177 protein-coding genes are annotated in these 209,976 nt (G+C 72.3%); 104 read left to right on the forward strand and 73 right to left on the reverse strand.

Features of this window, described 5'->3' with window-relative positions; genetic code table 11:
• Window positions 1-245 precede the first annotated feature (245 nt).
• Window positions 246-2,351 (reverse strand): NPCBM/NEW2 domain-containing protein, encoded by a 2,106-nt coding sequence (locus ACFWZ2_RS10745; RefSeq protein ID WP_384544553.1) that lies wholly within the window; start codon window positions 2,349-2,351, stop codon window positions 246-248.
• 267 nt (window positions 2,352-2,618) lie between these two features.
• On the opposite strand from ACFWZ2_RS10745, the gene ACFWZ2_RS10750 reads away from it, so the two are divergent.
• From ACFWZ2_RS10750 to ACFWZ2_RS10760, 3 genes are read left to right on the forward strand one after another with little or no spacing between them, the layout of a single operon-like run.
• Complete coding sequence (locus tag ACFWZ2_RS10750) at window positions 2,619-3,887, forward strand: ABC transporter substrate-binding protein (protein ID WP_384544555.1); 1,269 nt, start codon at window positions 2,619-2,621, stop codon at window positions 3,885-3,887.
• 2 nt (window positions 3,888-3,889) lie between these two features.
• Window positions 3,890-4,822 carry a carbohydrate ABC transporter permease gene (locus tag ACFWZ2_RS10755; protein WP_384544557.1) on the forward strand — a complete coding sequence of 311 codons (933 nt, stop codon included), beginning with the start codon at window positions 3,890-3,892 and terminating at the stop codon, window positions 4,820-4,822.
• Window positions 4,819-5,748 carry a carbohydrate ABC transporter permease gene (locus tag ACFWZ2_RS10760; RefSeq protein WP_384544559.1) on the forward strand — a complete coding sequence of 310 codons (930 nt, stop codon included), beginning with the start codon at window positions 4,819-4,821 and terminating at the stop codon, window positions 5,746-5,748. Before ACFWZ2_RS10755 ends, ACFWZ2_RS10760 begins: the two co-directional genes overlap by 4 nt.
• Here ACFWZ2_RS10760 and ACFWZ2_RS10765 read toward each other — a convergent pair.
• The 3 genes from ACFWZ2_RS10765 to ACFWZ2_RS10775 form a co-directional block, all read right to left on the reverse strand.
• Window positions 5,723-6,754, reverse strand: a complete 1,032-nt coding sequence (locus ACFWZ2_RS10765) for an AraC family transcriptional regulator (protein ID WP_384544561.1) — start codon at window positions 6,752-6,754, stop codon at window positions 5,723-5,725. The two genes, ACFWZ2_RS10760 and ACFWZ2_RS10765, sit on opposite strands and share 26 nt — an antisense overlap.
• Window positions 6,755-6,856: 102 nt before the next feature.
• Entirely contained in the window at window positions 6,857-7,984 is a 1,128-nt protein-coding gene (locus ACFWZ2_RS10770) for an FAD-dependent monooxygenase (protein ID WP_384544563.1), read from the reverse strand.
• A gap of 100 nt (window positions 7,985-8,084) precedes the next feature.
• Window positions 8,085-8,657, reverse strand: a complete 573-nt coding sequence (locus ACFWZ2_RS10775; protein WP_384544565.1) for a TetR/AcrR family transcriptional regulator — start codon at window positions 8,655-8,657, stop codon at window positions 8,085-8,087.
• Window positions 8,658-8,727: 70 nt separating this feature from the next.
• Here ACFWZ2_RS10775 and ACFWZ2_RS10780 point away from each other — a divergent pair, with 70 nt between their 5' ends.
• The 3 genes from ACFWZ2_RS10780 to ACFWZ2_RS10790 all read left to right on the forward strand — a co-directional run bounded on the left by ACFWZ2_RS10780 (window position 8,728) and on the right by ACFWZ2_RS10790 (window position 12,185).
• Window positions 8,728-9,621, forward strand: a complete 894-nt coding sequence (locus ACFWZ2_RS10780; protein WP_384544567.1) for an NADP-dependent oxidoreductase — start codon at window positions 8,728-8,730, stop codon at window positions 9,619-9,621.
• 96 nt (window positions 9,622-9,717) lie between these two features.
• A complete protein-coding gene (locus ACFWZ2_RS10785) occupies window positions 9,718-10,824 on the forward strand; it encodes an FAD-dependent oxidoreductase (RefSeq protein ID WP_384544569.1) in 1,107 nt (368 codons plus the stop codon).
• 80 nt (window positions 10,825-10,904) lie between these two features.
• Window positions 10,905-12,185: a low temperature requirement protein A gene (locus tag ACFWZ2_RS10790; RefSeq protein ID WP_384544571.1), complete on the forward strand. Its 1,281-nt coding sequence runs from the start codon at window positions 10,905-10,907 to the stop codon at window positions 12,183-12,185.
• A 295-nt stretch (window positions 12,186-12,480) separates the two neighbouring features.
• Here the strand turns inward: ACFWZ2_RS10790 and ACFWZ2_RS10795 are convergent, their stop codons facing one another.
• Window positions 12,481-12,660 carry a hypothetical protein gene (locus tag ACFWZ2_RS10795; protein WP_384544573.1) on the reverse strand — a complete coding sequence of 60 codons (180 nt, stop codon included), beginning with the start codon at window positions 12,658-12,660 and terminating at the stop codon, window positions 12,481-12,483.
• 542 nt (window positions 12,661-13,202) lie between these two features.
• On the reverse strand, window positions 13,203-14,687 hold the full coding sequence (locus ACFWZ2_RS10800) for an MFS transporter (protein WP_384544575.1): 1,485 nt from the start codon (window positions 14,685-14,687) through the stop codon (window positions 13,203-13,205).
• Between the two features lie 76 nt (window positions 14,688-14,763).
• On the opposite strand from ACFWZ2_RS10800, the gene ACFWZ2_RS10805 reads away from it, so the two are divergent.
• The gene (locus tag ACFWZ2_RS10805) at window positions 14,764-15,438 is read left to right on the forward strand and encodes a TetR/AcrR family transcriptional regulator (RefSeq protein WP_384544577.1); all 675 of its coding nucleotides are present in this window, start codon (window positions 14,764-14,766) and stop codon (window positions 15,436-15,438) included.
• Window positions 15,439-15,442: 4 nt separating this feature from the next.
• Here ACFWZ2_RS10805 and ACFWZ2_RS10810 read toward each other — a convergent pair whose 3' ends face one another.
• From ACFWZ2_RS10810 to ACFWZ2_RS10830, 5 genes are all read right to left on the reverse strand, one after another.
• Window positions 15,443-15,832, reverse strand: coding sequence for an STAS domain-containing protein (locus ACFWZ2_RS10810; protein WP_384544579.1), 390 nt, complete (start codon window positions 15,830-15,832; stop codon window positions 15,443-15,445).
• 180 nt (window positions 15,833-16,012) lie between these two features.
• The gene (locus tag ACFWZ2_RS10815; protein ID WP_384544581.1) at window positions 16,013-17,410 is read right to left on the reverse strand and encodes an FtsW/RodA/SpoVE family cell cycle protein; all 1,398 of its coding nucleotides are present in this window, start codon (window positions 17,408-17,410) and stop codon (window positions 16,013-16,015) included.
• Window positions 17,398-18,609, reverse strand: coding sequence for an LCP family protein (locus ACFWZ2_RS10820; protein WP_384544583.1), 1,212 nt, complete (start codon window positions 18,607-18,609; stop codon window positions 17,398-17,400). The genes ACFWZ2_RS10815 and ACFWZ2_RS10820 overlap by 13 nt, the downstream gene beginning before the upstream one ends.
• Window positions 18,610-18,709: 100 nt before the next feature.
• The gene (locus ACFWZ2_RS10825) at window positions 18,710-20,152 is read right to left on the reverse strand and encodes a sensor histidine kinase (RefSeq protein ID WP_384544585.1); all 1,443 of its coding nucleotides are present in this window, start codon (window positions 20,150-20,152) and stop codon (window positions 18,710-18,712) included.
• Window positions 20,142-20,819 carry a response regulator transcription factor gene (locus tag ACFWZ2_RS10830; RefSeq protein ID WP_384544587.1) on the reverse strand — a complete coding sequence of 226 codons (678 nt, stop codon included), beginning with the start codon at window positions 20,817-20,819 and terminating at the stop codon, window positions 20,142-20,144. The genes ACFWZ2_RS10825 and ACFWZ2_RS10830 overlap by 11 nt, the downstream gene beginning before the upstream one ends.
• A gap of 502 nt (window positions 20,820-21,321) precedes the next feature.
• Between ACFWZ2_RS10830 and ACFWZ2_RS10835 the strand changes: the two genes are divergently transcribed.
• The 4 genes from ACFWZ2_RS10835 to ACFWZ2_RS10850 all read left to right on the forward strand — a co-directional run bounded on the left by ACFWZ2_RS10835 (window position 21,322) and on the right by ACFWZ2_RS10850 (window position 24,806).
• Window positions 21,322-21,588, forward strand: a complete 267-nt coding sequence (locus ACFWZ2_RS10835) for a hypothetical protein (RefSeq protein ID WP_384544589.1) — start codon at window positions 21,322-21,324, stop codon at window positions 21,586-21,588.
• 21 nt (window positions 21,589-21,609) lie between these two features.
• A complete protein-coding gene (locus tag ACFWZ2_RS10840) occupies window positions 21,610-22,518 on the forward strand; it encodes an endonuclease/exonuclease/phosphatase family protein (protein ID WP_384544591.1) in 909 nt (302 codons plus the stop codon).
• 38 nt (window positions 22,519-22,556) lie between these two features.
• On the forward strand, window positions 22,557-23,660 hold the full coding sequence (locus tag ACFWZ2_RS10845; RefSeq protein ID WP_384544593.1) for a hypothetical protein: 1,104 nt from the start codon (window positions 22,557-22,559) through the stop codon (window positions 23,658-23,660).
• A gap of 102 nt (window positions 23,661-23,762) precedes the next feature.
• Window positions 23,763-24,806, forward strand: a complete 1,044-nt coding sequence (locus ACFWZ2_RS10850; protein WP_384544595.1) for an NUDIX domain-containing protein — start codon at window positions 23,763-23,765, stop codon at window positions 24,804-24,806.
• Window positions 24,807-24,816: 10 nt separating this feature from the next.
• Here the strand turns inward: ACFWZ2_RS10850 and ACFWZ2_RS10855 are convergent, their stop codons facing one another.
• Complete coding sequence (locus ACFWZ2_RS10855) at window positions 24,817-25,617, reverse strand: DJ-1/PfpI family protein (RefSeq protein WP_384544597.1); 801 nt, start codon at window positions 25,615-25,617, stop codon at window positions 24,817-24,819.
• 92 nt (window positions 25,618-25,709) lie between these two features.
• Window positions 25,710-27,065 carry a dipeptidase gene (locus ACFWZ2_RS10860; RefSeq protein ID WP_384544599.1) on the reverse strand — a complete coding sequence of 452 codons (1,356 nt, stop codon included), beginning with the start codon at window positions 27,063-27,065 and terminating at the stop codon, window positions 25,710-25,712.
• Between the two features lie 135 nt (window positions 27,066-27,200).
• On the opposite strand from ACFWZ2_RS10860, the gene ACFWZ2_RS10865 reads away from it, so the two are divergent.
• Both ACFWZ2_RS10865 and ACFWZ2_RS10870 read left to right on the forward strand, forming a co-directional pair.
• Window positions 27,201-28,403 (forward strand): geranylgeranyl reductase family protein, encoded by a 1,203-nt coding sequence (locus tag ACFWZ2_RS10865; protein ID WP_384544601.1) that lies wholly within the window; start codon window positions 27,201-27,203, stop codon window positions 28,401-28,403.
• Window positions 28,404-28,561: 158 nt separating this feature from the next.
• Window positions 28,562-29,413 (forward strand): SDR family oxidoreductase, encoded by an 852-nt coding sequence (locus ACFWZ2_RS10870; protein WP_384544603.1) that lies wholly within the window; start codon window positions 28,562-28,564, stop codon window positions 29,411-29,413.
• Window positions 29,414-29,431: 18 nt separating this feature from the next.
• Here the strand turns inward: ACFWZ2_RS10870 and ACFWZ2_RS10875 are convergent, their stop codons facing one another.
• Window positions 29,432-29,887: a nitroreductase family deazaflavin-dependent oxidoreductase gene (locus ACFWZ2_RS10875; RefSeq protein ID WP_384544605.1), complete on the reverse strand. Its 456-nt coding sequence runs from the start codon at window positions 29,885-29,887 to the stop codon at window positions 29,432-29,434.
• Window positions 29,888-30,068: 181 nt separating this feature from the next.
• Here ACFWZ2_RS10875 and ACFWZ2_RS10880 point away from each other — a divergent pair, with 181 nt between their 5' ends.
• The 3 genes from ACFWZ2_RS10880 to ACFWZ2_RS10890 all read left to right on the forward strand — a co-directional run bounded on the left by ACFWZ2_RS10880 (window position 30,069) and on the right by ACFWZ2_RS10890 (window position 32,885).
• The gene (locus ACFWZ2_RS10880; protein ID WP_384544607.1) at window positions 30,069-30,767 is read left to right on the forward strand and encodes a TetR/AcrR family transcriptional regulator; all 699 of its coding nucleotides are present in this window, start codon (window positions 30,069-30,071) and stop codon (window positions 30,765-30,767) included.
• A gap of 145 nt (window positions 30,768-30,912) precedes the next feature.
• On the forward strand, window positions 30,913-32,223 hold the full coding sequence (locus tag ACFWZ2_RS10885; RefSeq protein ID WP_384544609.1) for a sensor histidine kinase: 1,311 nt from the start codon (window positions 30,913-30,915) through the stop codon (window positions 32,221-32,223).
• On the forward strand, window positions 32,220-32,885 hold the full coding sequence (locus tag ACFWZ2_RS10890; protein ID WP_384544611.1) for a response regulator: 666 nt from the start codon (window positions 32,220-32,222) through the stop codon (window positions 32,883-32,885). The genes ACFWZ2_RS10885 and ACFWZ2_RS10890 overlap by 4 nt, the downstream gene beginning before the upstream one ends.
• Here ACFWZ2_RS10890 and ACFWZ2_RS10895 read toward each other — a convergent pair.
• Window positions 32,846-33,121 (reverse strand): DUF6332 family protein, encoded by a 276-nt coding sequence (locus tag ACFWZ2_RS10895; protein WP_384544613.1) that lies wholly within the window; start codon window positions 33,119-33,121, stop codon window positions 32,846-32,848. The genes ACFWZ2_RS10890 and ACFWZ2_RS10895 overlap by 40 nt on opposite strands.
• A 76-nt stretch (window positions 33,122-33,197) precedes the next feature.
• Window positions 33,198-34,700, reverse strand: coding sequence for an MFS transporter (locus tag ACFWZ2_RS10900; RefSeq protein WP_384544615.1), 1,503 nt, complete (start codon window positions 34,698-34,700; stop codon window positions 33,198-33,200).
• An 89-nt stretch (window positions 34,701-34,789) separates the two neighbouring features.
• On the opposite strand from ACFWZ2_RS10900, the gene ACFWZ2_RS10905 reads away from it, so the two are divergent.
• Window positions 34,790-35,191 (forward strand): MarR family winged helix-turn-helix transcriptional regulator, encoded by a 402-nt coding sequence (locus tag ACFWZ2_RS10905; RefSeq protein ID WP_384544617.1) that lies wholly within the window; start codon window positions 34,790-34,792, stop codon window positions 35,189-35,191.
• 9 nt (window positions 35,192-35,200) lie between these two features.
• Here ACFWZ2_RS10905 and ACFWZ2_RS10910 read toward each other — a convergent pair whose 3' ends face one another.
• Both ACFWZ2_RS10910 and ACFWZ2_RS10915 read right to left on the reverse strand, forming a co-directional pair.
• The gene (locus ACFWZ2_RS10910; RefSeq protein WP_384544619.1) at window positions 35,201-35,944 is read right to left on the reverse strand and encodes a maleylpyruvate isomerase family mycothiol-dependent enzyme; all 744 of its coding nucleotides are present in this window, start codon (window positions 35,942-35,944) and stop codon (window positions 35,201-35,203) included.
• 52 nt (window positions 35,945-35,996) lie between these two features.
• Window positions 35,997-37,394, reverse strand: a complete 1,398-nt coding sequence (locus tag ACFWZ2_RS10915) for an MFS transporter (RefSeq protein ID WP_384544621.1) — start codon at window positions 37,392-37,394, stop codon at window positions 35,997-35,999.
• Window positions 37,395-37,535: 141 nt separating this feature from the next.
• Between ACFWZ2_RS10915 and ACFWZ2_RS10920 the strand changes: the two genes are divergently transcribed.
• Window positions 37,536-38,768: an ROK family protein gene (locus ACFWZ2_RS10920; RefSeq protein WP_384544623.1), complete on the forward strand. Its 1,233-nt coding sequence runs from the start codon at window positions 37,536-37,538 to the stop codon at window positions 38,766-38,768.
• Between the two features lie 40 nt (window positions 38,769-38,808).
• On the opposite strand, the gene ACFWZ2_RS10925 is transcribed toward ACFWZ2_RS10920, so the two are convergent.
• Both ACFWZ2_RS10925 and ACFWZ2_RS10930 read right to left on the reverse strand, forming a co-directional pair.
• Window positions 38,809-40,020: an MFS transporter gene (locus ACFWZ2_RS10925; RefSeq protein ID WP_384544625.1), complete on the reverse strand. Its 1,212-nt coding sequence runs from the start codon at window positions 40,018-40,020 to the stop codon at window positions 38,809-38,811.
• A gap of 149 nt (window positions 40,021-40,169) precedes the next feature.
• Window positions 40,170-40,769, reverse strand: a complete 600-nt coding sequence (locus ACFWZ2_RS10930; RefSeq protein WP_384544627.1) for a TetR/AcrR family transcriptional regulator — start codon at window positions 40,767-40,769, stop codon at window positions 40,170-40,172.
• 162 nt (window positions 40,770-40,931) lie between these two features.
• Between ACFWZ2_RS10930 and ACFWZ2_RS10935 the strand changes: the two genes are divergently transcribed.
• Entirely contained in the window at window positions 40,932-41,540 is a 609-nt protein-coding gene (locus tag ACFWZ2_RS10935; RefSeq protein ID WP_384544629.1) for a DUF4352 domain-containing protein, read from the forward strand.
• 71 nt (window positions 41,541-41,611) lie between these two features.
• On the opposite strand, the gene ACFWZ2_RS10940 is transcribed toward ACFWZ2_RS10935, so the two are convergent.
• Genes ACFWZ2_RS10940 through ACFWZ2_RS10955 form a run of 4 tightly spaced genes read right to left on the reverse strand, consistent with a single transcriptional unit; the run spans window position 41,612 to window position 44,225 of the window.
• Complete coding sequence (locus tag ACFWZ2_RS10940) at window positions 41,612-42,556, reverse strand: phosphotriesterase (protein WP_384544631.1); 945 nt, start codon at window positions 42,554-42,556, stop codon at window positions 41,612-41,614.
• The gene (locus tag ACFWZ2_RS10945; RefSeq protein WP_384544633.1) at window positions 42,553-43,137 is read right to left on the reverse strand and encodes a DUF4865 family protein; all 585 of its coding nucleotides are present in this window, start codon (window positions 43,135-43,137) and stop codon (window positions 42,553-42,555) included. The genes ACFWZ2_RS10940 and ACFWZ2_RS10945 overlap by 4 nt, the downstream gene beginning before the upstream one ends.
• A gap of 49 nt (window positions 43,138-43,186) precedes the next feature.
• Complete coding sequence (locus ACFWZ2_RS10950; protein WP_384544635.1) at window positions 43,187-43,582, reverse strand: cupin domain-containing protein; 396 nt, start codon at window positions 43,580-43,582, stop codon at window positions 43,187-43,189.
• Window positions 43,583-43,637: 55 nt separating this feature from the next.
• Window positions 43,638-44,225, reverse strand: coding sequence for a TetR/AcrR family transcriptional regulator (locus tag ACFWZ2_RS10955; protein ID WP_384544637.1), 588 nt, complete (start codon window positions 44,223-44,225; stop codon window positions 43,638-43,640).
• A 171-nt stretch (window positions 44,226-44,396) separates the two neighbouring features.
• Here ACFWZ2_RS10955 and ACFWZ2_RS10960 point away from each other — a divergent pair, with 171 nt between their 5' ends.
• The 3 genes from ACFWZ2_RS10960 to ACFWZ2_RS10970 are packed head-to-tail and all read left to right on the forward strand — an operon-like array spanning window position 44,397 to window position 48,042.
• The gene (locus ACFWZ2_RS10960) at window positions 44,397-44,690 is read left to right on the forward strand and encodes an SHOCT domain-containing protein (protein WP_384544864.1); all 294 of its coding nucleotides are present in this window, start codon (window positions 44,397-44,399) and stop codon (window positions 44,688-44,690) included.
• Window positions 44,687-45,475: an ABC transporter ATP-binding protein gene (locus tag ACFWZ2_RS10965; protein WP_384544639.1), complete on the forward strand. Its 789-nt coding sequence runs from the start codon at window positions 44,687-44,689 to the stop codon at window positions 45,473-45,475. Before ACFWZ2_RS10960 ends, ACFWZ2_RS10965 begins: the two co-directional genes overlap by 4 nt.
• Window positions 45,472-48,042: an ABC transporter permease gene (locus tag ACFWZ2_RS10970; RefSeq protein ID WP_384544641.1), complete on the forward strand. Its 2,571-nt coding sequence runs from the start codon at window positions 45,472-45,474 to the stop codon at window positions 48,040-48,042. Before ACFWZ2_RS10965 ends, ACFWZ2_RS10970 begins: the two co-directional genes overlap by 4 nt.
• A 113-nt stretch (window positions 48,043-48,155) precedes the next feature.
• On the opposite strand, the gene ACFWZ2_RS10975 is transcribed toward ACFWZ2_RS10970, so the two are convergent.
• Window positions 48,156-48,629 (reverse strand): ATP-binding protein, encoded by a 474-nt coding sequence (locus tag ACFWZ2_RS10975; protein WP_384544643.1) that lies wholly within the window; start codon window positions 48,627-48,629, stop codon window positions 48,156-48,158.
• Window positions 48,630-48,826: 197 nt separating this feature from the next.
• Complete coding sequence (locus ACFWZ2_RS10980; protein ID WP_384544645.1) at window positions 48,827-49,156, reverse strand: hypothetical protein; 330 nt, start codon at window positions 49,154-49,156, stop codon at window positions 48,827-48,829.
• A 329-nt stretch (window positions 49,157-49,485) separates the two neighbouring features.
• Between ACFWZ2_RS10980 and ACFWZ2_RS10985 the strand changes: the two genes are divergently transcribed.
• Window positions 49,486-50,583 (forward strand): PLP-dependent cysteine synthase family protein, encoded by a 1,098-nt coding sequence (locus tag ACFWZ2_RS10985; protein WP_384544865.1) that lies wholly within the window; start codon window positions 49,486-49,488, stop codon window positions 50,581-50,583.
• Between the two features lie 46 nt (window positions 50,584-50,629).
• On the opposite strand, the gene ACFWZ2_RS10990 is transcribed toward ACFWZ2_RS10985, so the two are convergent.
• Both ACFWZ2_RS10990 and ACFWZ2_RS10995 read right to left on the reverse strand, forming a co-directional pair.
• Complete coding sequence (locus ACFWZ2_RS10990; RefSeq protein WP_384544647.1) at window positions 50,630-51,109, reverse strand: SRPBCC family protein; 480 nt, start codon at window positions 51,107-51,109, stop codon at window positions 50,630-50,632.
• A gap of 64 nt (window positions 51,110-51,173) precedes the next feature.
• Window positions 51,174-52,040 (reverse strand): DeoR/GlpR family DNA-binding transcription regulator, encoded by an 867-nt coding sequence (locus ACFWZ2_RS10995; RefSeq protein ID WP_384544649.1) that lies wholly within the window; start codon window positions 52,038-52,040, stop codon window positions 51,174-51,176.
• A gap of 281 nt (window positions 52,041-52,321) precedes the next feature.
• Between ACFWZ2_RS10995 and ACFWZ2_RS11000 the strand changes: the two genes are divergently transcribed.
• Window positions 52,322-54,661: a hypothetical protein gene (locus ACFWZ2_RS11000; protein WP_384544866.1), complete on the forward strand. Its 2,340-nt coding sequence runs from the start codon at window positions 52,322-52,324 to the stop codon at window positions 54,659-54,661.
• On the opposite strand, the gene ACFWZ2_RS11005 is transcribed toward ACFWZ2_RS11000, so the two are convergent.
• From ACFWZ2_RS11005 to ACFWZ2_RS11020, 4 genes are all read right to left on the reverse strand, one after another.
• The gene (locus ACFWZ2_RS11005; protein WP_384544651.1) at window positions 54,621-57,026 is read right to left on the reverse strand and encodes a right-handed parallel beta-helix repeat-containing protein; all 2,406 of its coding nucleotides are present in this window, start codon (window positions 57,024-57,026) and stop codon (window positions 54,621-54,623) included. The two genes, ACFWZ2_RS11000 and ACFWZ2_RS11005, sit on opposite strands and share 41 nt — an antisense overlap.
• A 175-nt stretch (window positions 57,027-57,201) precedes the next feature.
• A complete protein-coding gene (locus tag ACFWZ2_RS11010) occupies window positions 57,202-57,807 on the reverse strand; it encodes a hypothetical protein (RefSeq protein WP_384544653.1) in 606 nt (201 codons plus the stop codon).
• Between the two features lie 169 nt (window positions 57,808-57,976).
• Window positions 57,977-58,801, reverse strand: coding sequence for an MOSC domain-containing protein (locus ACFWZ2_RS11015; RefSeq protein WP_384544655.1), 825 nt, complete (start codon window positions 58,799-58,801; stop codon window positions 57,977-57,979).
• 45 nt (window positions 58,802-58,846) lie between these two features.
• Complete coding sequence (locus tag ACFWZ2_RS11020) at window positions 58,847-59,272, reverse strand: DUF6643 family protein (RefSeq protein WP_384544657.1); 426 nt, start codon at window positions 59,270-59,272, stop codon at window positions 58,847-58,849.
• A 315-nt stretch (window positions 59,273-59,587) separates the two neighbouring features.
• Between ACFWZ2_RS11020 and ACFWZ2_RS11025 the strand changes: the two genes are divergently transcribed.
• Window positions 59,588-60,886, forward strand: a complete 1,299-nt coding sequence (locus ACFWZ2_RS11025) for a TerD family protein (RefSeq protein ID WP_384544659.1) — start codon at window positions 59,588-59,590, stop codon at window positions 60,884-60,886.
• 4 nt (window positions 60,887-60,890) lie between these two features.
• Here the strand turns inward: ACFWZ2_RS11025 and ACFWZ2_RS11030 are convergent, their stop codons facing one another.
• Complete coding sequence (locus ACFWZ2_RS11030) at window positions 60,891-62,078, reverse strand: glycosyltransferase (RefSeq protein ID WP_384544661.1); 1,188 nt, start codon at window positions 62,076-62,078, stop codon at window positions 60,891-60,893.
• 58 nt (window positions 62,079-62,136) lie between these two features.
• Between ACFWZ2_RS11030 and ACFWZ2_RS11035 the strand changes: the two genes are divergently transcribed.
• Both ACFWZ2_RS11035 and ACFWZ2_RS11040 read left to right on the forward strand, forming a co-directional pair.
• Complete coding sequence (locus tag ACFWZ2_RS11035; RefSeq protein WP_384544663.1) at window positions 62,137-62,925, forward strand: glutamate racemase; 789 nt, start codon at window positions 62,137-62,139, stop codon at window positions 62,923-62,925.
• 96 nt (window positions 62,926-63,021) lie between these two features.
• Entirely contained in the window at window positions 63,022-63,570 is a 549-nt protein-coding gene (locus ACFWZ2_RS11040) for a hypothetical protein (RefSeq protein WP_384544665.1), read from the forward strand.
• Here ACFWZ2_RS11040 and ACFWZ2_RS11045 read toward each other — a convergent pair.
• Entirely contained in the window at window positions 63,551-64,627 is a 1,077-nt protein-coding gene (locus ACFWZ2_RS11045) for an O-antigen ligase family protein (RefSeq protein WP_384544667.1), read from the reverse strand. The genes ACFWZ2_RS11040 and ACFWZ2_RS11045 overlap by 20 nt on opposite strands.
• A 219-nt stretch (window positions 64,628-64,846) precedes the next feature.
• On the opposite strand from ACFWZ2_RS11045, the gene lnt reads away from it, so the two are divergent.
• The 7 genes from lnt to ACFWZ2_RS11080 all read left to right on the forward strand — a co-directional run bounded on the left by lnt (window position 64,847) and on the right by ACFWZ2_RS11080 (window position 72,860).
• Window positions 64,847-66,478, forward strand: a complete 1,632-nt coding sequence (lnt, locus tag ACFWZ2_RS11050) for an apolipoprotein N-acyltransferase (protein WP_384544669.1) — start codon at window positions 64,847-64,849, stop codon at window positions 66,476-66,478.
• Between the two features lie 48 nt (window positions 66,479-66,526).
• Window positions 66,527-67,006: an NUDIX domain-containing protein gene (locus tag ACFWZ2_RS11055; protein WP_384544671.1), complete on the forward strand. Its 480-nt coding sequence runs from the start codon at window positions 66,527-66,529 to the stop codon at window positions 67,004-67,006.
• A gap of 115 nt (window positions 67,007-67,121) precedes the next feature.
• Entirely contained in the window at window positions 67,122-67,832 is a 711-nt protein-coding gene (locus tag ACFWZ2_RS11060) for a hypothetical protein (protein WP_384544673.1), read from the forward strand.
• A complete protein-coding gene (locus ACFWZ2_RS11065; protein ID WP_384544675.1) occupies window positions 67,829-68,464 on the forward strand; it encodes a hypothetical protein in 636 nt (211 codons plus the stop codon). Before ACFWZ2_RS11060 ends, ACFWZ2_RS11065 begins: the two co-directional genes overlap by 4 nt.
• Before the next feature lie 29 nt (window positions 68,465-68,493).
• Window positions 68,494-69,675 carry a methyltransferase gene (locus tag ACFWZ2_RS11070; RefSeq protein ID WP_384544677.1) on the forward strand — a complete coding sequence of 394 codons (1,182 nt, stop codon included), beginning with the start codon at window positions 68,494-68,496 and terminating at the stop codon, window positions 69,673-69,675.
• Window positions 69,676-69,799: 124 nt separating this feature from the next.
• Complete coding sequence (locus tag ACFWZ2_RS11075; protein WP_384544867.1) at window positions 69,800-72,190, forward strand: phosphoketolase; 2,391 nt, start codon at window positions 69,800-69,802, stop codon at window positions 72,188-72,190.
• A 52-nt stretch (window positions 72,191-72,242) separates the two neighbouring features.
• Window positions 72,243-72,860, forward strand: a complete 618-nt coding sequence (locus ACFWZ2_RS11080) for a DUF4232 domain-containing protein (RefSeq protein ID WP_384544678.1) — start codon at window positions 72,243-72,245, stop codon at window positions 72,858-72,860.
• 10 nt (window positions 72,861-72,870) lie between these two features.
• Here ACFWZ2_RS11080 and ACFWZ2_RS11085 read toward each other — a convergent pair whose 3' ends face one another.
• On the reverse strand, window positions 72,871-74,394 hold the full coding sequence (locus ACFWZ2_RS11085) for a M28 family metallopeptidase (protein ID WP_384544680.1): 1,524 nt from the start codon (window positions 74,392-74,394) through the stop codon (window positions 72,871-72,873).
• Window positions 74,395-74,684: 290 nt separating this feature from the next.
• On the opposite strand from ACFWZ2_RS11085, the gene ACFWZ2_RS11090 reads away from it, so the two are divergent.
• From ACFWZ2_RS11090 to ACFWZ2_RS11100, 3 genes are read left to right on the forward strand one after another with little or no spacing between them, the layout of a single operon-like run.
• Window positions 74,685-75,788, forward strand: coding sequence for an NAD(P)/FAD-dependent oxidoreductase (locus ACFWZ2_RS11090; protein ID WP_384544682.1), 1,104 nt, complete (start codon window positions 74,685-74,687; stop codon window positions 75,786-75,788).
• 42 nt (window positions 75,789-75,830) lie between these two features.
• Entirely contained in the window at window positions 75,831-77,057 is a 1,227-nt protein-coding gene (locus tag ACFWZ2_RS11095) for an FAD-dependent monooxygenase (RefSeq protein WP_384544684.1), read from the forward strand.
• A gap of 40 nt (window positions 77,058-77,097) precedes the next feature.
• Entirely contained in the window at window positions 77,098-77,817 is a 720-nt protein-coding gene (locus ACFWZ2_RS11100) for an alpha-ketoglutarate-dependent dioxygenase AlkB family protein (protein WP_384544686.1), read from the forward strand.
• Here ACFWZ2_RS11100 and ACFWZ2_RS11105 read toward each other — a convergent pair.
• Together ACFWZ2_RS11105 and ACFWZ2_RS11110 are read right to left on the reverse strand one after the other, a co-directional pair.
• Window positions 77,788-78,507: a 2OG-Fe(II) oxygenase gene (locus tag ACFWZ2_RS11105; RefSeq protein WP_384544688.1), complete on the reverse strand. Its 720-nt coding sequence runs from the start codon at window positions 78,505-78,507 to the stop codon at window positions 77,788-77,790. The two genes, ACFWZ2_RS11100 and ACFWZ2_RS11105, sit on opposite strands and share 30 nt — an antisense overlap.
• On the reverse strand, window positions 78,504-79,001 hold the full coding sequence (locus ACFWZ2_RS11110; protein ID WP_384544690.1) for a methylated-DNA--[protein]-cysteine S-methyltransferase: 498 nt from the start codon (window positions 78,999-79,001) through the stop codon (window positions 78,504-78,506). Before ACFWZ2_RS11110 ends, ACFWZ2_RS11105 begins: the two co-directional genes overlap by 4 nt.
• Window positions 79,002-79,176: 175 nt before the next feature.
• Between ACFWZ2_RS11110 and ACFWZ2_RS11115 the strand changes: the two genes are divergently transcribed.
• From ACFWZ2_RS11115 to ACFWZ2_RS11125, 3 genes are read left to right on the forward strand one after another with little or no spacing between them, the layout of a single operon-like run.
• Window positions 79,177-81,198, forward strand: a complete 2,022-nt coding sequence (locus tag ACFWZ2_RS11115; protein WP_384544692.1) for an FAD-dependent oxidoreductase — start codon at window positions 79,177-79,179, stop codon at window positions 81,196-81,198.
• Window positions 81,199-81,222: 24 nt separating this feature from the next.
• Complete coding sequence (locus tag ACFWZ2_RS11120) at window positions 81,223-81,756, forward strand: PadR family transcriptional regulator (RefSeq protein WP_384544694.1); 534 nt, start codon at window positions 81,223-81,225, stop codon at window positions 81,754-81,756.
• Window positions 81,753-81,959, forward strand: coding sequence for a hypothetical protein (locus ACFWZ2_RS11125; protein WP_384544696.1), 207 nt, complete (start codon window positions 81,753-81,755; stop codon window positions 81,957-81,959). The genes ACFWZ2_RS11120 and ACFWZ2_RS11125 overlap by 4 nt, the downstream gene beginning before the upstream one ends.
• 29 nt (window positions 81,960-81,988) lie before the next feature.
• Here the strand turns inward: ACFWZ2_RS11125 and ACFWZ2_RS11130 are convergent, their stop codons facing one another.
• The 4 genes from ACFWZ2_RS11130 to ACFWZ2_RS11145 form a co-directional block, all read right to left on the reverse strand.
• Window positions 81,989-83,092, reverse strand: coding sequence for a Gfo/Idh/MocA family protein (locus ACFWZ2_RS11130; RefSeq protein WP_384544698.1), 1,104 nt, complete (start codon window positions 83,090-83,092; stop codon window positions 81,989-81,991).
• Entirely contained in the window at window positions 83,089-83,859 is a 771-nt protein-coding gene (locus ACFWZ2_RS11135; protein WP_384544700.1) for a sugar phosphate isomerase/epimerase family protein, read from the reverse strand. Before ACFWZ2_RS11135 ends, ACFWZ2_RS11130 begins: the two co-directional genes overlap by 4 nt.
• Window positions 83,860-84,012: 153 nt before the next feature.
• The gene (locus ACFWZ2_RS11140; protein ID WP_384544702.1) at window positions 84,013-84,510 is read right to left on the reverse strand and encodes a hypothetical protein; all 498 of its coding nucleotides are present in this window, start codon (window positions 84,508-84,510) and stop codon (window positions 84,013-84,015) included.
• A gap of 213 nt (window positions 84,511-84,723) precedes the next feature.
• Window positions 84,724-85,161, reverse strand: coding sequence for a nuclear transport factor 2 family protein (locus ACFWZ2_RS11145; protein ID WP_384544704.1), 438 nt, complete (start codon window positions 85,159-85,161; stop codon window positions 84,724-84,726).
• Between the two features lie 86 nt (window positions 85,162-85,247).
• On the opposite strand from ACFWZ2_RS11145, the gene ACFWZ2_RS11150 reads away from it, so the two are divergent.
• Window positions 85,248-85,820, forward strand: coding sequence for a PadR family transcriptional regulator (locus tag ACFWZ2_RS11150; protein WP_384544706.1), 573 nt, complete (start codon window positions 85,248-85,250; stop codon window positions 85,818-85,820).
• A 3-nt stretch (window positions 85,821-85,823) separates the two neighbouring features.
• Here the strand turns inward: ACFWZ2_RS11150 and ACFWZ2_RS11155 are convergent, their stop codons facing one another.
• Window positions 85,824-86,816 carry a fibronectin type III domain-containing protein gene (locus ACFWZ2_RS11155; RefSeq protein ID WP_384544708.1) on the reverse strand — a complete coding sequence of 331 codons (993 nt, stop codon included), beginning with the start codon at window positions 86,814-86,816 and terminating at the stop codon, window positions 85,824-85,826.
• A 215-nt stretch (window positions 86,817-87,031) separates the two neighbouring features.
• Here ACFWZ2_RS11155 and ACFWZ2_RS11160 point away from each other — a divergent pair, with 215 nt between their 5' ends.
• Entirely contained in the window at window positions 87,032-87,805 is a 774-nt protein-coding gene (locus ACFWZ2_RS11160; RefSeq protein ID WP_384544710.1) for a glycoside hydrolase family 75 protein, read from the forward strand.
• Window positions 87,806-87,843: 38 nt separating this feature from the next.
• On the opposite strand, the gene ACFWZ2_RS11165 is transcribed toward ACFWZ2_RS11160, so the two are convergent.
• From ACFWZ2_RS11165 to ACFWZ2_RS11180, 4 genes are all read right to left on the reverse strand, one after another.
• Entirely contained in the window at window positions 87,844-88,272 is a 429-nt protein-coding gene (locus ACFWZ2_RS11165) for a PTS fructose transporter subunit IIA (protein WP_384544711.1), read from the reverse strand.
• Window positions 88,265-88,891 carry a dihydroxyacetone kinase subunit DhaL gene (gene dhaL, locus ACFWZ2_RS11170; RefSeq protein WP_384544713.1) on the reverse strand — a complete coding sequence of 209 codons (627 nt, stop codon included), beginning with the start codon at window positions 88,889-88,891 and terminating at the stop codon, window positions 88,265-88,267. The genes ACFWZ2_RS11165 and dhaL overlap by 8 nt, the downstream gene beginning before the upstream one ends.
• Window positions 88,892-89,008: 117 nt before the next feature.
• Window positions 89,009-90,001: a dihydroxyacetone kinase subunit DhaK gene (dhaK, locus tag ACFWZ2_RS11175; RefSeq protein ID WP_384544715.1), complete on the reverse strand. Its 993-nt coding sequence runs from the start codon at window positions 89,999-90,001 to the stop codon at window positions 89,009-89,011.
• Window positions 90,002-90,093: 92 nt separating this feature from the next.
• Complete coding sequence (locus ACFWZ2_RS11180) at window positions 90,094-90,957, reverse strand: universal stress protein (protein ID WP_384544717.1); 864 nt, start codon at window positions 90,955-90,957, stop codon at window positions 90,094-90,096.
• Window positions 90,958-91,126: 169 nt separating this feature from the next.
• On the opposite strand from ACFWZ2_RS11180, the gene ACFWZ2_RS11185 reads away from it, so the two are divergent.
• The 16 genes from ACFWZ2_RS11185 (at window position 91,127) to ACFWZ2_RS11260 (ending at window position 107,726) form a co-directional block, all read left to right on the forward strand.
• On the forward strand, window positions 91,127-91,627 hold the full coding sequence (locus tag ACFWZ2_RS11185; protein WP_384544719.1) for a hydrogenase maturation protease: 501 nt from the start codon (window positions 91,127-91,129) through the stop codon (window positions 91,625-91,627).
• Between the two features lie 11 nt (window positions 91,628-91,638).
• A complete protein-coding gene (gene hypF / locus ACFWZ2_RS11190) occupies window positions 91,639-94,005 on the forward strand; it encodes a carbamoyltransferase HypF (RefSeq protein ID WP_384544721.1) in 2,367 nt (788 codons plus the stop codon).
• A 5-nt stretch (window positions 94,006-94,010) separates the two neighbouring features.
• The gene (locus ACFWZ2_RS11195) at window positions 94,011-94,280 is read left to right on the forward strand and encodes a HypC/HybG/HupF family hydrogenase formation chaperone (RefSeq protein WP_384544723.1); all 270 of its coding nucleotides are present in this window, start codon (window positions 94,011-94,013) and stop codon (window positions 94,278-94,280) included.
• Between the two features lie 111 nt (window positions 94,281-94,391).
• The gene (locus tag ACFWZ2_RS11200; protein WP_384544726.1) at window positions 94,392-97,151 is read left to right on the forward strand and encodes a GNAT family N-acetyltransferase; all 2,760 of its coding nucleotides are present in this window, start codon (window positions 94,392-94,394) and stop codon (window positions 97,149-97,151) included.
• Window positions 97,152-97,184: 33 nt separating this feature from the next.
• Window positions 97,185-97,913 (forward strand): CBS domain-containing protein, encoded by a 729-nt coding sequence (locus ACFWZ2_RS11205; protein ID WP_384544728.1) that lies wholly within the window; start codon window positions 97,185-97,187, stop codon window positions 97,911-97,913.
• Between the two features lie 23 nt (window positions 97,914-97,936).
• A complete protein-coding gene (locus ACFWZ2_RS11210; protein WP_384544730.1) occupies window positions 97,937-98,458 on the forward strand; it encodes a flavodoxin domain-containing protein in 522 nt (173 codons plus the stop codon).
• Window positions 98,459-98,462: 4 nt separating this feature from the next.
• Window positions 98,463-99,056 carry a hypothetical protein gene (locus ACFWZ2_RS11215; protein ID WP_384544732.1) on the forward strand — a complete coding sequence of 198 codons (594 nt, stop codon included), beginning with the start codon at window positions 98,463-98,465 and terminating at the stop codon, window positions 99,054-99,056.
• 567 nt (window positions 99,057-99,623) lie between these two features.
• The gene (locus tag ACFWZ2_RS11220) at window positions 99,624-100,754 is read left to right on the forward strand and encodes a 4Fe-4S dicluster domain-containing protein (protein WP_384544734.1); all 1,131 of its coding nucleotides are present in this window, start codon (window positions 99,624-99,626) and stop codon (window positions 100,752-100,754) included.
• Window positions 100,751-101,215 (forward strand): Crp/Fnr family transcriptional regulator, encoded by a 465-nt coding sequence (locus ACFWZ2_RS11225; RefSeq protein WP_384544736.1) that lies wholly within the window; start codon window positions 100,751-100,753, stop codon window positions 101,213-101,215. Before ACFWZ2_RS11220 ends, ACFWZ2_RS11225 begins: the two co-directional genes overlap by 4 nt.
• Complete coding sequence (locus ACFWZ2_RS11230; protein WP_384544738.1) at window positions 101,212-102,018, forward strand: FAD/NAD(P)-binding protein; 807 nt, start codon at window positions 101,212-101,214, stop codon at window positions 102,016-102,018. The genes ACFWZ2_RS11225 and ACFWZ2_RS11230 overlap by 4 nt, the downstream gene beginning before the upstream one ends.
• 1 nt (window position 102,019) lies before the next feature.
• Entirely contained in the window at window positions 102,020-102,775 is a 756-nt protein-coding gene (locus ACFWZ2_RS11235; protein WP_384544740.1) for an oxidoreductase, read from the forward strand.
• The gene (locus ACFWZ2_RS11240) at window positions 102,772-104,106 is read left to right on the forward strand and encodes a Ni/Fe hydrogenase subunit alpha (protein WP_384544742.1); all 1,335 of its coding nucleotides are present in this window, start codon (window positions 102,772-102,774) and stop codon (window positions 104,104-104,106) included. Before ACFWZ2_RS11235 ends, ACFWZ2_RS11240 begins: the two co-directional genes overlap by 4 nt.
• A gap of 49 nt (window positions 104,107-104,155) precedes the next feature.
• A complete protein-coding gene (locus ACFWZ2_RS11245; protein ID WP_384544868.1) occupies window positions 104,156-104,779 on the forward strand; it encodes a CBS domain-containing protein in 624 nt (207 codons plus the stop codon).
• Window positions 104,776-105,876: a hydrogenase formation protein HypD gene (gene hypD / locus ACFWZ2_RS11250; RefSeq protein WP_384544744.1), complete on the forward strand. Its 1,101-nt coding sequence runs from the start codon at window positions 104,776-104,778 to the stop codon at window positions 105,874-105,876. Before ACFWZ2_RS11245 ends, hypD begins: the two co-directional genes overlap by 4 nt.
• A complete protein-coding gene (gene hypE / locus ACFWZ2_RS11255) occupies window positions 105,873-106,907 on the forward strand; it encodes a hydrogenase expression/formation protein HypE (RefSeq protein WP_384544746.1) in 1,035 nt (344 codons plus the stop codon). Before hypD ends, hypE begins: the two co-directional genes overlap by 4 nt.
• 126 nt (window positions 106,908-107,033) lie before the next feature.
• On the forward strand, window positions 107,034-107,726 hold the full coding sequence (locus tag ACFWZ2_RS11260; protein ID WP_384544748.1) for a response regulator: 693 nt from the start codon (window positions 107,034-107,036) through the stop codon (window positions 107,724-107,726).
• 12 nt (window positions 107,727-107,738) lie between these two features.
• Here the strand turns inward: ACFWZ2_RS11260 and ACFWZ2_RS11265 are convergent, their stop codons facing one another.
• Both ACFWZ2_RS11265 and ACFWZ2_RS11270 read right to left on the reverse strand, forming a co-directional pair.
• Window positions 107,739-109,466 (reverse strand): GAF domain-containing protein, encoded by a 1,728-nt coding sequence (locus ACFWZ2_RS11265; protein ID WP_384544750.1) that lies wholly within the window; start codon window positions 109,464-109,466, stop codon window positions 107,739-107,741.
• 106 nt (window positions 109,467-109,572) lie between these two features.
• Window positions 109,573-110,691, reverse strand: a complete 1,119-nt coding sequence (locus ACFWZ2_RS11270; RefSeq protein ID WP_384544752.1) for a serine hydrolase domain-containing protein — start codon at window positions 110,689-110,691, stop codon at window positions 109,573-109,575.
• A gap of 177 nt (window positions 110,692-110,868) precedes the next feature.
• On the opposite strand from ACFWZ2_RS11270, the gene ACFWZ2_RS11275 reads away from it, so the two are divergent.
• Complete coding sequence (locus ACFWZ2_RS11275) at window positions 110,869-111,333, forward strand: hypothetical protein (RefSeq protein WP_384544754.1); 465 nt, start codon at window positions 110,869-110,871, stop codon at window positions 111,331-111,333.
• Between the two features lie 27 nt (window positions 111,334-111,360).
• On the opposite strand, the gene ACFWZ2_RS11280 is transcribed toward ACFWZ2_RS11275, so the two are convergent.
• The 4 genes from ACFWZ2_RS11280 to ACFWZ2_RS11295 form a co-directional block, all read right to left on the reverse strand.
• Window positions 111,361-112,389 (reverse strand): hemolysin family protein, encoded by a 1,029-nt coding sequence (locus tag ACFWZ2_RS11280; protein ID WP_384544756.1) that lies wholly within the window; start codon window positions 112,387-112,389, stop codon window positions 111,361-111,363.
• On the reverse strand, window positions 112,386-113,711 hold the full coding sequence (locus ACFWZ2_RS11285; RefSeq protein ID WP_384544758.1) for a hemolysin family protein: 1,326 nt from the start codon (window positions 113,709-113,711) through the stop codon (window positions 112,386-112,388). The genes ACFWZ2_RS11280 and ACFWZ2_RS11285 overlap by 4 nt, the downstream gene beginning before the upstream one ends.
• Before the next feature lie 184 nt (window positions 113,712-113,895).
• Window positions 113,896-114,942: a hemolysin family protein gene (locus ACFWZ2_RS11290; RefSeq protein WP_384544760.1), complete on the reverse strand. Its 1,047-nt coding sequence runs from the start codon at window positions 114,940-114,942 to the stop codon at window positions 113,896-113,898.
• Window positions 114,939-116,267 carry a hemolysin family protein gene (locus ACFWZ2_RS11295; RefSeq protein WP_384544762.1) on the reverse strand — a complete coding sequence of 443 codons (1,329 nt, stop codon included), beginning with the start codon at window positions 116,265-116,267 and terminating at the stop codon, window positions 114,939-114,941. The genes ACFWZ2_RS11290 and ACFWZ2_RS11295 overlap by 4 nt, the downstream gene beginning before the upstream one ends.
• Window positions 116,268-116,582: 315 nt before the next feature.
• Between ACFWZ2_RS11295 and ACFWZ2_RS11300 the strand changes: the two genes are divergently transcribed.
• Window positions 116,583-116,972 (forward strand): hypothetical protein, encoded by a 390-nt coding sequence (locus ACFWZ2_RS11300; protein WP_384544764.1) that lies wholly within the window; start codon window positions 116,583-116,585, stop codon window positions 116,970-116,972.
• Between the two features lie 194 nt (window positions 116,973-117,166).
• On the opposite strand, the gene ACFWZ2_RS11305 is transcribed toward ACFWZ2_RS11300, so the two are convergent.
• Window positions 117,167-117,844: a TetR/AcrR family transcriptional regulator gene (locus tag ACFWZ2_RS11305; RefSeq protein ID WP_384544766.1), complete on the reverse strand. Its 678-nt coding sequence runs from the start codon at window positions 117,842-117,844 to the stop codon at window positions 117,167-117,169.
• Between the two features lie 168 nt (window positions 117,845-118,012).
• On the opposite strand from ACFWZ2_RS11305, the gene ACFWZ2_RS11310 reads away from it, so the two are divergent.
• The gene (locus tag ACFWZ2_RS11310; protein ID WP_384544768.1) at window positions 118,013-119,053 is read left to right on the forward strand and encodes a medium chain dehydrogenase/reductase family protein; all 1,041 of its coding nucleotides are present in this window, start codon (window positions 118,013-118,015) and stop codon (window positions 119,051-119,053) included.
• A gap of 9 nt (window positions 119,054-119,062) precedes the next feature.
• Here the strand turns inward: ACFWZ2_RS11310 and ACFWZ2_RS11315 are convergent, their stop codons facing one another.
• Entirely contained in the window at window positions 119,063-119,371 is a 309-nt protein-coding gene (locus ACFWZ2_RS11315; protein ID WP_384544770.1) for a hypothetical protein, read from the reverse strand.
• Window positions 119,368-119,748 carry an ArsR/SmtB family transcription factor gene (locus tag ACFWZ2_RS11320; protein WP_384544772.1) on the reverse strand — a complete coding sequence of 127 codons (381 nt, stop codon included), beginning with the start codon at window positions 119,746-119,748 and terminating at the stop codon, window positions 119,368-119,370. The genes ACFWZ2_RS11315 and ACFWZ2_RS11320 overlap by 4 nt, the downstream gene beginning before the upstream one ends.
• A gap of 178 nt (window positions 119,749-119,926) precedes the next feature.
• Here ACFWZ2_RS11320 and ACFWZ2_RS11325 point away from each other — a divergent pair, with 178 nt between their 5' ends.
• The 3 genes from ACFWZ2_RS11325 to ACFWZ2_RS11335 are packed head-to-tail and all read left to right on the forward strand — an operon-like array spanning window position 119,927 to window position 122,219.
• The gene (locus ACFWZ2_RS11325; RefSeq protein WP_384544774.1) at window positions 119,927-120,607 is read left to right on the forward strand and encodes an ABC transporter permease; all 681 of its coding nucleotides are present in this window, start codon (window positions 119,927-119,929) and stop codon (window positions 120,605-120,607) included.
• Window positions 120,604-121,284 carry an ABC transporter permease gene (locus ACFWZ2_RS11330; RefSeq protein ID WP_384544776.1) on the forward strand — a complete coding sequence of 227 codons (681 nt, stop codon included), beginning with the start codon at window positions 120,604-120,606 and terminating at the stop codon, window positions 121,282-121,284. Before ACFWZ2_RS11325 ends, ACFWZ2_RS11330 begins: the two co-directional genes overlap by 4 nt.
• On the forward strand, window positions 121,281-122,219 hold the full coding sequence (locus ACFWZ2_RS11335) for an ABC transporter substrate-binding protein (RefSeq protein ID WP_384544778.1): 939 nt from the start codon (window positions 121,281-121,283) through the stop codon (window positions 122,217-122,219). Before ACFWZ2_RS11330 ends, ACFWZ2_RS11335 begins: the two co-directional genes overlap by 4 nt.
• Window positions 122,220-122,318: 99 nt before the next feature.
• Here ACFWZ2_RS11335 and ACFWZ2_RS11340 read toward each other — a convergent pair whose 3' ends face one another.
• The 4 genes from ACFWZ2_RS11340 to ACFWZ2_RS11355 are packed head-to-tail and all read right to left on the reverse strand — an operon-like array spanning window position 122,319 to window position 126,433.
• Complete coding sequence (locus ACFWZ2_RS11340; protein ID WP_384544780.1) at window positions 122,319-123,482, reverse strand: betaine/proline/choline family ABC transporter ATP-binding protein; 1,164 nt, start codon at window positions 123,480-123,482, stop codon at window positions 122,319-122,321.
• A 22-nt stretch (window positions 123,483-123,504) separates the two neighbouring features.
• On the reverse strand, window positions 123,505-124,152 hold the full coding sequence (locus ACFWZ2_RS11345) for a lactate utilization protein C (protein ID WP_384544782.1): 648 nt from the start codon (window positions 124,150-124,152) through the stop codon (window positions 123,505-123,507).
• Window positions 124,149-125,675, reverse strand: a complete 1,527-nt coding sequence (locus ACFWZ2_RS11350) for a LutB/LldF family L-lactate oxidation iron-sulfur protein (protein ID WP_384544784.1) — start codon at window positions 125,673-125,675, stop codon at window positions 124,149-124,151. Before ACFWZ2_RS11350 ends, ACFWZ2_RS11345 begins: the two co-directional genes overlap by 4 nt.
• A complete protein-coding gene (locus tag ACFWZ2_RS11355) occupies window positions 125,672-126,433 on the reverse strand; it encodes a (Fe-S)-binding protein (protein ID WP_384544869.1) in 762 nt (253 codons plus the stop codon). The genes ACFWZ2_RS11350 and ACFWZ2_RS11355 overlap by 4 nt, the downstream gene beginning before the upstream one ends.
• A gap of 325 nt (window positions 126,434-126,758) precedes the next feature.
• Between ACFWZ2_RS11355 and ACFWZ2_RS11360 the strand changes: the two genes are divergently transcribed.
• From ACFWZ2_RS11360 to ACFWZ2_RS11375, 4 genes are all read left to right on the forward strand, one after another.
• Window positions 126,759-127,769: a LacI family DNA-binding transcriptional regulator gene (locus tag ACFWZ2_RS11360; protein WP_384544786.1), complete on the forward strand. Its 1,011-nt coding sequence runs from the start codon at window positions 126,759-126,761 to the stop codon at window positions 127,767-127,769.
• A gap of 101 nt (window positions 127,770-127,870) precedes the next feature.
• Window positions 127,871-129,172, forward strand: coding sequence for an alpha/beta fold hydrolase (locus tag ACFWZ2_RS11365; protein ID WP_384544788.1), 1,302 nt, complete (start codon window positions 127,871-127,873; stop codon window positions 129,170-129,172).
• 67 nt (window positions 129,173-129,239) lie between these two features.
• Complete coding sequence (locus ACFWZ2_RS11370; protein WP_384544790.1) at window positions 129,240-129,995, forward strand: PIG-L deacetylase family protein; 756 nt, start codon at window positions 129,240-129,242, stop codon at window positions 129,993-129,995.
• Between the two features lie 107 nt (window positions 129,996-130,102).
• Entirely contained in the window at window positions 130,103-130,936 is an 834-nt protein-coding gene (locus ACFWZ2_RS11375) for an enoyl-CoA hydratase/isomerase family protein (protein WP_384544792.1), read from the forward strand.
• A 54-nt stretch (window positions 130,937-130,990) separates the two neighbouring features.
• On the opposite strand, the gene ACFWZ2_RS11380 is transcribed toward ACFWZ2_RS11375, so the two are convergent.
• On the reverse strand, window positions 130,991-131,821 hold the full coding sequence (locus tag ACFWZ2_RS11380; RefSeq protein WP_384544794.1) for an SDR family oxidoreductase: 831 nt from the start codon (window positions 131,819-131,821) through the stop codon (window positions 130,991-130,993).
• A 475-nt stretch (window positions 131,822-132,296) separates the two neighbouring features.
• On the reverse strand, window positions 132,297-133,313 hold the full coding sequence (locus ACFWZ2_RS11385; RefSeq protein ID WP_384544870.1) for an NAD(P)/FAD-dependent oxidoreductase: 1,017 nt from the start codon (window positions 133,311-133,313) through the stop codon (window positions 132,297-132,299).
• A 254-nt stretch (window positions 133,314-133,567) separates the two neighbouring features.
• On the opposite strand from ACFWZ2_RS11385, the gene ACFWZ2_RS11390 reads away from it, so the two are divergent.
• The 4 genes from ACFWZ2_RS11390 to ACFWZ2_RS11405 all read left to right on the forward strand — a co-directional run bounded on the left by ACFWZ2_RS11390 (window position 133,568) and on the right by ACFWZ2_RS11405 (window position 137,511).
• Window positions 133,568-134,149, forward strand: a complete 582-nt coding sequence (locus ACFWZ2_RS11390; protein ID WP_384544871.1) for a helix-turn-helix domain-containing protein — start codon at window positions 133,568-133,570, stop codon at window positions 134,147-134,149.
• 88 nt (window positions 134,150-134,237) lie between these two features.
• On the forward strand, window positions 134,238-135,206 hold the full coding sequence (locus ACFWZ2_RS11395; protein ID WP_384544796.1) for an NADPH:quinone oxidoreductase family protein: 969 nt from the start codon (window positions 134,238-134,240) through the stop codon (window positions 135,204-135,206).
• Window positions 135,203-136,384, forward strand: coding sequence for an acyl-CoA dehydrogenase family protein (locus ACFWZ2_RS11400; protein WP_384544798.1), 1,182 nt, complete (start codon window positions 135,203-135,205; stop codon window positions 136,382-136,384). Before ACFWZ2_RS11395 ends, ACFWZ2_RS11400 begins: the two co-directional genes overlap by 4 nt.
• A complete protein-coding gene (locus ACFWZ2_RS11405) occupies window positions 136,381-137,511 on the forward strand; it encodes an acyl-CoA dehydrogenase family protein (protein ID WP_384544800.1) in 1,131 nt (376 codons plus the stop codon). Before ACFWZ2_RS11400 ends, ACFWZ2_RS11405 begins: the two co-directional genes overlap by 4 nt.
• Before the next feature lie 69 nt (window positions 137,512-137,580).
• On the opposite strand, the gene ACFWZ2_RS11410 is transcribed toward ACFWZ2_RS11405, so the two are convergent.
• On the reverse strand, window positions 137,581-138,876 hold the full coding sequence (locus tag ACFWZ2_RS11410) for a DUF4157 domain-containing protein (protein WP_384544802.1): 1,296 nt from the start codon (window positions 138,874-138,876) through the stop codon (window positions 137,581-137,583).
• A gap of 284 nt (window positions 138,877-139,160) precedes the next feature.
• On the opposite strand from ACFWZ2_RS11410, the gene ACFWZ2_RS11415 reads away from it, so the two are divergent.
• The 7 genes from ACFWZ2_RS11415 (at window position 139,161) to ACFWZ2_RS11445 (ending at window position 147,908) form a co-directional block, all read left to right on the forward strand.
• Window positions 139,161-140,756, forward strand: coding sequence for an ABC transporter substrate-binding protein (locus tag ACFWZ2_RS11415; RefSeq protein ID WP_384544804.1), 1,596 nt, complete (start codon window positions 139,161-139,163; stop codon window positions 140,754-140,756).
• Between the two features lie 59 nt (window positions 140,757-140,815).
• On the forward strand, window positions 140,816-141,781 hold the full coding sequence (locus ACFWZ2_RS11420) for an ABC transporter permease (RefSeq protein ID WP_384544806.1): 966 nt from the start codon (window positions 140,816-140,818) through the stop codon (window positions 141,779-141,781).
• Window positions 141,774-142,640, forward strand: coding sequence for an ABC transporter permease (locus ACFWZ2_RS11425; RefSeq protein ID WP_384544808.1), 867 nt, complete (start codon window positions 141,774-141,776; stop codon window positions 142,638-142,640). Before ACFWZ2_RS11420 ends, ACFWZ2_RS11425 begins: the two co-directional genes overlap by 8 nt.
• 44 nt (window positions 142,641-142,684) lie before the next feature.
• Window positions 142,685-143,596 (forward strand): ABC transporter ATP-binding protein, encoded by a 912-nt coding sequence (locus ACFWZ2_RS11430; protein ID WP_384544872.1) that lies wholly within the window; start codon window positions 142,685-142,687, stop codon window positions 143,594-143,596.
• Window positions 143,589-144,245 (forward strand): ABC transporter ATP-binding protein, encoded by a 657-nt coding sequence (locus ACFWZ2_RS11435; RefSeq protein WP_384544810.1) that lies wholly within the window; start codon window positions 143,589-143,591, stop codon window positions 144,243-144,245. The genes ACFWZ2_RS11430 and ACFWZ2_RS11435 overlap by 8 nt, the downstream gene beginning before the upstream one ends.
• A 382-nt stretch (window positions 144,246-144,627) precedes the next feature.
• On the forward strand, window positions 144,628-144,792 hold the full coding sequence (locus ACFWZ2_RS11440; protein ID WP_384544812.1) for a hypothetical protein: 165 nt from the start codon (window positions 144,628-144,630) through the stop codon (window positions 144,790-144,792).
• Window positions 144,789-147,908 carry an AAA family ATPase gene (locus ACFWZ2_RS11445; RefSeq protein ID WP_384544814.1) on the forward strand — a complete coding sequence of 1,040 codons (3,120 nt, stop codon included), beginning with the start codon at window positions 144,789-144,791 and terminating at the stop codon, window positions 147,906-147,908. The genes ACFWZ2_RS11440 and ACFWZ2_RS11445 overlap by 4 nt, the downstream gene beginning before the upstream one ends.
• A 22-nt stretch (window positions 147,909-147,930) precedes the next feature.
• On the opposite strand, the gene ACFWZ2_RS11450 is transcribed toward ACFWZ2_RS11445, so the two are convergent.
• Window positions 147,931-148,737, reverse strand: coding sequence for a DeoR/GlpR family DNA-binding transcription regulator (locus ACFWZ2_RS11450; protein WP_384544816.1), 807 nt, complete (start codon window positions 148,735-148,737; stop codon window positions 147,931-147,933).
• Between the two features lie 278 nt (window positions 148,738-149,015).
• On the opposite strand from ACFWZ2_RS11450, the gene ACFWZ2_RS11455 reads away from it, so the two are divergent.
• From ACFWZ2_RS11455 to ACFWZ2_RS11480, 6 genes are all read left to right on the forward strand, one after another.
• Window positions 149,016-150,338 carry an MFS transporter gene (locus tag ACFWZ2_RS11455; protein WP_384544818.1) on the forward strand — a complete coding sequence of 441 codons (1,323 nt, stop codon included), beginning with the start codon at window positions 149,016-149,018 and terminating at the stop codon, window positions 150,336-150,338.
• A 3-nt stretch (window positions 150,339-150,341) separates the two neighbouring features.
• Window positions 150,342-151,880, forward strand: coding sequence for an FGGY family carbohydrate kinase (locus tag ACFWZ2_RS11460; protein ID WP_384544819.1), 1,539 nt, complete (start codon window positions 150,342-150,344; stop codon window positions 151,878-151,880).
• Window positions 151,855-153,396, forward strand: a complete 1,542-nt coding sequence (locus ACFWZ2_RS11465; protein ID WP_384544821.1) for an FGGY-family carbohydrate kinase — start codon at window positions 151,855-151,857, stop codon at window positions 153,394-153,396. Before ACFWZ2_RS11460 ends, ACFWZ2_RS11465 begins: the two co-directional genes overlap by 26 nt.
• Complete coding sequence (locus tag ACFWZ2_RS11470) at window positions 153,393-154,016, forward strand: histidine phosphatase family protein (RefSeq protein ID WP_384544823.1); 624 nt, start codon at window positions 153,393-153,395, stop codon at window positions 154,014-154,016. Before ACFWZ2_RS11465 ends, ACFWZ2_RS11470 begins: the two co-directional genes overlap by 4 nt.
• Window positions 154,017-154,039: 23 nt before the next feature.
• Window positions 154,040-155,083 carry a 2-hydroxyacid dehydrogenase gene (locus tag ACFWZ2_RS11475; RefSeq protein WP_384544825.1) on the forward strand — a complete coding sequence of 348 codons (1,044 nt, stop codon included), beginning with the start codon at window positions 154,040-154,042 and terminating at the stop codon, window positions 155,081-155,083.
• A gap of 143 nt (window positions 155,084-155,226) precedes the next feature.
• Window positions 155,227-156,093 (forward strand): phosphatidylinositol-specific phospholipase C/glycerophosphodiester phosphodiesterase family protein, encoded by an 867-nt coding sequence (locus tag ACFWZ2_RS11480; RefSeq protein WP_384544827.1) that lies wholly within the window; start codon window positions 155,227-155,229, stop codon window positions 156,091-156,093.
• Window positions 156,094-156,142: 49 nt separating this feature from the next.
• Here ACFWZ2_RS11480 and ACFWZ2_RS11485 read toward each other — a convergent pair whose 3' ends face one another.
• Both ACFWZ2_RS11485 and ACFWZ2_RS11490 read right to left on the reverse strand, forming a co-directional pair.
• Entirely contained in the window at window positions 156,143-157,429 is a 1,287-nt protein-coding gene (locus ACFWZ2_RS11485) for a phosphodiester glycosidase family protein (RefSeq protein ID WP_384544829.1), read from the reverse strand.
• Between the two features lie 120 nt (window positions 157,430-157,549).
• Window positions 157,550-157,927, reverse strand: coding sequence for a DUF779 domain-containing protein (locus ACFWZ2_RS11490; RefSeq protein ID WP_384544831.1), 378 nt, complete (start codon window positions 157,925-157,927; stop codon window positions 157,550-157,552).
• Between the two features lie 176 nt (window positions 157,928-158,103).
• Between ACFWZ2_RS11490 and ACFWZ2_RS11495 the strand changes: the two genes are divergently transcribed.
• Both ACFWZ2_RS11495 and ACFWZ2_RS11500 read left to right on the forward strand, forming a co-directional pair.
• On the forward strand, window positions 158,104-158,988 hold the full coding sequence (locus ACFWZ2_RS11495) for a sigma-70 family RNA polymerase sigma factor (RefSeq protein WP_384544833.1): 885 nt from the start codon (window positions 158,104-158,106) through the stop codon (window positions 158,986-158,988).
• An 89-nt stretch (window positions 158,989-159,077) separates the two neighbouring features.
• Window positions 159,078-159,752, forward strand: coding sequence for a L,D-transpeptidase (locus ACFWZ2_RS11500; protein WP_384544835.1), 675 nt, complete (start codon window positions 159,078-159,080; stop codon window positions 159,750-159,752).
• Between the two features lie 36 nt (window positions 159,753-159,788).
• Here ACFWZ2_RS11500 and ACFWZ2_RS11505 read toward each other — a convergent pair whose 3' ends face one another.
• Window positions 159,789-161,942: a choice-of-anchor A family protein gene (locus ACFWZ2_RS11505; RefSeq protein ID WP_384544837.1), complete on the reverse strand. Its 2,154-nt coding sequence runs from the start codon at window positions 161,940-161,942 to the stop codon at window positions 159,789-159,791.
• 529 nt (window positions 161,943-162,471) lie between these two features.
• Between ACFWZ2_RS11505 and ACFWZ2_RS11510 the strand changes: the two genes are divergently transcribed.
• The 6 genes from ACFWZ2_RS11510 (at window position 162,472) to ACFWZ2_RS11535 (ending at window position 170,609) form a co-directional block, all read left to right on the forward strand.
• The gene (locus ACFWZ2_RS11510; RefSeq protein WP_384544839.1) at window positions 162,472-163,428 is read left to right on the forward strand and encodes an ABC transporter permease; all 957 of its coding nucleotides are present in this window, start codon (window positions 162,472-162,474) and stop codon (window positions 163,426-163,428) included.
• Between the two features lie 74 nt (window positions 163,429-163,502).
• Window positions 163,503-165,281 (forward strand): ABC transporter substrate-binding protein, encoded by a 1,779-nt coding sequence (locus ACFWZ2_RS11515; RefSeq protein WP_384544841.1) that lies wholly within the window; start codon window positions 163,503-163,505, stop codon window positions 165,279-165,281.
• 3 nt (window positions 165,282-165,284) lie between these two features.
• Window positions 165,285-166,277: an ABC transporter permease gene (locus ACFWZ2_RS11520; protein ID WP_384544842.1), complete on the forward strand. Its 993-nt coding sequence runs from the start codon at window positions 165,285-165,287 to the stop codon at window positions 166,275-166,277.
• Window positions 166,274-167,956: a dipeptide ABC transporter ATP-binding protein gene (locus tag ACFWZ2_RS11525; protein WP_384544843.1), complete on the forward strand. Its 1,683-nt coding sequence runs from the start codon at window positions 166,274-166,276 to the stop codon at window positions 167,954-167,956. The genes ACFWZ2_RS11520 and ACFWZ2_RS11525 overlap by 4 nt, the downstream gene beginning before the upstream one ends.
• Window positions 167,957-168,061: 105 nt before the next feature.
• Window positions 168,062-168,973 (forward strand): glycoside hydrolase family 16 protein, encoded by a 912-nt coding sequence (locus tag ACFWZ2_RS11530; RefSeq protein ID WP_384544844.1) that lies wholly within the window; start codon window positions 168,062-168,064, stop codon window positions 168,971-168,973.
• A 157-nt stretch (window positions 168,974-169,130) separates the two neighbouring features.
• Complete coding sequence (locus tag ACFWZ2_RS11535) at window positions 169,131-170,609, forward strand: esterase (RefSeq protein WP_384544845.1); 1,479 nt, start codon at window positions 169,131-169,133, stop codon at window positions 170,607-170,609.
• Between the two features lie 76 nt (window positions 170,610-170,685).
• Here ACFWZ2_RS11535 and ACFWZ2_RS11540 read toward each other — a convergent pair whose 3' ends face one another.
• A complete protein-coding gene (locus ACFWZ2_RS11540; protein WP_384544846.1) occupies window positions 170,686-170,835 on the reverse strand; it encodes a hypothetical protein in 150 nt (49 codons plus the stop codon).
• 146 nt (window positions 170,836-170,981) lie between these two features.
• Window positions 170,982-172,100, reverse strand: coding sequence for an SGNH/GDSL hydrolase family protein (locus ACFWZ2_RS11545; RefSeq protein ID WP_384544847.1), 1,119 nt, complete (start codon window positions 172,098-172,100; stop codon window positions 170,982-170,984).
• 403 nt (window positions 172,101-172,503) lie between these two features.
• Between ACFWZ2_RS11545 and ACFWZ2_RS11550 the strand changes: the two genes are divergently transcribed.
• The 7 genes from ACFWZ2_RS11550 to ACFWZ2_RS11580 all read left to right on the forward strand — a co-directional run bounded on the left by ACFWZ2_RS11550 (window position 172,504) and on the right by ACFWZ2_RS11580 (window position 180,618).
• Complete coding sequence (locus ACFWZ2_RS11550; protein ID WP_384544848.1) at window positions 172,504-173,565, forward strand: phytanoyl-CoA dioxygenase family protein; 1,062 nt, start codon at window positions 172,504-172,506, stop codon at window positions 173,563-173,565.
• Window positions 173,547-174,860: a DUF6271 family protein gene (locus ACFWZ2_RS11555; protein WP_384544849.1), complete on the forward strand. Its 1,314-nt coding sequence runs from the start codon at window positions 173,547-173,549 to the stop codon at window positions 174,858-174,860. The genes ACFWZ2_RS11550 and ACFWZ2_RS11555 overlap by 19 nt, the downstream gene beginning before the upstream one ends.
• Before the next feature lie 8 nt (window positions 174,861-174,868).
• On the forward strand, window positions 174,869-176,053 hold the full coding sequence (locus tag ACFWZ2_RS11560; protein ID WP_384544850.1) for a type III PLP-dependent enzyme: 1,185 nt from the start codon (window positions 174,869-174,871) through the stop codon (window positions 176,051-176,053).
• Window positions 176,054-176,078: 25 nt separating this feature from the next.
• Complete coding sequence (locus ACFWZ2_RS11565; RefSeq protein ID WP_384544851.1) at window positions 176,079-176,636, forward strand: GNAT family N-acetyltransferase; 558 nt, start codon at window positions 176,079-176,081, stop codon at window positions 176,634-176,636.
• Window positions 176,636-177,883 (forward strand): MFS transporter, encoded by a 1,248-nt coding sequence (locus tag ACFWZ2_RS11570; RefSeq protein WP_384544852.1) that lies wholly within the window; start codon window positions 176,636-176,638, stop codon window positions 177,881-177,883. Before ACFWZ2_RS11565 ends, ACFWZ2_RS11570 begins: the two co-directional genes overlap by 1 nt.
• A 113-nt stretch (window positions 177,884-177,996) precedes the next feature.
• Entirely contained in the window at window positions 177,997-178,935 is a 939-nt protein-coding gene (locus ACFWZ2_RS11575; protein ID WP_384544853.1) for a diiron oxygenase, read from the forward strand.
• A 33-nt stretch (window positions 178,936-178,968) separates the two neighbouring features.
• Complete coding sequence (locus ACFWZ2_RS11580) at window positions 178,969-180,618, forward strand: FAD-dependent oxidoreductase (RefSeq protein ID WP_384544854.1); 1,650 nt, start codon at window positions 178,969-178,971, stop codon at window positions 180,616-180,618.
• 76 nt (window positions 180,619-180,694) lie between these two features.
• On the opposite strand, the gene ACFWZ2_RS11585 is transcribed toward ACFWZ2_RS11580, so the two are convergent.
• Both ACFWZ2_RS11585 and ACFWZ2_RS11590 read right to left on the reverse strand, forming a co-directional pair.
• The gene (locus ACFWZ2_RS11585) at window positions 180,695-182,047 is read right to left on the reverse strand and encodes an SLC13 family permease (RefSeq protein WP_384544855.1); all 1,353 of its coding nucleotides are present in this window, start codon (window positions 182,045-182,047) and stop codon (window positions 180,695-180,697) included.
• A 152-nt stretch (window positions 182,048-182,199) separates the two neighbouring features.
• Complete coding sequence (locus ACFWZ2_RS11590) at window positions 182,200-182,967, reverse strand: IclR family transcriptional regulator (protein WP_384544856.1); 768 nt, start codon at window positions 182,965-182,967, stop codon at window positions 182,200-182,202.
• A gap of 139 nt (window positions 182,968-183,106) precedes the next feature.
• Between ACFWZ2_RS11590 and ACFWZ2_RS11595 the strand changes: the two genes are divergently transcribed.
• Window positions 183,107-184,273: a pyridoxal-phosphate-dependent aminotransferase family protein gene (locus ACFWZ2_RS11595; protein ID WP_384544857.1), complete on the forward strand. Its 1,167-nt coding sequence runs from the start codon at window positions 183,107-183,109 to the stop codon at window positions 184,271-184,273.
• A gap of 34 nt (window positions 184,274-184,307) precedes the next feature.
• Window positions 184,308-187,232, forward strand: a complete 2,925-nt coding sequence (locus ACFWZ2_RS11600) for an FAD-binding and (Fe-S)-binding domain-containing protein (protein ID WP_384544858.1) — start codon at window positions 184,308-184,310, stop codon at window positions 187,230-187,232.
• 21 nt (window positions 187,233-187,253) lie between these two features.
• Here the strand turns inward: ACFWZ2_RS11600 and ACFWZ2_RS11605 are convergent, their stop codons facing one another.
• Window positions 187,254-188,522 (reverse strand): cytochrome P450, encoded by a 1,269-nt coding sequence (locus ACFWZ2_RS11605; RefSeq protein WP_384544859.1) that lies wholly within the window; start codon window positions 188,520-188,522, stop codon window positions 187,254-187,256.
• A gap of 149 nt (window positions 188,523-188,671) precedes the next feature.
• On the opposite strand from ACFWZ2_RS11605, the gene ACFWZ2_RS11610 reads away from it, so the two are divergent.
• Together ACFWZ2_RS11610 and ACFWZ2_RS11615 are read left to right on the forward strand one after the other, a co-directional pair.
• Complete coding sequence (locus tag ACFWZ2_RS11610; RefSeq protein WP_384544860.1) at window positions 188,672-189,772, forward strand: serine hydrolase domain-containing protein; 1,101 nt, start codon at window positions 188,672-188,674, stop codon at window positions 189,770-189,772.
• Window positions 189,773-189,932: 160 nt separating this feature from the next.
• On the forward strand, window positions 189,933-191,219 hold the full coding sequence (locus ACFWZ2_RS11615) for a cytochrome P450 (protein WP_384544861.1): 1,287 nt from the start codon (window positions 189,933-189,935) through the stop codon (window positions 191,217-191,219).
• Between the two features lie 15 nt (window positions 191,220-191,234).
• Here the strand turns inward: ACFWZ2_RS11615 and ACFWZ2_RS11620 are convergent, their stop codons facing one another.
• Complete coding sequence (locus ACFWZ2_RS11620; RefSeq protein WP_384544862.1) at window positions 191,235-198,317, reverse strand: amino acid adenylation domain-containing protein; 7,083 nt, start codon at window positions 198,315-198,317, stop codon at window positions 191,235-191,237.
• Window positions 198,314-209,976 (reverse strand): amino acid adenylation domain-containing protein (locus tag ACFWZ2_RS11625; protein WP_384544863.1); only part of this gene is annotated, 11,663 nt, incomplete at its 5' end. The genes ACFWZ2_RS11625 and ACFWZ2_RS11620, both read right to left, overlap by 4 nt.

Here is a 209,976-nt window from a genome sequence, read left to right on the forward strand (position 1 = left end):
GCTCGGTGTTGTGTATACGAGCCGGGGCCTGGTGGGCGGGGCGGCGGCCGCGCTGGGCAGTGGGCCGAGCGCGGCCGTGGAGCTGCGGCCCGCGGTGGGGGCTGACGGGGCGCCGGTGGGGTGTCGTCGCCCCTCGGCGCCGCACTGGGGCGCCCCTGCTCAGGGCCTCACCTGGTGAGCTTCTCCCGGTGGGGCCTCACCGGGTGGGCTTGTCCCCGTGAGGCCTCACTTCGCGGGGGTCCGCCTCAGCAGCTCAGTGTGGCGTCGGCCCAGTCCGCGTGGTCCGAGTCGTTGCCGTCCCCGCCGTCCGTGACGACGAGGCGGACCACCTGCGCGCCGCTCACGTCGGCCGAAAGCTCCTGCGCGGGCATGGCGTTGGTGAGCACTCCGGTGGCCGCGGCCTTCCTGCCGTCGGCCCAGATCTCGAAGACGACCGTGCCCTTGAGGAGCTTCTCGTCGTCGAGGCCGACCTGCGCGGTGACCTTCTCGCAGGTCGCGCCCGCGTAGAACTCGACGGAGCTCAGGGCGTGCGTGCCGAGCCCCTTGGCGTACACCTTGCCGCCGATGGTGATCGGGTTGCCGTCGCCCCCGACGTTCTCGCCGTTGCTGGTGTTGCGTTCCACGGGGCCCCAGCCGTTGGTCGCGGAGATCCACGGCAGGTCACCCAGTGCCGAATTGCCCGCGGGCGGCGCGACGACCACGTTGGCCGTCAGCGGCAGGACGCTCTCGGCCCGGGTGCCCTGGGGCGAGCGGTAGGTGGCCTTGAGGGTGACGTCGTACTTGCCGGGGGCGGTGCCCGCGGGTGCGGTGACGGCCCAGGACGTGGCGAGCGTCTCGCCGGTGCGCAGCGACTGCGCGGTGGTCGGCGAGGTGGCCTTCAGGCGCCAGCCCGCCGGGCCGGTGAGCGAGGCCGACGCGTTCTTGGCGGACGTGCGGCCGAGGTTGGTGACCTTGGAGGTGAGCTTGGCCTCCTTGCCTGCTTCCACCAACGCGGCGCCGTCCGCGCCGAGTTCGACGGCCGGCGGGTTCTTCGCCCACTTGCCGTCGGCCGACACGCGCAGCAGTACGGTGCCGTGCGCGGGCACGGTCGCCGAGATGGCGCCCGCCGTGTTGTAGCTCTTGTGCTGCCACAGGTCGCGCAGCGTGTACCCGTCGGCGGCGGGCAGGCCGACGGCCTTGGCGGTCGTGGCGATGGACCGGGCGCCCGCGGTCTCGTTGAAGAGGGCGACGACGCGGCTGCCGTCCTTCATCTCCTTGGCGACGACCCAGCGTCCGTCCTGCGACGAGAGGACCTCGCCCTGCTTGCCCAGGGGGTCCTGGTCGACGGCGATGACTTCCTTGTTGCCGAGGATCTCGAAGGTCGCCGGGGTCGCCTTGCGCAGGTCGGAGCCGATGAGCAGCGGCGCGGCCATGATCGACCACATCGAGAAGTGCGTGCGGTACTCGATGTCGGTCATGCCGCCGTTGCCGACCTCGAGCATGTCGGGGTCGTTCCAGTGCCCGGGACCGGCGTACTTCGCGAGCGGCAGGTTCTGTTTCATGATCGACACCATCGAGCCCCAGCTGTCGCTGATGTCACCGGTGGTGCGCCACAGATGGCCGACGTCGGCGGCCCACTCCCAGGGCTTGTTCTCGCCCCATTCGCAGATGCTGTAGACGATGGGCCTGCCGACCGCGTCGGAGGCGGCCTTGAGCGCGTCGCGCATCGTGATGTAGCGCTGCTTGGCGTCGACGCCCTGGTTGTTGCAGTTGTCGTACTTGAGGTAGTCGACGCCCCACTCGGCGAACTGCTGGGCGTCGCTGCGCTCATGGCCGAGCGCGCCGGGGAAACCGGCGGGGTTGCAGGTCTTCGTGCCCGCGCTGGTGTAGATGCCGAGCTTCAGTCCCTTTGAGTGGACGTAGTCGGCAACTGCCTTGATTCCATTGGGGAATCGCTTGGGGTCGGGCACCAGCTTGCCATTCGCGTCGCGCTCGGGCAGCGCCCAGCAGTCGTCGAGATTGACGTACTGGTATCCGGCGTCCTTGAGTCCCCGCTCGACGAAGATGTCCGCGATCCCCTTGACCATCGCCTCGTTGAACTCGGCCCTGCAGTGGGTGGAGTTCCAGTTGTTGAAGCCCATGGGCGGGGTGAGGGCCTGGCCGTCGGGGAGCTTGATGCCTGGATCGGCGACGGCCCGGTCCGCCGTGTCGCGCGCGGGCGCGGGCGCGGATCCGGCGGAGGGTGCGGAGGGTGCGGCAGGGGCGGCGCCGACGGCGGACGCGGGGGCGGCGAGACCGGCGGCGCACAGGACTGCGGTGGCGAGCGATCCGACCACTCTTCGGCGGGTTGTGCGGGATGGGAGATGACGCATCGTTACGTTCCTCCGTACTCGCGAAAGATGGGGGGTTTGCGGGTCCGTGTCATGCGTGCGCGCTTACGGTAGGGCGTGTTGGAGTCTGTTGGAAGGGGAGCGGTAACGGTTCGGCTGCCTGGCGCCAAAACCCTTGACTGCCGTGCCACTTGGGAGTGAGATCCAACCCTCGCGTTCGGTTGTGTTCGGTTGCACCCCGAGGAGGGGGACATGGCACAGTCATCGTTCAGCGGTCCCGTCGCGCCCCGGAGCGTGGCAGAAGATCGGATGTCCCGGCGAAATGTCCTCCGTGGTGCGGCCGTCGGAGTCGGGGCCGTCACGCTTCCGGCTCTGCTCAGCGCCTGTGGGGAGGGCCCCGGCAGCAAGAAGAACGAAGTGACGATGGGCTCCAACTCCTCGGACGCGGTGCCCAAGAAGGCGTTCCAGGACGCCTTCGACGCGTACAAGAAGAAGACCGGCAAGACCGTCAATGTGCACACCACAGAGCACAACGAATTCCAGCAGAACATCACGCGCTATCTGCGGGCGGCACCGGACGACGTCTTCATGTGGTTCGCCGGCTACCGCATGCAGTACTTCGCGGAGAAGGGCCTGCTGGTCGACATCAGTGATGTGTGGAAGGGCTTCAGTGGATTCTCCAAGGCGCTGAAGGATCAGTCCACGCACGAGGGCAAGCAGTACTTCGTGCCGTACTACTACTATCCATGGGCCGTCTTCCACCGCAAGAGTCTCTTCGCGAAACAGGGGTACGAACAGGCCAGGACCTGGGACGAGTTCATCGCGCTCGCCAAGAAGATGCACAAGGACGGGATTCCGGTCGCCTTCTGCGACAAGGACGGCTGGCCCGCGATGGGCACCTTCGACTACATCAACATGCGCCTGAATGGATACGACTTCCACAAGGCCCTGATGGCGGGCGAGGAAGCCTGGACGGACAACAAGGTCAAGAAGGTCTTCGACCTGTGGCGCGAACTCATGCCGTACTACCAGAAGGGCGCGCTCGGCCGTACCTGGGAGGAGGCGGGGCAGGGGCTGCAGAAGCGCAGGACGGGCATGGCCGTCTTCGGAATGCCGCACCCGGGCCAGCAGTTCCCGGCCGACGAGCGGGACGACATCGACTTCTTCGCCTTCCCCGAGATCGATCCGGCGTACGGGCAGGACGCGGTGGAGGCGCCGATCGACGGGTTCCTGATCGCCAAGAAGGCCAAGAACGTCGACGCCGGGAAAGACCTCCTGAAATGGCTGGGAACGGCCGAGGCCGAGGACATCTATCTGGCCGGCGACCCGAACAACGTCGCGGTCAACGACAAGGCCGACACCTCCAAGTACAGCGCCCTGCAGAAGAAGTCCGCCGAACTGGTCTCGGGCGCCCAGCAGATCTCGCAGTTCCTCGACCGCGACACCCGGCCCGACTTCGCGCAGACCGTCATGATCAAGGCGTTGCAGGACTTCATCGACGACCCCCATGACGTCGACGGACTCGTCAACCGCATCGAGCGGCAGAAGAAGGACATCTTCGCGCAGGCCGTCGGCTGACCATGAGGGGAACGCGTTCCGTGCCGTCGAAAACCGCCGGACGCGCCGGACGACGGGGCCCGCGCCGCTTCACGCGCCGCGACACCGTCGTCCTCGGCGTACTCCTGGGAATTCCCGTCCTCATCGAAGCCGTCATCGTGTGGGGCCCGACGCTGGCCTCCATCGGCCTGTCCTTCACCTCGTGGGACGGCATCGGCGACATCCGGTGGGTGGGCGGGAAGAACTACGAAAGTCTCGTCGACAACTATCCGGCGTTCTGGCCCGCCGTCCGCCACAACCTTCTCTGGATCGCCTTTCTCGGCCTCGTGGCCACGCCGTTCGGACTGCTGCTCGCGGTCCTCATCGACCGTGGCGTACGGTTCAGCCGCTTCTACCAGTCCGTGCTCTATATGCCGGTGGTGCTCTCGCTCGCCGTCGTCGGCTTCATGGCCCAACTCCTCCTCGGCACGGACCAGGGCGTGATCAATACGGCCCTGGGCAATGAGAGCGACCCCATCGACTGGCTCGGCAATTCCGACCTCAACATCTGGATGATGATGATCGCCGCGAGCTGGCGGCACACCGGATACGTGATGATCCTCTATCTGGCCGGGCTCAAATCGGTCGATCCGGCCCTCAAGGAAGCGGCCGCGATCGACGGGGCGAACACCCGCCAGACGTTCTTCCGCGTCGTCTTCCCGACGCTGCGTCCCGTCAATGTCATCGTCGGCGTGATCACGGTCATTGAAGCGCTGCGCGCCTTCGACATCGTGTACGCGGTGAACAAGGGCCGCAATGGCCTTGAACTGCTCTCCGTACTCATCACCGACAACATCATCGGCGAGGCGAGCCGCATCGGATTCGGCTCCGCCATCGCGGTCGTCCTGCTCACCGTCTCCCTGGGATTCATCGTGACGTTCCTGGTCCAAGAGCTGCGAGGTGCGCGCGACCGATGACCGCAGACCTGCGTCCCGCCCTTCCCGACGGCACGACCACCCGGCCTGCCGCGCCGCCGCGCGCCGAACGCCCGCGCCGCCGCGGCCGGTTCGGCGTCCCCCTCTTCCTGGCCGCGGTCTCCCTGGCCTTCCTCGCGCCGCTGCTGCTCGCGGTCTACGCCTCACTGCGTCCGTACGAGGAGACGGCCCAGCACGGCTACTTCTCCTGGCCCGAGCACCTCTCCTTCGACTACTACCGCCAGGCCTACACCGAATCCGGCATGGGCAAGTACTTCACCAATACGCTGCTGATCGCCGTGCCCGCGGTCCTCGTGACGCTCTTCCTCGCGTCCTTCGTGGCCTTCGCCGTCGCACGGATCCACATCCGCGGCGGAATGCTCCTGCTGATGCTCTTCACCGCGGGAAACCTGCTGCCCCCGCAGGTCCTCGTCACCCCCCTCTACGCGCTGTTCCTGAAAATCCCGCTGCCCTGGTGGATGTCCGACTCGCTCACCCTCTACGACTCGTTCTGGGCCCTCATCCTCGTCAACGTCGGCTTCCAGATCGGCTTCTGCGTCTTCGTCCTCGCCAACTTCATGCGCACGCTCCCCAAGGAAATCCTGGAGGCGGCGATCGTGGACGGCGCGGGCGTGTGGACCCAGTTCTGGCGTGTCACCCTCCCGCTGTGCCGCCCCGCCCTCGCCGCCCTCGCGACCCTCGAATTCACCTGGATCTACAACGACTTCCTCTGGGCCCTCATCTTCATCTCCAACCCCGACAAGCTCCCGATCACCTCGTCCCTGAACAACCTCCGCGGCCAGTTCTTCACCGACTACAACTTGCTGGCCGCGGGCTCGGTCCTGGTCGCCCTCCCCACGGTCCTCGTCTTCCTCCTCCTCCAGCGGCACTTCATCGCGGGGCTCACCTTGGGGTCGAGCAAGGGGTAGCAGGCGGCCGCGTCACCGGGTCCTGCCATCTGCGGGCCGCGGTGGCGGAGGGCAGTTCGGCGAAGCGCTCGCGGTACTCCCCGGCGAAGCGGCCGAGGTGCGAGACGCCCCACCGGTAGGCGATCATGCCGACGGGGTCGGCGGAGGCGAGGATGTCCGCACGGATCCGGTCGAGCCGCAGGCTGCGTACGTACGACATGGGGGAGAGGCCGAGCCGGGTGCGGAAGGCGGAGCTGAGGGTGCGCGGGCTGCAGCCCGCGGCGTCGGCGATGCCGCCGAGGCTGAGGTGCTCGGCGAGGTTCGTCTCGATGAACGCGAGGGCCGCCCGCAGGGAGCGCGGATGGCCGGGACGCGGACCGTCGTGCAACGCGTCGGTGTGCGAGTGCGGTTGGGCCAGGAGCAGGGCGGTGACGAGGCAGCGCAGCTGGCTGCGCTGCAGCTCCGGGCGTTGGAACAGGGGGTCTTCCGAGTCCAGTTGTTCGAGGAGGGACCGGACGAGGAGCCGTACCGCGCGGCCCTTGGGCCTGGCCAGGTCGAGGGCGAAGTCGAAGCGCACGGTGGACACCGGCGGATGCCCGGTCAGCGCGGCGAATTCCTGGTCGACCAGGGCGGCGTCGATCCGCAGGCCGAGGAACCGTGCCGTCGGGCCGCGCAGCGGCCGCAGTTCCTGGGTGTCTCCGGGGTTGGCGACTCCCGCCGTCGCCTCGTCGAGCGTCGCCCGCAGACCGCCGCACGAGGCCGAAACGGTCCCGGAGACACCGATGTTGACGAAGTACGAGCCGCGGTGACGGCCCTCGGCCGAGGCGACGCGCACGCCGAGTGGTGAGATGAAGTAGCCCACCGCGAAGTCGTGTGCGGCGACGCCGCGCAGTTCGTGGTCGCCGTCGCACAGCTCGCCCAGGGGCGATGTGGCGATCGAGCCGCCGAACAGACGGGTGGCGGCGTTGAGCAGGTCGGCGGGGTTCCGGGACCTGGTGATGAGGTGGTTGCGCAGCGGCGTCGGCACGGTGGTGGGGTCACCTCTCTGGGGGCCATGGTCGGCGATGGACCGGGCTGTCCCTCCGTCGCGCGAACGGCAGGTCACCCGGCCGCACTTCATGCCGGAGGATCACGCGGGCCCGGCCATGAGCCGGTGGCAGGAATCGGTCAGCCGGTGCGCCTCGTGGTGGCGCTGCGCCTGCTCAAGTCCTGCGATCGTCACGGAGGTCTCCACGAGCGTCCGGCACCGCTGGGCGCGTCGGCCGACGAACGCCCGGAGTCCCACGCCGACCGCCTCGTGCCGCCCGACTTCCTGGGCCAGGACGAGCCCGTCCTCGATGGCCAGGGCGGCACCGCTGGCCATCTGCGGTGCGGGCGCGTGAGCGGCGTCCCCGATGACCACGCCGCTGCCGCGGTTCCAGGCGCCCGCCAGGAACGCCGTGAGGACCGGGCGGCGCACCACCGATTCCGACGCGGCCACCAGGGAGCGGAGTTCCGCCACCCGGCCGGGGAAGGTCGCCAACAACTGCCGCAGGCGCGAGGCGAGTTCGGCATCGGGCAGGAGGCTCCGCTCCACACCGTTCTCCGTGAGGAACACGTACGCCTGCCGGTCGGAGAGAGGCACGAGGCCGACGGTGTCGGCCTTCCCGGCGAACTGATGGATCCCGGTGGCCCACGACGGGCGGGGCACCAGGGCCCGCCAGACCATCTGCCCGTGATAGTCGAGCGAGGTCTCAAGTCCGAGCTGGCCGCGCGCCGATGAGCGGATCCCGTCCGCGCCCACCAGCAGTGCGACCCTGCGGACCGTCCCGTCCGACAGCCGTACGCGGACCAGCTCCCCCTCCTGATCCGCCGCGGCGACGGTCACCCCGTGGCGTATCTCCACACCGCACCGCGCGGCCTCCGCGTACAGGATGCGGTGCAGTACGGGGCGTGCGATACCGACCATCGCGGGCCGCCGCGCACCGATCAGGCGCGGCAACTGGGCCTCGCCCGTGGGCTTTCCGGTCACGTCCATGTGCGTGACCGTGCTCATTCCGTAGCCCTCGGCCAGACACGCGTCCGCGAGCCCCAGCTCGTCCAGCGCGCGCAGCGAAGGACCGGTGAGGCACAACCCCCAGCCGGACGGCGCCTCCCGCGGGCCGACCTCGGCGATCTCAACCTGCCATCCGGCCCGTGCCAGCGCGGTGGCCGCGGTCAGACCGGCCACTCCCGCACCCACGATCACGGCCGACCGCACACCGCGACTTCTGTCCATGTACGCCTCCAGAGCGCCGACTTCCTGGAAACCGTAGGGCGCGTCGGTGTTCCGCCGTATCCGCATCGGGCGGCGGCCTATCCGCCGTCGGCAAGCGGGGTCAGGCGACGTCCCAGGCCGCCTCGACCATCTGGAAGATCTCGGCCACGGCGGCCTCGGGATCGGCCGAGTCACGGGCCAGCGCGAAGGCGTCGATCACGAACCGCGCGATCGTCCGGCAGGCCGTCGGGCTCTGCGTCAGGCCGGGGTCGGCGACGAGGGCCGCGGCGAGCGACTCCGCGTGGCGCAGCCGTATCGACTCCTCGTACTCCCGCAGGGCGCGTGAGCCGTCGATCATGCGGTAGATCGGGGCGGCGCCGTCCGCCGTGCAGTGCAGGACCATGGCCAGGATCTCGCGGCGCAGCGCGGGGATCAGCGGCTCGTCCGGCGCCCGGTCGGTGACCGCCTGCGTGAGGCGCCGCTCGAAGTCGCCGTCCTGCTCGAACACCAGGGCCTCTTTCGAGGCGAAGTGGGAGAAGAGCGTGGTGACGGCCACGTCGGCCTCGGCGGCCACGTCACGGATGCCCACCTCGTCGTACCCGCGTTCAAGGAAGAGCCGCAGGGCGGTGTCGGCGATCTTCTGGCGGGTCGCGGCCTTCTTGCGCTCGCGGCGTCCGGTCGTCGGCACGGTCATGCCCTGACGCTATCAGCTGCATAGCTGTAACAGTTCCAAAACACTAACGGTTAGTGTTACGGTCGGCGGCATGAAGAGAGTGAGCTTCGCCGAGTTCGGCGGTCCCGACGTCCTGCACCTCGAAGACGCCGAAGAGCCCCATGCGGGCCCCGGCCAGATACGCGTCGCCGTGCGGGCGGCGGGCGTGAACCCCGTCGACTGGCGGATCCGTGAAGGCCAGTTCCAGCAGGTCCGCCCGATCGAGCTGCCCGCCGGAGTCGGGCAGGACGCCGCCGGGGTGGTGGACGAGGTCGGCGCGGGCGTCGAAGGAATCGCCGTCGGCGACCGCGTGTTCGGGCGGGGATCGAGCACGTACGCCGAGTTCGCCGTGCTCGCGGCCTGGGCGCGGATGCCCGCGAGCCTGACCTTCGAAGAGGCGGCCGGCTACCCCTCCGTGGTGGAGACCGCGCTGCGCGTCATCCGCCAGGCCGACGTGCGGCCCGGGCAGACGCTGCTGGTCAGCGGGGCGTCCGGGGGCGTGGGTTCGGCGGTCCTGCAGATCGCCCGCGACCGCGGCATCACGGTGATCGGTACGGCAGGGGCCGCCAACCAGGACTACCTGCGGAGCCTGGGCGCCCTCGCCACGACGTACGGCGATGGCTGGGTCGAGCGCGTGCGGCAGCTCGGCGAGGTCGACGCGGCGCTCGACCTCGCCGGATCGGGCGTGATCCGCGAACTCCTCGCACTGACCGGGGACCCACGGAAGGTGATCTCCATCGCCGACCTCGGCGCGCCGGACCTCGGCGCCCGGTTCTCCGGCGTGACCGGGAACGTGCCGCAAGCCCTCGCCGATGCCGTCGACCGCATCTCGCGGGGCAGGCTCCACGTCCCGGTCGAGAAGTCGTACGCGCTCGCGGAGGCCGCGGCGGCGCACATCGACAGCCGTGCCGGTCATACGCGCGGGCGCCGGGTCGTGGTCGTCTGAGCCGCGTCCCGCCCGGTCGCGCGCACCGGCGAGCCGCCTCCCTTCCAGCGATCCTGCCGGGCCCGCCCGGCAGATGTGCGACACGCAAGGAGCCCCATGCCCACACCTGTCACGGTCATCGGCGCCGGACTCGGCGGACTCGTCCTGGCCCGCGTCCTGCACCTGCACGGCATCCCGGTCACGGTCCACGAGGCGGAGCCTTCCCCGGCCGCGCGGGCGCAGGGCGGGATGCTCGACATCCACGGCCACAACGGCCAACTCGCCCTCGCGTCAGCCGGTTTGACGGATGAGTTCCGTGGCCTCGTCCTGGCGGGCCGCCAAGCGATACGCGTCCTCGGCCGGGACGGAACCGTCCTGTTCGAGAAGGCCGACGACGGCACGGGCGAAAGCCCCGAGGTGCAGCGCGGCGACCTGCGGCGGATGCTGCTCGACGCACTCCCCGACGGCACCGTCCGGTGGGGCCGCAAGGCCACCGGCGTCCGCCCCCTCACCGAAGGCCGCCACGAGGTGACCTTCGCCGACGGCGCCACCGTCGTCACGAGCCTCCTCGTCGGCGCGGACGGCGCGTGGTCACGGGTCCGACCGCTGCTCTCCGACGCCGCACCCGCATACGTCGGCCGGTCCTTCGTCGAGACCTCCCTGCACGACGCCGACATCCGCCACCCGGCCACCGCGAAAGCGGTCGGCGGCGGCACGCTCGTCGCGCTCGACCCGGAAGGGAACGGGACATGGCTCGTGGCCCACCGGGAGAAGGGCGGAACCCTGCACGCCTACATCACCCTGACCAAACCGCAGGAGTGGTTCACCAGCATCGATTTCACCAACGCCGAGGCGGCCGCCGCACGGATCGCGGCGGAGTACGACGGCTGGGCACCGGAGCTCACCGCCCTGATCACCGGGGGCCGCACCGCGCCGGTCCTGCGCCCCCTGCACGCCCTGCCGGTCGGGCACCGCTGGGACCGGGTGCCGGGCGTGACCCTGCTCGGCGACGCCGCCCACCTCGCGACGCCCAACGGCGAGGGCGCCAACCTGGCGATGCTCGACGGCGCCGAACTCGGCAAGGCGCTCGCCGCGCACCCCGACGACATGGAGACGGCCCTCACCGCGTACGAGCGAGAGCTGTTCCCCCGAGGCACCGCGGCGGCCTCCGCGGTCGCCCGCCATCCCACGCCCCAGGAGATGCTCAGCTTCTTCACCGGCTGACTCTTCCGTGCCGCAGCCGGGTGTGTGCGCTCCGTGTGGCGCGAGCACACCCGGCGGGGGTGTTGGAAATGATGGCGCGCATGAACGATCCCCAGCACACCGGCGAGCCCGGCGCGCATGCCCCGTCGCGACGGCTCGTGCCGATGACCGGCCGTGACCCGGAAGAACACGGCAGGGTCTCCTCACCACTGGAACTGCTCTTCGACCTGACCTTCGTGGTCGCGGTCGGCACGGCGGCGTCCCAGTTCGCCGAGATGGTCGCCGAGGGGCACGCGGGGCAGGCCGTCATCGCGTTCGTCCTGGCGATGTTCGCGATCAGCGTCGCCTGGATCAGCTTCAGCTGGTTCGCCTCCGCCTTCGCCACCGACGACTGGCTCTACCGGGCCCTGACGATGGTGCAGATGATCGGCGTCGTCGTGTTCTCGCTCGGCCTGCCCGCGATGTTCCACTCCATCGACGAGGGCGGCCACCTGGAACTGCGCGCCATGGTCATCGGCTATGTCGTGATGCGGATCGCGATGGTGCTCCAGTGGTGGCGCGCCGCCCGGGAGTCCCCGCCGTTCCACGACGTCGGCATGGCCAACATCCGCTGGACCGTGATCGCCCAGGCCGGGTGGATCGTCGTGGCCTTCACCAAGCTGCCGACCGCCGCCGTCTTCGTGGCGTTCGGCGTCCTCGGCGCCCTCGAACTCGTCCTGCCGGTGCTCACCCAGGGCTCCGCCGGCGGCACGCCCTGGCACCCGCACCACGTCGCCGAACGGTACGGACTCTTCGCGATCATCACGCTCGGCGAGGGCGTCGTCGGCACCGTCGCCTCCTCCGGCGACCTCCTGGGCGGCGGCGACGGCACGCACTGGACCTGGAACGCGATCGCCGTCGTCATCGCCGGGGTGGGCCTGACCTTCGGCATGTGGTGGACGTACTTCATGACGCCGTTCGGCGACATCCTGGTGCACCGCCGCGGCCGCGGATACCTCTTCGGATACGGCCACATCCCCCTGTTCATCGGCATCGCCGGAGCCGGTGCGGGCCTGCACGTCGCGGGCCTGTACATGGAGCACCACGCCAAGATCTCCGGCACGGCCGTCGTCCTCGCACTGGCCCTCCCGGTCGGCCTCTACCTCCTCATGGTCTACCTGCTGCACACCCTCCTGCTCTCCGCCACCGACCGCTTCCACCTCCTCCTGCTCTCCCTCACCCTCGCCGTCCTGCTCACCGCGACCCTCCTGGCCGCCACCGGCGCGACCATCTCGGTGTGCCTGCTCGTGGTCATGCTCGCGCCCTTCATCACGGTGATCGGCTACGAGACGGTTGGCCACCGGCACCAACAGCGCATGCTGGAGGAGTTCGGCACGGGGTAGCCCGGCCCCGCCGCCGTTTCGGGCCCGGCCGAAACCCCTGGAGGGGCCCACACTCCGCGGCACACCATTGATCCCCGCGTCCCAAGTGGGGCGCCAGAGCGGCCACTTGGGGCGCGGCCTTCGTTCGCCCCTCGCATGGTGCGCCGCCGCCCTCATCGCGGGCGGCATCCTCGCGCTCGGCATGCCACCGGCGGCAGCCTCGGAACACGACGGCGCGCCCACCAGCGGCTGAACCGGCCGCGTGAGCAGCACGGTTCAGCCGGGTGGGCCCACGGCGAGAACGGGCGGGCAGGGTCTATCTGCGGCGCACGGGCAGGAGTTGGGCGAAGGCGCGTAAGACCGTCGCACGTTGTTCTGGGGCGGTGCCCCGGACCGCGATGGTGAGGGCGGCCAGGAACGTCACGGCGATCACGATGACGGCCGCGAGCAGGATCTGGGGTGTTCCGGCGGCGAATTGAACGAGGATGGTGGTCATGGGATTCCTCCGTCGGCAGGCCAGAATGATGGGCGGCGGGATGCGGGGCTCCGGAGAACCGGAGAGCCGCATGGCCGACGGAGACGCGTCTGGCGTTGAACGGAGCCGAGGCGAACGGCAAGGAAGTGCCGGGGAGTTCGGTCTCCGTGAGGAAGAGCAGGCTGCGTCTGGCGTCGGCCCGGTCGGCCGGGATCAGCGCCCGTGCGAGTAGGCGCACATGCGCCGGAGCTTCGCAGCCATGTCCATCACTCCCTGCGGTCGGACCCCATGACGGATCCGGGCGGCACCGTGTCGTACCGCGTGCTCCCACCATGCCCTGTCGCCCGCTCCATGCGCCAGGGGTAACTCCCGTTTGTGACTGGGGTGTTGCTCACAGGATTGTGGTCGAGGGCCGGTGCCGGAGTGCTGTGCGCGGCTGCCGGTTGCCGGTCGCCGCGGGAGGGCAGGTCGCGTGCGTGTCTTCGCGTACGAGCGCGTGATGGCACGCACTCGTACGCGAAGACGTACACAAGTAGCCGGACGTCACAGGGGAGTTGACCCCGTCACGAAACTCCCACCCCCACCCTGATCCGATGCGCCACGAAGATCCCGGCCGCCGCCAGCGCCCCGGTCAGGGCGAAGGTGGCCGTCAGTGCGGTGGAGACCGATGAGCCGTGGGCGGTGGAGAAGGCGACCGCCGCGCCGCCGAGGCCGCTGAGGACCGCCACCGCCAGGGTCTGCGCCAGCTGCATCGCGCCGCTCGCCTCGCCCTGCCGGTCGGTGGGGGCCTGTTCCATGGTGTCGGTGGTCGCGGCGTTGAAGGCGACACCCATGCCCGCGCCGCCGATCGCCCAGCCCGCCACGGCGGTGAGGCTCGGCGTCGCGTCAACCAGGATGCCGAGGGCCATCACGGCGATGCCGGCGAGCAGGACCGCGAATCCCGCCGCGATCGGCACCGCGCGGGAGCGCCCGCTCCAGCGGCTGTCGGCCCTGCCCTGCCAGGCCGCGCCCGCCACCCAGGTGATCGCGCCCGCGGAGAGCCCGAGTCCGGCCTGCGTGGCGCTCAGCTCGCGGAGCTTGACCAGGCCCAGGGGCAGGAACGCCTCGCTTCCGAAGTACGCGCCGCACAGCAGGAATCGCAGCACCACACCCGTGGGCACCCCGCGGCGCACCGTGAGGGTGCCGGACGGTGTGACCGAGCGCAGCGCGATGACCGCGACGACGGCGCCGACCGCGGCCAGCGGGATCAGCAGGGCGATATTGCGGAGTTCGAGCCCGGCGAGGAAGACGCCGGTGCCCGCGGCGAGGAGCACGCTGCGCGCGATGGGGGTGGCCCACCAGGAGCTGCTTTCCGTGACGGGGGCCCGGTCGGGTGCGCCGAGGCGGCGCAGCGGGGGCAGGGCGAGTACGGCCGCCAGCGCGACCAGCGGCAGGAGGAGCACGAACACGCCCCGCCAGGACGCCCCGTCGGCGATCAGCGCCGCGACGGTCGGGCCGAGCAGCGACGGCAGGGTCCAGGCGCCCGAGACGAGCGCGAACATCCGGGCCCGCAGGTGCTGCGGATAGGCGAGGGCGATGGCGGTGTACGCGAGGGCCATGACGGCGCCGACGCCGAGGCCTTGGAGGAAGCGGCCGGCGAGGAAGAGGGGCCAGTTGGGGGCGGATCCGGCGACCGCGCAGCCGACGGCGAAGACTGCGAGGCCCAGGGCCAGCGGCCGGGCGGGACCGTGCCGGTCGGCGTCCCGGCCCGCGGCGACGGTGCCGATGAGGTTGGCCAGCATGAGTGCGGACAGGCCCCAGCCGTAGGCGCCGAGGCCGCCGAGCCTTCCGGCGATCTCGGGCAGGACGGTGGCCACGCCCATCGACTCGAAGGCCACCAGGCCGACCGAGAGGACGATTCCCCAAGTCAGCGCCGTGTAGCGGCCGTTGAACACGCTCTCGTCGGCGCGGTGATCGGGTGGCGTGTCGAGTAAGGCCGTGAGCTCGGGTTCGGTTTCGGGCTCGGGCCGGGTGTGCACGCGGTCGGCGGTCGACTCCTGCTCGGACAAGACGACGCTCCTTGGCTGACGAGTTCTATTTCGATCCGGATCGGAACGAAATCACATGCTACCTATACTGCCTCGCATGGCAACCCCCGATCCCGCGTCCCACGCCACCCGCCCCGCGGGGCGCCCGCGCGACACCCGGCTCGACGAGGCGATCCTGTCGGCGACGCAGGAGTTGCTGGAGGAAGTCGGCTATCCGGGCCTGACGATGGAGGCCGTGGCGCGCCGCGCGAGCACCACCAAGCCCGCGATCAGGCGCCGTTGGCCGTCCCGGCAGCACCTCGTCATCGCGGCCCTCGCCGAGACGATGGGCACGGCGCCCACGCCCGACACCGGCTGTACGCACTGCGATCTGATCGAGGGGATCGACACCCTGAGCCGCGCCTTCGGCGGCCGCCTCGGGCGTCGCACGCTACCGGCGCTCATCGCCGACCTCGCCGACGACCCCGAACTCGACCGGGTGTTCACGGAGACGATCTTCCGCCCCCGGCGGGCCACCACCGAGACCGCCCTGCGCCGTGGCATCGAGCGGGGGGACATCCGCCCCGACGCCGACATCGACCTGCTTCTGGACATGCTCGGCGCCACCACGTACCACCGGGTCCTCTTCGGTCATCTGCCCGTCACGGACTCCCTGGCCCACGACGTCGTGATGACGGTCATGGGCGGTGCGGCGACGCCGCGCTGGCGAGGGCACTACCTGCGGCACCACGAGCCCGCGAAGCCGCGCAGGCGTCCACTGCGCACGAGTTGACGGTTCAGGCCCTGTCGCGCGGCAGGCGCAGCGCCGCCCCGAGCGACGGCGCGGGGGACAGGACCGGGGTGAGCCGTGTGACGCGGAGCATGCGCAGGGTCAGCGGATGCCTGCACACGACGCGCAGGCGGCCGCCCCGCCGGGTCACGCGGCGGTGGGTCCGCATCAGCAGGGAGATGCCGGAGCAGTCGAAGAAGGTGACCTCGCTGAGGTCGACGACGACGGTCGCCTCGGGGCCCGACGCCACGGCGTCCATCAGCGAGACCGTCCGTTGGTACGCCACGAGGTCGATGTCGCCGTGCAGTTCGACCACGATGGCTCCTTCGAGCGCGTACACGCGCGGCGGCTGATCCGATTCCTCGCGTGCGTAGTGGTCCAGCTCCGACTGCCGCATGTAGTCCCCCCAGCGCCGGCGCCGGGCTCCGGAGGGAGCGGAGGCGCAACGGGAATGCCAGTTCCAAGGTCGCCGGGGGCCGGGGCGTCTGTCCGGATCACGCTAGCGGGCGCCCGGGCAGGATGGAGTGCGGGAACGATTCGTGGAAGTACGGCACCACACAATGGGGTGAACTCGCGACTAAGGGCTTGACATGGTGAGGGGTGTGTTCGCTTGTTCCTGCACGTCGTGATGGAGCTGACGCGCGCGGGCCCGCTGTTTCGCGCCCGCCTGATGGCTGATGACGAGGAGCAGTGCGACCAGCAGCCAGTTCGCGACCATCGAGGACCCGCCCTGGGCGAGGAACGGCAGCGCCTTGCCGGTGAACGGCATGAGTCCGGTCACGCCCGCCGTCACGATGAAGACCTGGAAGGCGAGCACCATGGACAGGCCCGCCGCGAGCAGCTTGCCGAACGGGTTGTCACAGGCGATGGCCGTTCGCAGTCCTCGCTGTACGAGCAGGGTGTAGAGCAGCAGCACGGCCATCATCCCGGCCAGGCCCAACTCCTCCCCGACGGTGGTGAGGATGAAGTCGCTGCGCCCGGCGAACCCGATGAGCTCGGGATGCCCCTGCCCGAGGCCGGTCCCGGTGACGCCGCCGCTGCCGAAGCCGAACAGCGCCTGCGCCGCCTGGTCCGAGACAAGACCCGGCGGTCGCTGGTCGGGCGGCAGATAGATGTCGAAGGGATGCAGCCAGGCCATGATCCGGCCGCGTACATGCGGTTCCGCGGCGCCCACCGCGGTGGCGCCGACGGCCGCCATGGCGATGCCGCACACCACCCAACTGGTGCGCTCCGTCGCGATGTAGAGCATCGCGATGAAGACGCCGAAGAACAACAGCGAGGTGCCCAGGTCACGTTCGAAGACGAGGACGAGCAGGCTCAGGAGCCAGACCGCGGCGATCGGTCCGAAGTGCCTGCCGTGCGGCAGCGTCAGGCCGCACATGCGGCGCCCGGTGAGGGCCAGCGCGTCGCGCCGCGGCACCAGGAAACCCGCGAAGAAGATCACGATGGTGACCTTGGCGAACTCGCCCGGCTGGAACGAGAACGGGCCGAGGAAGACCCAGCGCTTCGCGCCGTAGGTGTCCCCGGGGAAGAACGCGGGCGCCATCAGCAGCGCGAGCGAGACCGCCATGGAGACGTAGAGATAGCGCTGCAACCGGCGGTAGTTGCCCAGGAACCGCAGCAGGAGGACGGCTGCGGCCACCCCGACGACGGTCCACACGAGCTGTCCGCCGCTCGCGGGCGCCGAGTCGTACTTCGCCGCGTACGCCGGGTCGAGGCGCGCGAGCAGCACCAGACTGAGCCCGGTGAGCAGGAAGGCGAGCGGGAGGATGAGCGGATCCGCGTACGGCGTGTATCTGCGGACGGCGAGATGGGCAGCCCCGGCCAGACAGGCCTGGGAGGCGGTGAAGCCGGGCAGTTGACCGGGCAGCGCGCCCTGCATCGCGAGGCCCGTGCCCGCGTAACCGAGGACGACGACGGCAAGAGCGAGGGTGAGCAGTCCCGCCTCGGTGCGCCGGGGGTTCAGTCCACGCACGGCACACCTCCACCGGAGACCTTCGGGTCCTTGCCGCCGTCCGGATCCCCGCCCCCCTGCGAGGGGGAGGAGGACGTGCCGGACGTCGGGTCGTGCTCGGGCTTGAGCTGTCCTGTCTGCTCCTGGACCCGTCGGCGCACCAGGTCGCGGTCGACGATGTTGACGTCCTCGCCGTTGTGCCGGGCGAAGCTCTCCACCGGCAGGGTGGTGAACTCCACGTTGCCGCCCGTCAGGTTCTTGGCCTCCTTGACGAAGGAGAGCACGCCCCAGCCCTTGTCGAGCACCACGTTCTCCTTGACGACGTCCTTGAGGTCGAGGAGACGGCCGGGGTTGGTCAGGGTGCCCAGGCTGTTGGCCTGGTGCAGCGCCGAGGCGAGGAACGCCTGCTGACGGCGGGTGCGGTCCAGGTCGCCGCGGGTCAGACCGTGCCGCTGCCGTACGAAGGCCAGGGCCTCCTGGGCGTCGAGCTTCTGCTTGCCCGCGGGGAAGTCGGCGCCGGAGTAGCGGTCCTTGACGGCGTGGTTGAGGCAGACCTCGACGCCGCCGAGCGCGTCGGCCAGATGGTAGAAGCCCGCGAGGTTCACCTCGGCGAAGTGGTCGACGGGCACGCCGAGGAACGTCCGCACCGTCTCGATCTGGGACTTTCGGCCCGCCTCCCGTCCCGCCTGCTCCAGTTCGTGTCTGTCCTCGACACCGCGTTTCCTGAGCCGCTGCTCCTCGTCCGCCTTGGCCAGGCCGTACGCCTTCTTGATCTTGTCCTTGCCGTGGCCCGGTATGTCGACGAGGTCGTCGCGCGGGATGGAGAAGCCCTTGACCTTGCCGCCGCCCGCCGGGACGTGCAGCAGGATCAGCGTGTTGGCGTTGTAGCCGCCGATCTCCGAGCTGCCCGCGTGCAGCTTCTTCAGGACGTCCCGGGGGAGTTCGTCGCCGTTCTGGTCCTTACGGGTGTCCAGGCCCATCAGCAGGATGTTCGTGGAGCCGTCCGTGGACTTCGGGGCGTCGGCGCCGAGGGCCGCGGAGGAGCCGATGCTGTCGAGCTCCCGGTACAGGTACCAGGCCGCGGCGCCCCCGCAGAGCGCGAGGACGGCGGTGAGGGCGAGCAGCGTGCGGAAGAGCCGGACCCGGCGCGCACGCCGTCGCTGGTGCGCGGGCCGGGGAAGCGCGCGGTGCCGGGGGGTGCGGGCTCGGTGCGGGGACATGGGGACGATCCTGCGGGCCCCTGGCTGAGGGGTTTCTGAGGATCCGGAACGGATCTTCAGGAACGGGCGGGGGCCGACCCGGGTGCGTGCGGCCGGGGCGTCACGTGCGGGCCGCGGGCAGCCGCAGGACGAGCCGCGCGCCACGCCCGCTCGGCGCCACGTGCAGCGTCCCGCCGTGGGCCTGCGCGATCTCCCGGGCGATGGCGAGGCCGAGGCCGGTCCCGCCGCGGTCCCGGTTGCGGTCCTCCTCCAGCCTGGCGAACCGGTCGAAGACCTGCTCGGCCGCATCGGGCGGGATGCCGGGACCGTCGTCGGCCACTTCGAGCACGGCCGTGCCGCTCGCCGGGTCGGTCCGCGCGGTGACGCGCACCTCGGAGTCCGCGAACCGCTGCGCGTTGTCGAGCAGATTCGCCAGGAGCCGCTCCAGCTGACCGCTGTCCCCTCGTACGGAAACGGGGTCCGCGGCATCGAGACGCAGCGGCACCCGGGCCGAACGCCGCCGCGCGATCTCCTCGGCCGTGAGCAGCGACAGATCCACCAGCGGTGCGCCCGGTGTCTGCTGCACGGCGGGCGCCTGCTGCGCGTCGAGGCGGGCCAGGAGCAGCAGGTCGGCGGCGATCCGCTCCAGGCGGACGGTGCTGGCAAGGGCCTGCCGCAGCGAGGCCACCGTCTGCTCGGGGTCCGGGCGCAGGAGCGCCAGTTCGAGCTCGGCGCGGACCGCGGCGATGGGGTTGCGCAGCTCGTGCGAGGCGTCGGCGACGAACTGCCGCTGCAGGGTGACCGAACGCTCCAGGCGTTCCAGGGTGTCGTTGACCGTGCGGGCGAGCCGGGTGATCTCGTCCTGCCCGTCCGGCGCGGGGACCCGGCGGCTGAGCCGGTCCGCGGTGACGGCCGCGAGCTCCCTGCGGATGGCCTCGACCGGGTGGAGGGCGGCGCCGGTCACGCCCCAGGAGATGAGGCCGGTGAGGACGACGACCAGGGGGCCGCCGACGAGGAGGGTGACGGCGAGCGCGTGGCTGGCGTCGGACTCGGCGTTCAGCATGGTGAGCGCGTATACGTAGCGGTCGCCTTGCGGGGACGGGGCCCGGACCACGGCCACCACGCTGCGGTGACTGGCCGCCGCGTGGCTCTCGGAGAGTTCGCGGACCGCGGAGTCCTCGCCGCGGGCGGGGCGGAAGTCCGCGAGCCGGGCGGCGCGGGTCGCCGGGTCGGGCGCCGTGCTGGCCAGGGGGCGGCCGTGGGCGTCGAGGACGAGTACGGCGTCGACGCCGTCGTCCGGCTCGGGCAGGTCGGCGGGGTACTTGCCCGGCTCGGCGGTGAGGGCCGCGACGGTCTGCCGTGCGGCGAGTTCGGTGCGGTCGGCGGCGTTGTCCAGGACGTTGTCGCGCAGGGTGAGGTAGAGCCAGCCGCCGCCGACGGAGAGGGCGAGCACCATCGTCAGGACGGCGGCGGCGGTGGCCCGGGCCCGCAGGGTGTGCGGCCGCAGCCGCCCCAGTCGGCGGGCCGGGCGCGGGCTGCCGGGGTCCGCGGGGTCAGGGCGCATCGGGTGCGAGCCGGTAGCCGACGCCGCGGACGGTGCGGATGGTGTGGCGGTCGAAGGGCGCGTCGATCTTCTTGCGCAGCGAGCTGACGTACACCTCGACGATGTTCGGGTCGAGGTCGGCGGGGGAGGCCCAGACCTCGTCGAGGATGCCCTGCTTGGAGACCGTGCCGCCGCCCGCCGACATCAGACAGCCGAGCACGTCGACCTCCCGCGCGGTCAGCTCGACCGTGCGCTCGCCGCGCTTGCAGAGCCGGGCGCCGACGTCCAGCGTCAGATCGCCGACCTGGAGGGTCGGGGCGCGCTCGCGGCCGGCGCGGCGGCCCAGGGCGCGCAGCCGGGCGAGCAGCACGACCAGCGAGAACGGCTTGGTCAGATAGTCGTCCGCGCCCGCGTCGAGCCCGTCGGCCTCGTCGTACTCGCCGTCCTTGGCGGTCAGGATGAGCACGAGCGCGTGGTCGTCCAGACTGCGCAGCCGTCGGCAGACCTCGAGTCCGCTGAGGCCGGGCAGCATCAGGTCGAGCACGATCACGTCGTAGCCGCCGGTGAGGGCGAGGTCGAGGCCCGAGTGCCCGTCGTGCGCGACGTCCACCCAGTGGCCGTCCGATGAGATGGCCCGGCGCAGGGTGTCGGCGAGTGCTTGCTCGTCCTCGATGACCAGGATCTTCACGGCTCAAATATCACATATCTAGTAAATGGGGTGAGAGCGGCCAGGCTAGGGCGGGCCTTCTGAGCCCTTCCTGAGGAACCTGAAGACGTCCTCAGGAACGAGCGGCCGAGGGGCTCCGCGGCAACCTGAAGCGGACGTCCCGCAGCGGGAAACCTGAAGCGGGATTAAGGGGACTCAGCCGCGGTTCAGTATCGGGTCGGCATGGTGGAGAAGCGGCGCGACGAGCGCGCTGCGTGTACGGCCCGGTGTCCGGGCCCGCCGGGAGATCCGAGGAGGTGGTCGTTGTGCCCTACGGCGACCCTCCGAGTCTGCCTCGCCGGGCCTCGCGCCCCGCAGCTCCCGCCGTCCTCTGAGCGACGGCCCCCTCGCGTCGGCATCGGGCGACGCCGTCCGTCCAGCCTTGCCGTGCCTGCCATCTGCCGCGCGGCCATGCCGCCGCGCCGCCCGCCCCGCCGCCGTGCCTCCTCGCCGGAGGCGAATCCCCTTGTTGGAGGCGAATCCCATGAACACGCAGTACGTCCCCCGGTGCAGGCTCGGCCGGACCAGGCACCTCAAGTGCGGCTCGGCACGGGCGTCGGCACGGTCCGGCGCCGCGGCCGTCGCGCTGACCGGAATCTCGGCGGCGCTGCTCGGTGCCGTCACCGTCGCCCCGCCCACCACGGCGTACTTCGTCTGCGGCGCGCTCCTCGGGGTGTCGGCGACCGCGGTGGGGTTCGCCCTCGCGGGCTGGGGAGCCTGCTCACGGCGTACGGCCCACGGACGGATCTGAGGGCGGCAGGCGCGGCCCGTCATGCGTACCGTCATCCCCGCGCTGCTGCTCGCCGGGCTCATCGCCTTCCCCGGCGCGGTGCCCAACACACCGGGCCACCTGGGCAGTCTGGTCGACACCGCGCTGCCGTGGTTCGGCCTGGGCATCCCGCTCCTGCTGCTGGGCGCGGCCCTGCGCCGCTCCCGCACGGGCCTGGTCGCCGTGCTCCTCCCCGCGGTGGTCTGGGCGAGCCTCTTCGGCCCGGGACTGTTCCGCGAACAGCGCCAGGGCCGGGCCGACTTCGAGGTCCTGACCCTCAATGTCGGCGGCGACCGCACCACCCCGCGCGCGGTCGCCCGCGAGGTGGTCGGCACGCACGCCGACGTGGTGGCCCTGGAGAAGGTTCCCCGGTCCGCCATGAAGGAGTACGAGAAGGAACTGCGCGCCGCGTATCCCCACCACGTGACACGCAACACCCTTGGCCTGTGGTCCCGTTACCCGCTCAAGGACACTGAAGCCCTGGACCTGGGCGGTGCCTGGCCGCACGCGCTGCGGGCCGTCGTGCGCGTCCCCGGCGGCGACACGGCCGTGTACGCGGTGCGCCTGCCGTCGGTACGGGTGAGCCCCGGCAAGGGCTTCGCCGTGGGCAATCGGGACGCGAGCGCCGCCGCGCTCGCCGGGCGGATCGCCGCGGACCCGGCACGGCGCGTGGTGCTGCTCGGCGACCTCAACGGCAGCCTGCGCGACCGGGGTCTCGCCCCGCTGGCCCGTGAACTCGACGCCGTGCAGGGGCGGGTGGGCCGCGGCCCGGGCTTCACCTGGCCCGCCGCGTTCCCCGTCGTCCGCATCGACCACGTCCTGACGCGCGGCCTGGAGGCGACCGGCGCCACCGTCCTGCCGGACCTCGGCAGCGACCATCGCCCGGTCCGCACCGGGCTGCGGTTCCGGTAGCCCGGCCTCGCCGGGTCCCACGGAAAGGAAATTCCCCCATGACGCCGACCATGACGTACTTCCCGGCAGGCCCCGCCGCGGCCCGCGCCCGCGCCCGTGCCGACGCCCCGTCGCCCGAGCCGCGCCCGCACGGCTTCCTGCCCGAACGTCTGCCCGCGCAGGTCCTCGCGGGGGCGTGGACCGACCTGGACGTACTGGCCCACGCGGCGGCCGCGGCGCGCACCCCGCAGGACGCCCGCCTGCTGGTCGAACGGGCGGGCCGCGCGGGCGAACTCGCGGTCCTGCGCCAGCGCGTCGGACGGCTCGCGCCGCCGCGGGCCAGGGCCGCGGCCATGCGCGTCGCCGTCATCGTGGCGGCCTGCGGCCTGAGTGACCTGGACCCGGGCGTGCCCGTGTCGCGGCGGTACGCGCACGACGACTTCCTCGGCCTGTGGGCGTCGCTCGCCCAACGCGGCGAGCACGAGAGGATCGTGGCGCTGCCCACCCTCGCCCTGCTCAACTGGGCCCCGCGGCACAAGCCGCAGCGCGCCCGCACCACCGACCAACTGGCCCGCGGCGAAGTCCTCGTGCCCATCGTCCGCTGGTCGCCCTCCGGTCACCCGCTGTCCCGCATCGACCGGCTGATGCTGGCCGCGGTGCGCCTGGAGGCACAGGGGATCTGGCTGCTGCGGATCGCGGAGGGGCTCGCGGGCCGCGGTCCCGGGGACGAGTCCGTCGCCATGGCGCTGTGCCGGTTCACCCGCGTCCAGCACGTGCTGCGCCGACAACTCCGTACAGAGGAAGTGAAGTTGGCCATGGCGCCGACGACCGCGCAGCAGCGCGCCGTGCTTGTCGCGCTCGCCGACCGGGGCGCGCTGGAACCGCCGATACTCCTGGCGGCCGACACCGTCCTCGGCATCGGCGGGCGCGCGGGCAGCAGCAGCCGCCAGCGGCTGCGCCGCCACCTGCCCGCCGGGGACCGCTGCCGCCTGTCCGCGCTGGAGCGCGACTGCGCGGCGCTGCGCACCCTCGCGCACCGCAGCGGTCCGGAAGCGGACGCCTACCGGGAGGCGCAGGAGTCGCTGATCGTGCTGCGGCGTACCTACACGGAGCTGGTCCGCACCGCCGTGGAACCGGGTCCCGTCCGGTCCCTGCGGCCCTAGGAGACGGCGCGATCGGCGGGGATCAGCCACCCCATCAGCGGCTGGTTTCCGTGGCAGGCTGTTGCGGGCAAGCCACAGGGGGCCAACAGAAGAGGGGGAACCGTGATCGTCTGGATCAACGGCGCGTTCGGTGCGGGCAAGACCAGCGCCGCACGGGAACTGATCGAGCTGATCCCGAACAGCACACTCTTCGACCCCGAGGTCATCGGCGGCGCACTGCCGTATCTGCTGCCGCCCAAGCGCCTGTCCGAGGTGAACGACCATCAGGACCTGCCGATCTGGCGCCGCCTCGTCGTCGACACGGCCGCCGCGCTGCTCGCCGAGGTGGGCGGCGTCCTGGTCGTGCCGATGACGCTGCTGCGCCAGGAGTACCGGGACGAGATCTTCGGCGGTCTCGCCTCGCGCAGGATTCCCGTACGCCATGTTCTGCTCGCCCCGGACGAAACGATCCTGCGCGAGCGCATATCCGGCCGCGACGTGCCGCCGGAGCCGGCCGACGGCGACGTGCGCGTGCGGCAGTGGTCGTTCGACCGCATCGAGGCCTACCGCGCGGCGCTCGCGGACTGGCTCGGCGCCGACGCCCACCGCATCGACACCAGCGCCCTCACCCCCTGCGAGACCGCCGAGCGCGTCGCCGAGGCGGTCCGCACCGGCGCCGCCCCCGTCTGCGACATCGTGCAGACCCCGGAGCCCACCGCCGAGACAGTCGCCGCGGGGGTGCTGCTCTTCGACGAGCGGGACCGGGTGCTGCTCGTCGACCCGACGTACAAGGCGGGCTGGGAGTTTCCCGGCGGCGTGGTCGAACCGGGCGAGGCCCCCGCCCGCGCGGGCGTGCGCGAGGTCGCCGAGGAGACCGGCATCCGGCTCGCCGGGACGCCCCGGCTGCTGGTCGCCGACTGGGAGCCGCCGGTGCCGCCCGGCTACGGCGGGATGCGGTTCCTCTTCGACGGCGGCCGGATCGACAGCGGTCAGGCGCACCGGGTGCTGCTGCCGGGACCCGAGCTGCGCGACTGCCGGTTCGTCACCGAACAGGAAGCCGCCGCCCTGCTGCCCGCCGTGCGCTACGAACGCCTGCGCTGGGCCCTGCGCGCACGGGAACGCGGCGCCGCCCTCTACCTGGAGGCGGGCGTACCGGTCGAGGGGTGAACGACCGGCATCAGGTGGCCGCGTCGGCGATCAGCTTGAGTGCCAGTTCCTGCGTCGCGGCGTCGGCCTTCTCCGGGCTCCCGGTGTCGTACGGCGGCTCCGGGTCGTACTCGACCGCCAGCTGCATCGCCCGGGCCACCTTCTCGTCGGACAGGCGCGACGCGAGGTGGAGTCCCATGTCGATGCCCGCGGAGACCCCGGCGGCCGTGATGATCTTTCCGGCCTCCACGAAGCGCCCCGGCGTGTACGTCGCGCCCGCGTCCTTCAGGAACGGCCGCGAGGCCCAGTACGTGGTGGCGGGCAGACCGCGCAGCAGACCGGCCGCCCCGAGGATCAGCGAGCCCGTGCACACCGACGTCGTCCACACCGAACGGCGGTGGATGCGGCGGATCCACTCATGGACCTCGGTGTCGCCCATCATCGCGATGACGCCGCGGTCCCCGCCGCCGGGAATCAGCAGCACATCGGCCCGGTGCACGTCCCGCATGGCCCGCTCCGCGACCAGGCTCAGCTCTCCGGTGTCCGTACGGACCGGACCCTTCCCGTCGCGGCCGACCATCGTCACCCGCACGTCCGGCACACGGCACAGCACCTCGTAGGGGCCCACCGCGTCCAGCGCGGTGAACCCGTCGTAGAGCAGCACCGCCACCTGGACACGCGCGTCACCGGACGCCGCCCCTTCGCCGGACGCCGCCCACGCGGACCCGGCCGTGCCGCCCGCGGCGACGACTCCCGCCCCCACGGCTCCGGCCGCCGCGCCCCGCAGCACCCCACGACGGCTCGGCGTACGCCTGACACCCTCTGTACCCATGACCGACCAACGCCCCTCGCTCGTCCAGCAGTTGACGTTTCAGTAGTCGTACGTCACCGCGTCGGAGTTCCCGCGAGGGGCCGGTCGCCTCGTCAGTTGGCCGCGTACTTCTGGAGGAACAGCGCCTCGGCGACCGAAAGCCGCTCCAGCTCCTCGGGCGAGACGCTCTCGTTGACCGCGTGGATCTGCGCCTCGGGCTCGCTCAGACCGATCAGCAGGATCTCCGCGTCCGGGTAGAGCGATGCGAGGGTGTTGCACAGCGGGATCGAGCCGCCCTGGCCCGCGTACTGCATCTCCTCGCCCGGGTAGGCCTCGCCCATCGCCTCGGCCATCGCCGCGTACGCCGGGCTCGCCGTGTCCGCGCGGAACGCCTGGCCCTGCCCGATCTGCTCCGTGCGCACCCGCGCGCCCCACGGCGTGTGCGACTCCAGGTGTGCCTGGAGCAGCTTCGTCGCCTCCACGGCGTCCACGCCCGGCGGCACCCGCAGGCTGATCAGCGCCCGCGCACCCGCCTGCACGGAGGGCGTCGCGCCGACCACCGGCGGGCAGTCGATGCCGAGCACCGTGACGGCGGGGCGGGCCCAGATCCGGTCGGCGACCGTGCCCTTGCCGATCAGCTCGACCCCGTCGAGGACCTTGGCGTCCTTGCGGAAAGTGCCCTCTTCGTACTGAAGGCCGTCCCAGACGGCGTCGCCCGTCAGACCGTCGACCGTCGTCGAGCCGTCATCGGCGCGCAGCGAGTCCAGGGTCCGCACCAGCGCGGCGAGCGCGTCCGGTGCGGCGCCGCCGAACTGCCCCGAGTGCAGGTTGCCTTCGAGGGTGTCGACACTGATGCGGACGAGGGTCATGCCCCGCAGCGTCGAGGTCACCGTCGGCAGGCCGACGCGGAAGTTGCCCGCGTCACCGATCACGATCGTGTCGGCGGTGAGCAGCTCGGGGTGCTCCTCCGCGTACCGCTCGAGGCCGCCCGTGCCCTGCTCCTCCGAGCCCTCAGCGATCACCTTGACGCTCACCGGGACGCCGCCGTTCGCCTTCAGGGCGCGCAGCGCGAGCAGGTGCATGATGACGCCGCCCTTGCAGTCGGCGCTGCCCCGGCCGTACCAGCGGCCGTCCCGCTCGGTGAGCTCGAAGGGCGGGGTGGCCCACGCCGTTTCGTCGAGCGGCGGCTGCACGTCGTAGTGCGCGTACAGGAGAACCGTCGGGGCGCCTTCGGGGCCCGGCAGGAAGCCGTACACCGACTGCGTGCCGTCGGGGGTGTCGAGCAGTGCGACGTCCTCGAAGCCCTCGGTGCGCAGCGCGTCCGCCACCCAGTTCGCGGCGGCCTCGCTCTCGCTCCTCGGGAACTGCTCGAAGTCCGCCACCGACTTGAAGGCCACCAGTTCGGTGAGCTCCGCCTTCGCCTTCGGCATGAGTGAGGCGACGGTCTCGGCGATCGGATTCGGCGACATGGGCACGCTCCTCGTAGGTGCGACGTTGTACGTGTGGGTACATGTGATCCTCCCACAGGAGGGCCCCCGAAGGGTCCGCCGTAGGATGCCTGGGGAAAGCGCGGCCAACAGCGGGATCAGGAGCGGTAGACCAACGTGAGCAGCGAGAACACAGCGGACGACGCCCGGCACGTATGGGATGTCGTCGTGGTCGGAGCAGGCCCCGCGGGGGCCTCGGCGGCCTACGCGGCAGCCGTCGCGGGACGCAGCGTCCTGCTCCTGGAGAAGGCCGAACTGCCCCGCTACAAAACGTGCGGCGGCGGCATCATCGGCCCCTCGCGGGACTCCCTGCCGCCCGGCTTCGAGCTGCCCCTGCGCGACCGGGTGCATGCGGTGACGTTTTCCCTGGACGGCAAGTTCAGCCGCACCCGCCGCTCGCGGCAGACGCTCTTCGGCCTCATCAACCGCCCCGAGTTCGACCAGCAGCTCGTCGAGCACGCGCAGAAGGCGGGCGCCGAGCTGCGCACCGGCGTCACCGTCGCGCGCGTGGAGCAGCACGGCCCCGAGGTGCCCGACCGGCGCACCGTCGCCGTGATGCTGCAGGGCGGCGAGACCGTCCTGGCCCGCGCGGTGGTCGGCGCCGACGGCAGCGCGAGCCGCATAGGAGCGCATGTCGGCGTGAAGCTCGACCAGGTCGACCTCGGCCTGGAGGCCGAGATCCCGGTGCCGAAGACCGTCGCCGACGACTGGGCGGGCCGGGTCCTCATCGACTGGGGCCCCATGCCGGGCAGTTACGGCTGGGTGTTCCCCAAGGGTGACACCCTCACCGTCGGCGTGATCTCCGCGCGCGGCGAAGGCGCCGCCACCAAGCGGTACTTGGAGGACTTCATCGCCCGGCTCGGCCTCGCCGGATTCGAGCCCAGCATCTCCTCCGGGCATCTGACGCGCTGCCGCGCCGACGACTCCCCGCTCTCCCGCGGCCGGGTCCTGGTCTGCGGCGACGCGGCGGGCCTCCTGGAGCCGTGGACCCGCGAGGGCATCTCGTTCGCGCTGCGCTCGGGACGTCTCGCGGGGGAGTGGGCGGTGCGGATCGGCGAGGCGCACGACGCGGTGGACGCCCGCCGCCAGGCCCTGAACTACGCCTTCGCGATCAAGGCGGGCCTCGGCGTGGAGATGAGCGTGGGCCGCCGGATGCTCAAGGTCTTCGAGCGCCGCCCGGGCATGCTGCACGCGGCGATCACGGGCTTCCGCCCCGCGTGGAACGCCTTCGCGAGGATCACGCGCGGCTCGACGACGCTGGGCGAGCTGGTGCGTACGCATCCGCTGGCGGGGCGGGCCTTGAGCGCGCTGGACCGGTAGGCGCCGCCCGCAGGTTCGACGGAGCGAGCCAACAGAGTGGTGCAACAGGGGGTTGTAGGGGCTGAAGTGCTTCCGCGGTGGCTCATAGTCTGCCGACGGCACAACCTCAGTACCCCCTACAGAACCCCAGCACCTCTACTGAAGGCAGGCGTTCGGCCGTGGCGACAGTCCTCATCACCGGTTGCAGCAGCGGCATAGGCCTGGAGACCGCGTTGGCCTTCGCGAGGCGGGGAGACCGTGTCCACGCCTCGATGCGGAATCCGGCGAAGGGGGACGCGCTCCGTGAGCGTGCGCGTGCCGAGGACCTGGACATCGAGGTGCTGGCGCTCGACGTCACCGACGACGCGTCCGTGGCCGCTGCCGTGGCAGCCGTCGAGGAACGCCACGGTGCGCTCGACGTCCTCGTGAACAACGCGGGCATCGACTACACCGGCGCCGTCGAGGCTGCGCCCATCGAGCAGGCGCGCGCGGTGATGGAGACCAACTACTGGGGCGCGCTGCGCACCATTCGTGCCGCCCTGCCCGCCATGCGGGCGCGCGGCGGCGGCGTGATCGTCAACGTCGGCTCTCTCGCGGGCCGGGTCCGGGCGGTGCCGTACGGCGGTTTCTACGCTTCGAGCAAGGCCGCGCTGGGCGTCGTGAGCGAGGCTCTGTCGGCGGAGGTGCGCCCGTTCGGCGTGCGTGTGGTGTGCGTCGAGCCGGGCAGTTTCGCCTCCCGGATCCATGAGAACGCCGCCCGGCGGGAGGCCTTGGACGGTGACCCGTACGCGGCCGACGAGGCGTGGCTCGCGCGGTTCCTGTCTCGTGTGGGCGAGGCCTCGGGGGACTGCGGCGAGGTCGCCGACGCGGTCGTCGCCGCCGTGCAGAACCCGGACACCCCGTTGCACACCGTGGTGGGCAAGGACGCGGAGACGGCCCTGGAGCTCACCGCCGGGGTCTCGTACGAGGACTGGTTCCCGCAGTTCGTCCAGCAGGCCGAGTCCGTCGTGGGCCCGCGCCCGGCTCCGTAGCGCTGTCGGACCTCGGCCTCACTTCCGCACGGTGATCCGGAAGACGGGGTGGTCGGGCGTGACCGCCATGATCTCGGCGTCGGAGGACTTGGCGGTCACGCCCTGGAAATACTGGTTGACCTGCCAGCCCCACCGCTCCAGATAGCCGCGCAGCAGCGGCACCTTCTCGCTGTCGGGCACCTCTTCGGCGGTGAACTCCCGCACCTTGCGCCCCACTCGCAGCTCCCCGCCGCCGGCCACGTGCATATTGCGCACCCACTGGGAGTGCCCGCGTGCCGAGACGAGGTACTGGCCGCTGTCATGGGTGAACGGATTGACGGGGATGCGCTGCATCGCGCCACTCTTGCGTCCCCGTACGGAGAGTTCGGCGCTGCCCATCAGGCTGACGCCGTGCCGCGCGAGCCAGCCGATCACGCCGTTGAAGCGGACGTTGAGGCGGTTGCCTTTGAGGTAGCGAGTCGATGACGCAGACATGGTGTGCTCCAGAGGGGAGAGGGGATCGCGTTTCGAGAGCACTGCTCTCGCTTGTGAGCAGTGTGCGCGACATCGGTGATCCAAATCAAGAGCGGTGCTCTCGAAAGTGTGCCCCGATCTGAAAATGGATCGCCGATCTCGACTGTGTGCACCGCTCCAGTCGCATGGCACACTGGCCCGTATGAGCAGCGCCACCAAGGGAGCCAGGGCCCGCGCCCGCGTCGAAGTCACCGCGGCAATCAAGGACGAGGCACGCAGACAGCTGGCGGCCGACGGTGCCGCCAAGCTCTCGCTGCGGGCGGTGGCCCGCGAACTCGGCATGGTCTCGTCCGCGCTCTACCGCTACTTCCCGAGCCGCGACGACCTGCTGACCGCGCTCATCATCGACGCGTACGACTCCCTCGGCGCCGCCGCCGATGCCGCGCACGCGGGCGTCGCCGAGCAGCAGCCCGTGCGGCGGTGGACGGTCGTGTGCGAGGCGGTGCGTTCCTGGGCCCTTGCGCATCCGCACGAGTACGCCCTCATCTACGGCTCGCCCGTCCCCGGCTACCGCGCACCCGATTCCACCGTCCAGGCCGCCGCGCGCGTAGGGCAGTTGCTCATCGACATCGTGCGCGAGGCGCACCGGGGGCGGGGCGTCGCCGTGCGCCCGTTGCCGCCCGAGCTGCGGTCGGAGGGCGAGCGGCTCGCGGCGGACCTCGCGCCGGACCTGCCGCCCGCGGCGATCACGGCGCTGGTCGCGGCGTGGGCGCAGCTGTTCGGGCTCGTCGGCTTCGAGGTGTTCGGGCAGTTCAACCGTGTCGTCGAGGAACGCCCGGCGTTCTTCTCGCACGCGGTGCAGCAACTCGCCCATGACGTCGGGCTTTTGCCACAGGACTGACCGCCCGCTCCCGCCGGCCGAAGCCCCGCCTCCGCCGCACACGTCCGCGCGATCCACGTCCGCGCGGGCTACTCCCGAGGGAGTACGCGTGATCACCACGCCTGGCGGACGCCCCCGGCCTGCCGTGCGGTCTAGCGTGACCACCATGGACGAGCAGCGCGAACGTAGGCCCGGCGGCCCGCCCCCGACATGGAGCGGGCCGCCGATGCGGAGGCACGGACCGCCCTGGTGGAACTCCGGGGCGAAGGATCCCGGGGCGAACGAGGGGGCGGCGCAGCGCCTGCCCTGGTTCACGACGCTCGCGCTCACCGCGTTCGTGCAGATCGGCTCCGGATTCGCCGGGCACAGCCAGCCCGGACGCGAGCAGCTCGACCCCTACGCCAGGGTGCTCCTGTTCCTGGCCACCGCGGTCCTGCTGGTCCGGCACCGCTTCCCGCGGTCCGTCGCCTGGGCCACCGCCGGGCTCACCCTGGTCTACATCGGCGCCGGATACCCGTACGGACCGGTCTTCCTCGCCGTCGCCGTGGGCTGCTTCGCCGCGGTCGTCGCGGGGCACCGGCGCGCGGCGTGGGGGGCCGTGGGCGCGCTGTGGGCGGGGCATGTGCTGATCGCGCACTGGCTCTACCGGTGGCTGCCGCCGGGCGACGACGGGGCCCGCCCCTGGAGCGAGGAGGTCGCGGTCGCCGTCTGGGTCGTCGCGATCGTCGCCGTGTCCGAGCTGGGCCGGGTACGCCGGGAACAGTGGGCCAAGGAGCGGGCCGAGCGCGCGCAGGCCGCCAAGCGGCGCGCCGACGAGGAGCGGCTGCGGATGGCGCGCGAGCTGCACGACGTCCTCGCGCACAGCATCTCCGTCATCAACGTCCAGGCGGGCGTGGGCCTCGCCCTGCTCGACTCCGACCCCGAGCAGGCCCGCACCGCGCTGACCACCATCAAGGCGGCGAGCAAGGAGGCGCTGGGGGAGGTGCGCCAGGTCCTCGACACCCTGCGCGCCCCCGGCGACGCGCCACGCGCGCCCGCGCCCGGCCTCGACCGGCTCCCCGAACTCGTCGAGCAGGCGAGGAGCACGGGCCTGACCGTCGACGTCACCACCGAGGGCACCCGCACGAAGCTGCCCCCGGGCCTCGACCTCGCCGCGTTCCGCATCGTCCAGGAGGCGCTGACGAACGTCGTACGCCACTCCGTCTCCCGGCACGCGCGCGTGCTGGTGCGGTACGGGGCGGCGGACGGGCAGCCCGCCGCGCTCACCCTTCGTGTCGACGACGACGGCCCCGCGACCGGCACCGACGCGGGCGGCAGCGGCAACGGACTTGCCGGGATGCGGGAGCGGGCCGCGGCCCTGGATGGCACGATCGAGGCGGGCCCGCGCCCGGACGGCGGCTTCCGCGTGACCGCCGTACTGCCCCTGGCGGCGGAGCGGGACTCCACGACCCGCACGGCACCCCGGGAGGATCCGTGATCCGCGTACTGCTCGCCGACGACCAGTCCCTGGTGAGGGCGGGCTTCAAGGCGCTCCTCGACGCCCAGCAGGACATCGAGGTGGCGGGCGAGGCGGCCGACGGCCAGGAGGCGGTGCGCCTGGTGCGCGAAGTGCGGCCCGACGTCGTCCTGATGGACATCCGCATGCCGCTGCTCGACGGGCTCGCGGCGACCCGGAGGATCACCGAGGAGCCCGGGCTCGACGGCGTGAAGGTCGTCATGCTCACCACCTTCGAGCTCGACGAGTACGTCTTCGAGGCGATCCGCTCCGGAGCGTCGGGATTCCTCGTCAAGGACACCGAGCCGGATGAACTGCTGCGCGCCGTACGGGCCGTGGTCGACGGCGACGCGCTGCTCTCGCCGGGCGTGACGCGCCGCCTCATCGCCGAGTTCGCGGCCCGCTCCAAGGAGCCCGCGGCCGCCGACGTGCTCGGCGAACTCACCGAGCGGGAGCGGGAGGTGATGGCGCTTGTCGGCGTCGGCCTCTCGAACGAGGAGATCGCCCGCCGTCTCGTCGTCAGCCCGCTCACCGCGAAGACGCATGTGAGCAGGACCATGGTGAAGCTGGGCGCCCGCGACCGCGCCCAACTGGTCGTCCTGGCCTATGAGTCGGGCTTGGTGCGACCGGGCTGGCTGGGCTGACCGGCCGCCCGCCGGTGCCGTACGAGGATCGTCACCAGGGTCACGACGAAGACGCAGGCCCCGGCGATCACCCCGGCCCGGACCAGGGTGCCCTCGCTGGGCGAGGTCACGCCGAAGAAGAACGCGGGCGACCCCACGGCCAGCATCGTGCCGCCCGCGAGGGACGTCGCGACGAACAGGGCGAAGCCGATCTCCGCGGTGTCCGCGTCGCGCTCGGCCTGCGTCCTTCGCCCCATCGTCCGAGTGTGCGGTGCACGCCCCCTGCGGGCAAGCAACTGCCCGCCGGGAGCGGCATGTTGGGGGACCGGTGGGTCAGTCGCGGGCGGTCACCGGCTCCCGCTCCTCCGTCTCCCGCGCCGTCTCCTGGGGGAGCGACTTCGTGACGACGACCGTCTCCTGCGGGCGCCGCGTCCGCAGGCCCGTGAGCGAGATGAGGAGTCCGGCGACCGCGATGACGGTCACCACGATCAGGCCGGGCCGGTAGCTGTCGAGGACCGCCTGCGGAGAGGTGTCCCCGTCGTGCGACGACGCGGTGATCACGGCGGTGACGATCGCGAGGAAGATCGCGCCGCCCAGCTGGATCGAGGTGTTGAGCAGCCCGGACACCATGCCCTGCTCGTCGTCGTGCACGCCGTTGGTGGCCTGGATGTTGAGCGAGGGGAAGACCAGGGCGCAGGCGAAGCCGAGCAGGATCATGGAGGGCAGGACCACGGACGCGTACGCCGGAGTGAGGCTGATCCGCAGGAAGAGCAGGTAGCAGGCGACGAGCAGCACGAATCCGACGACGATGACCCGCGGGGTGCCGAACCGGTCGATGACCGAGCCGACCTTCGTCGACGACAGCGCGACGAGCAGGCCCGCGGGCAGGAAGGCGAGCGCGGTCTCCAGGGCGGACCAGCCGAGCAGCGACTGGAAGTACTGCGTCGCGAGGAACTGGAAGGAGACATAGCCGCCCATGAACGTCATCGCGCCCAGCTGGGCCCGGAGTTGGGGCCCCGAGCGCAGCACGCCGAGCCGGATCAGCGGGCTCGCGCTGCGCAGTTCGATGCGCAGGAAGACGGCGAGCAGCGCGGCGACGACGAGGAACGACAGGAGCGTGCGGGCCGAGGCCCAGCCGGCCTCGGGGGCCTCCACGACGGTGAAGACGAGCAGCAGCATGGTCGCCGTGCCGGTGATGGCGCCCGGTACGTCGTAACCGCCCTTGTTGTTCTCGCGGGCGCTGCGCGGGATCAGCTTGAGGCCGGCGATCAGCGCAAGGAGTGCGATGGGCGCGGGCAGCAGCATGGTGAGGCGCCAGCTGGCCTCGGTGAGCAGTCCGGAGAGGACGAGGCCCATGGAGAAGCCGGTGGCGGCGCAGGTGGTGTAGATGGTGAGCGCGCGGTTGCGGACCGGGCCCTCGGCGAAGGTCGTGGTGATGATGGAGAGGCCGGCGGGTGCGGTGAACGCGGCGCTCAGCCCCTTGACGAAGCGGCTGGCGATCAGGAGCGGGCCGGAGTCGACGAATCCACCCAGCAGCGAGGCGAGCGCGAAGACGGCGAGCGCGATCAGGAAGACCCGGCGGCGGCCGAGCAGGTCGGCGGCGCGTCCGCCGAGGAGCAGCAGTCCTCCGTAGCCGAGGATGTAGCCGCTGACGACCCACTGGAGGGTCGAGGTGGAGAGGTCGAGTTCGGAGCCGATGGAGGGCAGGGCGACGCCGACCATCGAGACATCGAGTGCGTCGAGGAACATCGCGGCGCAGAGCACCAGCAGTGTGCCCCACAGACGCGGGGTCCAGCGCTCCGGGGACGCGGAGTCGGCTGTGAGCGGAGAAGTCATGGGCAGTAAGGTACATGCGCATGCATTGAATGCAAGTGCATTTAATTCCGATGCAACAAAAGGGGGATTCTCTGCTACGGTGCGATGTCATGGCGGCGAAAACGGCCGAGCAGGAGCTCGTGGACCAATGGCGCGACATCCTCGCGGTGCATGCGCGCACCTTGTGCGAGCTCGACCGTGAGCTCCATGCGCACGGCCTGGGGGCGAGCGACTTCGAGGTGCTCGACGTGCTGGCCGAGGGCTCCTCGGACGACGGCGGCTGCACGTTCCGCGTGCAGGAGATCTCCTCGCAGGTCCATCTGAGCCAGAGCGCGCTCTCGCGCCTCATCGGGCGCCTGGAGAAGGACGGCCTCGTGGAGCGCGGCATGTGCAGCGAGGACCGGCGCGGCGTGCGGGTCTCCCTCACCGACAAGGGGCGCGAACTCCACACGCGCGTGCGGCCGTTGCAGCGCGCGGTCCTCAAGCGGACGCTCGAAGGCCCCGCCCGCTGACGCTCCCGCTCAGCCCATCACGATGGCGGACTTCTCCCGCCACAGCGCCGCCAGTGAGCGGTCCCCCGTCACCTGCGGGAACGGCAGCCGGTTCCACAGCGCCAGATAGAGCGGCCCCGCGGGCCCCGACACCTCGCAGTCGGCCTGAGCCGTGGAGCCGCGCTCCGTGACGGGCGGCCCGTCCGAGAGCCGCACGGTCCAGCTCCACTCGCCGGCCGCGTCCGTGGCCCGCACCCGCAGCACCCGGGGCGCGGCGCTGCGGACCCGGCTCCTGGACCGCGCGTGGAAGCCGAGCAGCAGCTCCTCGATCCCGTCGACCGCGAACGCGGCGTCGAGCGGCGTCGGCGCGCCCCCGCGCGCCGACTCGGCGTCCACCCGGTGGACGGCCGTCTCGTTCGCCTGCCGCCGGGCCCAGAAGGCCAGCGGCGACGGGGCGGGCAGGAACGCCCAGCACTCGACGTCGGGCGGCGCGGTGGTGAGCGTCTCGACGAGCGCGGCATGCCCCTCGCGGAACCAGCCGACGAGCGCGTCCCCGTCGAGGTCGGGCAGTTCACCGCTCAGCCGGTACGAGGAGCGCCGCTCGGTGATGAACGCGGCGGCCCAGCGGTGCACCATCCCGGTGTGCCGCAGCAGATCGCGCACCTCCCACTCCGGGCAGGTGGGGACCTTGGCGTCAGGACCCGCCTCCTCGGCGGCCCGGGCCAGCAACTGGCCCTCCGTGTCCACTGCTTGGATGTGCCGGGAAATCTCCATGCCGGGAATTGTGGCGGACGGAGCGCGCTCGAACCGGGGCCTCCGGTTGATGTCAGACCGATTCCGTACGATCCGTACGCTGCATCTGGGCCGCGTGAGCCGTCTCGTCCGCACGCCCGGTCTCATGCGCACGGCCCGCCTCCTCCACACGTCCTGCCCCGACCGCACGTCCTGTCTCGTCCGTACGTCCTGTCTCGTCCGTACGCTCCGTATGCCGTGTCGCGAAGCCGATGACCGCGGCGACGGCGGCGAGCAGCGCCACGCTCGTCAGCGCCGCGGGCAGCGAGTACCAGTCCGCCATGAAACCGATCAGCGGCGGTCCGACCAGCATCCCGCCGTAGCCGAGCGTCGACGCGGCGGCCACACCGCCGGGCCCCGCGAGGGCGCCCGCGCGTTCCACCGCCACGGGGAAGATGTTGGCGAGCCCGAGCCCGGTGACGGCGAAACCGGCGAGGGCGAGCCCCGTCGAAGGGGCGAGCGCGCCGAGCAGCATCCCGGCGCAGGCCGTCACACCGCCGCCGACCACCGTGCGGGTCCTGCCGAGGCGTTCGAGGAGCGTGGTGCCGGAGAGGCGGCCGATGGTCATGGCGAAGGCGAAGCACGAGTAACTCGCGGCGGCCACGCCCGGATGCGCGTGCAGATCCTGCTCCAGGTGCAGCGGCCCCCAGTCCGCGATCGCCCCCTCGCCGTACGCGGTGCACAGCGCGATGAGCCCGAAGACCAGGACGAGACCGCGGGTGCGGCGGTCCATGCGGTGCGGCGCCCGGCGCGAACCGCCGTTCCCCGCCCGGTCGGTGGCGTGCTCCGTGGGGACGGGCGCGGCCGGGGAGTGGGCGCGCAGCTGGTCCGCCGCGCCGTGCCGCAGCAGCGCGGGCGCCGTCACGGCGGTGATGGCCAGGCCCACGACCGTGATGCCGAGCAGATGGGGCGTGGGGGAGAGGCTGCCCGCGACCAGGCCGCCGAGCCCCGCGCCGATCATGCCGCCCAGGCTGAACGCCGCATGGAAACTCGGCATCACGGGACGTCGCAGCGCGGCCACCAGATCGACGGCGGCGCTGTTCATCGCGACGCTGATGCCGCCGTACGCGGCCCCGAAGAGCAGCAGGACGAGCCCCAGTACGAGGACCGATTCGGTCAGCGGCGGCAGCGCGACGCTCAGCGGGAGCAGCACGCCACAGGCCACGGTCGTCTGCAGGCTGCCGTAGCGCCTGCACAGGCGTCCGGTGAGCGTCATCGTGATCACCGCGCCCGCGGAGACCGCGAGCAGCGCGAGCCCGAGTTCGCTCGCCGACGCCCCGGTCTGCTCCTTGATGGCGGGGATGCGGACGACCCAGCCGGCGAAGACGAAGCCGTCGAGCGCGAAGAAGACCGTCAGCGCGACGCGCAGGCGGCGGAGGCCGGGGGAGGTGGGCCGCGACGCTGAGGTCCCGATTTTGTTTAGTAGCGGCACAAAGTCAGAGTAGGGGTGATCCCGGGCCGCGGACAAGACGATTCCGCGATGGCCGAAGATGTGCGGTTGCCGAAGGGCGGAGGAGGAACGGATGACGCCTGAACGGCGAGGCCGTGTACGGATCATGGGAGACTCGCCCTCATGAACGGCAAGGCTGCCCCCCGCGGCGAGGGGGAAGTGTCCACGCGTACCCGCCTGGAGCGAGGGCGTGGCGCGCTGGGTCCCGCGCTCGAACTGGTCCACACCGGGCGCGCCCCCACCCGCGCCGTGCTCACCGCGGAGCTGGGCGTCACGCGTGCCACCGCCGGTGCCGTCGCCGCCGAACTGGAGGCGCTCGGCCTGATCCGGATCGACGCGAAGCCGAGCGCGGCCGCCGGTTCGCAGGGCAGGCCTTCGCACCGGCTCTCCGTCGCGGAGACGGGGCCCGTCGCGCTCGCCGCGCAGGTGCACGCGGATGGTTTCCGGGCGGCGCTGGTCGGACTCGGCGGGCGCATCGTGGCGACCGCGCCCGGCTGCGAGGCCGTCGGTGCGGACCCCGCGCAGGTCCTCGGGGCGGTCGTCGAGGCGGGCGCGCAGCTGTTGCGGGAGACCGGCAGGCGCTGCGTGGGCGCGGGGCTCGCCGTGCCGTCGGCCGTCGCCGAGCCCGAGGGCACGGCGCTCAACCCGCTGCACCTGGCCTGGCCGGCCGGTTCGCACGTCCGCGAGATCTTCGCCGATCGCGTACGCGAAGCAGGCATCGCGGGACCGGCGTTCGCCGCCAACGACGTGAACCTCGCCGCGCTCGCCGAGCACCGGCACGGCGCGGGGCGCGGCGCCCGCGATCTGCTCTGCGTGGCGACGGGACACCGCGGCGTCGGCGGTGCGCTGGTCCTCGACGGCCGTCTGCACACGGGCAGTTCGGGCCTCGCCCTGGAAGTCGGCCACCTCACCGTGAACTCGGAGGGACGCCCCTGCTACTGCGGCGGCCGCGGCTGCCTCGACGTGGAGACCGATCCGCTCGCCTTCCTGACGGAGGCGGGGCGCACGCCGGGTCCCGAGGGTTTGCTCGTACAGGCCCGCGAACTGATCCGGGAGGCGTACGGCGATCCCTCGGTGCGTACGGCGGCCGAGGTGCTCATCGACCGCCTCGGCCTCGGGCTCGCGGGCCTGGTCAACATCCTCAACCCCGACCGGATCATCCTGGGCGGCCTGCACCGCACCCTCCTGGAGGCGGACCCGGAGCGGCTGCGCGCCGTCGTCGCCGACCGGAGCCTGTGGGGGCGCAGCGGCGGCGTGCCGATCCTGGCGTGCACGCTGGACTACAACAGCCTGGTGGGGGCCGCCGAGCTGGCCTGGCAGCCGGTGCTCGACGACCCCCTGGGGGCGCTGGGCTAGGCGCACTTGGGCGCTACTGGGTGCCCCTGGGTGAGCCGCGTCAGACGGGCTGGGCCTGAGGCATCTCCTCGTCGGCCTCGTGCGGGACGGCGGCGCCGCCGTCCGTAGCCCTGCGGCGCAGCAGGTCGGGCACGAGCGAGCCGAGCCCGAGGAGGGCGAGGCCCGCACCGATCCACAGGGGTGCCCGCAGGCCCTGGCTGTCGATGGCGGGACCGCCGATGGACGTGGCGATGATGATGCCGAACGTGATGAACGACGAGTGCACGGTGTTGACCAGCGGCCCCGCGTTGCCCGCGCGCTGGACCCGGGTGATCAGCGCCGGGTTCATGGTGACGCCGACCAGGCCGATCCCCAGCATGAACAGGACTGCGGGGACGGTCAGTTGGGCGAAGAGCGCGAACCCGGCGAGGAAGGTCAGGTTCAGCGCGAGCCCGACGACGAGGGTGGGCAGGGTACGGCGGTCGGCGAGTCGGCCCACGATGGTGTTGCCGATGACGGTGGCGGCGCCGTACGCGACGAGCAGCAGCGGGACGGTGCCGGTGGAGAAGCCGGTGAGCTCGGTGAGGATCGGGTTGAGGTAGCTGAAGGCGGAGAAGGTCGCGCCGATGGTGAAGGTGCTGGTGAGCATGACGAGCCACAGCCGGGGGCTCCGGAAGGCGCCCAGCTCCTGACGCAGGTCACCACCACCGCCCTCCGTGGCCTCGCCCGCCGTGTGCGGCACGAAGGCGAGCGTGGCGAGCGCGGCGACGACGGTCAGTACGGTGATGGCCCAGAACGCGGCGCGCCAGCCCAGGTGTTCACCGACGACGGTCGCGAACGGAAGCCCGAGCAGCGTGCCCAGCATCAGCCCGTTGAGGACCACCGCGACGGCCCGGCCGCGCACTTCGGGCCGGGTGATGCGGGAGCCCAGGGAGATGGAGACACCGAAGAACGCCTGCGAGGCGATCCCGGTGAGCACGCGCGCCACCAGCATGGTGCGGTAGTCGGGTGCGAGTGCGGCGAGCACATTGCCCGCAAGGAAGACGCCGAACAGCACCATCAGGGCCGACTTCTGACACATCTTCAGTACGGCGACGGTGAGGAAGGGGCCGCCGAAGGCCATCGCCGCGGCGAACGCGGTGATGAGGTACCCGATCTCCGGGATGGTGGCGTCCAGCCCTTCGGCCATCTGCGGCATCAGTCCGGCGACCACGAATTCGCTGGTCACCATGGCGAAGATGCCGAGGGCCAGTACATATACGGCGCGGGGCATGGGGGTGGGCTCCTGTCGGGCATAAATATTGGATGGATCAGTACAAAACAAGGACATGAAAAGGCGCGTGAGCGGCCGTGAAGCGGCGGGTACGACGAGCCGCACACCGGACCCGCAGGTGCGGGCCGTACTCCCCGCGAAAAAGACGGTCAGCCGGCCACCACCGCGTCGAGCGCGGTCTCGGCGATCGCCTCCAGGGCGGCGCGATCGGCCCCGCCCTGGGCGGAGACGCGCATCCCGCCGATGACGGCGTTGAGGTAGCGGGCGAGTGTGTCCGCGTCCCGCTTCGACGTGATGTCGCCGTCGAGCTGCCCCGACCGGACGGTGGCGCGCAGCGCCGCGAGCCGGACCTCCAGGTCGCGCTCCAGCATTGCGGCCGCCTCGGCGTCGCGCGCGGCCAGTTCGACGGTCGTGTTCACGGTCAGACAGCCGATGCTGTGTCCGTCCGCCCGGTTCGCGAACTCGCCGTCGATGACCCGCTCGAGCATGGCGCGCAGACGCTCGGCCGCCGACCGCTCCACGTCCTCCAGGATCTCGACCTGGGCGGCGTTCATCGTCTCCATGTAGCGGGCGAGGGCCCGCCGGAAAAGATCGTGCTTGCTGCTGAAGGTGTTGTAGATGCTGCTGCGGCCCAGTCCGGTGGCTTCGCACAGGTCCTGGGTCGAGGTGGCCTCGTAGCCATTCGCCCAGAAGGCGCGCATCGCCGCGTCCAGGGCCCGCTCCTCGTCGAAGGTTCTCGGTCGGGCCATGTCGGTACCGTACAGGTTTTGGAATGGGCTGTGCAATACGTGGTTGAGTGCTGGAACATCTCATGCCGGTGGCATTCGCGTACCAGTTCTCGCACGATGTGTGCACGGGGTCCTCCCGCGACGCACCTGCGGGTTCACCCTGAGCCTCCTCCTGTCGGCGCTTTGGAGGAGGTCACGATGCGCCGATTCATCGCAGTGGTCACCCTCTCGGTCCTGACACTCGGCGCCACGGTCTCGTGCAGTGGTGATGACGGTGACGGTGTCGTCACCGATCCGAAGTCGAAGTCGGCTGATTCCAAAGGCGGTTCGAAGTCCACGAAACCCGGAGGGGGCGGCGGTGCCGCGGACCCTGATAAGGCCAACGTCGGCGACACCCTTTCGCTGAAGGGCATGAAGGACGGCTCGCGGCTCGACGCGACCGTGGAGAAGTTCGTCTCCTCGGCGAAATCGTCCGACGAGTTCCTTGGGCCGGCCGAGGGGAAGAAGTGGGTCGCCGTCCGGCTGAAGCTGGTCAACAAGGGTGAGCGGACCTATGAGGACGCCCCCAGCAATGGAGCGCAGGTGGCCGACAAAGAGGGGCAGCGCTTCCACGCGACCATCGCGGAGGTGACCGCCGGGCCTGCGATGTCCGCGTCTCTCAAGCTCCCGGCCGGTGATACGGCCCGAGGGTGGGTGGTCTTCGAGATCCCGAAGGCGTCCACCGTCGCCCGTGTGCAGTGGACGCCCGATTCGGGGTTCGCGGCTGACACCGGACAGTGGAAGGTCGGCTGACGTTGCCCGGCCGGGCAGCCGCACCACCGACGGCGATCCGCGTACGAGTGCGTCGCGTGGGCGCGGAGCCCCTACGCCCACTCCACCCCGAAGGCCCGCCCCGGATTCCCCCTGAGGATCCGCTCCACCAGTTCATCGCCCACGGCGAGGGCCAGGCGCGGTCGTACTCTGCGGAGCAGATGGGGCATGCCGGGGCCGCCGTCGGCCGAGCGGGCTGCGGCCGTCGTCGTGTCGCCGCCGAGGAGGAGGCGGTCGGCGAAACCCGCCTCGACGAGTGAGCGCACCGCGTCCGGCATGCGCCAGTCCGTGGTGTGGTGCGCGCGGGACGGGCCGTCGAAGGCCAAGTAGGCGCCTGCTTCGGCGGCCTGACGGTGTGTGACAAGATCGGGGGAGCGGTTCAGGTGGCCGAGGACCACTCGGTGCGGCGGCACACCCAACTCGCCGCAGAGCAGGTCGAGTACGTCCAGGGCGCCGGTGCCCAGTTCGAGGTGCACGGTGACCGGCGCGCCCGTCGCGTGGTGCGCTTCGGCCGCCGCCGACATGGTCCAGCGGGCATGCGCGTCGAGCCCGTGGAACCCGCCCGCGACCTTGATGAGCCCGGCCCGCACCCCCGAATCGCCGATTCCTTCGGTGAGTTCGCGTACGAAGAGGTCGGCGAGCCCGTCCGCACGGAGCCTGTCGAGCAGCTCCGGCGCGTAGTGCGCGGCCTGATGCAGTCCTGTCGCGGCGACCACGTGGACTCCCGCCGCCCGGGAGAGCCCGGGCAGCCGTGCCGCGTGGCGCCCCATCCCGTGCGGCGTCCACTGCACGACGCTCTGCCCGCCCGCCGCACGGAACTCCGCAAGCTCGGCGGCCGCACCCTCCACCGAGTCCAGTTCCTGGCCCGGCAGTTGGGGGCTGCTGAGGTAGAGGTGGTCATGGGCGTCGCAGACGCCGAGCCGCTCCGGGGCGATGTCCCCGAGAACCGTCCGTACGGTGACGGGCACGGCCCCCGCCGCCTCTTCACCGCCGCTCACCACTGCCGCCCCCGCGCCAGCTTCTCCCGCTCCGGCGTGGACAGATGCAGTACTTCGAAGACATCACCGGCGCCCTCCGGAGACGCGTGGTCCCAGAGCGAGAAGTGGACCGCCTCCCAGGTGCGCGGGTCGATCGCGGCCGTCGCGCTCAGTACCCCGTCCCGCCCGGCCAGTCGCCGCGCCTCGTCGGCGAGTTCGGCGGCGTACTCCGGGAGCGACGCCGTGGCGGGGACCTGCTGCCGGTGGCGCAGGGCGGCCCGTGGCGAGGCGGTCGCCGCGGGCCCCTCCTCGTGGGCGAGGACCGTCCAGTGCTGCACCACGGGCCGCCCGAAGTCGTCGACGAGCCCCCGGAATCCGGGCCCCCAGAGGAAGGAGTTCATGCCCTCCGCGGTGTTCCAGAGGTAGAAGGGCGCGTACTGGTTCACGGGCGATCCGGCCCTGCCGCGCTCGCGCATCAGATAGGCCTTGAAGCCGAGCCCGGGGAAGTCGTCGAGCAGATGGCCCTTGGACTCGACCCGGTGGCGGATGACCCCCATGTCGTAGTCGGCGGGCAGGGTGATCTCGTACTGCAGGGCGTGCACGGCGTACTCCTTTGCTGGCGGGCCCCGTTGGCGGGCCCGGCCGGTGGGCTCAGTGGGCGGGGTGCTCGTCGCGGACCAGGTCGCCCCAGTCGACGGTCGTGCCGTCCGCGGCCGCTTCGACCGTGGCCAGGTGCGTCATGAAGCTGCGCGGGCCCGCTCCGTGCCAGTGCCTCTCGCCGGGCTCGATCCAGACGGTGTCGCCCGCCCTGATCGGCTCGACGGGACCCCCGGCGCGCTGCACGAGCCCCTCGCCCTCGGTGACGTGCAGGACCTGGCCGTGCGGATGGGTGTGCCAGGCGGTGCGGGCGCCGGGAGCGAAGTGGACACTGAAGATCCGCAGCCGGGAAGGAGCTTCGGGCGCGGCGATCTCGTCGAGCCAGACGGTGCCGGTGAAGTGCTCGGCGGGGCCCTGTTTGCTGTCCGGCCGGGTTCGGGTGATGTGCAACGTAGGCATCCTTGCTGAGGAGTGGAGGTAGGGGGGGGAGGGCTGAACTCCGGCGCTACGAACGGGTGGGCGCGGCCGCCCCGAGCAGCGCGAGCAGCCCGCGTACACCCGCGTCGAACGCGGCGGGGGAGCCGGACGAGCGGGCCAGGACATAGCCGCCCTGCACCGTCGCGACGATCGCGGACGCGATCTCGTGCGCGTCCAGCGACTCGATGAACTCGCCCTGCGCACAGCCTTCCTGGACGATTCCGGCGAGCCGGTCGCGCAGCCAGTCGAGGGTCTCCGTCACGGGCGCGCGCAGCTCGCCGCTCGCGATGACGTCGGGGTCCATCGTCAGCCGCCCGACCGGGCAGCCGCGCAGCACGTCGCGTTCGCGCAGCAGATACGCCTCCACGCGCGCGTACGCCGTCCCCGGCCCGCTCAGCACGGCCTCGGCGGTGGCCCGCATCTCCTCGGCGGTGCGCCGGATCGCGGCGAGCGCCAGATCCGGCTTGCCGGCGAAGTGGTGGTACATGCTGCCCTGGCCCGCGCCCGCGTGCTGCTGGATGGCCTTGGGGCTCGTGCCCACATAGCCCCGCTCCCACAGCAGCTCGCGGGTGGACTCGATCAGACGCTCCGGAGTGCTCATGCGCTCACTGTACATACTAGTAGGTACAGAAGTCGATCACCGATGGGAGCAGCCGCCGACCGCCCACGTACTCCCGCCGTGGTACGCGCGGTGCCGCTGGCCGTACGACGACTTCGGCCCCCTCCCGGAGCGAGTCTCGAAGCGTCGCGAAAGGCGCGAGAACGACTCCTCAAGGAGATGACTCAGATGCAGACCCTGGCGTACTGGGACGGCGGGCCCGGCCCGTGGATCCTGTTCTTCCCGCTGATCTGGGCGGCCGTCGTGATCGGCGTCGTCACCCTGCTCCGCCGCACCGTGTGGCGTGGCCGCCGCGGCCCGTTCCGGGGCGCGCGCGGACCCGTCGGCATCGACGAGAACTCGCCCATCGCCGTGCTCGGCCGCCGCTTCGCCGCCGGTGAGATCGACGAGGACGAGTACTGGCGCAGGCTGACCGTCCTGAACGAGGAGTTCGGCCGCGCCTCCAAGGGCGGTGCGGCATGAGCACCGCCACCGGACGGGCCGTGCGCGCCGACGCCGCCCGCGTCACCGACGCCGTGAAGGTCTACGGCAGCGGCGACACCGCCGTACGGGCCCTCGACGGGGTGGACGTCGGCTTTCCCGCCGGTCGATTCACCGCCATCATGGGCCCGTCCGGCTCGGGCAAGTCCACCCTGATGCACTGCGCGGCAGGACTCGACACGCTCACCTCGGGCGCCGCGTACATCGGCGACACGGAGCTGGGGGCGCTGGACGACCGGCGCCTGACGCTGCTGCGCCGCGACCGCATCGGCTTCGTCTTCCAGGCCTTCAACCTGGTGCCGACGCTGACCGTCGCCGAGAACATCACCCTGCCCATGGACCTCGCGGGCACCCGCGGCGACCGCGAGTGGACCGAGGCCCTGATCGACGTCGTCGGACTGCGCGACCGCCTTCACCACCGTCCCGCCGAACTCTCCGGCGGACAGCAGCAACGGGTCGCCGTGGCACGGGCGTTCGCCGGACAGCCCGACGTCGTCTTCGCCGACGAGCCCACCGGCAATCTGGACTCGCGCTCCGGCGAGGAGGTCCTCGGCCTGCTCGGCCGCGCCGTGCGCGGGATGGGCCGCACCGTCGTCATGGTCACCCACGACCCGGTGGCCGCCGCCCACGCCGACGAGGTCGTGTTCCTCGCCGACGGCCGTCTCGTGGACCGGATGGAGTCCCCGACGGCGGACCGGGTGCTCGACCGGCTCAAGGCCTTCGACACCACGTCGGGCGCACGGAGCCAGGGAGGTGCCAGGCCATGAGCTCCCTCAGCGCCTCCGCGCGCATCAGCCTGTCCTCGCTGCGCGGCCACAAGCGCCGCTTCGCCGGTACGTTCCTCGCCGTGATGCTCGGCGTCGCCTTCCTTGCGGGCACCCTCGTCATGGGCGACACCCTGCGCGCCAGCTTCGACACGATGTTCGGCAACGCGACGAGCGGCACCGACGCGGTGGTCCGCGGCGCGGACACCATCACCACTCCCGACGACAGCCAGGGCACCCGCAAGCCCGTGCGCACCTCCCTGGTCGACAAGATCGAGAAGGTCGACGGCGTCGCGGCCGCGGCGCCCAACATCCAGGGCGCGGGCCAACTGCTCGGCAAGGACGGCGAACCCATCGGCGGCCAGGGCCCGCCCACCCTCGCGGGCAACTGGATCACCGACCCCGAACTGAACGCCTACCGCCTCGCCGAAGGCCACACCCCGTCGGCGCCCGGCGAAGTCGTGGTCAACCGCGGCGCCGCGAAGTCCGGCGACCTGAAGATCGGCGACACGACGACGCTGCGCACCCCCGACCCCGTCCAGGTGAAGATCGTGGGCCTCGCGACCTTCGGCGGCGAGGACGGCATGGCGCAGACCACCTTCACCGGCATGACACGGGCCGACGCGGAGAAGTACCTGACGCCGAAGCCCGGCGAGGCCGCGACCATCCAGGTGCGGGCGGGCCCCGGCGTGAGCGAGCGGGAACTCGTCGACGCGCTGACTCCCGTACTGCCCAAGGGAGTCGAGGCCATCACGGGCGAGGCGTCGGCGGCCGAGAACACCGACAACATCTCCGGCCAGTTCCTCACCCTCTTCACCAGCTTCCTGCTGGTCTTCTCCGGCGTCGCCCTGCTCGTCGCCACCTTCAGCATCCACAACACCTTCGCCATCGTCGTCGCCCAGCGCACCCGCGAGAACGCGCTGCTCCGCGCGCTCGGCGCCGCGCGCCGCCAAGTCACCGTCGCGACCCTCATCGAGGCGAGCGCCGTCGCCGTGGTGGCGTCGGCCGCGGGCCTCGCGGGCGGCATCGGGATCGCGGCGGGCCTGCAGGCGCTCTTCCCCGCCATCGGATTCCCCTTCCCCGAGGGCGACTTGGTGATCAGCGCGCTCTCCATGCTGCTGCCGCTCGCCGTCGGCGTCGTGGTCTGCCTGGGCTCCGCGCTGCTGCCCGCCGTACGGGCCGGGCGCACCGCACCCCTGGCCGCGCTGCGCGAAACGGCCATCGACCACTCCGGAGCCTCGCGGGCGCGGTCTTTCACGGGCGCCGGTCTCGCGCTCGCCGCCGTCGCCCTGGCCCTGGCCGGCGTGCTCGCCACCCCGTCGATCTGGCTGGCCGGCGCGGGGGCCGTGCTCGCCCTCGCGGCCTTCGTGGTGCTCGGGCCCGTCGCGTCCTCGCGGGCGGTGCGTGTCATCGGCGGCCCCCTCGACCGGTTCCGCGGCGTCACGGGCGGGCTCGCCCGGCGCAATGCCCTGCGCAGCCCGAAGCGGACCGCCGCCACCGCGAGCGCCCTGATGATCGGTGTCGCCGTCGTGTCGCTGTTCACGGTCTTCGGCGCCTCGCTGAAGGCGACGATGGACCAGACGGTGAACCGCTCCTTCGCGGGCGATGTCGCGATCAGCACTCCCGGGTTCGGCGCGGGCGGCAGCGGCCTCAGCCCGAAGCTCGCCCCCGCGCTCGCCGAACGCCCCGAGGTGGCGACCGCCGTCGGCCTCGGCAAGGGCGCCGCGGAGGTCAACGGCGAGGGCCGCGCCCTGACGGTCACCGACCCCGGCCCCTTCGCCAAGTCCTTCGACCTCGGCAAGGTCGAAGGGTCCCTCGACGGGCTCGGCGACCACGGCATCGCGATCACCCGCACGGAGGCGGACAAGCAGGACCTGAAGGTCGGCTCCAGGGCCGAACTCGCCTTCGCCGACGGCACGAAGGACACCTTCACGGTCCGCGCCGTGTACGGACAGTCGGAGCTGGCGGGCGACTACGTCATCACCCGCGAGGCCTGGGCCCCGCACCGCACGCAGGACGCCGACAGCCTCGTCGCCGTCACGTTCAAGGACGGCGTCGGCACGGACGAGGGCAAGGCCGCGATCGCCAGGACCACGCAGGCGTACGGCAATCCGGACGTGCAGACCCGCGCCGAGTACGCGCAGTCGTCGGCGGGCGGCATCGACATGATGCTCACCCTCGTCTACGCCCTGCTCGCGCTCGCGGTGCTCATCGCCCTGCTCGGCATCGCCAACACGCTGACCCTCGCGGTCCACGAACGCACCCGCGAGCTGGGCCTGTTGCGCGCCGTCGGACAGACCAGGGCGCAGCTGCGCGCCATGGTCCGCTGGGAGTCGGTGCTCGTCGCCGCGTTCGGCACGGCGGGCGGGCTCGCGCTCGGCGGCTTCCTCGGCTGGGTGCTTGTCAAGGCGTCCGACGGCGCGACCGACAGCGCCTTCGCGTTCGCGCTGCCGCCGGTGCAGCTCGTGGTGGTGGCCCTGGTGGGCCTGGCCGCGGGAGCCTTGGCGGGCCTGCGCCCCGCTCGACGGGCCGCGCGCCTCGATGTGCTGCGGGCCATCGCCACCGAGTGACGCCCGCGGGTTCATCGACGTACGAAGAAGGACGTACAGGCAGAGAAGGACGTACGGACAAAGAAGGGCGTACGGACGAGGAGGGATCCGCGCGGCGGACGGTCACCGCCCGGTCAGCCGACAACGGCCGACCGGGCGGGAGCATGTTCGACCGCGCCGTAGACGGGATACGCGGGCAGGGCCACCGCGGGCGAGGGCGCGGGAAGCGCGAACCACACGATCTTTCCCGCGTCGCCCTGCGGGCGCACGCCCCAGCTCTCGCTGACCGCCGCGACCATCGCGAGCCCGCGGCCGCAGGTCGCGAAGGGCTCGGCGTCGCGCAGTTGGGGCAGCCTGGGGTCGTGGTCGTGGACGGAGACCATGAGCCGGTCGAGCAGCAGCTCGATCTCCACCGTGCACACCTTGTCCGGCTCGGCGTGCCGATGGACGTTGGTGAGCAACTCGGTCACACCGAGGGCGGCCTGGTCTATCAAGGGATCCAGATGCCAGTAGCGCAATTGCGCAGAGACGATTCTGCGGACCTGGCCGATCCGCGACGGCAGGGCTTGGAGCTCTACCGTGCAATGCCTGCTTGGCTGGCTGATCACGGCTGCGACTCCCCGAATTGAGGTCCGGAAGAAGACGACGTTCGGATCCAGCAGGGGCCGCGTGGTCTGCCGCCTGCTGTATGGCCGGCGGGCTGGTTCGCAGCGTCATCGCCGGTAAACCCAGAGTGATGTTGTGAGACCAGAGTGACGCAGGGGGTGCGGGCGTGCAACTTGCGCGAGGTGCCGGAGGGGGCCGCTCAGCCGCGCGGCCGGAGTCCGCCGGCCCGGCGGACCGCGTCGAGGAAGCCGCGCACCGTGGGTGGTCCGCCCTCGCCGGGCGCCGGTTCATGGTCGCCGAGCACGAGCCGGTAGCGCGTGCCGTTCACATCGGCCAGTGCCCGGTCGTCGGCCGCGAACCACGGCTTGCCCGCGCGCACCGCCTGCACCGGTGCGCTGTCGATCTCCTTGCCGTAGCTGGTGAGCAACTCCAGCCTGCCGTCGGCGATACGGACCTGTCCCGCCCGGGTGAGGGAGCGCAAGCGCCGCCCGATCCGCACGCCTGTGGCCGTGAACTCCGGCTCTGCCATGACGCTCCGCCCCCTTGTGCGCTTCGGTGAATCGCTTCGATCGGGACAGGCGTCCCATGCGGTGCAGTCTGCACGCACCCGGCGTCGAGCACCAGTACGCATGCCGACGTCCTGCCAGGTCGTGAGGACCGCTGCCGAGGCTACCCTCCGCCCCGCCCCGACCGCTGCGCCAGCAGTGCCTTTGAGGTGCCCAAAGGTGTGTTTATGCAGGTGGGAAGCGTGCGGAGGGTGTTTAAGATCGAGGTGTACGGCCGCGTGACTTCGCGTCCGGCACGACGCGAAGGAGTCCCGCGGTGAGCACCCCACAGCACGTTCGAGCCGACGAACCGATGCCCACACTCGACGTGGACCACAGCGACGCCGACTATCGCGGCTGGCTCAAAGAAGCCGTCCGCAAGGTCCAGGCCGACGCCAACCGCTCGGCCGACACCCACCTGCTCCGCTTTCCGCTGCCCGAGCAGTGGGGCATCGACCTGTACCTCAAGGACGAGTCGACCCACCCGACCGGCAGCCTCAAGCACCGCCTCGCGCGCTCGCTCTTCCTGTACGGCCTGTGCAACGGCTGGATCAGGCCAGGACGTCCGGTCATCGAGGCGTCCAGCGGCTCGACGGCCGTCTCGGAGGCCTACTTCGCCAAGCTGATCGGCGTGCCCTTCATCGCGGTGATGCCGCGCACGACCAGCGCCGAGAAGTGCCGACTGATCGAATTCCACGGCGGCCGGTGCCACTTCGTGGACGACTCGCGCACGATGTACGCCGAGTCGGCCGCCCTCGCCGTCGAGACCGGCGGCCACTACATGGACCAGTTCACCTACGCGGAACGGGCCACCGACTGGCGCGGCAACAACAACATCGCCGAATCGATGTACCAGCAGCTGAAGTTGGAGCGCTACCCGGAGCCCACCTGGATCGTCGCCACAGCAGGCACCGGCGGCACCTCGGCGACCATCGCGCGCTATGTGCACTACATGCAGCACGACACCCGCATCTGCGTCGCCGACCCGGAGAACTCCTGCTTCTTCGACGGCTGGACGAAGAACGACCCGGACGCCACGAGCGAGTGCGGATCGCGCATCGAGGGCATCGGAAGGCCCCGCATGGAGCCGAGCTTCGTGCCCGGCGCGATCGACCGCATGATGAAGGTGCCGGACGCGGCGTCCGTCGCCGCCGTACGCGCCCTGGAGCAGGCCATCGGCCGCAAGGCGGGCGGCTCCACCGGCACCGGCCTGTGGAGCGCCCTGAAGATCGTCGCCGAGATGGTGGCCACGGGTCGTACGGGCAGCGTAGTGACCCTCATCTGCGACCCGGGCGACCGCTATCTGGACAAGTACTACTCCGACGCCTGGCTGGCCGAACAGGGCCTGGACATCCGGCCGTACGCGGAGGCGATCGACGCACTGCTCACCACGGGGGCCTGGCCCGAGTAGGACCGCTCGGCACGGCGTCCGCCCCGAGCGGCGTCGTGCGGGGCGACTACGCCCCGGCCGCCGAGAGCCGCCGGTCGAGCAGCGTGACGGCGTCGCGGAACGCCCTGCCGAGGCCCGCACGGCCGAGCCTGATCGCACCCCGCACCGGAGCGGCCCCGTCCGCGGCGAACGTCCACTGCACCCGGGTGCCGGACCCTGCCGGGGCGAGCCGCCACTCCTCGACGAGGGCGCGCAGGCCCGGCGCGTTCGTCACGTCGACGCGATAGGCGTACCGCTCGGCCTCGTCGGTCGCGAGGATCGACTCCTGGAAGCGCGTGCCGCCCTTGAGGCGGACCTCGCGGCCCTTGCCGCCGTCGGTCGGCCGGCACAGGGTGACCGCGGTGAACCACTGCGGCCAGCCCGCCACGTCGTCGGCGAGCGCGCGGTAGACCACCTCGGGGGGTGCGCCGACCTCGCGCGCGAAGACCAGGCGCAGCGGGGCGGACTCAATGAACTCGAGCCCCACAGGACTCAGTCGGCGTGCCATCGAACTCTGCCCCCCAGCGGAATAGGGCGGTTGACCGGGCTCCGCCACCATAGCTGGCGGACCGTCAGATGTCTGTGGGGGCCTCGGCGTCCCCGGCGCCGTCGGCGTCCGGCTCACCCTCGGGCTCGCCCGCCACCACGAGACGGTGCAGATGCTCCGAGATCTCCACGCGTGCCTCGGCGGGCAGCCCCGCATCGGTCACCAGCGTGTCGACCTGCGTCAGCGTCGCGAACGAACTCAGGCCCACCGTGCCCCACTTGGTGTGGTCGGCGACCACGATGACGCGCCGCGCCGACTGCACGAGGCGCCGGTTCGTCTCGGCCTCCGCGAGGTTCGGCGTCGACAGGCCCGCCTCCGGCGATATGCCGTGCACACCGAGGAACAGCACGTCGAAGTGGAGCGCCCCGATCGCCTGGTCCGCGACCGGTCCGACCAGCGAGTCCGAAGGGGTCCGCACACCACCGGTGAGGACGACCGTCGCCGCGCCCTGGCGCTGCCCCGAGCTGCGCTGCGCGGAGTGGAAGACGTCCGCGACGCGCACCGAGTTGGTCACCACCGTCAGGTCCGGCACGTCGACGAGGTGGTGCGCCAGCGCGAACGTCGTCGTACCACCGGAGAGCGCGATCGCCGTGCCCGGCGCCACCAGGGACGCCGCGGCCCGCGCGATGTCCTCCTTGGCGGTCAGCTCCAGGCCCGACTTGGCCTCGAAGCCCGGCTCGTGCGTGCTCGCCTCGACCACCGGGACCGCGCCGCCGTGCACCTTCTCCAGGACGCCCTGGCGGGCGAGCGCGTCGAGATCGCGGCGGACCGTCATGTCGGACACGCCGAGTTTGCGGGTGAGTTCATTGACGCGGACCCCGCCGCGGCGGCGCACCTCGTCGAGGATCAGGGCACGGCGCTGCTCGGCGAGGAGGTTCTGATTCTCACTCAATCCCGGTCCGGCCCTTCTGCCTCGTCACACCCCTCGCGCCGGTCCGGCGCGCTGCCTCATCCTCGCACGGGCCACTGACCACCGTGCCACCCGCCCGTGGCGCGTGACCGGCGCGAACGGGGAGATTCCGTGACGGTGGATGCGCGGCGGCCCGCGAGCCGGGATCCTTGTCCCCTCACACGACGCATCTCGGGGGAAGCGGAACAGTGGAGCGTGCGACACAGGACGAGACGGCACTGGAACTCCTGGTCCATGGAGTCGGGGGAACCACACCGGAAGAGATGCTCGGCGATCCGCGGACCGTGCGGATCTCCGGCGACGAGACGGCGGCCGTTTTCCGCCGCACGGAGGACGCGGACGCCGAGCAGCGCCCCGACGACTACCGCGGCAAACCCGTGCCGGAGGCGTACGTCTGGTCCAACCTGACCTCGGGCAACGGCTCCCGCGCCCTGTGGCTGCTGCTGCTCCCCTTCATGGTGGTCAACCTCGCGCACTGGATGCGCCCCACCTCCCGCCACCGCAAACGCCTCGTGCGCGGCTACGGCCTCCTCGTCCGCCTCACCGGCCTCACCCTCACCGTGCTGCTCGTCGCCGCCGCCTGCGAGGTCGCGCTCGACCTGACGGCCTGGCAGTGCGCGGGCACCCCCGACTGCACCGCCGACCGCGCCTGGCTCGGCTTCCTCGCGACCGACGCCTCCGGACACGGCGGCTGGTGGTCCCAGCCGGGCCGTCGGCTCGCCCTCGCCGCGCTCGTGCCCGCCGCGCTCACCGGCCTGCTCTGGTACCTCTCCCACCGCACCTGGAGCGCGTACGAGTCCGTGCAGCCGCTGCCCCACCAGCCCGACCCGGAGGAGGAGACCAGCCGCACCGCGCTCGGCAGGCCCGGCTTCTGGTACGGCCGCAGGCTGGTGGCCCGGCTGCGCGCGGCCCACACGGCCGCCGGGTTCCTCACCGTCGCCGCGGCCGTCGGCACCTCGGCCGCCCGCCACGACCGGCGCCCCGGGGGCCCCGCCCCGCTCGACGCGCTCGGCTGGACCCTGAACTCGACGCTGCTGCTCGGCGGCGCCGTCGTGGTGTGGGTGGTGTGCCGCAGGGGACGCAGTGAGAACAGGCTCGACCGCAGGCTCGACAGGACCCTGGTGCGCTGGCTGCCGGTGAGCGCCCTCGTACATCTCGTCCTCGTCCTGCTGTACGCGGGGTGGTCACGCCCCGGCTGGCGCTCCGAGGGACGGCTGCCGGGCGACGCGACGTTCGGCGGCATCGCGCTCGTGCAGGGCATCCTCGTCCTCGCCCTCGCGGTGGTCGCGCACTTCCTGTACCGCACGTCGCCCGACTCCCGCACCGCCATCCGCGGCTTCGGCGGCCCCGCCGTCGCCATGCTGGCCTGCGCGCTCGGCGGCGTGATGTCCGGCGGCGTCGCCCAGCGCGTCGCCGACTGGCTGGACGGCCCCGGCTCGCCGGGCGCGGGCGGCACCATGGACGGGCCGCCGGTCCTGCTGACCTGGCAGGCGTCCGTGATCCCGCCGCTCCTGATCGTGGTCGCGCTGCTGTGCGCCTGGTCCGGCGTCCGCACCCTGCAGCGCAAGCGCCGCGAGATGACCGCGGTGCCGCTCGACTACCCGGACGAGAACGAGCGCGAGGACTCCGAGCGCACCCGCCGCATCGCGAGCAAGCGCGCCCGCGCCGCCCTCACCGACGTGGCACCCGTGCTCGTCGGCATCATCTCCGCCGTGACGCTGGTGTTCGGCGCGGGCGCCCTCACCGGTGCGTGGCTGACGGAGAAGGTGCCGGGCGAGGCCGCGCAGGGCACCCCCGACTGGGTGGAGGCGGCCGCACAGACCGCGCAGGCGCTCGGCTCCTGGCTGATCGGCGTCGGCTTCATACTGTTCGTCACCTGGGGCCGCCGTGCCTACCGCGACCCCTCGGCCCGCCGCACCATCGGCATCCTCTGGGACGTGGGCACCTTCTGGCCGCGCGCCGCCCACCCCTTCGCCCCGCCCTGCTACGCCGAGCGCGCGGTGCCCGACCTGACCTGGCGGATGGCCGCCTGGACGCGCACCACGGGCGGCAGGCTCGTCATCTCCGGGCACTCCCAGGGCAGCGTCCTCGCGGCGGCCGCCGCCTGGCAGTTGCGCCCCTCGGTCCGCAGGCGCGTCGCCCTGCTCACCTACGGCTCGCCCCTGGAGCGGCTCTACGGCCGCTGGTTCCCCGCCCACTTCGGCCCGGCGGCCCTCACCTCGCTGCACCGCGAGGTCGACTGCTGGCGCAACCTCTACCGCACCACCGACCCCATCGGCGGCCCCATGAGGCTGCCCGGCGAATGCGGCCCGCAGGTCGACCGCGACGCCCTCAAGGACCCGCTCGCCTACGGCCGTACGGAGGCGCACCCGCTGCCCGCGCCGATCCTCGGCCACGGCGACTACCAGGCCGACCCCGTCTTCGCGGAGGAGCGCGCCCGGCTGCTCGCCCGCCTGAAGCCGGGCGTTCCGGCGCCAAGGCCCGAAGGCCCGCCGGGCACACAAGCCCCGTCGGGAACGGAAACCCCGTCGGGAACGGAAGCCCCGTCAGGAACGGAAGCCGTCACACCAGCTCCGGCAGATCCTCCGGATACAGCAGGGTGAGGTCGTCCGTGCTCGGCTCGCCGAGCTGGGCGACCCGTCCCGCGTGCCGCTCCACCATCGCCTCGAAGGTCTGCCTCGCGGTGCGGCCGTTGCCGAAAGCGGGCCCCTTGGGCAGCGCCGTGAAGTACTTCAGGAGCGCCTCGGACGTCCCCGTGCCGAGGCGGTACTCGTGCTCGTCCGCCTGCTGCTCCACGATCCGCAGGAGCTCCTCGGGCAGGTAGTCGCTGAAGGTGATGGTCCGCGAGAAGCGGGACGCCACACCGGGGTTGACGGAGAGGAAGCGCTGCATCTCCTCGGTGTAGCCCGCGACGATCACCACGACGGCCTCGCGGTGGTCCTCCATCAGCTTCACCAGCGTGTCGATGGCCTCACGGCCGAAGTCGCGCCCGGAGTCCTCGGGCGACAGTGCGTACGCCTCGTCGATGAACAGCACACCGCCGCGCGCCCGGTCGAAGGCCTCCTGCGTACGGATGGCCGTCGAGCCGATGTGCTCGCCGACCAGGTCGACGCGGGACACCTCGACGAGATGTCCGCTCTCCAGGACGCCGAGGGAGGCGAGGATCTCGCCGTAGAGCCGGGCGACGGTCGTCTTGCCGGTGCCGGGGGAGCCGGTGAAGACCAGATGACGCCGGACCGATGCGGCCTTGAGCCCGGCCTGCTGCCGACGCCTGCCCACCTCGATCATGTCGGTGAGGGCGCGCACCTCGCGCTTGACGCTGTCCAGGCCGACCAGGGCGTCGAGTTCGCCGAGGACCTCCGTGGAGGCGCGGGACGGCTGCTCCGGCACTGCGGGCTGAGGGGTCTGCTGGGCGGGCACGGAGCCGAGCAGCCCGACGGTCTGCGTGGCCGTCTGCACGGCGGGCGCCTCCTGCGCCGCGGCGGAAGGCGTGCGCAGGCCGCCGCTCTCGTCGCTCGCGCAGTCCTCGACGACCGGCCCCTCCTCGGAGAACTCGAAGCCGCCGCGCGCGCACCGTTCCGTACGGCATTTCCTGAGCGTCGTACGACATCCGTCGATGACGTGGAAGCCGTAGCCGCCGCTGCCCGTGACCCGGCAGCCGTGGAAGGTGCCGCGGCCGCCCGCGGAGACGTAGAAGCCCGCCTCCGTCGGCGCGTCGACGGTGCAGCGCTCCAGGGTGGGGTCCGCGCCCTTGGTGACGATCACGCCGGTCTGGACGGTGTCGACGGTGCAGTTGGCGAGGGTGCCGCCGCTGCCGTGGTCGCGGAACCAGGCGCCCGTGGCGGCCTCGCGGATGCGGCAGTCGTCCAGCTGCGCCGTCGCGCCGTCGCTCACCGACACCGCGGTGTTGCGCACCTGGGACAGATCGCTGTCGACGACGTCGGCGCGCGAGCCTCGGTCCAGGACGAACAGGGCGTCCGGCACGTCGTGCACCCGGCAGGACTCCAGGACGGCGGTCGCGCCGTCGCTGACCCAGACCGCCGGATAGTCGCCCGTACTGTCGTGGATCTCGCACTGGTTGGCGTCCACGCGCGTGCCCGGGTCCCACACGGACAGGCCGTTGCGCCCGAACTGCCGCACCGTGGACCGGGTGAGCGTCAGGACCGAGCGCGAGCGCAGGTCGATGGCGTTCTCGGGGATGTCGTGGATGCGGCAGTCGGCGAGCGTGAGCACGGCGTCCGTGTCGAGCGTGACGCCGTCGGACGTGGTGCGGTGCACGTCGCAGTCGGTCAGATGCGCCGTGGCCCGCCCGGTGATCTGCACACCGGTGCCCTTGACCTCGTACACCTCGCAGCCGATGGCCTCGAGGCCCGTGTGCTCACCGGTCGCGGACAGCCCCGCACCCGACGCGTGGTGCACGCGGCAGCGTTCGAGGCGGGGGTGCGCGGCGCCGCGCACCGCGACGCCGGACTGGCCCGCCGCGACGATCTCGCACTCCTCGTAGACGCCGCCACCGCCGTCGAGCACGGCGATACCGATGCCGCCGGGGTTGTCGACGGTGCAGCGGCGCACCGTGGGCCGGGCGCCGCCGCGGACCTCGATGCCGGCCGCGGAGCGCGTCACGACGCGGATGTCGGTCAGCTCCGGCGCGCCGTCCTCGACGAGCAGCGCGGGCGCGGACGAGTCCTGGCCCTCGATGTGCAGGTCCTGCACCAGCGCGGAGGCGCGGACGGTGAGCGGCACGCCTTCCGACGGCGCGATGCGCACGGACCCGGGGGAGCCCTCCGGGCCGCGCAGGGTCACGGCGCGCTGGATGACGAGGTTCTCGCGGTAGGTGCCCGCGGTGACGGTCAGTACGTCCCCGTCGCTCGCGGCCTCCAAGGCAGCGGCGAGCGATGCGTATTCGCCGGTGCGGCGCCGCCACCGCGACGTGCCGGTGTGCGTCACCTGGACCGTGCCCTGTGCCATGGAGTTGCTCTGCCCCCACCTCGTCGTACGCGGGATCTTGCGTCACTGTGCTGCGTCGTGCTGTGCCGATGCGCAAGGAGCCGAAGAGTTCGGCCGGTCCACCGTAGCGCGCGCGGGCAGGGCGAGTTGACCCGATGCCCAGGCTCTCACCTGCGTGACCGCGTCCGCCGGCCGGTCAGGAGCCGGTGCCGGTCCTGCCCCAGTCGGGGCCCGCCTTGTCCCAGGCCTGGTCCCAACGGGCATAACGCCCGCGCACGATGCGCCACAGGAGCAGCTTCCTGGTGCCCTCGATGAGTCCCACGGTGGCCGTGGCCGCGCCGAATCCGGCGAGGACCGCGTGTGTCGTCGCGGTCGCGCTGTCCAGCGGGCGGCCCACCACACGGCCGTGCTCGTCGGTCCAGAGCAGGAACCGGTCGCCGGGGTCGGGGTCCTTGAGGTCGGACATGACCACTCCGGAGCGCTCGGTGCCGTCGGGCGCCGTCCAGTGGGCCAGCACGCGGTGGTGCGCGTCGCGCGCCGACGAGGTCTCCGGGTCGGGGTCGAGCGGGGGAGAGGCGACCTTCCGGGTGACCGTGGCGGGCAGCTCGTGGCGGTCCTCGCGCTGGTGCCGGACCGAGGTCAGCAGGGCGTCGCGGGTCAGATCCGTGGTGACGGCCGCGGCCACGGGCACGGCGACGACGATGAGGATCAGGGCGGCGAGGGCCAGCCAGGCCTCGACGAGGTCGGTCCCGCGGCGCAGCGGATTGCGCCGCCAGCGCCAGAGTCCGGCGATCGCTCGCACAGTCCTGCACCCCCTTCCGCGTCCGTCTCAACCGGAACGGCACGGCCCACGCTCAGGTGGCGGGAAGAGAGAGCGACATCACCTCGAAGCCGCCCTTCGTCACCCTCTCTATGATTCCACGTCGCCCAACGTCCGTGCCTCGCCCCCGAGTTCCCCACCCGGGCGGCGATCATTCCAGGATCGTGAAGGGATCACCGACGCGAATGATTCCGGTCGATTCGGGCACCAGATGCTGGCCGAAGACGAGTTGGTCGCCGAAGCGGCGGTGCCGGGCGAGCGTGCGCAGCGGCTCCTTGCCCCGCTCCGCGGTGTCCTGGTCGGTGGTGGTCACCACGCAGCGCCCGCACTTCTTGGCGACGCGGAAGGTGACGTCCCCGATGGCGACGCGCGACCAGTCGTCCTCGGCCCAGGGCGGGGTGCCGTCCACCACCACGCTCGGCCGGAAGCGGTTCATGGGCAGCGGGCCCTCGTCGGCGTGATCGCCCTGCGCGATCAGTGAGTTCAGGGCGTCGAGCGAGGAGAGCGTGGCGAGCATCAGCGGATAGCCGTCCGCGAAGCTGACGGTCTCGCCGTCCTTGGCGTACGCGGGGTCGATGGGGCGGCGCTTCTCGGGGGCGTCGAGGTGCACGAGGCGCACCTCCGCGTCGAGATGGGCGCTGAACCAGGCGCCCGCCGCGGCGTCGGCGGGCACGGCCTCGACCTTGTCGCGCCAGATCTCCACCGGGACGGTCTCGATGGGCTCGGGCACCGCGATCGTCAGCGGCTCGCGCCCGGGCGCGGACACGCGAATGCCGCCGTCGGGCAGTTGCTCGACGGCGGCCAACGCCATGCGCGGATGCGGTCGTTGCGAGACGAACCGCCCGTCGCTGTCGACCAGCAGCCATCGACGGTCACCCGCGAGCCCCCAGGGCTCCACGGCGGCCTCACGCGGAGCGTGCCCCCGAGCCGCCTTGAGGGGGTGGACATGGATCGACTGAAGTGCTGGTTTCGACATGCGGCCATCCTGCCAGCAGCCACTGACAGGGATGTCCGCGGGCGATCAGTAGCCGCGGTAGGGGCGGTTGTACGGATCCTCGTACGGCGCGGGGGCGGGGCGGGGCGCCGCCGGGCGCATCGCCTCATAGCCCGTGCCGGTGGCCGGCCGCTGGGGCTGGGCGCCCGGGTAGCCGCGGGGGCCCGCCGTCTGCTGCGGGATGTACGGCGCGGGGGCCTGCTGCAGCGGGGCGGGCTGCGGGGCCGACTGGTAGCCGTAACCCGGGTTGGGGTGGGAAGGGGCGGCCGGGAGCGCGGGCAGCGCGGCCGGGAGGGCGGGCAGGTGACTGCCGGTGTCGTACGCGGAGGGAACCCGAATCGGGGCGATCTGAGGAGTGCCCCGCTCTGCGACGAGAGAGTCGTAGATCGGAGTGTCCGGGAAGGACGGCGCGGAGTAGTAACCGCCGCCATAGGTGGAGCGGGGGGAGGTCATGCTCCATAAGTTAAGCCCTTGATGTGCTGGTTGGGGAGACCGATAAGAGGGTTGTTTTACGTGTCGGCAGTGACTGTGGATCCCCAATGCGAGCGAACTTGGGAAAATCGGTCGCCGAACGACGTAGGGATCGTGTAAAGGCCGAGTTCCGGGCGGGTTACCCGCGGTTGACGGAGGGGCGTCCGACGGCTTTTCGAACGTGGTGTCGAAAGGCGGTGGAAGGCGCCCGTGCGGCACTTCGGGTTCCGGGTAATAGGTTGGCCATGAACGAATCGGCGGCCCCGCCGGACGCGGCGACTTGCGATGGGGGCGGACATGACAATGCCTAAAGGATCGAATGTTCCCGTACCGGCACCTGCGGTGCGGGTCGAATTGGGGTGGGGCACCGGCCCCGGTGCGCCCGACGCGGACGCGTCCGCGCTGTTGTTGGCCCCTTCGGGAAAGGTCCGCTCGGACGCGGACTTCGTCTTCTACAACCAGCCCGCGCACTCCTCCGGCGCGGTGCGGCACGAGGGCAAGCAGCGGACCGGCGCCGGCGTGACCGACGTGCTGGCGGTCGACCTCGCGCGCGTGGAGCCCGGGATCGAGACCGTGGTGCTCGCGGCGTCGGCCGACGGCGGCTCTTTCGGACAGATTCCCGGCTTGTACATCCGCGTGCTCGACGCGGCGAACGGCGCCGAACTCGCGCGCTACGACAGCGCGGACGCGACCGTCGAGACGGCCTTCGTACTCGGTGAGCTCTACCGGCGCCAGGGCGCGTGGAAGTTCCGCGCCGTGGGCCAGGGATACGGCAGCGGACTCGAAGGGCTCGCGACGGACTACGGCATCACGGTGGACGAACCGCAGCAGGCCGCGCCCGCCGCACCGCCCGCCGCGGCCGCAGCCCCACCGGCCCCGCCCGCCGCCCCCCTCGCACCGGCACCCGCTGCCCCGGCCGCGCCGCCGCCCCCGCCGCCCGCCGCGTCGCCCGAGCCCGTGCGCCTCACCAAAGTCACCCTGACGAAGGACGCGCCGTCCGTCTCCCTCAAGAAGCAGGGCGGCACCTCCGGCGGCATGCGCGTGAACCTCAACTGGCAGGTGCGCAAGCAGTTCAAGGGGTGGGGCGCCAAGCTCGGCAGGGCCGTCGCCATGCACGCCGACCTCGATCTCGACCTCTGCGCGCTCTACGAACTGGCCGACGGCCGCAAGGGAGTAGTCCAGGCGCTCGGCAACGCCTTCGGAGCGCTGCACCAGCCCCCGTACATGCTGCTCGACGGCGACGACCGCACCGGCGCGGTCAGCAGTGGCGAGAACCTCACCATCAACCTCGACCACATCAAGGACTTCCGACGCATCGTCATCTTCGTGACCATCTACGAGGGCGCGCGCAGCTTCGCCGACCTCAACGCCACGGTCACCCTCCAGCCGCAGCACGGCGCCCCGGTGGAGTTCTCCCTCGACGAGTGCACGGTGCCCTCCACCGTGTGCGCGCTCGCCCTCCTCACGAGCGAAGGCGGCGACCTCGTCGTCCAGCGCGAGGCCCGCTACCTCGTCCCCGACCGCGGCGTCAGCCCGCAGCGCACCATCGACCACGCCTACGGGTGGGGCATGAACTGGACGCCCGGCAGGAAGTGACCGCTCAGCGCTGCTCGGGCGCGGCCTCCGCCGTGGTGTCGGGACGCGCGTACGTGCGTCCCTTCCACGCCGCGCCGCGCCCCCTGTAGTGCTGCACCGCCGAATCGACGGTCATCAGGAGGTACAGAAACGCGGTGCCGGGCAGCAGCGGGGCGAGCCAGAGGGGCTGCCGGTAGTAGCGCAGCATCGGTGCGTACGTCGCGGTCATCACCAGCCAGGCGAGGCCACCGGCCGTCGCCGCGGCCACGTTCCGCGTCGCCAGGCCCGCGAACAGGGCGACCGGCGGGGCGAGATAGACCAGGGCGAGACCCGCGACCGTGCCGATGAGCAGCAGCGGGCTGTGCCGCAGCTGCGCGTACGCACTGCGCGACACCATCCGCCACAGATCGCCCAGGCGCGGATACGGGCGCACGCTGTCGACGCGCTCCGCGAGGCCGAGCCAGACGTGGCCGCCGGAGCGCTTCACCGCACGCGCCAGCGCCACGTCGTCGATCACCGCGTGCCGGATGGCGTCCGGGATCCGCGCCCGCTCGGCCGCGTCCGCGCGCAGCAGCACGCAGCCGCCCGCCGCCGCGGCCGTCCGAGAGCCCCTGCGCGCGATCCACCGGAACGGATAGAGCTGCGCGAAGAAGTAGACGAACGCCGGGACCACCAGGCGCTCCCAGACGCTCTCCACCCGCAGCCGGGCCATCTGCGAGACGAGATCGAAGCCGCCCGTGCCCGCGGCGGCCACCAACTCCCGCAGGCTGTCCGGTTCATGGGCGATGTCCGCGTCGGTGAGCAGCAGATACTCGGGCCCACGCGCGCGTGCCAGGCCGATGCCGTGACGTACCGCCCAGAGCTTGCCCGTCCAGCCCGCGGGCGGCTCACCGGGGGAGCCGACGGTCAGCGGCAGGCCGCCGTGGCGCTCGGCGAGGGCGCGGGCCAGGTCGCCCGTACCGTCCGAACTGCCGTCGTCGACAAGGAAGATCTCGGCCCGCCCCGGATAGTCCTGCGCAAGCAGCGAGGGCAGGCTCTCCGGCAGCACGGCCGCCTCGTCGCGGGCGGGGACGACGACACAGACCGAGGGCCAGCGGGAGGGTTCCCTGCGCGGTGGCAGGCGCACGTCCGTACGCCAGAAGAAGCCCTGCCCCAACAACAGCCACAGCCACACGGCAAGCGATCCGGCGGCGGTCCACGCAACGGCGCTCATCCGCCGAAGTCTGCCCCACGCCCCGGTGCCTGTGGGGCCCATCGACTATGGTGACCGGGTGAAGATCGCGCTCATGGACTCCGGAATCGGACTGCTCGCCGCGGCCGCCGAGGTGCGCCGCCTGCGGCCGGACGCCGAGCTCGTTCTCTCCTCAGACCCCGACGGACTGCCGTGGGGACCGCGCACCCCGGAGGACGTCACCAGGCGCTCCCTCACCGTCGCCGAGGCCGCGGCGGCCCACCGCCCGGACGCGCTGATCGTCGCCTGCAACACCGCTTCCGTGCACGCGCTGCCGGCACTGCGGGCCCGCCTGGAGCCCGGCCTCCCGGTGATCGGGACCGTACCGGCGATCAAGCCCGCCGCCGCGAGCGGCGGTCCCGTCGCCATCTGGGCCACCCCGGCCACCACCGGCAGCCCCTACCAGCGAGGCCTCATCGAGGAGTTCGCGGGCGGCGTCGCCGTCACCGAGGTGCCCTGCCCGGGCCTCGCGGACGCCGTGCAGTACGCCGATGAGCGGGCCATCGACGAGACGATCGCCGCCGCGGCCGCCCTCACCCCGCGCGATGTAAGGGTCGTCGTCCTGGGCTGCACCCATTACGAGCTGGTCGCTGAGCGTATTCGCGCCGCCGTTCAGCAGCCCGGCCTGCCGCCCCTCGTCCTGCACGGTTCCGCCGGAGCGGTCGCCGCGCAGGCGCTGCGCAGGATCGGCGAGCTGCCCGGCGCGCGGCCCGCTGCCGTGCCCCCTGGCCTGACGGTTCTGCTCAGCGGGCGCGCGGAGCCGCTGCCCCAGGCGGCACTCACGTACGCCGAGGGGCGCATGCTCGCGGCGGTCAGCCCGGCGCTCTGAGCCCGCGTACCCACCGGCGTCCGGGGCCGTGATCCGGAAGGAGTAACTCTCCGCGACGCGGTGCCTTCGCAGTGGAACGTGAGTAGTCTCGATGGCATGACGGACCACGCCCCCGAGGAGCGGGCCGCGACCGACGGCCCGCCCGACGTCTGGACCGGACGCGCGACCAACCGCGTGCAGTGGCTGCTGGCCTGCGCGGGCGCCGCCTGCATGGCGCTCGGCATCGAGCTCGCGGTCGACTCCATGTGGACATCGGGCATCGCGCCGCTCGCCATGTCCGTCGTCGGCTGCATCGCCGTCGGGCTCCTGATGCTCTTCGGCACGCTCGCCTTCGTCCATGTGGCCGTCAAGGTCGACAAGGACTCCCTCGAAGTGCGCTGCGGCCACCTCGGCCTGCCGCGCCGCCACATCCCGCTCTCCCACGTCGTCGGCGCCGAGTTCGCGCCCGCCGTCACGCCCCGGCAGTGGGGCGGCTGGGGGTACCGCTGGCGGCCGGAGAAGGGCACCGCCGTCGTGGTCCGCCGCGGGGAGGGCGTGGTGCTCAGCCTCGGCGACGGACACAAGTTCACGGTCACCGTCGACAACGCCGAAGCGGCGGTGCGCGCCATCAGGGCCCGGCTGAGCCTCACGGGGAACGCGGCGTAGCTCCCGCCCCGACCGTCCCCGCGCCGTCCGGCGGCTCGTCCGTCAGGGGCCGTGCCGTCGCGATCCCCGCGAGCAGTCCCGCGCCCGTCGTCACCGTCGTCATGCTGAGCGCGTTACCCACCGCGGCCACCGCCGTCAGCGCGGTGAGGGCCACGCCCGCCGACAGGACGACCTGCGTGGAGCGCGGGGAACGCCACAGGGCGTAGAGCAGCCAGCAGAACACCGCGGCGAGCAGCGCCACCCCGACGACCCCCTGCTCGGACGCCAGCTGCAGCGGCGCCGAATGCGGCTTGCCGTCGGACAGGACGTCGTCGGCCGTCAGGGGACTCACGTCGCCGTACCGACCCGGGCCGACGCCCATGGCGGGCTCGCGTTCGGCGATCCCGAGGGCGTCCCGCCACAGCAGCACGCGATGCCGGCCGAGCTGCCCCTCCAGGGGCGCCGTGAGCCCGCCCGGCAGCGTCCGGTCGGCCACCGCCAGGGACACCCCGGTCACCAGGAGCGTCGCGACCGCGAGGGCCGACAGGGCGGGCGCCCTGCGCCGGGCGAGTGCCGCCGCCAGGGAGCAGAGCAGGACGAGGGCGCATCCGGTGAAGCCGGCCGGGGAGCCGAGCGCGGCGGCGGCCCCGGTGATCCCCGCGGCGAGCAGCCGCAGGGCCACGCGCGCCGCGGGAGTGCGGGCCGCCCACGCCGCGCAGCAGGCCGCGCCGGTCGCCAGGATCAGCAGCGCGGCGGTGGCACCGGCGTGGCCGAGCGGGGATGCGGGGCCGAGTGCGACGTGTGGGGCGGCCGCGGCCAGACCGAGTCCCGCGAGCGCGCCCGCGCAAGGGGCGGCGACCGGGAGCAGGGCCCCGCAGATCCGGCCGCCCGCATAGCCCGCGGCCACCGCGAGCACCGCGAGGAGGACGCCTTCGGGGCTGCCACCGTGCACTCCGGCGGTGATCAGCGACCAGGCGGCGCACGCGCCGAGCAGCGCCACGCCCGTCGCGTCGGACGCGCCCCGTCGCTCGTACGCCTCTGTCGGACCGGCCGCAGCGGCCGTCCCCGTTGACCCCACCCCGTCGCCCCCCGGTGTCTGACGGGCCCCGGACGGCGCGGATGGCGCGAGCGGGTTCGGCGCCGCGCGGACCGGCCGTACGTCCGGGACTCGGCCACACGCTAACGGTTGGCGCCGTGGTCCGGGAGCCAGTTGCGCAGGAACGATACGGCGGGGGGCGCGCGGAAGCCGTGCCGACCGCGCTGTCGGTGCCCAGGTGAGGCGCCGTACACTCCCCGGGTGACCGCCACCACCACTCCCGTGGACGAGCCGGGCCGGCTCGCTCCGGGGCCCGCGCAGGCCTCCCGTGCCGCGCGTGTCCTGCGACGTCTCGTGCCCGCCGCCGCGGCGGCCCTCTCCGGAGTGCTGCTCTACGTCAGCTTCCCGCCCCGCACCCTGTGGTGGCTCGCTCTGCCCGCCTTCGCGGTCTTCGCGTGGTGTCTGCGCGGCCGGACCTGGAAGGCGGGGTTCGGACTCGGCTATCTCTTCGGGCTCGGCTTCCTGCTGCCGCTGCTCGTCTGGACCGGAGTCGAGGTCGGCCCGGCGCCGTGGCTCGCGCTCGCCGCCATCGAGGCAGTCTTCGTCGCCCTGGTGGGAGCGGGCGTCGCGGCCGTCTCACGGCTGCCCGGGTACCCGCTGTGGGGGGCCGCCCTGTGGATCGCGGGGGAGGCGGCACGCGCGCGTGTGCCGTTCAACGGCTTCCCCTGGGGGAAGGTCGCCTTCGGCCAGGCCGACGGCGCGTTCCTGCCGCTGGCCGCGCTCGGCGGCACCCCCGTCCTCGGGTTCGCGGTCGTGCTCTGCGGCTTCGGGCTCTACGAGATCGTGCGGCAGGTCCACGCGGCCCGTGACGCCGACGGCGTGCTGGACGTGCGCGGCGTGCGGCGCGGGGCGGCGGCCGCGGCCGTGCTCAGCGTGCTGGTTCCGGTCGCCGGGGCCTTCGCGGCGCGCCCGCTCGTCAGCGACAAGGCCGAGGACGGCACCGCGACCGTCGCCGCCGTCCAGGGCAACGTCCCGCGCGCGGGCCTCAACTTCAACGCGCAGCGCCGCGCGGTCCTCGACCACCACGTGCGCGAGACCGAACGCCTCGCCGCGGAGGTGAAGGCGGGCAAGGTCGCCCGCCCGGACTTCGTCCTGTGGCCGGAGAACTCCTCCGACATCGACCCGTTCACCAACCCCGACGCGCGCATGGAGATCGAGGACGCGGTCAAGGCCGTCGGGGTGCCCGTCTCGGTGGGCGGCGTCGTCGAGACCAAGGACGACAAGCTCTACAACGAGCAGATCCTGTGGGACCCGAAGAAGGGCCCCACGTCGACGTACGACAAGCGGCAGATCCAGCCGTTCGGCGAGTACATCCCGCTGCGCTCCTTCATCGGCCTGCTCAGCGACGACATCGGCAAGGTGCGGCAGGACTTCAGCCGGGGCAGCAAGCCGGGCGTCTTCACCATGGCGGGCACCAAGGTCGGCATCGCCACCTGCTACGAGGCGGCCTTCGACTGGGCCGTGCGCGACACCGTCACCCATGGCGCGCAGCTGCTCTCGGTGCCGAGCAACAACGCCACGTTCGACCGCAGCGAGATGACGTACCAGCAGCTCGCGATGTCCCGGATCCGCGCGGTCGAGCACAGCCGCGCCGTCACCGTCCCGGTCACCAGCGGCGTCAGTGCCGTGATCATGCCGGACGGCGAAGTGGTCGCGAAGACGAAGTGGTTCACCGCCGACACGCTCGTCGAGGAGGTCCCGCTGCGCTCGTCGCAGACGCCCGCGACCCGGCTCGGCGTCCTGCCCGAGGGCATTCTCGTGCTGATCGCGGCCGGCGGACTCGGCTGGGCCGTGACGAACGCGGTGCGGGCCAGGAGGGCCCGGCAGGGGTAACACCCGTTGTGGGCAAAGGCGATGGCGGGACGCCGTTAGGGTCGGTGCATGGCTACTCCTGATTTCATCACCACGCTCCGGGCCGACGCGGGGCAGCAGTTGCTGTGGCTCCCCGGAGTCACCGCCATCGTCTTCGACGACGAGGGAAGAGTGCTGCTGGGACAGCGTGCCGACAACGGCAAGTGGTCGGTGATCGGCGGGATCCCGGACCCGGGGGAGCAGCCCGCGGAGTGCGCCGTGCGCGAGGTGTACGAGGAGACGGCGGTGCGCTGCGTGGTGGAGCGCGTGGTCATGGTGCAGGCGCTGCCGCCCGTCACCTACCCCAACGGCGACACCTGCCAGTACATGGACATCACCGTGCGCTGCCGTGCCGTCGGCGGCGAGGCGCGGGTCAATGACGACGAGTCGGTCGACGTGGCGTGGTTCGAGGTGGACGCGCTGCCCCGGCTGCACGAGTTCTCGGAGCACCGGATCAAGCTGGCCCTTTCGGACAGCCCCACCTGGTTCGAGCAGTCCGCCGGGGAGTGAGGGCGGGCCCTGGTCCGGTGCGGGACGTGGTGGGTGTCACGGACAGCGTGCATCGTGCACCGATAGGGTCCTGCCGGTGGCGCCGCCACCGTGCGCGGAAGGCGGAGGTCGGACAGTGGGGCGGAGAGCCTATGCCCAGGGACTGCGGGGCCTCGCCTGCGTCCTGATGGCCTGGCAGGTCTGGCTGGTGTGGCACATCAGCACTTACGACGCGTCGACGGTCGAGTGGTCCTGCGACGGCACGGGCGGCTGCAGCAGCGAGCAGTTCGCGGGCATGGCGCCGTTCGTCGGGATCGGCTCCGCGATCCTGCTCGGCCTGCTGGCGTCGCGGTTCCTGCAGCGCGCCACGGCGGGTGTGGTGATCATGCTCTGCGCGGCCGCCGCGGCCATCGGCTGGTACGACGCGGTGGACGCGGGGCGCGTCGGCCGCGCGACGGTGACCGACTTCCACCTCGTCCTGCCCATCGAGAACCTCTCCGTGTCGGCCTGGCTCACCTTCCTCTGGTCGGTCGCCGGGGCGGGCTGTCTCGCCGCGTGCTGGGGCGCCGCCGTGAGCGTCCGCCGCACCGCCGTGCTGCGCAGGCTCTCCCGCAGGTACACCACCGCCGAGGCGGAGCTGGCGGGCTGGCGCACCGTCAGCCGCTCGTACGGCGAGGCCGTCGTCGTCTTCAGGGACGCCGGGGGACAGGAGCACCAGGTGTCCACCGTCGTCGAGCGCATCGCCCTCGACCGGCCCGTCCTCGCCGTGTACGACGCGGACCGGCCCGCCGATCCCGACCGCACCAGGGTCGCCGTCCCCCGCAAGAGGATGCTGCGCATCTCATGACCGCCCTGACTCCTTCCGCACGCGGATTCGCCGCGCTCCCCGTCCTCGCGGGCGCCGCCGTCGTGGCCGTCGCGCTCGCCACCCTGGCGCAGGGGCTGATCGGCGGCACCACCTGGGTGCTCCTGACCGGACTCACCGCCACCGCACTGGTCCTGACCGTCCTGGGCGGCCTCGCCGACGACGGCTACGGGCCCGGCGTCGCCGCGGGACTGCGGTCCGGCGGGCCGCGCGCCTACGCGCCCGCCGTCGTGCACTCGGTGCACGCGGAGGAGCGCAGGACCGGGGCGGCCGTCCTGGACGGACGGGACAGGAACAGCGTCTTCGTGTTCGACCTGACGGTCGTTCCCGACGAAGGACCCGCCTACCGGGTCGCGGTGCGCCACCCCCTGGACCTGCAGGACCTGTTGCACCGCGACAGGGCCGTCGTCGAGTACGACCCGCAGCAGCCGTGGCGGGTCGTCCTGGCGAACGATCCGCCGCGCACCTGGCTGGCCCGCGCGCAGCGGCTCGACGAGGAGACGGCGCGGGTCGCGCCGGGGCCCGCCCGCGGTCTGCCGCCCGGCGCGCACGTGCTGGCGACGGGTGCGGTGCTCGCGGCGCTGCTGGTGGTGCTGGTGCGGCTGGCGGGCTGAGCGGGGCGCTCCGTTAGCCTGAGGGCACGATGAACGACCGTTTGAGCACGTCATGGGGCACGTACGACCTCACCCGCTTCCCCGCGGACCCCCGCGACCGGCTGCGTGCCTGGTCAGCGGCCGACGCCTATCTGCTGCGGCACCTCGCGGGCGAGGAGGGGGCCCCGGCCGTCGACCTTGCGGGGACGGTGGCCATCCTCGGTGACCGCTGGGGTGCGCTGACCACCGCACTCGCGGAGTACGCGCCCGTGCAGATCACCGACTCCTTCCTGGCGCGCGAGGCGACCCGGGCCAATCTGGCCAGGGCAGGCCGCACCCCGGACGAGACGCGGCTCCTGACGAGCAGGGACACCCCGCCCGCGCCCGGCAGCGTGGACGTCCTGCTGGTCCGCGTGCCCAAGAGCCTCGCGCTACTGGAGGACCAGCTGCACCGGATCGCGCCCGCCCTGCACGAGGGCACGGTCGTCGTCGGCACGGGCATGGTCACCGAGATCCATACCTCGACACTCGAGGCGTTCGAGCGGATCGTCGGGCCGACGAAGACCTCGCTGGCCCGGCAGAAGGCGCGGCTCATCTTCTGCACGCCGGACCCGTCCCGCGCGACGGGGCCCAGCCCCTGGCCGCGCACGTACACGCTGCCTGCCGACTCCGGGGCGGGCGCGGGCCTGACCGTCGTCAACCACGCCGGGATCTTCTGCGCCGACCGGCTCGACATCGGCACCCGTTTCTTCCTGCAGCATCTGCCGCGCGCCCGCGGCGGGGCGCATGTGGTGGACCTCGGGTGCGGCAACGGCGTGCTCGGCACCGCGGCCTCCGTCGCCGACCCCGACGCCACGGTCACCTTCATCGACGAGTCCTTCCAGGCCGTCGCCTCCGCCGAGGCCACCTTCCGGGCCAACGCGGCGCCGGACGCCAAGGCCGCGTTCGTGGCCGGGGACGCGCTCGCCGCCGTGCCGCCCGGGACCGTGGACCTGGTCCTGAACAATCCGCCCTTCCACAGCCATCAGGCGACGACCGGCGCGACCGCGTGGCGCATGTTCAGCGGTGCCCGCGCCGCGCTGCGCCCCGGCGGCGAGCTGTGGGTCATCGGCAACCGTCACCTGGGCTACCACGTGCAGCTGCGCAAGCTCTTCGGGAACGCGCAGGTCGTGGCGAGCGACCCGAAGTTCGTGGTGCTGCGGGCGGTGAAGGGGGAGCGCGGCGGCCGGTGACGGCCGACGGATGCGGGTGACGGCCGCGGACCGGGGGAGCAGAGTGGGGCGTACGAGGGTGGTCCGCGGCGGAGCCGCGTGCGACTGACCGGGGGGTCGCGGGGCACCCGCGCCCAGTGCACCCCTGTCGTCGCACCTCCCGTCGTCCCGAGGAGCACCCGTGGTGAAGGACCGCCTGGCAGCCCTGGACGCCCACTGGCGAGCCGCCAACTATCTGGCCGTCGGCCAGATCTACCTGATGAGCAACCCGCTGCTGACCGAGCCGCTGCGCCCCGAGCACATCAAGCCACGCCTGCTCGGCCACTGGGGGACATCGCCCGGGCTCAACCTCGTCCACACCCACCTCAATCGCGTCATCACCGAACGCGACCTGAACGCGCTGTGCGTATGGGGCCCCGGGCACGGCGGCCCCGCGGTGCTCGCCAACTCCTGGCTGGAGGGCAGCTATACGCAGACCTATCCGGACATCACCCGGGACGCGCAGGGCATGGCGAAGCTGTTCCGCCAGTTCTCCTTCCCCGGCGGGGTGCCCAGCCACGTGGCGCCCGAGACGCCCGGCTCGATCCACGAGGGCGGTGAACTGGGCTACTCCCTCGCGCACGCCTACGGAGCCGCCTTCGACAACCCCCACCTCCTGGTCGCCTGCGTGATCGGCGACGGCGAGGCGGAGACCGGGCCGCTCGCCGCCTCCTGGCACTCCACCAAGTTCCTCGACCCGGTCCACGACGGCGCGGTCCTGCCGATCCTGCACCTCAACGGCTACAAGATCGCCAACCCGACCGTCCTCGCCCGCCTGCCCGAGGCCGAACTCGACGCGCTGCTCAAGGGATACGGCCACGACCCGCTGCACGTCACCGGGGACGAGCCGCGGCAGGTGCACCGGGACCTGGCCAAGGCCATGGACCGGGCCCTGGACCGCATCGCCCGCATCCAGCAGGCCGCCCGCGCGGCAGGCGGGCACGAGGGCAGGGCCCGCTGGCCGGTGATCGTGCTGCGCACCCCCAAGGGCTGGACGGGACCCGCGACGGTGGACGGCACACAGGTCGAGGGCACCTGGCGCGCCCACCAGGTCCCGCTGTCCGGCGTACGCGAAAACCCGGAACATCTGCGGCAGTTGGAGGCCTGGCTGCGCTCCTACCGCCCGCAGGAACTCTTCGACGCGCACGGTCGTCCGACCGCGGAGGTCCTGGACTGCATCCCCGTGGGCCGACGGCGTCCGGGAGCCAATCCCCACACCAACGGCGGCGTGCTGACCCGGACCCTGCCGCTGCGCCCGCTGGAGGAGTTCGCCGTCCCCGTCGACAAACCCGGCACGACCCTGCACGAGCCGACCCGGGTACTCGGCAAACTCCTCGCCCGGATCATGGCCGACACCGCCGAGCGGCGCGACTTCAGGGTGGTGGGCCCCGACGAGACAGCCTCCAACCGGCTCGATGACCTCTTCCAGGCCACCGGCAAGGCCTGGCAGGCACCGACCCTGGACACCGACGAGCACCTGGCCCGCGACGGCCGCGTGATGGAGGTCCTGTCCGAACACGTCTGCCAGGGCTGGCTGGAGGGCTACCACCTCACCGGCCGGCACGGCCTGTTCTCCTGCTACGAGGCGTTCGTGCACCTCGTCGACTCGATGGTCAACCAGCACATCAAGTGGCTCAAGACAGCGCGCGCCCTGCCCTGGCGCGCACCCGTGCCCTCCCTCAACTACCTGCTCACCTCGCACGTCTGGCGCCAGGACCACAACGGCTTCTCGCACCAGGACCCCGGCTTCGTCGACCACGTCCTCAACAAGAGCCCCGACGTCGTCCGCGTCTATCTGCCGCCGGACGCCAACACGCTGCTCTCGGTGGCCGAACACGCCCTGCACAGCCGCGACTACGTCAACGTGATCGTGGCGGGCAAGCAGCCCTGCTTCGACTGGCTCTCCCTGGACCGGGCCCGGGCGCACTGCGCGCGCGGCGCGGGCGTGTGGGAGTGGGCGGGCACCGACGACGGCACCCGCGACCCGGACGTCGTGCTGGCCTGCGCGGGCGACGTGCCCACCCAGGAAGTCCTCGCGGCGGCCGCCCTGCTGCGCGAGCACCTGCCCGAACTCGCCGTGCGGGTCGTCAACGTCGTCGACATCGCCCGACTGATGCCCCGCGAGGAACACCCGCACGGCATGCCCGCATCCGAGTACGACGCGCTCTTCACCCGCGACAAGCCGGTGATCTTCGCCTACCACGGCTACCCCTGGCTCATCCACCGCCTCGCCTACCGCCGCACCGGCCACCCGAACCTGCACGTGCGCGGCTACACCGAGGCGGGCACCACGACCACACCCTTCGACATGGTCGTCCGCAACGACCTGGACCGCTACCGGCTCGTCATGGACGTCATCGACCGCGTCCCCGGCCTCGCCGTACGCGCCACCGCGGTACGCCAGACCATGACCGACGCCCGCACCCGCCACCACTCCTGGATCCGCGCACACGGCACCGACCTGCCCGAAGTCGCCGACTGGGCATGGCCCTTCTGACTCCCCTACGATCACGTGCCGGGTGGTGCGGCACGAAGGGGGAAGCGGAGCGATGCGTACGATGCCGGGCTCGCGAGGGGTGCTCGCGGCGGCGCTCGCCGTGACGGCGGCCCTGACGGCCACGGCCTGCGGGACGTCCGGCGACGGCGACGACCGCGGGGCCGGGGCGGCCGTGCCGTCGTCGGTACCGGCCGAGCCGACCACCGCGAGCCCCGCCGCCGAGCCCACGCCGACGCCGTCCCGCACGGACCTGCCGCCCGCCTGCACCGGAGCCACCACCGAGGCGCGTGTCGCCGACGACCCCGAGGGCGACCTCATGCTGACCGCCACCAATACCGGCGGAGCGCCCTGTGTCGCCTTCGGGGCGCCCCGCCTGAAGATCGGGGACTCCTCGTCGGCCGTCTCCGCGCCCCGCGACACCGCGCCACGGGAACCGGTGACGCTCGGTCCCGGCGAGTCCGCGTACGCGGGCATCCTCATGGCGTGGGAGCCCGATGATTACGTCACCGTCGACAAGGTCTCCCTGACCTTCGCGGCCAACGGGGCGGGGCGTGGCACGGCGGGGCCGCCGGTGACCGTCGCGCTGCCGGGGCGGACGCCGTACGAAGAGCTGGACGCCGAGGTCACGTACTGGCAGCGGAGCCGTGCCGACGCCCACGTCGACGGGTGACGAGGGGGGGCTATGACTTGAGCGAGCTCAGGTCATGCGCGTACGTGCCCACCGCGTTCGCGATCACATCGATGTTGAGGTCGAACGCCTTGATGTCGATGTTCTTCAGGGTGTCGCCCGGGCCGTGGTAGTTGGGGTCGAAGGCCACGCCCGCGGTGCCGCCCCACTTCGCCGCCTGCTCCGGGGTCTTGATCTCCTCGGCGCCGGTGTAGGTGCCGCCCGCGGGGATGCCGACCGCGATGAACGGGCCGTAGTCGGAGCGGCCGTCGAAGTCGTAGCCCTCGGTCTGGATGCCGTGCTTGCCGAGGTACTTCTCGATCAGCTTCTCGATCTGCGCGGAACCGGCCGGGCCGGGGCCCGCGCCTTCCTTGTCGGAGTCGTCGCCGTCGTAGGTGAGCCACGCCGGGTTGGGCGAGGCGATCATGTCGAAGTTGAGGTAGAGCTTGATGTCCTTCTGCTGCTTGGCGCTCAGCTGCTTCACGTAGTGCTCGGAGCCGAGCAGGCCGATCTCCTCCGCCGACCACCAGGCGAAGCGGACCTTGTGGGTCAGCTTCTTGCCGCCGTCGGTCGCCTTGGCGAGCTTCTGGGCGACCTCGATCAGACCGGCCGAGCCGGAGCCGTTGTCGTTGATGCCGGGGCCCTCGGGCACCGAGTCCAGGTGGGCGCCCAGGGCCACCACCTGGTCGGCGCGGCCGCCGCGGGTCTCCGCGATGACATTGCGGGTCTTGCGGTGGGTGGTCGTGGTGGCGACGTCCAGGTTCACCTCGACCTCGCCCTTGGCGAGGTCCTCGGCGAGCTTCTCGCCGTCGGCCTTGCTGAGACCGGCCGCCGGGATGTGCGCCTGGGACGGGTCGCCGACGCTGCCCGCGGCCGGCTTGTCGCCGGAGTGGTTGTAGACGAGGATGCCCGCGGCGCCCGCCTGCGCGGCGGCCGCCTCCTTCTCGGCGTAGGTGCAGGTGCCGCGCTTCACCAGGGCGATCTTGCCGGTGAAGGTGTCGGTCTTGTAGTCGTCGGGGGTGCAGCCGGGGGTCTCGTCCACCCGGGCCGCGGCCAGCTTCGCCGTCAGGCCGCCCTGCGGCGTTGACTTGCTGAACTCGAAGGCCTTGGTGGCGAGTTCGCCCTGGCCGGGGGAGCGGAGCGTGAGCTTCTCGCGCTGCGTGGCGGACTCGGGGAACGTGAAGTTCTGGTACGAGACCTGGTAACCGGCCTTCTTGAGCTGGTCGTGGACGTACCGGGCGGAGGCCTCGTGGCCCGGCGTGCCCGCGGCGCGGTTGCCACCGTTGGCGTCCGCTATCTCCTGGAACTTCTCCAGATGGCGGTAGGCGCTCTTGGCGGTGGACTTCTTCACCAGCTTCTTCGCCAGCTTCTTGGCCTGCTTGGTCTGCTTGGCCTGATCCGTCTGCCTGGCGCTCTGCGCCGTGCTCTGGTGTCCGTGTCCTTCGGCGCCTGCCTGAGGTGCGGCGGCGAACAGGATCGGGACGGCGACAGCCGCGGAGATGAGGGCTGCCGTGGACCGGGTGCGGGGTGCGCGCACGAGTGTCCTTCCTGGGTGGTGCCGTGATCGCGAGTGATCACGAGTGATCGAGTGCGAGGAAGGTAGCCCGGAACAGCGGCAGTTCAGAACAGTTTTCCGGCCATTGCAATGGTGCCTTCATCCTGCCGTCATCCACAGGGCAGCGACGTCCGTGCGGAGGCGCCGTCCGGCAGGGCCTCGCCTCACACATCGAGGGGCTGTGTCGTCGTACTGCATGGGGCGGTGTTGTCGTGCCGCATGAGGCCGCAACCGCAACCCCGCGAACGACCCCGCCGAAAGAGGAGGTATCCATGAAGATTGTCGTGGCAGGCGCCGGGTACGCCGGAACCCTGGCGGCGAACCGACTGGCGAAGAAGGTGCCGGAGGCGGAGATCACCGTCATCAATCCGCGTCCTGAGTTCGTGGAACGGGTGCGACTGCACCAGCAGATCGCCGGAACCGGCGAGGTCACGACCCCTCTCGCGGAGATGCTGCGTGCCGGGGTCCGGTCGCGGCTGGCGACGGTGGGAAAGATCGGCGATGGCAGCGTGGTCCTGGACACCGGTGAGTCCGTGGACTTCGACCACCTCGTCCTGGCCGTGGGGAGCACGGTGTCCCCTCTGCCGGGCACGGTCGCGGTGGGCACGTGGGAGGGCGCGGAGCGCGCCCGTACGGCACTGGCGGATCTTCCTCCGGGCGCCACGGTGACGGTCATCGGTACCGGAGCGACCGGCATCGAGACCGCCGCCGAGGTCGCCGAGGCGCGTCCGGATCTGCGTGTGCGCCTGGTGGGCAGCCGGCTCGCGGCCGCCTTCTCCGACGGCGCTCGTCGTCGGGTCCGCGCCGGCCTTGAGCGACTGAAGGTGTCGGTCCTGGAGGATTCCGTGACGGAAGTGCTGCGCGGAGAGGGGGAGAGGGGCGCCGACAAGATACTGCTGCGGTCGGACCCGGACGGCCCGTTGCACGCGGACCTGACCCTGTGGGCCGTCCTCGGCAGCATTCCCGACCTGGCCGGGCGGAGCGGCCTGGCGGTCGATGACCGGGGCCGCGCCCTCGTGGACCCGTATCTTCGCAGTGTCAGCGATCCGCGGATCTTCGTCGTCGGCGACTGTGCCGCCGTCCCCGGTTCCCGTGCGGCCTGTCAGACGGCGGGCCCGCAGGGGGCCCACGCGGCGGACACGCTGGCCCGGACGATCCGGGGGCGCGAGCCCGAGCCGTACTCCATGGGGTACTTCGGAACGGGACTCTCCCTCGGCCGACGGGACGGTGTGATCCAGCTGTCCCGGCGCGATGACAGTGCGCGGCGGCAGTATCTCGCGGGCCGTTCCGCGGCTGTGCTCAAGGAAGGCGTGACCTTGGGAGCCAAGTACGGCGCTCGTACCGCGACCATCGCCTGGCTGTCCGGACCGAAGTGACCGCCGCATCCATCGCGTTGACGCACAGGAGAGGGAACCGCCATGTCGAATTCGGGCAGGGGAGGCCGGGCGCTGGTGGTCGGGCTCGGGATCGCGGGCATCGCCACGGCGGTGCGGCTGCGGCAGGTCGGCTGGGAGCCGGTCGTGGTCGAACGGGCGCCCACCCGGCGCTCGGGCGGCTACTACATCGCGCTGTTCGGCTCGGGTGTCGCCTCGGCGGGACGCCTGGGCGTGCTGGAGCGGATCGGTGACCGCGGCGGCCCGCGGATAGCCCTGTACGACGTCGACCGGAGCGGCAACCGTCGTCCCAGAGTGAATCTGGGGTCCTTCGACGGAGGCCCCCGCCCGCTGCTGCGCGGCGATGTGGAACAGGGGCTGTTCGCAGCGCTGCCGGAGGATGTGGAGATCCGTTACTCCACCGTGCCCACCCACATCGTCCAGGACGAGTCCGGCGTCCGGGTCTCACTGCGCGACACCGCGGCCGACACCACCGCCGACGAGCGCTTCGACCTGGTGGTCGGCGCCGACGGCATGCGCTCCACGGTGCGCGGACTCGCCTTCGCCCCTCAGCGCTGTCTGTATCCCCTGAACTACATGATCGCCGTCACTCTCCTGGACAGGCCGGTCGACGGATTCGGTCTGTCCGATGGGCTGATCCTGGCCGAGCCGGGGCGTTCGGCGTGGGTCTTTCCCTTCGCCGACCGGGCCCCGAGCCTGCTGTTCTCCTACCGCACCCGTGACATCGACGCCGAGTTCAGCCGTCCCCCTGTCGAGTCCCTCCGTGCCGCGTTCGGCCCCGAGCCCACCGGCCCGCTCCTCGAAGGGCTCCTCGACCGCTACCAGCAGGCCCCGGATGCCCTGTTCGACTCGGTGCAGCAGGTGAAGATGCCCAGCTGGAGCCGCGGCCGGGTCGTCCTGGTCGGCGACGCCGCCTGGTGCATGACCTTGTACTCGGGCATGGGGGTCTCCAGCGGAATCGCCGGCGGGGAACTCCTTGGCACCATGCTCCGGCGTCACCACGGGGACGTGCCCGGCGCGCTGCGGGCCTGGGAGGCGCGGATGAGGCCGTTCATCCACGCCCAGCAGGACAGCGCGCTGGTCACCGGGCGACGGATGTTCACTCCGCAGGACCGCAAAGAGCTGATCGTGCGCGCGGGGATGGGTCGCCTGATGCGTGTGCCCGGCCTCGGCAGGGCGATCTGCAGGAGACTGCTCGACAGCAAGGACATGAGGGCGAAGAACACCGACGTCGCCGCGCCTTGGGTGTAGGCCGTGGGGCCGATCGCCGTCCGGGCGCATGATGGATTCCATGAGCGAACTGTTCCCCCGCGACCGGACGGAGGTCGCTCCGGGAGCCGTGCACGTGCCGGACTGGCTGGACATACGGGAGCAGCGGGCGCTGGTCGAACGCTGCAGGGTGTGGGCGATGCCTCCCGCCGGACTGCGGGAGGTGCGGCTTCCCGGCGGCGGGAGGATGACGGCCCGGCAGGTCGGGCTCGGCTGGCACTGGTTCCCGTACGGGTACGCGCGCAGCGCGGTCGACGGTGACGGGGCGCCGGTGAAGCCGATGCCGTCGTGGCTCGCGGAACTCGGCCGTGCGGCGGTCGGGGCCGCGCGGACGGTCCTGGCGGAGGGCGGGGCGTACGGCGACGAGCATGCGTACGCCTACGACATCGCGCTCATCAACTTCTACGACGGCGACGCCCGCATGGGCATGCACCGGGACAGCGACGAGAAGTCCCGCGCCCCCGTGGTGTCCCTGAGCCTCGGCGACACCTGTGTGTTCCGCTTCGGCAACACCGAGACGCGCACGAAGCCGTACACGGACATCGAGCTGCGCAGCGGGGACCTGGTGGTGTTCGGCGGGCCCTCGCGCCTCGCGTACCACGCGGTGCCGAAGATCCTGCCCGGCACCGCGCCGCCGGACCTCGGGCTCGCCGGGCGGCTGAACATCACGCTGCGCGTCAGCGGGCTCTCCGACGGCGGGCCCGCGTCCGGCTCAGGCGTTGTGGAAGACGAGCCCCAGTGACCTGCGCAGCCCCGAGCGCACCGTGCTCACCCCGTGCCGCACCGGGCCCGCCGACCAGCCGCGGGCCGAGCGGACCGGGCGGTCGCGGGTGGTGAAGACCAGGCCGTGGCCCTGTGCGAGGACCGTGGAGGTGCCCCGGGACTGGGCCCGCGGCCGCTGCTCGACGAGCAGGAACTCGCCGCCCGTGTAGTCCACGCCCTGCTCGTCCAGGCCGATGACGACCTGGAGCGGGAAGACCATGTCCCCGAACAGGTCGCGGTGCAGGGCGTTCCAGTCGCCCTCCTCGTAGCGCAGCAGGATCTGCGAGGGCTTGGTCTGGCCGGCCGCACGGCACTGGTCGAGCCACTCCGCCAGGGCGTCGGGCCAGGGCGCGGGGCGGCCGAGGCGGGCCGCCCAGTCGCGTGCGACGGCCAGCAGGTGCGGGTAGAGCGCGGCCCGCAACTCGGCGACGACGGGCGGGAGTTCCTCGGCGAAGTAGCGGTACTGGCCCGAGCCGAAGCGGTGCCTCGCCATGTCGACCGTGGACCGGAACAGCGTGTCGTCGTCGTACAGTTCCGCGATCGCGCGGCACTGGTCCTGGTCGATGAGCCGGGGCGTGAGCGCGCAGCCGTGCGCGTCGAGTTCGGCGGCGATCGCGGGCCAGTCCGCCGCGTCGACGGCCGCTCCGGCCCGTCGTGCGGTGGTGGTCATGCCGCCTCCAGGTCGAGGAGCCGCTGCTTGCGCTCCAGGCCGCCCGCGTAGCCGGTGAGGGAGCCGTCGGCGCCGATCACGCGGTGACAGGGGCGCACGACGAGCAGCGGGTTGCGGCCGATGGCCGTGCCGAGGGCGCGAACGGCGGCGCGGGAGAGGCCGAGCTGTTCGGCGAGGCGTCCGTAGGTGGTCGTGGTGCCGTAGGGCACGGCGTCGAGGGCGCCCCAGACCTTGCGCTGGAAGTCGGTGCCCGCCCCGGTGACGTACTCGATGTCGAAGTGGGTCAGGCTCCCGGCGAAGTACGCGCGCAGCTGGTCGGCGATCGCGTCGAACGCCTCGTCGTCGCGGAGCCAGCCGTCCTGGACGACGGCCCCGCCCTTCTGTCCTGGCATGGACAGCGAGGCGAGCGCGGTGCCGCCCTTGGCGGTGGCCGATGCCTCGCCCACCAGCAGCAGCTCGCCCAGCGGGCTGTCGATCGTCGTGTAGACGGTCATCGGACTCTCCTCATACGTTCGGTTGCTGGCTCCAGTCTGCGTCTCGCGCGAGGGCGGGGCTGGCGGGATTCGGACATCGCGCTGATGCCGGCGCCGACGCTTTATGCAACTAGTTGCACAATGGCATGCGCGTCGTCTACAACTGTTCTGTGGACATCGCGTACGGAGGGGCCGCATGAGCCGTTACCCGAACCTGCTGAACCCGATCGACCTGGGTTTCACGACCCTGCCCAACCGGGTCCTGATGGGCTCCATGCACGTCGGCCTGGAAGAGGCGCCGAACGGCTTCGAGCGGATGGCGGAGTTCTACGCGACCCGCGCCCGCGGCGGCGTCGGCCTCATCGTCACCGGCGGCATCGCCCCGAACGAGCTGGGCCGTCCCTGGGACGGCGGCGCCAAGCTGACCACGGTGGAAGAGGCCGAGGAGCACAAGGTCATCACCGCCGCCGTGCACGCCGAGGGCGGCAAGATCGCGATGCAGATCCTGCACTTCGGGCGGTACGCCTACCACGACAAGCTCGTCGCGCCCAGCGCGCTCCAGGCGCCGATCAGCCCCTTCGTGCCGCGCGCCCTGGAGGACGACGAGGTCGAGCAGACCGTCGAGGACTTCGTGCGCGCCGCCGAGCTGGCCAAGCTCGCGGGCTACGACGGCGTCGAAGTCATGGGCTCCGAGGGCTACTTGATCAACGAGTTCATCGCGGCCCCGACGAACCGGCGCACCGACCGGTGGGGCGGCTCCTACGAGAACCGGATCCGCTTCCCCGTCGAGATCGTCCGCCGCACCCGCGAGCGGCTCGGCGCGGACTTCATCATCATCTACCGCCTCTCCATGCTCGACCTCGTGCCCGGCGGCTCGACCCTCGACGAGGTCGTCCGGCTCGCCAAGGAGATCGAGGCCGCGGGCGCCACCCTCATCAACACCGGCATCGGCTGGCACGAGGCACGCATCCCCACCATCGCCACATCGGTGCCGCGCGGCGCGTACAGCTTCGTGACGAAGAAGGTCATGGGCGAGGTCTCCGTGCCGCTCGTCGCCGTCAACCGCATCAACACCCCGGAGATCGCCGAGGAGTTGCTCGCCGACGGCGCCGCCGACATGGTGTCGCTGGCCCGCCCGCTCCTCGCCGACCCGGACTTCGTCAACAAGGCGAAGGCCGAGCAGGCCGAGGCCATCAACACCTGCATCGGCTGCAACCAGGCCTGCCTGGACCACACCTTCAACCTGCAGATCACCTCCTGCCTGGTGAACCCGCGCGCCTGCCACGAGACCGAGCTCGTGCTCTCGCCGACCCGTACCAAGAAGAGCGTCGCCGTCGTCGGGGCGGGCCCCGCCGGACTCGCCTTCGCCGTCTCGGCCGCCGAGCGCGGCCACGACGTCACGCTCTTCGACGCCGCCGCCGAGATCGGCGGGCAGCTCAACGTCGCCCGCAAGGTCCCCGGCAAGGAGGAGTTCGACGAGACCCTGCGCTACTTCCGCACCCAGCTCGAACTGCGCGGCGTGGACGTCCGGTTGAACACCGTCGTCACCGCCGACGAGCTCGCCGAAGCGGCGTACGACGACGTGGTCGTCGCCACCGGAGTCACCCCGCGCATCCCGGAGATCCCCGGCATCGACCACCCCAGCGTCGTGGGCTACCTCGACGTACTCCGCGACGAGGCGCCCGTCGGCGAGCGGGTCGCGATCCTCGGCGCGGGCGGCATCGGCTTCGACGTCGCCGAGTTCCTGACCGACGGCGGCGAGAAGGCCAGCCTCGACCCGGCCACGTACTTCCGGCAGTGGGGCGTCGACATGGAGTTCCGCGACCGCGGCGGCCTGACGAAGCCCGAACGGCCCGCGCCGCCGCGCAGCGTGCACCTCCTGCAGCGCAAGACGTCCAAGGTCGGCCAGGGCCTCGGCAAGACGACGGGCTGGATCCACCGCACCGAACTGCGCCACCGCGGCGTCACGATGGTCGCGGGCGCCAGCTACGACCTGATCGACGACGCGGGCCTGCACGTCACCGTCGACGGGCAGTCCTCCGTCATCCCCGTCGACACCGTCGTGCTCTGCACCGGCCAGGAACCGCGCCGCGGCCTGTACGAGGAGCTGCTCGCCGCGGGCCGCAGCGTGCACCTCATCGGCGGCGCGGACGTGGCGGCCGAGCTGGACGCCAAGCGCGCCATCAAGCAGGGCACGGAGCTTGCCGCCGCCCTGTGAGGCGCCGTCCCTAGGATGGCCCCCATGTCACTCCCGCACGCGATCCTGACCGCCCTCCTCGAAAAGCCGTCGTCGGGGCTCGAACTGACCCGCAGGTTCGACAAGTCGATCGGCTACTTCTGGTCGGCCACGCACCAGCAGATCTATCGGGAGCTGGGCAGACTGGAGCGCGAAGGGGCCATCCGCGCCCTGCCACGGCAGGGCGCGGCCCGCGGGCAGAAGAAGGAGTACGAGGTGCTGCCCGCGGGCCGCGCCGAACTGGCCCGCTGGACCGCGGCGAGCCAGGACCCCAAGCCGCTGCGCGACACACTGCTGCTGCGCCTGCGCGCCGCCGCGGTCGTCGGCACGGAGGGCATCGAGCCCGATCTGCACCGCCATCTCGACCTGCACAGGCGGCAGTTGGCCGAGTACGAGGAGATCGAGCGGCGGGACTTCCCGCCCGGCAAGGACGCCGTCGAGGACCGCCTGCGGCACGTGGTGCTGCGGGCGGGCATCGACCTGGAGACGTTCTGGACGCAGTGGCTGGAGCGGACGATCGCGGAGCTGGAGGCGCCGTGACCCATGGCTGCGACGCCTGCGCCAACGGCGACGACGGCACCGGCAGTGACGTGGTCGAGCGGGCCGATCGGGCGACGCGGGCCGGCTGGGCGGCGATCGCCGCGATCACCGGGGTGCTCGGCTGCGCGCTGATCGCCGTGGCGGTCGCCACCCTGGTCGGCATACTCGCCTGCTTCGGCATCGTGGTGGCCATGGACCCCTGAGCGCTCCGCGGAACAGTTCGGGGCGTCCGCTAGCCGAGTGTCGCCTCCCGCGGGTCCCAGCCGTCGGGCAGCGGTTCCGGCGGCACGAGCCGCGTGGTGAGCGGGGTGAACTCGGCGCGGTCCGCGGAGCGCGTGATCGCCGTCATGGTCTGCAGGACGTGCAGCGCGAGCGCGCCGGACGCCCGGTGGGCGGTGCCGCCGCGCAGTGCCCGCGCCATGTCGACCACGCCGAGGCCGCGCCCGTCGAGGCGTCCCCGCACGGGCAGTTCGCGCCAGTCGTCGGCGCCGTTGGGCAGCAGCTTCAGCGGGCCGCCGAAGGTGTTCGGGTCGGGTACGGCGAGCGTGCCCTCGGTCCCGGCGATCTCGAAGCCGATGCGGGGGAGCGCCGAGTCGAAGCTGAACGTCGTGTTGGCCCGCACCCCCGAGGCGAACTCGACGAGCGAGGACACATGCGTCGGCACGTCCACGGGGAACACCTGTCCCGCCTTCGGCCCCGACCCGACGGAGCGTTCCCGGCGTGCGCGGGCCGAGACCGCCGCCACCTGCGAGACGCCGCCGAACAGGGCGACGAGCGAGGTCAGATAGTAGGGGCCGAGGTCGAACAGCGGGCCCGCGCCCGGCTGGTAGAGGAACGCGGGGTCGGGATGCCAGGCCTCGGGCCCCAGGCTCTGCGTCACGGTCGTCGCCGTCATGGGCGTGCCGATGTGCCCGGCCGCCACGGCCCGCAGCGCCGACTGCAGGCCCGCGCCGAGGAACGTGTCCGGCGCGTTGCCCATGCGCAGGCCCCGCTCCGCCGCCTCCGCGAGCAGCTTCTCGGCCTCGGCGGGGGCGAGGGTGATCGGCTTCTCGCCGTAGACGTGCTTGCCCGCGCGCAGGGCGTCCCGGGCGACCTGGGCGTGGGCCGCGGGCACGGTGAGGTTGACGACCAGCTCGACGTCGGGGAGTGCGAGGACCGTCGCGGGGCTGCCCCACACCGGGACGCCGTGGGTGCGGGCCGCGGCCTCGGCGCGCGCCTCGTCGAGGTCGGCGACGGCCAGGACCCGGATGTCGGGGAAGCCGCCGAGGGTGCGCAGATACTCGGCGCTGATGACGCCCGCGCCGATGACGGCCGTGCCGACCGGGCCCGAACTCACGCCGCCTCCAAGGAGGTTATATAGGTGAGGCTCGCGGCGAGTTCGTCGAAGAGGCCGTCGGTGCCGCCCGCGCACGCGTCGAACTCGACGACCCGCCGGGCACCGGGCGCCGCGGCGAGGATCTCGGGGACCGGCATGGTGCCGCCGCCGACGGCCACGTTCGGGTCGTCCTTCGTGCCGGGACCGTCCTTGAGGTGCAGCGCGACGACACGGTCGCCGAGGCGGTGCAGGAGCCCGGGCACCCCGGCGCCGCCGACGGCCGCCCAGTAGGTGTCGACCTCCAGGCACACGGCGGGGTCGAGGAGTTCGGCGAGGACCTCGATGGCGTGCCTCGCGGGCTCCCCCTCCCGCGCGCCGAAGCGGGGCTCGATCTCCCACCAGTGGTTGTGGTAGCCGATCCGGACGCCGTGCCGACGGGCCGGTGCCACCAGGGAGTTGAGGCGGTCGGCGGCCCGCGCGAGGCCGTCGCGCGTGGTGAAGTCCTCGTGCGGGAGCCCGGCGGGGACGATCGCCAGATCGGTGCCGAGCGTGGTGACCGCGTCGAGGGCGGGCCCCGGATCCGGGTCGAGCAGCTGCCCGGCATGGGCGCCGGACACGGTGAGGCCGAGGTCGTCGAGGATCAGGCGGTGACCCTTGGGATCGGAGACCACGTCGTACGTCTCGACCGCGCCGTAGCCGAGCCCCGCGAGTCGGCGCACGGTGCCCGCCCAGTCGACGGCGAGCTGATCGCGCACGGTGTAGAGCTGAACGCTGAGCGGTCGTGGCATGGGCGCGCCCTCCCTGTCGGCTGGGAGGACGGTAAGGCGGTTCACCGGGGCGGGCAAGGGTGCGGCAGGGACCCGGACATGCGACGGCCGCCCACCCGGAGCGAAGACGGGTGGGCGGCCGCCGGTGGTGCCGTGGTCGCCGTGGACCTCGGATCAGGCCCGGTGCTGGGCGCCCCGGCGCCGCAGGTACCAGACACCGCCCGTCGCCGCCGCGGCCACCAGGGCCCCGCCGGTGACGAGCGTGAGCGTGCCCCGGTCCTCGGAACCGCCCCCGAGTCCTCCGCGCACGCCGCGCGAGGGCGCGGTGGTCGAGGAGGCCGTCGGCGTGCTGCCGACGGTGACGGTCTGAGGTCCGGCGTTCGAGCCGTCCGCGCAGCTGACGAGCACGGTGTAGGTACCGGCGCCGACGTTCTGCCAGGACCCGCTGCCATTGCTGAGCTGCACCTGTTGGCCCCCGGCGAAGCTGGCGTTGGTGCCGCTCATCAGGGAGGCCGTGCCACCGGTGCAGGCCGCCGTGGTGACCTGCACGGTCGATCCGGTGGCGGTCACGGTGATGCCGCCGCCCGCGAACGCGGGAGCGGCCAGTGTCAGCGGCAGTGCGGCGGCGACGACGGTCAGGCCGGAGCGGACGAATATCTGGGTGGTACGCATGAGTCTGCCCTCCGGTGGCACGGGAGGCGGTACAACCCATGCGCCGCCGAGGGTCGGGAAACGGCCCGTGCTACCTGACGAAGAGCCAACGTGCCGCGGGCGCGGACCGCATGCGGACGGCATCCGGGCAGGTGACGAAATCCTTCGTACGGCGGAGAGCTGACCGGCCGTCACGGCTCGCCCGGACGATCGGGGGCGGGGCAGGGGCCGCCCTCAGCCCGCCTCGGGGGCGGGGGCCAGGCCGTCGGCGACGAGTCCCGCGTACACGGCCCGGCCGAGCGTCTGCACCGCGGACTGCGGGCGCACCATCACGGTGAACTCCTTGATCAGGCCCTGCTCGTCGAAGTGGAGCAGATCGATGCCGTGGATCTCCTTGCCGTCCACGGTCGCGCGGAAGAGCAGCACGGCCGACTCCGCCTCGCTGCCGTCGGCGCTCGTGCGCGAATCGCCGGTGAACGACCCGACGTACCGGAAGTCCTCGAAGGTCCGCAGGAGCACCCCGAAGAGGCCGAGCACCATCGGCCTGCCCTCGAAGGGGGTGAACTTCACCGGGCTGTAGAAGCGGACGTCCGGGGTGAACAGCTCCTCCAGCGCGTCCGGGTCGCCCTTCTCGACGACGGCGCGGAAGCGTGCGGCGGTGGGGTGCGTCATGGGTCCTCCATAGTCATCAATCTGAGTAGTCAGATCGATGACTATGATGGGGGTGCGAGGCGACATAAGGGAAGGGGAACCGGGCGATGGCTCTGCGACATGCGGTGCTCGCCGCGCTGCTCGACGGCGAGTACAGCGGCTACCAGCTGGCCAAGGGATTCGACATCGGCGTGGCCAACTTCTGGCACGCGCTTCCGCAGCAGCTCTACGCGGAGCTGGCCAAGCTGGAGGCGGACGGCCTCGTCGCCGGGCGGGAGGTCGTCCAGGAGGGGCGCCCGAACAAGCGCCTCTTCCGCGTGACGGAGGACGGGCTCGCCGAGATGGAGCGGTTCGCCGCCCGCGCCGCGAAGCCGTCGTTCATCCGCGACGACCTCCTGGTGAAGGTGCAGGCCGTGGACGGCGTCGCCGCCGCGCCGGTGATCGAGCAGCTCCAGGAGCGGGCCGCGGTCGCCGACGCGAAGATCGAGGTCCTGGAGAAGCTGCTGCTGCGGCTGCGCGGCGGCGCGGACGAGGAGGACTTCCTGCGCACCGGCGAGCGCGTCGGCCCCTATCTGACCTGTCTGCGCGGTGTGGCCTTCGAGCGGGAGACCCGCGACTGGTGCCGGCGCGCGGCGGACCTGCTGGGGGAGCGGGCGGCCGCCGCGCGCGGGCGGGGCTGAGCCTCAGGGGCGGCCCGTGCTGACCGTCCGCTCGGGGGTGTAGCCGCCCCACGTCCCGTCGGGGAGCTTGGGGCGGATCCGTATCCGATGCCGCTCCCCGGACTTCTTGCCGATGTAGAAGCTGTGCTCGGCCTTGCCGCGCGGCGCCGTGCCGCCGAAGACGAGCGAGGTGGCGGTGCGGCCGTCCAGCTGGATCTGATACTCCGTCACCGCGCCGCCCGTGTCCGGCGGTGTCCAGGACAGGTCGATGTAGTACGCCCCGTCGGAGCGGTGCGTCGTCGCGCGGAAGCGGGTGGGGGCCGTCTCCGCGCTCCCGGTGTCCTTGCCCGCCGCGGTGGTGAGGCGGACCTTCTCGCTCGCGGGCGAGAAGTTGTCGGCCGCGTCGCGCGCCTTCACCGTGAAGGTGTACGTCGTGTTCGGGCGCAGGCCGGTGACCAGCGTCGCCGTCTGCGCTCCGCCGACACTGTGGATCTTCGAGGTGCCCTGGTAGATCTCGTACGAGGCCACCTTCCTGTTGTCCGACGACTTCTCCCACGACAGCGAGGCCGTCCGGCTCCCCGCGGCCTTGCCCTTGAGCCGTGCGGGCCGCGACGGCGCCGTGCGGTCGGCGGCGGCCGCCGCGGGCGTGGTGACGGAGAGGCGTCTGCTGTCCTCGCTGACGTTGCCCTCGGCGTCGCGTGCGCGGACGGTGAAGGTGTACGTGGTGGCGGGCGTCAGGCCGACGATGTCCACCATGTGCTGCCCGCCCGGCACTTGCTTGACCTTCTTGGCGTTCCGGTACACCTCGTAGCCGGTCACCCCGGTGTCGTCGGCGGCCTGGTTCCACATGACGTGGGCGGTGGTGGCGCTGCCCGCCTGCACGGTGAGTCCCCGCGGGGCCGCGGGAGGCCGGGTGTCCCCGGCTTCGTCGCCGCTCCACGCGCAGCCGCCGAGCGCGGCGGCGGTCAGCGCGGTCAGCAGGGTCAGGGGGGTGGCCAGGTGCGGGGTCCGTCGCACGGTGCTGCCTTCCACTCGACGGCTTGGTCCGGACCTATTTGACACAGGTGACGGGGGCACATCAAGAGGCGGGATGTGCCGGGCGTCGGGCCGTGCCGGATTGTGCGGGCGTGCGCCGTCCGGGCCCCGAACGGTGGACGGCGCATACGACGGGGCCCAGATTGGGATATCTGGCCTACAAGCCGTCATATGTCCCCTACGAAGGGTTCCTTCTCGTGCGTACCAGAACGGCGGCCCTGGCCGCCGCTGCCGGAGCCGCCCTGCTGGCCCCCGCCTCGTACCCCGCCGCGGCACATCAGTCGCCGGACGAACCGGTCGTCAAGTCCCCTGACGGCCAGGTGAGTTCGGCGCCCACGAGCAGGGGGTACGGGGGAGCCCCGGCGGTTCCCGCAGCGGCCAGGGAAGGGTCCGTGCGGGCCGCGGACCTGCTCGCGAGGACCGGCTCCTGCCGGCAGATCTCCCACGGCAGGTTCCGCACGGACGACGGCGCCCGCGCGACCGTCCCGGTGTGCGCGAAGCGGGGCGCGGTCTTCTGGAAGGCCGACATGGACATCGACTGCGACGGCCGGCCGACCAAGGCCTGCAACCGGCGCACCGACCCGCTGTTCTTCCACGCCACGGCCTTCCAGCAGTCCGACGGCCGCCAGCTCGACGCGGCACGCCTGCCCTACGTCGTCGTGCCGGGCCCCAGTCGCCGCTGGAAGCACGCCGCCCACGGCATCACGGGCGGCACCGTCGCCGCCGTGATCCACCGCGGCAAGGTCCAGTACGCCGTCGTCGGCGACACCGGGCCCACCGACCTCATCGGCGAGGCGTCGTACGCGACCGCCAAGGCGCTCGGCATCCGGCCCGACCCGAAGCGGGGCGGCGCGGACTCCGGCGTCACGTACATCCTCTTCAAGGGCCCCAAGGCGAAGCCGATCGAGAGCCACCGGGCCGCGGTCGCCCGGGGGGACGCGCTGGCGCAGCGGTTCGTGCGGCAGAACTGAGCGTCCTCGGGGGTACGGGGCGCGGGCCGCGGGGCGGCTCACACCTTTCGGTACGAGTACGCCTCCGCGGCCGCCGCCTCGACGGTGGCGAGGTCGGCGCCCGCCGACGCGGTGACCACGGCGGCGACCGCGCCCTCCACGAACGGGGCGTCCACCAGGCGTGCCCCGTCCGGGAGTTCGTCGCCCTCGGCGATCAGCGCCTTCACCGTGAGGACCGCGCTGCCGAGGTCGGTGAGGATCGCGACGCCCGCGCCGCGGTCCACCTCGGCCGCGGCCGCCGCGATCCGGTCCGCGCTCGTGCCGAGCCCGCCGTCGTCCGTGCCGCCCGCCGCGGCCACCGGGGCGGTGGTGCCGCCGCCCGCGAGACCCACCGCGAGGGCGGCGACCGCCTCGGCGACCGGGCCGCTGTGCGAGACGAGGACGATGCCGACCAGCTTCTCGTCCGTCGCGGTCGTGGGGTCAGTCACGGTGTGCCTCCGGTGCGTTGTCGCCCTCCGCCGTCTCGGCGAGTGCCTCGAAGAGCAGCGCCGACGACGTCGCGCCGGGGTCCTGGTGTCCGACGCTGCGCTCGCCCAGATAGCTCGCGCGGCCCTTGCGCGCCTGCAGCGGAGTCGTCGCGAGCGCGCCCTCGTGCGCGGCGGCCCGTGCGGCGGCGAAGGAATCGCCGAGCGCGTCGACGGCGGGGACCAGCGCGTCCAGCATCGTCTTGTCGCCGGGCGCGGCACCGCCGAGCGCGGCCACCGCGTCGACGCCGGTGCGCAGCGCGTCCGCGAACCGCGCCGCGTCGACCTCCGCGGCGTCGCCGAGCGCCTTGCCGGTGCGGCGCAGGAGCGTGCCGTACAGCGGCCCCGACGCGCCGCCCACCGTGGAGATCAACTGCCGCCCCGCCAGCATGAGGACGGCGCCCGGCGTGCCCGGCGCCTCCTTCTCCAGGACGGCCGCGACGGCGGTGAAGCCGCGCTGCAGATTGCTGCCGTGGTCGGCGTCGCCGATGGGCGAGTCCAGCTCCGTGAGCCGGTCCGCCTCACGGTCGACGGCCGCGGCGGTGGCCGTCATCCAGCGGCGGAAGAAGTCGGCGTCGAGCACAGCATCTCCTTGCGTTGTCCGGGAGTTCTGGGTGTTCCGGGTGTTCCGGGTGTTCCGGGTGTCTGTGTGTTCATGTCTTCACGTGCTGGTGTCGGTCTGCCCGTCTGCCGGGTGTTCTCACATGCCCCAGCGCAGCCCGGCCGTGCGGACCGGCGCGTCCCACAGGCGCAGTAGTTCCTCGTCGACCTGGCACAGCGTCACGGAGGCGCCCGCCATGTCCAGCGAGGTCACGTAGTTGCCGACGAGGGTGCGGGCGACCGGCACGCCGCGCTCCACGAGCACGCGCTGCACCTCGGCGTTGAAGCCGTACAGCTCGAGGAGCGGGGTGGCGCCCATGCCGTTGACGAGGACCAGGACCGGATTGCGGGGGTCGAGGTCTTCCAGGACGGCGTGCACGGCGAAGTCGGCGGTCTCGCGCGAGGTCATCATGGGGCGCCGCTCACGCCCCGGCTCGCCGTGGATGCCGATGCCCAACTCCAGTTCCCCCGCGGGCAGATCGAAGGTGGGGCTGCCCTTCGCCGGGGTGGTGCAGGCGCTGAGCGCGACACCGAAGCTCCGCGCGTTCTCGTTCACCTGCCGGGCGATCGCCTCGACCCGCTCCAGCGGCTGGCCCTCCTCGGCGGCGGCGCCCGCGAGCTTCTCCACGAAGAGGGTCGCGCCGGTGCCGCGCCGCCCGGCGGTGAAGAGGCTGTCGGTGACCGCGACGTCGTCGTTGACGAGCACCTTGGCGACCTGGATGCCCTCGTCCTCGGCGAGTTCGGCGGCCATGTCGAAGTTCAGCACGTCGCCCGTGTAGTTCTTCACGATGAACAGCACACCGGCCCCGCTGTCCACGGCGGCCGCGGCCCGCACCATCTGATCGGGCACGGGCGAGGTGAACACCTCACCGGGGCACGCCGCCGACAGCATCCCGGGACCCACGAACCCGCCGTGCAGCGGCTCGTGCCCCGATCCGCCGCCGGAGACGAGCGCGACCTTGCCTTCGACGGGGGCGTCCTTGCGTACGATCACGCGGTTCTCGACGTCGACCGCCAACTCGGGGTGCGCGGCCGCCATCCCGCGCAAGGCGTCGGCGACGACGGTCTCGGCCACATTGATCAGCATCTTCACGGGTACCTCCGATGAGATCGGCAGCTGGGCAGCTGGCTGGTCTTCAGAGGTCAGGTTAGATGCGGCGCGGGGCCGATCCCGGCAGTTCGCCCTCAAGCGTGCGGGACGACGGCCACCGGGCACTGCGCGTGGTGCAGCACCGCGTGGTTGACGGGGCCGAGCTGCATGCCGATGTGGCCCTTCCTGCGGCGGGCGCCGACCACGAGGAGGTCCGCGGTGCGGGCGAGGCCGAGGAGCACGGTGCGGGCATGGCCCTCGGCGGTCTCGCGGTGGACCGTGACCTCGGGGTGCGCGGCCGCCGCGTCCCGTACGGCCGCGTCGACCTGGGCCGCGGCGCGCTCCTGATGTTCTTCGTGGACCGTCGTGGGGAAGTCGGGGATCTCCCGCGCGGGGCAGCGCCAGGCGTGCACGGCGGTGAGGGAAGCGTTGCGTGCCTGCGCTTCGCGGAAGGCGAACTCCACGGCGGGGGCCGCCTCTTCGGGGTCGTCGATGCCGAGGGCCACGGTGCGGGGGCCGCCCGGCAGGTTCTCCTCGCGGCCGCGTACGACGATCACGGGTGCGGCGGCGTGTGCGGCGACGGACAGGCTGACGGAGCCGAGGAGCAGTTCGGCGAGTTCGCCGCGGCCCCGGCTGCCGACCACGACCGCCCCGGCCTCCGTGCTCAGCCGTACGAGCGCGAGGGCCGGATCCTCGGGGAGCACCTCGCTCGTCACTTTCACCGCGGTGGTGCGGCGCAGCGCACGCTCGACCGCCGCGGCCGCGATGTGGTCCGAAAGGACCTGTACGGACGACCGGTTGATGCCGAACGACGGTTCGTGGCCCTCGTACCACTCCCATCGCGACGCGTGGACGACACGCAGCGGCACACCGTGCACCACGGCCTCGTCCACCGCCCAGTCCAGGGCGCGCAGGCTCGGGTCCGAGCCGTCGACTCCGACGATCAAGGGCTTGTCCATGCTGCCACCGCCTCCCGGCACACCCCTGGCAGGGGCTCTGCTGCGGACCGTGGCACCGGACGGGCCGGACGGGGAGGGGCGAACCGGCCCCGGTGAGGGACGTTCGGCCCCTGTCGGGGCGGCCGCGGCGTCCGCACAGTGGCAGCACGGCCCGGCGGAAGGAGGCGCGATGCCGCCTCGGACACGTATCGCGGTGATCGGTGTCGGCAACGAGTTCCGGCGCGACGACGGCGTCGGCCCCGCGGTGGTCGCCCGGCTGCGCGAGCGGGCCGCCGCGAGGCCCTTGCCGCCGGGGACGGTCCTCGCCGTCTGCGACGGCGATCCCGCCCGGCTGATCGGCTCGTGGGAGGGCGCGGATCTCGCGGTGGTCGTGGACGCCGCGCACGCGCACCCCGGCCACCCGGGACGCGTGCACCGCCTGGCGTTCGACGCCGAAGTCCTGGAGCGGCCGCGGACCACGAGCTCGCACGGCCTCGGGCTCGGCGAGGCCGTCGAACTCGCCCGGGTCCTCGGCCGGTTGCCGGGCCGCCTTGTCGTGTACGCGGTGGAGGGCGCCGAGAGCACGCTGGGCACCGGGCTCTCGGCGGGCGTCGCGGAGGTGGTGGAGTCGCTGGCCGCGAGCGTCGAGGGCGAGATCGTGCGGCATCGCGACGCCGCCGCGCGCGGGTGAGGGGGGCGGCCGTGCCGGAGCGCAGCGCACTCCGCTTCGAGGTGTTCGGCACCGTGCAGGGGGTGGGCTTCCGCCCCTTCGTGCACCGGCTCGCGACCGGCCTCGGCCTGGACGGCTGGGCCGCGAACGCCGGAGGCCATGTGCGGGGCGAGGTCGCCGGACCGCCGTGTGCCGTCGAGGAGTTCACCGAGCGGCTGCGGACCGACGCTCCGGTCCTGGCACGGGTGCGGCAGGTGCGGGTGACGGCCGTACGCGGGCACTTCCCGCTGCCCGCGTCCGGCTTCGGCATCCGGCACAGCGAGGCCGCCCGTGCCAGGACCGGAGGACCCCGGGAGATACCGCCCGACGCCGCGATCTGCGCCGCCTGCCTGAGCGAACTCTGGGACCCGGCCGACCGCAGGTTCCGCCACCCGTTCATCAACTGCACCGACTGCGGCCCGCGCGCCACCGTCATCGACGACCTCCCGTACGACCGGATCCGCACCACGATGCGGAGCTTCCCGCTCTGCGCGGCCTGCGCCGCGGAGTACGACGACCCCACCGACCGGCGCTTCCACGCCGAACCCCTCGCCTGCCCCGACTGCGGGCCACGGCTCTCCTGGGACGAGCTGAGCGGTGAGGCCGCACTGCGCGCCGCGGTCAAGGCCGTGGAGAGCGGGGGCATCGTCGCGGTGAAGGGCGTCGGGGGCTATCAGCTGGTGTGCGACGCCACCGACCGGGCGGCGGTACGCGCACTGCGGGAGCGCAAGCACCGCCCGGCCAAGCCCTTCGCGGTCATGGTCCAGGACCTGGGCACCGTACGGGAGTTGGCGCGGATGTCGCGGACCGAGCGAGCTCTCCTGGAGTCGCCGGCGCGCCCCGTGGTGCTGCTCGCCGGGCGTGGGCCCGGTCTCGCGCCCGAGGTCGGTCCCGGCGTGCGCGGGGTCGGCCTGTTCCTGCCCACCACCGGGCTGCACCACCTCCTGCTCCGTGAACTGGCCCGCCCGCTCGTCGTCACCAGCGGCAACCTCGCCGACGAGCCGATCGCCACCGCCGACACGGAGGCCCGTCGCTCGCTGGCCACGGTCGCCGACGGATTCCTCGCGCACGACCGGCCGATCCGCGCCCGCTACGACGATTCGGTCGTACAGGCCGTGGGCCGCTCCGTGCTCACGGTCCGCAGGGCGCGCGGTCTCGCCCCGGCGCCGCTGCCCCTTGCGGTCGCCGCCCCCACACCGCTGGTCGCGGTCGGCGCCCAGCTCAAGCACACCTTCACCCTCGCGGACGGGCACGGCGCCCATCTCTCCCCGCACGGCGGCGACTTGGCGGACGCGGCCACGCTGGACGCCTTCACGCGCGCGTACGACGATCTCGTCCGGCTCACCGGCGTCACCCCGCGCGCCGTCGCGCACGATCTGCACCCCGGCTATCTCTCCACCCAGTGGGCGCGGGACCGGTCACTGCCCCGTATCCCCGTGCAGCACCACCACGCCCATGTGGCGGCGTGCGCGGCCGAGCACGGACTGCGCACCCCGTTCGTCGGGGTCGCCTACGACGGCTTGGGGCTCGGTGACGACGGGACGCTGTGGGGAGGGGAAGTGCTCGTCGCCGACCTGACCGGATACCGGCGGGCGGGCCGCTTCGCGACCGCGCCGCTGCCCGGCGGTGAGGCCGCCGTCCGGCACCCGTACCGGATGGCCCTCGGCTGTCTGCACGGCACCGAACTCCTGGGCGGCCCACGGCCGTACCCCTGGCTGACCAGGAGCTTCAACGAGCGGCTCGATCCGTCCGAGGCGGCCGTCGTGCGGTCCATGGTGGCCCGCGGCATCAACGCGCCGCGCGCCTCCAGCGCGGGACGGCTCTTCGACGCCGTGGCGAGCCTGCTCGGCCTCGTCGACTCCGTCAGTTACGAGGGAGAGGCCGCGGCGGCCCTGGAGACTGCGGCGGGCGCCGTGCGCGCGCTGCCCCTCGACCACCGCGTCGTACGGGTGGACGGGCTGTGGGTGTACGACCCAGGGCCGACCCTGATCGATCTGCTGCACCGGCAGCACAGCGGCGAGAGCGTTCCCGAGCTCGCCGCCGCCTTCCATCTGACCCTGGCCGCCGTGACCGCCGAACTGGTCGCGCACGCCGTCGCGGACGGCGCCCCGCGCACCGTCTGCCTCGGGGGAGGCTGCTTCGTCAACCGCAGGCTGCTCGCCGAGGTCGGCCGCCGACTGCGCGCACAAGGACTGCGGGTGCTGGTCCCCGAGGCCGTCCCGGTGGGCGACGGCGGCATCAGCTACGGGCAGGCCGCGGTCGCCGCCGCCCGGCTCGCGAAGGGCCTCGTGAAGGGCCTCGCGAAGGGCCTCGCGACGAACCCCGTGAAGAACCCCGCGAAGAACCTCGTGAAGGGGTGAGCGCGATGTGCCTCGGCATTCCCGGCCGGGTCCTGGAGATCAGGACGGACGCCGGTCTCCGCATGGCCACCGTCGACTTCGGCGGCGTACGACGCGACGCATGCCTCGCCTACACGCCGAAGGCCACCGTCGGCACGTACGTCATCGTGCACGTCGGATTCGCCATCACCGAGGTCGACGAGGCCGAGGCCGCGCGGACCCTGGGCGTGCTGCGCGCGATGGCGGGCGCCGTGGAGGCCGAACTCGGCGAACCGCTGCCCGGCCCCGGCGCATAGGGCCGGTCGGCCCCCGTCCGTGCCCGGGCAGCCCCTGGGACGGCGACCCGCACCGCCGGATCCTCGAAGGGTCGGCCTGCCGTCAGGAGGCCCGCGACCAGGAGGACCGAAATGACGTACGACGAGCGCAGTCGACCTCAGGTCCACGACGAGCCCAGCCGACCTCAGGTCCACGCCCTGCTCGCCGACGGGACGACCACCTGCGTCCGGGCCGCCAGGGCCGACGACCGTGCCCAACTGCGGGACTTCTACGAGGAGATGTCGCCGGAGAGCCTGCGGCTGCGGTTCTTCGCCGTGAGCCGCCGGTCCGCCGCGCAGGCCGCGGACCGGGCCTGCGACACCCTCCGCCCCGGACACCGCGCGCTGCTCGCCGAGACCAAGGGGCGGATCATCGGCCTCGCCGAGTACGAGCGGACCGACGAGACAGGCACCGCCGACATCTCCCTCGCCGTCGCGGAGGATCTCCATCACCGCGGCATCGGCACCCTGCTCCTCGAACACCTCGTGTCCGCCGCCAGGGCGGACGGCATCACCGCGTTCACGGCCGACGCGCTCGCCGAGAACCACGAAATCCTGACGGTCTTCGCCGACCTCGGACTGCGCGCCGCCCGCCGCTTCGACGGCCCCGAGGTGCGCTGCAGCATCCAACTGGACGAGGAAGAGGCGTACTTGACGGCGGTCGAGGCACGCGGCAGGACGGCGGATGTCGCCAGCCTCGAACCGCTGCTGCGGCCCGGCTCGATCGCCGTGATCGGGGCGGGCCGCAGGGCCGGTTCCGTGGGCCGCGCCGTCCTGCGCAATCTGCGCACGGGAGGCTTCACCCGGCAGCTCTTCGCCGTCAACCCGAGCGTGTCGTCGCTGATGAGCGTGCCCGCCTACCCGTCGGTCGCCGCGCTGCCCCAGGCCCCCGACCTCGCCGTGCTCGCGGTGCCCGCCCCGGCCCTGCCCGGCACCGCCGAGGAGTGCGGCAAGGCGGGCGTGCGCGCCCTGGTGGTCGTCACGGCCGGTCTGGACGGCGCACAGGCGGCCGAGCTGCTGGCCACCTGCCGGGCTTACGGAATGCGCCTGGTGGGCCCCAACTGCCTGGGCATCTCCAACACGGACAAGGCCCTGTCCCTCGACTCGACCTTCGCCGCCCGGCATCCGCGCCGCGGCACGGTCGGGGTCGCCGTGCAGTCCGGGGGAGTGGGGATCGCCCTGCTCGACGGGGTCGCCCGGCTCGGCCTCGGCGTCTCCAGCTTCGTCTCGCTCGGCGACAAGTACGACGTGAGCGGCAACGACCTGCTCCAGTGGTGGGAGTGCGACGGCGTCACGGACCTGGCCCTGCTGCACCTGGAGTCCTTCGGCAACCCGCGGGCCTTCTCGCGCACCGCGCGGCGGGTCTCCCGGCGCATGCCCGTCCTCACCGTCGACGCGGGCCGCACCGAGGCGGGCAGGCGGGCCGCCGCCTCGCACACCGCCGCGGCCGCCACCCGGACCATGACCCGGCAGGCCCTGTTCACCCAGGCGGGCATCACGGCCGCCAGCACGATCGGTGAACTCCTGGAAACCGCGGCCCTGTTGCACGCACAGCCCGCGCCCGCCGGACACCGCGTCGCTCTCGTCACCAACGCGGGCGGCGCGGGCGTCCTCGCGGCCGACGCGTGCGCCGAGGCGGGACTCGTCCTGCCGCCGCTCCCTGCCGGCCTCGTGGACGACCTGCTCGCCGTGCTGCCCCCGGGCGCCTCGGCCGCCAACCCGGTCGACGCCACCGCCGCCGTCACCGAGGAGCAGCTCAAGAAGGGGGTGGACCTGCTCATGCGGCACGGCGGCACCGACGCCGTCCTCGTGGTCCTCGTCCCCACCGCGGTCGCCGCGGCGACCGGCGACGATCTCGTGCGGGCCGTCACCCATCCCCAAGCTCTCGGCTCCGCTCGAGCAGGGGAGACCCCACTCGCCGGTCGTCGTTCCCGAACGGTCGCCGCGGTCCGCCTCGAACAAGCGCTGCCCGTACGGCTGTTGCCGACCACGGACGGCGGCGCCGTGCCCTCCTACGCCGACCCGCGCGCGGCCGCCCGCGCCCTGGCCCACGCCGTCCGCCGCGCCCAGTGGCTCGCCCGGCCGCCCGGCACCGTCCCCGACCTCGCGGGGGTGGAGACCCGGCGCGCCCGTGCCATGGCCGAGAGCTGGCTCGCCGCGCACCCCGAAGGCGGCTGGCTCGACCCGCGCGCCTGCGCCGAACTCCTCTCCTGCTACGACATACCGCAGCTGCCCTGGGCCTGGGCCGAGACGGAGGACGAGGCCGCCGGCGCCGCCGAACGACTGCGCGGCCCCGACGGCAGGGTCGTACTGAAGGCCCACTGGCCGGGCCTGCGGCACAAGAGTGAACAGCGCGCCCTGCACCTCGACCTGTACGGGGACAGCCAAGTACGGGCCGCCTTCCGGGACTTCGAGACCCGGTTCGCGGGGCGGCTCACCGGAGTGGTGGTCCAGCCGCTCGCCGCGCGCGGCACCGAACTGTTCGCGGGCGTCGTCCAGGACGACGTCTTCGGCCCGCTCGTCCTGTTCGGGCTCGGCGGCACGGCCACCGAACTCCTCGCCGACCATGCGGCGCGCCTCGCCCCGCTCACCGACCTCGACGTGCACGCCCTGATCACCGCGCCGCGCTGTGCCCCGCTGCTCTTCGGACACGGCGGCAGCGGCCCCGTCGACCTCGAAGGACTCGAGCAACTGCTGCACCGGCTGTCCCGGATGGCCTGCGATCTGCCCCAGCTCGCCGAGGCCGACCTCAATCCCGTCCTGGCACGGCCGGGCGGCACCACGGCACTCGACGTGCGCGTACGGCTGTTGCCGCGGGCCGCCCACGACCCGTATCTGCGCCGACTGCGCTGAGGACGAGGCACTGATGCTGAGGAGGAGGCACTGATGAGGCACAGCAAGATCGGCTCGGTGATGACCGGCGAGGTCGTCAGCGCGCACTACGGCACGCCCTTCAAAGAGGTGGCCCGGCGCCTTTCCGAGCACCGCATCAGCGGGCTGCCCGTGATCGACGCCGACGACAAGGTGGTCGGGGTGATCTCCGAGACGGACCTGCTGGTGCGCGAGGCGCGCGCCCCCGACCCGGACCGGCCACGACGCTTCCGGTGGCCCCTGCCGGGCAGCGCCGCACGGAAGTCCCGGGGGAAGGCCACGGCGCGCACGGCGGGCCAGTTGATGTCCACGCCGCCCGTCTGCGTGCACGCCGACAACACCATCGCCGAAGGCGCCCGGTGCATGGCCCGGCACAAGGTGGAACGGCTGCCCGTCGTCGACGACGAGGACCGCCTGGTCGGCATCGTCACCCGGCGCGACCTGCTCCAGGTCTTCCTGCGCGCCGACGACGAGATCCGCCGCGAGGTGATCGAACAGGTCCTCGTGCGCGCCCTGTGGCTGGCACCGCAGACCCTCGGCATCGAGGTGCGGGACGGCGTGGTGATCCTCGAAGGGCAGCTGGAACGACGCAGCGACGTACCCGTCGCGCTGCACATGACGCGTGAGATCGACGGCGTCGTCGCGGTCGTCGACAAGCTCACCTACCACGTGGACGACTCCCGCCTGCGGCCGACCGACCAGGCGCTGCGCGGCGTCGCCGACGACTGGCTGCGCAAACTCTGAGAGCTGAGAGGGGACGGATCGCCATGACCCTCAAGGTGCTCGTCGCCTACGCGACGAAGAACCGGTCCACGGCGGACATCGCCCGCACCATCGCGGACGTCCTGCGCGACGAGGGCCTGGAGGCCGAGCTGCGTCCGGCGTCCGACGTCGGGGATGTCCGGGCGTACGACGCGGTGGTGCTCGGCAGCGCGCTGTACGCGGGCCGCTGGCACAAGGACGCGCGCCGGTTCGTCCGGCGCGGCGGCCGGGCGCTGGCCAAGCGGCCGGTGTGGCTGTTCAGCAGCGGCCCCCTCGACGCGTCGGCGGGAGAGCGGGACCTCCCGCCGGTGCCCGCAGCCCGCCGTGCCCTCATCCGGCTCGACGCCCGGGAGCACATCACCTTCGGCGGCTGCCTGCGGGACGACGCGGAGGGCCGCATCGCCCGCATGATCGTCAAGTCCGGGAAGGGCGGCGACCACCGGGACTTCGGGCAGATAGCCGCCTGGGCACGGCGCATCGGCGGCACGCTGCGGGCCGAGGCGGCTCTGCAGCCGGAGGAGCGCTGATGCGATGAGCGCCCCGGCAGGGCCCCGCCACCGGGCCACGGGGTGGCGGTGGCGGAGGAATCCGCTGCGCCGCCGCTGCGATGTGGTCGAGGCGTGGACCGTGGGTCTGCTGGGGGCCGCGATGCTGTTCGTCGCGCCCCTGGCCGGGGCGTTCGCCGGGTCCTTCGCGTACGACGCCGTGCACGCGAAGGCCGCACGGCAACGGGCCGAAGGCCACGCCGTGCGGGCCACGCTCGTCGAGGACGCCCCTCCGGCCGACGGAGTCGGCGCCCGGACGCTCCAGCCGGTCGAGGTGCGCTGGACCGACCGCGGCGGTACCGCGCACACGGCCCGTGCCGAGGTCGCGGCGGGCACCCCGGCGGGCAGCCGGACCGACCTCTGGCTCGACGCCCACGGCAGGGTCACCGCTGCCCCGGCGGCCGAAGACGTCCAATGGGGCACCGCGATCGCCGTGGGCGGCGCGGCGACCTGCGTGGTCTGGGCGCTCGCCGGGAGCACCTGGACCGCCGTGTGCGCCGTGGCCCACCGCCGCCGGATGGCCGAGTGGACGCGGGCGTGGGAGCGGACGGAACCGCGGTGGACGGGCAGCCAGCCGTGAAACGGGGCGGTGTGGAGCGGCGGTGTGGTCTGAATTGGGCCGTGTGGAACGGAGGTTGAGCCTCAATCGGGCCGTGTGGAGTGGCGGTCGGGTCTGAAGTGGAGCGGCGGTCGGGCCGCAAGCGGGCTGTGTGGAGCGGCAGCCAGCCCTGAAACGGGGCCGCGTGGAGTGGCGGTCGGGTCTGAAGTGGACTGCGTGGACCGGTGGTAGGGCCTCAAGTGGGCTGTGTGGAGCGGCGGTCGGGTCTGAAGCGGGCCGCGTGGAGCGGCGGTCGGGTCTGAAGTGGACCGCGTGGACCGGTGGTAGGGCCTCAAGCGAGCTGTGTGGAGCGGCGGTCGGGTCTGAATCGGACCGCGTGGAGCGGTGGTCGGGCCTCAAGCGGGCTGTGTCGACCGGCAGTCGGGGCTGACGTGGACCGGTGGTTGGGCCTCAAGCGGGCCGTGTGGAGTGGCGGTCGGGGTTGAACCGGGACCGGACGGGCCCGAATAGGGCCGCTCGGCCCCTGCCCCGTGTCTGGTCCTGCTTCGAGTCTGGTGAGGAGGGACCACGACGTGGGGGAGGGCGGACATGACGAGCACCGGTGGAGCCGCGGCGGTCCTGGACAGGGACGGCCTGGGCGCCCTCGTCGCGGAGTTGAGGGCCGACGGCCGTACCGTCGTGGGACCCACCGTGCGCGACGGTGCGATCGTCCTCGCCGCACTCGACTCGGCCGACCGGCTCCCGTACGGCTGGGGCGTGGAGCTGGAGGCGGGGCGCTACCGTCTGCGGCGCCGTGCGGACGGGGCCGCGTTCGCGCACTCCGCGGGTCCGCAGTCCTGGAAGTCCTTCCTCCACCCGCAGCGCGAGCGGCTGTGGAGCGCGGACCGCGCGCCCGACGGGACGGTGGTCATGGGCACCGGGACCCAGGACCGGCCGGCGTACGCCTTCCTCGGAGTCCGCCCCTGCGACCTGCGAGCCATCGCGGTCCAGGACCGGGTGCTGAGGGGCGGCCGGTACAAGGACGGCGGCTATCAGGAAAGACGGAGGGGAGCCTTCCTGATAGCCGCTGAGTGCACCGAGCCGGGCGCCACCTGCTTCTGCGTGTCGATGGGCGGCGGCCCCGGAGCCGACGCGGGCTTCGATCTCGCGCTCACCGAGGTCGTCGACGACGCGGGGCACCGCTTCTTCGTCCGCGTCGGCAGCGAGGCGGGCGCCGAACTCCTCGCCAGGCTCCCGCACCGGGGCGCCGACGACGGCACGCGAAACGCGGCCGCCGCCGCGGTCTGCGAGGCCGCCGACAGGATGGGCCGGGCCATGCCGCCGGTGAGCCTGCGGCAGCTGATGGGTGCCAGCCTGGCGGCCGAGCGCTGGGACGACGTGGCCTCGCGCTGCCTGACCTGCGGCAACTGCACCATGGTCTGCCCGACCTGCTTCTGCACCACCACCGAGGAGGTCACCGACCTCACCGGCGACCACGCGGAGCGCTGGCAGCGCTGGGACTCCTGCTTCGACCTGGACTTCTCCTACGTCCACGGCGGACCCGTGCGCTCCTCGACCCGCAGCCGCTACCGGCAGTGGCTCACCCACAAACTCGGCACCTGGCACGACCAGTTCGACAGCTCCGGCTGTGTGGGCTGCGGCCGCTGCATCGTCTGGTGCCCCGTCGGCATCGACATCACCGAAGAGGTCGAGGCCCTGAGAGAGGAGTCGGAACGATGAGCAACACCACGACCATGCTGAGCGCCCTGCCGGCCGAGCACCGCGAGCGGCTGATGCGCATCGCCCGACAGGTGTCCTTCCCGGCGGGGACGCGGCTCTTCGAGGAGGGCGGGCGCGCCGACCGGTTCTGGATCATCCGCACCGGCTCCGTCGTCCTGGACATGCACGTCCCCGGCCGCCGCTCGCCCGCCATCGAGACGCTCGGCCACGGCGAACTGGTCGGCTGGTCCTGGCTGTTCCCGCCGTACGTCTGGCAGCTGGGCGCCGTGGCGCAGAGCCCCGTGCGCGCCGACGAGTACGACGCCCTCGCGGTCCGGCTGATGTGCGAGGACGACGCGGCCCTCGGCGCGGTCGTCGGCCAGTGGGTCGGCCGCGTGCTCGCCCACCGGCTGCAGGCGGCGAGGACCCGGCTCCTCGACCTCTACGCCCCCTACGGCAGCGGAAGCGGCCTACGGGGATGACCGCCGTACCCGTCCCCTACCGGGTCGTCGCCCGCTGGGCGGAGACCCCGGACACGGCCACCCTGCGTCTCGAACCGGTCGGGGAGCCGCTGCCCGTCTTCGTGCCGGGGCAGTTCGCGATGGTGTGGGCGTTCGGCAGGGGCGAGATCCCGCTCTCGGTGAGCGCCATCCCCACCACGGGAGGCCTCGCGCACACGGTGCGCCGCGTCGGCGCGGTCTCCGAGGGAGTGTACGGCGCCGGGGTCGGCGACGTGCTCGGACTGCGCGGCCCCTACGGCACCGGCTGGGACCTGGAAAAGGCCATCGGGCAGGACCTGTTGGTGGTCGCGGGCGGCATCGGTCTCGCGCCCCTGCGTCCGCTGATCCGTGACGCGGAGGCCGATCCGAAACCGTACGGCCGACTGAACCTGCTCATCGGCGCGCGCACCCCCGCCGACCTGATGGCGAAGGTCGAGACCCGCCGCTGGCGGACGGCGTACACGGGCGTGACCGTCGACCGGCCCGACCATCGCTGGACGGGGCACATCGGCGTGGTCACCACGCTCCTGAACGAGGCCCGGTTCACGCCGGACGACACCACGGCGTTCCTCTGCGGCCCCGAGCCGATGATCAGGGCGACGGCCCGGGACCTGCTCCACCGGGGCGTGCCCGGCGGCCGCGTCCGGGTCTCCCTGGAACGCAACATGCGCTGCGCGACCGGGCATTGCGGGCACTGCCAGCTCGGCCCGTTGCTCCTGTGCAGGGACGGCCCTGTCGTCACCTGGGACCAGGCCGAACCGCTTCTCCACGTACGGGAGTTGTGAGATGAGCCCTCCGACGCTGGCCGTGTTCAAGCTCGCCTCCTGCGACGGCTGCCAGCTCACCCTGCTCGACTGCGAGGACGAACTCCTCGCGCTGGCCGGGCAGATGGAGATCGCGCACTTCCTGGAGGCGTCCAGCGCGAGCGTTCCCGGGCCGTACGACCTGTCCCTGGTCGAGGGTTCCGTCACCACGCCCGCCGACGCCGGGCGCGTCCACGCGATCCGCGCCGCATCCCGCCGCCTGGTGACGATCGGCGCCTGCGCGACGGCGGGCGGCATCCAGGCGCTGCGGAACTTCGCCGACGTCGAGGAGTTCACCCGAACCGTCTACGCGCGCCCCGACCACATCGACACGCTCGCCACCTCCACCCCCGTCTCGGCCCATGTGGACGTCGACTTCGAGCTGCGCGGCTGCCCCGTCGACCGCCGCCAGCTCCTCGAAGTCATCACCGCGTACCTGGCGGGCCGCAAGCCGGACATCCCGAACAACAGCGTGTGCTTCGCGTGCAAGCGCCGCGGCACCGTCTGCGTCACCGTCGCCCACGGCACCCCCTGCCTCGGCCCGGTCACCCACGCCGGATGCGGGGCGATCTGCCCGGCGTACGGACGCGGCTGCTACGGCTGTTTCGGCCCGTCCGCAACGGTGAACCTGCCCGCGCTGATCCCGGTGCTGCACCGCGACGGCATGGACGCACGCGACACGGAACGCTTCCTGCACACCTTCAACACCGCGGCGTTCGAAGAGGAGTCGCATCGATGACGCACCGCGGCTCGCGCGTCCTGCACGTCGGCTCCCTCTCCCGGGTCGAGGGCGAGGGAGCGCTGCACCTGAGCGTCCACGACGGGACCGTCACCGACGCACGGCTGCGGATCTACGAGCCGCCGCGCTTCTTCGAGGCGTTCCTGCGCGGCAGGTCGTACACCGAACCGCCGGACATCACGGCGCGGGTGTGCGGCATCTGCCCGGTCGCCTACCAGATGAGCGCCTGTGCCGCGATCGAGGACGCCTGCGGGATCACCGTCGACCCGGCCCTGCGCGCCCTGCGGCGGCTTCTGTACTGCGGCGAATGGATCGAGAGCCAGACCCTGCACATCCACCTCCTGCACGCCCCCGACTTCCTCGGCTGCGACAGCGCCGTCGAACTGGCCCGCACCGCACGCGACCACGTCGAACGGGGCCTGCGCCTGAAGCAGACCGGCAACGCGATCCTCGAACTCCTCGGCGGCCGCGCCATCCACCCCGTCAACGTCCGCGTCGGAGGCTTCCACCGCACGCCGACGGCGGCCGAACTCGCGCCGCTGGCCGCTCTGTTGGAGCGCGCCCTGGACGACGCGCGGCAGACCGTCGCGTGGGTGTCCGGGTTCGACTTCCCCGACGCCGAGACCGACGCCGACCTGTTCGCGCTGGCGGAACCGGGAACGTACGCCATCGAATCCGGTACCCCCGCCGTCCTGCGCGCCGGAAGCGGCACACTGAGCACCTTCCCGCTCCACACCTTCCTCGACCGCGTGCACGAGGAACATCTGCCGCACTCCACCGCCCTGCACTCCACCCTCGACGGACGCCGCCACCTCACCGGCCCGCTGGCCCGGTTCGCCGTCAGCGGCCGCTGGCTCTCGCGCACGGCGGTGGAGGCCGCCCGCGCGGCCGGGCTGGGTGATCCGTACGAAGGGGTGGTGTGCCGCAATCCGTACCGGTCGATCCTCGTCCGGGCCGTGGAAGTCGTGTACGCGGTCGACGAGGCGCTGCGGATCATCGACGCCTACGAACCGCCGCGGCACCCGTACACCGACGTCCCCGCCGTCGCGGGCACCGGCCACGGCGCGACGGAGGCCCCGCGCGGACTCCTCTACCACCGCTATCTCCTGGACGCGGCGGGCACCGTCACCGACGCCCGCCTGGTGCCGCCGACCGCGCAGAACCAGGGCGCGATCGAGGACGACCTGCGGCGCACCGCACAGGATGCGATGGCCCACGACGCCGTCGCCGACGAGGAGTTGACGCGCCTGTGCGAGCGCGCCATCCGCAACCACGACCCGTGCATCTCCTGCGCCACGCACTTCCTCGACCTGACCATCGACCGCATCTGACCCCCGGGAGGACGCCGTGCTCCACTCCCCGCGCACCGTGAGCGACGTGATGACCCACACCGTCATCGCCGTGGGCCGCGAGGCCCCCTTCAAGGAGATCGTCGCTCTGATGGGCCAGTGGAAGGTCAGCGCGCTGCCCGTCCTCGCGGGCGAGGGCCGGGTGATCGGCGTGGTCTCCGAGGCGGACCTGCTGCCCAAGGAGGAGTTCCGCGACAGCGACCCCTCGCACTTCGACGAGCTGCGCCGCCTGCTCGACCTGGCGAAGGCGGGCGGGGTGACCGCGGGTGAGGTGATGAGCGCCCCCGCCGTCACCGTCCACCCGGACGCCACCCTCCCGCAGGCCGCGCGCATCATGGCCAGGCGGCACGTCAAGCGGCTCCCGGTGACCGACGTCCACGGGCTGCTGCAGGGCGTGGTCAGCCGCAGCGACCTGCTCAAGGTGTTCCTGCGCACCGACGGGGAACTCGCCGAGGAGGTGACCCGCACCGTGACCGCCGTCCTCTTCCCGGACGGCGGCGTCACCGTGGCGGTCGAGAGCGGCGTGGTCACGCTCGGCGGAACGATCCGCGACAAGAGCCTCCTGCCGCTCGTCGTCCGGCTCACCCGCGCCGTCGAAGGGGTCGTCGACGTACGCTTCGACCTCGCAGGACCCGGCCAGGCGCCGCCCCGATGAAGTACCTCGACGAGTACCGCGATCCCGCGTCGGCCCGGCGGTTGCTGGTGGAGCTGCGCCGCATCGCGACACGCCCCTGGCGCATCATGGAGGTGTGCGGAGGCCAGACGCACACCCTGGTCCGCCAGGGGATCGACGAACTGCTCCCCGCGGGCATCCGCATGATCCACGGGCCCGGCTGCCCGGTCTGCGTCACACCGCTGGAGACCCTGGACCGGGCCATGGCCATCGCCGTCCGCCCCGGTGTGATCCTCACCAGCTTCGGCGACATGCTGCGCGTCCCCGGCAGCACCACCGACCTGCTGGCGCTGCGGGCCCGCGGCGCGGACGTGCGGGTGATCTACTCGCCGATGGACGCGGTCCGCACCGCCGAGGAGAATCCCGACCGTCAAGTCGTGTTCCTCGCCGTCGGGTTCGAGACCACCGCGCCCGCCAACGCGATGACCGTCCTGCACGCCGCACGCCTCGGCCTCACCAATTTCTCGCTCCTGGTCAGCCACGTCCTCGTGCCGCCCGCCATGACCGCCCTCCTGGAAGACCCGGAGTGCGAGGTCGAGGCGTTCCTCGCCGCGGGGCACGTGTGCGCGGTCATGGGATGGACGCAGTACGAGCCGATCGCCGCGCGCCACGAGGTGCCCGTCGTCGTCACCGGCTTCGAGCCGCTCGATCTGCTCGAGGGCATCCTCATGGCGGTCACCCAGCTGGAAGAGGGCAGGCACGACGTCGAGAACCAGTACGCGCGCGCCGTGCGCCGCACGGGCAACACCGAGGCGCGGGACGTCCTCGGCCGCGTCTTCCGGATCACCGACCGGGCCTGGCGGGGGATCGGCACGCTGCCCGCCAGCGGCCTCGAACTCGCCCCGGAATACGCTGCGTTCGACGCCGCCCGCCGCTTCGACGTGACCGGGCTGCGCCCCCGGGAGGACTCCGAGTGCATCGCGGGCGACATCCTCACCGGCGCCCGGCTGCCCACCGACTGCCGTGCCTACGGCGGCCGTTGCACGCCCCGCACCCCGCTCGGCGCGCCCATGGTGTCCAGCGAGGGCACCTGCGCCGCCTTCCACGCCGCCGGACGAACCAGGAGCGCACGCGCATGAACCTCGACTGCCCCCTCCCGTACGGCGAGGCCGAACTCGTCCAGCTGGGCCACGGCGCGGGCGGCAGGCTCACCGCCGAGCTGCTCGACAGGATCGTCCTGCCCGCGCTCGGCGGAGCGCCGGACGGCCCGCTCGAAGACGCCGCCCTCCTGCCGGGAGCGGCCGAACTCGTCCTCTCCACCGACTCGTTCGTGGTCAGCCCGCTGACCTTCCCCGGCGGGGACATCGGCTCCCTCGCCGTCCACGGAACGGTCAACGACCTGGCCATGCGCGGAGCCGTACCGCTCGCCCTCACCCTGGCCGTGATCGCCGAGGAAGGACTCCCGCTGACGGAACTGCGCTCCGTCCTGGAGTCCGCGGGCAAGGCGGCGCACCAGGCGGGCGTCCCCGTCGTCACCGGCGACACGAAGGTCGTCGGACGCGGCGCCGCCGACCGGCTCTTCCTCAACACGACCGGCGTCGGCCGCCGCATCCCCGGCCTGACCCCCTCCGCGGCCGCGGCCCGCCCCGGCGACGCGGTCCTGCTCTCCGCCCCCATCGGCCTGCACGGAACCGCGGTCCTCTCCACCCGCGAAGGACTCGGCTTCGCCACCGACATCGCCTCCGACACCCGCCCCCTGCACCGCCTCGTCCAGGCCCTCGCCCCGCTCGGCGGCGCGGTCCACACCCTGCGCGACCCCACCCGATGCGGCCTCGCCGCCTCCCTGAACGAGATCGCGGCCGCCTCGGGGGTCGGCGTGGAGATCGAGGAGAGTGCCGTACCGGTTCCGCAGGCGGTGGCCGCCGCGTGCGACCTGCTCGGCCTCGACCCGCTGGCCGTCGCCAACGAAGGCTGCCTGGTCGCCTTCGTCGAGGCCGACAGGGCCGACGAAGCGCTCACCGCGCTGCGCACGTACCCAGAAGGGGCCGGGGCCGTCCGTATCGGCCGCTGCACGGCAGGCCCTCCGGGCCGGGTCGAGCTGCGCACGCTGATCGGTGCGCGCAGGGTCGTGGACCTGCCGCTCGGCGAGCAACTCCCGCGCATCTGCTGAGAGCTGGCAGCAGGGAGCCGGGAAGAGGAGGCGGGGCGGGGGCGAATCGGGCCCACTCGGCCCTGGTGTTCCGCCCAGCGCACCGGACACGATCAGAACGCGATCGCAGACAATCAGGGGGCACCCATGACCGCACGTCCAGCGCGTTCCTTCTCGGCGGGAGACCCCGTCCGGGTCTTCCTCCTCGACGACCACGAGGTCGTGCGCAGGGGAGTTCGCGACCTGCTCGACTCCGAACCCGACATCGCGGTCGTCGGCGAGGCGGGCACCAGCGAGCAGGCCCTGGCCCGCGGTCCCGCCCTGCGCCCCGACGTGGCCATCCTCGACATCCGCCTGCCGGACAGCGACGGCATCACCGTCTGCCGCGAACTGCGGTCGCGGATGCCGGACGTGGCCTGCCTCATGCTGACCTCCTTCGACGACGACGACGCGCTCCTGGACGCGATCATGGCGGGCGCCGCGGGCTACGTCCTGAAGCAGATCAAGGGCACCGACCTGATCGACGCGGTACGCACCGTCGCCTCGGGCCAGTCCCTGCTCGACCCGGCCACCACGGCCCGCCTGATGCGCACGCTGCGGGGGCCGGACGAGGTGACGGTGGAGCAGGACGACCGGCTGGCCGGGCTCACGGAACGGGAACGGGACATCCTCGCCCTGATCGGCGAGGGCCTCACCAACCGTCAGATCGGCAAACAGCTCTACCTCTCCGAGAAGACCGTCAAGAACCACATCTCCCGGCTCCTGGCGAAGCTGGGCGTGGAACGCCGCATCCAGGCCGCGGTGATCGCCGCCCACTTCGACCCGGACCGGCCGCGCTGACTCCCCGCCGCCTCACCGGCCCGGCAGCGGCACCCGCCACTCGAGCAGGGCGCCGCCGTCCGGGCTGCGGCCCAGGGTCAGCGCGCCGCCCAGTCGCTCGGCCCGCTCCGCGATGTTGCGCAGCCCGCTGCGGCGCCTGCCCCCGCCGTCGCCCATGCCGACGCCGTTGTCCGTCACGGTGAGCGTCAGCTGACCCTTGCGTACGACGATGGAGACCTCCGCGGCCGAAGCGCGGGCATGCCGGGCGATGTTGGCGAGCGACTCGCTCAGCACGGCGACCGCGTCGTCGGCTGCGGCGGACGGCACGTCCGTGTCGATCAGGCCCTCCATGCGCAGCGCGGGTGTGAAGCCGAGTGCCGGGACCGCCTCCTCCACCGTCCGCGCGGTCCGCACGCGCAGCCCGGTGCCGGACGCCGTGCCCGTGTCATGGGCGCGCAGGCCGAAGATGGTCGACCGGATGATCTTGATGGTGGTGTCGAGATCGTCCACCGCCCGCATCAGGCGCTCGGAGGCCTCGGGGTGCTGCACGAACCGCTGGGCGCTCTGCAGGGTCATGCCGGTCGCGAACAGCCGCTGGATCGCGAGGTCGTGAAGGTCCCTCGCGATCCGGTCCCGGTCCTCCAGCAGGCTCATCTGCTCGGCGTCCCGCCGCCGGTCCGCCAACTCCATGGCCAGCGCGGCCTGTCCGGCGAAACCGGGCAGCGGAGCGGTCTCGGCCTCGCTGAAGGCGGGCCGGCCCGTCCGCCGCGCGAGGACCAGCGTGCCGCGCAGCCCGTCGGCCGTGCCCATCGGGACCGCGACCGCAGGGCCCATGCCCTTCCACCTCTCCGGCGCGAAGGTGACGCGGGGGTCACCGGTCACGTCCCCGGTCACCACCAGGCCGCCCTCGCGCAACGCGGCCCCCGCCAGGGTCCCTTGGCGGGGAATGCGCTGGCCCTGGTGCACCTGGGCGCCCTCGCCGAGCGCGAGGGCGCCCTGCAGCTCCTCCTGCTCCGCCACCACCAGATCCACCACGCCGATGTCGGCCGAGGTGATTTCCAGGGCGCGCTCGACCATCAGCTCAAGCACCTGCGCTTCGGACGTGCCGGACATCAGCGCGTTGGTGAACTCGGCCCCGGCCGCCAGCCACCGCTCGCGCAGCCGTGCCTCCTCGTACAGCCGCGCGTTCTCGATGGCCACGCCCGCCGCCACGGCAAGGGTCGAGAGCACCGCCTCGTCCTCGGCGTCGAAGGCGTTCCCGCCGCGCTTCTCGGTGAGGTAGAGATTCCCGAACACCTCGTCGCGCACCCGGATGGGCACGCCGAGGAACGAGTGCATCGGCGGATGGTGGGCCGGGAAGCCGGACGAGGCCGAGTGCTCCGAAAGTTCCCGCAGCCGCAACGGCTCGGGGTGCCGGATCAGTTCGCCGAGCAGCCCGTGGCCCGAGGGCAGGTCGCCGATCCTGGCCCGGAGTTGATCGTCGATGCCGACCGGCAGGAACTCGTCCAGCTTGTTCCGCGCGCCGATGACGCCGAGCGCCCCGTACTCCGCGTCCACCAGCACGACGGCGGTCTCGACGATGCGCCGGAGCACCTGCGGAAGATCCAGCTCCCGCCCGACCGAGAGGACCGCTTCCAGCAGTCCGTGCAGCCGGTCCCTGGTCCCGCGGACCGCGTCGATCCGTACCTGGAGCTCTTCGAGCAGCTCGTCGAGCCGCAGTCGCGGCAACTGCCGTGAGCCGCCGCGCTCTTCCCCACCCATGTGCCGCCTCCGCCGGGTTCTTTTCGGACTAGGCGTTGCAGATATGCCTCTCACATCATGGGGCAGGTCCTGCAAGGAGTAGGCATTTCAGGTCAGACCCAGCCCCTCATCCGCCCTCGGCGCGCACGCGGTCGGCGATGCCGAGTGTCAGCTCCTCCGCCCGGTCCTCCAGGTTCCATTCCCCTTGCTGGTAGGCGTGATTGCTCACCCAGTACACCAGGACGCCGTCGCGCCGCGCCCGTGCGAGAAGTGCCAGGGACCATCCGTTGCCGCCGTCGTGCCAGACGAGCGGGCCCTCGGGGGTGTCGCGGACGTTCCAGCCGTACGCGTACGACCCCTCGGAGCCGGGGACGCGTACGCGCGGCGCGAACAGCCGGTGCCTGGCCCGGGCGGGCAGCACCTTGTCGGTCGAGAGGGCCCGGTGCCAGCGGAACATGTCCTGCGCGGTGGAGAGCATGCCGCCGTTGCCGCGCAGGTTCCAGTACGGTCCGTCGGCCGCCCAGGGGTGGTCGAAGGGCCTGCCCCTGTCGCGCCCCTTGCTGTCGTACTCGACGGCGACAAGGCGCCGCGGCCACCGGGGCAGCACGTATCCTGTCCGGCGCATCCCTGCCGGTGCGAACAAGTGCCGTGCCAGGAACGGCTCGTAGCGCTCTCCGGACGCCTCCTCGACGATCGCGGCGAGCAGGCTGTACCCCGTGTTGGAGTAGTGGAACGCCGCGCCCGGTTCCGCCCGCAGCTTCGAGGCGAGGGCCGTGCGCACCAACTGGGCGCGCGACACGGGGTCGTAGTCGTCGCCGACCGACTCGACGAGGCCCGATGTGTGCGTGAGCAGCTGCTCGACGGTGATCTCGCGCTTGTCCGCGGGCACAGGGCCGAGGAACCGGCTGATCCGGTCGCTCACCCGGAGCCGACCAAGGGCCTCCAGCTTGAGGATCGCGGCCGCGGTGAACTGCTTCGTGATCGACATGACGTCGTACACGGTGCGGCAGCTCGCCGGGGTGCCGGAGCGGCGGTCGGCCGTCCCGAATCCACCGCAGTGCACGAGGTGTCCGCCGCGGGCGGCGAGCACGGTGCCGCCGGACCCCTTCGGCAGGGTGCGGTGCAGGAAGTCGGCGACGGACTCGCCTGCGCGGGCCGACGACGGCGTCGACGCGGCACCCGCCGCGCCAGGACCTTCGGCACATCCGCCCAGCGCCGCCAGCGTCAGCGACGCGAGCAGCGCCATCGCGACCGGGACCGTGCCCCTCGGGCGGCGGCGAGAACGGCAGGACTGACCCATGTGGCCTCCAACGTCGGGAAGGTGCACCGAGGTTGACCGTCTCTGCTCGCGTTGCTCAAGCTGTCAGGGTGTTCGAGCTTGTACGAACTCGCGCACGGCCAGCTCAACCAGGGGGGAACCACCATGAGCACCGCACCGCCCGCACCGTCCGCCACCGACGCCGCCGCCTTCATGGCGGCGCTCCGGCGTCTGAAGGCATGGTCGGGCCTGAGCTACCGTCAACTGGAGCGCCGCGCAGCGGCCGCGGGCCACGTGCTGCCGTTCTCCACCGCGGCGACCATGCTCGGCAAGGACCGGCTGCCCCGCGAGGCACTGGTCGTGGCGTTCGTCGCGGCGTGCGGCCTGCGCGGGGAACACGCGGAGGCGTGGGTCGACGCGCGCGGCAGCATCGTGTGCGCGCCCGCTCCCGCTCCTGAGCCTGCGCCCGCACGCCGTGTCCGGACCCGGCGGCCGCGCCTTGCCTGGGTCGCGGCCGTCGCGCTCGTGGCCGCGCTCCTCGGCGGAGCGGCGGCGGGTGGTGCCTTCACCGACGAACAGGAAGTACGGCAGACGCAGACGTCGTACGAGGCCGCCACGACCGGCGGCTAGCGGGCGGACGCCACTCCGCCCTTGCCGTCAGTGCGAGTTGGTGTGCCCCGGTTCCATCAGACGGGCGAGCAGGTCGTCCAGGCTGACCAGGCCGGTGAGCCTGCCGGAGTCGTCGCCGACCACGGCGAGCGTCGCGCGGCGCTGGCGGAGGGTTTCGACCGCGTGGGCCACCGTGTCGTCCGCGGCGAGCTCCGGCACCGGGCGGGCCAGCTCGCGGGCCGTGCCGATGCGGCCGCGGGCGCGGGCGACCAGCGCGTCGCGGGCGTGCACCGAGCCGAGGACCGTGGCGCCGTCGCGGACCAGCAGACGGGTGCGGTCGCTGCCCGACGCCACTTCGAGGATCTCGTCGAGACCGGCCGTCGCGGGCACCGAGGTGATCCGGTCGGCGGGCGTCTGCAGATCGCCGACGGGGGTCTGCGGCGCGGTCAGGGAGCTGGTGATCAGCTCAGAGTCGGCCTCGCTGATCAGGCCGAGGCGCTCCGACTCCGCGACGAGATGGGTGAGTTGCTCCCGGTTGTGCACCGAGGTCAGCTCGTTCCGCGGAGTGACCCGGCACATCCGCACCAGCGCGTTGCTCACCTTGTTCAGGAGCCAGATCAACGGCCGTACCACCTTGACCACGGCCCGGAACGGCGGGGTGAGCAGCATCGCGGAGCGCTCGGGGTGCGCGATGGCCCAGGACTTGGGGGCCATCTCGCCGACCACCATGTGCAGGAACACCACGACGGTCATCGCGAGGGCGAACGCGATGCCGTAGCTGAGCCCGGCGGGCAGGCCGAGCTTCGCCAGGAGCGGATCGAGTTCGTGCGAGATCGCGGGCTTGGAGATCGAACCGAGGCCCAAGGTGCAGACGGTGATGCCCAGTTGGGCCCCGGCGAGCATGAGGGAGAGCTCGCGCATGCCGGCCAGGGCCGAACGCGCTCCCCGCTGCCCCCGGGCGGCGGCCTGTTCGATGCGGTGCCGCTTGGCGGCGACCAGGGCGAACTCGGCGGCGACGAAGAATCCGCTGCCGACGAGGAGCAGCAGCGTGATGAAGAGCGCCATGGGGAAGCTCATGCGGTGCCCTCCTCGCCCGCCAGGCGCTCGATGCGCACCCGCTCGGGCACGTGCCGGTCCAGGGCCAGTACGGCGATGTCCGCCGTGCCGCCGTCCGGCAGGTCGACGGTGAGGCGGTCCCCGACGGTCGGGAAGCGCCCGAGCCGGTCGACGACGAGTCCGGCCACGGTGTCGTAGTCCTCTTCCTCGGGCAGTTCGATGCCGGTGGCATCGGCGATCTCGTCCAGACGGCGGCCCGCGGCCACCAGCCATCCCCTGCCGTCGGCGACGGCAGGGGCGACGACGGTGTCGGACTCGTCGGCGATGTCACCGACCAGTTCCTCGGCGATGTCCTCGTACGTGACGATCCCCGCGACGCCGCCGTGCTCGTCGAGGACCACGGCGAACTCGTCGTCCCGCTCGCGCATCCGCGCCACCGCGACCGGCAGCGGCAGCGTGTCGGGCAGGAACAGCGGGCGGCGGGCCGCGGCACCCGCGGTGGTGCGTTCGAAGCGGGCGGCGGGCAGCCGCATCAGTTCGCGCACGCCGAGCACGCCCGCCACGTCGTCGGGGTGGTCGCCGAGGACCGGGTAGTTGGAGTGGCCGTGCTGGGCGATCAGCTCCACGGCCTCGGCGGCGCTCGCGTCCTTGCGGACGAAGACGGCGTCCGCGCGCGGCACCATGACCTCGTCCAGGGTGCGCTCGGAGAACTCCAGGGCGTGGTCGAGCAGTTCGGCGGTCTCCCGGGGCAGCTCGCCCTCCTTGTGGGACTCGCCGATCAGATGGCTGAGCTCCTCCAGGGTCGCGCCGTGGCGCAGCTCTTCGACCGGCTCGATGCCGACCCTGAGCAGGAGCCGGTTCGCCGCGCCGTCGAAGACGCGCACCAGCGGCCCGACGACCTTCAGATACGCGAGCGTGGACGCGGCGAGCGACTTGGCGAGGCGTTCGGGGACGGCCAGGGCGAGGTTCTTCGGGGCCAGCTCGCCGAGGACCATCTGCACCACGGTGGCGACCGCGAAGCCGATCACCACGGAGACGGCGGAGACCGCGCCGCCGGACAGGCCCATGCCCTCCAGGGCGGGCCGGATCAGCGCGGACACGGAGGGTTCGGCGAGGAAGCCGACGACCAGACCGGTGACGGTGATGCCCAGCTGCGCGCCGGACAGCATGAAGGACAGCTTCTCCAGGACCTGCAGGGCGCGGGCGGCCCGCTTGTCGCCCGCCGCTGCCTCGCGCGCGAGGGCGAGCCGGTCGGCGGCGACGTAGGCGAATTCCTGGGCGACGAAATAGCCCGTGCCCGCGGTCAGCACCAGGACGGCGAGCAGGCCGAGTGCGGCACTCATCGAACACCACCCCGTCGTGTGCCGCGATCATTCTTCGTCGGGCGGGATGGTCGGGGACTGTGCCCCGGAGGGTCCGTCGGTCTGGCGGACAACAGGGTGACTCCGTTCTCGTGGGGGACTCAATGAACGATTCTCGGGCAGGGCAGGTTCCCCCGCCACATCGGGCGGGGGCCGCCGTGCCGGGTCAGGCGGGGGTCGGGGCGGGGAGCCGCACGGCGGCGGGGGCGGGCCCCACCAGCTCGGAGAGGACGTCCTCCATGGTCACGAAGCCGAGCACCGCGCCGCCCTCGCCGAGGACCGCCGCCAGATGGCTGCCGGCGGCGCGCAGGGCGGTGAGGGTGTCGTCCAGCGGGGTGTCGATGCGGACGCGCGTGACGGGGTGCAGGGCGTCGGACGGGAAGGGGGCGTCGCGGTCGGCGACGCCGAGGGTGTCCTTGATGTGCAGATAGCCGAGCAGCGCGCCGTCCGCGCCGGTGACGGGGAAGCGGGAGTAGCCCGCCGCCGCTGCCACGCGTTCGAGGCGGGCCGGGGTGACGGTGTCGTCGACGGTGTGCATGCGCGCCGCCGGGACGAGGATCTCGCCGATCGGCCGCGTGCCCAGTTCGAGGGCGTCCCGCAGCCGCTCGCTGTCGGCGGCGGAGAGCAGCCCCGCCTCGCTGGAGTCGGCGACCATGCGGGCCAGCTGGTGATCGGTGAAGGCGGCCTCGACCTCGTCCTTGGGGTCGACCTTCAGGAGCCGGAGCAGGGCGTTGGCGAAGGCGTTGACGCCGAAGACGACGGGCCTGAGCGCCCGGGTGAGGGCGACGAGCGGCGGGCCGAGCAGCAGGGCGGTCCTGGCGGGGGCGGCGAGCGCGATGTTCTTGGGGACCATCTCGCCGATCAGCATGTGCAGATAGGTGGCGACGGTCAGCGCGATCACGAACGCGATCGGGTGCACCAGCGCGTGCGGGACATGCGCCGCCTCGAAGGCGGGCTCCAGAAGGTGCGCGATGGCGGGTTCGGCGACCGCGCCGAGCACCAGCGAGGAGACGGTGATGCCCAGTTGGGCGGTGGCCATCATCGCGGAGATGTGCTCGATGCCCCAGAGCGTGGTGCGGGCGCGCTTGTCGCCCGCGCGGGCGTCCGGTTCGATCTGGCTGCGGCGTACGGAGATCAGCGAGAACTCGGCGCCGACGAAGAACGCGTTGGTGAGCAGCGTCAGGGCGCCGACGGCGAGCTGGAGCGCGGTCATCGGGCGTCCTCCAGCCGCTTGTCGGGTGCGGGCGCGGTGATGTGCACGCGGTCCGCGCGGTGGTGGTCGACGTCCACGACGTCGATGCGCCAGCCGTCGACGTCGACGCTGTCGCCCTGGACGGGGATGCGGGCCAGGCGGGTGGCGACCAGACCGGCGACGGTCTCGTAGGGCCCGTCCTGGACGGCGATGCCCATCCCGGCCAGCTGGTCGATGCGTACGCTGCCTTCGGCCCGCCACGTCCTGCGGCCGTCGTCGGTCGGCGGGGCGGGCAGCAGGTCGGGGACCTCCAGCGGGTCGTGCTCGTCGCGGACCTCGCCGACGACCTCCTCGACGATGTCCTCGACGGTGGCGACCCCCGCGGTGCCGCCGTACTCGTCGATGACGACCGCCATGGTGCGGGTGGCGCGCAGCCGTTCGAGGAGCCGGTCGGCGGGCAGGCTGTCGGGCACGAGCAGCGGCCGGGTGGCCAGCGCGGTGACCGGGGTCGCGGCGCGCTCGGCCGGGTCGAGGGCGAGCACGTCGCGGATGTGGACGGTGCCGATGACCTCGTCCAGGGAGTGCCGGTACACCGGGAAGCGGGACAGGCCCGTCGCATACGTGAGGTTGGCGGCGTCGGCCGCGGTGGCGTGCGCCTCCAGTGCCTGGACGTCGACCCGCGGGGTCATGACGTTCTCGGCGCTCAGCTCGCCCAAGTGCAGGGTGCGGACGAACAGTTCGGCGGAGTCGGCCTCAAGGGCCCCCTCGGCGGCCGAGTGCCGGGCGAGGGCGACCAGCTCCTCGGGGCCGCGCGCGGACGCCAGTTCCTCGGCGGGCTCCAGGCCGATGCGGCGTACGAAGCGGTTCGCGGTGTCGTTGAGATGCCGGATGAACGGCCCGAACGCGGCGGTGAAGCCGCGCTGCGGAGCCGCCACCACCTTGGCCACCGCGAGCGGCCGGGAGATCGCCCAGTTCTTCGGCACCAGCTCGCCGACGACCATCAGGACGACCGTGGACAGGACGACGCCGAGCAGCGTCGCGGCGGCCGGCGCCGCGCCACCGAGCCCGGCCGCGGTCAGCGGCCCGCGCAGCAGCGCCGCGAGCGACGGCTCGGCGAGCATGCCGATCACCAAGGAGGTGACGGTGATGCCGAGTTGGGCCCCGGACAGCTGGAACGTCAGCCTGCGCACGGCCTTCAGCGCACCTTCCGCGCCTCGCTCGCCCGCGGCGGCCGCCCGTTCGAGGTCGGCGCGCTCGACCGTGGTGAGCGAGAACTCGGCCGCGACGAACAGCGCGCAGGCCAGCGTGAGGAGCAGGGCGAGGAACAGCAGCAGGACCTCGGTCACCGTGCCACCCCCGATCCCGTATGCACGCGAGGCGGCAGGGGGACGGCACGGCTGGTACTGGGAGGCTCACCCATCGCGGGCCCGGGCTCCTTCTTCTCCTCGTACGAGGGCGTCTCGGCGGACGTCCTCGTACGCAACGGCAGGTAGTGAAGTACGAATGCTTCTACACCTACTGTAAAGGAACGGTAAAAGGCGCAGCCCGTGCGGGTGGTGCTCGGGGCCGATGAAAGAATCCGGTCGGCAGTGGCGGAGACGGGCGCCTTCGGGCGCCGTCCCTGGTGGGTGGGGGCCGATGTGGCTGTGGAGTGGCGGCAGATGAGCAGCGGGGCCAAGGCGGTGCCGCGGCCGGTCGACAGTCTTGTCGTCTGGGCGGGCGCGGGGGCCGGAGCGCTGCTTCTCGTCGGCGTGCTCAACGCGTTGGGGGTGCTCGACCGTACGGGGCTCGCGCTCGCCGTGCTCTGTTCGCTCGCCGCGGGACTCGGCACACGCGGCCGCGTCGTGGCCGCGCCCGGCACGGCCGTGCTGTGCTGGATGGTCCTCAACTTCTTCGCGGCCCACCCCACGGGCGAGGTCAGCTGGGCCGGGCACCGCGATCCCGAGTGGCTCGTCTGTCTGCTCGCCGCCGGCCTGGCAGGCGCCGTGGCAAGCCGCGTGGTGAGCGCCCGCGCCGCCTACCGCCGGGTGACGCCGCACACCGGCGACTAGGGCCTGTCCGGCGGATCATGCCGCGGGACGCAGGGTCTGGCACGCACTTCCCCAAGCTCTCGGCTCCGCTCGAGCAGGGGAGACCCCACTGCGTTGCCGCCCTCCTCCGCCTTGCAGCTGCACGCACCAGACCCCGCTCGCCAGCACCGAAGGGTGGGCGCCTCCCGCACGCGGCCTGATCCGCCGGACAGGCCCTAGCGCTTGCCGCGGTCCGGGCCGGGGGCGGGTTCGACGAGTCCGGCCACTTCCGCCGCGAAGAGGGCGGCGGCGTCGAAGTCCATCCCGGTGAAGTGGCCCGCGAGTTCCAGGGAGAGTGCGCCGTGTACCCGGGTCCAGAAGGACAGGGCGCGGTGCAGCATGGCCGGAGTCGCCGGGTGGTCGCCCGCCCAGGCGCGGTGGGCCCCGATGTGGCGGTCGAAGTCCTCGCCGAGGGAGTCGTCGGGGAGCTTCGCGCAGGCGTCGAGGAGGGCGGCCATGATCTCGGCGGAGATCGTGGTGACGTCGTCGGGGGCGTGGTAGCCGGGCACGGGCGTACCGAAGATGAGGAAGTACCGCTGCGGGTCGTCGAGCGCCCAGCGGCGCATGGTGTGCGCGAGGCCCGCGAGGTCGGCGCCGTCCAGGGCGGCCGCGTGCACGACGTCGGCGAGCCCGCGGTAGGCGTCCCTGATGAGCTCGGTGATCAGCTCGTCACGGCTGCCGTAGTACCGGTAGAGCGCGGGGCCGCTCATGCCCATCCGCTTGGCGATCGCGTTGAGGGACAGCGCCGAGGCCCCCGCGTCGGCGATCTGCTCCCACGCGCGTTCCTTGATCTCCGCGCGGACCTGGCTGCGGTACCGCTCCCGCGGGGATGTCGTGCCGGTGGCCTTGGCCATGTCCGGCCTCCGCTCCTCTGTGCGGCCGGGCGCCGGGCCCCGGCCGGTCCGCTATGTCCTGGTGCTTGCGTGAGAACCTATCACTCAATGTCTTGACGACCTCTCGCGAGAGTTATAGCTTCTAACTAACGCGATAAGAGATATCGAGATGTCCCGACGGAGGTTGTCATGAGCGGTGCCGAACCCACCGAGCGCGTCGAGGTCGTCCTGCCGGGGCGGGTCGAGCCGGAAGAGCTGCAGTTCCGGCGCGGTCCGCTGCCCGTCGCGGGGAAGGGGCAGGTGGTCGTCGCGATGGAGGCGACCGGCGTCTCCTTCGCCGAACAGCAGATGCGGCGCGGCCGCTACTACGACCAGCCGCCCTTCCCCTTCGTCCCCGGCTACGACCTGGTCGGCACGGTCGTCGCGGCAGGACCCGGCGCCGCCCCCGCCCTGGTCGGCAAGCGCGTCGCCGCACTCACCAAGACCGGCGGCTGGGCCAGCCACGTCGCCCTCGACGCGGCGGACGTCGTCGAGGTGCCCGACGGCGTCGGCGCCGCGCAGGCGGAGACCGCGGTGGTCAACGGCATCACCGCCTGGCAGATGCTGCACCGCAAGGCACGTGTGCGGGCCGGGCAGACCATCCTCGTGCACGGCGCCAACGGAGGCGTCGGCTCCCTCCTCGTGCAGCTGGCCGTCGGCGCCGGGGCGCGGGTGATCGGCACGGCGTCCGCCCGCCACCACGACGCCCTGCGGGAACTGGGCGTCAGCCCCGTCGACCACCGCACCGACGACGTCCCGCGGCGCGTGCGGGAACTCGCGCCCGGCGGCGTCGACGCGGTGTTCGACCACGTCGGCGGCCGGGGCATCATCGACTCCTGGGGGCTGCTCGCGCCCGGCGGGACACTCGTCTCGTACGGCACCGCCGCCACCCGCGACGACACCGGATCCCAGCAGTGGCCCGTCCTCAAGATCCTCGGCAGGGTCTGGCTCTGGAACGCCCTGCCCAACCGCCGCCGGGCGTACTTCTTCAACGTCTGGGCCGGGCGCGCCTTCGGCAAGGGCCGCTTCCGGGCCCGGCTCCGCGCCGACCTCGGCCAGGTCTTCGCGGCGCTCCAGCGCGGCGAGATCACCCCGGGCATCGCCGCCGAACTGCCGCTGGCCCGCGTCGCCGACGCCCTGCGGCTCGCCGAGTCCGGCACGGTCAGCGGCAAGGTCGTGCTCACTCCCTGAGCGCCCGGGCTATTCGATCTCGCGCATCATCTTCTCCATCGAGCCGACCGTGTGCCGGGTCTGCGTCAGCTCCTTTCGGGTCTGCCGCATCTCCTCGATCGAGCGCCGGTGCAGTTCGACATTGTCTTCAAGCAGCTGCGCGTACTTCGTGGCGAGCTGCCTGTACTGCTCCTCGCGGGCGGCGAGCATCCGGGCCCGCCAGGTGGCGGCTATCTGCCAGACGATGACGATCAGCAGGAGAAAGACCCCGCCCGCGCCGACCGCGCCCGCCCAGTCGCCCGCGCCGCCGTCGGCCAGCGTCACCAGTTCTCCGTTCACTTCGCTTCCTCTTTCACGGATGTCGTGGGTTCCACGGATGCCCCGGACTTCTCCCGGGTGTCGGTGAGGGTCAGGACCGCCCGGTGGACGAGCTGAGGCGTCAACTCGTAGAGGAACGGCGCCACTTCGTAGTACCTCATGTTCCTTCCGTCCTCGCTCACCTCGAGCGAACCGATGACAAGACCCGCCCCTTCGAGCAGCTTCAGATGCATGTGCAGCAGCGGGCGGCCCATGCCGATCTCGCGGGCCAGCGCGCTGACGTAGTTGCGGCGCTCGGTGAGCGCGGCGACGATCCGCATGCGGTGCGGATTGCCCAGGGCGGTGAGCGCCTTCAGAAGCTCGTCGCCCGTCGGCTCCGGAACCGGTTCCTCGGCCATCGGCGCCTCTCTCCTCGGTGCCTGTCAAGAAACGCTGACACGCACCTGGAGACGTGTCAAAGATTCCTGACACATCTCAGGGAGAGATCGGGGATGTCTCAGGGTCGTGTCTCAGGGTCGGCCCCGTACGGGTCACCACAACGCGCCGGGCCCCGGCACTCCGGCCTTGAATGGACGAGTGACCGCGCCCCCCGACGACTGCCTCGCGCGCAACGAGTGGATCTGCGGTGAGTATCTGAGCACCCGCCGCCAGATCCTGATCGACGCGGTCCTCCAGCACCTCCAGCTGACCGCCGTCTCCGTGCTCATCGCACTCGTCGTCGCCGTGCCGCTCGCCGTGCTCGCCCGCCGCTGGGGCTGGGCCGCGGGCCCCGTGCTCGCGCTCACCACGATCCTGTACACGATCCCCTCACTCGCGATGTTCTCGCTGCTGCTCCCCGTGTACGGCCTCTCCGCCTCACTCGTCGTCGCGGGGCTCGTCCTCTACTCGCTCACCCTGCTCGTTCGGAACATCCTCGCCGGGCTGCGCGCCGTCCCCGAGGACACCCGGCAGGCCGCCCGCGGCATGGGCTACGGGCCGATCCGCCTGCTGCTCACCGTGGAACTCCCGCTCGCTCTGCCCGCCGCCATGGCGGGCCTGCGCATCGCCACCGTCTCCGCGGTCTCCCTCGTCACCGTCGGCGCGATCGTCGGCTTCGGCGGCCTCGGCAATCTGATCTACGCGGGCATGAACACCTACTTCAGGGCCCAGGTGCTCACCGCGTCCGTGCTCTGCGTCGTCATCGCGATCGCCGCCGACCTGCTGCTGCTCGGCGTACAACGCCTCCTCACCCCCTGGATGAGGGCGGTGCGCTCATGAAGACGCTCGGCGACGCCTGGGCGTGGCTCACCGACTCCGCGCACTGGGCGGGCGACGACGGCATCTGGCACCGGCTCACCCAGCACCTCGTCCTCACCGTCGTCTGCCTGCTGCTCAGCTGCCTGATCGCCCTGCCGATCGCCCTCGTCCTCGGCCACCTCGGCAAGGGCGGCGCGCTCGCCGTGAACATCTCCAACGTCGGGCGCGCGGTGCCGACCTTCGCGGTGCTCGTCCTGCTGCTCCTCACCCCGCTCGGCACATGGGGCGAAGGCCCGACCGTCGTCGCCCTGGTCCTGTTCGCCGTACCGCCGCTGCTCACCAACGCGTACGTCGGGATGCGCGGCGTCGACCGCAGCGTCGTGCAGGCGGCGCGCGGCATGGGGATGACCGGACGGCAGATGCTGTGGCGGGTCGAACTGCCGCTCGCACTGCCGCTGGTGCTCAACGGGGTCCGCATCGCCGCCGTGCAGCTCGTCGCCACCGCCACCATCGCCGCGCTCGCGGGCGGCGGCGGGCTCGGCCGCATCATCACGGCGGGCTTCAACCTGGCGAGCACCGCCCAGGTGGTGGCGGGCGCGGTGCTCGTCGCCGTGTTCGCCCTGCTCGTCGAGGGCGTCTTCGAGGCGGTCGAACGGCTCGCGCCCGGGTGGGCAAGGGCGCGGGGGAGGGCCGGATGAGGCGGCGCGCGGCGGCGGCCGTGCTGCTGCTCGCCGTGGCGACGGGCTGCACGAGCGGGCCGTCCCTGGAGAACAGGGGCGAGGTCACCGCGCCCCCGGGCGACAGCAAGCACCTCGTCGTCGGCTCGGCCGGATTCACCGAGAGCGACCTGCTCGCCCAGATGTACATGCTGCTCCTGAAGAAGGCCGGATACGGCGCGGAAATCCTGTCCGTGGCCAACCGCGAGCTCTACGAACCCGCCCTGGAATCCGGCCAGATCGACGTCGTCCCCGAATACGCGGCGACCTTCGCGGACTGGCTGAACGCCAAGAAGAACGGCGCCGACGCGCCGCCCGTCGGCTCGCCCGACCTCGCCACCACCATGAAGGCCCTGCGCACGCTCGCCACTCCGCGCGGCCTCACCGTCCTCGATCCCGGCAAGGCGGTCGACCAGAACGCCTTCGCCGTCGCCGCGTCCTACGCCGCGCAGCACCGGCTCAAGACCCTCAGCGACCTCGGGAAATCGGGCCTGAAGGTGCGGCTCGCCGCGGGCGACGAGTGCGTGCAACGTCCTTACTGTGCCCCGGGGTTGAAGAAGGTGTACGGCATCGACGTCACCGGGGTCGACCCCAAGGGTGTCGGTACGACGCAGGCCAAGAAGGCCGTTCAGAGTGGTCAGGACCAGTTGGTCCTGACCACATCGACGGACGCGACTCTCGATGACTTCGGGCTCGTGCTGCTGGAGGACGACAAGCATCTGCAGAACGCCGACTACATCGTGCCGGTGGTGAACCGGGCCCGGGCGGGCAGCGAGGGCGTTGCGGCTGCGCTTGGGCGGCTCAATGCCGTCCTCACGACGGAGGACTTGGCGTCCATGAACGAGCAGGTGGACAGTTGGCGGCGGCTGCCGGAGGACGTGGCCCAGGCCTACTTGCACAGCAAGGGGCTGCTGTAGCGCCCCGTCAGGGGCGCGGGGCTGTGACATGTGCGGCTCCGCCGCGTGGGCGCGACAAGTCACGACGCACCTGCAGACGAAGCACCGTCGGCGGAGCCCCTACGCGTCAGCGACCGAGTCGAACTCCACCTGGTCCCGTGCAACGCCCTGCGCGTCCGCGTCCACCGAGCGGCGCAGCGCCTCGTGGAGTTTGGCCGGGGTGAGGACGCCGAGGAACCGCGCACCGTCGAGCACCGCGACCCAGCCCGCGTCGTGCTGGAGCATCACGCCGAAGGCCTGCTTGAGGGGGGCGCCGACCGGGACCCAGGAGTTCATGCGGTGGGCCAGGTCGCCGACCGTGCCGCCCGCGCCGGCCAGGGCCACCTCGTCGACGCCGACCCAGCCGTGCAGATCGCCGTCCGCGTCGAGGACGACCGCCCAGCGGGCCTCCTCCTCGCGCAGCCGGGCCGCGGCCTGCGCGGCGGGCTCGTCGAGACGGGCGAGCGGCGGCTCCTCCAGGTCGTCGGACTGGATCTCGGTGACGGAGAGGCGCTTCAGGCCGCGGTCGGCGCCCACGAACTCGGCGACGTACGGCGTCTCGGGCGCCCCGAGCACCGCTCCCGGGGTGTCGAACTGCTCGATGCGCCCCTGCCCGTACACCGCGATGCGGTCGCCGAGCCTGACCGCCTCCTCGATGTCGTGCGTGACGAGCAGGACGGTCTTGCGGACGGCCGCCTGCATCCGCAGGAACTCGTCCTGCAACTGCTCGCGCACCACCGGGTCGACCGCGCCGAACGGCTCGTCCATCAGGAGCACCGGCGGATCGGCCGCGAGGGCGCGGGCCACGCCGACGCGCTGGCGCTGGCCGCCGGAGAGCTGCTCGGGGTAGCGGGAGCCGTACGTCTTCGGGTCCAGGCCCACCAGGTCGAGCAGTTCGGCGGCGCGGGCCCGCGCCTTCGCCTTCTTCCAGCCGACGAGTGCGGGGACGGTCGCCGTGTTGTCCAGGATGGTCCGGTGCGGGAAGAGGCCCACCTGCTGGATGACGTAGCCGATGCGGCGGCGCAGGCGCACCGGGTCGATGTCGGCGATGTTCTCGTCGTTCACGAAGATGCGGCCCGACGTCGGTTCGATGAGACGGTTCACCATCATCATCGTCGTGGTCTTGCCGCAGCCGGAGGGGCCGACGAGGGTGACCAGTTCGCCCTCGGCGACCTCGAAGGACAGATCGTCCACGGCCGTCGTGCCGTCCGGGTAGCGCTTGGTCACCTGCTCGAACCGGATCATGTGTTCACGCTAGCCGCGCGGCTCACTCCCCGCTCACCAGGACGACCTCGAGAGTGCGCGGACCGTGCACCCCCTCGACGCGGTCCAGCTCGATGTCGCTGGTCGCGGACGGTCCCGAGATCCAGGTCAGCGGGCGGGCCGGGTCCAGCCGTTCGAGGGCCTGCGGCACCGAGGCGACGACCTGGCCGGGGACCCGTACGACACAGATGTGGTGGTCGGGCACCAGGGTGATGCGGCGGCGGCCCTGGTCGGGGGAGCCGTCGAGGACGATCGTGCCGGTCTCGGCGATGGCGAGCGCGCAGCCCGTGATGACGCTGTCGACCCGGTCGAGGTCGTGCGGGGTGCTGGCCGCCCGGTCGTGGATCCGCACCGGGTCGGCGGCCGCGAGCCAGTGCGGCGGCAGCCCCGGCGGCACGAGCACGCTCTGGGCGCCGCGCGTCGCGTACAGCCGCATCAGCAGGTCCGACAGCTCGTCGGCCGTGCAGCGGTGGACGATCGCGCGGTAGTCCGCGAGGTTCTCCGCGAGCAGGTCGACGGTCTCTTCGAGGGTGCGGTCGCCGTGCTCGCGCGCATAACCGCGGTCCACCGACCTCTCGTACGCGATGTCGTCGTCCGGCACGTCGGCGAGCGCCCGCCGCACCCGGCCCAGGATCCGGTCCCTGCTGCTCACTTGCCGCCGCCCTTCCCGCTGTGCCTGCCGCCGTCCGTCCGCTGCCACCAGTCGCGGAACGACTCCGCGGGGACCTTCGGCAGGTCCCGCGTGGCGCTCCAGGCCCGCCCGGGACCGGGAAGCGTGCGCGGATGGAACCTGCGGGTGCGCGACACGATGCGCTGGCCCGCGCGCAGCGCACCGGGACGGGCGAACGCGAGGCCCGCCGCGCGCATCGCCGCCCGCTCCGCCGCGTGCCCCTTCGCGGGTTTCAGCATGACCTTCGTGCCGTTCCTGGTGGCCTCGCCGCCCTGGACGACCCGCTCGCGCAGATGCACAAGGACCTCGGGGATGTCGATGGCGACCGGGCACACCTCGTAGCAGGCGCCGCAGAGCGAGGATGCGTACGGGAGCGACGCGTCGATCTCGCTCTGCGTGCCCCGGAGTTGCGGGCTGAGGATCGCGCCGATCGGGCCCGGATACACCGAGCCGTACGCGTGCCCGCCCGCCCGCTCGTACACCGGGCACACATTGAGGCAGGCCGAGCAGCGGATGCAGCGCAGGGCCTGGCGGCCCACCTCGTCGGCGAGGGTGTCGGTGCGGCCGTTGTCGAGGAGGACCAGATGGAAGGTGCGGGGGCCGTCGGCCGTCTCGGCGTCGGTCGTGCCCGTCCACATCGAGGTGTACGGGTTCATGCGCTCGGCCGTCGAGGAGCGCGGCAGCGTCTGCAGGAACACCTCCAGGTCGCGCCAGGTCGGGACGGTCTTCTCGATGCCGACCACGGAGATCAGGGTCTCGGGGAGGGTCAGGCACATCCGGCCGTTGCCCTCCGACTCCACGACGACCAGGGTGCCGGTCTCGGCGACCATGAAGTTCGCCCCGGAGATGCCGACCTTGGCGCGCAGGAACTTCTCGCGCAGGTGCAGCCGGGCCGCCTCGGCGAGCTCGGCGGGCGTGTCGGTCAGGCCCTCCGGCGCGGGGCGGCCCCAACCGGCCATCTCCTTGCGGAAGATGTCGCGGATCTCGCCGCGATTGCGGTGGATCGCGGGGACCAGGATGTGCGAGGGGCGGTCCTTGCCCAGCTGCACGATGAGCTCGGCGAGGTCGGTCTCGTAGGCGTGGATGCCCTCGGCCTCAAGGGCTTCGTTGAGACCGATCTCCTGCGTGGCCATCGACTTGACCTTGACGACCTCGCGCTCGCCCGTCGCCTTGACAAGGCCGGTGACGATGCGGTTGGCCTCGTCGGCGTCGGCCGCCCAGTGGACGGTGCCCCCGGCGCGCACGACCGCCTCCTCCAACTGCACCAGATAGCGGTCCAGATGGCGCAGCGTGTGGTCCTTGATCTGCTTTCCGGCCTCCCGCAGCCGCGCCCAGTCGTCCAGCTCGGCGACGGCGCGGGCCCGCTTGTCGCGGATGGTGTGCGTCGCGTGCCGCAGGTTGGCGCGCAGCCTGGTGTCGCCGACGGCCTCGCGCGCGGCTGCTGGGAACGCAGGGGGCGCGGGCGGGGGGAACGCGGGCATGCCGACGAATGTGCCACCGCTCATGACAGGGCCTCCTCTTCCGTGCCGGCCAGGATCTCCGCGATGTGGACGGGACGCACCGCCGTGCGCAGCCGGGCCGCGGTGCCGCCGATGTGCATGAGGCAGGAGTTGTCGGCGGCGCACAGCACTTCGGCTCCCGTGGACTCGGCGTTGCGCACCTTGTCCGTGCCCATCGCCGCCGAGACATCGGAGTTCTTCACGGCGAACGTGCCGCCGAAGCCGCAGCACTCCTCGGCGCCCGGCAGCTCCACGAGCTCAAGTCCCCTGACCGCGGCGAGCAGTCGGGTCGGCCGGTCGCCGAGACCGAGGGCGCGCAGGCCGTGGCAGGTCGGGTGGTAGGTGACCTTGTGCGGGTAGTACGCGCCGACGTCCGTGACGCCGAGGACATCCACCAGGAACTCGGTGAGTTCGTAGGTCTTGGGCACCACGGGGGCGAGCGCCTCGGCGAGGCCGCCGCCCCGGCCCTCCGCGCGGGCCCGCTCCCCCATGCGGGGGTACAGCTCGCGGACCATCGCCCCGCACGAACCGGACGGCGTCACGATCGCGTCGTACGCGTCCGAACCGAATACATCGGAGAAATGCCGGGCGAGCGGCTCCGCCTGATGGCGATATCCGGTGTTGTAGTGGGCCTGCCCGCAACAGGTCTGCGCCCTCGGGAAGTCGACCTCAACTCCCAGCCTGGTCAGCAGTTTCACCACCGCACGGCCCGTGTTCGGATAGAGCGTGTCGTTGACACAGGTCAGGAACAGGGCGACACGCATCGCGGGTTCCTCCTCGTCGATCATCGGATGGGTGCAGGGTACGCGGGCGCGCGGCTTTACGGGAGTCGCCAGGAGGGGCAGGCCGCAGGCGTCCGCGGCCAGTTGGCACAGGAGCGTGTTGTGACGCCACCGCCCACCAGGTGCGGCTGCTCGGCGAACAGCTCGGCCACGAGGGCAAGGTCGGGCTGACCGGCCTCGGCACCCCGAACGACATGCGGCAGTATGTGGAGAACGGCACCGTCGAGGGCTTCGAGCTCTGAGCCTTAAGTAGGCTGGTCATCACGGCCGGTGACGGCCGCACAGCGGGATGGAGCGCCGGGAACGCATGGTCGGGATCAAAGACGTGGCGAAACATGCGGGGGTGTCGGTCGGCACCGTGTCGAACGTGATCAACCGCCCGGACACGGTCTCCCAAGGGACCAGGCACCGGGTGCAGGCGGCCATCGACAGGCTCGGCTACGTCCGCAGCGAGTCGGCACGCCAACTGCGCGCGGGACGCAGCCGCATCATGGCGCTGCTCGTCCTCGACATGGGCAACCCGTTCTTCGCGGACGTCGCACGGGGCGCCGAGCGCGCCGCGCGCGACGCGGGGCTGTGCGTCATGGTCTGCAACAGCGGCCAGAGCGTCTCCGAAGAGGCCGACTATCTGTCGCTCTTCGCCGAACAGCGGGTCCGCGGCGTGCTGCTGACCCCGGCCGACGCGACGGGACGCAACATCGAGGCCTTCCGCAGGCACGGCATCCCGTTCGTCCTCGTCGACCGCGTCGCCGAGGGCACCACCGAGTGTTCCGTCTCCGTCGACGACGTCATGGGCGGTGCGCTCGCGGTCCGCCACCTCGTCGACGCGGGGCACCGCAGCATCGCGTACGTCAGCGGGCCGCCCGGACTCAACCAGGTCAAGGACCGCCGCGGCGGGGCGCTCCAGGCGCTCGCCGAAGCGGGCCTCGACCACTCGTTGCTGCGGGAGCTGCCCACCGAGCGGCTCGACGTGGCCGCGGGCCGCGACGCGGGCGCCCGCATACTCGGCCTCGCCGAGCGGCCCACCGCCGTCTTCTGCGCCAACGACCTGCTCGCGCTCGGCGTGCTCCAGGCGATGTACGCGGCCGGGGTGCGCGTCCCCGAGGACGTGGCGATCGTCGGCTACGACGACATCGAGTTCGCGGCGGCCGCCGTGGTGCCGCTCACCTCCGTGCGCCAGCCCGCCGTCACCATGGGCGCGATGGCCGCGGAACTGCTCCTTCAGGAGACCGAGTCCCGGGACGCGGCGCACGAGCACCGGCGGGTGGTGCTCACGCCCGAGCTGGTGGTGCGCCGCTCCAGCCTGCCGGTCCGCTGACCGCACGCCCCCACGCCCGGCCCGGCGCCGCATGTGCTGAACTGGGGCGATCGTCCCGTGCCCGTCACGTCGCCCGTGCGCGACCTTGCCCAGGAGCAGCCTTGACCGTCACGTACCGTCAGCCCGGAGTCGTCCTCACCGACCGCCGTTTCAGCGTGCCGCTCGACCACGACGAACCGGCGGGGGAGCGCATCGAGGTCTTCGCCCGCGAGGTGGTGTCCACCGCCCGCGGCGGCGCGGGCCTGCCGTGGCTGGTGTACCTCACGGGCGGCCCCGGCTTCGGTGCGACCCGTTTCAACGGCAAGGAGTCCTGGCTCGGCCGCGCCCTTCAGGACTTCCGGGTGCTCCTCGTAGACCAGCGCGGCACGGGCAGCTCCACGCCCGCCAACCGCCAGACGCTCCCGCTGCGCGGCGGCCCCCGCGAACAGGCCGACTACCTTGCCCTGTTCCGCGCCGACTCCATCGTGCGCGACTGCGAGGCGATCCGCCCCGAGGTGACGGGCGGCGCCCCCTGGACCGTCCTCGGCCAGAGCTTCGGCGGATTCTGCGCGACGCACTACCTCTCGTACGCCCCTGAAGGCCTGCACACCGCGATCATCACCGGCGGTCTGCCCACGCTCGAAGGGCACGCGGACGACGTGTACCGCGCCGCGTACCCGCGGATGGAGTGCAAGAGCGCGGCCCACTACGCCCGTTACCCGCAGGACGTCGAGCGCGCCCGCCGCATCGCCGCGCACCTCGCCGAGCACGAGACGGTCCTGCCCGGCGGCTACCGGCTCACCGTCCCCGCCTTCCAGTCGCTCGGCATGCTGCTCGGCATGAGTGACGGCAGCCACCGTCTGCACTACCTCCTGGAGGACGCCTTCGTACGGACGCCCGCGGGGAGCACGCTCTCCGACGCGTTCCAGGAGAACGTGCGCACCGAACTCTCCTACGCGGGCAACCCGCTCTTCGCCGTCCTGCACGAGGCGATCTACGGCCAGGGTGAGCGGCCCACCGCCTGGGCCGCCGAGCGCGTACGCGATGAATTCCCGCAGTTCGACGGGGAGAAGAGCCTCGCGGGCGACGCACCGCTGCTCTTCACCGGCGAGGCCGTGCAGCGCTGGATGTTCGACAGCGACCCCGCCCTGCGCCCGCTGCGCGAGACCGCCGACCTGCTCGCCGCGCGCACCGACTGGCCGCGGCTCTACGACCCCGCGCGCCTCGCGGCGAACGAGGTGCCCGCCGCCGCCTCGATCTACCACGACGACATGTACGTCGACCGCGACCACTCCCTGACCACCGCCCGCGCCATCCGCGGCCTGCGCACCTGGGTCACGGACGAGTTCGAGCACGACGGGCTGCGGGCCGGGGGACCGCGCGTGCTCGGGCGGCTGCTGGCGCTGGCGCGCGGGGAGGCGTGAGGCGGAAGCCGCTGAAGGGCGGCTCGGGACCTGCCCGTTGTCAGACCCTGAAGCTAGTCTGAGGATCATGACAGAGCCGCAGAGTTCCGTGCCCGCCCAGCTCACCCCCATGCCCGAGGACTGGCAGCGGGCGCTCGCCGTCGTCGCCCACCCCGACGACCTGGAGTACGGCTGCTCGGCGGCGATCGCCGGATGGATCGACGGCGGGCGCGAGGTCGCCTATCTCCTGGCGAGCCGCGGCGAGGCCGGTATCGACACGATCGACCCGGCCACGTGCGGGCCGCTGCGCGAGCGGGAGCAGCGGGCGAGCGCGGCCGTCGTCGGCGTCGACACCGTGGAGTTCCTCGACCACAAGGACGGCGTGATCGAGTACGGCACGGCGCTGCGCCGCGACATCGCCGCCGCGATCCGCAGACACCGCCCCGAACTCGTCATCACCCTCAACCACCGCGACACCTGGGGCGGTGTCGCCTGGAACACCCCCGACCATGTCGCGGTCGGCCGCGCCACGCTCGACGCGGCGGCGGACGCGGGCAACCGCTGGATCTTCCCCGAACTGATCGAGGAACAGGGCCTCGAACCGTGGAACGGGGTGCGCTGGGTCGCCGTGGCGGGCTCCGCGACGCCCACCCACGCGGCGGACGCCACGGCCGGTCTCGAACGCTCCGTGCTCTCCCTGCTCGAACACCGCACCTACATCGAGGCGTTGACGGACGAGGACCCGGAGAAGTACTGCCGGACGTTCCTCCTCGGCAACGCGGAGTCGGTGGCGCCGCGCTTCGGCGGACGGCCCGCGGTGGCGTTCGAGGTCTTCGGCCGCTAGACGCCGCGTCTCCCGGACGGCGGTCCCCGGTGTCTTCAACCGGCGGGCCGCCGCCCCTACTCTGACGGCCCATCAGAAACGGTGACCCGTGAAGGAGCTGGGGCCCGATGATCGACACGATCGGCACGGACATCCGGGACGGCGAGGAGCGGCTGCGCCTCGACGTGGAGGACGGCATCGGCATCCTCACCCTCTGCCGTCCCCGCAAGCTCAACGCCTGGAGCTGGGAGTCCACCCGCCAACTCGGCCTGTTCGCCGACCGGATCCGCTTCGACGACTCGATCAGGGCGGTGCTGCTGCGCGCGGAGGGCCGGGCGTTCTGCGCGGGCATCGACATCACGGCACCGGGCGGCGCGATCACGGGCCGCTCAGGCGCCGAGCGCACCCGCAACTACTACGAGGCGATGCGCTGGGTGCATGAGCGCTTCCGCACCTTCGCCGAGCTGCCGCAGCCGGTCGTCGCGGCCGTGCAGGGATACTGCCTCGGCTTCGGCTTCGAGCTCGCCCTGATGGCGGACGTGCGGATCGCCGCGGACGACGCCGTGTTCGCGCTGCCCGAGGCGCAGCTGGGCGTCGCCGTGGACGCGGGCGGCGATCTGCGCGTCGCGCGCGAGGCGGGTGCGGGCTGGGCCAAGCTCCTCGCGCTCACCGGACGCCGCATCGACGCGCCGACGGCGGAACGCTTGCGTCTGCTCCAACAGGTCGTACCGGTCGGCGAATTGGCGAAGACCGCCCGCGCGGTGGCGGCCGAGATCGCCGCGAACGCGCCGCTCGCCGTGCAGGGCGTCAAGCGCGGGATCGACGCGTACGCCGACGCGGGGATGGCGGGCGCGCTCGACCGGGTCGCGATGAACGCGGCGCTCACGCTCACGTCGGAGGACTCCCGGGAGGGGTACGGGGCGAAGGCGGCGGGGCGGCGGCCGTCGTTCGAGGGGAAGTAGAGGTATTCGAGGGGGGAGTGGAGGTACAGGAAGCGGGAGTCCAGGGAGGGGAGTTCACCCGGTGAACGGGCCCCGGCCCAGCTGGTCGCGCACCGGCACCACCGGCGGGCTCACCAGGGCGCGGCGCTGCCAGTTCGCGCCGTCGACGACCAGCGTGTGGCCGGTGATGAAGCGGGCGTAGGGGGAGGCCAGGAACGTGGCGGCCCAGCCCAGTTCGCGGGGGTGACCGACGCGCAGGGCGGGCTGTCGTGCGTCCTTGTCGGCGGCCCGGTCGAGGTTGCCGCGGATGTCCGCCGTCATGTCGTCGTGCGGCATCAGGCCCGGCACCAGGCCGTTGACCTGGATGCCGTACGGTCCCCACTCCACGGCGAGGCTCTCCACCAGGCTCTTCACGCCCGCCTTGGCCGCTGCGCTGTGCGCGAAGCCGGGGCCGCCCGTCCAGGCGTACGACGCACCGATGCTGATGACCGAGCCGGGGGTGCGCGCGGCCAGGTGGCGGCGGCCGAACTCGCGCGTCATGTAGAACGTGCCGTTGAGCGTGGCGTCCACCACCGAACGCCAGGCGTTCGGGGACATGTCCTCGGCGGGGACGGGGAAGTTCGCGGCCGCGTTGTTCACCAGGACGTCCGGCAGGCCGTGCGCGGCCACGGCCGCGTCGAAGACCTCGGCGACGCGCTCCGGGTCCCGGATGTCGCACCCGACGGCCGTCACCCGCCCGCCCAGCGCCGCGAGTTCGTCCCGCGCCGCCGCGAGCCGGTCCTCCTTGCGGCTCGCGATCACCAGCTCGGCACCGAGCCGCGCGAACTCCGCGGCGACGGCCTTGCCGAGTCCGGTGCCGCCCCCGGTGACCAGGACGACCGTCCCGTCGAACGTTCCGCCTGGCAACGCGCTCGCGCCCGGCGGGGGAGGGGCGGGCAGCCCGGGCGGCGTGCGGCTTTCCGTACCCGGCCGGTGGGGTGTCGTGCGGCTTTCCGTTCTCGGCTGGTGGGGTGTCGTGCCGCTTCCTGTTCCCGGCTCGTGGGGCGTCGTGCCGCCTTCCGAACCTGGCTCGTGGGGCGTCGCCCCGCCTTCCGTTCCCAACTCGTGGGGCGTCGTGCCGCTTTCCGCACCCGGCCGGTGGGGCGCACCGCTTCCCGCTCTCGGCTCGTGGGGCGTCGCACCGCCTTCCGTTCCCGGCTCGTGGCGCGTCGCACCGCTCCCCGATCCCGGCTCGTGGCGCGCCGCCCCCGTGTCATCCGTACGGTCCGTCATGCGCGCGTCCCTCCGTCGTACGGGCCCGGTGGCCCGGTCCGGTCGTCTGCGCATCGATATCGCGTATGGGGGCAAAGCTCCATGCCGGTGGGGGAGTTGGGGCTGATCCCTACACCGCGAGGCCGTGCGCCCGCTCGCCCAGTACCGCCCGGGACACGGCCGCCTCGGCCTCCCCGGAGAACGCCCCGGCCCGGCGCCGCTCCACCGCCGTGTCGATGTCCGCCATCACCAGCTCCGCGTTGATCGTCACGCCGGCGCGGTAGCCCATGCTCGCCGCGTTGACGACCTGCTCCATGGGGCTCGCGGCGTTGCCGACCGCCCAGACGCCGGGGACGCTGGTGCGGCCCGTCTCGTCGATCGCCGGGTAGGGGCCGTACGGGGTGTCCCTGGTGTCGGCGCCGAGTGTGGCGAGCAGGCCGGGGCGGGGCACCGGCTTCGCGGCGACGAACAGGACCGAGCGCGGGAACACCCGGCCGTCGGCGAGCCGCACGCCCGTCAGGCGGTCGTCGGCGACCTCCAGGCCCGCGACCGCGCCCTCCACCACGGAGACCCCGGCGGCCGCGAGGCGTTCCCACTCGGCGTCGGGCAGGTCCCGCACGGTGTGCAGGAAGAGCGTCACGTCCTTGGACCACTGGGTGACGAGCAGCGCCTGGTGGCTGTTGAAGGGTTCCGACGCGAGCACCCCGAACGCCTCGTCCCGCACCTCCCACCCGTGGCAGTACGGGCAGTGCAGCACGTCCTGCCCCCAGCGTTCGGTGAGTCCCGGCAGGTCGGGCAGCTCGTCGACGAGGCCCGTGGCGAGGACCACTCTGCGGGCGTGCACCGGGGCGCCGTCCGCGAGGGTGAGCGTGAACTCCCCTGTGCCGTCCGGCGTCACGGCGGTCACCCGGTCCCGCGCGACCCGCACCCCGTACCGCGCGAGCTCCCCGCGCCCCGCGGCGAGGAACTCGGTGGGCGGCATGCCGTCCCGCGACAGGTAGCCCTGCATGTGTGCGGCGGGCGCGTTGCGCGGTTCGCCCGCGTCGACGACGAGGACCCGGCGCCGCGACCGGCCGAGCACGAGCGCGGCGCTGAGCCCGGCCGCTCCGCCGCCGATGACGACGACGTCGTACGCGTTCTCCTGCATGTTCTTTGGGGCCGCGATGTTCTTCGGGGTCGCGATGTTCTTCCGGGTCACGGTGACCACCTCCACCCTCACCCTCACTCAGGTGGTGCGATATCGACAAGCATGCTTGCCGATACTGCAAGAACTGGGTCATCATGGGCGGCATGAGCAGAACGAGGGAAGTGCGAGACGGGCGGGACAGTCGGGGCGGCCGGGGCGGCCGGGGCGAGGCGGAGGCGCAGGGCGCGCCGGACGTGCCCGACGCACCCGAAGAGATGGATCAGGTCCTCACCGAGGTCGGCCCGCGCCTGCGCCGCATCCGCAAGGAGCGCGGCGCCACCCTCGCGGCGCTCTCCACGGCGACCGGCATCTCGGTGAGCACCCTCTCGCGCCTGGAGTCGGGGCACCGCAAGCCCAGCCTGGAGCTGCTGCTGCCCATCGCCCGCGCCCACCAGGTCCCCCTCGACGAGCTGGTCGGCGCCCCGCCGGTGGGTGATCCGCGCGTACGGGCGAAGCCGATCGTCCGGCACGGGCGCACGATGCTTCCGCTCACCCGGCAGCCCGGCGGCCTGCAGGCGTACAAGGTGGTCGAGCCGCCCCGCACGACCCCGGCCCCGGACCCCAGGACGCACGAGGGATACGAGTGGCTGTACGTCCTCTCCGGAAAGCTGCGGCTGATCCTCGGTGATCACGACGTGGTGCTCGGCCCGGGGGAGGCGGCGGAGTTCGACACCCGCGTCCCGCACTGGTTCGGGGCCACGGGTGACGGGGGAGCGGAGTTCATCAGCCTGTTCGGACCGCAGGGCGAGCGGATGCATGTGCGGGCGCGGCCCACCCGCAAGGAGAAGGGGGACTGACGCTTCCCCCGAACTGTTCCCCTGGGGGCAAGCGACCGCTTAGTATGCGGTGGAGCCCGGTCTACGACAGCCCCCGTGGAGGCCCCGCATGCAGGCATGGCAAGTGCACGAGAACGGCGAGCCCGGCGAGGTGATGCGCCTCGCGGAGGTGGACCGGCCCGAGCCGGCCGAGGGCCAGGTGCTCCTGAAGGTCCGCGCCGCGAACGTCAACTTCCCCGACGCGCTGCTCTGCCGGGGCCAGTACCAGATCAGGCCGCCGCTGCCGTTCACGCCCGGCGTGGAGATCTGCGGCGAGACCGAGGACGGCAGGCGTGTGATCGCCAACCCCGCGCTGCCGTACGGCGGCTTCGCCGAGTACGCGCTCGCGGACGCCGCGGCCCTGCTGCCCGCGCCCGACGCGCTCGACGACGCGGAGGCCGCCGCGCTGCACATCGGCTACCAGACGGGCTGGTTCGGCCTGCACCGCCGCGCCCACCTCCAGGAGGGCGAGACGCTCCTGGTGCACGCGGCGGCGGGCGGCGTCGGCAGCGCCGCCGTCCAGCTCGGCAAGGCGGCGGGCGCCAAGGTCATCGGCGTCGTCGGCGGCGCGGAGAAGGCGGAGGTCGCGCGCGAACTCGGCTGCGACCTCGTCCTCGACCGGCGCGCCGACGACATCGTCGGCGCCGTGAAGGAAGCCACCGGCGGCCGGGGCGCCGACGTCGTCTACGACCCCGTGGGCGGCGACGCCTACGCCAAGTCCGCCAAGTGCGTGGCCTTCGAGGGCCGGATCGTCGTCGTCGGCTTCGCGAGCGGCGCGATCCCCTCGCCCGCGCTCAACCACGCCCTGGTGAAGAACTACTCGATCATGGGCCTGCACTGGGGCCTCTACAACACCAAGGACCCGCGGTCGATCCTGCGCTGCCACCAGGAGCTGACCGAACTCGCCACCAAGGGCGCCATCAAGCCGCTGGTCAGCGAGCGGGTGCCGATGGCGGGCGCGGCCGGTGCCGTGCAGCGCGTCGCCGACGGCAGCACCACCGGGCGGGTCGCCGTCCTGCCGCACGGCGGTGCCGCATGACCGACGCCGCCGAACTGCGCGCCCGCACCCAGGAGTTGCTGGCCACGCATTCGCCCGCCACGACGGACCGCGTGGACTTCCTCAAGGCCCGCTTCGACGCCGGACTCGCCTGGGTGCACTACCCCGAAGGGCTCGGCGGGCTCGGCGCGCCGCGCTCCCTCCAGGCCGTCGTGGACGCCGAGTTGGAGGCCGCGGGCGCCCCCGACAACGACCCGCGCCGCATCGGCATCGGCCTGGGCATGGCCGCGCCGACCATCCTCGGCTTCGGCACGGAGGAGCAGAAGCGCCGCTTCCTCAGGCCCCTCTGGGTCGGCGACGAGGTGTGGTGCCAGCTCTTCAGCGAGCCGGGAGCCGGATCCGACCTGGCCGCGCTCGGCACCCGCGCGGTCCGGGACGGCGACGACTGGGTGATCGACGGCCAGAAGGTGTGGACCTCCAGCGCCCACCTCGCCCGCTGGGCCATCCTCATCGCCCGCACCGACCCGGACGCGCCGAAGCACCGCGGTATCACGTACTTCGTGTGCGACATGACCGACCCGGGCGTCGAGGTGCGGCCGCTGCGCCAGATCACCGGCGAGGCCGAGTTCAACGAGGTGTTCCTCACCGGCGTACGCATCCCCGACGCGCACCGGCTCGGCGAGGTCGGCGACGGCTGGAAGGTCGCCCAGACCACCCTGATGAACGAGCGCGTCTCCATCGGCGGCATGCGGATCCCGCGCGAGGGAGGCATGATCGGCCCCGTCGCGAAGACCTGGCGCGAGCGCCCCGACCTGCGCACCCACGACCTGCACCAGCGCCTGATGAAGCTCTGGGTGGATGCCGAGGTGGCCAGGCTCACCGGCGAGCGGCTCCGCCAGCAGCTCGTCGCGGGCCAGCCGGGCCCCGAGGGCTCCGGCATGAAGCTCGGCTTCGCCCGCCTCAACCAGGAGATCAGCTCTCTGGAAGTGGAACTCATGGGCGAGGAAGGGCTGTTGTACGAGGACTGGACGATGCGGCGGCCCGAGCTCGTCGACTTCGTGGGCCGCGACGCGGGCTACCGCTATCTGCGGTCCAAGGGCAACAGCATCGAGGGCGGGACCAGCGAGGTGCTGCTGAACATCGTCGCCGAACGCGTCCTCGGCCTGCCCTCCGAGCCGCGCACCGACAAGGACGTCGCCTGGAAGGACCTGGCCCGTTGAGCACCCAGAGCACGCAGCCCGATCTGCTCTACTCCGAAGAGGAAGAGGCACTGCGCGCGGCCGTGCGCGGTCTGCTCGCCGACCGCTGCGCCGCCGCCACCGTCCTCGCCCGCGTCGAGAGCGACGCCCCGCACGACCCCGAACTGTGGAAGGCGCTCACCGACGGCATGGGCCTCGCCGGACTCCTGGTGCCCGAGGAACTCGGCGGCCAGGGCGCCACGCACCGCGAAGCGGCCGTCGTCCTGGAGGAGTTGGGCCGCGCCGTGGCGCCCGTGCCCTATCTCACCAGCGCCGTCGTCGCCACCGAGACGCTGCTTGCCTGCGGCACCGGGCAGGGGAGCGAGGCCGCCGGGCTGCTCGGGCAGCTCGCCGCCGGACGCACGGTGGGCGCGCTCGCGGTGGGACTCGCCGTCGCTCCCGGCGCCCCCTTCAAGGACGTACGTAAGGACGTACGTCACGAAGAGGGCACCCTGTACGGCGAGTTGACCGGCATCGCGGACGCCGCGGCAGCCGACGTCCTCCTCGTCCCTGCCGACGGCGCTCTCTACGCGGTCGACACCGCGCAGGACGGCGTCACCGTCACCCCGCAGATCTCCCTCGACCTGACGCGGCCGCTCGCCACCGTCACCTTCGACGCGGCCCGTGGGCGCGTGCTGACGCCGGACGCCGACGCGGCGGTACGCCGGGGGCTGCGGGCGGGCGCCGCGCTGCTGGCCTCCGAGCAACTCGGCCTCGCCGAATGGTGCTTGACCGAGACCGTCCGCTACACCAAGGAACGGCACCAGTTCAATCGGCCCGTCGGCTCCTTCCAGGCGCTCAAGCACCGGCTCGCCCAGCTGTGGCTGGAAGTCGTCAACACCCGTGCCGCAGCCCGGAACGCGGCCGACGCGCTGGCCACCGCGAGCGCGGACGCGGAGGTCGCGGCCGCCCTCGCGCAGGCCTACGCGGCGCCCGTCGCGGTGCACGCCGCGGAGGAGGCACTCCAGCTGCACGGCGGCATCGGCATGACCTGGGAACACCCCGTACACCTGTATCTGAAGCGCGCCAAGGCCGACTCGATCGCCTTCGGCACGGCAGGCAGGCACCGCGACGCGCTGGCGGAGCTGGTGGACCTGCGGGCTCCCTGAGCATCCCGTGCCCGTGCCGGGCCGTCTTCCGGCGGCCCGGCACGGGACCTGCCACACCTGTCACACCTGTCACACGGGGAAGGAGTTGTCGCCCTCCCAGGTCACGGTGACCGTCTCGGGCTTCAGGCCGTGGATGACGGCGCGGCCCGCATCCCGTGCGAACAGCTGCGCGATCGCCGCGGTGTCGCCGGCCGGGTAGCGGTCCTGGAGCGCGTCGACGATCCGGTCGGCGGGCAGGCCGACACTCGCGGCGAGGCTGGCCGTGTTCCTGGGCCGGTTGTTCCAGCCACCCTCCGCGTTGCCCGGTCCGACGTGGATGGAGTCCTGGGCGGTGAGGATCGAGGCCCCTGCGTCGTCGATGCGGTTCTGGCCGTCCAGCGGACGTGCGGTCAGGTGGAAGTGCGTGCCCTTGATCTTCACCGTCGAGGCGCCGCTGTTCCCCGTCTCGTTGCCGAGGACGAGCATCACGTTGAGATGCACGGCCAGTCGGGCGGTCGTCCCTTCGTGGCTGACGGTGACGGTCTTGGGGCGGGAGATGAGGTTGTTGCCACCGTTGTTGCGGCACTCGGGGCCGAACTCGAAGCCGCCGAGCACCCGGCGGGGGCTCTCGGCGTCGTTGCCCCCACCGACGATGATGTCCAGGATCCTGGTGCCGCTCGACGCCCGCCAGGGGGCGTCGGCGACCCGCTGCACGGCGTGCGGGCCCGCGGCGGCGGGCGCGCGCTGCACGTCCGTGTCGCCCACCGGGGCCTCGGGGGCCGGGCCCGCGAGCACTCGGTGGGCGTTGCTCTCGGCCTCGCGCTCGAAGCGGTCCGACGGGTCGGAGATGCGCAGGCCGTTGCCGTGGTCGGTGCCGGCGACGGGCCCGCTGCGCTGCTGGATGACGTGGGTGAGCTCGTGGGCGAGGGTGTGCCGGTCGCTGCCGCCGTCGCCGATGACGACGTGGTTCCCGGAGGTGTAGGCGCGGGCGCCGACCTCGGCGGCCGACGACTTGGCGGCGCTGTCGTCGTGGATGCGCACGTCGGAGAAGTTCGCGCCGAGCCGGGCCTCCATGTCGGTGCGGGTGCCCTCGTCGAGCGGGCGTCCGCCGCTGCGCAGGACGTCGTGGACGGCGGAGCGCTGCACGGCGGGCCGCTCGGCCTCCTGGTGCCCGCACCCCGCGCCGTGCCGGTGCTGCTCCTGCTCCTGCTCCTGTGCCGAGGGGTGCCCGCCCCGGCGGAGCAGCTGCACGACGGCGGCGTTGCCCGCGCCGGACTGCAGGGCGAGGAGCCGCTCGCGGGGTGTGCCGGTCTCGGCGTCGGCCTTGCGCACGGATGTGTGCCCGCGCTCGGTGCCGTGCCGCTGGGCCTTGTCGTGCTCGTGCAAGATGCCTCTCCCCACGCTGACGTACGTCCTTCCATGCATAGGGGGCACGCCGTGCGGGGGCCAGGTGCCCGAGGGCAGAGAGGAGTGCCCGAACGGGCAACTTCGAGGGGCCGCACCGGATGCGGCCCCCGCGGAGCGTGGCTGCCGTGCGCCTGACGGCCGTAAGCGCCTTGGATGGTGCCTGCACGTACCGCGTGCGGACTGCGCGTTTTACGCCCCCATTACGTAAGGCATAATTGCGAGCTGTTCGCAACAACGGTTGATCTTCAGTAGGGGTGTGGGGCATGAGGGCCCGATCGATACGGGGCACGGGTGGACTGGCAGCGGCCGTCTCGATAGCCGTCGCGGCCTCCGCCTGCTCGGCGCCGGGCGACAGCGCCGGTGGGGACGGCGCCAAGGACTCGGCGGTCGTCGGCATCGCGTACGAACCGGAGACCCTCAGCCCGCTCCTCGGCTACGGCAAGGACGGCAACTCGAAGATCTTCGACGGGCTGCTCACGCACGACGCCGACATGAAGCTCAAGCCCGCCCTCGCGGCCGAGCTGCCCAAGGTCGCCGACGACGGCAAGACCTACACGTACACGCTGCGCAAGGGCGTCAAGTTCAGCGACGGCAAGGCCTTCTCGGCCAAGGACGTCGTCTTCACGTACGAGACCATCCTCGACAAGAAGACCAACAACGCCTCCAAGACCGAGCTGGACGCCCTGAAGAGAGTCGAGGCCAAGGGCGACGACACCGTCGTCTTCCACCTCAAGTACCCCTACGCGCCGTTCGCCGAGCGCACCGTCCTGCCCATCGCGCCCGAGCACATCGCGGGCAAGCAGGACGTGAACACCGGCGACTTCAACACCAAGCCGGTGGGCACGGGCCCGTACACGCTCGTGAAGTGGACCAAGAACGACAAGCTGACCTTCAAGGCCAACCCCGACTACTGGGGCGGCACGCCGAAGATCAAGAACTTCACGATGGCGATCATCAAGGACGACGACGTCCGCGCCACCCGGCTCGACGCCGGTGAGCTCGACGGCGCCATCCTGCCGCCCAACCTCGCCAAGAAGTACGAGGGCGACGACTCCAAGAAGACGTACGCCGCCAAGACCTTCGACTACCGCGTGGTGACCCTGCCCACCGGCAACAAGGTCGCGGGCGACACCGCCGTCCGCCGCGCCCTCGACATCGGCGTGAACCGCAAGGCCATGGTCGACTCGATCCTGGACGGCGCGGGCAAGGAGGCCTACGGGCCCGTCCCGACCGACAGCCCGTGGTTCACCAAGGGCACCGAGCGCAAGTTCGACGCGGGCAAGGCCAAGAAGATCCTCGACGACGCCGGGTGGAAGCCGGGCGGCGACGGGATCCGCGAGAAGGACGGCGTCAAGGCGAAGTTCACGCTCTGGTACCTCTCCGGCGACAAGCTCCGCCAGGACCACGCCCTCGCCTACGCCTCCGACGCCAAGAAGCTCGGCATCAAGGTCGAGGTGCAGTCCGGCACCTGGGAGGTCATCGAGCCCCTCATGCCCAAGGACGCGGTCCTCGGCGGCGGCGGCTCCCCGGCCGACCCGGACTTCGACCAGTACACGCTCCTGAAGTCCTCCCTCGCGGGCGACGGCTTCAACAACATGGCGCACTACGACAACGCCAAGGTCGACAAGGCCCTGGAGGACGCCCGCAAGAGCGGCGACCGCGCCGACCGGCAGGCCGCGTACGACACCGTCCAGCGCGAACTGGTGAAGAACCCCGGCTACACCTTCCTCACCCACATCGACCACCTCTACGTCACCGACAAGCGCTTCGGCGACCTGAGCACCCAGGTCGAACCGCACGACCACGGCCTGGCCTCCGGCCCCTGGTGGAACGTCGAGGACTGGCAGCCGACGCAGTGACGTCGGCGATAACGAAGGCCCCGGGGCAGCCGGCCGCGCGCCGGCTCCCCTGGGGGCCGATGGCACGTCTCGTGGCACGGCGGGCGCTGTTCGCCGTGCCCGTGCTGCTCGTCGTCACCTTCGGCGTCTTCGCCATCGCGGCCGCCTCGCCCTTCGACCCGGTCAAGGCGTACGCGGGCACGGCGGGGCTCACCGCGTCGCAGGACAACCTCGACCAGCTGCGCGCCAACCTCGGCGTCGACAAGCCGCTGGTCGGCCAGTGGTGGGACTGGCTCACCTCGGCCCTCACCGGTGACCTCGGGAACTCCAGCACGCTGCGCCAGCCCGTCGCCGACGTCATCGGCGAACGCGTCGGCTGGTCCGTGCTGCTCGCCGCCACCGCGTTCCTCGTCGCGATCGTGCTCGGCACCGGCCTCGGCGTGCTCGCCGCGCGCCGTCCCGGCGGCTGGCTCGACCGCGCCGTGACGTCCCTCGCGTACACGCTCGAAGCGGCGCCGCCGTTCTGGCTCGGCCTGCTCGCCGTGTGGCTGTTCGCGCTGAAACTGGGCGCGCTGCCCTCGGGCGGCCTCACCGACACCGCGAGCTCCACCGTGACGGCCGGACAGGTCGCGAGCCATCTGGTGCTGCCCGCGGGCGTGCTGGCGATCTCGCAGCTTCCCTGGTTCGTCCTGTACGTACGCCAGGGAGTCGGCGACGCACTCGGTGACGACCCCGTGCGCGGGGCACGCGCGCGTGGCCTCGCCGAGCGCACCGTCCTGCTCGGCCACGCGCTGCGCTCCGGCATGCTGCCCGTGCTCACGCTCATCGGCTCGCGCGTGCCCGAACTGATCACCGGGGCGCTCCTGGTGGAGACCGTCTTCAGCTGGCCCGGGATCGCCGCGGCCACCGTGCAGGCCGCGACCGCCGTGGACTTCCCGCTGCTCGCCGCGCTGACCGCGCTCGCCACGGTCGCGGTCCTGCTCGGCAATCTCGTGGCCGACCTCCTGTACGGCCTCGCCGATCCGAGGGTGGGTTTCGATGGCTGACCTTGCCTGGCGCACACAGGGCGGCACGCGCCGCTCCACGCGCGCGTGGCGGGTGCGTTCCTCGGCGGCGATCGTCGCCGCGGTCGTCCTCGCCGTCCTCGTCGTACCGCCGCTCGTCCACCTCGACGAGCAGGCCGTGAACCTGGCGGCGAAGCTGCAACCGCCGTCCTGGGAACACCCCTTCGGCACCGACGACGTCGGCCGCGACCTGCTGCTCCGCTGTGTGTACGGGCTGCGCGTCTCGCTGCTCGTCGGCGTCGTCGCGGCCGTCGTCGCCACCGTTATCGGCACGGCGGTCGGCGCCCTCGCGGCCGCGTCCGGAGGCTGGGTGGACCGGGTCGTGATGCGGCTCGTCGACATCTTCTCGTCCGTGCCGCACCTGCTGCTCGGCATCTTCATCGTCGCGATGTTCCGGCCCGGCGTCTGGCCCGTCGTCGTCTCCGTCGCGCTCACGCACTGGCTCTCCACCGCCCGCATCGTGCGCGCCGAAGTGCTCTCCCTGCGCTCGCGGCCCTACATCGACGCGGCGATCTCCGGCGGCGCGTCGCGGCTGCGCGTCACGGTCAGGCACCTGCTGCCCGGCGTCCTGCCCCAGGCCGGGCTCGCCGCCGTCCTGATGGTGCCGCACGCCATCTGGCACGAGTCCGCGCTGTCGTTCCTCGGCCTGGGACTGCCCACCCACCAGGCGAGCCTCGGCACGCTCGTGCAGAGCGCCCGTGGGTCGCTGCTCGCGGGCGACTGGTGGCCCACCCTCTTCCCCGGCCTGTTCATCATCGTGCCCACCCTCGCGATCGCGGGCCTCGCGGGCGTCTGGCGGGAACGGATCAACCCCCGGCGCCGATCGGAGCTCATGCTGTGACGGTTCCCATCCTCTCGGTGGCGGCTCTCTCCGTACGCTTCCGCATGCGCGGCGGCCGTCACGTGTCCGCCGTCACCGACGCGACCTTCGACCTCGCCGCGGGCGAATGCCTCGCCCTGGTCGGCGAGAGCGGCTGCGGCAAGTCCGTGCTCGCCTCCGCGCTGCTCGGACTGCTCCCGCAGAACGCGGAGACGGCAGGCTCCGCCCTCCTGGGCGACATCGACCTGCTGACCGCCGACGAGCGGACCCTGGCCCGCACCGTGCGGGGGCGGCGCGTCGGACTCGTACCGCAGAGTCCTGCCGCGCATCTGACGCCGGTACGGACCGTGCGCTCGCAGCTGGAGGAGACGCTGCGGGAACTCGCGGGCGTGCGCAGGCCCCAACTGCGGGCCGCGGCCGTCGAGGCGGCCGAGCGCGCCGCGTTCCCCGCGGGACACCTCGACCGCTATCCGCACGAGCTGTCCGGCGGCCTCGCCCAGCGCGCCGCCACCGCGCTCGCCCTCATCGGCGACGCGCCCCTGCTGCTCGCCGACGAGCCCACCACCGGGCTCGACCGTGACCTCGTGGAGCGCACCGTCGACGAACTGAAGCGGCACGTCGGCGAGGACCGCGCGATGCTCCTGATCACCCACGACCTGGCCGCCGCCGAGCGGATCGCCGACCGGGTCGCCGTGATGTACGCGGGCCGCGTCGTCGAACTCGCCGACGCCGCCGACTTCTTCGGCGCCCCAGGCCCGCGCCACCCCTACGCCCGCGGCCTCCTGAACGCCCTGCCCGAGCGGGAGTTCACGCCCATCCCCGGCATGCCGCCCGAGCTGTCCGCGCTGCCCGAAGGATGCGCGTTCGCGGCCCGCTGCGACCGCGCCGACGAGGCGTGCGCCACCGTGCCCGCGCTCACCGGCGCCGCGGCCTGCCACCACCCCCACGCGGACGTGCTGGAGGCGCCCCGTGCTTGAACTGCGCGCCATCACCGCCGGATACGACCGGCGCGCTCCCGTCGTCCGGGGCGTCGACCTCACCATCGCCCCCGGGGAGTCGGTCGGTCTGCTCGGCCCGAGCGGCTGCGGCAAGTCGACCCTCGCGCGGGTCGCGGCGCTCCTGCACCGGCCCGACGCCGGGCAGGTCGTCATCGACGGCGAGGCGGCGAAGGGCTGGCGGCACCGCGCGCCCCGCGAGCAGCGGACCGCGTTCGGCGTCGTCTTCCAGCAGCCCCGGCTCTCCGCCGACCCGCGGCTGACCCTGACCGACCTGATCGCGGAGCCGCTGCGGGCGGTCGGGCGTGGCTCCGAAGTCGCCTCCCGTGTCGCCGAGTTGACGCCCGCCGTCGGGCTCGGCGCGGATCTCCTCGGCCGGCGGCCGCACGAGGTCAGCGACGGGCAGCTGCAACGGGCCTGCCTGGCGCGGGCGTTGGTGCTGCGTCCCCGCTGGCTCATCTGCGACGAGATGACGGCGATGCTCGACGCGTCCACGACGGCCGCGCTGGTCGGCGCCGTGGAGGAGTACCGGAGCGAGTCCGGCGCGGGGCTGCTCGCCGTCGGGCACGACCGTGTGCTGCTGGAGCGGTGGTGCGATCGGACGGTGCGGTGGGAGGAGCTGGGCGGGTAGCGGGGAACCGGACCGCCGGTGGGTCCGCTGACCACTGACAGGCCGACCGGGACGCCCCACCGATAGGCCCCGCCGGGACGCCCGCCGTTAGTCCCGCCGGGAAGCTCACCGTTAGGCCCCGTCGGGACGCCCGCCGTTAGTCCCGCCGGGACGCCCGCCGTTAGTCCCGCCGAGACGCCCACCGTTAGGCCCGCCGGGAAGCCCGCCCGTAGACCCGCCGGGCAGCCCACCCGTAGGCCCACCGCGGCCGCCATAAGGTCCCCCCGCCGCGGCCCTGAGGTGCCCGTCGCGGAGCGGGATGCGGAGTCCTCCCGATGTGCCGCCCCCGCCTTGGCGACGACGCTGGAAGCACTTCACCGGCCAGCTCGTCCAAGGAGACGGCATGCTGCACCACGAGCTCCTGACCGCCCGGCACACCTCGATCCTCTCCCGCGCCGCACGGCGCCGTCTGGCCCGCGAGGCCCAGCGGGCCGCGAAGGCGGCCCGCACCGCCGCCGGCAGCGCCCCCGCCGCCGACGGCCGCGAGCGCTACGTCCGCGCCACATGACGGGGCGGGGGAACCCGGTGGCGGCGGCCCCCGCCGCCACCGAAACCACTGTCCCTCAGCTGGTACGACGTGCGATGCTCGGCACCGTGCTGACCAGTCATGTGAGCCCCGTCTTCGTAGGCCGCGGCGCCGAACTGAACGCCCTCGGCGAGGCGCTGTCCCGGGCGGACGGCGGGGAGCCCCGCGCCCTCTTCGTGGGCGGCGAGGCCGGAGTCGGCAAGACCCGGCTGCTGGAGGAGTTCCTCGGCCGGGCCGCCGCCGAGGGGGCCGTCGTCGCGCTCGGCGGCTGCGTCGAGACCGGCGCCGACACCCTGCCGTACCACCCCGTCTCCACCGCCCTGCGCTCCCTGCGCCGCCAGCTCGGCGCGGAACTCGACGCCGCCGTGGCGGGACAGGAGGGCGAACTCGCCCGGCTGCTGCCCGAACTGGGCGAGATGGACCGCAGCCACCCCGAGGCCGACAGCCGCGCCCGGCTCTTCGAGCTCACCGCCCGCCTCCTGGAGCGCCTCGCCGCGGACCGCACCCTCGTCCTCGTCCTGGAGGACCTGCACTGGGCCGACCGCTCCACCCGCGAACTGCTCAGCTATCTGCTGCGCGCCCTCACCCACAGCCGCCTGCTGATCGTGGCCACCTACCGCGCCGACGACCTGCACCGCCGCCACCCGCTGCGCCCCGCCCTCGCCGAGTACGAGCGGCTGCGCACCGTCACCCGTCTCGAACTGGCCCGCTTCGACCGCGCCGAGGTCCGCCGCCAACTCGCCGCCATCCGCGGCGAGATACCGGCCGAGCAGGATCTCGACCGGGTCTTCGCACGCTCCGAGGGCAACGCGTTCTTCGTGGAGGAGCTGGCCTGCAGCATCCTCGAAGGGTCCCCCGGCGGCATCAGCGACTCCCTGCGCGACCTTCTGCTGGTCCGGGTCGAGGCGCTGCCCGACGAGGTGCAGCGGGTGGTGCGGATCACCGCGGAGGGCGGCTCCGAGGTGGAGTTCCGGCTGCTCGCCACCGTCACGGGCCTCGCCGACGACGAGCTGATCGAGATCCTGCGCAGTGCCGTCGGCGCCACCGTCCTGCAGCCCTCCGACGAGGGCGAGTGCTTCCGCTTCCGGCACGCCCTGATGCGTGAGGCCGTGGCCGAGGACCTGCTGCCCGGGGAGCGCTCCCGGCTCAGCCGCCGCTACGCGGAGGCGCTGGAGGCCGACCCCACGCTCGTACGGTCCGAGGAGCGGGCCGGACGCCTCGCGGGCTACTGGTTCGACGCCCGCGACCCGGCACGTGCGCTGCCCGCCGTGATCGCGGCGGCGGCCGTGGCCCGCGGGCGGCACGCGTTCGCCGAGCAGCACCGACTCCTCGAGCGGGCCCTGGAGCTGTGGGACGAGGTCCCCGAGGAGCTGCGCCGCACGGCCATGCGGCAGGGCGTCGACGACGGCCTGTGCCTGGCCATCTCCCCGGACATGCCGGGGGACTTCGTGGACCTGCTCGCCGCGATCGGTGTCGCCGCGCGGCTCGCGGGGGAGCGGGAGCGGGCCCTCTCCCTCGGCAAGCGGGCGCTGCGCACCCTGGAGGGCACCGCCACCCCGGGCTCCCGGGCCCACTCGCACCAGAGCGATCCCCTCCGGGCGGCCTGGTTCTGGATCGAGCGCTACCAACTGGTGCGCGACCTCTACCGTTCCGACGGCTGGGACGAGCTCGCCCACGCCCAGCTGCTGCTGAAGGACCAGCCGCCGTCCGTCGTGCACGCCGAGGTGCTGACGTACGCGGCGCACTGGCACGCCGTGCACCAGCCCGGTGCGGAGGTGCTGGAGACGGCGCGACAGGCGGTGGAGCTCTGCCGGCTGACGGGCGCCGAGATCACCGGCCTCACCGCGCAGTACACCCTGGCCTGGCAGACCATCCACGCGGGCGACGTCGAGGCCGGGCTCGCGCAGGCCCGCGCCGTCTGCGTGAGCGAACTGGAGCCCGGCAACGCCAACGTGGTGCTGCGCGGCTACGGCAACCTGGCCACGGCCCTGCACGGCCTCGGCCGCTACGCCGAGGCCGTCGGGACCGCCGAGGAGGGCAGTGGACTCGCCGAGCGGCACGGGCTGCCGGACACCGCCTCGTTCATCGACGCCAACCGCGCCGAGTCCCTCATCCAGCTCGGCCGCTGGAACGACGCCGACGACGTGCTCGAACAGGCCGTCGGCCGCCGCGGGGTGAGCCCGCGCATCCAGGCACTGATCGCCGAACGGAGCGCCGAACTCGCCCTGGCCCGGGGCGCGTACGACGAGGCGCGGCGCCATCTGGAGGAGACCGGCACCAGCACCACCGAGCCCTACCCGGAGCCGCAGCAGACCCTGGCCACGGGCCGCATGGCCATCGTCATCGCGGCCGCCGACGGGCGGATCCTCGATGTCCGTTCCCTGCTGGACGCGGCGGTCGGCGAGGCCATCCCGCCCGGCCACCAACGCTACGGCTGGCCGCTGCTGCACGAGGCCGCGTCGGCGGAGGCCGGGGCCCGCGGGCTCGCGGTGGCCGGGCCGGGACGCGAGGCGGCGCTGCGGCGGATCCGCCGGGCCATGGAGGGCCAGCCCCGGTTCGCACCGGTGTGGGCCGCGCTCGCGCAGATGACCGAGGCCGCACTGGCCACCGCCGAGGGCAGGGACGCCACCGCCCACTGGACGGAGGCCGTCGCCGCCACCGAGCAGCTGGAGGCTCCGCTGCTGCTCGCCACCGCCCGGCTGCGGCTCGCCGAGGCCCTGGTCGCCCAGGGCGGCGCCGGGGCCCGGGGGGAGGCGGGCGAACTGCTGCGCCAGGCCGAGTCGGTGGCGCACGAGCTGGGCGCCGCGCCGCTCGCTGCGGAGATCGCCGCGCTGGCGGGCCGGGCCCGGATCGCGCTGCGGCAGGACGACGGGGAGGCGGCGCCGACGCCCGCGGCGGCCCTGGGCCTCACCAAGCGCGAGCGGGACGTACTGCGCCTCGTCGCCGCGGGGCGCAGCAACCGGCAGATCGCGCAGGAGCTGTTCATCTCGCCGAAGACGGCGAGCGTGCACGTCTCCAACATCCTGGCCAAGCTGGGCGCTTCGGGCCGCGGGGAGGCCGCGGCCATCGCGCACCGGCTCGGGGCGTTCGACGCGTGACGCCCGGCGGGGGCGCGCAGGGTCAGGCCCGGCTCCCCGCCCCCTGACGGGGCACCACCCGTACCTCGGTGCCGCCCCCGCGGATCTCGCGCACCTCTTCCTGCGCGAGCCCGTCGTCCACGACCAGCAGGTCGAAGTCCGACAGCGGCGCCAGGGCGTAGAGGCCGTCGCGGGTGAACTTCGTGTGGTCGGCGAGCAGGACCCGGCGGCTGGCCGCGGCCATCATCGCCCGCTTGACCTGCACGGTCTCCGGTGACGTGTGGTAGCAGCGGCCGCGGGTCACCGCGGTCGTCGACATGAAGAGGACGTCCGCGCGGAACGCCTCGACGCTGTCCGCGGTGTGCAGGCCCATGAAGGCGTCGTACGCGGGGAAGTAGCTGCCGCCGAGGGCGATGAGGGAGACGCCGGGCTCCTTGGCGAGCGCCGTGATCGCGGGCAGCGAATTGGTGATCACCGTCAGCGGGGTGCGCTCGGTGAGCAGCCGCGTCAGATGCAGGCAGGTGGTGCTGTCGTCGAGGAGTACCGTCTGCCCGGGCACGAGTTCCCGCGCGGCCGCCCGCGCGAGGTGCTGCTTCGTCTGCGCCATCGTCGCCATGCGTTCGGCGACGCTGCCGTGGAACTGCGCGGACGGCAGGCCCGTCGCCCCGCCGCGCACCTTGCGCAGCCAGCCCTGCGACTGCAGGAAGTCGAGGTCGCGGTGGATCGTCATCAGGCTGACGCCGAACGCGTCGGCCAGCTCGGCCGCGCGGACGAAGCCGTTCGCGACCACCGCCTCGCGGATGCGTACGCGCCGCTCCTCGCGCACGTCCGCCCGGTCCGCCGTCGCCATGCCGCTCTCCCGACCGTCGCCCGGTGTGTACTCCCCGTGTGAAATCTCCAAGTGATGTTCTCATGGATTTCACGCCGACCCCGGGCGTCGGACGGGCCGCCCCGCTGCTCGGGGCCAGGGCCTGTCCGCCGCACAGGCCTGGGGGACCTCGGCCCTGCTCACACGGCGAAAGTCCCTCGTCGCGGGAGATGTCGGCATGTGATTGACGTGGATTTTCGGCCAGCTGTTAGCTCGTTCCTGCCCGCACTCGCCGCCGCCATTGCCGTAGGGGAGCTTCAATGACGAACACCCCGAGTTCCGTCTTCACACGACTCGGCATCCCACCCGCGCTCTCCTGGGGCTACCTCGGACTCCTCGTCTTCATGACCGGCGTCGGCATCGAGGCCGGCTATCTCTCGCCGTACCTGGAGGGCCTCGGCATCCCGGCCGCCGACGTCGCGATGATCTTCACCGTGTACGGGGTCACGGGCGCGGTCGCCGCCTGGTTCGCCGGGGCGCTCTCCGACCTGTGGGGGCCGCGCCGCGTCATGTGGCTCGGCCTCGTCGCCTTCGCCGTCACCCACGTCTTCTTCCTCACGGTGGCGATCCCCAGCAAGGCGTACCCCCTGCTGCTCCTCGGCTACGGGCTGCGCGGCCTCGCCTTCCCGCTCTTCGCGTACGCCTTCCTCGTCTGGATCGCCGCGGTCGCCCCGCAGCGCCAGATGGGCAGCGCCATGGGGTGGTTCTGGTCGGCGTTCTCCGCGGGCCTGCCCACGCTCGGCTCGCTCACCGCCAGCCTGCTGATCCCGCACATCGGGGAGCTTGGCACGCTGTGGGCCGCGCTCGGGGTGGTCGTCGTCGGCGGACTCCTGCCGCTGCTCCTGATCCGCGAGCGCACCGGTTCCGCGCGCCTCGCCCCGGCGGGGGAGAGCCCCATGGCCGGGCTCGTCGGCAGCCTGACGATCCTGTACCGCGAGCCGCGGGTGGGCGCGGGAGCGGCGGTGCGGATGCTCAACACCGCCTCGCAGTTCGGCTTCCTGGTGATGCTGCCCGCCTGGTTCGTGCGGGAGATCGGGCTCAGCGACGCGCAGTGGCTGCGGCTGCTCGCCCTGATGTTCGCCACCAACATCGTCACGAACCTGCTCTTCGGGGTGATCGGCGACAAGATCGGCTGGCGCACCACCGTCGCCTGGTTCGGCGGCGTGGGCTGCACCGCCTCCACCCTCGTCCTGTACTACGTGCCGTCCGCGGCCGGTGCGCAGTACGCCCTGTGCGTCCTGGTCGCCGTCCTCTACGGCGCGACGCTCTCCGGCTATGTGCCGCTCTCCGCGCTGATGACCGCCATCGCCCCCGCCCACAAGGGGCAGGCCATGGCCGCCCTCAACCTCGGCGCGGGCGCCTCCACGTTCGTGGGCCCGCTGATCGTCGGCCTCTTCCGCGGGCCGCTCGGGGTGGGCGGCGTGGTGTGGATCTTCGCCGGATGCCACGCGGTCAGCGCCGTCCTCACCCTGGCCCTGCGCACCACCACTACCCCTGCCGCCGACTCCGCGGTACGCCTGCCACAGCCGCTTCCCGCCGACGTCCAGGGACCCGTCGGCGCATCCGCCACGAAGGGACTGTGAACCATGTCCGTACTTGCCATCGACGTCGGCACCACGATGATCAAGTCGGTCGTCTTCGACGACCAGGGCACCGAACTCGCCGTCTCGCGCCTGGCCACCGAGGTGCACCGCCGCCACCCCGGCTGGGCCGAGCAGGACATGGACACCGTGTGGAACGCCGTCGTCTACACCGTCCGCAACGCCCTCTCCGACGTCACCGACCCCGTCTGGCTCGTGACGTTCACCGCGCAGGGCGACGGCGCCTGGCTCGTCGACGCCGCGGGCCGGCCCACCGGGCCCGCGATCCTGTGGTCCGACGGCCGCGCGGGCGACATCCTCACCCGCTGGGAGCGCGAGGGGGTCCTCGCCGAGGCGTTCCGCCGCAACGGCTCCCTCACCTGCAGCGGCATGCCCAACGCGATCTTCAGCTGGCTCGGCTCCCACGACCCGCAGCGCCTCGCCCGCTCGGCCGCGTCGCTGACCGCCGCGGGCTGGCTGTTCCTGCGCCTGACCGGCGTGGCCGCCACGGACGAGTCCGACGCGTCCGCGCCCTTCCTCGACCACGCCACCGGCGACTACGACCCCGAGATCGTCGACCTGTTCGGCCTCACCTCCTGCGCCCGGCTGCTGCCCAAGGTCCTCGGCGAACAGGAACGCATCGCCGAGATCACCTCCGAAGCGGCGGCCCAACTCGGCCTGCCCGCAGGGCTTCCCGTCGTCATGGCGCCGTACGACATCGCCTCCACGGCCCGCGGCGCGGGCGTCGTCAACCCCGGCCAGGCATGCAGCATCCTCGGCACCACACTGTGCACGGAGATCGTCCGCAAGGACATCGACACCAGCGGCGAACCCTCCGGCATCAACATCGCCTACCGCGGCCGCGAGCGCGTCCTGCGCGCCTTCCCCACCCTCAACGGCGCCGAGGTCCTCGGCTGGGCGGCGCGCACCCTGCACCTCGAAGGCCCGCCGGAACTCGCCGAGTTGGCGTTCACCTCCGAACCCGGCGCCCGCGGCCTGATGTTCCTGCCCTACCTCTCCCCGGCGGGCGAGCGCGCGCCCTTCCTCGACCCCGGTGCCCGCGGCTCCTTCTGGGGGCTCTCCCTGGAACACACCCGCGCCGACATCGCCCGCGCCGTCTTCGACGGACTCTCCCTCGTCCTGCGCGACTCGCTCGTCGCCTCGCGCACCGCCGTCACAGAGCTGCGCCTGTGCGGCGGCGGCGCCAACAGCGCCGAGTGGTGCGCGCTCATCGCGGACGCGACCGGCGTCCCGACGGCCCGCTCCGGCGACACCGAACTCGGCGCCAAGGGCGCCTTCCTGACCGGACTCGTCCTCAGCGGCGCCGAGTCCAGCATGCACAGCGCCGCCGCCAAATACGTGCGGATGCGCAGCAGTTGGGAGCCGGACCCGGAGCGCTCCGCCCACTACGCGGGCCTCTACGAGTCGTTCCTGACCTGGCGGACCCTGGCGCGCGACGCGGGCTGGTCGGGCGCCGCCACGCCCTCGCACGGCGCCGTCCCCGGACCCCGTACGGCACATGAACAAGGAGCCTCCCGTGCCTGACCAACTGCCCACGGACGCCGTCTGGCTGGGCCTCGACCTCGGCACCCAGAGCGCCCGCTGCGTCGCCGTCGACTCCACGGGACAGGTGCTCGCCGCCGCGTCCCGCCCCCTCACCAGCCGCCGCGCGGGCAACCGCCACGAGCAGGACCCCGACCAGTGGTGGGACGCACTCGCCGAGGCCTGCCGCGAGGCACTCGCCGGCCTCGACGCCGACCGGATCCGCGGCCTCGCGATCGACGGCACCTCCGGCACGATCCTCCTTGCCGACGCCTCGGGCACCCCGCTCACACCGGGTCTCATGTACGACGACGGGCGCGCCGCCGAACAGGCCGTACGCGCCAACGAGGCGGGCGCGGACGTCTGGCACGCGCTCGGCTACCGCTCCATGCAGCCGTCCTGGGCGCTCCCCAAACTGCTCTGGCTGCTCGACCACGAGGCCGCCGCGGCCGGGGCGGGGGCCCGTCTCCTGCACCAGCCCGACCTGATCACCTGGCGGCTCGCCGGAGAACAGGTGCCGAGCGACGCGAGCCATGCCCTCAAGACCGGCTACCACCTCACCGAAGAGCGCTGGCCGCACAAGCAATTCGCCGAACTCGGCGTCCCCGAGGACCTGTTGCCCGATGTCGTACGGCCCGGCAGCGTCCTCGGCACCGTCTGCGCGGCGGCCGCCGCCGCGACCGGCATCCCCGAAGGCACCGCCGTCGTCGCGGGCATGACCGACGGCTGCGCCGCCCAGATCGGCGCGGGCGCCCTCACCCCCGGCGCCTGGAACTCCGTGCTCGGCACCACCCTCGTGTTCAAGGGCATGAGCCCCCACCTGGTGCGCGACCCGGGCGGCGTCGTCTACTGCCACCGCGGCCCCGACGACAGCTGGCTGCCGGGCGGCGCGTCCAGCAGCGGAGCGGGCGTCGTGGCCCGCGAGTTCCCGGACGCCGACCTCGACGAACTCACTGTCCTCGCCGCCGAGTCCGACCCGGACGCGGTCGCCTACCCCCTGGTCTCCACCGGCGGCGAACGCTTCCCCTTCCGCGCGCCGGACGCCACACCCTTCGTCCTCGGCGAGCCCGCGGACGAGGCCGAGCGCTTCCACGCCCACCTCCTCGGCGTGGCCTGCGTCGAACGGCTCTGCTTCGACTACCTCGACCTCATCGGCGCCCCCGTGGACGGACCGCTCACCCTCACCGGCGGCGGCGCGCGCAACCGCTACTGGAACCGGCTCCGCGCCGACGTCCTCGGCCGACCCGTCCGGGTCCCCGAACAGGCCGAGGGCGCCATCGGCATGGCGGTGCTCGCTGCCACCTCCGGCGGCGCCGCCGTCCGCGACACCGCCGCCGCCATGGTCCGCATCGGCGAGGAGATCTCCCCGGACCCGGCGCGCACCGCCCGCTGGACGCCCGTCTACCTCCGCTTCGTCGACGAGCTCGCCGCACGGGGCTGGCTCGACGCGGCCGTCGCGGCCCACGCGCACGAACGCACCCGCCGCACGCACGGAACACAGGAAAGGGCAGGGCAGTGACCGACTTCATCCTCGTACGCCATGGGGAGACCGTCTGGCACGACGGCAACCGGTACGCGGGGCGCACCGACGTGGACCTCACACCGCGCGGCCTCCGCCAGGCCGCCGCACTCGGCGCGTGGGCCGCCGGGGAGCACATCGACGCCGTCGTCAGCTCGCCGCTCAGCCGCGCCAGGCTCACCGCGGCGCCCGCCGCCGACGCGCTCGGTCTGGTGCCGCGCGTCGACGAACGGCTCCTGGAAGTCGACTTCGGCCGCGGCGAAGGGCTGACCCGCGACGAGATGCGCGCACGCTTCCCCGAGGAACTCGCCGCGTTCCTGCGCGACCCGGTCGCCCACCACCTGCCGGGCGGCGAGGACCCGCGCGCGGCGGCCGAACGGGCGGGCGACTGCCTCACCGACCTCGCGGCCGCCTTCCCCGAGGGCCGTGTCCTCGTGGTCGCGCACTCCACCCTCGTACGCCTGCTCCTCTGCCGCCAGCTGGGCATCCCGCTCGCCGACTACCGGCGGGTCTTCCCCGCGCTGCACAACGGCGCCCTCACCGAACTGCGGCTGCGCGAAGGCCAGATGTCGCTGCTGCGCTTCAACGCACCGGCCGCCGTCGCCCCCGTACCCGCCTGACACCTCGCAGAGAGAAGCCCCCCATGAGCACCACCGTCCTCGCCGCAGGCGACCACTTCGTCCTGCCCCGCCTGCTGACCGAAGAGGTCCGCAAGGCCACCGACGGCACCGTCGACGTCCGCGAACTGACCCTGCCCTGGCCGCACACCCCCTTCGGCCCCGTCGGCGAGGTCGACGAGGCGTCCGGCACCGAGGACGAGATCATCGAGGCCCTCCAGGGAGTCGACGTCTGCGTCACACAGATGGCGCCCCTCACGGAGCGCATCCTCGCCGACTGCCCCGACCTGAAGCTGATGTGCGTCAGCCGCGGCGGCCCGGTCAACGCCAACGTGGAGGCGGCGACCCGGCACGGCGTCGCCGTCTGCTACGCCCCCGGACGCAACGCCGTCGCCACCGCCGAGCACACCCTCACCCTGCTCCTCGCCGCCGCACGCGGCGTCGGCGACACCCACACCGACCTGCGCGCGGGCGTGTGGCGCGGCGACTACTACGACTACGACAACTGCGGCATCGAGATCGAGGGCGCCACCGTCGGCCTCATCGGCTACGGAGCCATCGGCAGCCGCGTCGCCAAGGTCCTGGTGGCGATGGGCGCCCACGTCCTGGTCCACGACCCCTACGTGAAGCCGGAGTTGCTCGCAGGCATCGCCGAGCAGGTCTCCCTGGACGACCTGCTCACCCGCTCCCGCATCGTCTCCCTGCACGCGCGCGTGACCGCCGAGACCACCGGCATGATCGGCGCCGCACAGCTCGCGAAGATGCCGCGCGGCTCCGTCCTCGTCAACTGCGCCCGCGGCGCGCTCCTCGACTACGACGCGGCCTGCGACGCCCTGGACGCGGGCCAGCTCTCCGGCGCCGCCTTCGACGTCTACCCGCAAGAGCCCGTCCCCGCCGACTCGCGCCTCCTGAAGACCCCCGGCATCGTCATGACCCCGCACATCGCGGGCGGCAGCCAGGAAGTCGCGCACAAGGCGGCCCGCATCGTGGCGGCCGAGGTCGCCCGCTTCCTGCGCGGCGAACCGCTCGCCCACTGCGCGAACCCGCAGGTCCTCACGGACCGGGCGTGAACGCCCGGCGTCGATAGCGCCAACTCCCGGACGGGCGGGGTTTCCCGAACGGGGCGGAGACTCATACTCACTGAGGCTCCGCCCAACGTCGTACCCCCGCGTCGCACCCCGACGCCGTACCCACTCGCCCCCGGGAGGCAGACATGGCACTCACCACCCGTCGCAGAGCCCTCACCACCCTCGGCGCCGCGCTCGCGGGCAGCATCGCGATGCCCGCCTATGCGCAGGCGAGCGGAGGTGGCAAGCACCCCTGGCCGCGTCCGCTGATCCGTGCCCACGCGCACAACGACTACGAACACCCCCGGCCCCTCTTCGACGCGCTCGACCACCGGTTCGGGAGCGTCGAGGCCGACATCTACCTCGTGGACGGACAACTCCTCGTCGCCCACGACCCGGTGGATCTCGACCCCACCCGCACCCTCGAATCCCTTTATCTGGACCCGCTGGCCGCGCGCGTCCGTGCCCAGCACGGCTCGGTGTACCACGGCTACCACCGCACCCCTTTCCAGCTCCTGATCGACATCAAGACCGAGGGCGCGTCGACGTACGCCGAGCTGCACCGGCATCTGCGGCCCTACCGGCGGCTGTTCACGACGTACGCGTACGGCAAGGTCCGCCGCTCGGCGATCACCGCGGTGGTATCCGGTGACCGCGCGGCCCGCGCCCCGATGGAGGCGCAGAAGGTCAGGTACGCGTTCTACGACGGCCGCCTCGCCGATCTCGGCAGTCCGGCGCCCGCCTCGTTCGTCCCGCTGATCAGTGACAACTGGTCGCTCAACTTCAGCTGGCTGGGCACGGGTCCGATGCCCGCCGCCGAGCGGGACAAGCTGCGCGGCATCGTCTCCACGGCCCACGCGCGCGGGCAGCGCGTCCGCTTCTGGGCGACGCCCGACCTGCCGGGGCCGCAGCGCGACGCCGTCTGGGGCGAGTTGCTCGCCGCCGGTGTCGACCACCTCAACACCGATGACCTGGCGGGCCTCGAGGCGTTTCTGGACGCGCACGGCGGGTGATCCCGGCGCGGCACGGCGGGCCCCGGCGTCCGGGGCCCGCCCCGTCACCTCACGTACGGGAGAAGACGCCGATGCCGTTCGGCACCGGGCGTTCCGCGCCGCCGCTGGGGTGGTTGCGCACGGTGACGGCCTCGGCTCCCGGGGCGCGCGCGACGAGGGTGGCGGAGACCAGTGTCGACGAGCCGCCGCCGTCCAGGCTGAAGCCGTCGGTGGCGCCCAACCCGCGCAAGGTGTCGGCGACTTCGGCGATGGTCAGACCAGCGCGGTACTCCGGGGACCCGTCCAGGGAGAGCAGCAGCAGACGGCGGCCCCCGTCGGATATCCCGGCCGCCGTGCGCACCGCGGCCGTGGCCGGGTCGAGGCCGGGCAGCGGCGCACCGTCGCGCAGGACGGGGTAGCCGCCGAGCGCGAAGCGGAACGGTATGTGCGAATCGGCCGCGACCAGCCGGTGCCTGACCTGCACCCGGTCGCCCAGGGACAGCTTCCGCAGCTCCTGCGCGCCCGCCTCGCGGCCGACAAGGACGGTGCTGCCGCGGGCTATCGGCCCGCTGCCCGGCGCGTCCGCCGACGCCACCACGCGCCCGTCGCGCACCGTCACCTCATGCGTGTCCGTGCTGCACGGCGCGCCACGGCTGGTGTCGGTGCCGCAGGTCGAGCGCACCCGCGACACGGAACCCCAGTCGCTGGTGAACGCGCCGACCGAACCCACCGGCAGCGCGTACTGGTTGAGCCCGCCGAGCGGCAGGCGCCCCTCGCGGGTGCGGATCCGCCCCTCCAGGGACAGGTTGTCCATGCGCGCCCTGCGGTCGTACCCCACCCCGAGCACGGCCTCGGTGGTCACGCCGGGCGGCATCGCGGGCCCGAAGCGCTGGCCGCCCGGCACGGCCGCCTTGAGGGCGTGGCCGTCCGCGATCGCCGGGCCGACGGGCGCGCCGGTCGCCTCGACGCCCGGGTGCTGGGTCTCGGTGATGTTGAAGAAGTCGCCGTTGATCCCGCCGACGGCACCGGCGCCGTCCGCGAGCGCGGAGACGGGGGAGCGCGCGCCGACCGCGCCCGGGTAGAGCAGGCCGACACCGGTGCGCGGGTCGCGCAGGTCGACGTCGAGCAGATGCGCGCGGGCGGTGCCGCGCGCGGTCGGGATGTCGAAGTATCCGTAGGTCACGCCCGGCGCTATCGCGGACGTCCGGGGCGATCCCGCCGCGGCCGTGACCTCCTGAGAAGCGCCGCTGGCCGGTGCCGCTCCCGTGAGAGCGGCACCGGCCAGCGTGCCGAGCGCGGTCAGTGCGGTGAGTGCCGTTCTGACCCCTCTGAACCGTCTGTTGCGTCGTCGCGTCACAGTCCCACCCCTGGTGTCTCGCGGCGTGGCCCGGTGACACCGGGCCGTCAACGGCCCCAGTGTGAGGGCCTGTTGGGGAGTGCACCAGAGGGTGGTGACGGGCTGTTCGCTCCCCGGGTGCTAGCTGCCGACCAGCCGGGAACGGATCAGGAAACGCACGCCTTCCGGAGCTTCGAGGGAGAAGCCGCTGCCGCGCCCCGGGACGACGTCCACGATCAGGCGGGTGTGGCTCCACACCTCGTACTGGCTCTTCGACATCCAGAACGCGACGGGCTCGGCGACGCCTTCGACCGTCAGGGACGCCAGACGCACGTCGGAGTCCCCGGTGCGGAACTCGCCCTCGGGGTAGCACATCGGCGCACTGCCGTCGCAGCAGCCGCCGGACTGGTGGAACATCAGTGGCCCGTGATCGCGGGTCAGGCGGCGCACCAGGTCCGCGGCGCCGGGGGTGAGTTCGACGCGCGGGCTGCCGTGCGGCTCGTTCGTGTCCTGCGGCATGACAGGCCCCTTCCTGAGCGGCGCGCGCCGTGCGGTGCGGCGGCGGGCACCAGTGCACCGCGCGGGAGGTTGCAACGAGGTTGCACGGTACGCGGCGGTGGCGCGGCTGCGGGTACCGTCACCTGGGCTGCGCGGATCTGCCGCGGCGGCCCACGGCAGCGAAGGAAAGAGAAACGGTGAACGACATAACGGGGTCGGCACAGCGCTTCGAGGAGCACAGGCCCCATCTGCGGGCGGTGGCCTACCGCATGCTCGGCTCGCTCAGCGAGGCCGACGACGCGCTCCAGGAGACCTGGCTGCGCTTCGACCGCACCGACGTCGGCGACGTCGAGAACCTCGGCGGCTGGCTGACCACGGTCACGGGCCGCGTCTGCCTCAACATGCTGCGCTCGCGCGAGCACCGCGGCGAGCAGCCGCTCGACGCGGTCGCCACCGACGCCCCCGCCGCTCGCGAGGAGGGCGGCGACCCCGAACAGGAGGCGCTGATGGCCGACTCGGTCGGTCTCGCGCTCCTGGTGGTCCTCGACACCCTGACCCCCGCGGAGCGGCTCGCCTTCGTGCTGCACGACACGTTCGCCGTGCCGTTCGAAGAGATCGCCCCGATGATCGAGCGCACCCCCGCCGCCACGCGGCAGCTCGCGAGCCGGGCCCGCCGCAGGGTCAGGGGCGGCAGCCCGGCGTCCGCCGCCGATCTGCCCCGCCAGCGCGTGGTGGTCGACGCCTTCCTCGCCGCGACCCGCGGCGGGGACTTCGAGGCGCTGGTGACCCTGCTGCACCCCGGTGTGGTGCTGCACGCCGACAAGTCGGCCATCCCCACGCCCGAACCCGTCGTGGTCCGCGGCGACCAGGCCGTGGCCAGGGGCGCGATGGCCGCCATGGAGCGGGCCCTGGACACCCGGCCTGTGCTCGTCGACGGCGCGGTGGGTCTCGTCATGGCGCCGCTCGGCAGGCTCCGTCTGGTCCTGCGCTTCAGGTTCTCCGACGAGGGGATCACCGGGATCGACGTCGTCGCGGACCGCGAGAACCTCGACAAGCTCGAACTCGTCGTCCTGGACGACTGAGGCGCCCGGCACGGCCCGGCATGGCCCAATCGTGGGATTGTCGGGCCGTGTCGCGGGGCGGGGCACGGGGGAGCGGCCAAGCTGGGGCGATGCGCTGGCTCATCCCGTCGATCGCCGCCCTGTCCCTGGCCGTTCCGTCGTCCCACGCGACGGCGGCCCCCGGCCCCGCGGAGCCGCCGTGCCGCGCGGGCACGGCTCCCTACCAACGCGAGCTGGAGCGTGAGCTGAGGCTGCCTGTCGACGGCCGCCAGTCCACCGCCGACTGTGTGGCCGTGCGGCGGCTGCAGCAGCGGCTCGGCATCCGTCCCGCGGACGGCGCCGCGTCGTTGCGGACGTACCGCCTCGTCGTCGCGGACCGGGTGCGGCGCGACCCGGCGGCCCGGCGCGGCTGCCCCGCCAAGCCGTACCGGGTCACGTGCGTCGATCTGACCCGGCAGATCCTGTGGGTGCAGAAGGGCCGCGGGCTTGTCTTCGCACCCGTGCCGATCCGTACGGGCCGGGACGGTCTGGAGACCCGGCGCGGCTGGCAGCGGATCTACTGGAAGAACCGCGACCACTTCTCGACGATCTACAACGTGCCCATGCCGTACGCCCAGTTCTTCAACGGCGGACAGGCGCTGCACGGCACCCGCGCGGACCTCTTCTCGTCGGGCTCCGGCGGGTGCGTCAACCTCGCGCTGGGGGACGCCAAGCGGCTGTACGCCCTGCTGGCCAAGGGCGACCGCCTCCACATCTGGGGAACGAAGCCGGGCACGGGCGGCTGACGCCGACCGTGCCCGGAGGGGGGGAGGTGCCGGGGGTCACTTCCCCTTCTTGCCTCCGCCGCGCTGGTTGGTGAGCTTCACCGTGACGCCTTCGGTGACGTTGTCCGCGGTGACCTTGTAGGGGCCGCTCACCGTGTTCTTGGGCAGCGTGTAGCCGTCGGGAACGGCGGTCTCCTTGAGGTAGTACGAGCCGAGTTCGAGGTCACGGAACTCGCACCGGCCCCGGCCGTCCGTGGCGCAGCCCCCGTCGATGAGGTGGTCGCGGTCGGCGCCGGACGTCTGGAGGCCCGGAGTGCCGTTGTTGTCGTGCCACAGCTGGAAGACGGCACCGGCGAGCGGCTTGCCGGTCTTCTTGTCCCGCTTGTCGACCGTGATCTCGCCGGTGACGCCGGGGTGCTGCTGGATGGCGTTCTTGGCCTCGACGGTGACGCCCTTGGAGGCGTTGGCCGCGGTGAGGAGCAACGGCCCGAAGACGGTCTGTGCTGGCATCTGGTAGCCGGGCGGCGCCTCGGTCTCGACCCAGTAGTACGTGCCGACGGCGACGTTCGTGCGGCAGGCGCCCGCGGTGTTCGTCGTGCAGGGCGCGCCCATCGAGGTGTCGGGGTCCGCTCCGTCCTGCTGGAGCCCGTCGGTGCCGTTGGTCTCGTGCCACAGCTGGAAGACGGCGCCGGGCAGCGGGCCTCCGGTGTCCTTGTCCTTCTTGAGGACCGTGACGTCGCCCTTGACGACGACCGGCTTCTTCTTGTTGGTGGCGGTGACGGACACGCCCTTGTCGGCGTTGGCCTCGGTCAGTTCGAGGGGGCCGAAGACGTTCGGCGACGGCAGGTCGTAGCCGCCGGGAGCCTTGGTCTCGCGCCAGTAGTACGTGCCGAGCGGCACGGTCTGGACGCATTCGCCCGGCACGTCGGTGGTGCAGTCGCTGCCGATCTTCGTGTCCGGGTCGGCCCCGTCGGTCTGCAGTCCTTCGGTGCCGTTGGTCTCGTTCCACAGCTCGAACTCGGCGCCCGCCAGGGGCTTGCCGCCGTCCTCGTCGGTCTTGAGGACCTTGACCTCGCCCACGGTGGGCGCGAGCGCGCAGTCCGGCAGGTCGCCCTCGAAGGGATAGTTGTGGAATTCCTGTCCGCCGCCGCCCGTGGCCGCGCTGGTGTGGGTGAGCGAACCGGTGGTGAAGAAGCGGCCGTTCATGCCCGGCACGCTGACCGTGGTCATCGAGCTCTGGTTGCCGACCAGGACGCTGCCCTGGAACTGTCCCGTGCCCTTGATCTCGACGGACGTCGCGTCGGGGAAGTTCCACAGCAGCCGGCTGCGCATCTGGTTGAGCTGGCTGCTGTCGTCGATGGTGCCCGAGTAGGTGTTGATGGTGCGGTTGGTGCCGAGGATGTTGACGAGGACGGTGGCGTCGTCCGGGATGCCCTCGAAGCGGATGCCCTCCTGGCCGCCGCTGCCGCCCATCAGGTCGAAGTCGACGTTGAAGACCTGGATCTTGGAGGAGTTGTCCCCGCGGAACAGGGTCTCGCCGCCCGCGTGCGTGGCCGTGCCGGTGGGCGTGCGGACGCTGCTGCCGCCCTCCGGGTGGGCGTAGCACTGACTGGCCTCGGTGAGCTGGTCCCGCAGCGGGATATAGGGGGTGGCGGCGCCGTCGTCCTGGGTCACGGTGCTGACGATCGTGCCGGTCGCGGCACCGGCGTGCCGCACCACGCCCTTCTCGGCGAGCAGCCGCTCCCCGGAGGCGATGGTGACGTCGCCGCCCGTGGTGAGCCAGTCCGAGCCTTCGGAAGGGGTGACCCGGGAGCCTACGCCTGCCTCGCCGACGTTGTAGATGCCGCTGACGCCGGATTCCTTGTCCTGGTCGAAGTTGTTGAGGACCACGACGCGGCCCTCGGCCTCCGCGGCCTTCCCACGGACGAGGAAGTCCTCGCCGACGTAGACGTTGATGGCGTCGTCGCGGTACTGGATCGCCCCGTTGTTGATGGGCGGGTAGCCGCCGGACGGGCAGTTGCCCGGCACGCACGGGCCGAGTCCGCCGGGCAGGGGCGCCGCGGCGGCGACCGCGGCGGGCGCGGCGGGAGCGGGGCCCGGCCCGGGGGAGGTGTGCGCGACGGCAGGGGTGGTGGAAAGGCCCGTCCCGGCCACGATGCCGAGGAGACAGAGGTACCTCATTCCGGAATGGACGAGGGAGGGGAGGGTCACGTGCACATCAGCTCCTCACATGGTCAAAGAGACGTGGAGGAGGCTCGCACGATTGTCGTCCGGCGCCTTTCAACCGATCCGCGCTTCATAGGAAGAGCACTGCAAAGGATGAGTGTTGGGCCATACGGGAAGCGTGCGGTACCTCTAGAGACTTGGAAGGGTCGAGTCCGCTTAACAGCTTCGAATCGTCGGTCGAATGGTGCGATCAGCTGCCATGTGAAGGGGTGTGGGTGAGGTCACAAGGTAACGCGAGGGTCCGGGCGGGGTGGGGGGTATGTCCCGGTTCGGCGTGAAGAATTCCGGCTCTTGTTGCCGCGGCATGAACAATTCACCGCGCCGGGAAAGGCTCCTGAAACGTACCGAACACGTTTGCAGGGAACGCCGTCGACGCGTGTGGCAAGGCCGCTTCCCGCGGTGTTGTAATTCTCCGCAACCCGGCGCGGACCACCCATTCCGCACCGCCGGACCGCATTCCCAGACCCGTATCCGCGACCCGGTACGGGCCCGAGCACCAGGAGCACGGCAGCGCATGGCCGACGTACAGACGCAGGAGCCCCGCGGCCCGTTCGCCGTGGCCCTGAAGGCGTTCCGCAGGGACCGGGTCGGCCTAGCCTCGCTCGGTGTCGTGCTGCTCTTCGTGGTGCTCGCGCTCACCGCGCCGCTCATCGCCGCGCTCTACGGCAAGAACCCCACCGAGCACTACGGCCAGAACGAGCCGGGGCTGCTCAGCGCCGAAGGGCTCCCGGTGCTGCCCAACGGCGGGATGTCCGGCGACTTCTGGTTCGGCATCGAACCCGGCCTCGGCCGCGACGTCCTGACCCAGCTCCTGTACGGGGTGCGCACCTCACTCCTCGTCGCCGTCGCGTCCATCGTCCTGATCGCCGTCCTCGGCGTCGTGCTCGGCGTGACCGTCGGCTATCTCAGCGGGCTCGCCGACCGGGTCTTCACCTTCGTCTGCAATGTGCTGCTCGCCTTCCCGACGCTGCTGCTGCTCCTCGCGCTCGGCCCGATCATCCAGACGCGCTTCGTGTCGCCCGGCGAGAACGAACCCGCCTGGATGCAGTTCACCGTGCTGGTCCTCGTCTTCGCCGCCTTCGGCTGGGTGCCGCTCGCGATGATGCTGCGCACCACCGTCCGGTCCCTGCGGGAGCGGGAGTTCGTCGACGCCGCGCGGGCCGTGGGCGCGAGCCGCAGGCACATCGTCTTCCGCGAACTGCTGCCCAACGTCTGGGCGCCCGTCCTGGTGCACATCACCATCGCCCTGCCGGGCATCGTCACCGCCGAGGCCGCGCTCTCCTTCCTCGGAGTCGGCATCAGCGAACCCATCCCCGACTGGGGCCGGATGATCGCCCGCGGCGCCGAGGTCTTCTACGACGACCCGACGTACATGTTCTTCCCCGGCGTGACGATCCTCGTCTTCGTCGTCGCCTTCAACCTCCTCGGCGACTCGGTGCGGGACGCGCTCGACCCCCGTACGCGCCGCTGAGGGCCCCGCGCCACCGCCGCCCCCTGCTCTTTCTCCTTTCAGTTCAACCCATCACCCCTTCAAGGGAGTTCGTCATGCCCAGAATCAGCCCGCGCACCACAGCCCTGCCGGTCGTCGCCGCCGCCTCCGCCATGCTCGTGCTCTGCTCGTGCTCCTCGGGTGCGGGCGCGAAGGACGACGGGGCGCCCTCGGTGGCTCAGGAGGCGAACCTCACCGCGGGCATCGGCACCGCCAAGGACAGCGCGGGCCCGGCGCCCGCCGTCAAGGGCGCCCAGCGCGGCGGCACCATCCACGTCGCCAACCTGCGCGACTCCTCCCACCTCGACCCGCAGAAGATCTATGCGGGCGAGACCTACAACACCTCGCTGCTGTGGGGCCGCCAGCTGACCCAGTACCAAGTCGTGGACGGCAAGGCCAAGCTGGTCGGCGACCTCGCCACCGACACCGGCAAGCCCTCCGACGGCAGCCGCACCTGGACGTACGAGCTGAAGGACGGCATCACCTGGGAGGACGGCAAGCCGATCACCTCGCAGCACATCAAGTACGGCATCGAGCGCACCTTCGCGCCCGGCTTCGAACTCGGCCCGCCCTACTGGCCGCAGTGGCTCACCGGCAAGCAGGACCTCGCCCAGGCCCGCAAGGTCTACGGCGGACCGAAGAAGGACGGCGACTTCAAGGGCATCGAGACGCCCGACGACAAGACCATCGTCTTCCACTTCAAGAAGCCGCAGTCCGACGTGCCGTTCATGGCCGCGCAGTCGTCCTCGTCGCCCGTGCGCCCGGACAAGGACACCGGCACCAAGTACGACCTCAAGCCCTTCGCGACCGGGCCGTACCGCATCGTCGCGCACCAGCAGAACCAGAGCATGACCCTGGAGCGCAACCCGCACTGGAAGGCGGAGACCGACCCGATCCGCCACCAGTACGCCGACAAGTTCGAGTTCACCTTCGAGAAGAAGGAACTCAACACCGCCCAGGAGATCCTCAACGGGCGCGGCGACGGCGCGAACACCGTCACCACCAAGAACGAACTGCCGCCCGAGCTGTACGGCGAGGCCAACCGCGACCCCAAGAAGAAGCAGCTCGTCGTCGACGGGCGGCGCGGCGCCTTCACGTACCACCTCGTGGTCAGGAACGACCGGGTCGCCGACCCCGAGGTCCGCAAGGCCATCCACTACCTCTTCCCGCGCCAGCAGGCACGCCAGGCGCTCGGCGGCCCGCGCATGGGCGACATCGCCACGACGTACTCCTCGCCCGCGATCGTCGGCTACGAGAAGTACGACACCTACCCCGTCGCCCCGACCGGCGACATCAAGAAGGCCAAGGAGCACCTCGCCAAGGCCAAGAAGCCGGTCAAGAGCCTCAGTTACGCCTATGAGGCCACCGCCGCCAACGACCGCATGGCGCAGGTCCTCGTCGAGGCCTTCGCCAAGGCGGGCATCACCCTCGTCACCAAGCCGATGCCGCTGCCCGCGCTCACCAACGAGGTCCTGCGCGGCACCGACCCGAAGTACGACCTGTGGCTCTCCGGCAGCTCCGTGGACTGGCCGACCCCGGCCACCGGCGTCCCCTACCGCTTCGACAGCCGCCGCGACACCCTCGACAACGACCCGCGCTACAAGAACCCGGCCGTCGACAAGGAACTCGACCGCATCGCGAAGCTCGGCGACGCCAACGAGAAGGCCAAGGCGCTGATCGCGCTCGAGAAGAACAAGATCATGAAGGACATGCCGGTGATCCCGTTCCTGCACCAGCGCGTCCAGCAGGCCCGCGGCGAGAACGTCGGCGGCGCCTTCATCCACCCGATCTACGGCACCATCAGCCCCGCCTGGCTGTACCTGAAGAAGTCCTGACCCATGCTCACCTATCTGACCAGACGGGGGCTGCAGGCGGTGGTGGTGCTGCTCGCCATCTCCGCCACCGCCTTCGCCCTCTTCTACGCGGCACCGTCCGACCCGGCGACCATCGCCTGCGGCCCCAAGTGCGACGCCACGCAGATCGCCGCCGTGCGCCACAGCATGGGCCTGGACCAGCCGATCCTGTCCCAGTACGGCGACTATCTGCGGGGGTTGTTCGCCGGGCGCACCATCTCCGACGTCGACGGCACCCCGATCGACTGCGCCGCGCCCTGCCTCGGCTACTCGTACACGCTGCACGAGCCGGTGCTCTCCGCGATCACCAGCCGCTTCCCGGTCACGCTCTCGCTGGCCGGCGGCGCGCTCGTGGTGATCCTGGTGGCGGGCATCGGCGTGGGCTTCGTCTCCGCGCTGCGCCGCGGCTCGGCCGCCGACCGGCTGCTCTCCGGCTTCACCCTGATCGGCGCCAGCGTGCAGATCTACTTCCTCGGCTATGTGGTGCAGTACCTGCTCGTGTACTCCACCGGCTGGCTGCCGCTGCCCGGCTACACGCCACCGAGCCAGGACCCGGCGGCCTGGGCGGCCGGTCTCCTGCTGCCCTGCCTGGTGCTCGGCTTCGTCAACGCGGCCGTGTTCGCCCGGCTCTCCCGTGCCCAGCTCCTCGAAGTCATGCACGAGGGATACGTACGGACCGCGCGCGGCAAGGGGCTCGGCGTCCTGCGCACCCATCTGAAGTACACCGCGCGGGGCGCGGCGGGGCCCGTCGTGCAGCTGCTCGGCCTGGAGGTGGGGGCGCTCCTCGGCGGGGCGTTCATCACCGAGACGGTCTTCGGGCTCAGCGGTGTCGGCAAGCTCGCCGTCGACGCCGTCACCCAGAACGACCTGCCGACCGTCGTCGGCACCGTCCTGATCGCCGCGTTCTTCGTGGTGGTCTTCGTGGCCGTCGCCGATCTGGTCGTGGCCTGGCTCGACCCGAGGGTGAGGCTCGCATGACGCGGCACCAGGACACCGTGCTCGCGGTGCGCGACCTGACCGTCTCCTTCACCGGGCCGCGGGGCACCGTCACCGCCGCCGAAGGCGTCTCCTTCGACCTGGCGCGCGGCGAAGTCCTCGGCCTGGTCGGTGAGTCGGGGTCGGGCAAGTCGACGGGCGGGCTCGCCGCGCTGGGGCTGCACGATCCCGCGCGCACGACCGTCAGCGGCAGCATCGACGTCGGCGGCACCGATGTCGTGGGCGCGGGCGAGGCCGAGCTGAAGGCGTTGCGCGGCGGGCGGATCGCGATGGTGTTCCAGGACGCCCTCGCCTCGCTGTCGCCCTTCCACTCCGTGGCGGACCAGCTCGCCGAGGCGTACCGCCTGCACCACAAGGACGCGAGCCGGGCCCGGGCGCGGGACAGGGCCGTGGAGATGCTGGACCGGGTCGGCATCGCGGCCGCCCGCGCCCGCGACTATCCGCACCAGTTCTCCGGCGGCATGCGCCAGCGCGTGATGATCGCGATGGCGCTGATCAACCACCCCGACGTACTGATCGCCGACGAGCCGACCACGGCGCTCGACGCCCGCGTCCAGCGCCAAGTCCTCGACCTGCTCGCCGAGTTGCAGCGCGAGTACGGCACCGCCGTGGTCCTGGTGACGCACGACGTGGACATGGTCGCCGCCGCCACCGACCGCATGCTGGTCATGCGCGAAGGGCGCATGGTGGAGTCGGGCCCCACGCGCCGGCTCCTCACCGGTGCCACGCACCCCTACACCCGGGCCCTCATCGGCGCGGCCCCCAACCTGGACACGGTGCCCGGCACCCGACTCCCGACGGTGGACGCCCCGGAACCGGAGGCCCGCACGAACGCGCGGGTGTGGGCGGCATCGGACGAGAACGGCGCCGCCGCGCGCGGACCGCTCGCCGAAGTCACCGCTCTGCACGTCGAGTTCGGCGCGGGGCGCACCCTGCTCGGGCGGCGCAGGCCCGGTACGCACGCCGTACGGGGAGTGAGCCTGGGCGTCGGAGAGGGGGAGACGCTCGGGCTCGTCGGGGAGTCCGGGTCGGGGAAGTCCACCACCGCCCGGGTCCTCGCCGGACTGCAGAGGCCGACCGGCGGCACCGCCCGCTTCGACGGACGGGACATCACGCGCGCCGCCGACGAGACCGCGCTGCGCCGGGAGTTGAGCCGCGAGGTCCAGCTGGTCTTCCAGGACCCGTACGCCTCGCTCAACCCGCGCCGCACCGTCGAGCAGATCGTCACGACTCCGCTCCAGGTGCACACGGACATGAGCCGCTCGGAGCGCCGCGACCGGGCCGCCGAACTCCTGGAGCAGGTCGGCCTGAGCGCGGACCAACTCCCGCGCTACCCGCACGAGTTCTCCGGCGGCCAGCGCCAGCGCATCGGCATCGCCAGGGCGCTCGCGCCCCGGCCGCGCCTGATCATCGCCGACGAACCGGTCTCCGCGCTCGACGTCTCGGTGCAGGCGCAGGTCCTGAACCTCCTGATGGACCTGCGGGACGAACTCGGGCTCTCGCTCCTGTTCGTCTCGCACGACCTCGCCGTCGTACGCCACCTGTGCGACCGCATCGCCGTGATGCAGCACGGCGAGATCGTCGAGACGGGCGCGCGGGACGATGTCTTCGACCATCCCCAACAGCCGTACACCAAGGAGCTGTTGGCCGCGAGGCTGTGACCGACGCGCCGGGCGCCAGTCGGCCCCGGACCCTGGCGGGGCGCCGCGCGCTCCACGAGGATGACCCCTTCCTGTGGGGCGTCCTCGTGGAGCGGAGGCGGCGCGATGGGATCACGCGCGGCGAAGGGACGGCGGCGCGGCCGCTCGGTCGTGTTCGGAGCGCTCGGCGCGACACTGCTCGCCGCCCTGCTGTGCATCCCCAGCGCGGGGGGAGCCCCGGTGTCGGCGGACGCCTGCCGGGACGCGGGCACGGATCTGCCGCGCGGCGACTGCGGCCCGTTCTGGCAGGTACTCGCCGAGGACTTCAATGGCGACCGGGTGCCGCTCGGCGCGTTCAGCGACTGCGACCACCACGCCGACACCTCCGCCGCGTACTGCGCGGGACTCGACGGCTCCTACCGCGACAACTGGTGGGCGTACCCCACCGGTTGGCGCGACACGGCCAACGAAAGGGGCCGCTCCGTCACCGGTGTCTACCACCCGGAGGACACCGTGAGCGTGGGCCCTGCGGCGGACGGCGACGGCCGCATGCGCATCCGCATGTGGCGGCCCGCCGACGGCGGACCCGTCCACGCCGCGGCGGTCGTACCACGCGCGGTCATGCAGATGAAGTACGGCAAGTACAGCGCCCGCATCAAGGTCACCGAGCAGGCCGCCGGATACAAGTCGGCGTGGCTGCATTACGGCGGCGGCTGCGAGATGGACCACCCCGAGGGCGAGTGGACCGGGTCCTTGAGCGCCTTCCACCACCCCTGCGGCGGCGGCGAACAGGGCTCGTACCGCGGCGCCGACGACTGGACCAGGTGGCACACCGTGTCCACCGAGTGGACCCCGGGCCACGTGCGCTTCTTCGTCGACGGACGCGAGACGGGACACGACACGCGGGGCGTCCCCGACCAGCCGCTGTCCTGGGTCCTGCAGAACGAGAGCGCCCTAGAGGGCCCGGGCGCGGCACCCGGCAGCAGCGCGCAGCTGGAGATCACCTGGGTCGCGGCGTACGCATACGGCTGGAAGTGACGCCCGGCACCTGCCGGTTCGTCGTCCCGCACCGATCCGTGCACCCCGTACAACCCTCGCGCCCCATCCCGTGTCGAACAGGGCGCCGGACAAGGAACGGGCCCTTTCCGGACACCCCCCGCGCCTGCCCGGCCACCTTCCTGCACAGGAGCCGCTCATGCGCAAGAACCGTTCGGCCGCCCTCGCCGCGGCATCGTTCCTTCTGCTGACCGGGGCCGGTATCGCCGCCGCCCCCTCCGCCTTCGCCGGTACCCCTGGGGGGACCCACGCCGACGACCGCAACAGCGACTTCAACGGCGACGGATACGAAGACGTGCTGGTCGGCGCCCCCGGCGCGACCGTCAGCGGACAGCAGGGCGCAGGGCTCGTCACGGTCCAGTACGGCTCGACCAGAGGCATCGGCACCAGCGACGTCGCCAGATTCAGCCAGTCGACGGCCGGTGTCGCGGGCGCCGCCGAGGCGGGCGACGGCTTCGGCAAGGCCGTCGCCACCGGCGACCTGGACGGCGACGGCTACGACGACGCGATCGTCGGCATCCCCGGCGAGGACCTCGACGACCGGGCCGACGCCGGTGGCGTCGCCGTCCTGTGGGGCTCGAAGACGGGACTCACCGGATCCGCCAGCAGTTGGCTGCAGAGCGAGCAGGCCGCCGCGGGCCAGCAGTTCGGCCTCGGTCTCGCCGCGGCGCACTTCACCGCGGACACTCCCGGCGACCTCCTCGCCGTGCTCGACCGGGACAACATCGAGCTCTTCGTGTACGACCCCGCGCCGCAGGCCCGCGGCGGGGCGCCGCTGCGCCGTCAGGCCACCGAGCGGCTCGACAGGTCGGCCGACGCCAGCCAGATCGTGTCCAAGTCGCTGACCACCGGCGACTACGACGACAACGGCTACGCCGACCTCGTCGCCTCAGGCGTGACGGAGGGGGACGAGCCCGGTCACGGCTGGTCCGTGCAGTTCGCGGGCGGCGCCGACGGCCTCGCGTACAAGAACGACCTGCGCGGCGGCCCCGCCGCGGCCTCCGGCGACATCAACCACGACGGCTACGACGACCTGGTGACCGGCGAGCCCGCATCGCCCGACGACGGCGGCGAGACGATGACCGGCGGCCTGGTCGGCGTGCGCTACGGCACCCCGGACGGCCTCGTCGACGAGGCCAAGTGGTGGACCCAGGACTCCGCGGGCGTGCCCGGCACCGCCGAGCGCGGGGACGGCTGGGGCGCCGACCTGTCCGTCGCGGACACCAACGGCGACGGCTACGCCGACGTGGCGATCGGCGCGCCCGGCGAGGACATCGGCACGGTCGCCGACGCGGGCGCCGTCTGGGTGCTCCGCGGCGGGGAGTACGGCCTGACGGCGACCGGCGCCAAGTCCTTCGACCAGGACTCCGCCGACATCCCCGGCGTGCCCGAGAAGGGCGACAAGTGGGGCGCGCAGGTGCGGCTCGCGGACCCGAACCGCGACGGCCGCTTCGGCCTGCTGGCCGCCGCGCCCGGCGAGAACGCGGGGGACGGCGTGGTGTGGGTCCTCTCCGCGGGCTCGGGCGGCGTCACCGGGTCCGGCTCCTGGACGTACGGCGCGGCGTCACTGGGTGCGCCGGGCACGGGGGCGGCGTTCGGCGCGGCGATCGACGAGTAGCGGCACCCCGCCTGCGGGGCCGGTGTCGGCACCGGCCCCGCACGGCAGCCGCGCGCCGCCGACGCGGCGTACGTGATCAGCCGTACCGCTCGAGGGTGGTGGTGAGCGCCTCCGGCAGGACGTCGGTGGTGCTCTGCGGGCCGCGTTCGCTGACCCAGGTCGTCCCGTTCCAGGTGAGGGAGAGCGGGGTGTCGAGGGTGCCGCCGTAGCGGCCCTGTTCTCCCACGGGGCCGGGCGGGCAACCCTCTGAACCGGGCACCTCGCCCCGTCAATGTACGGAGATGAGCAATCCCCCCCCCGCAATTCCGGAACCTCGGAATCCGTGTAATCCGGAATCCCCAAATCCCGTAATCCCGTCATTGCCTGGACCTGTTACTCGGACTTCTCCAATGTCTTGAGGACGGTGGCCGCCTGGTGGTCGGCGCCGAGCTCGTTCGGGTGGAGCGGCACCGCGAGGCCGGGGGGATTGGCCGTCAGGGGCACGAACCCCTCGACCCACTTGGTGCCGGGCAGCCCGCAGACGTCGTGGCCCACGCTGCCGCTGTAGGTGTCCACCAGGCGTACGTCGAAGTCCGCGATGTCGCGGTCGGCCCGCCGGACGGCCCTGGCCAGCGCGTCGTTGATCTCCTTGAGCTTGGCACCGAGCCACATCAGGTCGCCGTCGTTGACCTGGACGTAGGGGTAGCAGCCGTGGTCGAGGGGGACTCCGGCGAGGTAGTCGACGACGAGGACGGTGGCGTCGGGGGCGAGTTCATGGGTGCGCTTCAGGGCGTCGTACACCTTGCCCTCGACGGGTGCGATCCGCTTCGACATCTCGTCGACGCCCCGCTTCACCCAGCCCTTCTTGCACGCTCCGCCGAGCGGGGCGGGCAGGGTGAGGCCGGGCAGCAGTTCCAGGGACGGCAGCAGATTGAAGCAGGACGCGGCCGCGCTCGCGAGACCGGCATCGTTGCCGCCGATGCCGATGGTGACCAGGTCGGTGGTGGGGGAGAGCCGGGAGAACTGGCGCGGATTCGTGCCCCGGATGAAGCCCAGGTAGTTGATGTCCTGGGCCTTGTCGAAGTCCTCGGTCGTCGCGCTGCCGCAGGTCGCGTCGCGCAGCGTCGTGACGCCGAGCGCCTTGGCGACCTTCTTCGGGTAGTTCCAGGCCGACTGGAAGCAGGCGTACGGAGCGTGCTCGGTCGACACGTTCGTCAGCAGGGCGACATCGGCCGACCAGGAGTCGCCGAGCGCGACGTACTCCGCGTACTCCGTATCCCGGGGCGCGGCGGCGGCGTCCAGGGGGAGCGCGGTCGCGAGCAGGGTGGCGGCTGCCGCGGAGGCGGCGGCGCGGGCGAGGCGCGATGCGGTGGACGGCGTAGGGGTGGAGGTGCGGGGCGACGTACCGATGGGGGTGCGGGGCGACGTACGCGAGGGTGTCCGAAAAGGCGTACGGAAGGGTGTCCGGAAGGGCAGCGAGAGGGACGGGCGGGCGGACTTTCGGGCAGACATGGGGGAACTCCTGAAGGACCGGGCGGCAGGGGAGCGGAGGCGCATGGAACCTCGCCCTCCGCATCCAGTCATCGATCCCGCCCCGCGTCCGGGATTCCTGCGCCAAGTTCACCCGTGCGCGCCGTGACGTCATCCGATAGGCGAATTCCGGTCCGTACCAATGCGGTATTTTCCCGGCCCGATCAAGGGCGTCCGGAGTGTCTCCGACGGGGAAAGCGGGCGCGTGAAGGGCGCGTGAAGTGGGGGCGAATATGAGCTTTTCTGTCAACAAGGGCACCCAACTCTTTTGTTGACAGCGGGAGTTGGTCTAGTCCATTTTGGTGCTACGTGAGTTCGACGTGGGGCGGGTGTGACATGCGCTGCCCTCGCGAGCGGCAGAGAGAACCGAACCTTGGAGCACCACATGCCGGCGGCCGACCGCTACCTCCATCGAGCCCCCTCAGACGTCCCGTACTTCAGCTCGGACGGCGAGACCTATCTGGCCCAGACCCAGCTGCGTGACCTGACCAAGACCCGCGAACTCAAGGTGCTCTCCGAGGAGGAGTTCGCCTTCTGGCAGACGTACGGCTACGTCGTCGTGAAGCAGGCCATCCCGGCCGCATCGGCCAAGCAACTCCTCGACTTCGCCTGGGACTTCCAGGGGCTCGACCCCGAGCGCCCCGAGACCTGGTACGAGGAGCGCGAGTACCGCTCGGACCTGGACAGGGAGCTGCACATCTACGGCTTCGTCGAGGCGTACCACCACCAGCTCATATGGGACAGCCGCCAGACGCGGCGGGTGTACGAGGCCTTCGCCGACGTGTGGGACTGCGCAGAGCTCTGGGTGACCCTGGACCGGCTCAACCTCAACCCGCCCAACGTCAAGAACCGCGACCGCGGCCTGATCGCGCCCACCGAGCGAGGCTTCGACATCAACCTCCACTGGGACGTCGACACCACCCTCGGCGTGCTGCCGCAGCGCGTCCAGGGGATCATCGCCCTGGACGACACGCACGCGGAACTCGGCGGCTTCCAGTGCTGCCCCGAGCTGTTCCGGCAGTTCGACCGGTGGAAGGCGCTCCAGCCCGACGACCGCGACCCGATCCGGCCCGCGATCGACCGCGACGAACTGCCCGTCGTACGCCCCGAACTGGAGGCTGGCGACCTGCTCATCTGGAACGGCCTGCTGGCCCACGGCGTCGCCCCCAACACCTCGGGCAGCGGCGTGCGCGCGGTCCAGTACCTCTCGATGATGCCCGCGCTCGAATCCCACGAGAAGCTGCGCCGCTCCCGCGTCGAGTCCTGGCAGAACCTCAGCACGCCCGACTGGAACGCCACCCTGCTCGGCGACGCCAAGCAGCACGAGTCCCTCAGGTACGGCACGGCCGCCCTGGACGACCTCGGCGCCAAGCTCCTCGGCCTGAAGTCCTGGACCGGGCAGCCCTTCGACGCGATCGGGGAAGACGCATGCGCCGAATCTGCCTGACACTCCCCACCAACAGGGCCTGCCCCCAGACCATTTCGGCCATCGGCGACGAGGCCGCCTACGCCGCGGCGCACTTCGACGTCGAGGTGCACCTGCTGATCCTCGACTCCTCCGACCCCGCCACCTTCGCCGGGCACGCGGCGGCCGTCCGCGCGCTCGGCGACGTCCCCCGGGTCGTCACGCACCACCTCGACGAGGCGGCGCAGCGCGACTTCCTGCGCCGGGTCATCGCCCGCGCCGAGGTCGCCAAGCCCGAGCTGATGCTCGACCTGATGCTGCCGGACGGGCTCTCCTACGGCGCCTGCACCAACCGCGCCTTCCTCCTGGCCGCCGCACTCGGCTGCGAGTCCGTGCACCGCAGGGACTCCGACAGCCACTACCAGGTCGCCGACGGTGCGCCCGTCTTCCCCGTCCACCACGAGCTCATGTCGCTCGGCAAGCGCGCGGCCGACGCCGCCCCCGGCGTCACCGAGACGGCCCTCGCCGCCGAGCACCACGACAAGCGCGTCGCGATGGTGGGCAGCTCCTTCGTCGGCGAACTCTCCGTGGACATCGGCGAGATCTGCCGCATCGACCCGGACGTCTACTACGACGTGGTCAGCCTGTGGGCGCCCGTGCACTGGTCGGACGAGGAGAAGCGGCAGCTCGTCGACGAATCCTTCCGCGGCGCGGGCTCCGACACCTTCACCCGCGACCACGCGACGCTGACGCTCGTCGACCCGATGCGCGTCGACATGTGCAACATCGCCTTCCACGACGTGCACGAACGCGTCCCGCTGCCGCCCGCCACCGACACCATCGGCAGCGACTACTTCCTCATCCACCTCGTCCACGACGCCGCCCTGCCCGGCGTCCTGCACAACCGCAACATCGTCAACTTCTACACCGAGGAACGCCGCACCGACCCCGGCTTCATGGCATACCAGCTGCGGTTCGTGAAGTTCTTCCTCTCGATGCTCTACTTCAACTTCATCTACGACCGGATGGCCGGGGCCGGCGAGGCGCTCCTGGACGACGATGGCCGGGTGAGCGCCCGTGACATCGCCGCGTTCGCCAGGGAGAGCGCCCGCCTGGACTGGGCCGAGAACGTCGAACGGCTCGACAGGATCGACGTCGCCTACCGTCGACTGGGCGGCAGATACGCCGAGTTCGCCGACCTCCTTGCCGAACGCCGCGAGCGCCTGCTGGACGAGGCGCGGCGCGACATCGAGGACTTCGCCCTGCTCACCGAGGCGTGGGGACCCCTGGTGCGGGCGAGCGCGGATGCCGAGCCGACCCCGGGGCGGTTCGGTTGAGCGCCACCATGACGTACGACACCGAACCCCTGCTCGACGCCCTCGCGGCCGCCGCCGAGGACCAGATCGTCTACGACCTGCCGGGCATCGAGGCCCGCTACGACACACTGCGCCGCGAACTGCCCGGCGTCGCCGTCCGGTTCGCCATGAAGGCCTGCCCGGTGGACGAGGTGCTCGCCCGCCTCGCGCTGCGCGGCTCCGGCGTCGACGCGGCGAGCCCGCACGAAGTGGAACAGGCGCTGCGGGCGGGTGTGCCGCTCACCAGGATCCACTACGGCAACACCGTCAAGTCCGACCGCAACATCATCGACGCCCACCGGCTCGGCATCAGGGACTTCGCGACCGACTGCCTGGAGGACGTGACGGCGCTCGCCGTGCACGCCCCTGGCACCCGGGTGTTCTGCCGTCTCGCGACCACCGGCGAGGGCGCCCTGTGGGGCCTGAGCAACAAGTACGGGTGCTCGCCCGCCGACGCCGTGGACGTCCTGACCGCCGCGCGGGGCAAGGGGCTCGTTCCCGCGGGCCTGTCCGTGCACGTCGGCTCCCAGCAGATGACGGCCGACGCCTGGCGCGGTGCCTTCGACCGCCTGGCGGACGTCCTGACCGCCCTGCACCGGCGCGGGATCTCCCTCGACCACGTCAATCTCGGCGGCGGGCTGCCCGCGCTCGGCTACCGCGACAAGCACGGCAGACCGCTCGACCCCCCGATGGACAAGATCTTCGCCGTGATCCGCGAGGGCATGGAACGGCTGCGGGAGATCCACGGGCACCGCCTCGACTTCGTCGTGGAGCCCGGCCGCTACCTCATCGCCGACCACGGGGCGATACGCGCCCATGTCTCCCGCCTGTCCGCGCGCCGCCAGGCGAACGGCGAGCGGCAGTACTGGCTCTACCTGAGCTGCGGCAAGTTCAACGGCCTCTATGAAATGGACCAGTTGCAGTACCGGCTGGTCTTCCCCTCGCACCTGGACGGCGAGTCGGTCCCTGCCGTCGTGGCGGGCCCCACCTGCGACAGCGACGACGCCTACTCCCACGAGGACGGCCTCGTCCCGGTGCCCAAGGGACTGGCATCGGGCGACCCGGTCTGGGTGCTCTCCTGCGGCGCGTACGCGACCAGCTATATGACGCAGGGCTTCAACGGGTTCAGTCCCCTTCCCTATACGTGGATCGACGGCGGCACGCATGAGTCATGAGACACGGCCGAGTCATGAGGCACCCATGCGTCATGACGTGCGCGTACGGCACATCGCCGACGCCGACTGGGACGGCATCACCGCCCTGGAGGCCCGCGCCTACACCCCCCTCGGCCTGTCGGAGGGACGGGCCGAGCTGGAGTCCCGGATGCGGGCCTCGCCCGGCACCTGCTTCGCGCTCGACCTCGGGTCACGGCTCGCGGGCTATCTCCTCGCGCTGCCCTACCCGGAACACGAGTACCCGGACCTGCGCAGCACGGAAGGGGCCGCGCCCGCGTCGCGCAATCTGCATCTGCACGACGTCGTCATCGCCGAGGACCTGCGCCACCGGGGGCTCGCGCGGCACCTCGTCGACCACCTCATGGAGACGGCCCGCGCGCACGGCTACGAACGGATCTCCCTGGTCGCCGTCGGCGGCAGCGACACGTTCTGGGCGGCGCGGGGATTCACCGGACGCCGGGACGTCGTGCCCCCGGCCGGTTACGGCCCGGACGCCGTGTACATGTACCGCGCGGTGCCGGCGGGCGCGGCCCTGGCCGGTGCCGCGCCGCAGATATCTCCGTCGCTGAGAGAAGTGGGCTGATGCGGGTGCTCCGCGTACGTGATCCTTTCCACCGGGGCCAGTTGGCGATCGCCGCCCTGTTCTGCTCCCTGGGCTTCCAGTACGCCACGTGGGCGGCGCGGATCCCGGCCATCAAGGCGGACCTCGACCTCACGGCGGCCGAGGTCGGCGTGCTCCTGATGGCCGCCGGGGTGGGCGCGGCCGTCTCGTTCCCCCTGGTCGCGGTGTTGATGAGGAGCTTCGCCTCCCGGCACCTCGCGGTCCTTTCGGCCATCGGCCTCGCCCTGCTGCTCCCGGCCCTCGCCGCGGCACCGAACTTCCCCCTCGCGCTCGTCGTGCTGGGGGCCGACGGTGTCCTCGTGGGCTGTCTGAACGTCTCCATGAACGCCCAGGGGGCCGCGCTGGAGAGCAGGCACGAGCGCAACGCCATGGCCCGGCTGCACGCGACGTTCAGCGGCGGTTCGCTGCTCGCCGCGCTCGTCGCCTCCGCCATGAACGCGGTGACCTCGACGGTCGCCGTGCACTTCGCCGTCGCCGCGCTGATCATCCTCCTGCTCGTCGCGCTCGCGCGGACGGGACTTCTGGCGGAGGAGGAAGGAGCCACGGAGGAGAAGGGCAAGGAGCCGGAGCAGGAGAAGGCCCAGGAACAGTCGAAGTCCGGGAAGAAGAAGGGCACTTGGTCCCTGCCCTCCCGCATGGCCCTGTGGATGTGCGCCGCCATGGCGTTCGGCACCGTGACGGAGGGTGCCATGAACGACTGGTCGGCCCTCTATCTGAAGGACGTGGCCAAGGCGTCGGCGGAACTGGCGCCCCTGGGCATCGCCGTGGTCTCCGGAATGATGGTCGTGGCCCGGCTCTTCGCCGACGGCTGGCGCAGCCGCTGGGGCGACGGCCGCATCGTCGTCGTGGGCAGCGCGGTGGCCGGTGCCGGACTGGCCGTCGCCCTGCTCAGCGGCGGTCTGGTGCCCGCTCTCCTCGGCTTCGCCTGTGTGGGGCTCGGGGTCGCGGCCGTGACCCCGTGCGTGTATGTGGCCGCGGCGAACGAGGGCTCGGACACGCTGACGCTCGTCGCCGCCATGGGCACGACGGGACTGCTCGCCGGGCCGCCGCTCATCGGGTTCATCGCCCATGCCAGCAGCCTGGTCTGGGGGCTCGGGGCCGTCGCCGCTTCGGCGCTCGTCGTGTCGCTCTGCGGTACGCGGATCCGGTGGACGCCCGCGAGTGCCGCGGCGGACTCCGCGGAAGAAGGGGTTCTTACTCGGGGGTAGGCTCCGCCGACCCCCTTGTTATACGGTCTGTCTAACAAGGGGGTCGCGGCGGGCGGAGGGACGATGCGCCGCGGTTCCGTTCTGCGCACACTTCTGAGCCGAGGAGCCGCAGCATGGCAGGCAGCACCGTTCGCCCCAGCACACCGGACCACCCCCAGGACCGCTCCGCCCACGCCTCCCAGGAAGGCGACGTGGCGCGGCGGTTGCTCGACTCGGCCGCCGTCCTGGCGTACGACCCCGCCACCGAGGTCGACTGGGAGACGCCGCTCGACCCGGACCACCACGGCGCGAGCCCGGAGTGGAGCACGCTCTACGGCACCGCGTACTGGCGCGAGCTGACCGAGGCGCAGCGCAAGGAGCTGACGCGGCAGGAAGCCGCTTCGGTGGCCAGCACGGGCATCTGGTTCGAGATGATTCTCCAGCAGATGGTGCTGCGCGACGTGTACGCCAAGGATCCGACGAGCGCCGAGGTCCAGTGGGCGCTCACGGAGATCGCCGAGGAGTGCCGGCACTCGATCATGTTCGCGCGCGGCGCCGAGAAGCTCGGGGCGCCGCCCTACCGGCCGAAGCGGTTCGTCACCGAACTCGGCAGGGTGTTCAAGACGGTGGCCTTCGGCGAGGCGGCGTACGCGGCGATCCTCGTGGCCGAAGAGGTGCTCGACGTCATGCAGCGCGACTGGATGCGGGACGAGCGGGTCGTGCCGTTCGTCCGCACGATCAACAACATCCATGTCGTCGAGGAGTCGCGGCACATGAAGTTCGCCCGCGACCAGACGCGCAAGCGGCTCGTCGGCGCGGGCGCGGTGCGCCGCCAGATCAACGCCTTCGTGGTGGCCGTCGCGTCGTACTACATCGTCACGAGCATGGTGAACCCCAAGGTGTACGCGAACGCCGGACTCGACGAGAAGCGCGCGCTGGCCGAGGCGAAGGCCAACGAACACCACAAGTCCATGATGCGGTCGAGCTGTTCGGGCCTCATGGAGTTCCTTGCCTCCGCCCGGCTGCTCACCCGCCCGGCCCTCGCGTTCTACAAGCGCGCCCACCTGATCTGACCTGTTCCGAGCGAGCCGAGCCGAGCCGACGACATGACCTACGCCATCACGCAGACCTGCTGCAGCGACGCCACCTGCGTCGCCGTGTGCCCCGTCAACTGCATCCACCCGACACCGCAGGAACGGGCGTTCGGCAGCACGGAGATGCTGCACATCGACCCCAAGACCTGCATCGGCTGCGGCGCCTGCGCCGACGCCTGCCCGGTCGACGCGATCTTTCCCGTGGACCGGCTGCCCGCCGCGCAGCGCGAGTACGCCGACATCAACGCCGCGTACTACGACGACGCGGCGCCCGAACCCGCCCCCGACGGGCCCAACTTCCACGCCTGGGGCGAGCCGTCCTTCCCGCGCGTCCTGCCCGCGGACTTCGCGCCGCTCAAGGTCGCCGTCGTCGGCACGGGCCCCGCGGGGATGTACGCCGCCCAGGACCTGCTCCTGCACACCGGCGCCGAGGTGACGCTCATCGACCGGCTTCCGGTGGCCGGCGGCCTGGTGCGGTACGGCGTGGCGCCGGACCATCCCGCGACGAAGAAGGTCGGCGACACCTTCGCGCGCTTCCACGCCCACCCGAGGGTGCGCATGCACCTGGGCCTCGACGTGGGCACCGACATCACCCACGAGGAGATCGCGGCCCACCACGACGCGGTCGTCTACGCCGTGGGCGCCCCCGCCGACCGCAGGCTCGCCGTCCCCGGCGGGGAACTGCCCGGCAGCGTCTCCGCGAGCGCCTTCGTGGCCTGGTACAACGCCCATCCGGACGCGGCGCGGGACCCCGTCGACCTGTCGGCCGAGCGCGTGGTCGTCGTCGGCAACGGCAACGTCGCCCTCGACGTGGCACGGATCCTGCTCGCCGACCCCGACGCCCTGGCCCGCACCGACATCGCCGAGCACGCCCTCGCGGCGCTGCGCGCGAGCAAGGTGCGCGAGGTGGTGCTGCTCGGCAGGCGCGGCCCCGAGGACGCCGCGTACACCAGGTCCGAACTCCTCGCGCTGCGCCATGTGCCGGGCGTGGAGCTGGTCGTGGACGACCACGACCCGCGGATCGCGCCCGCTGTCGAGTCCGCCCGCGCCCGGGACAAGGCGGTCGTGCTGCAGGGCGTCCCGCGGGCGCGGCCCGATCTGCAGGGCCCGCCCGCGCCGGGTCGGCGGATCGTCCTGCGCTTCCACAGCACGCCCGTGGAGGTCGTCGGCGGCGACCGGGTCGACGCGGTGCGCGTCGAGGGCGGGGCCGGAGAAGGCACGATCCGGGCGGGCGTGCTGGTGCGCGCCATCGGGTACCGGGGTGTGCCGGTCGCGGGGCTGCCCTTCGACGAGGACACGGGCACCGTTCCGCACGAGGGCGGCCGGGTCGTGGGGCGGCCGGGGACGTATGTCGTGGGCTGGATCAAGCGCGGCCCCAGCGGCGGCATCGGCGCCAACCGCACCTGCGCGGCCGAGACGGTGACCACGCTCCTCGCCGACGCGGTCGCCGGTGCGCTGCCCGCACCGAAGCACGCGGGCAAGGGTTTCCACCGGCTGGTCCGGCGCCGCAACCGGCAGGTCGTCGACGCCCGTGGCCTGGCCGCGATCGAGCGCGCCGAGGTCGCGCGGGGCCGCCGCGACGGGCGGCCCCGGGTCAAACTCGCCACGGTGGCGGAGCTGGTGGCGACGGCCAGGCGGGGTCGGCAGGGACTGCCGCGCTGAACCGGCGTCCGCGCCCGGGTTCTCCCCCCACCCCGGGCGCGGCCGCCTTCCGTCCGGGCGCGTCCTGTCCGGGCGGTCACCCTTGCCCCGGGACGACGAAGAGCGCCCAGGTGGCGAGCGGTGCGACGATCGCCATGGACAGGCCCCACTTCATGAGCGCGGTGAACACCTGGGGGCGTACGTCCTCGGGGGCGTTGGCGGCGACCAGGGCCCCGCTGGTCGACAGCGGCGAGGAGTCGACGACGGACGAGGAGACGGCGAGCGCGATGATCAGTCCCACCGTGCTGACCTGACCATCCATCAAGAACGGTACGGCGAGCGGGATCAGAGCGCCGAGGATCCCGGTGGTGGAGGCGAACGCGGAGACCAGGGCGCCGATGAGGCAGATCAACAGGGCGCCCGCGAGCGGTGAGTCGATCTTCGCGACGCTCTCGCCGAGCCAGTCGATGGTGCCCTGGCGCTCCATGACGCCGACATAGGTCACCACCCCGCACACCAGCAGGACGGTGGACCAGGCGCAGCGGTCCACGGCGCCCTTGGCCGATTCGGGGTCGACGAGGGTGAGCACGACGACCACGGTCAGCGCCATGAGCCCGACGTTGTAGTCGAGCAGGAGCGCCCCCGCGACCATGCCGAGCAGTCCGAGCAGGGTCAGGGTGCGGGCCCTGTCGAGGCGCAGGGCGACGGTGGGCGTTGCGGGTGCGATGGTCGCGGTCGTGGCGCCGCCGCCCTCGGGGGCGGCGCCTCCGGTGTCCCCGCCCGGCCGCGCGGCGAGCCCGTCGGCGTCCCGCTCGGGGGTGGTCCCTGCGTCGGTGCTGCGGCGGCCGATGAGGTGCCGGCCGCCGAAGAGGAAGTACGCCACGACGCTGAGCGCGGCATTGAAGAGGAAGGACATCGTGAACAGCAGCTCGGGGCTGCCCGAGAGGTCGTTGCGTTCGACGACGCCGTTGGTGATGCTGCCGAAGACGCTGGCGGGCGAGAAGCCGCCCGCGCTCGCGCCGTTGGTGACGAGCAGGCCCATGAGCATCGGGTTGATCCGGTACCGGACGCAGAAGCTCATGCCGATGGGCGCGATGACGCCGACCGCGGCGGGCACGACGGCGCCGACCGCGGTGAGGATGGCGGTGATCAGGAACATGACCCACGGGATGAGGGCGATCCGGCCGCCCACGGCCCGGGTCGCGGCATCCACGAGCCATTCGATGGTGCCGTTGTTCTTCGCGATGGCGAAGAGAAAAGTGACTCCTACGAGTACGACGAAGAGGTCCCCCGGGAAGCCGCCGAAGACGTCGTCCGCGCTCTCGCCGGCGGCGGCTGAGCCGACGGCGAAGGCGGCGACGAGAGCGAGCACTCCCATGTGGACCGAGGTGAAGGTGGCGACGGTGAACACGAGCACCAGTGCGCCGATCGCGATGAGATGGTCTGCCATGACACGTCCTCGCCTTCGGGCTGCGGCCGAGAAGGTCGGCCGGGACTGTCCGCAGCATGGACTTGGGGTTCCACTATGCGGAACTCTCCTGCGGCGTTGGCGAGTATGTGACGGCTGTCACGCGCCGTCAAGGGGGTGCGGCGGCGCGGGAGTTACCCGGCGCGGCTCGCGAGGGGCGCTTCGTAGCCGAGCGCCGCACTGATCTCCTGGGCCGCCGCCCGCACATGCGCTCCGAGCGCGTCCAGGCGCTCCCGGTCGCAGCGGCTGCTGGGCAGATTGATGCTCATGCTCGCCACCGGAGTGCCGTCGGGGCCGAGGATCGCGGCGGCGACCGCGGACACGTCGTCGCGCCATTCGCCCTGGTTGAGGGCGTATCCACGGCTGCGCACCGCGGCCAGTTCGGCGCGCAGCGCGTCGGGGTCGTCGATCGTGGTGTCCGTGAAGTGCGTCAGGCCGCGGGCGAGATGGCGCTCGATCGACTCGGCGGATCCCGCGGCGAGGATCGCCTTGCCGTTGGCGGAGGCGTGCCCGGACAGCGGCTGGCCGAGCGGCAGCACGATCCGCACCGGCTGGGTCGTCTCCAGGCGCTCGACGAGGACGACGCGGTCGCCCTCGGGAACCGCGAGGTGCACCGTCTCGTCGACGGCGCGGCGCAGCTTCTCCATCACGGGCACCGCCACGTCCCGCACGCCCAGTTCGCCCGTGGCCTGCCGCCCGATGAGCAGCGCCTTCGTGGTGAGGGTCCAGCGCGTGGGCGTCCCGCCCGTCTGCTTGATCCAGCCCGCGGTGTGCAGGGTGCCGAGCGCCCGCTGGACCGTGCTCTTCGGCAGGTCCACGGCTCGCGCGAGCTCGGCGACGCCGATGGGCTGACGGGTCGCCAGCTCCTCCAGTGTGCGCAGGGTGTTGAGGACGTTCTGCATCAAGATCCCCCTCGGGTGGCGCAGTTGACGCCGCGACGGGGCCGTTGACCCTCGCCGGGGGCGACCCTATGCTGCGTCGTGCCGCATCACGATACGCCGTGCCGTTTCACGGCACAAGCGTGGAGGGGAGATTCGCGCAATGACCATCCGGACCGGCCGTCACTTCCTCCAGATCCCCGGACCCACCAACGTTCCCGACCAGGTGCTCCGCGCCATGGCCGCACCCACCATCGACCACCGGGGCCCCGAATTCGCCGCGCTCACCCGCCGGTTGCTCGACGCGCTCAAACCCGTCTTCGGCACGGCGGGCCCCGTCGTCGTCTACCCGGCATCGGGCACCGGAGCGTGGGAGGCCGCCCTGGTCAACACGCTCAGCCCCGGCGACCGCGTGCTCTGCTTCGAGACCGGCCACTTCGCCGTACTGTGGCGGACCATGGCCCAATCCCTGGGCCTGGACGTGGAGTTCGTGCCCGGCGACTGGCGGCACGGCGCGTCACCCGAAGCCGCCGCCGAACGCCTGCGCGCGGACACCGGGCACCGGATCAAGGCCGTCTGCGTCGTGCACAACGAGACATCCACCGGCGTCACCAGCCGCGTACCGGAGATCCGCGCCGCCATCGACGACGCCGGGCACCCCGCGCTGCTGCTCGTCGACACGGTCTCCTCGCTGGGCTCCATCGAGTACCGGCACGACGCGTGGGGCGTCGACGTGACCGTGACCGGATCCCAGAAAGGCCTCATGCTGCCGCCGGGCCTGAGCTTCAACGCCGTGAGCGAGAAGGCGCTTTCGGCGTCCCGCACGTCACGGCTGCCCAAGTCCTTCTGGGACTGGGCGCCGATCATCGACGCGAACGAGGCGGGGTTCTTCCCGTACACCCCCGCCACCAACCTCCTGTACGGCCTCGACGAGGCGCTCCGCATGCTCGCCGACGAGGGCCTCGAACAGGTCTGGGCCCGGCACGCCCGGCACGCCGCCGCCACCCGAAGTGCCGTCCACGGCTGGGGACTCGACGTGCTCTGTGCCGACGAGCGCGAGCACTCCGGCTCCCTGACGGCCGTGCTCCTGCCGGAAGGCCAGGACGCCGACGCCGTACGGAAGATCGTCCTGGAGCGCTTCGACATGTCGCTCGGCACCGGCCTCGGACGGCTCGCGGGCAAGGTCTTCCGCATCGGCCATCTCGGCCACCTCAACGACCTCACGCTCGCCGGAACCCTCGCCGGTGTCCAGATGGGCCTCGAACTCGCCGGGGTCCCGGTCGGCCGCCAGGGTCTCGCCGACGCGCTCGACCACCTGCGGACCACCTGATCCGTACGCCCCCTCGTCCCCCGGAGCATGTCGCATGACGTTGAGCACGGAGAGCACCGCGAGCCCAGAACCCACCGAGACCGGCGACCTCGCACGGCGGCTGGAAGCCGACCTGGAGGGCGAGGTCCGCTTCGACGACTACAGCCGCCACCTGTTCGCGCGCGACGCCAGCATGTACGCCATCACCCCGCTCGGCGTCGTCTTCCCGCGGCACGCCGACGACGTGCGGGCGGCGGTCGCCGCGGCCGCCGCGCACGGCGTGTCCGTGGTGCCGCGCGGCGCGGGCACCAGCCTCGCCGGGCAGACGACAGGGCCCGGCATCGTCCTCGACCTCTCCCGGCACATGCGCCGGATCGTCGCCCTCGACCCCGAGGCGCGCACCGCCCTCGTCGAACCCGGCGTCGTCCAGGACGACTTGAACCGCGCCGCGGCACCGTACGGCCTGATGTTCGGCCCCGACACCTCCACCAGCAACCGCGCCACGCTCGGCGGCATGATCGGCAACAACTCCGCGGGCAGCGGCTCGCTGCGCCACGGGATGACCATCGACCACATCCGCGCGCTCGACGTGGTGCTCTCCGACGCGACGACCACGCATCTGTCGCCGCTCACGGAGGCCGAACGCGAACTCCGGGCCGGGCGCATCACGCTGGACGGCCGTATCCACCGGGAGCTGCCCAGGATCGTCGCCGCGCACGCCGCCGCCGTCGAGGCCGGGTTTCCGCGGCACTGGCGGCGCGCGGGCGGCTACCGCCTGGACCGGCTCGCGCGCGAGGACACCCCGTTCGACCTGGCGAAGTTCGTCGTCGGCTCCGAGGGGACGCTGGCCGTCACCACCCGCGCGCTCGTCGACCTGGTGCCCAAACCGTCCCGCACCGTCTTCGCCGTCGGCCACTTCACCTCGGTCGCGGGCGCCATCGAGGCCACCCAGGACGCGCTCGCCTGCGACCCGGCGGCCGTCGAGCTGATGGACCGCACGATCCTGGACCTGTCCCGCGAGAAGATCGAGTACGCCTCCCTGTCCACCGTGCTCGAAGGCGACCCCGAAGCACTCCTCTTCGTCTCCTTCACCGGCGACGACGAACGCGAACTCCAGGGACAACTGGACCAGTTGACCTCCCTCTGGCGCCGCCACGGCCACGGCTACCACACCCTGCGCGCCGTCGACCCCGCCGACCGGGCGGCACTCCTCAAGGTCCGCAAGGCCAGCCTCGGCCTGCTGATGGCGGCGAGCGAGGGCACGAAGCGGCCGCTGGCGTTCATCGAGGACACCGCCGTGGACCCGGTCCATCTGCCCGCGTACACCAAGCGGTTGAAGAAGGTCCTCGACCGGCACGGACTCACCGCGGGCTTCTACGGCCACTGCTCCGTGGGCTGTCTGCACATCCGCCCCTTCCTCGACGTGACCGACCCCGCGCAGCGGCAGACCATGCGCGATGTCGCCGAGGAGATCAAGGACCTCGTCACCGAGTACGGCGGCGTCAACTCCAGCGAACATGGGGACGGCCTGGCGCGCAGCGAGTTCAACCGCGAACTCTTCGGCGACGAGCTGTACGAGGCCATGCGTCAGGTGAAGGGCCTGTTCGACCCGGACGACCGGCTCAACCCCGGAAAGATCGTCGACGCGCCCGCCATGACCGACCATCTGCGGGACGCGGCCCTGCCGCCCGCACCCGGCCTGCGCACCCGCCTCGACTTCGACGTGACGGGCGGCATGCGGGCGACCGCCGACCGCTGCATGAACATCGGCCTGTGCCGCAAGACCGACGCCGGCACCATGTGCCCCTCCTACATGGCCACGAGGAACGAACAGGACTCCACACGCGGCCGCGCGGGCGCCCTCGTCAAGGCGCTCTCCGCACCCGACCCGCACACCGCGCTCGGCGACGAGGCACTGCACGAGGTCCTCGACCTCTGCCTGATGTGCAAGGCCTGCAAGAGCGAATGCCCCCTCGGCGTGGACATGGCCGCGCTGAAGACGGAGGCACTCGCCCACCACCACGACCAGCACGGCGTCCCCGCCCGCTCACGGGTCTTCGCCGCCATCCGGCTCCTGAACCGCATCGGTTCGGCCACCGCACCCCTGTCCAACCTGCCGGGCCGCATCCCGCTGCTGCGCCGTCTGCTCGACCGGACGCTCGGCATCACCCCGCACCGCCCGCTGCCGCGCTACACCCGCCGCAACCTCGTGCGCTGGTACGGCCGCCGCACCGCCCCCGCACAGGCGCCCCAGGGCACGGTCGTCCTCCTCGCCGACTCCTTCACCACCTATACGGAACCGGAGATCGGCCGCGCCGCCGTCGAACTCCTCGAACGCTCGGGATGGGACGTGCGCCTGGAGAGCGGCGGCTGCTGCGGACGCGCCAGCCTCTCCAAGGGCCTCGTGGACGACGCGAGCGACAAGGCGTTCCAGCTCGTCCACCGGCTCACCGAGACCACCCCGCCGGATGCCCCGATCACCGGCTGCGAGCCGTCCTGCCTGATGACCCTGCGCGACGAGCACCGGGCGCTGCTGCCCAAGGACTCGGCGCGCATCGCGGTCACCGATCGCGTCCGGCAGCTGGAGGAACTGCTCACCGAGGCCGTCGACGACGGGCGGCTGCGGCTGCGCGCCGACTCCTGGCTCAGCGGCCGCACCCTGCTCTTCCACGGCCACTGCCACCAGAAGGCCGAGGTCGGCACCGCGGCGACCATGGCCCTGCTGCGCCGCATCCCCGGCGTCGAGGTCATCGAACTCGACGCGGGCTGCTGCGGGATGGCCGGGTCGTTCGGATTCGAGTCCGAGCACTACGACGTGTCGATGACCGTCGGCGGCGACCGTCTCTTCCCCGCCGTGCGCGCCGCGTCGGACGACACCGTCGTCGTCGCGACCGGCGCCTCCTGCCGCCAGCAGATCTTCCACGGCACGGAGCGCGACGCGTGGCACCCCGTGCAGCTGGTGCGGGAGGCGGCGGCGTGAACCCGGCGACGGCTCAGCGGGTCAGCGGACCGGCTTCAGCCGGATGGGCAACCGCGTGTGCCCGTTCGTGATCAGTGAGGGCACCCGCTGCAGCTGATCCATGGGTACGGCGAGTGCGGCGTCCGGGAAACGCTCGAAGAAGCGGCTCAGCGCGATGCTCCCCTCCATGCGGGCCAGCGGGGCGCCGAGGCAGAAGTGGACGCCGTGCCCGAAGGAGAGGTGCTCGTGGCTGCCGCGCGTCACGTCGAAGACGTCCGCGCTCTCGCCGTGCCACTCGGGGTGCCGGTTCGCGGCGGCGTACGAGGCGAGGATCGCGTCGCCCGCGGCGATCGTCCGCCCGTCGGGGAGCGGGATGTCCCGGACGGCGAAGCGCATCGGCAGGTGCTTGACGGCGGGTTCGACCCGCAGCGTCTCCTCCACGACGGTGTCCCAGCCCGCGCGCCCGGCGCGGATGTGCGCGAGCTGCTCGGGGTGCGTGAGCAGCCGGGCGATGGCGTTGCTGATCAGGTTGACGGTGGTCTCGTAACCGGCGCTGACCATCAGCAGGAGCGTGTCGCGCACCTCGGCCTCGTTGAGGCCCGAGCCGTCGCCCTCCTCGTCGTGCGCGGCGATGAGCAGGGACGTCATGTCGTCGCCCGGCTCGGCCCGCTTGGCCGCGACGAGGCGGTCGAAGGAGGCGTACAGCTCGGCCGTGTTGGCGGCGGACTCCTCGGCGGTGAGCGTGGTGGAGAAGACGCCGTCGACGAGCCTGCGGAACCCCTCGCGCCGCTCCTCGGGCACGCCCATCAGCTCGCCGATGACCTGGATGGGCAGCGGGTACGCGAAGTGCTCGCGCAGATCGACCGGTTCACCGGGTGCGACGCTTCCCGACTCCGTCTTCCTGCCGTGCTCGAAGCCCTCCTCCAGATCGTCGAGGAGACGGGTCACGATCTGCTCGATGCTCTCCTTGAGCGCGGCGACGCGCCGGGCGCTGAACGCGGGGGCGACCAGGCGGCGCAGCCTGCGGTGGTCGGCGCCGTACGCGGTGAACATGTTCTGGACCGCGACCCACAGGGCCAGCGGCCAGGTCCGCACGGCCTCGTCGAACAATGGCCAGTGCTGGCGCGCGTCCTTGGAGACGTCCGGACTGGTCAGCATTTTCTGCAGCAGGACGGGGTCGGTGACGGACCACGCGGTGACACCGAGGACGTCGACGCGGGTCACGGGACCGGCCGCCCGGAGCGCGCTGTTCTCCGCGTCCGGGTCGGCGCCGGTGGGGTCGATGACGAAGGCCGGGGGCTGGACGGTCATGGCGGTTCTCCAAAAGGGCGGTGGGGGACGGGTGTTCGTACCGGCGGAGAGGTTACCCACGGGTCGGGCCCGGAACCCCTTCCCTGTATACCCCCCGTGGGTATAGTGCTCGTGGAGCTGGATGCGGCTGCGGGGCGAGAGGGGCGGACATGGCGGAAACGGTCGACGGTCACATGGCGCAGGGACACGAGGAAGTGCGCCGCGTCTTCGAGGAGTTGGTGGCCGACGGCACGGAGACGGGCGCCGGGCTCTCGGTCTGGCGCGCGGGCCACGAGGTCGTACGGCTCGACGCGGGCTGGGCCGACGCCGACCGGCGAAGGCCCTGGCGGGGCGACACGCTCGTCCAGCCGTACTCGGTGTCCAAACCCTTCGCCGCACTCGCCGCCCTGGTGGCCGTGCGCGACGGCGCGCTGGAACTCGACGCACCGATCGCCCGCCACTGGACCGCCTACGGATCGCACGGCAAGGACCGCGTCACCCTGCGCCATGTGCTCACCCACCAGGCGGGCCAGCCGCGCTTCCCCGCGGCCGCGGCCGGTCTCGACCTCCTCGACGACGCCGCACTGCGCGCGAGCCTGGCGCGGGCCGCACCCGAGTACGCGCCCGGCACGGCCCTGGGGGAACACGCGCTCACCTACGGCCACCTGATCGACGGCATCCTGCGCGCGGCCACGGGATCGACCCTGGGGGAGATGTTCAACGAGGTGGTGCGGCCCGCCCTCGGCATCGACGCCTGGTTCGGCGTCCCGGAGCGCGAACTGCACCGCGTCGCCGACCTGGAGTACGCCGCACCGGACTGGCCCGTCCTGCTCCCCGCCGAACCATGGCTGCGGACCCCGGCAGGCGCCCTCGACGTGCGGCGCGTCAACGCACCGGCCTGGCGGCGGGCGGTCTTCGGCGGTGTCAACCTGCACGCGACCGCGAGCGGCGTCGCGCGGTTCTTCTCCGTCCTGACCGAACCCGAAGGACCCGTTGGCGCACTCCTCGGCCCCGAGCTGCACGCCGAGTACCTCGCGCCCCAAGTCACCGGCCACGACGAGGTCTTCGGCACCCGTGTCACCTGGACGCTCGGACTCCTGCGCGACCCCGGCAAGATCGCCAAGGGCGGCATCGGCGGATCCGCCGCCTGGTGGTCCCGCGAGCACCGGCACGCCTGCGCCTATCTGACCCGCCGCCTCGACGACCACTCCCGCGCCGCGGCCGTCGCCGCCGCGCTCGGCGACGACCTCACGGTGCGGGCGGAGGACTGAGCGCACGCATCCCACAACCCCGCGGCCCACCGCCCCGGCACATTGCGACTAAAGCCCGCACTACCCCCTCCCGGCTTTGTACGGTTCCCACAGCGCCCGGCCTCGGTCACTGGCTCAGGACCACGTCGATCAAGCCACCCGGCCCGGCGAGGATGAACGGGTGACCGCACCCCTCGCCTCCCGCGCACCCCTCACCTCCTCCGCGCCGCCGACCTCCCTGGACCCGGCCGACCCGGACTTCGCGCGCGACCCGTATCCGTACTACGCGCGCCTGCGCGAGCAGGGCCCGGCGGCACGGGTGCCGCTCGCCAACGGCACGTACGCCTGGTTCGTCACCGGGTACGAGCAGACGCGAGCCGTGCTCGCCGACCCCCGCTTCTCGAACGTGCCGCCGCAGGACGCGGGCCGACCCAAGGGCGACTCGCCCGCACGGCGCGCCCGCGCCTGCCTGGCCCGGCACATGCTCAACACCGACGCCCCCGACCACACACGGCTGCGCCGGCTGACCACGGCCGCGTTCGCACCGCGCCGCGTGGACGCCTTGCGCACCCGGATCGAGGAGCTGACCGACGGACTCCTGCACGACGTCGGCGAGCGCCTCGCCCGCGACGGCGGCGCGGACCTCGTCGACGCCTTCGCCTTCCCGCTGCCCGTCCTGGTGATCGGCGAGGTCCTCGGGGTGCCCGAGGCCGACCGCGCGGACCTGCGCGACTGGACGTACCGGGTCGGCTCGCCCGCCGACGCGCTGCCGCAGGGCGCCGTCGACGAGGCATGGACGTCCCTGTACGCCTACTTCACCGAGCTGATCGCCCACAAGCGCCGCTCACCGGGGCCCGACCTGTTCAGCGCGCTCACCCACGACGCGACCGAAGGCGGCCTGGACGACGGCGAGTTGCTCGCCATGGCGTTCCTGCTGCTCTTCGCGGGCTACGAGACCACCATGAACCTGCTGGCATCCGCGTCCCTGCTGCTGCTCACCCACCCCGACGAGCTGACGGCCGCCCGCCGCGACCCCGGGCGCTGGCCCGCCGTCGTCGAGGAGACGCTCCGGCACGCAAGCCCCCTGGAGGGCACGACATGGCGGCACGCCACCGAGGACGTGGACCTCGGTGACGGTGCGCTCATACCGGCGGGCGCCTCGGTCCTCGCCGTCCTTGCCGCCGCCAACCGCGACCCCCGCCACTTCCCCGACCCCGACGCCTTCCGCCCGGGACGCTACGCGCACGACGCCACGGAGCGCGGCCCGCGCACCGCACCGCATGCCGCGTTCGGTCACGGACCGCACTTCTGCGTCGGCTCGCGCCTGGCCCGCCTGGAGGCGGCGATCGCACTCCCGCGCCTGTTCGCCGCCTTCCCCGCGCTCCGCCTGACCGCCGACCCGGCCGGACTCCCTTATCGGCCGGGCCTGTTGGTGCGCGGACCGAGGCGCGTCCCGGTCACCGCGTAGGGGCGGCCGCCGGGATCACGGCGCGGGCGACCGCGACAGGGACCTCGCCAGTACGGCCCCGATCCGTTCCAGCGCGTCGGGCCGCAGCATGTGCTCGTGCCGTACGTCGACACTGTGCTCCGTCACCTCACCCGCCACATACGGCGCCCAGGCCTCCGGCGACCGCCGGGGATCGTCGGCGGGCCACTCCGCGGCCGACTCCGCGGCGGTGAACAGGAGAACGTCACCGCCGAACCGCTCGGGCACGAACTTGTCCAGGGCGTCCGGCACCCGCATGAAGATCTCGACGACCCTGGCGAGCACGTCCTCCTCCAGCAGAAGGTCCACGCGCCCCGCGCTCTCCCTGCGCATGAAGTCGACCAACTGCGCGGGCGTCAGCCCCTGTTCCCCTTCCCCTTCCTCTTCCTCGGAGCCGCTGAGGAAGGTCCGGCGGTCGACGCCGACGATCTCCTCGAAGAGCAGCGCCAGCACATCGCGCTCGTCCAGTTCGGGTATCTCCTCGCCCGGCCTGCGATCCGGGGGGAAGGAGTCGAGGAGCGCAAGAAGCTCCACCCGCTCCCCGGCCTTCTCCAGACGGGTCGCGATCGCGTGCGCGACCAGACCCCCGAAGGACCAGCCGAGCAGGAAGTAAGGACCCGTCGGCTGCACGGCCCGGATGTGCGTCAGATAGTCGTCGGCCATCTCGTCCAGCGTGGCGGTGGGCTGCTCCGCCCCGGTCAGACCGCGCGCCTGGAGTCCGTAGACGGGACGGTCGGGCGCGACGTGCGCGAGCAGACCGGCGTACGGCCAGCTGATGCCCGCGGCGGGGTGGACACAGAACAGCGGTGGCAGCCCGCCGGTCGTCCGCAACGGCAGGAGCACGTTGAGGGCGTCGCCCGACGTGTCACTCGCCAGGCGTCGCGCCAGAGCGGCGGGTGTCGACGCCTCGAACAGGGCCCGTACGCCGAGCTCCACCCCGAAGACCGCCTTGACCCGGGAGACCAGGCGGGTGGCCAGCATCGAATGCCCGCCCCTGTCGAAGAAGCTGTCGTCCACGCCCACGGCGACACCGAGCACCTCCGAGAACAGCTCGCACAGCAACTGCTCCTCCTGACTCGCCGCCGCCCGGGACAAGGGCGCGGAAGAAGACGGGGAGGCGGTGAAGTCGGGGTCGGGCAGCGCGGAACGGTTCAGCTTTCCATTGGCGGTGAGGGGGAGCGCGTCCAGGATCACGTACGCGGCGGGGACCATGAACTCGGGGAGGCGGGCACGGGCGAACGCGCGGAGGGAGGCGGTGAGTTCGCCCCCTTCCTGGGCCGACCCGCTCTCGCCCGAGGGCACCACGTAACCGACGAGGAGGCGGCCTTCGTGGGCCGTCACGACGGCCTGTGCCACGTCCGGGTGCTCGGCGAGCACGGACTCGACCTCGCCCGGCTCGATGCGGAAGCCCCGGACCTTGACCTGCTGGTCGGCCCTGCGCACGAAGTGCAACTTCCCGTCGGAGCCCCGCCGTACGAGATCGCCCGTCCGGTACATCCGCTGCCCGGCCTCGAAGGGACAGGCCACGAACCGCTCGGCCGTGAGGCCCGGACGGTGCACATACCCGCGCGCGAGTCCCGCGCCCGCGATGTACAACTCGCCCGTCACACCCGCGCCGACGGGCCGCAGCCGGTCGTCCAGCACATAGGCCCGAATGTTCCCGACGGGAGCACCGATCGCCGGGGCCGACCACGCGTCGACGTCGTCGGGCAGCACGTACGAGGTGACCACATGCGTCTCGCTCGGCCCGTAGTTGTTGCGCAGCCGCCGCCCGGGAACCTGCCGGAAGAACGTGCGGACATGCGGGCTCAGCGTCAACGCCTCACCGGCCTGGACGACCTCCCGCAGAGCGGGGAGCTCCCGCCCCCGCGTGACCGCCGCATGCGCCAGGGCGTCGATGACCAGATTCGGCGCGAACAGCTCGTCGACCCGCTGCTCCTCCAGCCAGTCCACCAACTCCTCCGGACTGTAACGGACTTCGTCCGCCGGAATCACCAGCGTCTTCCCGGCCAGCACCGCCGACAGGATCTCCTGCACGGACACGTCGAAGCTCAACGCGGAGAACTGGGCGGTACGGGTACCGCCCGTGGACGGCATCTCGCCGCCGTGCCACGTCAGCAGATTGACCATGGCGCCATCGGTGACGGCGACGCCCTTGGGTCGTCCTGTGGAGCCCGAGGTGTAGATGACGTAGGCCGGGTGCAGGGGGTTGTGGGCGGGGACGACGGGGTTGTGGTCCGGCAGGGCGGAGGTGTCCAGGTCCGTGCCGTCGAGTACGAGGAGGGGGTGGGCGTCGTCGAGCATGAACTGGATGCGGTCGTGGGGGTATTGGGGGTCGATGGGGAGGTAGGCGGCTCCGGTTTTGAGGACGGCGAGGACGGCGATGACCATCTCGGTGGTGCGGGGGAGTTTGAGGGCGATGACGTGTTCGGGGGCGGCGCCTTGGGTGATGAGGTGGTGGGCGAGTTGGTTGGCGCGGGTGTTGAGTTGGTCGTAGGTGAGGTGGGTGTTCTGGAAGGTGACGGCCACTTGGTCGGGGGTGCGGGTGGCTTGGGCTTGGAAGAGTTCGGCGAGGCTGGCTTGGGGGGTGGGGTGGGTGGTGTTGTTGTGGGTGGTGAGGGTGTGGTGGCGCTCTTGGGGGCTGAGGAGGTCGATGTCGCCGATGGGTTGGTCGGGGTCGGTGATGGCGGCGGCGAGAAGTAGGCCGAGCCGGTGGGTGAGGGCTTGGACGGTGCTGCGGTCGAAGATGTCGGTGCTGAACTCGACTTGACCATCGAGTCCGCTCATCCCGCTGCCGTCGCCGTCGCCGTCGGCGTCCGCGCCCCGGTGCTCGGCGATGCTGAAGGTCAGGTCGGTGCGGGCCGTGCCCGTGCCCGCCGGGACGGGGGTGACGGAGAGGCCGGGCAGGTCGAACACGGCGTCGGCGGTGTTCTGCCAGGCCAGCAGGGTCTGGAACAGGGGGTGGTGGGCGAGGGTGCGTTCGGGGTTGAGGACTTCGACGAGGTGCTCGAAGGGGACGTCCTGGTGGGCGTAGGCGTCGAGGTCGGTTTCCCTTACGCGGGTGAGGAGTTCGCGGAAGGTGGGGTCGCCGGAGAGGTCGGTGCGGAGCACGAGGGTGTTGACGAAGAACCCGACGAGGTCGTCGAGCGCCTCGTCCGTACGGCCCGCGATGGGCGTGCCGATCGGGATGTCGTCCCCGGCACCGGACCGTGCGAGGACGGCGGCCAGTGCGGCGTGGATGACCATGAAGAGGGTGACACCGTTGGCGCGCGCCAACTTGGCGAGCCCCGCGTGGAGTTCGGCGTCCCAGTGGAACGTGAGCGTGTCTCCCCGGTATGAGGCCACGGCGGGGTAGGGCCGGTCCGCGGGCAGCTCTGTGCGCTCGGGGAGGTCGGCGAGTGTCCGCTTCCAGTGGGCGAGCTGGTCGGCCATGACGCTGTCCTGGTCCGCGCCGTCGCCGAGCAACTGCCGTTGCCAGAGAGCGTAGTCGGCGTACTGCACCGGCAAAGCGGTCCACGAGGGAGCGGCTCCTCCCAGCCGTGCCCGGTACGCCTCCGCGATGTCGCGCCAGAGCGGCTCCAGGGACCAGCCGTCGGCGGCGATGTGGTGGACGCCCAGGACGAGGACGTACTGGGCCGGAGCCTCGTCAGAGGACTGGACGAACAGCTCGGCCCGCAGCGGGAGTTCGGCGCTCAGATCGAAGTCATGGCGTACGGCCGAGTCCACCGACCCCGCCAGCGCGGCGGCGGACACCGACGACACCGTGAGCGTCGGACGCGCGGCATCACTGTCCAGCACCAACTGGTACGGCATCCCGTCGTGTTCACGGAACAGCGTCCGCAGGCTCTCGTGCCGGGCCACGACATCGGCCAGCGCGTCCTCCAGGGCCTGCCGGTCGAGGGTGCCGGTGAGACGTACGGCCAAGGGCACGTTGTAGGTCGCCGACGGTCCTTCGAGGCGGTGCAGGAACCACAGCCGGTTCTGCGCGTACGACAACGGAACCTGCTCCGGTCGTACGACAGGTCCCAACGCGGCCCGCGCCGGACGCGCCCCACCCAGCACCTGGGCCAGCGCGGCGACGGTGGGCGCCTCGAAGAGCGCCCGCACGCCCAGCTCAAGACCGAACGCCGGCCGGATCCGCGACATCAGGCGCGTGGCCAGGAGCGAGTGCCCGCCGAGGTCGAAGAAGCTGTCGTCGACGCCCACTTCGGGCCGTTCCAGGACGTCCGCGAAGAGCGCGCAGAGAATCTCCTCGGTCGGCGTCCGCGGCGCGCGCGACGCAGGACCCGAGTGGAAGTCCGGCTCCGGGAGCGCGTCCCGGTCCAGCTTCCCGCTGGCGGTCAGCGGGAGTCCGTCGAGGACCATGACCGTGGCGGGGGTCATGTGCTCCGGCAGTCGCTCCCGGACGAACTCGCCGACGGACAGGGCCAGATGGGCGTGGGTGCGGTCTTGGTCGGTGCCTGCCTCGGTCGACGGCACGACATAGCCGACGAGGACTTCCTTGTGTACGGATACGGCGGCCTGGGCGACTCCCGGGAAAGCGCTGAGCGCGGTTTCGATCTCGCCGGGTTCGATGCGGAAGCCGCGGATTTTGATCTGGTGGTCGGCGCGTCCGGTGAATTCGAGGTGTCCGTCGTGGTGGCGGCGGGCGAGGTCGCCGGTGCGGTACATGCGTTCGCCGGGGGTGTTGCTGTGGGGGTTGGCGGTGAAGCGTTGGGCGGTGAGGGCGGGGTGGTGGGTGTAGCCGCGGGCGAGGCCGGGGCCTGCGAGGTAGAGCTCGCCGGTGACGCCGGGGGGTAGGGGGCGCAGCCATGGGTCCAGGACGTAGGTGCGGGTGTTGGGGATGGGGTGGCCGAGGGAGGGGATGGTGGGGTTGGTGGTGAGGGTGGCGCAGACGGTGGCTTCGGTGGGGCCGTAGGCGGTGATGAGGCGCCGACCGCCGGCGGTCCACTGCTCAGCCAGGTCTGGGGGGCAGACTTCGCCGCCGGTCAGGACGTACTGGAGTGTGGGGATCCCGTTGCTGGGGAGGGAGGCCAGGAGTGAGACGGGCAGGGCGACGTGGGTGGCTGCGCTGTTTGTGAGGGCGGTGGCGAGTTCGTCTCCGGCGAGTTGGCCGGGGCTGTCCAGGATGAGGGTGGCGCCGGAGCCGAGGGTGGTGATGAGGTCGCAGACGGCGACGTCGAAGCTGGGGGAGACGGCCTGGAACACCCGTGAGCCAGGCCGGAGTTGGAGTTCCTCGGCATGGGACGTGTGGAGTGCGGTGATGCCGGTGTGGGTGACGGCGACACCCTTGGGCCGCCCGGTGGAACCCGACGTATAGATCACATACGCCGTACTGGTCGGCTCCTGGCGCACGAGCAGATCGGTGTCCGCGTACCCCTCGGTGGCCACGGGTCCATCGATGACAAGGACCGGCTGGGTGTCGTCCAGCATGAACTGAACGCGCTCGGCGGGATACGAGGGATCCACCGGCAAGAAGGCCGCGCCTGCCTTGAGGGCGGCCAGTGCGGAGACGACGAGGTCCACGGACCGGGGCAGCCGCAGCGCGACGACCCGCTCCGGTCCGGCGCCCCGCTCACTCATCCACCGCGCCAGGCGGTTGGCCCGCGCGTTCACCTCGGCGTAGGTGACCTGGGTGTCGCCGCAGACCAGTGCCATCCCGTCCGGCGTGCGCGCCACCTGCGCCTCGAACAGTTCCGCCACGGTCAGCACGGGCAACTCCCGCGCGGTGTCGTTCCACTCGACCAGAGCCCACTGCCGCTCTGCCTCCGAGAGCAACTCAAGCGCTCCTACCGGCGCATCGGGATCGGCCACCACGGCCCGCAGCAACCGTTCGAGCCGCGCCGCCACCCCCTCCACCGTCTCGCGGTCGAAGACATCCTGTCGGTGGTCGAGCCGCAGGAGGAGGTTCCGGCCCGGTACGACGGCGAGGCTGAGGGGGTAGTGCGTGGCGTCGTGGCCGCCCGCGCCCGCGACGCGCAGGCCGTTGAAGTCGGGGCGGTCGCCGGTGTCGCCGAGGGGGTAGCTCTCGAAGACCATCAGGGTGTCGAAGAGCTCGTTGTGGCCCGTGAGGCGGTTGATCTCGGTGAGGCCGAGGTGGTGGTGCTCGGCGAGTTCCGCCTGGTCGGCCTGGATGCGGGTGAGCAGGGCGGCGACCGGCTCCGCGGGGTGCAGGCGGACGCGGACCGGGAGCGTGTTGATGAAGAGGCCGACCATGCCCTCCACGCCGGGAAGGTGCGGCGGCCTGCCGGACACGGTCATGCCGAAGACCACGTCGTCGCGGCCCGTGAGCTGCTGGAGCAGCAGTGCCCAGCAGCCCTGCACGACGGTGTTCGGCGTGAGCCCCTGGCGGCGGGCGAAAGCGGTGAGGTCCGTCGTGAGCGACTCGGGCAGGGAGTGGTCGATGCGTGCGGGGTGGGCGACGGTGCGCTCGGACTCGGCGGGCGCGACCAGCGTCGGCCCTTCGACGCCCGCAAGCGCCTTCCGCCACGCCTCCGTCGCCAGCGCGGGGTCCTGCTCCGCGAGCCACTCCAGGTAGTCGCGGTAAGGGGTCGCGGGCGGCAGGCCCGAGTCGTCGCCGTGGTGTTCGTAGAGGTGGAAGAGGTCGCGGTAGAGGACCGGCAGGGACCATCCGTCGAGCAGGATGTGGTGGGCCGTCAGGGCGAGCCGGTGCCGGTGCCCGCCGAGGCGTATGAGCGCGAAGCGCAGCAGCGGAGGGTCGGCCGGGTCGAAGCGGAGCGTCCGCTGCTCGGCCAGGAGCCGGTCCAGCTCGGTCCGTCGTACGTCCTCGTCGAGCCCGCCGAGGTCGGTCTCGTGCCAGGGGACGGTGACCTCGGCGGGGATGAGCTGGACGGGGTGTTCGAGGTCCTCGTCCCAGAAGCCCGCGCGCAGATTCGGGTGCCGGGCGAGCAGGGCGTCCGCGGCGCCGCGCAGCGCCTCCTTGTCGAGCGGCCCCTCCAGGTCGAAGACGACCTGGAGGACGTAGACGTCCGCGCGCTCCTCGTCATAGCGGGCGTGGAAGAACAGGCCCTCTTGCAGGGGCGCGAGCGGCCACACGTCCATCAGTTCCGACTCGGTCACTTGCGCTTCCTCCACGCTGCCTCGATCTTCGACATCTGACCCCGGTCCATCTTCACCAGGGGCTTCTTCGCCTTTGCTGCCGCCGTCGTCGTCGCCGCGGTCCCGCTCTGCGGCGTCTCTTCCGTCTGCGGCGTCTCTTCCGGCTGCCGTGCCGGTTCGACGTGTTCGACCCGTTCGGCCAGCGCGGCGAGTGCGGCCACGGTCTTGTGCAGGAACACGTCCCGCGGGCTGATCACATACCCGGCCGTACGGGCCCGGCTGACCACCTGGATCGACGTGATGCTGTCGCCGCCCAGGTCGAAGAACTCGTCGTCCACGCCCACGTGGACCCCGAGCACCTCGGTGAACACCGCGCAGAGTGCCTCCTCGGCCGCGGTGCGCGGTGCGCGGGACGCGGGCGCCGAGGTGAACTCGGGCGCCGGGAGCGCGGCCCGGTCCAGCTTTCCGTTGGCGGTCAGCGGGAACGCGTCCAGGACCACGACCGCGGCCGGGACCATGAACTCGGGGAGCCGGGCGCGGATGAACTCCCTTAGGACAGCGCCGAGTTCGTCGGCTTCAGGGCCGCCCGACGCCACGACGTACGCGACGAGGCGCCCGCCCTCACGGACCACCGCCACCGCCTGCCGTACCGTCGGATGCCCGGCGAGCGCGGACTCGATCTCGCCCAGTTCGATGCGGAAGCCCCGCACCTTCACCTGGTCGTCGGCGCGGCCCACGAACTCCAGGTCGCCGCCGTCCGCGCGGCGGCGCACCAGGTCGCCGGTGCGGTACATCCGCTCGCCGGGCGCGCCGAACGGGCAGGCGACGAAGCGCCCGGCCGTCAGCGCGGCACGGCCCGCGTACCCGCGGGCCAGTCCGGCGCCCGCGATGTACAGCTCGCCCACGACACCCGCCGGCACCGGTTCGAGCCGCCGGTCCAGGACGTACACCCGTGTGTTCGCGATCGGCGTGCCGATGCCCGGCGCCTCGTCGTCGACGACCGCGGCCGTCGACCAGATGGTCGTCTCCGTCGGCCCGTACACGTTCAGGACCGACCCGGCGCGCTGCGCCAGTGACACCGCAAGGTCCGGCGGCAGGGCCTCGCCGCCCACGAGGACCTGGATCCCGTCGAGCCGTACGTCCTCCGCCACCACGGCCCGCCAGAGGCTGGGCGTCGCCTGCATGACGGTGGTGCCGGAGCGGGTGAGGAGCGCGCCGAGTGCCAGCGGGTCGCGTACGGTCTCGCGCGGCGCGACCATGACGCGGGCGCCGCTGACGAGGGGTACGAACAGTTCGAGGCCCGCGATGTCGAAGCCCGTCGTCGTGACCGCGAGGAACGTGTCGTCCGCGCCGATGGCCAGGCGGTCGCGCATGTCCACCACCAGGTTCAGAAGGGCGGAGCCGGAGACGGTGACGCCCTTGGGGCGCCCCGTCGAACCCGACGTGTAGATCACGTACGCGGGGTGGAGGCCGTGGCGCCGGACGGCATCGAGCCGGACGCCCGCCTCCCCGGACACGTGCTCCGAGTCCGCAGAGCCCGCCGAGCCCCGCGGGTCGCCCCCGGCATCGATCCCGTCGCCCTCCAGCACGACGACCGGTCGCGCGTCGTCGAGCATGAACCGGATGCGCTCGTCGGGGTACTCCGGGTCGATCGGCAGATAGGCCGCGCCGGTCTTGAGGACGGCCAGCATCGCCACGACCAGGTCCGCCGAACGCGGCAGGCGCAGCGCGACGAGCCGCTCGGGTGCGGCGCCGCGCACGACGAGGGAGCGGGCCAGGCGGTCGGAGCGCGCGGCGAGTTCGGCGTACGTCAGCTCGACGTCGTCGAAGGCGACCGCCACCGCGTCCGGGGTGCGCCGCGCCTGGGCGTCGACGAGTTCCGCCACGGACGCATCCGGCAGGCCGACGGCGGTCTCGTTCCCCGCGGTGAGGGCCTGGTGGCGTTCATCGGCCGTCAGCAGGTCGATCGCGCCGACCGGCCGGTCGGGGGCGTCGGCGACGGCCGCGAGCAGGCGGCCCAGACGTGCCACCAGCGCCTCGACGGTCCGCCGGTCGAACACGTCGGCGCTGAACTCCACGAACCCGTCGATGCTCCCGTCGTCCGTGTTCTCCGTCAGGTTGAACACGAGGTCCATGCGGGCGGTCCGGGTGTCCGTCGCGACCGGGGACGCCGAGAGCCCGGGCAGCCCGAGCGTGGTCCGCGCGGTGCTCTGCCAGGCCAACATCACCTGGAACAGCGGGTGATGGGCCAGGGTGCGGGCCGGGTTGAGCACGTCCACCAGGTGCTCGAAGGGCACGTCCTGGTGGGCGTACGCGTCGAGATCGGTCTCCCGGACCCGGGCGAGGAGTTCGCGGAAGGTGGGGTCGCCCGAGACGTCCGTACGGAGTACGAGCGTGTTGACGAAGAATCCGACGAGGTCGTCGAGCGCCTCGTCCGTACGGCCCGCGATCGGCGTACCGATCGCGATGTCGTCCCCGGCACCGGACCGTGCGAGCAGCGCGGCGAGCGCAGCGTGCACGACCATGAAGACGGTCGTCCCAGTGCTGCGCGCCAACTCGGCCAGCCGCACCCCCAGTTCGGGATCCCACCGGTACGTCAGACTGCCGCCCCGGTAGGAGGCGATCGCCGGATGCGGGCGGTCCGTCGGCAGGTCCATGCGCTCGGGCAGCCCGGCGAGCGTGTCCTTCCAGTGGCTCAACTGCCGGGCCAGCGGGCTGTCCGGATCGGCGCTGTCTCCCAGAAGCCCGTGCTGCCACAGCGTGTAGTCGGCGTACTGCACCGGCAGTCGCTCCCACGACGGTGCCGCGCCGCCCGACCGGGCCTCGTACGCGGTGGCCAGATCACTCCACAAGGGGACGAGCGAGGAGCCGTCGGCCGCGATGTGATGCACCACGAGCGCGAGCACGCACTCGTCGGGCGACAGCGTCAACAGCTCGGCGTGGACGGGGAGTTCCTCACCCAGGTCGAAGGCGTATTGGACGGCGGAGGCGACCGCGTCGTCGAGGGAGGTGCTGTCCACTTCGCGCGTATGCAGGGTGGGGTGTGCTGTGTCGGGGGTGAGGATGTGCTGGTACGGCGTGCCGTCGTGTTCGCGGAAGACGGTGCGCAGGCTTTCGTGCCGGGCGACGACGTCCGTGAGGGCGGTTTCCAGGGCTGGTTGGTTCAGGGGCCCTGTGAGTCGTACGACGAGCGGGATGTTGTACGTCGCGGAAGGGCCCTCCAGGCGGTGCAGGAACCAGAGCCGGTTCTGCGCGAACGACAGCGGAAGCCGCTCCGGACGGGACGCGGGCTCGAGGGCGCGCCGGGCCCGCTGGGCACCCGAAAGCAGCCTGGCGAGAGCCGCCACCGTCGGCGCCTCGAACAGCGCCTTCACGCCGAGTTCCGCACCGAACGCCGAGCGGATGCGCGACACCAGCTTCGTCGCGAGCAGGGAATGCCCGCCCAGCTCGAAGAAGCTGTCCTCCACACCGACGCGGGACGCGCCGAGCACCTCCGCGAACAGTGCGCACAGGACCTCCTCGGCCGGGGTGCGCGGGGCACGGAACGACGGCGCGGCCGTGAACTCCGGTATCGGCAGGGCCGCCTTGTCCAGCTTCCCGTTGGAGGTCAGCGGGAACGCGTCGAGGACCATGACGGTGGCCGGGACCATGTACTCGGGAAGGCGCGTGCGGGTGACGTCCCGTACGGCTGCGGGGAGTTCGTCGCGTGAGGCGGAGGATGTGCCCGGCACGACGTAACCCACCAGCAGATCCCCGGCCCGCGCCACCACCGCGGCCTGCGCGACCGCCGGATGCTCCGCCATGACGGCTTCGACCTCGCCCGGCTCGACCCGGAAGCCCCGGACCTTCACCTGGTCGTCGGCGCGAGCCACGAACTCCAGCTGCCCGTCGCCGCGTCGGCGCACCAGGTCTCCGGTGCGGTACATCCGCTGCCCGTCCTCGAACGGGCAGGCCACGAACCGCTCGGCCGTCAGCGCGGCCCGGCCCAGGTAGCCGCGGGCGAGACCGGCACCGGCGACGTACAACTCGCCCACCACGCCCGGCGGTACGGGCCGGAGCCCGCCGTCGAGGACGTAGACGCGCGTGTTGTCCACCGGGACGCCGACGGGCACCGGTCCCGGCAGGGCGCGCGCGGGCAGCGGCGTGCTGACGGTGACGCAGACCGTCGACTCCGTCGGACCGTACGCGTTGAACATCGACCGGCCCGGGGACCAGCGCGCCGCCACCTCGCGCGGGCACTCCTCGCCCGCGACGACGAGCACACCGCCCGCAGGGAAGTCCTCCGGCGACACCACGGAGAGCAGCGCGGGAGGCAGCGTCATATGGGTCACGCCCTGCCGGACGCACAGCGCCCCGAGCCGGTCCGGCGCCAGGTCCTCCTTCGGCGCCATGACGAGGGCGGCGCCCGACAGCAGCGCCATGCACAGCTCCCACGCCGCGGCGTCGAAGCTCACCGAGGCGAACTGCAGGACCCTGCTGCCGCCCGAGACACCGAACCGCTCGATCTGCGTCGCCGACAGGCTGCCGATTCCGGCATGCGTGACGGCCACACCCTTCGGGCGGCCGGTCGACCCCGACGTATGGATGAGATAGGCCGGGTGCGACAGAAGGAGCGGCCGGACGCGCTCGGACTGTGTGAGATCGGTGTCGGCCACGGACGCCGCGGGCTCCTCGTCGACGCGGACGAGGGGGATGCCCGCGGCCCCCACCGGGACACCCTCGGGAAGGACGACGTCCCCGGCCGTCAGCAGGCACACCGGCGCCCCGTCCGCCAGCATGAACGCCACCCGCTCCGCCGGATAGTCCGGGTCCACGGGCAGATAGGCGCCACCGGCCTTGAGCACGGCGAGCAGCGCCACGGCAAGCTCGGGCGAGCGATGCGCCAGCACCGCGACGGTCGCCTCGGGCCCCACGCCCCGTGACACCAGACGGCGGGCGAGGCGATTGGCCCGCGCGTTCAGTTCGGCGTACGTCAGCTGGACGTCGCCGAAGACGACCGCCACCGCGTCCGGGGTGCGCTCCGCCTGCGCCTCGAACAGCTCGGGCAGGGTGCGGCCGGGCAGTGCGCGTGCCGTGTCGTTGAAGGTGTCGAGCAGCTCGCGGCGTTCGCGGCCGCTCAGCAGCTCGATGGCGCTCACGGGCAGATCGGGATCCCCGGCCACGGCGGAGAGGACCCGGTGCAGCCGTGCCACCAGCGTCGCGACCGTGCCCTCGTCGAAGACGTCGGTGCTGAACTCCACCACGCCGTCGAGTCCCGCCGCCTCCCCGTCGCCCGCACGGCTCTCCGCGATGCTGATCACGAGGTCCATGCGAGCCGTGCCCGTCCCCACGGGAGCGGGCTCCACGGCAAGCCCCGGCAGCGCGAGCCCGACGTCCGGCGTGTTCTGCCAGGCCAGCATCACCTGGAACAGGGGGTGATGGGAGAGGGCGCGCGCCGGATTCAGCGCCTCGACGAGAAACTCGAACGGCACCTCCTGGTGGGCGTATGCGTCGAGGTCGGTCTCGCGGACCCGGCCGAGGAGTTCACGGAAGGTGGGGTCGCCGGAGACGTCCGTACGGAGTACGAGCGTGTTGACGAAGAATCCGACGAGGTCGTCGAGCGCCTCGTCCGTACGGCCCGCGATCGGCGAGCCGACGGCTATGTCGTCCCCGGCACCGGACCGTGCGAGCAGCGCGGCCAGCGCCGCGTGCACGACCATGAACACCGTCGCGCCACTGGCACGCGCCAACTCCGCGAGCGCCGCGTGCACTTCGGCGTCCCACCGGAACGGCAGCGTGCCGCCCCGGTACGAGGCGACCGCCGGGTGCGGGCGGTCCGTCGGCAGCCCGATCCGCTCCGGCAGGCCCGCCAGCCGCTCCCGCCAGTAGCCGAGCTGTTCGGCGAGCACACTGTCGGGATCGCCGCCGTCGCCCAGGAGTTCGTGCTGCCACAGGGTGTAGTCGGCGTACTGCACCGGCAGCGGCTCCCACGCGGGGACCGCACCGCGCGACCGCTCCTCGTACGCGGTGGCCAGATCGCGCCACAGCGGCTCCAGCGACCAGCCGTCCGCCACCACGTGATGCAGGACGAGCGCCAGCGTGTGTTCGTCCGGCGCGGAGGTCGACGTCAACAGCTCGGCATGGACGGGGAGTTCCTCACCCAGATCAAACGCGTACTGGACGGCGGAGGCGACCGCGTCGTCGAGGGAGGTGCTGTCCACTGCACGCGTACGCAGGGTGGGGCGTGCCGCGTCCGGGGCGAGGATGTGCTGGTACGGCGTGCCGTCGTGTTCGCGGAAGACGGTGCGCAGGCTTTCGTGCCGGGCGACGACGTCCGTGAGGGCGGCTTCCAGGGCTGGTTGGTCCAGGGGTCCTGTGAGTCGTACGACGAGCGGGATGTTGTACGTAGCCGATGGCCCCTCAAGGCGGTGCAGGAACCACAGCCGGTTCTGCGCGAACGACAGCGGAAGCCGCTCCGGCCGTGCCGCGGGTTCGAGGGCGCGCCGGGCCCGCTGGGCACCCGAAAGCAGCCTGGCGAGAGCCGCCACCGTCGGCGCCTCGAAGAGCGCCCGCACCCCCAGCTCCACACCGAACACCGACCGCACCCGCGACACGAGCCGGGTGGCCAGCAGCGAATGCCCGCCCAGATCGAAGAAGCCGTCGTCGACCCCGACCGTGCGCACGCCAAGGATCTGCGCGAACAGCCCGCACAACAGCTCCTCGACCGGCGTCCGCGGCACCCGGGACGTCGGCGCGGCCAGGAACTCCGGCACCGGCAGCGCGGCCCGGTCCAGCTTTCCGTTGACCGTCAGCGGGAACTCGTCCACGACCATGACCGCGGCCGGGACCATGAACTCGGGAAGCCGCGTGCGCAGCTCCTCCCGCACCGAGGCCGCGAAGGCGCCGATGTCCCGCGACACGGCCGGATTGTTGGCCCACGCCCCCGGATTCCCCGACACACCCGCACCCGGGCGGTACAGCCCGGCAAGGACGGCGTCGTCGTCACGTGGGACGAACACGGCGTCCATGCCGTCCTCGCGGTGCGTGGACCAGGTGAGGACGGTCCGGTATCCCAACTCGGCGCCGATGCGGTGCAGTTCTTCGGGTTCGATCCCGGGTTCGATCTCGGTTTGGTCCGCCCCCGTGGCTAGTTGGTGTAGGGCGGCGGTTTCGGTGGTGAGTCGGGCGTTGGGGATGGCGTCGATGCGTAGGGGGTGGGGGTGTTGGGTGCGGAGGAGTTCGGTGAGGTGTGTGGTGGTGGTGAGGTCTTGGCCCCAGTGGTGGTGGGGTGTGGTGGTGAGGTCGTGGGTGGTGTGGGGGTGTTTGTGGAGGATGGCGTTGTAGCGGTGGCGGGTGAGTTCGTTGTGGTTGTGGCCTCGTTTGAGGTGGATTTCGGTGGTGTGGGTGGGGATGCTGCCGGTCGATTGGAGGGCGGTGAAGTATTCGGGGGCGATGAGGAGTTCTTTGTCGCGGACGAGGGCGCGTTCGATGGTGGCGCGGAGGGTGGTGGTGTCGGTGTGGGTGTGGTGGAGGTGGATGGCGGTGTGGAGGGTGCGGGCAGTGTGGAGGTTGCGGATGTCGCCGATGAAGAGGGCACCGCCGGGGGTGAGGAGTTGGAGGGCTTGGGTGATGACGTCGGTGAGGTAGTCGGCGCTGGGGAAGTACTGGATGACGGAGTTGAGGATGATGACGTCGAAGTGGCCTGTGGGCAGGCCGCGTACGTCATGGGCGGGCTGATTCCGCAGCTCCACACGGTCCACCAGCTCGGCGGAGATCTGCGTCCGCAGCGCGGTGATGACCCCGGCGGAGAAGTCGGTGCCCCAGTAGCTCTCGCAGTGGGGTGCGAGTTGGGAGAGGAGGAGGCCGGTGCCGACGCCGATTTCGAGGATGTTGTGGGGGTTGAGGGTGCGGATGGCGTCGACTGTGGCGTCGCGCCACTCCCTCATGTGGTCGAGGGGGATGGGCTGTCCGTCGTAACTGCTGTTCCAGCCGATGAAGTTCTCGCCCCAGGTGGCGCTCGCGGCGTCGGTGTAGAGGTCGTCGTAGATCTGCTGCCACTCGTCGACCTGCGCGTCGGCGACGCCGTCGGCGCTGTCGTCGTCGGGCATGGCTGAGCCTTCGGAGGCGCCTACGACGTATCCGATCAGCCGTTGCTCCCCGGCCTGGTCCTCCCGGGTCACGACCACGGACCTGGCGACCGCCGGGTGCTCGTTGAGGGCGGACTCGATCTCGCCGAGTTCCACGCGGAAACCACGGACCTTGACCTGCCCGTCGGCGCGGCCGACGAACTCGATGCGACCGTCGGCGCGCCACCGCACCAGGTCTCCGGTGCGGTACATCCGCTGCCCGTCCTCGAACGGGCAGGCCACGAACCGCTCGGCCGTCAGCCCGGCCCGGTCCAGATAGCCACGGGCGAGACCCGCGCCCGCGACGTACAACTCGCCGACGATGCCGATGCCGACGGGCCGGAGCCCCGCGTCGAGCACGTAGGTACGCGTGTTGGCGATCGGCGTGCCGATCGGCATGACCGGGCCCGGGTCGTCGCCGTACCGCACGGGGTGGCAGGTGGCGAAGGTGGTCGTCTCGGTGGGGCCGTAGCCGTCGACCACGACCAGCTCAGGGCAGGCCCGCAGCGCCTGGCGGACCGCGCTCGGCGACACCACGTCGCCGCCCGTCCACACCTCACGGAGCCCGGCGAGGCAGTCGGGCGACTCCTCCACGAACGCGTGGAACAGTCCCGCGCTCAGCCAGGCGCCGGTGATGCCGTGCCGTGCCACGAGCGTGCCGAGGCCGCCCGGGGTCAGCCCGCCGGAGGGTGCGAGGACCAGTCGGCCGCCGTTGAGGAGCGGCACCCACACCTCGTAGGTGCAGGCGTCGAAGGTGTGCGGCGAGTGCACGAGCACGCGCTCGCGGGCCTCGGGGCCGAAGCACGGGTCGAGGGCGAGGGCGACGACGTTGTGGTGGGTGGTGTGGACGCCCTTCGGCGTACCTGTCGAACCGGAGGTGTAGATGACGTACGCCGGGTGCTGGGGGTGCAGGTGCACACCCGTGGGGTTCGTGCTGGTGTCGGTGCCGTCGCCTGTGTCCGTGTCCGTGTCCGTGGGCAGGTTCTCGTCGAGTACGAGGACGGGGCGGGCGTCGTCGAGCATGAACCGGATGCGTTCGGCGGGGAAGTCGGGGTCGATGGGCAGATAGGCCGCGCCGGACTTGAGGACCGCCAGCATCGCCACGATCAGTTCGGGCGACCGGCGGAGCCGCAGACCGACGGTCCGCTCCGGGCCGGCGCCCCGGTCGATCAGCCAGTGCGCGAGCCGGTTCGCCCGCGCGTCCAGCTCGGCGTAGGTCAGCTCGACGTCGCCGAGGACGACCGCCACCGCGTCCGGTGTGCGGGCCGCCTGCGCCTCGAACAGCTCCGGCAGCGTCGCCACCGGCAGTTCGTGCGTGGTGGCGTTCCACTCGTCCACCACCAGCGCCCGCTCCCGCGCGGACAGCAGGTCGATGGCGCCGATCGGCTGGTCCGGATCGGCGATCACCGCGGCGAGGAGCCGGCCGAGCCGGGACATGAGCGCCGCCACGGTCGACTCGTCGAAGAGGTCCGTGCTGTATTCGACGATCCCGCCGTCCTCGTCGAGGTAGAAGGACAGGTCGAACTTGGCGGTGCCCGTCTTCACGAACTCGGGACGCGACTGGAGGCCGGGCAGACCGAGATCGTGCCGGGCGTTGTTCTGCCAGGCCAGCATGGTCTGGATCAGCGGGTGGTGGGAGAGCGACCGCGCCGGGTTGAGCACCTCCACCAGATGCTCGAACGGCACGTCCTGATGGGCGTACGCACTCAGGTCCACTTCCCGTACGCGCTCCACGAGTTCGCGGAACGTCGGGTCTCCGGAGGCATCGGTGCGCAGCACCAGGGTGTTCACGAAGAAGCCGACGAGCTGGTGCAGGGCATCATCCGTGCGGCCCGCGATCGGGCTGCCGACGGCGATGTCGTCCCCGGCACCGGACCGTGACAGCAGCGCCACCAGCGCGGCATGCACGACCATGAACACCGTGGCACCGCTGCCGCGGGCCAGCTCGGCCAGGCCCGCGTGCAGCTCCGCGTCCCACGCGTGCGCGTAGGTGCCGCCCCGATAGGTGGCGGGCGAGGGGTACGGACGATCGGTCGGCAGGGCGGTCCGCTCGGGCAGCCCCTTCAACGTCTCACGCCAGTAGGCCAGTTGGCGGGCCATCGCGCTGTCCGGATCGTCGGCACTGCCGAGCAGCTCGCGCTGCCACAGGGTGTAGTCGGCGTACTGGACCGGCAGCGGCGCCCAGTCGGGGGCCTGCCCGTCCCGCGACCGTGCGCTGTAGGCGGTCGCGATGTCCTGCCAGAGCGGAGCCAGCGACCAGCCGTCGGCGGCGATGTGATGCACGACAAGGACGAAGACGCACTCGTCCGGAGACAGCAGCAATAGCCGTGCTTGGAGGGGGAGTTCACTGCCCAGGTCGAAGGCGTACCGCACGGCTTCGTCGATCGCCGCGTCGAGTCCGGATTCGTCGACCTCGGTCAAGCCGAGGACCGGGCGTGCGGCCTCGCCGTGGAGCACCTGCTGGAACGGGGTGCCGTTCCGTTCGGGGAAGACGGTGCGCAGACTCTCGTGCCGGGCGACGACATCGACGAGCGCTTCGGTGAACGCCGCACGGTTCAGTCCGCCGAACAGCCGGACGGCGAAAGGGATGTTGTAGGTCGGGGACGGGCCTTCGAGCCGGTGCAGGAACCAGAGGCGGTTCTGGGCGTACGACAGCGGCGGATGCGACGGGCGCCGCACGGGCAGCACGGCGGGACGAGCCTGCGCGGCGCCACCCAGCTCCCGCGCGAGACCGGCGACGGTGGGCGCCTCGAAGAGAGCACGTACGCCGATCTCCACACCGAACGCCGACCGCACCCGCGACACCAGACGCGTGGCGAGGAGTGAGTGTCCGCCGTGGTCGAAGAAGTTGTCGTCGATGCCGATGTCGGGGGTGTCGAGGAGTTGGGCGAAGAGGGTGCAGAGGAGTTCTTCGGTGGGGTTGCGGGGGGTGCGGGAGGTGGTGGGGTCGGTGGTGAAGTCGGGGGTGGGGAGGGCGGCGCGGTCGAGCTTGCCGTTGCTGGTGAGAGGGAATCGGTCGAGGGCGACGACGGCGGCCGGGACCATGAACTCGGGCAGGCGCGAGCGGGCGAACGTGCGTATCTGGGCGGTGAGTTCGACGCCCGCCGACGCACCGGAGCGGGTGACGACATACCCGACGAGACGGTGACCCTCATGGGCCGTCACGACGGCCTGTGCCACGTCCGGGTGCTCGGCGAGCACGGCCTCGACCTCACCCGGCTCGATGCGGAACCCGCGTACCTTCACCTGGTCGTCGGTGCGTCCGGTGAATTCGAGCTGCCCGTCGGCGCGTCGGCGTGCGAGGTCGCCGGTGCGGTACATGCGCTCGCCGGGCGGGCCGTACGGGCAGGCGATGAAGCGTTCGGCGGTGAGGGCGGGGCGTCTGGTGTAGCCGCGTGCGAGGCCCGCGCCCACGAGGTAGAGCTCACCGGTGACGCCGTCGGGGACGGGTCGGAGCCGGTCGTCGAGGACGTAGGCGCGGGTGTTCCAGATGGGCGTGCCGATGGGCACGGCGGCGCCGTGGGTGTCGTCGGCGGTCCAGGTGGTGGCGTAGACGGTGGCCTCGGTCGGGCCGT

This window comes from Streptomyces sp. NPDC059002 (genome assembly GCF_042740435.1).
Lineage (GTDB): Bacteria > Actinomycetota > Actinomycetes > Streptomycetales > Streptomycetaceae > Streptomyces.

Bases quoted from the DNA above. Each gene is read 5' to 3' on its own strand.
- ACFWZ2_RS10745 (WP_384544553.1), bottom strand. From the start codon at position 2,351: ATGCGTCATCTCCCATCCCGCACAACCCGCCGAAGAGTGGTCGGATCG.
- ACFWZ2_RS10750 (WP_384544555.1), top strand. From the start codon at position 2,619: ATGTCCCGGCGAAATGTCCTCCGTGGTGCGGCCGTCGGAGTCGGGGCC.
- ACFWZ2_RS10755 (WP_384544557.1), top strand. From the start codon at position 3,890: ATGAGGGGAACGCGTTCCGTGCCGTCGAAAACCGCCGGACGCGCCGGA.
- ACFWZ2_RS10760 (WP_384544559.1), top strand. From the start codon at position 4,819: ATGACCGCAGACCTGCGTCCCGCCCTTCCCGACGGCACGACCACCCGG.
- ACFWZ2_RS10770 (WP_384544563.1), bottom strand. From the start codon at position 7,984: ATGGACAGAAGTCGCGGTGTGCGGTCGGCCGTGATCGTGGGTGCGGGA.
- ACFWZ2_RS10775 (WP_384544565.1), bottom strand. From the start codon at position 8,657: ATGACCGTGCCGACGACCGGACGCCGCGAGCGCAAGAAGGCCGCGACC.
- ACFWZ2_RS10780 (WP_384544567.1), top strand. From the start codon at position 8,728: ATGAAGAGAGTGAGCTTCGCCGAGTTCGGCGGTCCCGACGTCCTGCAC.
- ACFWZ2_RS10785 (WP_384544569.1), top strand. From the start codon at position 9,718: ATGCCCACACCTGTCACGGTCATCGGCGCCGGACTCGGCGGACTCGTC.
- ACFWZ2_RS10790 (WP_384544571.1), top strand. From the start codon at position 10,905: ATGAACGATCCCCAGCACACCGGCGAGCCCGGCGCGCATGCCCCGTCG.
- ACFWZ2_RS10795 (WP_384544573.1), bottom strand. From the start codon at position 12,660: ATGACCACCATCCTCGTTCAATTCGCCGCCGGAACACCCCAGATCCTG.
- ACFWZ2_RS10805 (WP_384544577.1), top strand. From the start codon at position 14,764: ATGGCAACCCCCGATCCCGCGTCCCACGCCACCCGCCCCGCGGGGCGC.
- ACFWZ2_RS10810 (WP_384544579.1), bottom strand. From the start codon at position 15,832: ATGCGGCAGTCGGAGCTGGACCACTACGCACGCGAGGAATCGGATCAG.
- ACFWZ2_RS10820 (WP_384544583.1), bottom strand. From the start codon at position 18,609: ATGTCCCCGCACCGAGCCCGCACCCCCCGGCACCGCGCGCTTCCCCGG.
- ACFWZ2_RS10825 (WP_384544585.1), bottom strand. From the start codon at position 20,152: ATGCGCCCTGACCCCGCGGACCCCGGCAGCCCGCGCCCGGCCCGCCGA.
- ACFWZ2_RS10835 (WP_384544589.1), top strand. From the start codon at position 21,322: ATGAACACGCAGTACGTCCCCCGGTGCAGGCTCGGCCGGACCAGGCAC.
- ACFWZ2_RS10840 (WP_384544591.1), top strand. From the start codon at position 21,610: ATGCGTACCGTCATCCCCGCGCTGCTGCTCGCCGGGCTCATCGCCTTC.
- ACFWZ2_RS10845 (WP_384544593.1), top strand. From the start codon at position 22,557: ATGACGCCGACCATGACGTACTTCCCGGCAGGCCCCGCCGCGGCCCGC.
- ACFWZ2_RS10855 (WP_384544597.1), bottom strand. From the start codon at position 25,617: ATGGGTACAGAGGGTGTCAGGCGTACGCCGAGCCGTCGTGGGGTGCTG.
- ACFWZ2_RS10860 (WP_384544599.1), bottom strand. From the start codon at position 27,065: ATGTCGCCGAATCCGATCGCCGAGACCGTCGCCTCACTCATGCCGAAG.
- ACFWZ2_RS10875 (WP_384544605.1), bottom strand. From the start codon at position 29,887: ATGTCTGCGTCATCGACTCGCTACCTCAAAGGCAACCGCCTCAACGTC.
- ACFWZ2_RS10880 (WP_384544607.1), top strand. From the start codon at position 30,069: ATGAGCAGCGCCACCAAGGGAGCCAGGGCCCGCGCCCGCGTCGAAGTC.
- ACFWZ2_RS10885 (WP_384544609.1), top strand. From the start codon at position 30,913: ATGGACGAGCAGCGCGAACGTAGGCCCGGCGGCCCGCCCCCGACATGG.
- ACFWZ2_RS10895 (WP_384544613.1), bottom strand. From the start codon at position 33,121: ATGGGGCGAAGGACGCAGGCCGAGCGCGACGCGGACACCGCGGAGATC.
- ACFWZ2_RS10900 (WP_384544615.1), bottom strand. From the start codon at position 34,700: ATGACTTCTCCGCTCACAGCCGACTCCGCGTCCCCGGAGCGCTGGACC.
- ACFWZ2_RS10905 (WP_384544617.1), top strand. From the start codon at position 34,790: ATGGCGGCGAAAACGGCCGAGCAGGAGCTCGTGGACCAATGGCGCGAC.
- ACFWZ2_RS10910 (WP_384544619.1), bottom strand. From the start codon at position 35,944: ATGGAGATTTCCCGGCACATCCAAGCAGTGGACACGGAGGGCCAGTTG.
- ACFWZ2_RS10920 (WP_384544623.1), top strand. From the start codon at position 37,536: ATGAACGGCAAGGCTGCCCCCCGCGGCGAGGGGGAAGTGTCCACGCGT.
- ACFWZ2_RS10925 (WP_384544625.1), bottom strand. From the start codon at position 40,020: ATGCCCCGCGCCGTATATGTACTGGCCCTCGGCATCTTCGCCATGGTG.
- ACFWZ2_RS10930 (WP_384544627.1), bottom strand. From the start codon at position 40,769: ATGGCCCGACCGAGAACCTTCGACGAGGAGCGGGCCCTGGACGCGGCG.
- ACFWZ2_RS10955 (WP_384544637.1), bottom strand. From the start codon at position 44,225: ATGTACAGTGAGCGCATGAGCACTCCGGAGCGTCTGATCGAGTCCACC.
- ACFWZ2_RS10960 (WP_384544864.1), top strand. From the start codon at position 44,397: ATGCAGACCCTGGCGTACTGGGACGGCGGGCCCGGCCCGTGGATCCTG.
- ACFWZ2_RS10965 (WP_384544639.1), top strand. From the start codon at position 44,687: ATGAGCACCGCCACCGGACGGGCCGTGCGCGCCGACGCCGCCCGCGTC.
- ACFWZ2_RS10970 (WP_384544641.1), top strand. From the start codon at position 45,472: ATGAGCTCCCTCAGCGCCTCCGCGCGCATCAGCCTGTCCTCGCTGCGC.
- ACFWZ2_RS10980 (WP_384544645.1), bottom strand. From the start codon at position 49,156: ATGGCAGAGCCGGAGTTCACGGCCACAGGCGTGCGGATCGGGCGGCGC.
- ACFWZ2_RS10985 (WP_384544865.1), top strand. From the start codon at position 49,486: ATGCCCACACTCGACGTGGACCACAGCGACGCCGACTATCGCGGCTGG.
- ACFWZ2_RS10990 (WP_384544647.1), bottom strand. From the start codon at position 51,109: ATGGCACGCCGACTGAGTCCTGTGGGGCTCGAGTTCATTGAGTCCGCC.
- ACFWZ2_RS11000 (WP_384544866.1), top strand. From the start codon at position 52,322: ATGCTCGGCGATCCGCGGACCGTGCGGATCTCCGGCGACGAGACGGCG.
- ACFWZ2_RS11005 (WP_384544651.1), bottom strand. From the start codon at position 57,026: ATGGCACAGGGCACGGTCCAGGTGACGCACACCGGCACGTCGCGGTGG.
- ACFWZ2_RS11015 (WP_384544655.1), bottom strand. From the start codon at position 58,801: ATGTCGAAACCAGCACTTCAGTCGATCCATGTCCACCCCCTCAAGGCG.
- ACFWZ2_RS11020 (WP_384544657.1), bottom strand. From the start codon at position 59,272: ATGACCTCCCCCCGCTCCACCTATGGCGGCGGTTACTACTCCGCGCCG.
- ACFWZ2_RS11025 (WP_384544659.1), top strand. From the start codon at position 59,588: ATGACAATGCCTAAAGGATCGAATGTTCCCGTACCGGCACCTGCGGTG.
- ACFWZ2_RS11030 (WP_384544661.1), bottom strand. From the start codon at position 62,078: ATGAGCGCCGTTGCGTGGACCGCCGCCGGATCGCTTGCCGTGTGGCTG.
- ACFWZ2_RS11040 (WP_384544665.1), top strand. From the start codon at position 63,022: ATGACGGACCACGCCCCCGAGGAGCGGGCCGCGACCGACGGCCCGCCC.
- ACFWZ2_RS11055 (WP_384544671.1), top strand. From the start codon at position 66,527: ATGGCTACTCCTGATTTCATCACCACGCTCCGGGCCGACGCGGGGCAG.
- ACFWZ2_RS11065 (WP_384544675.1), top strand. From the start codon at position 67,829: ATGACCGCCCTGACTCCTTCCGCACGCGGATTCGCCGCGCTCCCCGTC.
- ACFWZ2_RS11070 (WP_384544677.1), top strand. From the start codon at position 68,494: ATGAACGACCGTTTGAGCACGTCATGGGGCACGTACGACCTCACCCGC.
- ACFWZ2_RS11080 (WP_384544678.1), top strand. From the start codon at position 72,243: ATGCGTACGATGCCGGGCTCGCGAGGGGTGCTCGCGGCGGCGCTCGCC.
- ACFWZ2_RS11090 (WP_384544682.1), top strand. From the start codon at position 74,685: ATGAAGATTGTCGTGGCAGGCGCCGGGTACGCCGGAACCCTGGCGGCG.
- ACFWZ2_RS11095 (WP_384544684.1), top strand. From the start codon at position 75,831: ATGTCGAATTCGGGCAGGGGAGGCCGGGCGCTGGTGGTCGGGCTCGGG.
- ACFWZ2_RS11100 (WP_384544686.1), top strand. From the start codon at position 77,098: ATGAGCGAACTGTTCCCCCGCGACCGGACGGAGGTCGCTCCGGGAGCC.
- ACFWZ2_RS11105 (WP_384544688.1), bottom strand. From the start codon at position 78,507: ATGACCACCACCGCACGACGGGCCGGAGCGGCCGTCGACGCGGCGGAC.
- ACFWZ2_RS11110 (WP_384544690.1), bottom strand. From the start codon at position 79,001: ATGACCGTCTACACGACGATCGACAGCCCGCTGGGCGAGCTGCTGCTG.
- ACFWZ2_RS11115 (WP_384544692.1), top strand. From the start codon at position 79,177: ATGAGCCGTTACCCGAACCTGCTGAACCCGATCGACCTGGGTTTCACG.
- ACFWZ2_RS11120 (WP_384544694.1), top strand. From the start codon at position 81,223: ATGTCACTCCCGCACGCGATCCTGACCGCCCTCCTCGAAAAGCCGTCG.
- ACFWZ2_RS11135 (WP_384544700.1), bottom strand. From the start codon at position 83,859: ATGCCACGACCGCTCAGCGTTCAGCTCTACACCGTGCGCGATCAGCTC.
- ACFWZ2_RS11140 (WP_384544702.1), bottom strand. From the start codon at position 84,510: ATGCGTACCACCCAGATATTCGTCCGCTCCGGCCTGACCGTCGTCGCC.
- ACFWZ2_RS11145 (WP_384544704.1), bottom strand. From the start codon at position 85,161: ATGACGCACCCCACCGCCGCACGCTTCCGCGCCGTCGTCGAGAAGGGC.
- ACFWZ2_RS11150 (WP_384544706.1), top strand. From the start codon at position 85,248: ATGGCTCTGCGACATGCGGTGCTCGCCGCGCTGCTCGACGGCGAGTAC.
- ACFWZ2_RS11180 (WP_384544717.1), bottom strand. From the start codon at position 90,957: ATGGACAAGCCCTTGATCGTCGGAGTCGACGGCTCGGACCCGAGCCTG.
- ACFWZ2_RS11185 (WP_384544719.1), top strand. From the start codon at position 91,127: ATGCCGCCTCGGACACGTATCGCGGTGATCGGTGTCGGCAACGAGTTC.
- ACFWZ2_RS11195 (WP_384544723.1), top strand. From the start codon at position 94,011: ATGTGCCTCGGCATTCCCGGCCGGGTCCTGGAGATCAGGACGGACGCC.
- ACFWZ2_RS11200 (WP_384544726.1), top strand. From the start codon at position 94,392: ATGACGTACGACGAGCGCAGTCGACCTCAGGTCCACGACGAGCCCAGC.
- ACFWZ2_RS11205 (WP_384544728.1), top strand. From the start codon at position 97,185: ATGAGGCACAGCAAGATCGGCTCGGTGATGACCGGCGAGGTCGTCAGC.
- ACFWZ2_RS11210 (WP_384544730.1), top strand. From the start codon at position 97,937: ATGACCCTCAAGGTGCTCGTCGCCTACGCGACGAAGAACCGGTCCACG.
- ACFWZ2_RS11215 (WP_384544732.1), top strand. From the start codon at position 98,463: ATGAGCGCCCCGGCAGGGCCCCGCCACCGGGCCACGGGGTGGCGGTGG.
- ACFWZ2_RS11220 (WP_384544734.1), top strand. From the start codon at position 99,624: ATGACGAGCACCGGTGGAGCCGCGGCGGTCCTGGACAGGGACGGCCTG.
- ACFWZ2_RS11225 (WP_384544736.1), top strand. From the start codon at position 100,751: ATGAGCAACACCACGACCATGCTGAGCGCCCTGCCGGCCGAGCACCGC.
- ACFWZ2_RS11230 (WP_384544738.1), top strand. From the start codon at position 101,212: ATGACCGCCGTACCCGTCCCCTACCGGGTCGTCGCCCGCTGGGCGGAG.
- ACFWZ2_RS11235 (WP_384544740.1), top strand. From the start codon at position 102,020: ATGAGCCCTCCGACGCTGGCCGTGTTCAAGCTCGCCTCCTGCGACGGC.
- ACFWZ2_RS11240 (WP_384544742.1), top strand. From the start codon at position 102,772: ATGACGCACCGCGGCTCGCGCGTCCTGCACGTCGGCTCCCTCTCCCGG.
- ACFWZ2_RS11245 (WP_384544868.1), top strand. From the start codon at position 104,156: ATGACCCACACCGTCATCGCCGTGGGCCGCGAGGCCCCCTTCAAGGAG.
- hypD (WP_384544744.1), top strand. From the start codon at position 104,776: ATGAAGTACCTCGACGAGTACCGCGATCCCGCGTCGGCCCGGCGGTTG.
- hypE (WP_384544746.1), top strand. From the start codon at position 105,873: ATGAACCTCGACTGCCCCCTCCCGTACGGCGAGGCCGAACTCGTCCAG.
- ACFWZ2_RS11260 (WP_384544748.1), top strand. From the start codon at position 107,034: ATGACCGCACGTCCAGCGCGTTCCTTCTCGGCGGGAGACCCCGTCCGG.
- ACFWZ2_RS11265 (WP_384544750.1), bottom strand. From the start codon at position 109,466: ATGGGTGGGGAAGAGCGCGGCGGCTCACGGCAGTTGCCGCGACTGCGG.
- ACFWZ2_RS11270 (WP_384544752.1), bottom strand. From the start codon at position 110,691: ATGGCGCTGCTCGCGTCGCTGACGCTGGCGGCGCTGGGCGGATGTGCC.
- ACFWZ2_RS11275 (WP_384544754.1), top strand. From the start codon at position 110,869: ATGAGCACCGCACCGCCCGCACCGTCCGCCACCGACGCCGCCGCCTTC.
- ACFWZ2_RS11280 (WP_384544756.1), bottom strand. From the start codon at position 112,389: ATGAGCTTCCCCATGGCGCTCTTCATCACGCTGCTGCTCCTCGTCGGC.
- ACFWZ2_RS11285 (WP_384544758.1), bottom strand. From the start codon at position 113,711: ATGAGTGCCGCACTCGGCCTGCTCGCCGTCCTGGTGCTGACCGCGGGC.
- ACFWZ2_RS11290 (WP_384544760.1), bottom strand. From the start codon at position 114,942: ATGACCGCGCTCCAGCTCGCCGTCGGCGCCCTGACGCTGCTCACCAAC.
- ACFWZ2_RS11300 (WP_384544764.1), top strand. From the start codon at position 116,583: ATGAGCAGCGGGGCCAAGGCGGTGCCGCGGCCGGTCGACAGTCTTGTC.
- ACFWZ2_RS11305 (WP_384544766.1), bottom strand. From the start codon at position 117,844: ATGGCCAAGGCCACCGGCACGACATCCCCGCGGGAGCGGTACCGCAGC.
- ACFWZ2_RS11310 (WP_384544768.1), top strand. From the start codon at position 118,013: ATGAGCGGTGCCGAACCCACCGAGCGCGTCGAGGTCGTCCTGCCGGGG.
- ACFWZ2_RS11320 (WP_384544772.1), bottom strand. From the start codon at position 119,748: ATGGCCGAGGAACCGGTTCCGGAGCCGACGGGCGACGAGCTTCTGAAG.
- ACFWZ2_RS11330 (WP_384544776.1), top strand. From the start codon at position 120,604: ATGAAGACGCTCGGCGACGCCTGGGCGTGGCTCACCGACTCCGCGCAC.
- ACFWZ2_RS11335 (WP_384544778.1), top strand. From the start codon at position 121,281: ATGAGGCGGCGCGCGGCGGCGGCCGTGCTGCTGCTCGCCGTGGCGACG.
- ACFWZ2_RS11340 (WP_384544780.1), bottom strand. From the start codon at position 123,482: ATGATCCGGTTCGAGCAGGTGACCAAGCGCTACCCGGACGGCACGACG.
- ACFWZ2_RS11350 (WP_384544784.1), bottom strand. From the start codon at position 125,675: ATGAGCGGTGGCACATTCGTCGGCATGCCCGCGTTCCCCCCGCCCGCG.
- ACFWZ2_RS11355 (WP_384544869.1), bottom strand. From the start codon at position 126,433: ATGCGTGTCGCCCTGTTCCTGACCTGTGTCAACGACACGCTCTATCCG.
- ACFWZ2_RS11360 (WP_384544786.1), top strand. From the start codon at position 126,759: ATGGTCGGGATCAAAGACGTGGCGAAACATGCGGGGGTGTCGGTCGGC.
- ACFWZ2_RS11370 (WP_384544790.1), top strand. From the start codon at position 129,240: ATGACAGAGCCGCAGAGTTCCGTGCCCGCCCAGCTCACCCCCATGCCC.
- ACFWZ2_RS11375 (WP_384544792.1), top strand. From the start codon at position 130,103: ATGATCGACACGATCGGCACGGACATCCGGGACGGCGAGGAGCGGCTG.
- ACFWZ2_RS11385 (WP_384544870.1), bottom strand. From the start codon at position 133,313: ATGCAGGAGAACGCGTACGACGTCGTCGTCATCGGCGGCGGAGCGGCC.
- ACFWZ2_RS11390 (WP_384544871.1), top strand. From the start codon at position 133,568: ATGGATCAGGTCCTCACCGAGGTCGGCCCGCGCCTGCGCCGCATCCGC.
- ACFWZ2_RS11395 (WP_384544796.1), top strand. From the start codon at position 134,238: ATGCAGGCATGGCAAGTGCACGAGAACGGCGAGCCCGGCGAGGTGATG.
- ACFWZ2_RS11400 (WP_384544798.1), top strand. From the start codon at position 135,203: ATGACCGACGCCGCCGAACTGCGCGCCCGCACCCAGGAGTTGCTGGCC.
- ACFWZ2_RS11415 (WP_384544804.1), top strand. From the start codon at position 139,161: ATGAGGGCCCGATCGATACGGGGCACGGGTGGACTGGCAGCGGCCGTC.
- ACFWZ2_RS11420 (WP_384544806.1), top strand. From the start codon at position 140,816: ATGGCACGTCTCGTGGCACGGCGGGCGCTGTTCGCCGTGCCCGTGCTG.
- ACFWZ2_RS11425 (WP_384544808.1), top strand. From the start codon at position 141,774: ATGGCTGACCTTGCCTGGCGCACACAGGGCGGCACGCGCCGCTCCACG.
- ACFWZ2_RS11430 (WP_384544872.1), top strand. From the start codon at position 142,685: ATGCGCGGCGGCCGTCACGTGTCCGCCGTCACCGACGCGACCTTCGAC.
- ACFWZ2_RS11440 (WP_384544812.1), top strand. From the start codon at position 144,628: ATGCTGCACCACGAGCTCCTGACCGCCCGGCACACCTCGATCCTCTCC.
- ACFWZ2_RS11445 (WP_384544814.1), top strand. From the start codon at position 144,789: ATGACGGGGCGGGGGAACCCGGTGGCGGCGGCCCCCGCCGCCACCGAA.
- ACFWZ2_RS11450 (WP_384544816.1), bottom strand. From the start codon at position 148,737: ATGGCGACGGCGGACCGGGCGGACGTGCGCGAGGAGCGGCGCGTACGC.
- ACFWZ2_RS11455 (WP_384544818.1), top strand. From the start codon at position 149,016: ATGACGAACACCCCGAGTTCCGTCTTCACACGACTCGGCATCCCACCC.
- ACFWZ2_RS11460 (WP_384544819.1), top strand. From the start codon at position 150,342: ATGTCCGTACTTGCCATCGACGTCGGCACCACGATGATCAAGTCGGTC.
- ACFWZ2_RS11465 (WP_384544821.1), top strand. From the start codon at position 151,855: ATGAACAAGGAGCCTCCCGTGCCTGACCAACTGCCCACGGACGCCGTC.
- ACFWZ2_RS11475 (WP_384544825.1), top strand. From the start codon at position 154,040: ATGAGCACCACCGTCCTCGCCGCAGGCGACCACTTCGTCCTGCCCCGC.
- ACFWZ2_RS11480 (WP_384544827.1), top strand. From the start codon at position 155,227: ATGGCACTCACCACCCGTCGCAGAGCCCTCACCACCCTCGGCGCCGCG.
- ACFWZ2_RS11490 (WP_384544831.1), bottom strand. From the start codon at position 157,927: ATGCCGCAGGACACGAACGAGCCGCACGGCAGCCCGCGCGTCGAACTC.
- ACFWZ2_RS11500 (WP_384544835.1), top strand. From the start codon at position 159,078: ATGCGCTGGCTCATCCCGTCGATCGCCGCCCTGTCCCTGGCCGTTCCG.
- ACFWZ2_RS11510 (WP_384544839.1), top strand. From the start codon at position 162,472: ATGGCCGACGTACAGACGCAGGAGCCCCGCGGCCCGTTCGCCGTGGCC.
- ACFWZ2_RS11515 (WP_384544841.1), top strand. From the start codon at position 163,503: ATGCCCAGAATCAGCCCGCGCACCACAGCCCTGCCGGTCGTCGCCGCC.
- ACFWZ2_RS11520 (WP_384544842.1), top strand. From the start codon at position 165,285: ATGCTCACCTATCTGACCAGACGGGGGCTGCAGGCGGTGGTGGTGCTG.
- ACFWZ2_RS11525 (WP_384544843.1), top strand. From the start codon at position 166,274: ATGACGCGGCACCAGGACACCGTGCTCGCGGTGCGCGACCTGACCGTC.
- ACFWZ2_RS11530 (WP_384544844.1), top strand. From the start codon at position 168,062: ATGGGATCACGCGCGGCGAAGGGACGGCGGCGCGGCCGCTCGGTCGTG.
- ACFWZ2_RS11535 (WP_384544845.1), top strand. From the start codon at position 169,131: ATGCGCAAGAACCGTTCGGCCGCCCTCGCCGCGGCATCGTTCCTTCTG.
- ACFWZ2_RS11545 (WP_384544847.1), bottom strand. From the start codon at position 172,100: ATGTCTGCCCGAAAGTCCGCCCGCCCGTCCCTCTCGCTGCCCTTCCGG.
- ACFWZ2_RS11550 (WP_384544848.1), top strand. From the start codon at position 172,504: ATGCCGGCGGCCGACCGCTACCTCCATCGAGCCCCCTCAGACGTCCCG.
- ACFWZ2_RS11555 (WP_384544849.1), top strand. From the start codon at position 173,547: ATGCGCCGAATCTGCCTGACACTCCCCACCAACAGGGCCTGCCCCCAG.
- ACFWZ2_RS11560 (WP_384544850.1), top strand. From the start codon at position 174,869: ATGACGTACGACACCGAACCCCTGCTCGACGCCCTCGCGGCCGCCGCC.
- ACFWZ2_RS11565 (WP_384544851.1), top strand. From the start codon at position 176,079: ATGCGTCATGACGTGCGCGTACGGCACATCGCCGACGCCGACTGGGAC.
- ACFWZ2_RS11570 (WP_384544852.1), top strand. From the start codon at position 176,636: ATGCGGGTGCTCCGCGTACGTGATCCTTTCCACCGGGGCCAGTTGGCG.
- ACFWZ2_RS11575 (WP_384544853.1), top strand. From the start codon at position 177,997: ATGGCAGGCAGCACCGTTCGCCCCAGCACACCGGACCACCCCCAGGAC.
- ACFWZ2_RS11580 (WP_384544854.1), top strand. From the start codon at position 178,969: ATGACCTACGCCATCACGCAGACCTGCTGCAGCGACGCCACCTGCGTC.
- ACFWZ2_RS11585 (WP_384544855.1), bottom strand. From the start codon at position 182,047: ATGGCAGACCATCTCATCGCGATCGGCGCACTGGTGCTCGTGTTCACC.
- ACFWZ2_RS11590 (WP_384544856.1), bottom strand. From the start codon at position 182,967: ATGCAGAACGTCCTCAACACCCTGCGCACACTGGAGGAGCTGGCGACC.
- ACFWZ2_RS11595 (WP_384544857.1), top strand. From the start codon at position 183,107: ATGACCATCCGGACCGGCCGTCACTTCCTCCAGATCCCCGGACCCACC.
- ACFWZ2_RS11600 (WP_384544858.1), top strand. From the start codon at position 184,308: ATGACGTTGAGCACGGAGAGCACCGCGAGCCCAGAACCCACCGAGACC.
- ACFWZ2_RS11605 (WP_384544859.1), bottom strand. From the start codon at position 188,522: ATGACCGTCCAGCCCCCGGCCTTCGTCATCGACCCCACCGGCGCCGAC.
- ACFWZ2_RS11610 (WP_384544860.1), top strand. From the start codon at position 188,672: ATGGCGGAAACGGTCGACGGTCACATGGCGCAGGGACACGAGGAAGTG.